The following is a 230,686-nucleotide window of genomic DNA, read 5'->3' on the forward strand; positions in this document are numbered from 1 at the left end:
CTCGACCGTGCCCGACGGCGTGTACGAGATCGAGGTGGTGGCCAGCGACGAGCCCAGCAACGGCGCCGGCAAGGCCCGCACCGACGAGCTGCGCTCGGCCCCGTTCGTGGTCGACCGGCAGCGGCCTCGCATCGAGGACCTGCGCTGGGGCGCCGGCAAGCTCTCCGCCACCATCCGCGACACCGGCGGCTACGTGCACGACGCGGCCTACAGCATCGACGACGGCCCGTTCCGCGCGCTCTCGGCCGCGGACGGCATGTTCGACGAGCCCGTCGAGGTCGTGAACGTCAGCCCCGAGGGGCTGACGAAGGGGACGCACCGAATCGTGGTTCGGGCGCGTGACTCGTTCGGCAACCTCGAGACGGCGGCGGTGCTCGCCACCGTCGAGTAGGCTTCGCCCGCCTACTTGGTCATGTCGACCAAGCGGCCCAGCGAGAGCTTCTTGAGCTTGTCGCGGTACTCGTGATCCTTGGTCTGGCCCTTGAGCTCGAGGATCTTCGCGATCATGCCGTCGCGGCCACCGAGGGCCTTGGCCTTCTCGGCCAGCGCCACCAGGTGCAGGAGCTTTGCGTTGGACACGTACTTGAGGCGCTTCTTGTGCTCGTCCTCGGACTCGCCGTCGTCACGATCCACGAGCGACGCCACGGCGTCGATGAGCTGCGCCTTGGAGCCATACTTCTCCTTGACGAGCTGGAGCGGGGTCTTCTTGGCCATCGTCTTCGTCTTCTCCTCGATGTTCGCCGCCATCAGCAGCTACGAGTCTCCGTGTCGCCGAATGCGACACGGCCCGGGGGATTTCCTCCCTCCGGGCCGCGGATGATGACGTGCCGGGCACGTCCGATCAAGTGATCTCGAAGGATCCGGGGCTACATGCCGCCCATCATGCCGCCCATGACCTTCTCTTGGATGGTCTTGAGGTCGGCGTCGGAGGCCTTGGCGGTCACGGTGAAGGCGTTGTCCTTGGTGTCGAACTTCACGCTGTCGACCACACCCTGGGGCACGCCGAACTGGCCGGCCATCGCCTTCATGCCGTCGAACTGGGTCTGGATGGTGTCCTTGGCCTTGGTGGCCTGGTCCGCGTCCTTGAGGCCCACGGCAACCCACAGCTCGATGCCGCCGGACAGGTCCATCCAGCCGGCCACGTCCTGGGGCTCGCCGATGTCGCCCGCCATCTTGGCCATGCCCTTGGCGTCGTCGGGAATCTTGCCCGCGAACCACACGTGCTTGCCGGTGTCGGTGCGGCCGATGACGTCCTTGAGCGGGCCGTCGAACGCGTTCTTGCCCTCGCCCTTGGTCAAGCCCTTGACCGCGTCGGCCCAGTCCTTGCTGGCGACCGCGATGGTGTTGTCGTCGACCACGTAGGCCACGCCCTTGTCGCCGTCCATCTTGAGGACCTTGCCCTCTTCCTCGGCGGTCCAGGGATCCTTGCCCGACTTCTCCTTGATCTTGCCCGCGGCGCAGTCGAGGTTCTCCTTCTTGCCGAGGCCGTCGGCCACGACCACGGCCGCGAACTTCTCGCCGCCGGAGGGGTCGACTCCGAAGGTCAGGCTCTTCCACTTGTCGAGGCCCAGGTTGCAGGCCGACATCGCGTCGAGCACTTCCTTGCCCTGCGACTCGACCATCCCCTTGTTGTCCTTCCAGGACTGGGTGCTCTGCAGCGCGGCAAGGTCGACACCGCCAACCATCGTGGCGGACTCGGGAATGAGCTTCGCAGCGTCGCCGCCGCCTCCCTTGCAGGCGGCCACGCCCAGCAGGGCGAATGCGAAGGTGGTGGTGGCAAACGTCCGTTTCATAGCGGGGGTCTCTACACGACGGTTTGTGGCGGTGCAAGCCGAAAAGAGTGGGAACATGTCGGTTTCCTCGTGGTGGATGGCCACCTCGTGGCCGAGCACACGGGAGACGGACCTTGGCTGGCTCGGTTGCGGACGGTAGGGTCCAAAGAGTCCGATGCCGTGGAAAAAGTACGAATTCAAGGGACAAACGGTGTATGTGCGCGTGCTTGCCACGGGCAAGCCCATCGTCCACCGCGGTCGAGTTGAGCTGCGTTACAAGCTCGGAGCACGCAAATCCTACAAGGCCGCGCCCGACAACCTCGTGGAACTACCCGATGAGACAGAGATCATCACCGATGCGGAGATGAGCGGTAGTGGTGCGGGTGATACCACGCAGGCGGCGATGGCTGCGCTCCGCGAGGAACCGAGCACGCCCGCCGACGACGAGACCATCATCCTCTATACGGATGGCGCCTGCTCGGGCAATCCGGGTCCCGCCGGGATCGGGGTGCTGATGCAGCGCCCGGACCAGACCATCGAGATCTCCGAGTTCCTGGGCAGCGCAACCAACAACATCGCCGAGCTGTCGGCCATCCTCAAGGGGTTGCGAATGCTGCGGGACGAAGACGCGCAGCGCTCGATCCACCTCTACACCGACAGTGGCTGGAGCCTCGGGGTGCTCGTGGGCGGCTGGAAGGCCAAGGCCAACCTCGAGCTGATCGAGGAGATCCGCGTCGAGATGGCCAAGTACCCGCGCCTCGAGCTGCTCAAGATCCGCGGGCACTCGGGCCAGGAAGGCAACGAGGAAGCCGATCGCCTCGCCACCCAGGCCACGCGGCGCGAGGCCTCGTCCGAGCCGCGCGTTCGTCCACGGCGACGGTGATCCGGCCGACTCGTGGCCCGACTCGGTCCCCGTGGGCTCACAGCGCCGATCGCTCGATCGAGCCTACCGGACCGCGTCGCGCAGCGCGGTCCCGCCCCCACGCAGCACGAGCAGCTCCCGCAGCCGCTCGTGACGAACCCGCCAGGGCACGCGCAGCTCCGGCTGACGACGAGCCAGCCCTGGCGAGAGGCCATCGCGCTCGGCATCACCGAGGTCGATTCCGTGCAGCTCGAGGTGGAAGTGGGGAAGACCCAGCGCCGTGCGACGAAGTGCGCCCGCGACCACGGCCGGCAAGGCGAGCAAGGTGGTGCCGATGAGCGGTACCCGAGTCACCGGCGACACGGACATCGGTAGTTCCCAGAGCGCCACGTCCTCGCGCCAGTAGGGCAGGCGCGAGCCCAGGAACGACCCGGCCCCCCGCCACTGGGACGACGAGCGCTCGCCTCGGAGCGCCATTGCGCCCATCACGGCGAGCTTGGCCGCGTAGTACGGTGCCGACGGAAGGCAGGAGCTGTCGTAGCGATGGCCGAGCGCCGCCGCCTGCCGAAGCAGCCCCGCGTCGTGGGTGTAGCCCGGCGCGCGAAAGCCCATCACCTCGGCCCCCAGCCCGCGCAGCAACGCATCACAGGCGCGCAGATCCTCCCGCTGGGCCGCCGCGGGCATGCGCACCAGGTCGTAGGCATGGGAGAAGCTGTGGTTGCCCAGCTCGTGCCCGGCCTCCACCGCCTGCCGCAGCAGCGCCGCGCCCTCGCCCCCCTCCTCGAGGTCGCGCTGGAGATCGCGGCCGATCACGAAGAAGGTGGCCCGCACCCCCGTGCGAGCGAACAGCTCGAGGAACCGCGGCAACCAGCGGGTCAGCCCCACGCCGCACTGCGAAGGGGATGGCGGCGGCAGCCCGTGGATCGCGTGGTAGCACGCGACGTCATCGAGATCGACGCTGATGAGCGTGGCCGGGAGCGCGGGCATCGGACGGCGGGGCCAGGGCGGCGGGGCTAGGACGAAGGATCGGGAGGCTCGGGCGAGGCGCTCGTCCGCGACGCATCGGGCTCGTCGGAGGTCACGCTCGAGGACAGGTGGATCGAGATCATCAGGCGCGCCAGGTTGCGCAACACTCGGGGCACGCGACGGACGAGGTGGATCGAGGGTGCTCGCTTCTCCTCCACCGTGACCGGGAGCTCGCGCACCCGCAGCCCGCTGCGCTCGGCCCGAATCACCAGCTCGCTGGCGAACACGTCGTGCTCGACCACGCAGCGCGCCGCGATCGGCAGGATCGCCTCGCGGCGCAGCGCCTTGAGCCCGTGGGTGTCGGTCCCCGAGAACCCCAGCGTCACCCGCAGCGCCGCATTGTACACGCGGGTCGCCAGGCGGCGCGACAGCGGCCGCGTATCCTCGGCCCCGCGCATGGCCTTGGATCCGATCACCACGTCTGCCTCGTCGCGGCGCAGGAGCTCCAGCGCCCGCAGGTGGAACCCCACGTCGCACAGATCGATCTCCTCGCAGATCACGAAGCGCCCTCGCGCGCGGTAGATGCCCTCGCGCAGCGCTCCGCCGTAGTTGGGCTCGGGGTAGGAGCACGGACGCACCTGCTCGCGGCGCGCGGCGATCGCCTGGGCCAGCTCCACCGTGCGATCGCGACTGCCGTTCTCGGCCACGATGACCTCGTAGCGCAGTCCCTCGGCGTCGAGGCGATCGCACAGCTCGTCCAGGCTGGCCTCGAGGATCGCTTCCTCGTTGTAGACCGGAATCACCACCGACAGCTCGGGCGCTTCTGCTGCGTCGTCGCGCTTGGGCCCCCCGTCCGACTGCCCGTCCGACTGCCCGTCCGACTGCCCGTCCGGCTCCCCGTCCGACTCTCTTCTCAGGCCTCCGCCCACGCCGCCGCCTCCATGCCCTGGATGATGCTGTCCTCCATCGAATTGTACGTCCATGCGCCGTAGCGACCGCACGCGCGCACCCCCACTCGACCAAGCCACGCGTGGATGGTGGTGGTGGCTTCGTGGCACGCATCGTCGAACAGCACGTAGGCGCACTCCTCGTGGCGCAGCTCGCTGAACACCACGTCGTCGGGACCCGCGAGCGCCCCCATCGCGCAAAGATGCGGGATCATGTCCCGCAGCCGCACGTGCCCGCTGCGATCGGCCAGCTCCACGTAGAGCGCGCCGGCTCCCGGCGGAGCCATGGCGGGCAGCGCGTTGGTGTACACGCCCACCCGAAAGAACGGGATGTGGAGCTCCGGCACGTAGACCCAGTGCTCGTGCATCGGCGGCGCGCGACGGGTGGCGATGTCGAGATAGCTCCACGAGACCCAGCGCAGCGCCGCCGCGGCCTCGCGAACCTCCGCCGGCGCCGAGGGCATGCGGGCCACCAGCTGCGGCAGCGGGATCGTGGACACCAGCGCGCGGTACTCCACCCAGTCGGGGACGCCCTGCAGCTTCACGCGCCGCCCCTCGGGATCGACCTCCTCGACCGCACAGCCGATCCGGATCGAGTCGGGACGACGCGTCCGCACCCGCGCCGCCATCGCCTCGGGCAGGTGGTCGATGCCTCCCGCGCGGGGATAGAGGAAGCGAGCGTTGTAGCCCAGCCCCTCCTGCCGCAAGCCCAGCGCGCCGCCGATCACCTGCGCGGGCTCGGGCAGCGGGATGAAGCGCGAGCCCCAGTCGGGCGTGAGCTCGTCCGGCCGCACGCCCCACAGCTTGGTGTTGTAGGGCACGAAGAACAGCTCGGCGAGGCCGCGGCCGAAGCGGCGCTCCGCATACTCGCGAAACGTGCGGGGCGCCGGAGCCCCGGGGGAAGCCGCCGTCACCTGGGCCTGCACGAAGTCCACCAGGCAGTCGCGAACCAGCGGCAGCGGCAAGCCGTGGAGGTTGGCCTGGATCGGATAGGGCAGCATCACGCCGTGGGTGAAGACCCCCGTGCGGCGCTCGATCTCCACGAGCTGACCGGCCTCGAACAGACCCCGCACCAGCGCCTTGACTCGATCGTCGCGCAGGTGCAGCCAGTGCCCGGTCACGTCGAAGGTGTACCCGTCACGGCGTTCACTGCGGGCCTTGCCGCCCACGCGTTGCTCGCGCTCGGCCACGAGGAACGGCGATCGTCGCAGGTGCAGAGCGGTCGAGAGGCCCGTCAGGCCTGCGCCCAGGATCACCACGGGACGGCCGTCGCCCGACGTCACGAGGGCGACGATACCCGCGTTCGTCGACGATCGAAACGCGGCAGTGGTCCGTGCTCGCGATCTCGGCGCCTCCCGATCGCAGGCACCCTCGGGCGGGGTGCCTCCCGGCGGCCACCAGCGGCCGCGCAACGGCCACCACGGCGGCTCCGATCGCCCCGACGTGCGCCGCAGCCGGCCTGGACAGCCGGATCCTCGGCATGCACACTCCATCACCATGGAGCTTCGAGGCCTCGGGCGGTATCGACTCGTGGACCGCGTGCCGGGCCCCTGCCCTCACGCCCGCTACTACCGGGCCCAGCACGAGGACGAGCCCACCGTCGAGACCGACCCCCAAAGCGGCCAGACCCGGGGCGACGCCCCCAGCTACCTCGTCAAGCTGCTCGAGCCCGGCCGAGGCCCCGACGCCGGTCTGCGCCGCGGGCAGTTCGACCACGAGGTCCGCCTGCTCAAGAATTTCAACCACCCGTGCATCCCCACCCTGCACGCCTCGGGCGAGCAGGACGGCGTGGCCTACATGGTCATGGATCGCGTCGATGGGGTGAGCCTGGCCACCCTGCTCGGGCACGAGGCCGGCGAGCCCAGGGCGCTCGGGCGCGAGATCGGGGTCTACGCGATGGGACAGCTCATCGACGCCGTCCGCCACATCCACTCGCTCGAGTACCTCGAGGACGGCGAGCCCGCCCCGCTCGGCGTGGTGCACCGCGACCTCGGCCCGCACTGCATCTGGGTCTCGCGACGCGGTGACGTGATCCTCTGCGACTTCGCGCTGACCCGCAGCGAGTGGCTGCTGCCCGAGCACGACGAGCCCGACGCCGGCACGCTGGCCTACGAGGCACCCGAGCGGCTGCTGCCGGGCGCGAGCGCCACCGAGAAATCCGACATGTTCGGCCTGGCCGCCATCCTCTGGGAGTGCCTGCGGGGCGAGCGGCTGTTCCAGCGGGCCAACGACGCGGCCACCCGCGACGCGATCGAGCGCTTCGACATCAGCCAGCCCAGTCGTCGCGTGCCCGGCCTGTCCCCCAAGCTCGGCGAGATCGTGCGCAAGAACCTCGACCGCGATCCCGAGCGCCGCTACCTCAACGCCTACCAGATGCTCCAGCGCCTGGCCCAGGCCCCCGAGGCCGCGGCCGCCGAGCGCTCGCGACGAGCCCTCGCCCAGCTGGTCCAGGAGGCCATGGGGCTGCAAGTCGAGTCGGACGCCCAATCCGACCCCCCATCCGACACGTGAGCGGGTCGTCCGTGCTCGCCCCCCTGCACGAGCATCGCCGACGCGTGCTCCCGCTGGGCGTGGCGCTGCTGCTGACCTACGGCTACTTCGTGAGCGAGCCCGCGTGGAACCAGAATTCGCGGCTGGCCCTCACGCGTGCACTGGTCGAGCAGCGCACCACCATCATCGATCGCCATCACTTCACCACCGGCGACAAGAGCCGGCGCGACGGACACTTCTACTGCGACAAGGCTCCCGGCGCCTCGTGGGCTGCGGTCCCTCCCTACGCGCTCTTCCACTTCCTGCGCCGCGCCACCGGGGGCGAGCTTCCCCGTGTCCAGGTGCGCCCGCTCGATCCCCGGAGCCCCGTGCCCGAGCCCGACCAGCGCGGGCCAGGCGACGTGCTGGTCTACAACCTCGCCCACCGCATCGCCCTCTATTTGTGCGGGCTGTTCACTGGCGTGCTGCCCTCGGTGGCCGCCGCCGCCGCGATGTTCCTGCTGGCCTTGCGCCAGGCCGGAGGCCACGCACGCCCGGCCCTCGTCGTCGCCCTGACGTTCGGCCTGGCCACCCCCGTGCTGCCCTATGCCACCGTGTTCTACGGACACACGCTGTGCGGGGCGCTGCTGCTGTGGGCCTTCGCCCTCGTCGCCCTGCGCGAGCCCGGCGAGCGCGGCATCGCAGCGCCGCTGGTCGTGGGCACGTTGCTCGGCGGCGCCGTGGTCACCGAGTACCCGGCGGCCGTACCCACCCTCGCCATCATGGCCCTCGCCGCCTGGCGCCACGGTCGAGGCTTCGCGCTCCGCGTCGCGCTCGCCGGCATACCGTGGGCCCTGGCCCTGGGGGCCCATCACTGGGCCGCGTTCGGCCACCCGCTGAGCACCGGCTATGACTTCGTCTACCTCGAGGAGTTCGCCGAGGGCATGCGCGTGCGCTACGGGATCGCCATGCCCGATCCCACCGCGCTGTGGGCGTCGTTGTTCGGGAGCTACCGCGGACTCTTCTACCTCGCCCCCGCGCTCATGCTGGCCGCGTGGGGCCTGGTGGTCGCCCTGCGCGAGTCGAGCGAGCCCTCCGCCCCCGCGGGGCTCCCCCGCGCCGCCCTCCTCACCGCCGTGGGCATCGTGCTCTACTACGTGTTGCTCAACGCCGGTTACTACATGTGGGACGGTGGCGCTGCATTCGGCCCTCGCCACATGGTCCCCATGCTCGGCCTGCTCATGCTCGGCGGCGTGCCGGCCCTGCGGGCCGCCCCGCGCGTGTTCGTGGTGCTCGCCGTGATCGGTGTGCTCCACATGCTGCTCGGAGCCACCGCCACCCCCGAGGCTCCACAGCACGGAAACCCGGTGTGGGAGCATGCATGGCCCCGAGCGCTGGGAGCCGAGGCCGCCGCGCCGGGACGCGCCACCAACCTCGGGCTCCTGCTCGGACTCCCGGGTCTGCTCAGCCTCGCTCCGCTCGTGGCCCCGTGGCTATGGGCCGCGCCCGGTGCCCTCGCCCGCGAGCGAGACCAGGACCAAGACCAAGACCAGGACCAAAGCCCCCGACCTACGACGGCACCGCCCCACGAAGCTCGCGAATGAGGTCGTGCTTGCGGAGCGGCTTGCTGATGTAGCCGGTCATCCCCGCCTCCGCGCACCGCAGTCGATCCTCCGCCATGGCGTGGGCCGTGAGCGCGATGATCGGCAGCCGCGAGCCCTGGTCCTGCTCGCGACGGCGGATCTCCCGGGTCGCCTCCAGTCCGTCCATCTCGGGCATCTGCACGTCCATGAACACCAGGTCGAAGGGCACCGAGCCCACCAGCTCGAGCGCCTCCCGGCCGTTGCCGGCCACGTCGACCGTACACCCGAGATCCCGCAGCATCTTCGCCGCGACGCGCTGGTTGATGGCGTTGTCCTCCACCACCAGCACCCGCTTGCCTCGACCCGCGTGTGGATCCGACCCGCCACGCGGCACCCGGCGGCGGGTGACGAGCGAGTGCTCGTCGGCGGCTCCATACCGCGCCCACGCCTCGCCGAGCACGTCCATCAGGTCGCCATGGTGCACGGGCTTGACCAGGTAGGCCGCGATTCCGTGCTGCTGGAGCTCGGCCGTCGTCACGCGGCGAGAGACCGAGGCGAGCAGGACGAGCACCGTGGGCTCGAGCTCGGGGTCCGACTTGATCGCCCGAGCGAGCTCCAGCCCGCTCATCCCCGGCATGTGCTGGTCGAGGATCGCGAGCTGATGGCGCCGCCCCTCGGCGCACGCCTGGCGCAGCCGCTCCAGCGCACTGGCCCCCGACGCACACTCGTCGGTACGCAGCTCCCAGCGAGTCAGCCGCTCGCACAGCACGGACCGACTGACCCGGTCGTCATCCACGACGAGCACACCGAGGCCCCGAAGCGGCACGGGTGTGCCCTCCTTCGCGACGGCGCCCTCGTCGACCGCGAGCGGGATGCGAAACCAGAACGTCGAGCCCCGCCCCGGCTCGCTGTCGACCGCGATCTCACCGCCCATCATCGTCACCAGCTGGTGGACGATCGCCAGCCCCAGGCCCGTGCCGCCGTGGGTTCGCGCGGTGGACATGTCGACCTGCTGGAACTGCTCGAAGATCAGCGATTGCTGGTCCCTCGGGATCCCGCAGCCGGTGTCCTCCACCGAGCACTCGAAGACCAGCAGGTCCTCATCGCGCTCCGCGTGCCGGACCGTCACGAGCACATGGCCCTGCTCGGTGAACTTGACCGCGTTGCCGACGAGGTTGACCAGGATCTGCCGTATGCGCCCGTGGTCGCCCACCACGTGGCGAGGCGTGCCCGGGACGTAGCGCGACACCAGCTCGACGTCCTTGGCGTCGGCCGCCGGCGCGGCCTGATCGAGCACGTCCTCGACCAGACCCCGCAGATCGAAGCTCAGGGGCTCGAGCCTCATCTGTCCCGCGTCGATCTTGGAGTAGTCCAGGATGTCGTTGAGCAGCTCGAGCAGCGCCTCTCCCGAGGCGTGCGCCGTCTCCACGTAGTCGTGCTGATCGCGATCGAGCTTGGTGTCGCGCAAGATCCCCAGCATCCCCAGCACGCCGTTCATGGGCGTGCGGATCTCGTGGCTCATGTTGGCGAGGAACGCCGACTTTGCCTCCGCTGCCGCCTCGGCCTCGTGGCGGGCCTCGACCGCCGCCGCCACCGCGGTCTCCCGCAGGCTGTCGAAGATCTTGACGCAGCCGGTGAGCAAGATCGTGCTGACCAGGATGAAGATCCCGCGAGCGACCACCTCCGCCGGCTCGCCATCGCTGGTGGCGACCAGCACGACATCGACCACGGCCATCGCCCCACACCACCACCATCCGTGCCGGGTTCCCGCCAACAACATCACCATCACGGGGATGATCGCCAGCACGAAGATGTAGGTGCCCTCGATGCCGCCGGTGACGGCCACCTCGAACAGGAACACCAGCGAGAGGAAGACTCCCACCACCTGCCCGAGAAGCCGGGGCGAGACCCCCCGCCGCAGGAGCAGGAGCATGCCCGCCAGGAACGGCCCCGCCGTACAGACCGCAGCGACCCCCTCGTAGTTGCCCACGAGCAGGTGGCGGACCAGCGCGAACGGGGTCAGCGAGCTGAACAGCAACAGCGTGCCCACCAGGATGCGCGTCTGCCCCAGCGAGACGACGTCCTCACTCTTCCACCGCGGATGCACGAAGCGCTCGATGAGCGCGGCGGTCCACGATCGCTTCGGTGAGGCAGGTGGCGAATCCGCGCTCATCGTCGTGCTCCCACGCTCGGGTGCCCCCACCGGTCAGTGAGTGTAGCGCCGATCCGCCACCCGGCCCGTTCCGTCGCGGGACACATCGAGAACGCTCACGCACCCCGCCTGCACCGGCACGATGTCACGAGCGCGACTCGTCTCGCGACGAGCCCACTCGAACGCGCCCTCAGAAGCGAGCCCGGAGCACCACGCCCGCCCGGCGAGGATCGAGCCAAGGACCCATCTGCACCCGCGCCGCGGCCGGAGTGGTCTGGGCCTTCTTGTTCTTCTTGGCCACCAAGACCCAGCGCACCGCTCCGCCCGCGGCCACCAGCACCCCCGCGCCCAGGGTGATGCCACCCGCGAGCAGCATCGTCTGCTGGCGCGCCCTGGCCTTCTCGAAGTCACCGTAGAGCGGCTCGTCCTCGGGATGGATCGTCGCGCTCACGATGAGCAGGGCTCCGCCTGCGATCACCGCGGCTCCCCCCACCCCGACCAGTGCGTCGCCCAGCGGATCGAAGTAGAACGGCTTGGGCGGTGGTGGGGGCGGTGGCTCGGGCTCCGGCTCGGGCTCCGGCTCCTGCTCTGCGGCTTCCCTCGCGACGAGCTCGGCCAGCCGAGCCCGCTCGGCCAGCTCCTCGGCGCACATCGCCTTGGCCGTCAGCGCGTTCTGCCGCATGTCGTCGTTCTCGGTCAGCGCGATGAACCGCGAGAACGTGTCCACCGCGTCGATGCACTTGCCCGACTGGCGCTCGGCCTGGGCGAGGATGAACAGCAGCGACTCGTGCTCCTCGAGCACCAGGCCCGCCTTGGCCTCGACGATCGAGGCCTCGTAGTCCCCCGCCTTGTACAGCTCGACCGCCGCGTCGAAGTGCTTGCGGGCCACATTGTCCTTGGGCATCGGAGGTGGCTTGGCGCCTGCGGCTCCCGAGCCCAACCCCAGCGCCAGCGCCACGACGATCGCCCCGAACCGGCCCAGGAGGCGTCCCAGGCCGCCCCGGTGCGCTCCAACGCCGATCCGCAGCACACCCCCGGGGCGTGCGGGCTCCTCTAGATCGGGAACGGGGAGTTGGGATCCCATTTGCTCTTGCCGCCAGACGAGCTCTTGGTCCGCTTGCCCGTGGAGCGCTTGGTCGAGGTGCGCCCCGAGTCGCCCGTGCTCGGCTCGGTAGTATCATCTTTCGGCGGCTCCGAGGATTCTCCGTCGTCTTCGACGGGGTCGCCCTCACCCGCGGCCTCGGCCGCGGTGTCGACCGCCGGGTTGGCCTCCCCCGTGTCCCCCCCCGACGACGAGCCCGACTCGGACTCCCCGGCGACCCCGACCACCTTCTCGTCGTCCTCGAACACCGTGGGCGGAGGCTCGGGTGGGGGCTCGACCTTGGGCTCGGGCGGAGCCGGAGTCTCCACGATCACCGCCGGCGTCACGTCCTGGCGCGGCTTGGCCTCGGGCTCGTAGAAGAACAGGAACATCGTCGCCGAGATGAACAGCACCACGAGCGCACCCACGGCCATCGCCAAGCCCACCGCCAGCTTGCTGGCCGGGGGCGCCGGCACGTCCTCCACGTGGATGTCGGTGGCCGAGCCGGCGGCGAAGCTCGCCTGGCTCATCGGCGTACCCGCATCTCCCGCCCGCAGCTCGCTCGGAGTCAGCTCGGCCGACTCGGGCTCCGCCGAGCCGGGGGCCGGAGCCAGCCCCAGGACCTCGTCGCGCGACAGCGCCGGCTGCGGCGTCGTGGGCTGGTCCTCGAGCTTGTCGATCTGGAGCATCAGCGCTGCGTTCTGATTGATCTCCTCCTCGAACAGCTCCCGCATGAACTTGCCCATGCGGGCCGAGGACACCGGAAGCCGCGCTTCTCGAGCAAAGTCTTCGAGGTCGATCTGCAGGTCGAGCGCCGTCTTGTAGCGCTGCTCGCGATCGGCGGTCAGCGCCCGCATCACGATGGCCTCGAGCTCCGGCGGATAGTCGGGCCGCACCGACGTGGGCAGCGGAACCTCCCCCGCCGCCACCCGCTGGATCACGGCGAACTCGTTCTCCCCCGTGAACAGGCGCACGCCGGTCGTCAGCTCCCACAGCAAGGTGCCGATCGAGAAGATGTCGCTGCGCCGGTCGACCCGCTCGCCGCGGCACTGCTCGGGCGACATGTAGGGGATCTTGCCCTTGAGCGTGCCGGCGATGGTCGCGGTCTGGATCGAGGTGGCCTTGGCGATGCCGAAGTCGACGATCTTGACCCCGCCCTCGTACGTCACCAGCACGTTGGACGGCGACACGTCGCGGTGCACGATGTCCAGCGGTCGCCCGTCGGTGCCAATCTTCTCGTGCGCATGATGCAGGCCGGCCGCGATGCCCATCCCGATGTGGAGGATGTGCTCGAGCGGCAGCGCCTTCTCGGCCTTCCGAGCGGCGCGCACCAGCTTGCGCATGTCCTGGCCCTGCACGTACTCCATCGTGAAGAAGACGTTGTTCGACTCCTCACCGATGTCGTAGACCTGGACGATGTTGGGGTGGTGCAGGGTGGCCGCGAGACGGGCCTCCGCGAGGAACATCCGGATGAAGTCGTCGCTCTCCGCGTGCTGAGGGAGGATCCGCTTGAGCACCACCAGCTTCTCGAAGCCGTGGATCGCGGTGGCCCGGGCCAGGAACAGCTCGGCCATGCCACCGGTCGCAATGCGCCGAAGCAGCTGGTACTTGCCAACCAGCGACCCCGAGACCGCTGATGCCATGGGCAACAGCTCTTGTGCACCCCCGAGCACGGGCGACGACTCTAGCTCGGGGTTCGTCCGATGATCAAGCGCACCGGGCGCGGACGGGTCGGTCGGTCTGGGGAAGTTCGAGGGTCGAGCCGGTCGGTCTGGGTGCTCGAGCCCCCAACTACCGTCGTCGTCATGTCCACCGATCGGCTATCCTCTGCACCCATGCCCCGCGCCAACCCCCTCGCCCGTGCCGCCCTGATGGGTTTGCTGCTGATTGCGACCGCCGGGAGCCTCGAGATCGCCTCGGTCACCGCTCATGCGAGCCAAGACGTGGTCGACGACCCGCCGTCGAGCGAGGGCCCGAGCTGGGGCGCAATCCTCGGGGCCTGCTTCGGAGTGCTGTTCGGCGGGGCGCTGGCGCTGTGGCAGATCCGTGGCATGAAGCAACGCCGCTGACCGGTGCCCCGGCCCGTGAGCGCACGCCTGACCAAACGCTTGACCGCGTGCTCGAAACCGGTCCAAAGTGATCCCATGGTGCGTCAGGGGGCATTGGCTTTCGTAATCGTGGCAGTCGCGGCGTGCACCCAGGCGGTGGACGACCCCGCGAACTTCACCGTGGGCAACTCCCAGGGCAACTCCGCCGGCTCGTCCAGCGGCAGTGCGGGCACCGAGGGCGGCACGACCGAGGTCGCCGATGGCAACGTCAGCGCCACCAGCACCACCGGCGGCGGCATGGCCGACTCGACCGGCGGCCCCGCCGACACGGGACCGGTCGCCGAGGGCGGCAACGGCAACTGCGGCAACGGGGTCATCGACATGGGCGAGCAGTGCGATGGTGCCAACCTGCAGGGCTTCAACTGCGAGAGCCTCGGCCTGAACGGCGGAACCCTCGCGTGCGATGCCACGATGTGCACGTTCGACACCTCGATGTGCAGCTCGACCACGGGTGGCACGTCGGGCTGACCCCTTCGCGGCCTGGGCTCGTCGGCCTTGGCTCGTGCCCCGCTAGCGCCCGTGGGTTGGCGACCGCGTCTCGCCCTGTGGCTGTGTTGCGCGGCCGTCTACCTGTGCTTTGCCCCGGGGCGGATCCTCTATCCCGACGACGAGATCGTCTTCCAGACCACCCGCGCCCTGTGGGAGCGAGGCGATCTCGCCATCGAGGGGATCCCCAAGCGCACCGGTGAGCCTCCCGACCGACCCGATGGCACGTTCGGCTGGGCCACCGGCGTCGACGGTCGCCGCTACGGCTTCTTCGGCCATGGGCTCTCGGTCGTGGCCCTGCCGCTCCATGGCCTCGGGCGCGCCGCGATCACCCAGGCCCCGCCCGCGTGGCGGCACATGATCCGCTCCGATCACTACTTCATGCACCGGCGCTCGCCGACCGAGGACTGGCCTCGCCTCACCACCAGCCTCACCAACTGCTTCATCACCGCACTCGCAGCCCTGCTCCTGGTCGAGTGGCTGCGCGCGCTCGGGCATCGCGATCGCGTCGCGATGCTCACCGGACTCCTCTACGCCTTCGGCACCAGCGCGTGGCCCTACAGCGGCACGTTCCTGTCCGAGCCCCTGTCGGCCGTGGTGCTCCTGGCCAGCGCGTGGGGCGTGGCTCGCTACCACCGCCTTCGCCAGCTCGGCCAGCACCGCGTCGCCCGACGGTGGCTCGCCATGGCCGGCGCCGTCGCAGGTGCATCCGTGCACGTGCACGTGCTCAACCTGCTGGCGATCCCCTGCCTGCTCGGCTACGCCGTGGTCCCCATCCATCGCGAGCGCGCGTGGTCCTGCCAGCGCACGTCGGTCTCGATCGCCGTCGCGCTCGGCTGCGTCGGCCCCGTGCTGCTGGGCGTGACCCAGGCGCTGCGCTTCGGCAGCCCGTGGGAGACCGGCCGCTACGATCACTACGGCTACTTCGTCGATCCCCTCCCCGGCCTCGTCGGCCAGCTCGTGGGTCCGGGCCGCAGCATCCTCCTCTACTCCCCCGCCCTGATCGTCGGGCTCTGGGGCTGGCGTCGGGCCCTCACACGCCGTCGGGCCGCCGCGCTGATGGTGCTCGCGGTGTTCGTCGCCCGGTGGATCTTCGTCTCCACCCGCAGCGACTGGTGGGGCGGCTGGGGCATCGGCCCTCGCTACCTCGTGCCCGTGATTCCCCTGCTCATGCTGCCGCTGTGCGAGGTGCTCGAGGACCTTCGCCCGACCCCCGGCCGCCCGCTCGGTCGCCGCCACCTCGCCGTGGCGGCCGCCCTCCTCGCCTGCGTGGCGATCGAGGCCCACCTGTCGCTCCACAGCATCTTCGAATGGATGCTGCGGCTCACCACCACCGGAACCCCGCGGATGGACTACCTCACCCGCTCGCACTGGATCCCCAGCACGAGCCCGCTGGTGGGCTTCTTCTCGCTCCCTCCCGACGTGCTCGTGGTCCAGACGTGGCGGCTCGCCCAGCACGGCCACCCCGGACCCTGGAGGATTGCCCTGGGCATCATCGGCGTGGGGATGACGGCGGCGCTGATGCTCGTGTGGTGGTGGCGAAGCCCATCGCCGTCGACGACTGAGCCGCCGGCCCGTCCCGACCCGGCGTGAACAGTCGATCGAGGAACTCCAGCACCGCGCGGATGCGAGCCGCTCCCTGCAGCTCGCGGTGTACCGCCTGCCACATCACCCGCGGCTCGGGTGAGCCCTCGAGGGGAGTGCGGACCAATCCCTGCGTTCGCTCCGCCACGTGGCAGGGCAGCAGCGCGATGCCCAGCCCCCCCAGCGCCGCCGACATCAGCGACGAGACGCTGTCGGAGCGCAGCACCACCTCGCCATCGCCCACGTGCTGCGCGAGCCATGCGTTCTCCCGCTGGAACGGGCGCGTGTCCGCAAACAGCACGAAGCGATGGCCGGCCAGTCCTCCCGCGCGAGGCATCCCGTGGCGCGCCACATAGCCCTCCGAGGCGTAGAGGCCCAGCTCGATCGACATCAGCTTCTTGACCACGATGTCGTCCTGCCGCGGTCGAGACAGTCGCAGCGCGATGTCGGCCTCGCGGCGGGCGAGATCGACGTCCTGGTTGGTACACATCACATCGAGACGAATGCTCGGGTAGCGCTCGTGGAAGCGCCACAAGAACGGTGCGATGAAGCGCGTCGCGATCATCTCGGTCGACGTCAGCCGCACCAGCCCCTCGAGCTTCTGGTCCTCTCCGCTGAGATCGAGATCGACGGCGAGCGCCTCCCGCTCGATGCCTTCTGCCCGCGGCAACAGCCGTCGACCTGCGGCCGTCAGCACGAACCCGCGCGCGGTGCGATCGAACAGCCGCGCTCCCAGCTCGCGCTCGAGGTTTCCGATGCGACGCCCAACCGTCGTCGCGTCCAGCCCCAACGACGCCCCCGCCGCCGCCAGCGTGCCCTCGCGCCCCACCGCCAAGAAGAACCGGACATCGTCCCAGTTGAACACCCCTGCATATTTGCAGGGGGCGCCCGCAACGCAACCGGAAAAAGTGCAGCCGAGCCCTGCACCATTGAGGGCGGTTCCCCCTGGATTCCCGGTCCACGCTTCCTTCCATGGGCGATTCCTTCGACATCGGCATCCCTACCCGCGACGACCGCATCCTCGGCGCGGTCCGTCACGAGCCCCGCGGTCCAGTCCGTGCGCAGGTCGTGATCCACGGCGCCACCGCGGTCCACCAGCGCTACTACGGCTCGTTTGCCCGCCACCTCGCCTGGCGCGGATTCCGGGTGCTCACCTACGACTACCGTGGCATTGGCCGCTCTCGCCAGGAGCCACTCGGCCGCGAGACGGTGACCATGGCCGGCTGGATCGACGACGCCACCGCCGCCCAGCGCTGGCTCGTCGACCGCGAGCCCGAGCTCCCGCTGCTGGCGATCGGTCATGGCTTCGGCGGCCAGATCGCGCCCGCCCTCGATGCAGGAGCTCCACGCGCGGTGTTGCAGGTGGGCTCGGGCGCTGGGTTCTGGCGCGGCCATCCCCCGGCCCGGCAGCCCGGCCGGTGGCTCACCTGGGCGCTCCTCATCCCGGGCCTCAGCCGCGCGTTCGGCTACGTGCCCGGGTGGACGGGCCTGAGCGAGGACCTCCCCGCCGGCGTCGCGCGGCAGTGGTCGAGATGGTGCCGCTCGCCCGACTACTTCCTGTCCGAGCTCCCGTGGATCCGCGAGCGGCTCGCCGCATACGAGGGTCGCGTGCTCGCCCTGAGCTTCAGCGACGACGCCTTTGCTCCCCCCGCCGCAGTCGAGTGGATGCTCGCCCGCCTCGAGCGCGCCGCAGTGGAGCACCGCCACCTTCGCCCCGAGCAGGTCGGCCTCACGGAGGTCGGACACTTCGGCGCCTTCCGTGCCACCGCCATCGAGCGCCTCTGGCCGGAAGCGGTGCAGTTCTTGACCGACGCCGCCGAGCTCCCCACCGGCGCCACGCGATGGCCCTCCGCCGCATCTCGCGAGCTGCTCGAGGTGATGGCCGACCTCCAGTACGGCCGCCCTTGACCGCAACGCCCTCAGCCCGAGCTACCGGTGCCCGTCGTGCCGGTGTCGGTGCCCGACCCCGTCGTGCCCGTATCGGTGCCCGACCCCGTCGTGCCCGTATCGGTGCCCGACCCCGCCGTCTCGTCCTGCCCCTCGGTCGCCCCGCTGCTCCCCGTGCCCTCCGACATCGTGCACGTCACCAGGCTCACGTCGTCGAGGAAGAAGCTGGTCAGCCCGGTCCCGAGGTGCGTGCTCTCGAAGCTCAGCTCGTAGGTACCGCCATCGGCCCAGTCGCTCACGTCGAGCTCGACCCGCGTGTAGTCGACGAAGTCGGGCATCTCGAGATCGTTGGCCATGAAGATGGTCTGCCCGTCGAGGTTGACCATGAACACGTCGTCTCCCGTGTTCGCCCCGCTGCGGATCTGGAACCAGAAGCTCAGGTGCGCGGTCTCGGGCGAGATCGTGATCGACTGCGACAGACTCGCGCTATCGGGCTCGTCGGCATCGCCGCCGAACCACGCCCACCAGCTCCCCGAGTAGGGCTCCGCCCCTGGCTCGTCGGTGCAGCTCGCATCGCAGATCGGCGTCCCGAACAGCTCCGAGGCCTCGTTCCATGCTTCACTGGGCGTGCCTGCTTCGAACCCCGGGTCGAGCACGAGGTTGTCGGTGCACTCCCCTTGGGGCCCTCCCGTCGTCGGCTCATCGGTGGTCGGTCCGATCGACCCCCCCGACGTACCGCTCGAGTCGGACGGCTGCCCGGAGGTCGGCGGAGGATCACCGCTGTCGGAGCCCACCGAGCCGTCGCCGTCCTCGGAGGTGGTGATGATGCAGCCGGCCGACAGCAGGCACAGCCCGAGCGCACCGACGAGGGGTCCAAGGAAGGAAGGCATGGCGTTCATCATGATCGTGAGTATCCAGGATGCAGAGCGTCGTCGGATCCGCAAGGCGAATCTCGTCCGTGCGCACCAACGCTCGAACGGGCTCGAACGGGCTCGAACGGGCTCGAACGGGCTCGAACGGGCTCGAACGGGCTCGGGGGCTCGAACGGGCTCGGGAGCACGAACGGGCTCCGGGGCTCGAACGGGCGCGGACACGCACCGGTGCCGTCGCCGCAGCGGCGGCCATCCCCCGCGGGAAATCCCCTCGTCGTGGATCACCCGTCGTCGTCGATGCGCCGCCGCTTGAGCTCGGGCCGCTCGTCGAGTGCCTTCTCGAGCTCTTCCACGTCTTCGGGCTTGACGTAGCTCATGCTCTTGGCCCCGCCGGGGAGCTCCAGCTTCACCACCGGCTGGCCTCGATCCTCCCCGATCTCGAACGACTCGCAGCGCTCGAGCTGGGTCATCAGCCGGGCCATGCGCGGATTGGTGAACTTGGGCTTCTTGACCTCGCGCTTGTAGCGACAGACCTTCTTGACCTTGAACCCCTGGGTGCCCTCGGCCGAGGTGAACGACTGCACCACGTCGTTGAGGCGCGAGCGAACCGCGTTGTCGAGCTGGCGCAGCTCGTTGTGCTCCAGGTCGCCGATGTCGGCGTCGTGGTGGGCCATCACCGGTTGCTCCTCGAGCGTGCCCCCATCCACGTCGAACTTGCGGCACTCCACGCGCACGTTGCGGCGATGGAACAGCGACACCGACGTCAGCAGCACCCGCAGCGGAACGTCGACCTCTTCGTTGAGCAAGCGAGCCAGATCGCGCACGACCTGATCCTCGGCCACCCGCACCCCGAGCACGCCGTCGCCGTTCTCGAGCAAGTCGACCGGTGTGAGGTTCTCCTCCGGTTCCTGCTCGGGCGGATCCTTGCCCTTGTACACCGGCTGGTAGCCCAGGCTCGCGAAGACCTTGTCCAGCGCCTTCTCGAGCTTGGGCATGCGCAGCTCTGCACGCGTCTCGATGAGTCCGGTTCCCCAGTGCTGAGCCATGGACGCCTCGCTCGGAGGGGGAGTATGGCACAGCGGGCCGGACGGTAGAAACCGCCGAAAACTCGCCATCCAGCCCCCCTTGGGGCACGGTGCAGGCATGCCCCCGCTCGCACCCCCCTCGATCCGAACCCTCGACGCGCTGCTCGGTGGCACCTGGGCTTGGGAGGAGGAGGACGACGACACCTCGTCGAGCCCCACCAGCAGCCCCCGCAAGGGCGAGGCCGAGCGCGAGCCCCCGCCGGCCGCCCTCTAGCAACTCGCGGCCTTGGCCCGGGCCAAAGTCGTCGCCGCGCATCGGTCCGCGCCTGGCACCGGGGCGACAGCGCTGCGGCAGACGAGACTGCGCCAGCCACGCCAGTCGCTCGCACCCCAGGAGCGACTACGCCATACTCGGCGGCTCGCGATGGCCAAGGCTCAGCTTCCCGTCCTCATCACCCCCGAGGGCTACGCCAAGCTCAAGTCGGAGATCGACTACCTGTGGAAGCAGGAGCGGCCCCGCGTGACGGCCGAGGTCGAGGCCGCTGCGGCCCTTGGCGACCGGTCCGAGAACGCCGAGTACATCTACGGCAAGAAGCGCCTGCGGGAGATCGATCGCCGCCTCAAGTTCCTGTCGGGCCGCCTCGAGAAGGTGCAGGTCCTGCACCCGCCCGCACAGGCAGCGGCCGGCGACGCCGTGGGCTTTGGTGCGTGGGTGACCATCGAGGACGAGGACGGCGTGCGCGCGTGCTATCGCCTGGTGGGACCCGACGAGCCCGACCCCGACAACGGCCTCATCAGCGTGGACTCGCCCATGGGCCGCGCGCTGCTCGGCAAGCACGTCGACGACGAGGTCGAGGTCCGACGGCCGCGAGGCGATGCATGGTTCACGATCGTCGCGCTGCGCTACGGCGAGCGGCCACCTTCGCTGGACTGAGGCCTCGGCGTCGGGCGCGAGCGCGCTCACGCCTCGATTCGTCGCAGCCGCACCAGCGGACCATCGGTGCCGTCCGGATCGCGCAGGTCGATCTCGCCAACGAGTCGCCACGGCGACGGGCCCTGCGGCCCCATGAGCGTGTGCTCCACCCCCCAGCGACGCTCATCCCCCAGGACCAGACGGGTGAGGCCCGGGGTCCTCGCCTCGGCTCCGAGCATCAGCTCGCCCTCTTCCTCGAGCACGGGCGCGAGCGCCTGCTCGAGCCGCTCGACCGACCACGGGTCCTCGGGATCATCGGCCAGGCCCGCGAGCGCCTCCTCGAGATCGCCGAGCGCGAGCGCCCGAACGACCCCATGCAGCTCGGCCCGAACCCTCGCCCCGAACGCCTTGGGATCGGCGTCGATCGCCGTCGGCTCCGGCGCGGGCTCGTCGGCCAGGATCAGGTCCACCGCGCTGCCTCCCCCCGCAGCCATGCGCTCCCACTCTCGCACCAGCGTCGTATCCACGCGCGCCAAGGTCGCCCGGAGGAACGCGATCACGTCGTCGATCTCGTCGTTGCGGTAGTCGACGGGCACGTTCTGCACCAGCGTCTTGTAGGCTTGACTCAGGTAGCGCAGCAGCACCCCCTCGCTGCGCGCGAGGCCGTATAGCTTGACGTACTCGTTGAAGCTCGCATACCGCTCGACCATGTCCCGAGCGATCGACTTGGGCCCCACGTTCTCGTTTCGAACCCACGGGCGCGTGATCCGAAACGCATCGAAGGTGCGATACACGAACTCGGCGAGGGGCTTGGGATAGTCCACCCGCTCGAGCTCCTCCATGCGCTGCTCGTACTCCACCCCTTCCTGCTTGAGACGCGCCACCAGCTCGCCCTTGGCGTGGTCGAGCTGCCGCAACAGCACCACGCGCGGGCTCTCGAGGATCGACTCCACCAGGCTCAGCACGTCGAGCGCAAACGAAGGCGACGACGGCTCGAGCTTGGTGAGCGCATCGAGCAGATAGAGCGACAGCGTATGATGCAGCGAGAAGTCACGCTGGAGTTCGGGACTCACCCGTACGCAGCGCCGGTGCCAGGCCCGTGGCCCGCCTCCTGGCCCTCCTCCTGGCCCCCCTCCTGGCCCCCCTCCTGGCCCCCCTCCTGGAAAGTCGAACTCGATGATCCCCACCTGACGCAGATAGCGAAACAACACCGCGGCCTGCCTGCGATGCCGTTTCTTGGCGGCGGGGCGCTCGTAGGAGCGCTCGATGATCTCCACCAGACGCCGATAGCCACCGTGGGGCTGATCCACGTTGAATTCGCGATCGAGCACCGTCAGCAGCATCCCGTGGGTCACACCAAAGCGTGACTCGAGCGACTCGGGCTCGGACTCGATGAGGCGCTCGAAGGTACTCTCGTCCCACGGCACGTAGCCACGCTCGGGTGGCTTGCGACGCACCAGCTTCTTCTTGTTGCCCTTGCCCTCGGACGCCTTGGCCTCCAGGCGCTTGTTCTCGATCACGTGCTCGGGCGCCTGCGCCAGCACCCAACCGCGGTCGTCGAAGCCCTTGCGTCCGGCTCGGCCCGCGATCTGCTTGAAGTCCCGCACGGCCAGGATGCGGACCTTCTCTCCGTCGAACTTGCACAGCTTGGTGAACAGCACGCTGCGAATGGGCACGTTGACCCCCACCCCCAGGGTGTCGGTCCCCGAGATGATCTTCAGCAACCCCTGCTGCGAGAGCCGCTCGACCAGGGTCCGGTACTTGGGCAGCAGCCCCGCGTGGTGCAGGCCGATGCCGTGCATCACGTAGCGCTTGATGTCCTTGCCGTAGGTGGTGTCGAAGCGAAAGTCGCCCACCGCGGCGGCGATGGTCCGCTTCTCCTCCTTGGTGCACAGGTTGACGCTGGTCAGCCCCTGTGCCTGCTCGGCGGCCTCGCGCTGGGTGAAGTTGACCACGTACACGGGGGCGCGACCCGCCATGGCCAGGTCGTAGATCGTCTCGTGCAGCGGCGTCTCGCGATACTCGAAGTGCAGCGGCACCGGACGCTCACGCGAGCGCACCACGGCGACCTCGCGCCCGGTGAAGCGAGTGATCTGCTGCTCGAACTCGCCGACGTCACCGAGGGTGGCGGACATCAGCAGGAGCGTCGCGTGCGGCAAGGTGAGCAGCGGGAGCTGCCACGCGATCCCCCGCTCGACGTCGCTGTAGTAGTGGAATTCGTCCATCACCACCGCGTCGATCGGGGTGTAGGCCCCCTCGCGCAGGGCGAGGTTCGCGAGGATCTCCGCCGTGCAGCACAGCACCGGTGCACGCGGGTTGATCGACGCGTCGCCGGTCATCATCCCCACGTTGTGGGCCCCCAGCTGGCGGCACAGGTCGAAGAACTTCTCGCTGACCAGCGCCTTGATCGGACTGGTGTAGGCGCTGCGACGCCCCTCGCACAGCAGCTTGAAGTGCAGCGCCAGCGCCACCATCGACTTGCCCGAGCCCGTGGGCGTGGCCAGCACGACGTGCCGACCCGCCATCAGCTCGAGCACGGCCTCCTCCTGGGCCGGGTAGAGCTCGAGGTCCTGCTCGCCGACCCACGACAGGAAGCCCTCGAGGATCTCGTCGCCATTGCCGATGGCCTTGCCGCCTTGCGGCAAGAAGTGGGACAGCGGGGTCTTGTCGAGCGTGGGCACGCGGGTCCAGGCGTAGCGCCCCCGGGGCACCCCGCGCAAGCGTGGCGGCAAACCCACCGCCACGACGGCTCACGCAACCAAGCCCGCCTCCCATGAGGAGAGCGGGCTTGGTTGCGACGGGAGTCGCGATGGGGTCGCGATGGGAGTCGCGCCGTTTGCAGTCGGTTTGGGACTCTACTCGAGATCGTACTGCTTGAGCTTGCGATAGAGCGTGGTCTTGCCGATGTGGAGCAGACGCGCCGCCTTGCGCTTGTTGCCGCGCGCGTAGTTCAGAGCGCGGCGAATGGCTTGCTTCTCCGCTTCCTCGAGGCACAGCTGCCGCTCGGGAGACTCGTTGCGAGCCTGGTGGAGGTCGCGAACGCGGAGCTTGGCAGGGAGATCCCTCAGCTCGATCTGCTCGGACGAGCCCGCCTCGATCGCGTGGGTCAACACTTCCTCGAGCTCGTCGACGTTGCCCGGCCACGTATAGGTGCGCATGCAATCGAGTGCCGAGTCGGCGATGCTCCCGATCGGGCGCCGCGTGGGGATGCGCCGCAGCACGTCCATCGCGAGCATGTCGAGGTCCTCGATTCGCTCGCCGAGGTTGGGGATGTCGATCCGAACTCCGCTCGCCCAGCGAACGATCTGCGGGTGCAGGCGACCGCGCCCTTCCTCGCTCTCCGGCCGGAGCTGCGTGGCGATCACGATGCGACCCAGACCGGTCAGCGCGGGAAGGCGGGCTTGTTCCTCGAGCGGCAGGTCCTCGAGATCCGCGAGATAGGTGAACGCTCCGAACCCGACCAACCGCGAGGTCTGCTCCTTGGCACGGACGACCTCGAGCGCGGGGGCTTCGCCTCCGCCGAAGTGATGCAGCACGCGCGCGATGGTCTCTCGTCCGGTACCGCTTGCACCGACCAGCAGGACGGGCAGGTTGGTGCGAACGGCGCGGTGGATGAGAGCCTGAACGCGGCGAGCCGCGGGGGAGTGTCCGATGAAACTGGGGGGCGGGGTCCGGAGGCGAGCTTCGGCGATCGAGTCGGAGAATGATGGGGCTGCGAGATGATCGGCGACTTGCATCTTGGTAAGCCTCCTTGCTCGGTGAAGGCTCGTTGCAGAGGTCGTGCAACCTTGCGTGATTTGCGAACAATGGACGGGATTTCAGTACGCGTGGGCCCAGTTTGGGGCGGTCTGAACGCTGTGAGGACCGTCAGAGGGATGGCGCTTTGGGACACTTGGCCACCCGAGGGACCCATTCCAGGACACCGAAATCGTCATTCCTTTGGCGGCTGATTGCTCTCCCTTGACACGACCTTTGACGCATACCGTCATTTCTCGGGAGATCTACATCGTTCTCGCGATTTCAATGGGAGCCGCAGCGCTTGCGAGCCCGGTTGCGAGTGTGAGAAAGGGCGGTGGATGCCCGAAATGGACGACCTTGAGCTGAGCACTCTGCGCGATCGCGTGCAAGCCGCATGGGAGGACCGTCAGCGACTCGAGGACGACGAGCACCGGTCGGCCGTGCGCCGAACGATCGCATTGCTCGACGCCGGCCGGCTCCGCGTGGCTTCACCTCCGCCAGAGCCCGGTGGCGACTGGACGGTGCACGCCTGGATCAAGCAGGCGATCGTGCTCTACTTCGTGACCCAGGCGCTGCGGATCGAGCAGGTGGGCCCAATCGAGTACCACGACAAGATCCCGCTCAAGCGCGACTGGGCGAAGGCGGGCGTTCGGGTGGTGCCGCCGGCGACGGCTCGCTATGGAGCCTTCATCGAGCCGGGCTGCGTGCTGATGCCCAGCTACGTCAACATCGGAGCCTACGTTGGCCGCGGCACCATGGTGGATACGTGGGCGACCGTGGGAAGCTGCGCTCAGATCGGCGAGCACGTCCACCTCTCGGGCGGTGTGGGCATCGGAGGAGTCCTCGAGCCGCCGGGTGCGTCTCCGGTCATCATCGAGGACGGCTGCTTCGTGGGGTCGCGCGCCATCGTGGTCGAGGGGGTTCGGCTCGAGCGCGAGGTCGTGCTCGGCGCGAACGTCGTGATCACCGCGTCCACGCCGATCATCGACGTCACGGGCTCGCAGCCCGTGACCTTCAAGGGCCGGGTGCCTGCGCGCAGCGTGGTCATCCCGGGGACTCGGACCAAGCGCTTCGAGGCGGGTGAGTACCAGGTGGCGTGCGCGCTCGTCATCGGCCGTCGCAAGGAGAGCACCGACCAACGCACGAGCCTCAATGAGGCCCTTCGCACGTTCGACGTTCCGGTATGAGCCGCGAGGCCGCCTCTGGCAACGCCCACGGGCTGGAGGCCGTCCCCTCTGCTAGGATGATGGCCGAGCCGCGGATGACCCACCCCTCTCCATCGACGGTCCAAACGGGAGATCTTCGTCCATGAGCACCCGCTCCCGAGGCCGCCGGTTGCTCGAGCGGGCCCGCCGCAATCGGTGGGGAGCCCGCGAAGAGGCCCCGAGGTCCCCGGCCTTCGGACTGGAGGACGAGGGACCGCCTCCGGAGTCGGCTCCCGCGGGCGTCGGGTGGGACCACACGGTGCGCAGCACCACCCACGCGCTGCCGTCGGCCGCGCTCGGCACCGATGATGTGCGCGCGCAGCTGCTGTCCCTGCTGGCCGATCCGCGCACGTCCTCGATCACCGCCTCGGCGGCCGCATCCGCGCTGGGGCTGCCGCACCCCGATGTCGAGACCACGCTCGACGCCATGGCTCAGGCCGGAGAGCTGATGCGCGTGGGCGGTGTGCCCAAGCGCTATCACCTCTCCGCCGAGGACAAGGTGCGTCTCGAGGCCTTGTTCCGCGACAGTGCGCACGAGCTGGGCGAGCACGGCGTGCTGGTCCAGACGGCACCCGATGACGCGCTGGCGCCTCTCGACGACGAGGCCGAGGAGCCACGACTCCCGGTCACCGCCGGCCTGCTGAGCATGTTCCTGCCCGGCACCGGTCAGCTCCTCAACGGCGACGTGGGACGAGCATCATTGGTGTTCGCGGTGTGGAGCTTGGCGTGGATCACCCAGCTGTCTCCCGTGTGGACCTTCGTGTGCTTGTATGCGGGCGCCGAGGCGTTCTTCACCGCCAAGATCCGCAGCATGGAGCGCAAGCTGGCCAAGGAAGCCGCGCTCGGCCCGGCCACCCCTCCGACCGCGGGCCAGCTCCCGCCCAAGCCGTCTACCTAGTCTCTTGGAAGGGTGGTCGCCTCGTTCACTGCTTGCGAGGCGTGGTGAGCGGCAGGTACGGCAATCGGTCGTTCGGCTCACCCTCGCCGTAGAGCCAGCGATAGGCCAGCCACCGCCCCAGCACGGACTGCGTGTACTTGCGGGTCTCGTCGTAGGGAATGGACTCGATGAACAGATCGAGGTCCCACGAACCACGCTCGGCCAACCAGCGATCCACCGCCCCAGCGCCTGCGTTGTAGCTGGGAATGGCCAGGGCAACGGCGCCGTCGCCGTCGGCGTCCTCGCTTCGGTAGCGAGCCGTGAGCCGGCCGAGGTATCGCATGCCGAGATCCAGGTTGAGCGAGGGATCGTAGAGGGCATCGTCGCCATCGAGATGCACGCCCGCACCCTTGGCCAAGCCGCGCGCGGTGGAGGGCATCAGCTGCACGAGACCTCGTGCCCCCGCAAACGAGGTCACCCCGGGATCGAAGCGACTCTCGGTCTGCATGATCGCGTAGGTGAGCAGCGACGGCACGTGGTGCTCGGGCTCCTTGGGGCCGATGATCTCGAGGAAGGGTCGCGGGTGTGCGTGCGTCCAGCGCCAGCGATTGCAGTCGCCGGGCGGCGTCGAGCGCCAGCGCAGGCCGAGATTGGCCAGCTCGATCTGAGCGGCAGGATGCAGACCGGCCTGGTCGAGCACCGCGATCGAGGGCCAGCCGTCGATTCCACCGTGGCGCAGCTCGTCGCGAGCCTCGTCGCCCAGGCCGAGCCGCGCGAGCACCTCGGCCCGTCGCATGGCCTCGCTGCCCTTGCTCCCTTCATCGGCGGGGCTGGGGGCCGACGAGGCGAGCGTGAGCCGGGCCAGCCCCCGCTGCAGCGCCTCGGACCCGCGCTCGCGCAGCCGAGACAGCGCCTGCAAGGCCGGATAGTCGAGCGGTGCCGCGTCGAGCGCCTCGATCCAGGCCGTGGTCGCTTCGTCGGATCGCCCCAGCCGCTCGAGGGCACGCCCACGAAAGTAGAGCAGCTTGGACCGCTCGACCGGGTGATCGATGTCCTTGGCCAGCGCGGCATCGATGAGCGCGAGCGCGTCGTTGGTGGCCCCCGCGGCGAAGCGCATCACCAACAGCCGACGGCGCGCCTCGTGCTGCATGTCTCCGGGATGCTCCTCGAGCGCTCGCCGGTAGGCCGTGGCCGCACGCTCGGCGTCCCCGTGCGATTCCCAGGACTCACCCGCCAGCACCAACGCGTCGTCGGCATAGCTGTGCTTGGGATGCTCGGCCGCAATCGCCTCGAATGCCTGGCCAGCCTTGGTGTACTTGCCCTCGGCATAGAGTCCGCGCGCGGCTTGATAGCGCGCCTTGACCCGCAGGTCTTCGAGCTGCTTTCGATTGCCAGCCGGGGTCTTGATGGCCCCCTTGATCGCCTTGTCGCACTCCTTGTCGGCACGCTCGAACGGTCCCCGCGCGTCGGCCCGACGGCGCTGCTTGAAGATCGCCGAGCCCTTGACGTACCAGACGCGACAGCGCTGCGAAGGGTCGAGCTTGCCCTTGGCCACCAGGGCATCGACCGCCTTGATCGCGGTGGCATGGCGGTGGCGATCGAGCTGCGCCTCGGCACGAGCCACCGCCAGCTCGCGCTCGTGGGCCGCGGCTTCGGCCCCCGTGCGCAGCGTTCCGAGCTCGCGCTCGAGCGCAGGGATGGCGGATTCGGCCTCGTCGGCATAGTCGGACAACGGCACGCTGGCACGCAGCTCGTCGTAGAGCGCGAGCGCCTCGCGCCGCGAGGCGGGATCCTCCTGGGTCGCGAGCAGGCGGGCGAGCTTGGCCCGTGCCTCGAAGCGCCGGGGACCCGAGGCATGCTCTCGAAGGTAGGCACGGTAAGCGTCGGCGGCCCCGGCGGGGTCGTCGGTCCGAGCGCGCGCATCGGCCTCGAGGAGCCGCACGTCGCCACCGACCGCGGAGGCAGCCCAGACCGCGGAGTCGACCGCACCGAGCAGGCGACGCGCCTGGTCGGGCTGACCCGCGTCGAGCCTCGCCTGCGCCTCCCAGCGTCGCAGCCGCAGCTCGATCGGAGCCAGCCCCGCCGTGCCCCGTGCGGCCTCGAAGCGCTCGGCCGCGGCCGCGTGCTCGCCCTGCTCGAGGTGCTCGAGCGCGCGCAGCAGTTCGGCGGCTCCTCGCGCATCGGCATCGAGCTCGGTGGCCAACAAGGCATCGAGCAGAGCCCGTGCGGCGTCGTGATCCCGCCGCTCCCGCGCGAGGATCGCCTCGCGCCCAGGACCGCTCGCAAACCAGAGGTTGCGCCCCGGGGCGGCGGGAGCCTCGGCCGGGACCCCGGCCTCGGCGACCGGCTCGGCCTCGGGCACGGGCACGGCAGCCGTGTGCAGGGCCGGCGCCGACCCATCCCCACGACAGCCGATCAGCACGAGGCCCGTCAGGATCCAGCGCGTGGCCCCACCGCGACGACGCCCGACGAGTCGGGCTGGCTCGGCTCGCTCGGTCACCACCGCATCCTCGGCCTTGCCATGACTACACCGGGACCCCGCGTCACACCAAGCGAGTGGGCTCGTTCTCCGGATCGTAGACCTCGACCCGGTTCTTGCCGCCACGCTTGGCCACGTAGAGCGCTGCGTCGGCCGCTTCGACCAGCGCCTCGGCCTTGGGCTCGACGAGCTGAGAGAGATCGGCCACCCCCACCGAGACGGTCACGGCGAGGGACCTGCCGCCCACATCGAACGGCTTGTCGGCCACGGTTTCCTTGATGCGGATCGCGGCCTTGGCGGCCCGCATGGCATCCACGTCGCGGCATATCAGGGCGAACTCCTCGCCGCCGTAGCGCGCGAAGATGTCCTCGCTGCGGGTGGTCCCCAGCACGCGATGCGCGAGGGCCGAGAGCACCTGATCACCGACCGGGTGGCCATGCTCGTCGTTGATCGGCTTGAAATCGTCGACGTCGAAGATGACGAGCGACAGCGGCTTGCCGTGACGGAGGGCAAAGGCCACGTCGCTCTCGAGCCGGTTGGAGAAGTAGCCACGGTTGAAGATCCCGGTGAGCCGGTCGCGCAACGCCGACTCGTAGAGCGTGCGCTGGAAGTCCTCGTCGAGATCGTCGTGGTAGGTGAACTTGAGCACGCTGGAGGCGCCAATCTGGATCTTGTCGCCTTCTTGCAGCTTGTAGCGATCGACCTTGTTGCCATTGGCGAACGTGCCGTTGGTCGAGCCTGCATCGCTGAGCAGGTAGTCCCCATTCTCCATCTCGACGACCGCGTGGGTCCTCGATATTCCCTCGTCGTTGATCCGCACGTCGGTCTGCAAACCACGACCGATGGTGGTGCGATCGTCCTTGAGCGGAAACATCTCGCCCATGCGATCTCCGGATAGCACGACGACGAACGCTCGCTTCTCGGCGCCACGGATGCGCTCGACGGAGTCCGGCTCCAGGCGAATCGTCGAGTTCGTCATCTTCGACGAGCGATGCTACCAGGCCCGCGAAGCGGTCGCCACGGGGCAGGAACCCACCGACGCCGCCCGCCGAGGCCCTGCGATGGCCCCAGCGGTGGCCATGATGGGGGGTCGAGCGTATCATCGGCTGGCTCGTTGCCATGACGAACCCCTCGTACGACCGTCGTGGCCCTGCCTTCGACCCCATGGCGATGCTCCCGCGGCTGCTCCGCGGCCGCACCGTGGGCGTGGCGATGGCAGGGGCCCTGGTGCTCGCACCGCTACCCGTGCATGCGGGCCCCGAGGCCACGCCGCCGCCCGAGGACGCCACGCCGCCCGAAGGCGAGCCTTCGCCCGACGACCCGGTGCAGCGCGCCATGGAGGCCTATCGGAGCGGCACCGACAACTACAACAACGCCCGGTACGAAGAGGCCCTGGCCGACTTTCGGGAGGCGGCCAGCCTCTACGCCTCGCCGGACTTCCAGTACAACATCGGGCTCTGCTACGAGAAGCTCGAGAAGTACGAGGAGGCGATCGGTGCATTCACGGCCTACTTGAGGGCCAAGCCCAGCGCCGAGGATCGGCCCAACGTGGAGAACCGCATCGAGCAGCTGAAGGTCCAGCGCGACCGCAAGCAGCGCGAGGACGAGGAGGCGCGCGAGGCCGAGAAGGCCCGTGCCGCCGAAGAGGCCCGCGCCGCCGAAGAGGCCCGCGCCGCAGCAGCACGGGCGAAGGAGCCGCCGGTCGTGATCGAGACGGGACCGCCGCCGGGCCGCGCGTTGATCCTCGGCGGCTCGGCCCTGGCGGGGGTCGGCGGGGTGCTGGCGCTCGGAGGTGGCATCGCGCTGGGTGTGCTGGCCCGGCAGCGCAGCCTGGACGTCGAGCGCGCCCAGACCGAGGGCAACCCCGACGAGCTGTCGTTCGCGGAGCTGCAGCAGCTCGAGGACGAGGGCAAGCGCTTCGAGGGCATCCAGGTCGGGCTGGTGGCGGCAGGGGCGGTGGTCGGAGTCACCGGCGCCGTGCTGCTGGCCCTGGGCCTGCGCAAGCGCAGCGCGGCCATGAATGGGGACGGTAGCGCGGCTCGAGCCCGATTGCTCCCCTCAGCCACGGGCGTGGTGCTCACGGGGAGGTTCTAGCGATGCGCACGCACGACACGAATCATCGGACGGCGTCGCAGCGACTGACCGTGGGGCTGCTGCTGCTGTGCGGGGGGTGCTACACGGCCGAGCTCGATCCCGAGCTCACCGGCCTGTTCGCCTGCGACGAGGATGACGACGAGGCCTCTACGCCGTGCCCCTCGGGGCAGACCTGCGTCAACCATCGCTGCGAGAACGCCGACGCGCTGCCCTCGCTGACGGTGCTCGCCCCCGAGGACGAGGAGAGCCTGGTCGAGAACGTGTCGGACGTGCTCATGGGCATGCCGCAGGGGCCCGCGATCGACGTGATCCTGTCGTTCCAGGGCTCGCTCGAGCTCAGCAGCCCGGGCGAGGATCACGAGTTCGGCGAGGGCCACGTGGTCGTGTACGTCGACGGTGACGAGCGTCTCGTCATCGACTCGGGGGACATTGGCGCAACGATGGCAGTGGAGGTACAGGTGCCCCCCGTCGCAGGTGCGCACCGCTTCGTCCTGCAGGCCGTTCGCAACGACGGCCTCCCCTATGACAACCCCGAAGCCACCGCGACCCGGCTGTTCTGGCTGGAGAGCCCGGTCACCCGCCGCCCGTTCGTGGCCGTCAAGTCGCCCTGGCCGGGCACGACGTTCGGACCCGAGGATCAGACCATCGAGGTCGAGCTCGCCACGCTCAACTTCGATCTGGTCGATCCCAGCAACACCAAGGTCGAGGGCCAGGGGCACGCCCACATCCACTACGACGAGGGCTTTCCGATGTGCCTGCAGAACCCGGCCTGCGACGGAGGCTACATCGGGATCATCGGTCAGTCGCGAACGACCGAGGTCACGCTGCCGCCGTCGGGGGCGCAGGCGGCCGAGCTGACGGCCGTCCTTCGCCACATCGATCACAGCGCCTACGGGCTCCCGTTCGACTGCGATCCCACGGTCCCCGGCCCGCTGGACCTGTGCATGCCGGTGTTCGAGACGATCGAGATCCTCCGCGTGGAGGACTGATCAGTCGGCGATCGTCCCGGCCATCGCCTTGCTGGCGCGGTCGCCCACCCACTGTGCGATGCCTCGCAGGGGATCGGCCGCCGCGCCCAGGCCCGAGGTGAGCTCGGTGCACTCGGCGACCAGCTCGTCCACGCGGCGCAGCGCCTGCTCGCGCAGCGCGGGCTGATCACCGTCGAGCACGTCGTCGGCGTGCTGGAACGCGATGCCAAAGGCCAGGCCGAAGCGGCGCATGCGAGCCACGAGCGCATCGTCGGCTCCACCGAGCAGCGCCCCCATGGCCCCGGACGCCTGGTACAGGCCGCCGGTCTTGAGCGCATGCAGCCGCTCGAGCCGCTCGAGCTCGCGGATGTCCTGTCCGTCGTGCAGATCGATGGCCTGGCCGCCCACCATGCCGTCGATGCCCGAGCGGGTGGCCAGCTCGAGCGAGGCCTCGAACGGCCGCCCCGGACCCCCGCGCGCCCCCGCGAACGCCCCGAATGCGAGCGTGAGCAGGGCGTCGCCGGTGAGCACGGCCGCCGCCTCGCCGAAGGCCACGTGCACGGTGGGACGGCCGCGTCGCTCTGCGTCGTCGTCCATCGCCGGCATGTCGTCGTGGACCAGCGAGTACGCGTGGACCAGCTCCACCGCACATGCGGCGGGCATGGCGTGCGCCGCGGTGCCCCCCACCGCTTCGCAGGCCGCGATCGTCAGCAGCGGTCGCATGCGCTTGCCCCCCTCGAGCACCGCGTAGCGCATGGCCTCGCGCAAGCGCAGAGGGTCTTCGCCGCCCGCGGGCATCGCCAGGAGTTCGTCGAGCGCACGGTCCACCAGGGTCCGGCGCTCCTCGAAGTACGCCATCAAGTCGGTCTCGTTCATCAGGATTCCTCGCCAGAAAACGGGACGGCCTCGTCACGATCGGCCAGCAGCTGCTCCACGCGCTCTTCGACCGCATCGAGCAGCGTGCTGCCCCGGCGGGCCAGCTCGACCCCGTGCTCGAAGCGCCGCAGCGCATCCTCGAGGGGGAGATCGCCTGCCTCGAGCTCGTGCACGACGGCCTCGAGCCCGTCGAGGATCTCGTCGATGCCCATGGCTTCCTCGCCGTGGACTCCGGCCTTCTTGGCGTCGGTCGATTGCCCCGACGAGCCCTTCTTCGTTCGCGCCACGAGCGGCGGGAGTATAGGGGGGGCCTCACACCCCGGCAAACGTCGACCCCTGGCTCGGCCGCTCCCCGCTTGCGGGGATCTCATCCCCGGGATACGGTGCTCGCCCGATGACTCCGCATGTGCGGGAAGAGGGCGACGTCGAGGGTCTGATGGGCCAGTTCCGGTCGTACCTCACCAAGAAGGGCCTCAAGTCGACCCGTCAGCGCGACATCATCGCCGAGAGGTTCTTCTCTCACACCGGACACGTGAGCATCGAGGAGCTGCTCGGGCTTGCCCGCCAGGACCATCCGCGCATCGGCTACGCCACCGTCTACCGCACGCTCAAGCTGCTCACCGAGTGCGGCTTGGCCGCAGAGCGTCGCTTTGGCGAGGGGCAGACCATGTACGAGGCGGCGGGTGATCTGGAGCACCACGATCACCTGATCTGCGTGGAGTGTGGTCACGTGCTCGAGTTCCACAACGAGGACATCGAGCGCGAGCAGGAGCGCGTGGCCCGGAGCTTCGGCTTCACCGTGATCCGCCACCGCCACGAGCTCTATGGACTGTGCCCGCGCGCGCGCGGGATCAAGGGTGGCTCGTGCCCGGGCGACGAGGCCCGCGCCGCCCATCACGGAACGAGCTAGGGGAAGCGAGCCACCGGCGCCGCACCGCGCCGTGGTTTGGCGTCGTGGTCGATGGCCGTGGCCGTGCGTATGATTGCGACGGCATGAGCCCGCTGCTGCAGGAGCTCTTCGCGTACGCCGCGGTGGCGCTGGCGGGAGGGTGGCTGCTGGTGCGCTGGCGCCGAGGACGGCGCTCCGCGCCGGCCTGCGAGCGCTGCGGGTCCAAGGCGCTCGCCACCCCGCCGAAACGCGGGGTGCGACCGCGATCGCTGCGGGTGCTCCGTTAGGCGTAGGCGTCGTGGTGGCCGAGGCCGAGCGTGCTCACGATCCGTGCGATCGCGTGAACGGCTTGGCCATGACCCAGGTGCTGCGCTGGAACCAGAGCTCGGCCGTCTGCACCGTCTCTCCCTGAGCCTTCGGGTCGGGCTGGCCGCTGGCGGCAGGGGCCCGCTCGGTGAAGCGCAGCACCGATGGGATGTAGACGTAGCCGCACTCCTCGGAGTGCTGGTTGCAGGTGAGCGGACTGCCCTCGGGAGCCAGCAAGGAACGACCGGTGATGCTGCCGTCGAGATCCACGTGCCCGTGAAACCACGTGGACTTGGCCTTGCCCACGAAGTAGGTGCCCGTGACCTCGAAGCCATCGACCTCGACCTGCAGGTAGGGGCGATCGGCCCCGGAAGCACCATCCTCGTAGTAGCGACCGCCGTGAGCCTTGGCGACCTCCTTGGCCACCGCGGTGCGCAACGTGCCGAGCGACGCGGCGAGCGACTCGAGCTGGGCCGCCGCGGCCTCCCCCGCGCTCTTGGCCGCCCTCTCCGAGCGCAGCACGGACGCGTTGTCGAGCGCGAGCCGAAGCTTGGCGACGTCGAGCACGGCCAGGCGAAGCTGCTTGGCATAGGCCTTCGCCGACTTGCCCACCGAGGAATCGTGCGCGAGCCGAGCGGCGTCGGTCAGGCGAGGCATGTGCTCGTCGAGCGCCGCATCGAGTGCGGCGAGCTTGACCTCGGCGTCGGCCAGGGCCTGGCGCGCCGCGGAGTCTCCGAACTTCTGACCGGTGCCAAAGCGACCCGCGGGCACCGCTCCCAGCTCGCAGGTCTCGCAGATCGGCGGGCTGGGATCGGTGTAGCGCTCGTCGATGGGCACCTCGAAGAAGCGGGCATACTGTCGGGCGAACCCGAGCTGCCGCTCGCGGGCGGCAATGACCCCGTCGTGGGAGTCGGCGGTGACGAACCCCCACGGGGTGCCGCCTTCCTGCCACGCGATCGTCCAGCGCCGACACGACAGCATGCCCACGTCTTGGGTGGGAGCGCGGCGCGAGCCGTCGCAGGCTTCCACGAGCGCATGGGGGCTGCCCGTGGATGCCGGCGCTTCGGCGACAGAGCCCGGGGGTGAGGGAGGAAGGACCCGCGACGACGCCTCGGCAGGTGGCGTGGCCTTGGGCGGCTCGGCGTGGACCGTGGTCCCCACCAGGAGCCCGAGCGTCGAGATCGATGCCAGTCGAAGAAGAATGGGAGCACCTCGCGCGGGCAATCCTAGCCGCTACGGCTCCGCTCGCCAGCCCTTGGAGCATGCCTCGGTCGAACCGGCACGAGGCTCGTGAGCCCAGCCGAGTTCGCAGAATGCGCGGGTGGGGCGGCCTCAGAACCACACGCGCGTGCCCACGGTGGGGCCGTGCAGCACCACGTCGCCGACGCGGCGGCCTTCGTAGCCGCCGAACACCTCGAAGCGGCGGATCATCACGCCCGTGGTGGCCCGCATCATCACGGCGGGGGCGGCTCCCAGGCGCCCGAAGTCCACCCGTCCGCGCAGGACCACCGGACGCGCGGGCAAGACGGTGATCCGCGCGGTGCCGTTGACTCCAGCGGTATCGACGCGTTCCTCGCCCACCCCGACGCGCCCGTCGATCATGAAGCTGGCTCCAACTCCGCCGTAGACCTGGCACCGCGGCAGCAGCAGCACCGCGATCAGGGCGTTGGCGCTGCCCAGCGAGAGCGCATCGAGCGGGCGAAGCTCGAGGTGCGGCGACAGATCGAAGGCCAACCCGAAGCGGCGATGGACCAGCTCGAAGTCGGCCCCGGCACGCCCCAGCGCCGGGCTGTACGCCGCACCATCGAGGGTGAAGGTCCCCGAGAGGCGCTGCCCGCTCGGCGATTCGTCCTCGGGATCGATGATCCGCACGAACCCGCGTTCCCCATCGGCATAGGGATAGCGGGTGTAGAGCCGCCAGATGGTCTCTTGATAGGCCTCGATCATGGCCTCGCCGAGGGCGCCTGACCAGACGCCCGAGGAGCCGCTTTCCGAGGAGTCCGAGGAGTCCGAGGCGCTGCCCGAGGAGCCGCCCGAGCCACCGCCTCCACTGCTGCTGCCCTGCGTCTCGGACCGCATGTCGCCGAGCTTCCCGGCCCACGCGATCGGGCACGGACCCAGCGCGAGCCCGCCCACGAGCATCGACATCAGCACCGCACGATGGATCACGGGTCACCGCCTTGCACGATCGGCGCCACCGCGATTCTGGACGTCCGAGGGCAAAACGGGGCCGCTCGGTGTTGCCCGGAGCCCACACCGGCCAGACGAGGTGAGGCTCGAATGCCACGCCCTCGCGTTCGACCGCGCCCTCGGTTTCGAGGCAAGCTCACGGCATGGCAGGCAGGCCGAGATCGCTGCGGCTCGAGCTCATCGCCACCCTCACCGTGGTGGTGATGATGGCCGTGGTCTCGCTCTCGCTCACGGGCGAGCTGCTCGGGCGCTGGCGCCACGAGGCCCAGCAAGACGCGCTCCTGGCCGAGCACACCCGCAGCCTGGGCGCGATCGTGGCACCGCTGCTCGATCCCGGCGCGCTCGGAGGGCTGCAGGGCGGCCCGGTCGAGCAGGTGCTGCGCCCCAGCGTGGGCAGCATGGGCATCGAGGCGATCGAGATCCATCGCATCGATCACGCCCGTGCTCGCCACGACGTGCTGGTCTCGGTCGGCCTCCCGCCACCGCTGCCCGCCCCGCGCCCCGACGCCAGCAGCCAACCGGTCGCACTCGACGACGGGCTTCGGATCGTGGACCAGGGCCTGCGGGTCTTCGGACCCGAGCGCGGGCGCGTGGCGCTGATCCTGCGCGTGGTGGCTCGCCCCTCGCCGTGGTCACGCCTGGGCGACTTTCGCACCACGTTCTTGCTCGCCGGCGGCGTCGGCTTGGTCCTGGTGGTGCTCGGCGGCGTGCTGCTGGAAGCCCAGGCCCTGCGACCGCTGCGAGCGGTTCGCAGCGCGGCCGACGAGGTGGCCGGGGGCCGGCTCGACGTCGAGGTGCCCGCGCAGGGGCCCTCCGAGCTGTCGGCCCTCGCCGACGCGTTCAACCGCATGACCGCCTCGCTGCGCGATCAGATCGAGCAGAACGTGGCGCAGCGCGAGTCGCTGGTGCGCGCCGAGCAGCTGGCCTCGGTGGGCCGGCTGTCGGCCGGCGTGGCCCACGAGGTCGGCAATCCGCTCGCCGCAGTGCTGGGCTACGTCGAGCTGCTGCTCGATGCACGCTCCGAGCCGGCCTCGAGCGCCGAGCAGCGCGCGCTGCTCGAGCGCTGCCGCACGCAGCTCGAGCGCATCCAGAGCATCGTGGGGCAGCTGCTCGACTACAGCCGTCCTGCCGAGGGTCGGGCCCAGGCGGTCGTGGTCCACGAGGCGATCGAGCGCCTGCTGTCGCTGCTGCGTCACGACCCTCGGTGCCGCGACGTGGTGCTCCGACTCTCGGGAGACCGCACCGCCGAGGCGCTGGCCGACCCCGCGCATCTCGATCAGGTCGTACAGAACCTGGTCGTCAACGCCTGCCGGGCCGCGAGCGCCGAGCCGTCCGCCACCGAGCCCATGGTCGAGCTGCGCATCGACGGTGACACCGAGCCCGACGCGATTGCCATCGAGGTGCAGGACACCGGACCTGGCGTTCCCGATGAGATCCGCCCGCGTCTGTTCGAGCCATTCGTCACCACCGCCCGAGCCGGCGAAGGTACGGGGCTGGGCCTGGCGATCTCCCGCGGCCTGGTCGAAGGGATGCACGGACACCTGTCGTGCCTGGATTCGGGCGCCAGGCCGCCCCTACGGCCCGAGTCCTCGCCTGGCGCCGTGTTTCGGGTCATCCTACCGCGTGCGGGATCGCGCACGGAGAATGCCGAGCCCCAGGCCGCCGTCGAAGGCCCCCACCGCTAGCCGGGCCACCGCGCCCATCGCCCGCAACGGGATCCGAATCGCCACGAAGAGACTCATCCGAGGAATCACTCATGCGACCCAGCCTCGCCCTCGTCACCGTCCTGTCCGTCAGCCTGCTCTCGGGCTGCGCCTCTGCTTACAAGTCGTTCTATCGAGAGACCGATCACCAGACCAAGCCCAAGCCGGTGGCGGCCGAGCAGGTCAAGGTGGTCAAGTCGGCCGACGATCTGAAGACCGAGTGGTCCGAGCTCGGTACGTATCGCGGCCACGCCCCCACGGTGAAGGAGGCGATGAACGCGGCCCAGGTGGCCTGCGGCAAGGCCGGCGCCGACTTCTTCATCCTGTACACCGAGCCCTACGAAGCCCACGGCGTGTGGAAGGTCGACGGGCGCTGCGCGCTCGCCAAGTGATGCGAAACGGCCAGCCGAGCGCTCAGTCGGCCTCTGCCAGCACCTCCACCACCCGCTGCCCCATCCCGGGTAGCCACTGCAGGTCGAGCCCCTCCGCGAGGGGCTCGACCGCATCGATGTAGCCCAGCATGCGGCCGCCGGTGGCACACAGCTCGGCCGGCACCACGAGCACATCGGTGCGCCCCTTGTCGCGCAGCTCGTCGAGCACGACGCGCAACGCCGCGTCATCGCCCTCTTGCACCGCGCGATACGGGGTCTTGAACCCGCCCTGGGTCGCCTCGTGCTTGGTCAGCGCATCGGTCCACCGCGACAGCGCCCCCTTGCCGGCCGCACGGGGAACCAGCACCACCACCGCGCCACCGAAGACATCGGGCGAGCGCGGCAGGCCCTCGCCCTCCCCCATCAATCCCAGCAGCAGGTCGGTCTGCGCAGCAGCCCCCGCATCGAAGTCGAGCACGCGCGCGCTCGCGGGAACGGCGGCGTCGCCGAGCACGAGCCGCGCATCGTGGCCACGGCGTCGGAGCATCCCGGCATAGAGCGCGCCCCACTGCTGCGAGAGCATCGACGGCTCTCGCACGCGCACCGCCAGCGGTCGACCCGGCTCGGCCATGGGTGCGGCGGGATCGGGGACCGCCGCCGGGCCGGCCATCTCGGGCTCGGCCGCCAATCCAAGGACACGGCGCACGGCATCGTCGCGCCCGCGCCCGACAGCCGGAGCCACGCTCACGCTCGGCCGCAGGCCCGCCCCTTCCAACCCCGCCCGGGTGCCATCATCGAGCGTTCCGAGCACCTCGACTCGGTGCACGGCCGACCGACGCTCGGGGATCGAGGCCGAGCGCAGCGCCCGAGGCAGGTCGGGCTCGATCGCCAGCACGGCGACCCCGTCCCATTCGTCGCCGTACTGGGCCGACCACAGCGCCAGGGTGCCTCCTGCCCCTTCTCCCGCCACCAGCACCGGCTCGCCGCGCACGGGCAGGCGACGACGCGCATACTCGAGGATCCGCCCCACCCCGCCCGACGCCCGGCTCAGGTCCTCGTCGAGGGTGCGCGGCCAGGACCAGCGCTCCACCTGCCAGCCACCCCGCGCGGTGGCCAGGTGCGGCGGCTCGACCACGAGCACCGCCGCCTCCTGCCCCAGGGCCATGCGCCAGCGCAGCATGGAATCGTCGGCCCGGGTCTCGTCGTCCGCCAGCCACACCAGCAGCGGCCAACCTTCCGCCGGGACCGGGCCCGGTGGCAGGTGCAGCTGGTAGCCCAGCATGGTGGGCATCACCACCTCGAGCCGATCGCCCGAGGGCCCGCTGGCCTGGGCCTGGGCGTAGATCACGAAGTCGGCCCGCTCGGGCGCCGGCTCGACCCGCGCCAGGTCGAACGTGGGCTCCACGGTGAGGGTCATCAGGTCGACCTGCGGCTCCCGCTTGCGAACCTGGGCCACCGTGCCGTCGTGCCGCTCGATGTGGAACGCCCCCACCACGTGCAGCACCACGTGCTCGGGGTGCGCTCGTCGAGCCGACACGATCGCATCGGCCATCGTGTTGTCCCACAGGTTCTGCACCGCATACGTCCGATCGCCAGCTCGTGGCGGGCCGTGCCCACGGATGGCTCGATCCACGCGGGCCCAGTAGGCCTCGCTGGCGGGGAACACCTGCTCGGGGAGCCAGTCGGGATGCGCCTCGCGGGCCTCCACATAGCCCTCGGGGCCCGACGCCGCCCGGCGCATCACCGCGCGCGGCATGTTGGCGGCCACGACCGGCAGACCCCGTGCCCGTGCCGTCTCGACCAGCGGCCGGTAGTCGGTGACGTAGTTGCCCCATGGATGCGACTGCGACATCAGCGTGGCCTCGTCGATCTCCTTGGCGAGGTAGCGGTCGAGCACTCCTTGCACGTCGCGCTCGAACATCTCCATCGAGAGCACCACGCGATCGTCACGCCGTCGGGCCAGCCCCTCGAGCACCGCATGCTCGACTCCGTGCGTGACATCGTCGAGGTGCGTCTCTCCGAGCAGCACCACCTCGCGCTCGGCCAGCTCGTCGAGCATCGACGACAGCGAGCGCTCATGGCCTCGAGCGTCGAAGATGCGGATCTGATGCTCGAGCACGCCGACCCCCGGCTCGGGCCCGACGACCTCGGACGTCGAGGGACACGGGCCGGCGTCGACGGGCGGCGTCGACTCGTCCCCGCCACGCCGACACCCCCCGCCTCCCAGGCAAAGGGCCATGCCGATCAGCACGAGAGCAACGCGACCATGGGCGAGGACGAAGGGCGAGCGCACCGCCGCGTCTTACCCGACCCCGCGGTCTCCCGTCAGCCCCGTGCCGTCGCCACGTCGACCGGCACCGGCTCGAGCACTCGCACGAGCTCGGACGGCGCCATCGAGACCAGGAAGCCCCGCTTGCCTCCGTTGACGTAGAGCACGGGAAGCTCGGCGATGCTGGCTTGCATGTAGATCGGCATCGCCCGCCGCAGACCGAACGGCGACGTACCGCCCACCTGATAGCCGCTGTGCCGGTCGGCCACCGGCGGCTCGCACGGCACGATCGACTTGACGCCGAGCCGACGGGCGAGGGCCTTGGTGGAGACCTCCTGGTCACCATGCATCAACACCACCAGCGGGCGCCCGGCGTCGTCTTGCATCACCAGCGTCTTGATCACCTGGTGCTCGTCCACGCCGAGGCTGGCCGCGCTGTGACGCGTGCCGCCGCGAGGCTCGTAGTCGTAGAGGTGCGGGGTGTGCTCGACCCGGTGCTGCCGCAGCACCCGAACCGCCGCCGTGACCGGGGTCTTGTCCTTCGACACGGCACGTGAGCATGCTCCAGGAACCTCGGCACGAGAACGAGGCCGAGAGCGTGGCGCCGACCCGCGCGCCTTCGACGCACGCCGCGTGGGGTCCGCAGCCGTCGCGGAGATCGGGCCAATGCGGCTCGTGGCCGGTCAAGCGCCGAGAATTTGACCGCTCGCGAGGCTCGACCAACGATGGAAGGGATGGCGAGGATGCAACGGCTGGGAACTGGCCTCTTGGGTCTGTGGGTCGCGGCCTGCTCTTGTTCCCAGGCGCCGGCGCCGGCCGAAGGGCCAGCCCCGGTCCCCCCCGAGCCCGCGCCCGTGGAGATCACGACGGCCGAGCCCCCTGCGCCCGAACCACCGCCGCTGCCCGCCGGCCCCATCGTCACGTCGCAGAGCGCCCGTGCCCATGACCTCGCCCAGCAGCGCATGATCGGCGACGAGCGGCTTCCCGCGCTCGAGCGGGTTCCGGAGATCTTGCCGCCCGCGCCGGCGATCGTGCGCGTGGGCGCGTCGGCCGTGGGCCCCGACTCCCTCGGTGAGCCCGCTGAGTCCATGGCCGACGACCCTCCCGCGGCGACCGATCCCGCTGCGACCTCGGACGAGTTCTCCGCCGAGCCCATGCCCGGCTGGTTCGTCCCCCTCACCGAGCCCCACGAGGGTGACGCCCTCGCCTCGTTCCACGCCGCCCTCCGGGCCCTGGCCGAGGGGCGCGACCCCGACGGCAAGGTGCGCGTGGCCATGTATGGCGCCTCGGGCACCGCCGCCGACATCTCCGTCGGCTACCTGCGCACCTATCTACAGGCCCGCTTCGGCGACGGGGGTCCGGGCTTCGTGCCGCTGGTTCCGCTCACCAAGTGGTATCGCCACAACGAGCTCGCCGTGAAGTCCTCCAAGGGGTGGACCAAGGAGCACGCCCAGATCCGCAAGGGTCGCCTCGATGGCCACTACGGCCTGCTCGGCGCCTCGTTCTACGCCACGGCACCCAAGCGCTGGACCGAGGTCGGTCCCAAGAAGGGCTCGACCTCCGGCCAGGGCATCGCCGAGGTGGAGCTGTTCTACCTGCGCCAGCCGGGCGGTGGCTCGTTCCAGGTGCGCGTGGACGATGGCCCCCCCGAGTCGGTGAGCACGGCCGCCGATGCCATCGAGCCGGGCTATCACACGCTCTCGATGCCGCCCGGACCGCACTCCGTACGCATCGAGACGGTCGACGAGGCCGAGGTTCGCGTGTTCGGGGTGGTGCTCGAGCGACGCGAGCCCGGGGTGGTGGTCGACGTGCTGGGCATCGACGGCACGCGGGGCACCAATCACCTCACCTGGAACGAGGCGCTGTGGGCCGACAACCTCCGCCGCCGAGCCCCCGACCTCTATACGCTCTCGTACGGGACCAACGAGTCGGTCGACGAGGCGCTGTCGATCCCGCTCTACGCCGAGGATCTGCGCGAGCAGCTGCGGCGATTCCGACGCGCGCTGCCGCAGGCCAGCTGCGTGCTCCTCGGCCCCGTCGACTTCCCGATCCGCAAGGATGGCCAGCTGCTGCCGCGCCCCGTGCTCCGCGAGATCATCGAGGTCCAGCGCCAGGTCGCCGCCGAAGAAGGCTGCGGATTCTGGGACGGCGTGGTCTTCATGGGGGGCGAGCTGTCGATGGAGCGCTGGGTCAGCACCGATCCTCCGCTGGCACGCAACGACTACCTGCACTTCCACCGTCGAGGTGGCGTCCGCAAGGGCATGGCCCTGGCCGACGCGCTGATGTACCGCTTCGACGCCCAGCCGTTGCCGTTGCTAGAGCTAGAGACCGAGGATGACGTGGTGCTGGCCGGAGGCCCCACGGACGCGTTGCCCTCGACCGTGCCCACGCAACCTTGATGAATGCGCCGGCCCCAGGCCGGGCCCCACTGGGCGCCCGCGCGCGAATCCGGCCGCGGCCCCGGGCTCTTCGAGCGAGCACGACCAGCCCCACGGGACCGGACCGAACGGGTCCTTCGGTCGCGCTTGGCGGACGCCGCGGATGCCGGTAATTGATGGTGGTCTCGCCGTGGCCGCCTTGCTGAGTTCTTCGTCTCCCACCGCTCGTCTCGAGGCCGCCCGTCGGTGGACCGCGGGGGGGCTCCTGTCGCTTGCGCTTGGATGTGGCGAGGCCGAGGGCACCGAGCCCGTCGATCCCGTGCCGAGCCAACCCTCCGCGGTTCGGCGCGCGCTCGCGCAGGAGCCACGCGGACCAGCCACGGCGTTCGCGATGCGTCGGGCCGGTGACGGAGCCGAGCGCAGCGCCACGTCCGGAGCGAGCGACGAGGACGGGTCCAATCCCGCGGCCGTCGCTTCCGCCCCGCTCGTGGTCGTGCTCACCCACGACGCCGAGGGCAAGCCATTCACCGACGCCTCGCACACGAGCCCCGGACTGCCCCCCGATCATCCGCATGCCGAGCCGCGCGCCTTCCAGCCCGTCGAGGATCCCAAGGGCGTGCTGGTGCCGTTCTACCAGGCGCTCGCGCGTACCGACGCCAAGCAGCCCGGCGCCATCACTCGAGTGACCCACCTGGGCGATTCCTCGATCGGTCACGACGGGCTGCCGCATGCGATCCGTACCCGCATGCAAGATCGCTTTGGTGACGGTGGAGCGGGCTTCGTGCTCATCGATCGCACCGAGGACACCAACTACGGCTCGAAGGTGGCGACCATCACCACGGCGCAGCCGTGGGAGACCTGCTTCCTCACCAACCTGTGCAAGCGCGATGGCTACTATGGCCTGGGCGGCCACACGTTCTGGGCCAACGGCGAAGCCACCAGCACCGTCGCCACGATGAACCACGGCGCCTATGGCACCACCGCCTCGCACATCGAGCTGTGGTACATGGCGCAGCCCCGCGGCGGGCGCTTCAAGGTCCGCATCGATCGCAACCCGGCCGAGGTCGTCCCCACTCGCGCCGATGCGGTGGAGGATCGCTGGCATGCGATCGACGTGGAGCCTGGAGCGCACTCCATCACGATCTCCGCCGCGGGCGGCGGCCAGACCCGGGCCTATGGGCTGGTGCTCGAGACCGATGGCCCCGGTGTGGTGTGGGAGTCGGTCAGCATGATCGGCGCGTTCACCAAGCGCCTGCATGGGTTCGACCACGACCACATCGCGGGCCAGCTCGCCCACCGGGCCCCCGATCTGCTCGTGCTCAACTTCGGCGGCAACGATCTGCGACGCATGGTGTCCAACCAGGTCTCGCCCGCCGGCTACGAGAAGGAGTACGGCGAGGGCCTGCAGCGACTGCTGACGCAGCAGCCGCTGCCCTGCTTGCTGGTCGGGGTGATCGATCACGGCCGCTCGGGCAGCTACGACGTCGCCCCCGCCGTGGTCGACACGATGATCGAGACCCAGCGCAAGATCGCCTTCGAGCATGGCTGTGCCTTCTTCGACACGGTGGCTGCGATGGGTGGCTCGGGCTCGCTGCGAAAGTGGCGGCAGCGATCGCCGACGCTGGCCGAGCCCGACCTCAAGCACCTCAACGGACGTGGTCGCGATCTGATGGGCAACCTGATGTACCAGGCGCTGGTGGCCGGCTACGAGTCGTTCCGCCACCAGCAGGCTCCATCGACGCCGCCCGACCCGCCTCGAGCCAAGTCGACCACGAGCGTCGCGCAGTAGCCGATCGACGGCCAGCCGTGTCCCCCCGGCTCGGGATTTGCCTCGGTGGCCGACCGAGGTCACCTTTGTTCGTATATGCCTTGTCACTCACGCTCCTTGCTTGCGCTGTCGTTGCTGTTGGGGTCTGCCTGCCACACCGATGCTCCAGGTCTCGGGGGTTCTGCGACCTCACCCGAGGACACCGAGACCGAAGGCGCCACGGACTCCGCCACCGGTTCCACCCCCGACGACACCGTCGATCCCGATTCTTCGGGCGGCGACGATGACTGGACCGAGATCTGCGATGGTTCCGAGGGGCTGCGCCTGGCGATGGTGCTCGGCGGCGGCGGCCTGGTGGCCAACGAGCTCGAGCGCGAGCTCGGCTTCTACTACCTCTATGTGTTGGGTACCTGCGAGTACTTTGCATTGCCGGCCCACGCGAACGTGCCGTGGCCCGATGCGCACCGTGGAGTGCTCGACGCCGAGACCGAGGAGCAGCTCTCGCGGGCGATCGACTACGGGCACCTGGCGGACGTCGCTGGCTCGTGGGGCGCGGCAGACGTGGCCGATGGCTCGACGCTGTCGGTGAGCGACGGCACCCACACCGCCCATTGCCAGGCCGGCTGCGGGGATGGCCCGCCGGCCGTGCAGGCCCTGTGGAGCGAGCTCGGCTGGATCGACGCGCTGTGGGAGCAGGGCGAGCCGCTCGACGGAGCGATGCGCGTGTCCGTGATCGGATGGAGCGACTCCACCGTCGACGAGCTCGGTGCGACGTGGCCGCTCACGGTCGACCCCTGGTCGCTGGCCCTCGACGGCGACGTCGACCCGGCGCCGCAGGCAGGGGACTCGATCCTCGTCGAGGGTGCCGATGCCCAGACGCTGCGCGAGCTACGGCAGCAGTACCGCACCGACACTCAGCCCGACGGTCTCATCAACTCGCTCACCGCCTACGGTCACCTGACCTTCAACGACGCCACCGGCCAGGACCTGTTCCAGCTATGGATGCGCGACGCCCTCCCCCTCGAAAACCCCCACGGCCTCATCCCCTTGCCCTAACCAAGACTCCGAGAGGAAGGACTCCCCCCGAGGCCACCAACCAGAAGACTCCCCCCGCGAGGCCACCAACCAGAAGGACTCCCCCCGAAGCCACCAACCAGGAGGGCTCCGCCCGACCGCCGGGAAGGGGGCCCCGGGACGGCTTTGCCGGCCCGGGGGAAGGGCTGCGAAGCCCTTCCCTAAAACGTAGTAGTAGTCCGCAAGATCCGAAGCTCCTCCGGAGCTTCGGATCTTGCGGACTACGGCGCGAAATTCTGATTCGACCACACCCCGCCGCCGTTGCTCGAGAACCCGCAGGCGACCTTGGTGTAGTTGGTGCTCGACATGTTGATGTAGTGGCCGTGGGCCGAGAACGGCTCGCCCGGGCCCTCGTCCCACATGGCCTGAAGGCATCCGCTGATGATCTGCTGCTCGGAGCCCCAGTTCGGGCAGGTGTTCTGCGCGTTCTCACCGCAGCTCCCGAAGTTGCCGTGGGGACCGCCGCCGTTCTGATCGGCCGCGGACTGGTCGTCGGTGCAGGCCTCGGCGGCGTTCCAGCGCACGAGCGGCGGCAGGCACTGACACTCCCAGCGGAACTGGTTGATGCGGTCGACGCAGTCCTGCTGGATGTCGCCGGTGCTCGGCGGAGGCGCTGGCGCGCACCCGGGGATCGGCTCGGGCAGCGGGCCCATCTCACAGCCCGACATCTCTCCCGTGGTCGTCTCGTCCCCACCGCTCGAGTCGTCCATCACGGTGCCCGTGTCCACGGAATCGCCGCTCGAGCCCATGGGGCCGCTGGTGCTCATGGGGCCGCTGTCGGAGGTCGACCCATTGCTGGCATCACCCGGCGCCGACGCATCCCCGGGACCCGAAGGCGAGCCCGAGCTGGCCATGGTGCCGGTCGAGTCGTCGCCGGTGGAGCCATCGCCCACGTCCAGCGGCCCCACGTAGCAGCCCGCCATCGCCCCCACCACGACCACGAATCCCCAGCGTCGCATCGGACGGCCAGTAGACCACGCCCCGCGACCGCCCGACAACACGTCGCGCAAGCCCTACGGGCTCATCGCCTTCGAAGTGGGGGCGTCGAACCGCAACGGCAGTGGTCGGGCATACGCAATCGATGCGATGGAGCCCAACGACCCCCCGTCGACCGCGATCGCTCGGGGGGCGATGTCGCTTAGGGGATGTACACGATGATGCACGACGCGGGGCACATGTCATCGTCGATGAAGTTGCCGTCGTCGCAATCCTCGTACTCCTCCTGCACGATCCCGTCGCCGCAGTACTCGCCGAGCACGCAGCCCTCGTCGCACTCGCCGTAGCCTCCGTCATTGACGCCGTCGTCGCACTGCTCGCCCAGCGACACGATGCCGTCGCCGCAGGTGGGCAGGCACTCGCTGCGCGAGGTGTCGAAGCCCGAGAGCGTGAGACGGAACGACGAGCCCTCGGTCTTGCGCTCGGCGTGGAACACGTTGACGCGGTAGGCCTCGCCGTGCTCGAGCCCAAGGGTCGCCGCGGTCGCCGGCCCAATGGTCACCGTGCCGTCGATCGGCACGTGGATGCCCCCGAGATCCACCGCGAGGGTGCCGTTGACGAACACCCACACGTCGTCGTCACCGGTGAAGTCGAGCACGGCCGGCTCGTCCTCGTCGTAGATGAACCAGTAGACGATCTCGCTGGTGAAGTGGAAGTTGTGGGTGACGTTGTTGCCGAGCACCTCGCTCTCCCATGGCCAGCCGGGATAGCCGTACTGCTCGGGGATGCGCGCGGCCGACTTCTCGGCGCCGACGTCGTCGACGGGGAAGAACAGCGGCGTGCCGTCGTACTCGGTCATCGTGACCGAGCACCCCGAGGTCATGTCCCAGTTGCAGGGGACGCAGCCCATCATCTCGCACTCCTGGTAGGTCGGCGCGACCCACTGGTAGTTGGAGTACGCCACGAACTGCTCGCCCTCGGGGCCGAAGCGGTTGACGAAGCCGCCGCTTCCGTTGGGAAATAGCGGGATCGACGAGTACACGGTGGTGTTGGTCCCGGGCACGTCGCGGTACCACTGGTCGAAATTCGGCTGCGTGGCACAGTTGGCCGCCGCCCACACCGGCTTGATCTCGGCGTCGAGGAGGGAGCCGACCATGCCCATGGTGGCCTTGGTCGCCGCGCTCACCGGCGGCGCGCCGTCGGTGATGCAGCCGTAGCCGTTGCCGGGCTCGAAGTCGGCGTGAGCGCTGGAGAAGTCGCGGTAGATCGCGTTGACCCGCAGCACGCACTGGTCGCCGATCATCTCGCAATCGTCGCTCTGCCCGCAGGTGAAGCCGGCCTCGACCTCGCATGACGACGAGCACCCGTCGCCGTCGATCGCATTGCCGTCGTCGCAGGCCTCACCGAGCACCAGCCCGTCCCCGCACTCGGAGCTGCACGGCCCCTGCGGGGGGCACTGCGGTTCCTGCTGGCAGCGCTCGTCGCAGCCGTCGAAGGGGTGGTCGTTGCCGTCGTCGCAGCTCTCCGCGCCCTCCTGGATCCCGTCGCCGCAGGTGGTCTCGGTACAGACGCTGGTCGGCTCGCCCTCGCACTTGTAGCCGATCTCCACCTTGCACAGGTGGGAGCAGCCGTCGCCGTCCTCGAAGTTGCCGTCGTCGCACAGCTCGGGCAGCACCACGAAGCCGTCGCCACACACCGCCACCTGATGGCACGGCTGCCCAGGGGGGTTGCAGGAGTAGCCGGGGGCCACCGACTGGCAGTCGGCCGAGCACCCATCCCCGTCCTCGGTGTTGCCGTCGTCGCAGGCCTCGTCCTCGGTGAGCTTGCCGTTGCCACAGGTCCCCGGGGTGAAGCCCGTCTCCGAGCCCGCGGTCTCGTCCGCCGAAGTCGAGTCCTCGGTGTCCGTCCCTCCCGTCGTCAGGGTGGTCGGACCCTCGGTCCCGGTTCCGAAGCCGTCGAGACTGGGCTCGAGCGTGCATGCGGGACCAAGAGCAAGGACGAGGCCAAGGGCGAGGCCAAACCCAAGACCAGCAACGGAGGCAGGAACGGTGCGCAACGACGAGGCTTGCATGACGGCGTTGCAACGGGGCGCCAGTCGTAGGAAAATCGATGAAAATTTCATGAACGCTCGATCCCACGCTTGGGGGGCCCGTTCCGGGGGATGATCGATTCGACCCGCACGGAAGGGATCGGTCCAACCCGCTCCCGGCGCCACCGCCCAGTAAACTCTGTTACAGGTCCGACCCGAAGCTGGTCGACTTCTTGCAACGCACGCGAGTCCACGAAGTCACGGCACGGAACCATGAAGGAGCCGCGCCCAATGGAGGTCCAGTGTCCAGTGGTTCCAGGCAGCACGTGGTGCTCGGTCTCCTGACCGATGCCCTGGATGCCACGTATCAGAGCACCGTGCTCCGGGGCGCCGCCGAGGCAGCCCGCGAGCACGGAGCGGGGTTGCGCTGTTTCGCCACCGGAGTGCTGCGCTCCTCTTTGCCCGCCTCGGCCCAGCGCAACGTGCTGCTGGACATGGTCGGACCCCACAACGTGGATGCGCTGATCGTGATGGCCGGCGCGCTGGCCAACGAGGTGGGCATCGAGGCCCTCGACGACTACCTGGGGACCTACCGCTCGCTGCCGATCTGCAGCGTTGCGGTAGAGCTGCCCAACGCCTTCAGCGTGCTGGTGAACAACGAGGGCGGGGTGTGGTCGGCCATGCGGCACCTGGTGGAGGACTGCCAGCGCCGCCGCGTGGCGTTCGTGCGGGGGCCAGCGACCAACGCGGAGGCCGAGAGCCGCTACCGTGCCTACCTCGACGCCGTCGCGCGCCTGGGGCTCCCGATCGAGCCGGCGCTCGTCGTCCGCGGCGACTTCACCCGGGCCTCCGGCGCGGTTGCGGGCCAAGCGCTGCTCGACTCGGGCGCGCAACCCGATGCGATCCTGGTGGCCGACGACCTGATGGCCATGGGCGTGCTCGACACGCTGATGGCCCGGGAGATCGCCGTGCCCGAGGACGTGGCGGTCGTCGGGTTCAACGACATCGAGGAGTCGCGGTTCGCCTCGGTGCCCCTGACCACGATTCGACAGCCGCTCTACGAGCAGGGCAAGCGCGCTGCGCTGGCGCTGTTGGCCACCCTGCGGGGCGACCCCCCGTCGGGCCGGATCGTGCTGGCCACCGAGCTGGTCAAGCGTCGCTCGTCGGGGCTGCGGCACATCGCCCGGGGCGACGAGCCCGAGGCCTCGATCTCGGCGCTCGGAACCGCGATCGAGGAAGCGCTGACGACGCGCCGCGAGGAGGCGCTGGCGGAGATGCGCCACGCCCTCGTCACCCCCGTGCACAGCGTGGGCGCCACGTGGGCCCCGCGGCTGCTCGATGCCTTCACCCACGAGCTGACCGGCAACGCCCCCGGCTCGTTCGCCCAGACGGTGCGCGAGGTGGCCAGCCACGCGCTCCGCGTCAACACCGACGGGGCGAGCCTCCAGGACGTGATCTCCATCCTGCGACGGGAGACGCTGTCGTGCATCGCGGCGAGCGATCGCGAGCGGCTGCAGGTGGAGAACCTGTGCGAAGAGGCTCGGATCACCATCGCCGAGCTGGTCGAGCACGCCCAGGCCCACCAGCGCCTCCAGGTCCAGGCCTGGGCCCGCAGCCTGGGCCAGACGATCACCGCGCTCATCAGCACGTTCGACGTGGTCACGCTGGTCGAGGGGGTGGCCGAGCAGTTCCCCCGCCTCGGCATCAACAGCTGCTACCTGTCGCTCTACACCAATGGCACCAAGCGGGCTCGCCTGCTGCTCGCGCTCGATGCCTTCCGCCCCACGCTCAAGGTCGAGGGTCAGCCGGAGTTCGACGCCCGCGACCTGGTGCCGCCGGGGCTGCTCGGCGTCGAGCCGCGCACGTTCGTGGTGGAGAACCTGTTCTTCGGCGAGGAGCAGCTCGGTCTGGCCCTGTTCGAGTTCGGACCGCGAGAGGGCGTGATCTACGAGGCGCTGCGCGATCAGATCAGCGCGGCGCTCAAGGGCGCGCTGCTGGTCCAGGAGGTGCTCGAGAAGGATCGCGAGCGCCAGCGACTGATGCAGGACCTCGAGGCCCGCGCGCGACAGCTCGAGCGCGCCTACAAGGCGCTGCAGGAAGGTCAGCGCCGCATGCTGGTCTCCGAGTCGATGTCATCGCTCGGCCAGATGTCGGTGCGCTGCCGCCCGCTCGCGGAGCTCTACGCCGACATCCTGGGGCAGCTGGCGAGCCTGCTGGGCAGCGAGCACGCGTTCATCGCGTTGCTGCCCGCCGCGGAGCGCGTGTCGCTCCTCGACGCGCCCGTGCTCGTTGGTGAGGCCGGCTCGCCATCGCTGACCGTATTCGCCCGCTCGGGCCGCTTCTCCGACCAGCGCGCGGTGGACGATCTGCCTCCGTCGCTACGGCAAGCCATCCACGAGGTCGTTCGTACCCACCAGAGCGCTCGCCTCGAGGATGGCGTGGTGTTGCCGCTGGTGGCCGGCGAGCAGGCGCTCGGGGTGGTCTACGTGGAGAGCGGCGACGTCACCACCCACGATCTCGAGCTGCTGGGCACGTTCGCCAACCAGGCCACCGCCGCGATCAACAACGCGCGGCTCTACCAGATGGCCGCCCAGGACCCCCTCACCGAGGTCCACGCGCGGCGGTTCTTCGATCAGTGGATGCCGCGCGAGGTGGAGGCCGCGCTGCGAACCCGTCGCCCGCTGGGGGTGCTCATGGTCGACATGGACGACATGAAGAGCATCAACGACAACGGCGGCCACCTGGCGGGGGATCGCGCCCTGATGGCGGTGGGCCGGGTGCTGCGGAGCGCCACCCGTGACCACGACGTCATCGCTCGCTATGGCGGGGACGAGTTCGCCCTGATCTTGCCCGACGGCGATCGCGAAGGGGTCACCATCGTGGCGCGACGGATCCTGGGCAACGCGAGCATCGAGATGATCGAGGGGGTGGGCCAGCTCCGGTGCAGCCTGGGCGGGGCCACCCTGGTGCGCCCGCCCGATCCGCTGACCGACATCGGCACTCCTCTCGACTCCCGGCTCGTGCACGCCATCGTGGAGCAGCTGGTGGGAGCCGCCGATGAAGCCCTGTACGAAGCCAAGGCCAGGGGTGGAGCCGAGCTCGGGACGGTGCGCGAGGTTGGCTGGCCAAAGGAGCTGTTCGAGGCATGAAGTCCAAGACACGACGAGCGGGGTGGGTCCTGGCGTGGGTGCTGATCGGCTGCGGCGACGAGGGAGCAGACGATGCCGGGCTGTTCGGGGTCTCGGCCACGAGCACCACGGCCAGCAGCGGCCTGACCACGGCCGGCCCCACGACCATGGCTGGCACCACCGACGACACGGGTGAGACGGGCGGGGTGAGCACCTCGACCACGGGGCCCGTGGTCGACGAGACCACGTCCTCGGTCGACTCGGGCTCGACCACCGCGAGCATGGAGAGCTCCGGCGATCCCACCACCGGCTCCACCGGCGATCCCACCACCGGCTCCACCAGCGACGCCTCCACCAGCGGTGACACCGGCCCGGGCATGTGCGGCATGGTGCCCCCCGGCATGGGAGCCTGCCCCGCGGCATGCACGGGGGGGTGCGCAGGGGGAACGTGCACCATCCTCTGCGGCGTGGCGCAGTGCAGCGGGGGCAGCATCACCTGCCCCAACGGATGGCCGTGCGTCATCGACTGCACCGCCGACAACAGCTGTGCCAACGCCACGATCCAGTGCGGAGACAGCGGCTGCGAGCTCACGTGTGCGGGAATCAATTCCTGCCTCAACAGCACGATGCACTGCGGGCCGCAGGCATGCAGCGCATCGTGCTCGGGGGCCGCGGGCAACCTCGCCAACTTCGACTGCGCTGCCTGCTCATGCGAGAACATGGGCTGCTGAGAGCGGCGCACGACGTCGCCATGGCCGGCTGGCTGGCCCTCGTCGGCGGGGGCTGCAGCCAGGAGTTCGTGATCGGCGTGTTCGGGGACGGCTCGAGCGAGGCGACCACGGAGACGGCCACCGACGAGCCGAGCACGGGGCTGTCTGGTGACACCACGTCGGTGACGGCCGGATCGGGCTCCATCGATGGAAGCGACGTCACGACCACCGGCTCCACCGGTGACGAGACCTTGGCCGTCGATTCCACCGGTTCCACGGATGGCTCCACGGATGGCTCCACGGATGGCTCCACGGACAGCACCGCGAGCGACAGCACCGGCCCCGCCGAGTGCCCTCCGGTCCCGCCGGGCATGGGGGCGTGTCCACCCGAGTGCACGGGGGGCTGCTTGGCGGGGATCTGCACCATCGTGTGCGCGGAGGCGGAGTGCAACGCGGGGACCGTCGTCTGCCCCGACGGCTGGCCTTGCGTCGTGGATTGCACCGCCGACAACAGCTGCGCCAACTCCACCATCCAGTGTGGAGACAGCGGCTGCCAGGTCACCTGCGCGGGGCTCAACTCGTGCCTCGCCAGCACCGTCGTCTGCGGGCCCCAGGCGTGCAGCGTCAGCTGCTCGGGCACCGCCGGCACGCTGGACGTCTTCGAATGCGCCGCGTGCTCGTGCGAGAACGTCGGGTGCTAGCGATTTAGAGCGCTCGCACCCGAGCCTACGGCGTGGGCTTGCCGAGCTGATCGGCGTAGCGGCTCGAGGGGTAGCGCTCGCGGAACGCCTCGATCGCTTGCTGGAGCTGTGCTTCGCGCCCGAGGGCCTGCAGCGCCTTGATGCGGCCGATGTACGCTTCCTGGGCCAGGGCTCCTGCTCCCCGATCGAGGTAGCGCTGGAACCACTCGAGCGCGGTGGCCGGCTTGCGCGTGTCGAGGTAGAGGTCGCCCAGCGAGACCATCGCGGCGTGACTGGCCGGCAGGTCGGCATGGTGACGCACCAGGCTCTCGTAGTGGGAGATCGCAGCCGCGCGATCACCTGCGGAGCGGCTGGCACGGGCCTTGGCGAGCAAGGTCTTCGCGTCGGGCGGCTGGACCGCAGCGGGCTTGGTTCGCCCACGCACGGCGCCTGCCTTCAGCACGTGGGCCGCGCCCTCGGCATCGCGAACCTCGACCTCGCCCCGGGTGACCTCGACCCGTGCGCGCCTCAGGTCGTACACCGCGGTCTCCATGGTGACGGGGCTCGACACGTCGTAGCGCTCGCCGGCGATCTCCACGGTGAGCGCCCCGCCCACGATCGGCCCCGGTGCATCGATCGTGCCCTCGCCCTCCATGATCGTGATGTGCGGCTCCTGCTCGTGGACGTCGAGCCGAGACCCCTGCCGAAAGCACGCGGTCGTTCGTTCCACGCCCACGCATCCCCGATCGGAATCCACCGTCACGACACCGCTGACCGCGGCCTCCGCCACCAGCGACTGACCCTCGGCATCCAAGAGGCTTCCCGACGCGACCCGCACGCGCTCGGGCGCCACCACGGACTCGGGCTCCGGCTCGGCGACCGTCGACGCGGGGGCAGGGCGCGAGGGAGACGCGGTCTCTTGCACGCCCTGGGCCTGCACGACCTGCGCGCCGCCACCCTCGCTGACCGGCTCGCTCGCTCGCGTGCCCAGCCACGTTGCGATCACGACCGCCGCGGCCACGGCCAACCCCGTGACCGTCCACCGCCTCTTGGCCGAGGTCGGCGCGGACCCTCGGGCTGCCGTCGCGTGGATGCGGGCGGCGAAGACGTGCTGGACGGTCGCGTCGACGAGAGGGGAGTTGGCAGCCTCCTCGTCCTGCCAGTCACCTTCGCCGAGCCGAGCCAAGGTCGAGAACAGCTCCGCTTCGGCCTTGGCCGGTGCGGAACGAGGAGTGAAGCCCTCGAGGAACTCGCGGTCGGCCTCCGACAGCGGTTCCTCGACCGCATCGGCGTCGGTGAGCCGGCGCCAGCGTGCTTCATCGAAGTCTGCGGCGTTCTTGTTCATGAAGTCCTCGCCACGGGCTTGGTCCCAAGGTTGAGGTCTCGCTGGATCAATCGGCGGAGCTCTTGCCGGGCCTTCTTGATGCGAGACAGCACGGTGGGCACTGGCGCCTCCGTGAGCTCGGCGATCTCCGAAATGGTGTGGCCGAGCGCATGTCGCAAGATGATCGAGAGTCGTTGGTTGTCGGGTAGCTCACCGAGATAGTGCTCGAGCGGTCGTGGCAGTGACTCGAGCATGGTGGTGTGCATCGTGGTCTGGCGCGTGTCGTCGTGCTCGTCGAGGCTGCGGGCTCGTGTGTTGCGAGCCTTGCGGACGTAGCGAATCACCGCACGACTGGCCACCTTGCGGATCCAGTGATCGAGCGCTCCCGTACCGCGATAGGTGGGCGCGGCGTCGAGCACGTCGATGAGCGCGAGCTGCAGCGCATCTTCTTGGTCCACGGGATCGTGAGCGATGGCCCGGGCCACCTTGCGCACCACCGGAATCGCCCGACGAACGAAGCGCTCCGCCGCCGCCGGATCACCACTGCCCGCCGCCGCGGCCAGAGCCAGGTCGGCCTGGTGCGGTGCAGGTCGGGCGTCACTCACGGGTGACTCCCATGTGGCATTGGCGAGCGCCGTCACTCGCGTTTCCAGGGGGATCGACCGTCGACGAGTTGATGAAAAAACTCCGAAGTCCGCACGTGCGTCCACGCTCAGAACACGTAGGACAAGCCGGCCCGAAGGAACGCGGCGACCACATGGGGGGACAGGCGGGATACACGACGGCCGTCCTGGGATACCACGAGGTCGGCGTTGAGAACCCTTAGATCCGCACGTGCGTGCACCACGAGTCCCAGGCCGCGCCAGACCGCCACCCGCAGGCCAGCGCCTGGCGCCACGGCAGCGCGAATAGCGCTTCCCGAGCGACCCGTGACCTCGGGGGTGCTCTCCACCCGCCACCACATCGGCTCGAGGACGAGCGCGAGATCGAGCAGCGGCCGCAGCCTACGCCCCGGACGAAAGCGATAGCCGGCCCCCACGTGGAGCGGCAGTCGCCACACCGTGGCCACGGGGACCTCATCGAGCACGGCGGGGCTCGAGAGGCTGGCGCCCAGCTCCGTGGTCACGTGCACCGGCCACTCGACCTCGAGCCCCAGGCCCGCTCCGCTCTGCCACGGTGCCTCGCGGGCCAAGTCGCCCCCGGCGTACACCAGCGAGAGTCCCCACCGAGGCCGCGGTGGCGGAGGCGGAGGAGGCGGGGTGGGCTCGGGCTCCGGTTCCGGCTCCGCCGGGGCCGGCTCGGGCTCGGGCTCCGGCTCCGGCTCCGGCTCCGGAGGCGAAGTCACCTCGGCGGCATCCATGCCCGGCGGAGCGCCGTCCCCCATCCACAGGCTGATGCCGCGCAGCATCGTCCCCAGCGACTCCAGCAGCTCGTCGGGATCGGCAAACGGCGGCAGCTCGCGGGTCCAGGTCGTGCCTCGACGGGGCTCGAACAGGTAGAGCCGCCGCTCTTCGTCTGCGCCCTCGATCCAGAACACGGCCAGGACCTGCGGCGCGCCGGCGAAGGTCGAGGCCCAGCTCAGCCGCTCGCTGGGGTGCTCCACCTCCTCGAAGGTGGCCACCCGATACTTCAGCCCGGTGTCGGCGAAGTGCCCCGCAAGCACTTGAGTCAGGGCTTCGCGCTCGATCGAGGTATCGTCGCTCGCGATGCCCACCACCACCTCGATCCGGGGAAGGGGCGTCGGCGTCGACTTGGGGCCCGTTGGCGTCACCTCGACCGTGCCCGACGGCGTCGTCTCGTCCGAGGTCGTGGTCCCCTCCGAAGTCGTCGGCGTGGTCTCGTCCGGACCGGCCGGCGTCGCCTCATCCGGGCCTGCCGGCGATCGGGGATCAACCTCCGCCTGTACCCCCTCCGGCGCGAGCAACCGCGCCACCATCGCTGCGACGAGCTGGATCACGCCTCAGTCACGGGGTCCCGAGCATACGCTGTCACCCCGAACCGGCACACCCCCATCGCGCGACGCGCTGCTCGTGGTGGATTCCAGGCGTGGCACCAGGCCGGCGAGCACCCGGGCTGCGATCCCTTCGACCTGCGAGCAGCCGTCGATCTCGACCCGCACGTCGGGCTCTTCGGGTTCTTCGTCCTCCCCGGCCTCACGGCCGCACAGGTACACCAAGCACATCCCTTGCCGTCGAATCGCGTCTCGCTCGGGCTGCGTCAGGACCGTACACGTGGTCACGACGTGGGGACGGGTCCGCGACTCCGGCAGCTGGAGACGGAGCGCATCCAGCCAATCGTGGGAGATCCCCAGCCTTGGATCGGCATCGTCACCGACTCGAAACCGTAGGCGATCGCCGTCGACCACGGTGGCATCGATGGCCCGCCCCAACGCGCGACCAATCGAGTGGACTCCCAGCGCCGTCGACCCGAGCATCACGACATCCATGATCGAGCACTCCGTGCAAGCAAGCGCCGGTCCACCCCGCGATCCCTGGGGTTGCCGGGCTGGGACTCGAAACCCGCCTCCAGCGGGGAACGATCCGGCCCTCGCGGGAAGCATTCGTTCCGTCGCGGGCCAATTCGTTCGGGGGGGTGCGCAACCGAGTCGCCCCTCGGTGCACCAAACCGGGACTGGCATGGCCTGTGCTTGTGCCCATCGCGGAGGATGACGATGTTACGGGTCCGTACCGCTGCGCTGGTGCTCGTTGCCCTCGGGTGGGCCTGCAAGGACGACGGGGCCGACGATGCCGGCCTGTTCGGCGACGGGATGCCCAACCCGACCACGCTCGACGACGGTGACCCGCCCGGCTCGAGCACCGGGACGACGGGAAGCGAGGACGATGCCCCGCCCCCTCCCCCACCGCCACCCGCCACGACGACCGGCGAGGACGACACCACCGCGGGCGTCGATCCGGGCACCGACAGCAGCGGGGGCTCCACCGGCATCGATGACGGCAGCAGCAGCTCGAGCGACGACGGCGACACCTTCAACGACGGTACGCTCGACGTGCAGGTCGTCAACCAGTCGATGTTCATGCAGGGGCAGTGCGACGACGTGTTCGTCACCAACATCTCCGCCATGTCGGTGACCTGGGAGGTCGAGCTGCCCCTGCCCGGGACCATCGACCAGGTCTGGAACGCCGAGGTCGTGGAGATGCCTGGCTCCGGGGTGTTCACCGGGGTCGCCTTCAACGCCACCATCGATCCGGGCGCGCAGGCGATGTTCGGCTACTGCGTCCTCTACTGATGATTGCTCGGGAGCTTCGAATGGGTCGACCGATGAGACGTCCGTACGCACGCTGGGCGCTTCCCCTGAACACCCTGCTGGCGATGTCGAGCGGGGGCTGTGAGCTCGGGGGCTCGCAGGCCCCCGAGGCCAACGCCGTCGGTGCCTTCGACCTCGGCGGCTGCACGCTCGAGGCCGTGGTCGAGGACTCCGAGGACAACGACCACCGCATCCTCGAGCGCTCGGGACGCGGCGGCTACGTCTATGCGTTCCTCGACGAGGCGGGCTCGACCGTCGAGCCGGTGGCCGGGCGCCTCGGGGGCACGTTCTCGCAGGCCGAGGGCGGAGCCAACGGCTCGATGTACGCGGCCCGCGTCCACGGCACCCTCGCCAACGGCTCGATCACCTTCGCGGGCTATGGCCTGAACTTCGTCGATCCCAAGGGTCCCTACGACGCCTCGGCCTACGACGGCGTGGCGTTCTTCGCCCGCCGGGGCCCCGACTCCGCCAGCACCATCCGGCTCAAGGTGCCCGACGCGAGCACCGATCCCGACGGAGGGATCTGCACGGAGTGCTTCAACGACTTCGGGGCCGACGTGGAGCTCGAAGAGGAGTGGCAGCAGTACGTGTTCCCGTTCGATCGCCTGGGCCAGCTCGCCGGGTGGGGCTCGCCTCGCCCCGGCTCCATCGACGCGTCCGCAATCTACGGCCTGCAATTCCAGGTGAACTCTCCGGGCGCGAGCTTCGACATCTGGGTCGACGACGTCTCCTTCTACGGGTGCAAGCAATGACCAACGTGCTGGACCAACGCGCCGTGCTGTGGCTGGCCCTGCTGGCGCTCGCGTGCAATCGCGGCGATCACAAGCCCTCCACCGCTCCCGAAGGCGATGCACCCGCCGTGATCGCTCACGGTCCACCTCCGGTGATCGAGGGCGATCACAACCTCATCCGCAACTCCAGCTTCGACGACGGCAGCGCCACCCCCTGGAAGGCCTCGGTGTCGGGGGCCGCCCGCGGCCAGGCCAGCGTGCGCGACGGGGCCTACTGCATGCAGGCCGACGCCGCAGGCGAGATCTCGTGGGACCTGCAGCTACGCCACCGCGCACTGCCGCTGCAGCGCGGGCACGCCTATCTCGTCGAGCTCACGGCCCACGCCAGTCGGGCCGTCAAGGCGCGCCCACGCGTCGCGCAGGTGGGCCCTCCCTACCAGGAGTACTGGGCCAGCACCATCGAGCTGGCCACCACGCCGCAGCGCTACACGGGTCACTTCGAAATGCGCGGCGACGACGACTCGCGCGCCGAGCTGACCATCCACCTCGGCGGACCGCTCGCGGGAGAGGGAGCGCTCGAGGTCTGCATCGACGACGTGGTGCTCGCCGACCCCGAATTCGAGCCACCGCCTCCTCCCGACTACCTTCGCGCCCCCACGATTCGGGTCAACCAGATCGGCTACTTCCCGCGGCAGCGCAAGCGCGCCGTGTATCGCAGCCCCGATCGCGAGCCCGCGACCTGGGAGCTGGTCGACGCGGCCGGTGCGGTGGTCGCCACCGGCAAGACCCAGCCGCTCGGTGACGACGAGCCCTCGGGCGACCCGGTGCACCGCATCGACTTCTCCTCGGCCACCGCCACCGGCTCGGGCTTCCGCCTGCGAATCGGCGAGGAGCAGAGCGATCCGTTCGCGATCGCCGAGGACATCGCACACGCGCTCAAGTACGACGCGGCCGCCTACTTCTATCACAACCGCAGCGGCATCGCGTTGACCATGCCGTACGCCGGCGACCCCCAGTGGACGCGACCGGCGGGGCACCCCTCGGATGCCAAGGTGGAGTGCCTGCCCGAGCTCGGCTGCGACTACACGGTGGATGCCTCCGGCGGCTGGTACGACGCCGGCGATCACGGCAAGTACGTGGTCAACGGTGGGATCTCGGTGTGGACCCTGCTGCACTTCTACGAGCGCACGACCAAGCTCGGCGGCAAGGCGGCGGCCGTGGCCGATGGCACGTTCTCGATCCCCGAGAGCGCCAACGGAGCGCCCGATCTGCTCGACGAGGTGCGCTGGGAGCTCGAGCTGCTGCTGCGCCTGCAGGTGCCCAAGGGCAAGAAGTGGGAGGGCATGGCCTTCCACAAGCTGCACGAGCAAAAGTGGTCCGACCTCCCGCTTGCCCCGCACGAGGCCAAGGCCCCGCGCTATCTCCATCGGCCCAGCACCGCCGCCACCCTGAACCTCGCCGCGGTGGCGGCCCAGGCCGCCCGACTGTGGCGCGACGTGGACCCGGCGTTCGCCAAGCGCTGCGAAACCGCGGCCCGCCGCGCCTGGGCGGCCGCCGAGGCCAACCCCAACGTGCTCGCCCCGGGCAGCGACAACGTGGGCGGCGGGCCCTACGAGGACCTCGACGTCAGCGACGAGCGCTACTGGGCCGCGGTGGAGCTGGCGCTCACCACCGGCGACGCAGCCTTCGTGGAGGCCGCACGCAGCTCCAAGCACTACCTCGCGATCCCCGGTCCACGGCCCGACCAGGGCGGCCAGCAGTCGCCGATGAACTGGCAGCTGGTGCAGGCGCTCGGCACGATCTCGCTGGCCACGGTGGCTCCGGGCTCGACCCCGCTCGACGTGAACGAGGCCCGGGCCAAGGTCGTGGAGATCGCCCGCACCCACGCCGGTCGCATCGACGATGCCGGCTACTCCGTGCCGCTGCAGGCCGATGCCGGGGGGACCTACCCCTGGGGCTCCAACTCGCTGGTGCTGAACAACGCGCTCTTGCTGGGTCTGGCCCACGACCTGACGGGCGAGGCGCTGTTCCTGCACGGGGTGATCGACGCGTTCGACTACATCATGGGCCGCAACCCCATGTGGCAATCGTACGTCACCGGCTACGGCGCCAACCCGCTCGAGAACCCCCACCATCGCTTCTGGGCCCGCCAAAAGGACGAGTCCTACCCGCCGCCGCACCCCGGCGCGGTCTCGGGCGGGCCCAACTCACGGCTCGAGGATCCCTACGCCAAGTCGGTCGGGCTGCCCGGATGCCCGCCACAGAAGTGCTTCGTCGATCACATCGAGTCGTGGTCGACCAACGAGATCACCATCAATTGGAACGCCCCGCTGTTCTGGGTGACGGCGTTCCTCGACGAGCGCGCGCGCTGAGCCGCTCGAGGCGGCAGAGCACCTGTCATGTCCAGCATCTTCGTCTCCGTTGCCCTCCTGCTGAGCCCCGGTCCGGCCGACACCGCGGCCGCCGACTCCACCGCCGAGCCGTCGCCGGAGGCCTCCGCCGACGGGACCTCGGTGGAGCTCGCGTCCCCCGAGGACCCCGTGGACACCGAGCCCGTCGTGGACGATCCCCCGGTGGAGGCGGGCTCCGGTGCGTCACCCGCCGGCGACGTACCCGTGGTTCCAATGGACGACATCGCAGGATCGGCGCTCCCGGCCTCGCGCCCCGGCACGTTCCCGGGGCCGGGCGGCTCGCGCAAGAAGAAGGGCGAGGGCGGCGGCCGGCTGCTGTCGTCTCGCGGCGGCGGTCCGGATGCCGGCGGCGGTGACTGGGGCTTCATCTTCAACGGCTACCTGCGCGCACCCATGCGCATCGGGCTCGGCGAGCGCGAGATGCCGGCCGAGGGCCAGCACGCCACCACCTTGCACAACGCGGTCGTGCCCGACGACCAGTACCTCGGCTACCAGTACACCCTGCACAACCCGCGCGACTGGGCCGAGCTCTACCTCGGCTACGGCAACCAGGTCGCGGCGGGCATGGTCTCGATCCAGGGCTTCAACTTCACCGATGCCGCGTGGAAGGAGAACAACGCCCAGTTCGGCATCGCCCAGGCGTTCGTGTCGCTGACCCCCAAGCTGCCCGCCAAGTCGCTGCGGCTGTCGTGGAAGGTCGGCTCGTTCGACAATCGCTACGGCCAGGCCGGGCGCTACGACGCGGGAGAGCTCGACACCTACGCGTTCGGTCGTACCCACGGGATGGGCGAGGCGGGTCAGCTCGACATCCTCGTCAGGGACTTCACCATCAGCGTCGAGCATGGCCTGGGGACCACCCGGCCCGACCCCCGCGTGTTCAATGCGGCGCGCTTCACCTTCTTCCACCACGCCCACCTCGGGCTCGCCTACCAGAAGAAGGTGGAGCTCGGCGGGCACTTCCTGCAGGCCATCGCGCGCGAGGAGGACCGCCTGGGAGCCGAAGCCGACGCGAGCTTCGTGCCCAACCCTCCCGATGGCTCGATGACCGTGTTGGGCCCCGACCTGCGCATCAACTGGGGACGGCTGGGCTACTACTACGCCGCGTTCTCCTACATCCAGGCTCGCCACGCCCGCTCGGTGGGGCCGAGCATCGAGGTGATCCACTCCAAGGGCGCCGGACAGTTCACGTTCGGCATCATCGACAACTACCTCGAGGGCCCCACCCAGCAAAGCGGCGGCAACGGAGAGATCTCCAGCGTGATCGTCCAGGCCGAGAACAGCGTGCAGCGGATCCGCAAGGGCGACCAGTGGTGGGGCGAGGGCATGGACTTCGGGATCAAGCTCTACGGCATGCTCAACAAGATCCGCAGCGACGACCCCGACGCAGACGGGATCACCAAGATCAAGTACGGCATCGACGCGCGCTTCGACGCCCTGCGCTGGTTCGGAGTCGCGACCCGCTACGATCGCGTACAGCCCAACTCCAACATTCCCGAGCAGTCGTTCTCGGTGGTGTCGCCGCGGCTCCTGTTCCGCACCAACTGGATCACGCGCGAGGAGATCTCGGTCCAGTACTCGCGCTACATCTACAACCAGCGCGAGTGCAGCCCCATGGGCGACCCCTTGCTGTGTGCGCAGCCACCCAGTGCCCCCGTGCCGCCCGCGGGCTTCGGCGCCACGCCTGGCAACCAAGACATGGGCAATCGCGGGGCCCCCACCCGCGTGCCGGATCAGAACGTGGTGTCGATCCGCGCGACCTTCTGGTGGTGAGCGGCAGACGGACCACGAAACGATGCCGACGACAGGCCCGCTTGCAGGCGGACCCGAGTCGTCGGCTCGGGTGGCGTCGGCCCGGGCAGCTCGAGCCCCAGGCCTCGCTCAGCCGATCATCCCAGCCTTCAGCTCTGCGACTTGTGTCCCCGGGCCCGGATCAGCCGGAAGTACCGGCTGCCCACGCCCGACGACTGTGCGGCCTGGGTGAGGTTGCCCCCCGTGCGCTCGAGCGCGCGCTGGACGTAGCGCTGCTCGAATTCCGCGAGGATGCGTCGGCGTGCCTTGGGCAGCGGCAGGTCGAGCTCGAGGATCTCCTCGAACATCCCCCCGTCCCCGTCCTGCGTGGTCACCACGCTCGACATGGCCGGGGGCGCCACGCGATCGCGTCGCGACGCATCCTCGAACCACGCATCCTCGCCCAGCGCGAAGCAACGCGCGACGGCGTTGTGGAGCTCGCGGATGTTGCCGGGCCAGTCGTGGCGGGTGAAGGCCTCGAGCAGCCGCTCCGATGGCTCCGAGCCGTCGCCGGCCACGCGCTCCCAGAACGTGCGCACGAGGTATTCGAGGTCGCCGTGGCGCTCCCGCAGGGGCGGAAGCTCGATGCGGGTGACCGCCAGACGATAGTAGAGATCGTCGCGGAACTTTCCCTGGCGAACCATCTCGCGCAGGTCGCGACGCGTGGCGGCCATGAAGCGCACGTTCACCTTGATCCGCCGGGTCGATCCCACGCGCGTGACCTCCGAGCGCTCGAGCACCCGCAGGAGCTTGGCCTGCAGCTCGATGTCGAGATCGCCGATCTCGTCGAGCAGCAGCGTGCCACCGTCGGCGTCTTCGAACAGGCCCCGGCGCGCCTCGGTCGCGCCCGTGAACGAGCCCTTCTCGTGCCCGAACAGCGTTGCCTCGGCCAGGCTCGATGGAATCGAGGTACAGTCGAGCACCACGAAGGGGCCCTTGCTACGCCGCCCTTCCTCGTGGATCGACTCGGCGAGCAGCTCCTTGCCCGTGCCCGTCTCGCCGCCGATCACCAGCGGCAGGTCGGAGTCGGCCAGCCGCCGGCACAGCGGGTAGATCCGCTGCATGGCCTGGCTGCGGCCCACCACCCGTCCAAACGAGCCTGCCGTCGAGGCATCGATCCGCTCGGGCACCGGTTCGACTCGGCTCTCGGATGCCGGTGAATGGGTTGGAATCATTGGCGAACCGGCCGCCAGCGCACCCGACAAGACGCTCGCATGGAGCGAGTCCCCCGACCACCGCGCTACCGCGTTGAGCTCTTCCTGCATGCGTCTTTGCTCTCCTTTACAAATGGGGAACCGCACCTCGAAAAATTGATGATTCTTTTCCGCCCGGACGCGATCATTCCCCACGACGGGCCATGCAACGCGGCCGGAGCCCACGACCCGGAAGCAATCGATCCGGTCCACGCCCGACGCGGACGAAATCGCGTCGAGATCCGCCCCATCACTTTGCGCACGATTCTTGCTGAGTGGGCAAGTCGATGAAGACCCGCGCCTTTCCTGGCGGCTTCGTGTGGGGCGCCGCCACCTCGGCCTTTCAGATCGAGGGTGCCGCCGATTCCCGAGGCGAGTCCATCTGGGACGAATTTTGTCGGCGCCCCGGCGCCATCGAGGACGGCTCCGATGGCCGTAGAGCCTGCGAGCACGTGCAGCGCTTCGAGCACGACGTGGCTCTGATGCGCGAGCTGGGCCTTGGTGCCTACCGCTTCTCGGTGAGCTGGCCCCGCGTGCTCCCCACGGGCCGCGGTCAGCTGAGCGAGCCGGGGCTGGACTTCTACGACCGTCTCGTGGATCGCCTGCTGGCCGCCGGGATCACCCCCTTCGTGACCCTCTATCACTGGGATCTTCCGCTGGCCCTGCAGCGCGAAGGTGGCTGGACGGCGCGCTCGACCGCCGAGGCGTTCGTCGACTACGCGCGGATCGTGGCCAAGCGACTCGGCGATCGAGTTCGACACTGGGTCACCCACAACGAGCCCCGCGTCGCCAGCATGGTGGGCCACCACCTGGGGAGGCATGCCCCCGGCACCCAGGATGCTCTGGGAGCGCTCACGACCAGCCATCACCTGCTGCTCTCGCACGGCTGGGCGGTGCCCGAGATCCGAGCGCTCGTGCCCAAGGCCGAGGTCGGAATCACGCTCGATCTGGCCCCGATGCACGCCGCCACCGCGGCGTCCGAGCACCAGAAGGCCCGCCGGCTCCACGACGGACACTTCAATCGATGGTTCCTCGATCCCGTGTTCGGCCGCGGCTACCCACGGGACATGCTCCGCCACTTCGCCGAGCGCGAGGTCGTGCCCGCATCGGGCCTGCCAGCGGTACTTCCTGGTGACGAGGACGCCATCGCGGTCCCCATCGACTTCCTGGGGATCAACTACTATCGCCGCAACGTCGTCCGTACCGAGTCGTTCCCCGAGCCGGAGGACGAGGAGCTGTGGGATCCCTCGGCCCCGCTCTCCGAGCGCACCGAGATGGGCTGGGAGGTCTACCCCGAGGGGCTGTGGGAGACCCTCGTGCGGGTCCATCTCGACTACGCCCCCAGCGCCCTCTACGTCACCGAGAACGGGGCGAGCTACTCCACCGGGCCATCCGAGGACGGCTCGGTGCCCGACGTGCTGCGACTCGACTTCCTGCGCACGCACTTCCAGCAGGCTCACCGAGCCATCGAGGACGGCGTGCCCCTGCGCGGCTACTTCGTGTGGTCGCTGCTCGACAACTTCGAGTGGGATCGCGGCTACACGCAGCGCTTTGGGATCGTGTGGGTCGACTACGAGACCCAGGAACGACGGCTCAAGGACAGCGCGCTGTTCTATCGCCGTGTGATCGCCGACAACGCGGTGCCGGCCGAGTGAAAAACCTTCATCGATCCATCTGCTTCACCGCCCCCTTCCGAGTCGTGGACATGCGCTCCGAATGCCGAACATCCGACGCCAGCCCGCGCCCACGACGTGGGCTCGGAGCGTTGGCGCCGCTGCTGCTCGGCACGCTGGTCGGCTCGTCGATCGGCGGGGGCTGCACGGCTCCAGGCTCGGGTGAGGACGAGACGCTGAGCTCGGACACGATCACCGCCACCTCGGGGCCGAGCTCGAGCGCCAGCGAGCCCTCCACCGACGGCTCGCAGAGCGAGACCCAGGGATCCGCCGACGAGACCGCCGAGGGCGGCCCCACCGACGGCATGCCTCCCGACGTGCCTCCCGTGATCCCGGGCGGCTACTACGTCGAGGGCAACGCGATCTACGACGACCAGGGCAACGTCCACGTGTTTCGTGGCGTCGCCCGCCCCTCGCTCGAGTGGAACAACCAGGGCGAGGGTCTGAACCCCCAGGACTACCAGTTCATGGCCAGCTGGGGGACCAACGTGGTTCGCATTGCGCTGAACCAGGGCTTCTGGCTCGAGGGCTCGGTGGCGTACGCCCCTGGCTACCCCGAGACCGTCGATCAACAGATCGACTGGGCCCACGCGGCCGGGCTCGATGTGATCCTCGACCTGCACTGGTCCGATCGCGGAGACTACGGGGTCACCCCCGGTCAGCAGCGCATGGCCGACAACCACAGCGTGCTGTTCTGGGACCAAGTGGCCGACCGCTACAAGGACGACGGCCGGGTGCTGTTCGAGCTCTACAACGAGCCCCACGACGTGCCGTGGCAGGTATGGCGCGACGGAGGCGACAGCGGCGACGGCTTCACCGTGGTGGGCATGCAGACGCTCTACGACACGGTGCGGGCCACGGGCGCCGAGAACATCGTGATCGTGGGCGGGCTCGACTTCGCCTACGATCTATCGGGCGTGCCGGGTACACCGCTGAGCGGCTACAACATCGCCTACGCCACGCATCCCTACGACTTCGGCAACAAGCAGCCGGCCGCCTGGGAGGCCGACTGGGGGTTCTTGACGGCGACGCACCCGGTGCTCGTGACCGAGTTCGGCAGCTTCGAGTGCGGAAGCCAGTACGCCTCGGCGCTCATCGACTACGCCGCACAACGCAACCTCTCGTGGACTGCCTGGGCCTGGTATCCCGGCGGCTGCGGCTTTCCTTCTCTCATCACGGACTGGGCCGCCACGCCCAGCGAGGTCGGGCAGGTCGTCCGCACCGCCCTGATGGCGGGCGGCTAGACCAGCTCATGCCGGTGGCTCGATCAACGCACGACGAAGGTTTGGAGGAGACGATGTCCAATACGAAGCTGAGACTGTTCTTGGGAGCTTGCTGCACGCTGGGGCTGGGCGCCGCCCCGTGGGGTTGCGATGCCGGCAGCAGCAGCGAGGAGACCAGCGCCGACGCCGGGACGGGCCCCAGCAGTGGTACCACCGCGGGCGAGGGCACGGCGGAGGGAACCGGTGACGAGACCGCCGACGGGACCGCCGATCCCCCCACCGGCGACTCCGGCTCGGACTCCGAGGGCGACATCGACATCGAGCCAGCCAACATGATCGACGACCTCGAGGACGGTGATGCGTTGATCCTCGCCGCCAGTGGTCGACGTGGCGCCTGGTACACCTACAACGACGAGACCGAGGGGGCCGTGCAGGATCCGCCCACCCCGTTCGAGCCCACCGCGGGGGGACCGGGCACGAGCCTGTTCATGGCCTTGACCAGCGGCAGCGGCTTCACGCTGTGGGGGGCTGGCCTCGGCGTCGACCTCAACAACGAGGGCGACCCCGACGGCGGCCCCGGCGTGCGCATGCCCTACGACGCCAGCGCGCACCAGGGCATCGTCTTCCGTGCCCGCGGCAACACGGCGGTTCGCGTCAAGCTCCTCGTCGATGCCATCGTCCCCACGGAGACCGGTGGCAGCTGCGCCGCCGACTGCGAGGACGCCCACGGCAAGATCGTGCCGCTGTCCGACGACTGGGTGCAGTACACCGTGGGCTTCGACGAGGTGTTCCAGGAGGGCTGGGGTGCCGCGGCGGCGTTCGATGCCGGAACGATGATGGCAGTCCAGTTCCAGGTCTCGGCCAGCACCGACTTCGAATTCTCGATCGACGACGTCGGGTTCTATTAGTCTGTAAGGGGGCTTTCGCAAAGCCCCCTCGCTACGGGGGCAGAGCCCCCGCAGCTCACCCCAAACGCTCGCCTAACGGCTCGTGCCTTTCAAAGGGGGGCTCTCGCAAAGCCCCCGCAGCTCACCCCAAACGCTCGCCTAACGGCTCGTGTCTTTCAGAGGGGCCCCTCGCAAGGGCCCCTCGAAGCGTCGGGCTCGTGGATGCGTCAGCCGGCCGGTGGGGTGTAGACCTGCAGCAGGCCGAAGCCGGTCATGTCGCTGTAGGTATAGGGCTGGTTGAGCCCACCCACGCGCACGTAGCTGGCCGGGACCGCGGGCGGGATCTTGTAGGCCGCGTTGCTGAACGTGTCCACCAGCCACACGTGATCCTCCACGTCGATGCTGATGCCGGCTGCGTGCTGCAGCTCGTTGCCCAGCGTCTCCTTGCCGTAGAAGTCGTACGTGAACGGAGTGGTGGTGGTGTCCACGCGCAGCACGCCAGGGAACGGGCCGCCGCCGAACGCCTGCACCGTCGCGATCCACAGGGTATCGTCGGCGTCCATCATCAGGCCGCGCAGGATGTTGCTCTCCATCCCATCGGCCAGGCCACCGAAGAATTGATCGAGCTCCGGCTTGAAGTTCTCCCACTGGCCGGTCTGCGGCCAGTAGTAGTAGAGGCTGTTGCCCTGGCCCGCCATCCATACCCGCCCCATGCGATCGACCGTGATCCCATAGGCATCCATGTTGGCGTCGGGCTTCTCGAACCGCTCCCAGCACGGACTACCAGGACCCGGCTCGCACCCGATGTCGGCGCGATAGAGGTGGTGGTTGGTGTCGCCGTCGACGAACCAGAAGTTGTTGTCGGGGTCGATCGCGCCGCCGTAGGGGCCCATCATCTCGCACTGGAAGTTGGGGATCGGGATCTCCACCTCCACGTCGCCCGTCTCGCCATCGACCAGCCACACGGTCACGTCGTCGTCGAGCTCGTTGCAGAACGCGACCCAGACGTCCGAGTCCTCGTAGTCGCACGACAGCGGCCCGGTCCACTGTACCGCGCGGGGGCCCCGGCGGTTCTCCCAGATGCCCTCGGCGCGCGGGATGTCGATCCTCCAGGCCAGGCACTCGTCCGATCCGAACGGCAGTGGCGTCGAGTTGGTCGAGGTGTCGACCATGCCGTCGCCGTCGAGATCGGGACAGTCCTCGTGGCGCGCCCACACCTTGGCCAGGCCGCCGCTGCGATCGGCCACCACCATGTCGCCGTAGACGCTCACCGACGTGCGCGAAGGGCCGATGAGCACCGTGCCCGCGGGCGCCGGGGCCACCGTGTAGCGGCCCACCTCCGTCGCCGTGATCGTGTCGATCTTGGAGATCGTGCTGTCGGGCGAGTTGGCAATCCAGATGTAGCTGAACTCGAGTTCACCGCCCCCTCCCCCGCCCTCGCAGCCGTTGCCCGAGGAATCGTTGGAGACGTCGAGCTTGGGGCCGCCCTCGGCGGTGCCGTCGAGCGACGTGCCGTCGGCCGTGCCATCGGCCGTGCCCATCGTCCCCCCCGGTCCCGCGGTGGGCTCGGTCGGATTGGTCGCGCTGGCCGTGCCCGTCGCGCTGGTCATGAATCCATCGAAGGGAACCTCGTTGGTGCACCCCGGCGAGCACACGACGAACGAGACCGCGCTCCACCGAGCGGCCGACCACCACCATTGCATGCCTTCCACCATACACCGCCCGACGACATCGGCTCAACGCGGATCGAAGATGCGCGGAGGGCAGCGGGGACCGGGTGGCGGCCAGGCGATGGCAGCAACGCGCTGGGCCAGGACGGCGTTCCGGAGGCGTTCGATTGCGAGGCGGAATGATCCGTTCCGCCTCGCCTCCGCGTGGACCCCTGCTCACCCCTGCGGAGGAAACGACACCAGATCGAGCCCCGCCCCGGTCATGTCCGAGTAGGTGTACGGCGTATCCAGCCCCATCACCGTCAGCTCGACGGCATACGAGCTGGCGTCGAGCTTGTGCGCGCGGCCGAACGGCGGGGCGCCGGCCCACTGATCGACCACCCACACGAACCCGTCCACGTCGATGCTCACCCCCACCGGGATGTTGCACTCGGGCAGGTTGATCGTGTCCACCGCGCCGCTGCCGTGGTGGTAGCGCGCCAGCCCACACGTCTGGTTGGTGGCCACCCAGGCATCGCCGTTGCGATCGACCGCCAGCCCGCGCAGGATGCCCGAGATCGTGGCCAGGTCCTCCCAGCTCTCGGTCTCGACGTCGAAGCGCAGCAGGCGGTTGTCGAACTCGGCGGTGACGTAGGGATTGCCGTCCTTGTCCATGGCGATGCCGTACAGGCGCTCCACCCCCGGTGCCTCCCAGCGCTGCACGTCCATGGTCTCGAAGTCCACGCGGAACAGCGCGGCGTTGTCCTTGCCGATCGCCCAGAAGTTGCGCCCACGATCGACCGCCCCTCCATAGAGCCCGCCCCACTCGGCCGAGCCGTCCCAGCTGGGGATGCTGATGCTCCCCTCCTCATCACCGGTGTCGCCGGCGAGGCGCCACACGTGCACGGTCATGCCAGGGTCCATGGCGCTGACCCACAGGCTCGGCTCCCCCGCGCAATCCTCGGCCTGAGGATCGCTGCCCGAGTCCCACGCGGCCGCACGCGCCCCCGCGTGGAGGTCCTTGCTCCACACCACGCACTCGTCCTCGTTCCACGGCAGCACGTCGCTCGGGCCCTGCGAGGTCTGGATCGCACCGTCGCCGTTGCGATCGATGCAGCGCTCTTGCTCGGCCGCGATCTTGATCACCGAGCCGCCGCCGCCCCGGTTGAGCGCCGCGATGTCCCCCACCAGGTTGACGGTGGTGCGGGAGGGGTCGGTCGCGTTGGTCGGCCCGGTCGCATAGCGAGCGATCTCGTCCCCCGTGCGCGTATCGATGCGCGAGACGGTCCCCTGCGGGCTGTTGGCGACCCAGATGTTGCTGAACGCCACCTCCTCGAGCCCCATGCCTCCGCCCTCGCCGCCGCACTCGGGCGGCTCCCCCGAGCCCCCCACGTCGAGCTTGGCCCCGGTGCCGCCCTCGGTCCCCACGGTGTCGTCGGCCCCCTCGGCGGTCTCGTCGGCCTGGGTGAGCGAGGCCGAGCCGGTGCCGGTGCCAAAGTCCCCGATCTCCGGGTCCTTCGTGCATCCGGTCAACGATGCGAGCGCGACGGCCATCACGAGCGACCTCCCGGTCGCAGTGGAATCAACGAGCGGATCGACTCTCACGTGGCGCCTCCATCGTCTTGGGGAACCGGCGGACCGGTGGGCGATGAATCTTTTTGGCCGGGCGCGGGCTCGGCCTCGGACCCGGACCCGCCCTGGCCGGGCCGAATGGGAAACGGAGCGAACCACGCGGCCACCAGCGACGGGATCGTGGCCACCATGACCACGAGGAAGAACGTGCGATAGCCCAGCCAGTCGGCGAGCGGACCGCTGGCCATCTGCGTGGGCACGAGCACCAGGTTCATCAGCGCCGTGGCGAACGCGTAGTGCGTCATGGTGTGCTTGCCCGGCGCGATCTGCTGCATCATGTAGAGCATGTTGCCGACGAACCCGAAGCTGTAGCCGAACTTCTCGATCGCAGCCATGCTGGCGACCGTCCAGAACGGCACCTGGACCCCCGGCTCGGCCACCTGGCTGAGGTAGACATAGGTCAGGTTGGGCAGGTTGATGCACAGCGCGAGCAGGAACAGCGTGCGTGGCAGGCCGTGACGCGACACGAACACACCGCCGAGCAGCCCTCCCACGATCGTGACCGCGGTGGAGATGAGGCCGTCGATCGTGCCCTTGTCCTCGAGCGACAGTCCGATGCCGCCCTGCTCGATCGGTGCCTGCAAGAACAGCGGCGCTTCGACCAACAGCAGGCCCTCGGCGCTGCGAAACAGGAACACGAACGCCAGCATCCCCACGATCGACTTCTTCTGGAAGAACGCGACGACCGCCTCCCAGAACATCGAGCCGACCTCGCGTGCGCTCTCGGGTCGGCGCGCGACCGAGCCGGTGGGCAAGACGATGCGGTGGTAGACGGCCAGCGCCGCCATCGTGGCGGCGCTGAGTACCAGGGCCCACGTCCAGGCGTCGCGAGGACCGAGCCCATCGCCGCTCTGCAGCCAGCCCGCCGTGTACACGACGGCGGAGGTGCCGAACAGCCGGCCCATGTTCCATGCCATGCCCTGCACACCCACGAAGCGGGCCTGCCCGGCCTCGTCGAGCGCGGTGATGTAGATGCCGTCGATGCAGATGTCCTGGGTGGCCGACGCAAACGCGAGCACCCACAGCACGCCGATGGTCACCTGGAAGTAGTTGGGCAGCGGCAGCGCGAACGCGATGGAGAGCAGCGCCGCGGCCATGAGCGCCTCCATGGCCAGCACGAAGAACTTCTTGGTGCGCACCATGTCGAGGAACGCGGCCCACAGCGGCTTGAGCGACCACGCCAGGCCCACGCTCGCCGTCGCGATGGTGATCTCGCTGTCGGTGTGGCCGAGATCCTTGAACATGGTGCCGGCCACCCAGATCACCATCGCGAATGGAATGCCCTCTGCGAGGTACGCGGTGACGACCCAGCGAACCGGTGCCAGCGACGACGACGAGCCTGCCATCGGGGATCGAGGCTAGAGGAACACGCAGCCCATGTATCCCCGGCTCGAATCGAGCCGCGACGGCGGCGTGTGAGCGCGCTCGCGCGGGTGCTCACGCGCTCGGGCGGAACGATTCGATCCGCCCGGCAATCGGGCTACCGGAGGCCGAAGAACGCGAAATTGGGCAACCGGCGGCCAGCCTCAGCCGGCGCCGACGAGCTCGTCACGAAGCACCCGCTTGAGGATCTTGCCGGTTGCGCCCTTGGGCAGCGAATCGCGGAACTCCACGAGGCGCGGGTACTTGTAGGCCGCCAGGTTCTGCTTGCAGTACTCGACGATCTCCTCGGCGGTGGCCGTGTGCCCCTCGCGCAGCGCGAGCACGGCCATCACCTCCTCGCCGTGCTTGGGATGCGGCATGCCGATCACGGCGGCCTCGACCACGGCGGGATGAGCGTAGAGGACCTCCTCGATCTCGCGCGGATACACGTTGAAGCCACCGCGGATGATCATGTCCTTCTTGCGATCGACGATGAAGTAGAAGCCGTCGTCGTCGCGGGTGGCCACGTCGCCGGTTCGAAACCATCCGTGCTGGATCGAGGCGTGGGTGGCCTCGGGCTTGTTGTAGTAGCCCTTCATCACGTTGGGACCGAAGATCCAGATCTCACCGGGCTTGCCGCTCTCCTCCACGCGGTGGCCGTCGTCGTCGACCAGCCGGAACTCCACGTCCTCGATCGGCAGACCGATGCTGCCGGGCTTCTTGGGTCGATCGGACCGGTTGAAGCTGGCGACGGGCGAGGTCTCCGAGAGCCCATAGCCCTCGAGGATGTCGACCCCGTACTTGTCGTCGAACGCCTTCATCACCTCGACCGGCATGGCCGACCCGCCGCTGACGCAGCGCTGGAGGCTGGAGAGGTCGTAGCGATCGGCCTCGGGATGGTGCAGCAGCGCGAAGTACATGGTGGGCACACCCGCGAACAGCGTGACGTGGTGCGCCTGCATCAGCGCGAACGCATCCTGCGGGGTGAAGCGGGGCAGCAGCACCAGCGTGCCCCCGGCCCCGAGCACCGCGTTCTGCAGCACGGTCTGGCCGAAGCTGTGGAACAGCGGCAACGTGACCAGCGCCACCGTGTCGACGCTCATGTCGCACAGCTTGTCGCGCGAGTAGAGCGCGTTGTAGAACAGGTTGAAGTGGGTGAGCTCGGCCCCCTTGGGCTGGCCGGTCGTGCCCGACGTGTAGAGGATGACCGCGGTGTCGTCGGGATTGGTGGCCGGCAGATCCTCGACCGGAGTCGCGGTGGCGAGCATGCGATTGAACGACCGCGCCCCCGCGGGCTCGTCGAGGTCGGTGGGATCGGCCTTGGCCACGATCAAGTGCTTGCAGTCGTCGACCCGGGCAGCGCCGGCATGGGCATGCTCGAGGAAGCCCTCCCACACCACCAGCGCCACCGCGTCCGAGTCGCGCAGGTGATAGGCGACCTCGGGCCCGGTGAGCAGCACGTTGAGCGGCACCACCGTACAGCCGGCATAGTGGGCACCGAAATAGGCCGCGATGAACTGGGGGACGTTGGGCAGCATCAGCGCCACGTGCTGACCGGGCTCGACCCCCAGGCCCTGCAGGGCCCAGGCGAATCTTCGGGCCATGCCGTGGAGCTGGGCGTAGGTGAGCTCTGTCTGCCCGATGATCACTGCCGTGCGATCGGGCCAGGTGCGAGCGGAGCTGCGGAGGATGGAGGCGAGATTGAGGCTCATGGAATCTCCGAAGCGGCCGGCGGCCGGAGCGATGATACGCACGATGTGCAGACCGAGATAGGCCAACGTGCCCCGCGCACGTGGCCCCTGCTACCCTCGTACCAGCCCCGTGCCCAACCACGACGACCCTGCCCTGATCTCCGAGTTCTCCGCGATCTCCCGCGAAGCATGGCGCGCCCGCGTGGAGCAGGCCCGGGGCCGAACCGTCGACGAGCTCGACGCGCCCTCCGTGGAGGGCTTCGAGCTGCGGATCCCCGCGCTGCGCTCGGCCGACGACGGCGAGCCCGGTCCCCGACCGCCCGCACGAGCGCCCGGATGGCGCATCGCGCTGGAGTACGCCGCACCGCACGGCCCGGCGCTGGCCGAGGTGGTCCGCCACGATGTGGGCCGCGGACTCGAGGTGGCGTGGGTCGGCCTGCACGACGAGCTGCGAGCGCAGCATGCGATCCACGGGCCGGCATCGGGCGTGGTCCTGCAGCCCGAGCAGCTCGCGGGCCTCGTCGATGCGCTCGGGCCCACGGTGGCGCTCCACCTCGACGCGGGGCTCGCCGCCCCGGCGATGGCACGCGCGCTGCTCGCCGCGCGGGGCGACGATGGGCCGGCCGACGCGGTGCTGTTCGATCCGCTCACGACCCTGGCCTGCACCGGAGGGCTGGGCACGACGCTCGGTGACGCCTACGCGGCGCTGGCCGAGCTCACGCGCGAGGTGGCGAGGCGACGACCCGGTCCGGGAGCGCTGCGCACCATCTTCGTCGACGCCGTGGCACTGCACGACGCGGGCGCCTCGGCCGAGCAAGAGGTCGCCTATGCGATCGCGGGGGGCATCGAGCACCTGCGGCAGCTGGAGGCCCACGGGCTCGCCCCCGCCGATGCGCTCCCGCACCTGGCCGTGCGCATGGCGGTGGGGACCGATCTGTTGGTCGAGGTGGCCAAGCTACGCGCGGCTCGGCGCCTGTGGGCTCGCGTGCGCGCCCATGCGGGCCTCGACGCGGGCTCCCCGACCCCGCCTCCCACACCACTGTGGGTCCGCAGCTCGTGGCGCAGCGGCACGCGTCGCGACCCGTGGGTCAACCTGCTGCGCGGCAGCGTGGCCGGCTTCTCGGCGGTGGTGGGTGGTGCGTCGGTGATCGCGGTGCAGCCGGCCACGGAGGCACTCGGCGAGCCCGACGCCAACGCCCGACGCTGGGCGATCAATACCCAACACATCCTGCGCGGCGAGTCCCACCTGGGAGTGGTGGATGATCCGGCCGCCGGGAGCTGGACGTTCGAGGCGCTCACCGATGCTCTGGCCCGGGGAGCATGGGAGCGCGTCCAGGAATGGCTCGCCGATGGCGGGCTCGCCTCCGCGATCGAGCAGGGCATGCTCCAGGCACGGATCGCGGAGCGGGCCGCGGTGCGGTCTTCCGAGCTGGCGACCGGCCGCCTGGCATTCGTGGGCACGAATCTCTACCCCCAGCTCGACGAGCCGGTACCCCCCGTCACGTCGACGCCCGTCCCCACGTCGGGGGTGGACGCCACGCCGTCGATCGCCGTTCCCCCGCTGGCGAGACACCGGCTCACCGAGCCGCTCGAGGCCCTGCGCGATCGCAACGATGCCATTGCCCGTCGAGGTCGCCGACCTCGCGCGGGGTTGATCACCGCCGGCGATGCCCACAAGGCTCGCCCACAGCTCGACTTCGCTCGCAACTTCGTGACCGTGGGAGGCTTCGAGCCGATCGTGCTCGAGGACGACGCCGAGCCTCCCCCCGACATCGGCCTGGCCATCGTGTGCGCACCTCCCGATGCGCTCGAGGCACACGGCCCCGCCGTCGCCCTCCGCCTGCGGGAGGCAGGCGTACGGCGGGTGCTGGTGGCCGGACGCCCCACCCCCGCCCTACGCAACGCGGGCGTGCACGACTTCGTGCATCGCGGCCGCGACGTGATCGCCTTGCTGGGCTCGCTCCAGCTCGAGCTCCTTCCCACCGTCATGGAGGGCCTGGCATGAGCACGCTCCCGGACTTCTCCACGCTGAGCTATTCAGAGCTCGTGCAAGGGTCACAGCTCCCGCAAGTCGGCCCCACCGCGGGGTCCGAGCCCGAGGCCGGTGCCCCTGCATGGACCACCCCCGAGGGCATCGAGATCCGCTCGCGCTACACCCCGGCCGAGCTTCCCGATCCTTCGCAGCTCTCCACCATGCCCGGCTTCCCGCCGTACCTGCGTGGGCCCTACCCCACCATGTACGTGGAGCGACCGTGGACGATCCGACAGTACGCGGGCTTCTCCACCGCCGAGGCCAGCAACGCGTTCTACCGCCGCAACCTCGCCGCGGGCCAAAAGGGCCTGTCGGTGGCGTTCGATCTGGCCACCCACCGCGGCTACGACTCCGACCATCCGCGCGTGGCCGGTGACGTGGGCATGGCCGGAGTGGCGGTCGACTCGATCCTCGACATGCGGATCCTGTTCGACCAGATCCCCCTCGACCGAATCAGCGTGTCGATGACCATGAACGGGGCCGTGCTCCCGGTGATGGCGCTGTTCATCGTGGCGGCGCAGGAGCAGGGCGTGAGCGCGGCCCAGCTCAGCGGGACCATCCAGAACGACATCCTCAAGGAGTTCATGGTCCGCAACACCTTCATCTATCCACCGGGGCCCTCGATGCGGATCATCGGGGACATCTTCGCCCACACGGCGAGGCACATGCCCAAGTGGAACAGCATCAGCGTGTCCGGCTACCACATGCAGGAGGCCGGGGCCACGGCCGACCTCGAGCTGGCCTACACGCTGGCCGACGGCATCGAGTACGTGCGCACGGGCATGGCGGCGGGCCTCTCCGTGGACGACTTCGCCCCGCGGATCTCGTTCTTCTGGGGCATCGGCATGGATCCGTTCATGGAGATCGCCAAGCTCCGTGCGGGTCGCATGCTGTGGTCCAAGCTCATGCGCGGCGTGGGTGCGCGCAGCGACAAGTCGCTGGCCCTGCGCACCCACTGTCAGACCTCGGGCTGGAGCCTGGCCGCCGCCGATCCCTACAACAACGTGGCGCGTACCTGCATCGAGGCGCTGGCCGCCGTCTGCGGCCACACCCAGTCGCTGCACACCAACGCGTTCGACGAGGCGCTGGCGCTGCCCACCGATGCCTCGGCTCGCATCGCCCGCAACACCCAGCTGCTCTTGCAGCACGAGGCCGGGGTGTGCCGCAGCATCGATCCGTGGGGCGGAAGCTACTACGTGGAGGCCCTCACCGATGCGCTGGCCCGCAAGGCGTGGGCGCTCATCGAGGAGATCGAGCAGATGGGCGGCATGGCCAGGGCCATCGAGCAAGGGCTGCCCAAGCGGAGGATCGAGGAGGCGGCCACCCGCACCCAGGCGCGGATCGATTCGGGAGCGCAGCCCCTGGTGGGCGTCAACTGCTGGCGGGTGCACGACGAGCCCCCGGTGGAGGTGCTCAAGGTCGACAACGAGGCGGTGCGGCGGGCCCAGCTCGCCCGCCTCGAGCAGCTCCGAGCCGAGCGCGACGACACCCGGGTCCAAGCGGCCCTACGAGCGCTCACCCGCTGCGCGGAGTCGAGTGAAGGCAACCTGTTGGCGCTGTCGATCGAGGCCGCGAGCGCGGGCGCGACGGTGGGCGAGATCTCCAGCGCGCTCGAGGAACCGTGGGGACGCTACGTGCCGCAGCAACGCTCGATCCAGGGGGTGTATCGCACCGAGCGCGCCGACGACGGTGCGTTGGCCGAGGTGCTCGACCGCGTGGAGCGCTTCGAGCAGGCCGAGGGCCGACGCCCGCGGCTGCTCGTCGCCAAGATGGGGCAGGACGGGCATGACCGCGGCGCCAAGGTGATCGCCACCGGGTTCGCCGACATGGGCTTCGATGTGGACATCGGCCCGCTGTTCCAGACCCCGGAGGAGACCGCCCGACAGGCGGTGGAGAACGACGTGCACGTGGTGGGCATCAGCTCGCTGGCCGCCGGGCACCTGACGCTGGTGCCGAAGCTACGGGCCGAGCTCGCCAAGCTCGGGCGGGAGGACATCGTGGTGGTGGCGGGAGGGGTGATTCCGCCGCAGGATCACGAGGCACTGCGGAGCATGGGAGTGGCGGAGATCTTCGGGCCGGGTACCGAGCTGTGCGAGGCGGCCATGCGAGTGCTCGATGCAATCGAGACGGCGCTCGTGGGACCGAGCTCGTGAACACCCGCAAACCCGCTGGGGCCGCGGCGGCCTTCTCGTCCGGCTCCCCCTACGACACCGCGCCGACCCGAACCCGCACGCGCCCGGCCGTCAGCACCCGCTCGAGCTCCCGCAGCCCGAATGGCTTGCCCAGATACTCGTCCATGCCCGCGGCCAAACAGTCTTCGCGATCGCCCTTCTGCGTGTAGGCGGTCACCGCCACGATGTAGGGCTGCGCCAGTCTGGCGTCCCGTCGAATCTGCCGCGTGGCCTCGAGCCCATCCATCACCGGCATCTGCACGTCCATCAGCACCACGTCGTACCGTCGGCGGTGCACGGCATCGAGGGCCCCGCGACCGTCCTCGGCCACATCGACCTGGTGCCCCAGGCGCTGGAGCATCGACCACGCGACCCGTTGGTTCAGATGATCGTCCTCCACCAGCAGCACCCCCAGCGGACCGTTCTTGCGCGACTCGATCGCGGGCACCGGCTCGATGAGCGCGCTCCTCACCCAAAGGGGCATCGTCATGGTTCGCACTACAGCGTACGCCGTTACGCCGAATCGGCGAGGGTCTAACTTGGGCCACCCGGTCTCGCGAGTGAGCCTGGCGGCTCGAGGTACGCCGAGCGCCTACTCGCAGCAGCGCTCGGCCTCGAAGTCGGTGCCCCGACCAGTTCCACCAAGGGCCGCTACGGCTCGAGCAGCGCCCGCACGCGATCGACCTCGTCGGGCACGGGAGGATTGGGCAGGTCTTCGAGCACCTCGAACAAGGGCATCAAGGCACGAGCCTCGTCACGTCGATCGAGCCGTGCGAGCGCCTCGGCTCGCAGCAGCGTGGCTTCACCGTTGAGGTCGTCGCCCTCGCCAACGATCTCCGGAGGCAACGCCTCGAGCCTCGTGAGCGCCCGATCCGGTCGCCCCTCTCCCAACTCCACCCGCGTCATGCCGAGCTCGATTCCAAGTGTCGGCTGCGGAGGATCGAACGCGAGCGCCCGCTGCCGCGCGAACTCCAGCATGCGACGGCCGTCCTCGAACCGACCGACCTGCGTGAGGCTGTTGCCGTAGTGCACCACGCGACGCAGCGCGAACTCGTGGACGACCTGCCCTGGATCCAGTGAACCGTAGGCCCTTGCGTAGAGCCGGTTGGCATCGGCATACCGGCGAACCACGTAGTAGGCCTCGGCGAGGTTGACCTCCACCATGAGCACGAGCGAGGCCTCGGCGCCCAGCGCGTCGGTGAGCAACGCCCGCGCCCGCTCGAAGGCCGCAATCGCCTCGTCATATCGCCGCTGAAGCCTCAGCACGAGACCCACGTTGTTGTGGGCGAACGCGGTCTCGGGATGGGACGGACCCAGGTGCTTGCTGCGAATCTCGAGCACGCGCTGGCCAAGGGCCAGGGCCTGGTCCAGCTGGCCCTGCGGAGTGCGAGCGGTGCCCAGAGCCCCGAGGATCTGGGCCACCCGCAGGCTGTCGGGCCCCGCCTGCTTCTGCGCGATCGGAAGCGCTCGCTGAAAGCACGCCACCGCGTCGGCGTAGCGATGGTGTCGAAGCTCGATGCGACCGCGCGCGAGCCACAGCCGCGCCTCCAGCTCGTCGGCGAAGCGCGCGTCGAGACGACGAACGCGCTCGAGCATCGCCAGCGCATCCTCGCTCCTCAGCTCGGCCTGCTCGTAGCGCAGCAGCATGTAGCCGAGGATGTCGACCAGCTCCACGGCGGTCTCCGCGGCCAGGAAATCGTCGCCGGCCGCCAGCGCCAGCGACCAGGCCTCCTGCAGCTCGGTGGCGGCCTGCTCGCCGTGTCCGAGCAGCACGAGCATCCGCGCCCGCTCGCGCAGCACCCGGGCCAACAACGGGGGGTAGCCGGTCTCGCGCGCCCCCTCGACCACGCGCTCGGACAGCTGCAGACCATCTCGATAGCGACCCGCTCGGCTGAGCGCCTGCACCTGCGCCCGGTCGTCCTCCAGCCCCACGACGCGCTCGTACACCCCGGGATCCCTCGGCGGCGGCACGCGAGCACGCAGCGCCGGGAGGTCTGCGCACGGGGCCAGCGAGCTCAGATCGTCGACCGCCTCGATGGCGTGCTGTCGTACCTCGGGCGTCGGCTGCTCGAGCACCGACACCAGCGCCCGCAGCTCACGAAGGCGCTCGTCGAGGCAAGCGCCGCGCAGATCGAGGGCCTCGTCGGATTGTGCACCACGATGGTGGGCCTCACACGCATCGCGATGCCCCCGAGCCCAATCGCCGACGTAGGCATCGATGCGCTCGACCACGAGCGTCGACGTGTCCTCGGCGTACTCGGTGGCGCCTTCGGCCAGGGTGCGGCGAACCTCGGCCCGCGCCCCGGAGGTCCACAACTCGTCGACGAGGCGGTCACCCCCGGCGCATGGATCGACCGAGGCAAGCAAGGTCCCGCCCACCAGCGAACCTGCGCCAACCAGCACGAGCCCCGCCAGCGCCCACATGCGTCGTCGGGCTCGCCGCATGCCCGGCTCGAGCCGCTCGACCAGCGCATCCATCGAGTCGAAGCGATCCTCGGCGCGCGGCGACAGCCCGCGCATCACCACGCTGCGCAACCACCGGGGCACCGCCGGATCGCGGTCGGGCTCCGCCATGTCGCCGGCGAGCACCCGGGTGGCGAGCTCGGCCAGCGTCCGCCCCTTGAACGGCCGCGTGCCCCACAGGGCCTCGTAGAGCATCACGCAGAACGCATACTGATCCGATGCGGCCGTGGGTGGCTCGCGACGGAACTGCTCGGGGGACATATAGGCCGGCGTACCCACCAGCGCACCGGCGCGGGTGAGCGTGGCGTCGAGCAATCGCGTCTCGCCCGACAGCGGACGGCCGTCGGCATCGACCACCGGCTCGCTGGTGTCGTCCATCGGACGGGCGAGGCCAAAGTCGGTCACCCGCGGCCGCTCATCGCGGCCGATCAGCACGTTGTCGGGCTTGACGTCGCGGTGCACCAGGCCCGCCGCGTGGGCAGCGGCCAGCCCGCGGCCCACGTCTCGGAACATCGCCAGCACCCGCGGGCGATCGCCTCGATGGTGCTCGAGCCAGGTCGTGAGCGTCCCGCCCTCGACGAACTCCATCGAGACGAACACCCGCCCGTTCACCGCCTTGACCTCGTGCACGGTGATCACGTTGGGGTGCGAGAGCTTGGCCATGGCCTGCGCCTCGCGAAGCAGCCGCTGCTGTGCGCGCTCGTCGGCGAGCGCGTCGCGCTCGTGCAGCACCTTGAGCGCGACCTTGCGATCGAGGTCGGCGTCGTAGGCTGCATAGACCACTCCCATCCCTCCACGCCCCACCGCCTCGAGCACGTGATAGCGGTCGAGCCTGGCGCCGGGCTCGAGCAGCGAGCGCTCGGGCTGGCACAGATCGTCGTCGGCCAGCGTCTCGTCCGCACCGGGCCGGACGATGGACTCGACGCCGGTGGCAGAGCCCGGCGTCTCGGGGTCACTGGGGGGCACGGTGTGATCGTGCCACGGCCCGTCAGCCGGTGGATCGAAGCGCACGGGTCGCTCATGAAGCGCAGGCCAGCGACTCGTGGCTCGCACGACCGGCGGGACCAGGCGACGAGGCTCGTCCCACGACCAGGCTCCGCAGGCGCTCGCGAGCACGATGCGCCCTCACGCGCACCGCTCCTGGTCGGAGCCCGAGCGTGCGCGCAACGTCGCATAGCGAGGCCCCATCGAGGACACGGCGAAGCAGCTCTTGCTCGGCCGGCGCCAGCCGCTCGAGCCCGTCCGAAAGCGCCTGGTGACGCGAGAGGGTGCGCTCTCGCTCCTCGATGATCTGCTCGGGATCGAGCTGCGGCCCGGGATGCTCATCGGCAGCTTCCAGGGAGCAGACCGGTCGGACACCGCCGCGGCGAAGCTCGGAGAGCGCCACGTTGCGCGCGATGGTTCGAAACCATGAGACCACTACGGCATCGCCGACCGACGCGTTGGGCGCCCAACGATGCCGAGACCGATGCGCGAGCAAGAACGTCAGCTGCACGAGGTCGTCGACCGCACCGTGGACCCCCACGATGGCGGTGATCCGGGCGCGAACCCGCGGCTGCAGGACGCGGTAGAGGGCGACGAACGCCCGCGGATCGTCGTCGACGTAGCGAGTCATCGTGGCGACCAGGGGCTCTTGGGGGATGGAGGAAGCGTGGCGGGGTACCATGGGCATGCTCGTCCCTGGCCGCGGGGTACGCAACCGGACCGAGAGGGCTCGGCCGGTCGCAAGCGCCACGGCGGGGGTCTTGCCCGCTTCGATGACCGACGGAGGAAAAGGTTACCGGTCCAAACACCCTTCGGCGGTTCCCCTGCGCGCTCGACCGCCACACTGCTACGCTGCCATGGCTTGCGCTCGTCCCGGACGACCTCGCCCCCGCCCCAGGATCTGGATCCGGATCCGACGCGGCGGCCGTCCGTGGAGGAGATGGTGGACCTGATCCGAACCCACGCGGCGCCCCTGCGGCGAACCTGCCGGCGCCTGCTCCGAGACGACGTGGACGCCGACGACGCGATCCAGGAGACCTTCCTCAACGCGCTGCGTGGTCTGTCGTCCTTCCGTGGCGATGCCCGGCTCTCGACGTGGCTCCACCGCATTGCGATCAACGTGTGCCTGGCTCGGCTGCGGCGCGCCAGGCCGCAGGCGTGGACCATGGACGCGGACCACGAGGACGACGCGCTGGCCTCGCTGCTGCCCCGCTACCATCACGATGGCCACCGCATCGGGCCGCTGCCGACGTGGAGCACCCCCCTCGACGAGCTCGCCCAGCGCCGGGAGCTGTGCGAGCGGGTGCGTCGGATGGTCGAGTCGCTCCCCGAGCCCCACCGCACCGTGATCGTGCTGCGAGACTTCGAGGAGCTGTCGACCGAGGAGACCGCCGAGCTGCTCGGGGTGCGGGTCAACGCGGTCAAGACCAGGCTCCATCGAGCCCGGCAAGTTCTTCGCACCATGCTCGAGCACGAGCTCCACCGGGAGGAATTGGGATGACACAGCGGATGACCTGTCGCGAGCTCATCGAAGACTTCCTGGCCGCCTACGTCGACGACGAGCTGCTGCCCGAGATCCGCGACCGCTTCGACGAGCATCTGGGCCAGTGCCCCGCCTGCGTGAGCTACCTCGAGACCTACCGCCAGACGATGGCGCTGGCCCGCGCAGCCAGCCATGCCGAGCCCCTCGACGACCCCGCCCCACCGCCCCTGGTCGAGGCGATCCTGGCGGCGCTGCAGAAGTGAGCGCCGCCAGGGCGCCCACGCGCAGCCGACCGCTCGCTGGTCGTGGCAGGGCAGGTGCTCGGCTCGCTCTGATACCATCGTTCGGTGGCACCACAGCGCTCCCCAGGCCAGACCGTCGTCGCCCTGGTTGCGCTCGGCCTGGCTTGCGTGGCCGGCCCGAGCTGCGCGGTGGGCCAGGGCAACGAGGGGAGCGACACCAACCCTGGCCTGGGGTCGGGTGGTCCTGCCTCGTCCGACGACGGCACCATCACTCCCATCGACTCGGCCGACAGCGGCGAGGGCCAGCCGGTCTGCGGCAACGGGCAGGTCGAGGCAGGCGAGAGCTGCGACGACGGCAACGACGACGACACCGACGCCTGCACCAGCCTGTGCGCCGCCCCCTCGTGCGACGACGGCCTCCAGAGCGGCGATGAGACCGACGTGGACTGCGGCGGAAGCTGTGCCGCCTGCACCGGTGGCGGGTGTCGCACCACCAGCGATTGCGAGGCCGGCGTGTGCATCGACGGTACCTGCGCCCATCCGCGAAGCTGCCGCGAGCTGCTCGAGCAGGTCCCCGGCACCCCCGACGGGGTGCAGACCATCGATCCCGACGGTGACGGCGGCGTGGCTCCGTTCTCCGTGTCGTGCGACATGACGAGCGAGGGCGGGGGCTTCATCCGGCTGTCGCTGCAGCACAGCGACGGAGTGATCGTGGCGCAGAACGCCGCCGACAACCCATGGCACAAGTGTGCAGACGACGCCGCCAAGCACTTCTCGTGGATCGACGAGGGCACGATCTCCGCCGACTTCAGCCCCGGTGAATTCCTCGACGAGGAGGTCGAGCTTTCGTACCAGAACCCGGCCGATGGCACGACCTACTCGTCGGCCCAGGTCGAGGCCCTGCGTACGGTGGTATCGGAGCTGGCCACCTCGACCCGCATGGTGGCGGTGACCGCCGACGACGACGGCGCCGACTGGGACGCCGACATGGTCAATGGCCACGAGGTCTACGTGCGCGGCGCCCTCGGTACGTGGATCCTGCTCACCCCCGGGACCAACGGTGATTGCGGTGGCAGTCCCGGCGCGTGGCCGATCGCAGACACCGAGTCGGCGTTCTACCTGTGGACCCACGATGCAGGGGGCTCGGCCGTCGACGGCGTGACGGGCCTCTCCGACATCTCCGGGGTGGGCAGCGAGGTGCTGCCCGACGCCGTGCGCCTGGTGGTCCAGAGCGGCGGCGGGGTGGCGTTCGGCTGGGAGCAGCCGGTGTTCCTCGTCCGGTGATCCCGTGACGGAGTCCGTCTACGCCTCCTGAAGCGACGCCTTCAGCAGCGGCAGCGCCCGCGCCGCGCCCATGGTCGCCAGCAGCGTGCTGAGCTTGGGACCGCGATCGCGGTCGAGCAGCAGATCGTAGAACAGCGGATAGATCTCCTTGAGCGGCGTCGTCAGCTCGCCCGCGAGCGCCTTGAAGTGCTCACCGAGCGTGGCGTCGTCCGCCTCGGGGTCCTGCTCGAGCACCGCGACCACCCGCTGGAGTGCCATGCGCGACTCGCCTTCCACCACCCGACCCACGGGCTCGGCGCGAATGCGATAGCGGAAGTCCTCGGGGGCATACTGCTCGATCCAGCTCCACACGCAGCGCGCCCGTTGATCGAAGCGGCGCCGGACCTCGGGGTCCGCGAGCTCGGCCTCGCCCGCGTACACGGCACGGGTCCGCTCGATGTCGCCGTCGAAGATCTGCAGGTTGACCGACAGGTGCCGAAAGCCCGGCAAGAACGGAGCCGGTGTACCGGGCTCGATGTGATGGTGATCGACCGAGGCCAGCTGCATGGTCCGCCGCGCGGCCTGGCGCTTCTTGTCGTTGCGCCCGCCGTCGTCGGCCTCGTGGGCCAGCCGGAACGCCCGATCGTGGTCCTCGTAGAGCTTGACGACGTCGAGGTCGAACGAGATCTGGAACTCGGTGTTGGGCCGATAGCTCGCGAACAGCCACCGCAGCACCTCGGGCTCGTAGACCTCGAGGCAGTCGGCCACCGTGACCACCCCGCCCTTGGAGCTGCTGATCTTGCCGCCCTGCCCCTTGACGGACACGAAGTCGTAGCCCACGTACTGCGGCGCGCTCCACCCGTAGATCTCGGCCACGATGCGCTTGGCGGTGTCGTAGCTGCCGCCAGCCGAGCTGTGATCCTTGCCGCCGGGCTCGAATGCCACCCGCTCCTGGGCCCAGCGCATCGGCCAGTCCACCCGCCACGGCAGCTTGAGGTTGCCGCCCTTGCGCAGGTCCACATCGTGGGCGTGGCCGCACTGGCCGCAGTCGTAGTGCACCGACCACTCCCCGTCCCAGGCAAAGCGCAGGTCGTCCTTGCCGCACGCATCACAGAAGCCGGCCAGCGGCAGCCAGTCGTCGGCCAGCAGGCGCCGCGCCCCGTGGGCCCGACGGGCATCGTTCAAGATCTCGCGGATCCGATCGGCGTTGGCCAGCGCCTCGTGAATGCCCTCGGCGTAGGCCCCGGCGCGATAGCGCTGGTGCTGCCGAATGAACTCGGGCGCGATCCCCAGCGGGGCCAGACTCTGCTCGAAGGCCGCGATGTGGTGCGACGCATAGCTGTCGTGCTCGCCCCATGGATCGGGAACGTCGGCGATGCTGCGGCGGAGGTTTTGGTGCAGCATCTCCTGCTGCGGCGCGTCCTTGGGGACCTTGCGCATCACGTCGAAGTCGTCCCACGAGTAGATGAAGCGCACCGGCACTCCGCGATCGGCGAGCGCCCGCGCGACCAGGTCCACCGTGATCACCTCGCGGAAGTTGCCCACGTGCACCACCCCCGAAGGCGTGATGCCGGCCGCGACGGCGATCGACTCGGGCTTGCCCTGCGATCCATCGCCCTTCCCCGACAGAGCCTCTGGGTGGGCACGGAGGGTCCGCTCGGCCGCCTGGTCGGCCCAGTGGTTGAGGTGGGGATCGGGAGCGCTCGGATTGGCCATGGGGAGGTCGGTTTTGGCCCAACCGAGCGCGCTCCCGCAAGGGCGGGCCGCTACTTCTTCTTGCACTTCTCGTCGCTGGCCATGCGCGACGGTCCGTCGAGCAGGAACGACGATGCACCCGCGGCCTTGTACTGGTCGACGGCCGCGAACGCAGCGGCGCACAGCGCCGCCTTGTCGCGCTTGTACTTGGCCACCGCGGCGAGCCCCTCGTTGGCACGCCCCTTGAGGATGTCGGCCTCGGCCCCGGTCCCACCCGCGGCTTGCAGCGCGGCCTCGTAGCTGCGCTTGGCCGCATCGAGATCCTCGGGCTTGGCCAGCTCGGTACTCTCGGCCGAGCCGAACGCGGTACCGATCAGTGCCTGCGCGTGCAGGACCTGGGCGAGGATTCCCTGGGCGCTGGCGGGCGAGGCCGCAGCCGCGGCCTGCAACGCCTGCTTGGCCGCGTCGTAGTCCTCCTGGGCCAACAGCAACGCACCACGCCCGAGCTTGGCCGCCGCCTCGACCTCCGGGTCTTGTAGCTTGCTGGCCATCTCCAGCCCGTACTGAGCCGGAGCCTCGGCGTTCTCGAACACGATCTGTGCATGCGCCACCGCCAGCCACCCGCCTGCCAGGCCGCTGGCCCGCATCTGGGACGGCTCGCGCATGCCCGTGTGGATCGGCTCGAGCGTCGCGATCGCCTCTTCGTAGTTGCCCGTGAGCACCTGGTGCACTCCCTGGGCGAGCTCGGCGGGATCGGGATCCTGCGCCGGCGGAGGCTCGGGCTGAGGCTCATCGGTCACAGCCCCCGCATCACCGCCATCGGTGGTGGAGGCCGTGGTGTCGCCGGGGTTGGTGGTGTCGGTCTTGGGCTTGCCGCAGGCGGGGACCAGCAGGAGCAAGGCGAGCAGGGTGGGAATGGTCGGCTTCATGGCTCGGGCTTCGGGCTTGGGGAATCGGAGTCGGAGGTGGAATCGTCGGCGGACGCCTGGGACGCTTGGCCGTCGAGGTCGTCCTCGGCCAGTGGCGAGGCCGATGGCGGGTCGGGCCGATGCAGCACGCGGATCTCCAGCCGGCCGTCGGCGCCGACGGTACCGTACACCAACTGACTGGGATCCTCGTGCCGTCCGGTGAGGTCGGCCTCGAAGGTACCGATCACCTCGATGGTGTCGCCGATCCGCAGCGATACGCTCTCGTAGTGCGCGCCTACCTTGTCGGTGGGCGCGGTCACCCGGGCCCCCTCGAGTTCCTCCACCCCACACAACCCCGTGCCATCGGACACCACCAGCAGGTCGGCCGCAACCGCGGTTTGGGGGCCCGCACCCGCACGGTTGCGCCACACACACTCGTGCCCGGGAGCTCCCCCGAGGTTGCCGGAAGCGCTCTGAATCACGGCCTCGATGCGCACCGGCCCTGCCTGGGCCTTCGCGATCGCCGTGGGCTTGCGCTGCTCGAGCCGCTCCACCGTCGCCCGCCACGCCGCGTCCCGTCGCCCGGCCCCGAAGCGAACGAAGCGATCACGCCCGCGTGGCACGATGGATGACGCTCCGAGCTGTGCGCGCTGACGCCGCGCTCCCACGAAGAACACCAGCACCGCCAGCGGCACCAAGAACGCGAGCCACAGCAGCTGCCCCGAGTCCCAGCCCGAGAACATCGAGAACGGATCCTCGGCCCCGCCCTCGAGCTGCGCCGGCGCGAGCGCGACGGCCATCACCCACGACCCCCCCGCGATCACCAGTACGCCTCGGCCAGGCCCAGCGTGTAGTGCCCCTTGGTGTCGGACCTGCCGTCGACGCTGGCCTTGCCCTCCACCAGCGAGCGACCCACCTGCCCCGGCTGGATCTCGGCGATGGTGGCCCCGGCGAGCGTCGGGCCCTCGGTGAATTCGACCACGGGTACGATGCCGCGCAGCGGCACCGTGCCGCGGTTGCGCACCAGCACCATCCAGCGCACGCGCCCCAGCCACACCTCGGCCGCTCCCTCCACCTTGAGCTCGACCACCGGCTCGATGTCGTAGGCGCGGTTGGGGTCGGCCTCGCTGAGGCGGGGCAACAGCTGCATGCGCTGGTTCTTGTAGTCCATCTGCACGAAGAACTCGCGCATGACGTTCAGACCGAGCAGGCCCTCGGTGCGCTCGTTGACACAGGCGTCGCACACCGACACGAGCAGGCCGGGGATCATCACCTGCCCCAGCTGCAGCGCCGGCAGGTGCACCATGCGGCTCTCTCGTGGCCCGCTGGCGGTGTTGAAGGTGAGCGTGGGCGCATCCTCCGGAACGGCGATGCCGAGCTCGGCCGCGGTGTGGCTGCTGATGGTCGTATAGGAGGCCCCGGTGTCGAACAGGTAGGGCAGCGTGACCGAGGCAGCCTGGTCGGCACCGGTGGGGCCATGCAGCGTCACGTCCATCAGGATCGCCGTCCCCTCCTCGGCGAACGGCACCGACAGCGTCTTGGAGGGATCGACCTCGCCACGATCGACCAGCGGAAGCGTACCGCGATCGTCCACCCCTTCTTCGGTGTCCGGTGCGGCAAAGTCGGCCGCGTGGTGAGCCGCCGCCGACATCACCCGGGTGGCCGAGTGCGAAGGACCAAAGCGATCCTCGGCCACCCATGCGCCTTGACCTCGCAGCGCGGTCGCGACGATGTCGGGCATCATCTGCATCGCCACCAGCACCCCCCCGGCATTCCACAGCATCGGGAGCCACGCCATGGTGAGGGTGATGCGACGCGCATCGCCCTGGTGCTTCCACACCGCGATTGCGAACGGCACGCCCAGCGTGATCACGAGCGCGACGAACCAGATCCACAGCGAGCTCGAGGTGAAGCCACCACGCTCGACCGCGGCCGTTCGTGCCATCGAGACCGCGATCCACAGCGCGATCACCAGGCTCGCCAACGAGCCCAGACCGAGCAGCACCCACGTCAGTGCCATGAGCACCGATCGCGCAGCGCCGTTCACCCTGCGGCGCGAGCGCCCAGCACGAGGCGCAGGGGGCCGAGGTCGCCGTGGCGCTCGCAGTGACGGATCCGGCGTAGAGCCGGGGCGAGGGGCCGCTGGAGTCACGAATTCCGATGGTAGCATCGTTGGTCCGCACGGCATGGCGTCGCGGGTATGGAAGGTCGGGCCACGTATGCAGCCCTGGTCACGGCCACTACTGCTCATGCGCCTCGCCCATCCTGCGTTCCCGCACGTTCGAGCGGCCTGCCCCCGGGTTCGGCGGCGACCTCGTTCGCTTTCGCTCAGTGCAATTCCGACCGCTTCGGACCGGTTCGGGCCCGATGCGCGAGGATCCGGCCCCTTCTTTCCTTGGATCATTGCCCAACAGATCCGTAAAGTAGAGTACGGTTTTCGACCCAGCCATGGGCGTCCCTACGTTCAGCGTTCGCTTCGAGAGTCAGGACGACTTCCTGGTCGAGTACACCGACCGTCTTCGTCATGGACGGGCGCTGCTGCCGTTGGGAAAGCCCTTGCCCCCAGGTACGCCCGTGCGGCTCAAGGTCGAGCTGCCCGATCGATCCGTGCTGTACCTGCTCGGCTCGGCCATCGCACCGGCTCGACGCGAGCGCAGCACCAGCGGGGCGACGCCAGTACGGCTCGCGATGACCGAGGATCAACGGGCCCAGCTCGAGGCGTGCGTGCAGGCCTTGATGCGCACCGACGAGCCCACGCCCGCGGATGGAGGCACGCCCGTTCCCGATGCAGAGGACGATCCGACCGGAATGAGCGTGTTGCTGGTCGACGACTCGGTCAGCATGCGCATCGAGCTCGGCGACGCGCTGCGCGAGCGCGGCTTGCGGGTGCGCGTGGCCGAGAACGGCCTGGTCGCGCTGTCGGCCGCGCTCAAGCGTCCGCCCGACGTGATCCTCACCGACGTGGAGATGCCGGAGATGGACGGCTGGACGTTCGTACGAACGGTCCGCTCTCGTCCCAGCCTGACGGCGATCCCCATCGTGTTCCTCACTCGCCTCAGCGACGACCTCTCGCGCCTCAAGGGCTATCGCCTCGGCGTCGACGACTACCTGCCCAAGACCATGGCGCCCGAGGAGATCATCGCGCGCATCCAGGGCGTGCTGGCGCGACGCCAGCAGGTGGTCGCCAGCGGCGACGGCACGAACAGCAACGCGGGTGGTGGTCTGCGAGGCAGGCTCGAGCACGTGCGCCTCGGGAGCTTGCTGGCGTTCCTCGAGTCCGAGCGACGCAGCGGAGCGCTGCACCTGACTCGCGGCACGGACACGGCCACGCTGCACCTCGCCAGCGGCACGCTCGAGTACGTCGAGGGCCTCGGCCGCTACGACCATCAGCACGATCGGGTGTTCGAGCTGCTGAGCTGGACGCAAGGGGAGTTCGCCCTCGTCCCCGATGCACCCTTGCCCAAGCAAACCAACGAGCAGCCCGCCACGCCGCTGACCTATCTGCTGATGGAGCACGCGCGGCGCGAGGACGAGGCCAAGGCCTCGGGCGCGGTCTAGAAAAGACCCGTCGACGACGGGATGCACGTGGCGCACCGCCGCGGCGTGGCGGCAGCCGAGGATGCCAAGGTCGCCTGACCGGGCCCGCGGTTCCGGTTTGACCCCTTGCGGGAGGACGCGGGTGGCCGCACTCGTGGCCACTCCGCGAAATTCCTCGGCCAGCCGGTGATCAGCCCAGGCCAGCGCGGCAACCCCAGAGACATGAAGACTCCGCGTCGTTCCCTTCGTCGCGCTGGTGCCGTGCTGAGCGTCACGGGGGCCTTGCTCGTGAGCGCGCCGGCCCACGCCGTCGACGTCAAGGTCCATGTGCAAGCCCCCTACGAGCTCGACCCGTCGCTGCTGGTTCGATTCGATCTCGACCGCCTCCACGCGCAGAACGTCGACCCCGTCTACGCCGATCGCTTCGCGATCCCCTACGACGTGATCGAGCCGCTGATCGCGAGCAAGCTCGCGGAGGCGGTCGATGGTGTGCGTCACTTCCACATCACGTGCAAGACCGTCCTGTGCCCCGATACCGACGTCGACGTCACGATCCTCTCGACGTTCTCGTTCACCCAGAAGAACCAGCCGAAGATCGAGAGCGTTGGCCCGGCTTCCCACGACACGTTTCGGATCACACTCGATACCCAGGTCGCGGTCGGGGTCGATCTGCTCGTGGAGACCGAGACCGGGTCTGGTCGTCGGCCTCGATTCCGCTGGGGGTGACGGCGATCGTGGGCATCCACGCCGGAGCGACGCTCTCGCTGTGGCCCAAGCTCGAAGCCAAGGATGTCACGGTCTCGCTCACCCAGGCTGGCGGCAACCTCACCATCGGTAGCGGCACCGTCGTCGAGGAGACCGTGCTGCTCTTCAACGATGCCCTGGCCGCGCTCGGGGTGAGCAAGGGCCGCTCGAAGATCAAGGCCGCGGTCGATGCCGCCATCGCCAAGCAGATCGCCAACGCCAATGCGAGGCTCACCGCGTTGGCCACGGAGATCGTCACGCCGACGCTCACCGAGGCCGATGCGATCAAGGATCGATTGATGACCACGTCGATCCCCAAGGTGGGGCGTAGCCTCCAGCACTTGATGGACGACGCGGGGATCTCCATCGACCTGCGCACGCGAACAGTCGGCAACGAGGTGCTCGCGGTGGCGACCACGCGCTTCGATCCAGAGCCGGCGGGTCGCAAGCTCGCTGGCACCATCCGCTTGCCCAAGTCCCAGTGCACCTATGGCCCGCCCGTGGGCAACGACACGATCGGCTACACCCGATTGCCCGAGGCAATCGAGACCATCAACGCCGACCTGGCGGGCAAGGCCTGCTCGGCCGTGATCTCCGGTTCCGAGCTGCGCCGGGTGGCCTATCTCGGCGAGAGCCCTCACGTCCGCCTCGGCACCAACGACCCGGCCGACGTACTACCCAACTGGAGCACGATGGGCACGGTCACGAGCAAGGGCTCGGTGGTCGACAAGGGCAGTCACTACGAGTGCGCCTTCGAGGTCGCCGAGCTCGCGAACGCCAGCATCCTCGAGCTCGGGATCGAGCCAGGTAGCGCGCTCGCCGAGCGCATGCCGATCCAGGGGCTCGACGCCAACCTGCGCGCGCGCTTTCTCTACGCCACGGTCGGTGGCCTGCCGCTGCTGCTCGATGCCAAGGGCACGCCGCGCAACCCCACCGCGATCACGCTCGGCCGGGCCAACGCCACGACGGTCGATCAGTGCCCCACCGCCAGGAGTGACGGCAAGGGTCTGAGCCTACCCAAGGGCTTCGACGTCGCGCTGGAGCTCGATCCCGAGACGTGCCCCACCTGCGGCAAGATCGATCTGAACCGCAACACCAATCGCCGGGTTCGACCGGGCGACGTGGCGCGCTTCCTTCACGGAGGGATGGTGATCGAAGAGGTGTTGGCCCCCTCCGGTGTCCGGACCGAGCAGGCGCTGGATCGGCTCCCCGAGCAGCGCGTCACGAAGGCCGGCCTCCGCCCGTCACGAGCCCGGGGTCGCGTACCCAAGGCCCGGACGCTACCCGAGACTCACGTTCGCATCGAGGTCGAGTAGGACGCCGCGCACTCGCGCGAGGTCGTCGTTGGGTGCGCTAGACTCTGCCCGGCGCACCCATCGCGAAGGATCGAGCACGCCCCGATGAGTGACCAGTCCCACCCCGTGCCCGACCTCGCCGCGCGCTTGCACCTCGAGACGGTCAAGGCGCGGCTGTTCGGCCGTACCACCGGGGCTCGGCTCGATCGCTACACCGTGCTGGGCAAGCTCGGCGAGGGCGGCACCGGGGCGGTGTTCGCCGCACACGATCCCGCGCTCGACCGCACGGTGGCGATCAAGCTGCTGCACGACTTCGGACGCGACGATGCCGAGGGGGACACGCGCCGCTGGTTCGAGGCGCTCGAGCAGGAGGCCCGGGCAATGGCCCGCCTGTCGCACCCCAACGTCGTGCACGTGTACGAAGTGGGCGAGCACGAGCGGCAGCGCTACCTCGTGATGGAGCTGGTTCGGGGCACGACGTTGCGCCAGTGGCAGACTCGGGCGCGCGAGCGCCACGGACCACGGCGGGCCACCGCCGAGATCACGGCGATGTACGTGCAAGCCGGTCAGGGTCTGGCGGCGGCCCATCGCGCGGGGTTGATCCACCGCGACTTCAAGCCCGACAACGTGCTCGTCGACGAGGACGAGCGCGCCAAGGTCTGCGACTTCGGCCTGGCGCGGGTGTTCGAGGCCAAGCTCGCCCCCCCGACCCTGCCCGATGCGCTGCTGCATGCGATCGAAGGCTCGAGCGCCCGCACGGCCATGGTGGGAACCCCGGCCTACATGGCACCGGAGCAGCTGAGGGGCGAGAGCGCCACGGAGCGCGCGGACCAGTTCGCGTTCTGCGTGGCGCTCTACGAGGCGCTCGAGGGCGAGCGACCGTTCGGAGGCGATGCTCCCGCCGAGCTGTTCGAGAACGTGCTCGAGGGCAACCGACGTGCGGCGCCCAGGGGCAGCGCCGTTCCGAGCTGGCTGCGGCGCGTGGTGGAACGAGGGCTCGCAGTGGATCCCGAAGCGCGCTGGCCGTCGATGGACGCGCTGCTCGACGCGCTGTCCAGGGGACGTCGGCGGGCCCGGGTGCGAACGGGTCTGGTCGCCCTTGCGGGCCTGGCCGCGATCGCCGGCGGTGGGCAGCTCTACCGCATGCACGACGTCGCGCAGCGCACGGCGGCCTGCGAGGAGAGCGGCCGGGAGATTGCGCTCGCATGGAGCCCCGCGCGCAAGCAGGCGCTCCGCGACGCGCTGGTGGCCACGGGGGCGAGCCATGCAGCGACCACCGCCGACAGGTCCATGCCGTGGCTCGACCGGCAGGCCTCCGCCTGGCAGCAGGCGCGGATCGAGTCTTGCCTCGACGCCAGCGTGCGGGAGCGGTGGGATGACGATCGACTCGCGCGCTCGCTTTGGTGCCTGCAAGAACGGAGGATGGAGCTGCAATCGTTGGTCGACGAGCTGACCCGGGCGGACGCGGCCGTGCTGCAAGAAGCGGTGCCCGCCGCAGCCAGCCTGCAGAGCGTCGCTCCGTGTCGAGACGAGTGGACGCTGGGCATGCTCGCCCTGCCACACGCGGACGAGCGCGCCGCCATCGCCGAGGCGCGGTCGGACGTGACCCGCGTCGAGGCATTGCTCCGAACGGGGCGCTTCGACGCCGGGCTCGTGCAGGCCCGTGCGGCGCTCGAGCGTGCCGAGGCCCTTGACTGGCCGCCTCTGACGGCCGCCGCTCGCTTGCAGCTGGGGCGCCTGCTCGAGCAGACGGGACCGCATGATGAGGCCGAGGCGACGCTGGAGGGCGCGTACTTCGAGGCTGCCAAGGGCGTGGCCCCGCAGACCGCCCTCGACGCCGCGACGCTGCTCGTGTTCGTGGTGGGGTACCACGGGGCGCGCCACGACGAGGCCCGGCGCTGGGGTCGACACGCCGAGGTTGCGCTCGTGAGCGTCCGCGACGGAGAGCAGCTCGGCCACGCGCGCTTGCTCGCTCAACGGGCGACCATCGAGCGGCTCACCGGTGCCCACGACGATGCACGCGCTCGGCTCGAGCAAGCGCTCGCGATCCAGGAACGATCCCTCGGCCCCGAGCACCCCACCATCGCGAGCACCCTCCGGAGCCTCGCCCTCGTCGAGCACGCCGCGGGCCGCTACTCGACCGCCCTCGGGCTCCACGAGCGAGCGCTCGCAATCGACGAGCAAGCACTGGGGCCCGAGCATCCCACCGTGTCCTTCGATCTCACCAATCTCGGCAATCTCCATCAGCTCACCGGTGAGCTGGCCGAGGCCAAGGCGCTGCACGAGCGCGCGCTGGCCATCCTCGAGGAGGTCATGGATCCGGACCATCCCAGCGTGGCCAAGAACCTCAACAACCTTGGCAACGTCTACCGAGACCTCGGCGAGCACGACAAGGCCAAGGTCTTCTACGAGCGGGCGATCACCCTCGCAGAGCAGGCGTTCGGACCCGAGCACCCCACCGTGGCCGCGTTCCTCGGCAACCTCGGCACGCTGTGCATGAGGATGGGCCAGCAAAGCGAAGCCAGGGTCCACTACGAGCGTGCCGCGGTCGTCCTCGAGAAGGTGCTCGGGCCCGAGCATCCGGACGTGGCCGCAGCCCTGATCAACCTCGCCGCCATTCACCAAGACATGGGCGCCCGCAACGAAGCGAAGACGCTGTACCTTCGGGCCCTCGACATCCAGCAGCGGACCCTTGGCCCCGAGCACCCGAGCATGGGTCCAACGCTCGTGAACCTGGGCATGCTCTACGAGCTGGAAGGCGCCCATGACGAGGCTCGGCCGCTCTACGAGCAAGCCCTGGCCCTCCTCGAGAAGGCCCTCGGGGCCGACCACCCCGACGTGGCCTACTGCGTCGTGCTCCTGGCCGACCTCTCGCTCGCACAAGGGCACCCGCAACGAGCGGTGACGCTGGCCCGACGCGCGGTGGCGACGCTGGAGCAGTTGGCCAGCGCTCCAACCGGAACGCTGGCCAGCGCCCGCTTCGCGCTCGCGCGGGCGCTATGGGATGCACCCGAGGACGGGGGACGCGACCGCGAACGGGCCGCCGCCCTGGCAGACCAGGCCCGCGACGCACTCCGGCACGCCGGCGAAGGCTGGGCTGCCCACGACCTCGCCGAGATCGAGGCCTGGCAGGACGCACACGAGTAGGCCGGACGATCCCGTCAGAAGCAGTACGCCGTCGTCCTCTCCGTCGAGATCGCCCTGCACCTGCAGCAGAACCGATCCGCGACGTTGCCCGACCTCCGAGCCGGGGTGGAACTGCTCCTCCTCGGTCGGCTGTTCACGAACCGCGCCCACCCCCCCGCGTGGTACGCTCATCCCTTCGCATGACCAACGACGAGGCGCTGTTCGAAGCCTGGTGTGGCGGGGATCAACCGTCGGGCGAGGCGCTGTTCGAGCGCTACTTCGGCGCGCTGCACCGCTTCTTCCACAACAAGCTCGGCAGCTCCACCGAGGCCGACGACTTGGTCCAGCGCGCCTTCCTCGGCTGCGTGGAGGCTCGCGAGCGCTTCCGGGGCGACGCCAGCTTTCGTTCCTACCTGTTCGGCATCGCCCACAACACTCTGCTGATGCACTTTCGGGGGCGCCGTCGCAAGCAGGACCCCATCGACTTCGGCACGGTCTCGGTGCTCGACCTGGGCACCTCGCCGAGCATTCGCGTGGGTCGGCGCGAGCAGGAGCAAGTGCTGCTCGCGGCCCTGCGGCGGCTGCCGCTCGAGCTGCAGGTGGTGCTGGAGCTCTCGTACTGGGAGTCGATGTCCAGCGCGGAGATCGGCGAGGCGCTCGAGCTGCCCGCCGGCACCGTCCGCAGCCGCCTGCGACGCGCCCGGGCCCTGCTCGAGGCTGCGATCGAAGCGCTGGCCCATACCCCGGCCGTGGCCCTGGAGACCGCGCGCAACCTCGAGGCGTGGGCCCGCAGCGTTCGCGACCAGCTGTGATCTCGTCGGGCCCGAGCCCGCCGGCTGGGAGTGCGCGACCCCGCGGCGGTCATCACCGCCGCTTGTTGGCATCGGGATCGGGCGGCCTGGGAGCCCCGCTGCGATATTGATTGGGCCACCATGCGTCGTAGTACCCCTGCTCCCCGGCCGCATGCAGCGTGAGGTACGGGTCGTAGAGATGGGGCCGGGCCATCGCGCACAGATCGGCACGCCCCGAGGCGAGGATGGTATTGACGTGGTCCCAGCCCTGGATGGCCCCGACGGTGATGGTCGGGATTCCGACCTCGTGACGGATCCGATCCGAGAACGGCGTCTGGTACATGCGGCCGTACTCGGGGTGCTGATGCGGCACGGTCTGGCCCGAGGACACATCGATGATGTCGGCGCCGTGGGCCTTGAGCTGACGGGCAATCTCCACCGCATCCTCCTCGGTAGTGCCGCCGGGCGCCCAGTCGACAGCGGAGATCCGCACCGAGATCGGCCGCTCGTCGGGCCATGCCGCGCGCACGGCATCGAAGATCTCCAGCGGAAAGCGCAAGCGCCCCGGCAGCGACCCACCGTACTCGTCGTCGCGTAGGTTCGTCAGCGGCGAGAGGAAGCTTGCCAGCAGGTAGCCGTGCGCCATGTGGACCTCGAGCAGGTCGAAGCCCGCCGCCAGGGCCCGCTCGGTCGCAGCCACGTAGGCGCCCTTCACCTCGTCCATGTCGGCACGGGTCATCGGCCGCGGCGTCTGGCTCACCCCCGGATGCAGCGGCAGCGGCGATGGGGCGATGAGCTCCCAGTTGCCCTCGGGCAACGGCCGGTCGTAGCCTTCCCACGGCGCCCTTGTCGAGCCCTTGCGACCGGCGTGACCGAGCTGGATGCCGATCTTGGCGCGGCTATGACGGTGGACGAACTCGGTGACCCGACGCCACGCGCTCACATGCGCGTCCTCGTAGAGCCCGGTGCAGCCGGGGCTGATGCGCCCCTGAGCGGTCACATCGGTCATCTCGGCCATCACTAGGCCGGCACCACCGATCGCCCGGCTGCCCAGGTGCACCAAGTGCCAGTCGTCGGCGCTCCCATCGGCCGCGGAGTACTGGCACATGGGCGAGACCACCACGCGGTTGTCCAGGGTCAGCTCGCGCAGCCGAAACGGGGTGAACATCGGGGGCGGCGCGGGGCGGAGGTCCTCGCAGCCGGCCTGGTCGGCGAACCACCGATCGATGCCCTCGATGAAGCCCGGATCGCGCAGCGCGAGGTTCTCGTGGGTCACCCGCTTGCTGCGGGTCATCAGGCTCATGACCAGCTGCGGCAGGGGATCGTCGGCGTAGCGCCCGATCTCCTCGAACCACCGCTGGCTGGTCTCGGCCGACTTCTGCAGCTTGGCCGCATCGACCCAGCGATCTTCCTCGTAGGCCGCGAGCGCGGCCGGGATCGCCTCGTGCCGCTGCAGCGCGCTCACCAGCGCCATGGCGTCTTCCATGGCCAGCTTGGTGCCCGAGCCGATCGAGAAATGCGCGGTGTGGGCCGCATCGCCGATGAGCACGATGTTGCCGTGGTGCCAGGTCTCGTTGCGAACACGCCGGAAATTGATCCACTCCGACTTGTTGGTGAGCAGTCGATTCCCATCCAGATGCTCGGCGAACATCCGCTCGCAGTAGGCCACCCCGTCCTCCACGCTGGCCTCGTGCAGACCCGCCGCCCGCCACGAAGCCTCGTCGGTCTCCACGATGAAGGTACTGGTGTTCGCATCGAACGGATACGCGTGAACCTGGAAGAAGCCGTGCTCGTTGCGACAAAAGAAGAACTTGAAGGCGTCGAAGACCTTGTTGGTGCCCAGCCAGATGAACTTGGACTTGCCCTCGCGGATGTCGGGCCGCAGGTGCTCGGCCAGCTCGGTGCGGGTGCGGCTGTTGACGCCATCGGCCGCCACGACGAGATCGGAGGGCGGCAGCGCCTCGTGGCCGTGAAGCTCGGTGGAGAAGCGCAGCTCCACCCCGAGATCGGCGCATCGCTCCTGCAGGATCTGCAGCAGGCGTCGACGTGCGATCCCCGAGAACCCATGGCCCCCCGAGCGCATGGTCTGCCCCCGATAGATCACGTCGATGGCATCCCAATGCACGAAGCCCTCGGTGATCCGCTCGCAGGTGGGTCGGTCGGCCTCGAGGAAGTGCGAGAGCGTCTCGTCGGAGAACACCACGCCCCACCCGAAGGTGTCGTCGGCACGATTGCGCTCGTACACGACGATCTCGCAGTCGGGCCGCGCCTTCTTCATGAGCAGGCTGAAGTACAGGCCCCCAGGGCCGCCGCCGATGACCGAGATCTTCATGCACTCCTCCGAGAGGGGCCGTCGGTGCGCTTGCGGTGACGGCCGGCGCGCCGATGGTAGGCACGGCCCGGCGGCGCCCCCAAAGGCGTGCCCTCACGTCGCCACCGGTGGCTCGGTGAGAAGCTTCACGGAGCTTGCGTGTATCCTCCGGACGCATGGCTCGGGCGACCGACCGCACGCTCCTCATCGCCTTCGTGCTCTCGGGGGCCGCTGGCTTGGGCTACGAGATTCTCTGGACGCGCCTGCTGGCGCTGGCCCTCGGTAGCGAGACGCTCGGGGTGCTCGGAGTGCTCGCGGGATTCTTCGGAGGCATGGCGCTGGGGGCCGCCGCACTGCATGGGCACGCGCGACGGGCCGAGGACCCCGTGCGGCTGTTCGTGCTGCTCGAGCTGTGTGCGGCCGGCTTCGCCGTGCTCAGCCCGTTTTGGCTGCATGCGCTGGCTGGCTGGCTGCCGGGCGCGCTGGGACCGTGGGCGGGCGCCAACGATGGTGGGGTCGCGCTGGCGCTGTCGGTAGGGGTGGCTGGGTTGGCGTTGCTGCCGGGCACGTTCTGCCTGGGTGCGACCCTGCCCGCGCTGGTGGAGGCCCGACGTCGGACCCAGCCCAACGAGCCGGACGGCCGCGGCCTGGGGCGCCTGTATGCCGCGAACACGGCAGGCGCGGTGCTCGGGGTGCTGGGCACGGTGCACGTGCTGCTGCCACTGATGGGCGTGGTGGGTGGTGCGGTGGCGCTGTCGTGCCTGGGCTTTGCGGCTGCGATCGTGGCACGGCGATGGGCGGCACTGAGTCACCGTCCTCGACCAACCCGGAAGCACGTCGACCACGAAGAGCCCGAGGTCGACGCCAGCCGTGATCCCGACCCCGACGTCGCGCGGGAGCCATGGTTGTTGCTGGCGCTCCTGGCCGGTACGGGCCTCGCGGGGGTGGGACTCGAGGTCGTTGCGATCCACGTGCTCTCGCAGGTCCTCGAGAACACCATCTACACGTTCGCGCACGTGCTCGCCGTGTACCTCTTGGGTACCGCCGCCGGAGCCGCGCTCTACACCCGCTACGCCGCGCCCGCGGTGGCGGGGCGCCCGGCCACCGTGGCCGCCGGGCTGCTGTTGGCCCACGCTGTGGCCACGATCTGGGCAACGTCTGCGCTCGCGAGCAGCTTCGAACTCCTCGAGTGGATCGCCCCCCCCGGCGATGCCCGCATGGCGACCGAGATGGTGGCCGAGGCCGTGACCGCCCTCGTGGTACTGGGACCCGCGACCATGCTAATGGGCGCACTGTTCTCCCACGTCGCGGGCCTGCTCGCTCCCCGCGGAATCGGCCGGGCCTATGCGCTCAACACCCTCGGTGGGGCACTCGCTCCGTTCGTGTTCGGGGTATGGGGAATCGAGTCGCTCGGCTATCGCGATGCACTGATCTCGGTGGCATGGGTCTACCTGCTGCTGTTCGGGGGATTCACTTGGTTTCGGCGCTTCAAGCCGATCCCGCAGATCGCCGGAATCCTCGGGGTGGTGGCGCTCACCGGCCTGTCCCCAGCGTCCTTGCTGCTCGTGGCTCGCTACCAGGAGCCGGCCGACCACGATGACGCCAAGGGCGACGCCAACACCAAGAACGCCAACGGAAGGAACATCCGGCGCTACGTCGACGAGGCCATGGAGTGGGAGATCATCGACAGCCGCGAGACCCTGCTGGGCGCAGTGGTGGTGAGTGAATTCCACCCCCGCGCCGCCAAGGAGCCGCAGCGCGGTTCCCCTCCAAGGCGGCTCCAGGTGGGCAGCAAGTTCTACATGGGAGGCGGCTTCGGCGTCGGTGAGCAACGCCTGGGTGGCATCCCCTTGCTGCTGCATCCCGCGCCCGAGCGAGCGCTGTTCCTCGGGGTGGGCACGGGCGCCACCCTCAGTGCGGTCCGGCACCACCCCTCGCTCACCCACATCGACGCGGTGGAACTCGTCCCGGCCGTGCTCGACATGCTGCATCACTTCAACGACATCAACGGAGAGCTCACCAAGGACGAACGCGTGCACCTGCACGCCGCCGACGCTCGCCGCTTCGTGGCGGCCAGCCACGATCGCTACGACGTGATCGTGGCCGACCTGTTCCATCCCGGTCGCGACGGCGCGGGCAACCTCTACGCCCGCGAGCACTTCGAGAACGTGCGCGCACGCCTCCACCCCGGCGGTCTGTTCGCGCAGTGGCTGCCGCTCTATCAGCTCGATGCACCCACGCTACGCGTGGTCATGCGCACGTTCGCCGAGGTCTTCGGCGAGGTCCACGTGCTCCTGGGGCAGTACAACGTGAGGGTCCCCGCGATCGTGCTCGTGGGGTACGACGGCGGCAACGACGACGGCGGCCTGGTCATCGACGTGGACGAGCTGACGCGCCGGATGCAGACCCCCGTGCACCGCGAGCTGTTCACGGGCCCGCAGGATCTGCTGGGCTCGTACCTGCTCGACCGCGACGGGTTGACGTCGTTCGTGGGCCCGGGCCCGCAAAACCTCGACCTCGTGCCCGTGGTCGCCACGCGGGCCCCCAAGAGTGCCTACGAGGAGAGCGACACCCGTGGTCGCGACAACCTGATGGAGATCCTGGCCGCGCGACGTCCGTTGCCCGAGGGATTGCTCTTCGGTACGGGGCCCATCTCGTTGCCGGCCTTCCGCAACGAGGTCAGCGTCTTTGGTGAAGCGGTGGAGCACTATCTGCAGGGCGAGTCGGTGCTCCTCGACGCGACCCTGGCCGACGCGCCCACCGCCACGGCCTACGTCGAGGCCACCCCCCACTACCTTCGAGCGTTTCGAACGGAGCCACGACTCGTCCCTGCACGGGGAGCGCTGTTCCGCGCCGCCAGTGCATCCGACGATCTGGCCGAGCACGTCTTCCCCATCATGCTCGAGCGCGCTCCAAAGGAGCGCAGGGTGTGGCAGGAATACCTGGGTCATCTCGAGCGCAAGGGTGACGTCGAGCGCCTTCGAGCAGCGGTGCAGCAGGCCAAGGAGACGCTCGGTTTGCCCGAGGCGGCCTCGCCGTAGCGCGCCTGCGTCCCCGCGGCCGCAGGTGTGGCGGCCCGTGAGCCGTTTCTCGGACCCTACGCCGCCCGAGCGCATGCATCTGATAGCCTGCCCTCCCAAAGGAGAGCTCGTCGATGCAGATCATCAAGGGCGGCAGGGCCGTGCGCTCCACGGCCAATGGCCTGCTACAGAAGTTGCGGGGCGGTTCCGGAGGAACCGTCATCTGGTTGGTGCTCGCGTTCGTCATCTCGATGGTGCTGCTGTTCAGCTCCTGGCGAACCATCGAGCCCGGTCAGGTGGCCGTGCGAGTCAACAACATCACCGGAGAGCAGGAGGCGCGCACCCAGCCGGGTCTCATCTTGTGTGCGCCGTTTGGGATCCACTCGGTCTACATCATCGACGCGAGCCCCCAGACCTTCGTGATGAAGGGCAACAAGAACGTGGATGCGCTGCACGTGGAGGAGCTGACCGTCCGCGCCAGCGACGGCAGCAACTTCCTGTTCAACGACACCACCATCATCTTCCAGGTGCTGGGCGCCAGCGCCATCGAGGTGGTCCGCGACGCAGGCCCCGAGGGCGAGTTCCGCCGCTGGATGCGTCCGTTCGCCCGCGCCATCCTGCGCGACGAATTCGGCCGCGAGTCCACGATCTCGGTGTCCAACCCGGCCAAGTTCGGCGAGGCGACCGAGCGCGCCCGCTCCCGGCTCAACGAGCTGCTCGAGCCCCACGGCATCTCGGTCACCAAGATCGTGACCCCGCGCCCGCGCTTCAACGAGCAGTACGAGAGCCTGATCGAGGCGCGCAACGAGGCCGAGAACCAGCTCACCGTGATCGAATCGGAGCTGCAGCGCTCGCGCACCGACCGCGAGCGGACCCTGGCCGAGGTCGACCGCGATCAGAACAAGGTGATTCAGGAGAAACGCGCCGGGCTCGAGGCCGCGCTGGCCTCGGCGCTGGCGGTGCAGGCCGATACCAGGCGCAAGGCCGACACCTACCGCATCCAGACCGTGGCCCAGGGCCAGGCCGCCAAGTCGGCGGCCGAACGCCAGGCCGAGGAGCTCGAGGGCCAGCTCGCCGCCGACTACGAGGCCAAGCGGGCCACCATCGACGCGTTCAAGACCCAGCCGGTCGAGCGTGTGATGGAGCGCCTGGGCGAGAAGCTCGATGGCGTCACCATCGACATCCAGCCGTGGGCCGACGACTCGACCCCCTCACGGCTCCGCGTGGAGCAGACGGGAGCGGTCCAATGAGCGGCGCAACGAACGGACTGGTCCGGATCCTCCGTGTCTTCGTCATTGGCGTGATCGTGCTGTGGCTCTCGCCGAAGTTCTGCTTCTCGACCGTCGCCCCCGATGTGATCGGCGTGCGGCAGAGCAACCTCTCGGGGGTATACCCCGAGGACCTCGAGCCCGGCTGGGCGCTGCGGATCCCCGGCGTGCATCGCATCATCGAGGTACCCCGGCGCTTCGAGTTCCTCGACTACACCAACGACGACACGGGTCCGCAGGAATCGCTGCAGATCCGTACCCAGGACAACAACATCGTGGTCGTCGACGTCTCCGTGCCCTACCACATCATCCCCGGCGAGGGGCACCTGGTGGTCGAGGCGGGCAACCATGTGGAGGACCGCAATGGCCTGCTGCGATTCCAGCGGTTGGCCGAAGAGACCACGGTCAGCGTGCTGCGCGAGCATCTGGCCGAGCTGACCTCGGCGCAGTGGTACGACACCGCGCAGCGGCTCGCGGTGGCCGATCAGACCCTCGAAGTGCTCAACACCTCGCTGGCCGATCTTCACGTGAAGGCCGAGGCGGTCCTGATCCGCGCGGTGACGTTCCGCTCCGAGTACGAGCAGCAGCTGCAGCAGATCCAGCTCAACGAGCAGAACAAGCTGCTCGACGGAGCCCGGGAGAAGGTGGCCACCAAGCAGCAGGACCTCGACAAGTACGTGCAGGGCACCAACGCCCTGGCCGCGGCGCGCGAGCAGGAGTGGGCCGGCAAGATCGCCCGGCTCGAGGGCGCCTACCAGGTCGGCTTCATCGACACCGGGGCCGACACCGTTCCGGGGGCGGCACGGCGGCTTCTCGGCGAGCTTGCCGACGCAGCAGCGCCCGAGGGCGCCGAAGGGGCGCCTGCTCCGGTGCCTGCGGCCCCTGGCCTGACCCGGGCCGAGTTGGTGGCCAAGGCAGCCGAGGCGCTCGACCTGCCCCCGGAGGAGATCACCGACGAGTACCTGCTCGGGATCCAAAACATCCAGGCCGAGACGCTCGAGTACGACCAACGCGTGCGCATGCAGGCCGACGGCGTCTCCGCGCGCCTCTCCGCCGAGGGCGAAGCCACGCTGGCCACCGTCCGCGGCGCCTACGAGAGCCGCATCAACGAGCTGCTCGACAGCGTGGCGGGCCGCGCCTACGTGGCCTACCAAGCGGCCGACAACGTGAAATTCGACGAAAACCTCGTGTTCCAGAGCTCCGATGGCTTTCCAACCGTACTGCGGCTGCGCGAGCTGACCGAGCGCTTCATGGGACTGCGATAGAGGTCCTCAGCCCTTCCTGGCACCGCAGGGGCTCGCTCTGCACCGGCGCCGGTAAAGGAAGGCCTTCTCAGTGCCCGGTCCCCACCGCCTGCGGTGCCTTCGGGGCGGTCGCCAAGCCCGTTCTCCACCGCCTGCGGTGTAATCGGGGCAGTCGCCAAGCCCCTTTTCCACCGCCGGCGGTGCCTTCGGGGCGGTCGCCAAGCCCGTTCTCCACCGCCTGCGGTGCCTTCGGGGCGGTCGCCAAGCCCCTTTTCCACCGCCGGCGGTGCCTTCGGGGCGGTCGCCAAGCCCATCCTCCACCGCCTGCGGTGATATCGGGGCGGTCGCCAAGTCCATCCTCCACCGCCGGCGGTGCCTTCGGGGCGGTCGCCAAGCCCATCCTCCACCGCCTGCGGTGCCCACAGGACGTCGCCAAGCCCAACCACCACCGCGTTCGGTGCCACCCGGGAGCCCTGCCCGATCTACGCCGCGTGCGGTACCCGCCGGGCGGCCGGTCTACTCGGCCGTACCAAACAGCTTGTCGAAGATCGGCGTGAGGGAGGCGTAGTTGCCTCCCTTCATGCTGGTGTGGTGCACGTCGTGCTTGCGCGCGAGGTAGCTGAGCGCTCGGAACGGAAAGAACGGCAGGTTCAGGCCGCTGTGCACCAGGATGTTGAGGAACGAGTAGACCGCGAACACCACACAGAACGTCGCCGGGTGCACGGGCCCGAGCGCGACGCTGCACGAGACGAGCAACGCCAGCCCCAAGAAGGTCTCCAGCGGATGCAGGTAGAGGCTGTCGATCGCATGCGGGTGGCGCACGGCGTGGTGCACCACGTGCACCTTGCGAAGCGGCCACCGGTGGAACGCGAACCGATGCATGAAGTAGTACAAGAAGTCGTAGACCAGCAGGACCGCGACCGCGTCCAGCAGCAAGCGCGCCCAGCTCGGCTCGCCCTCCACGATGAGCCACGGCCGGGTCGCGTAGACGAGCACGAACACCAGGGAGCCGGACAACGCCATGTTGGCGACGACCCGTGGGTAGAGCCGCCACCCCCAGAGCTTGCGGCGCGGCTCGGGATTGATCCGCGCCGAGGAGAGCGGCGCCCAGTGGTAGGCGAGCTTGACCGCGAGCAGCAGCACCCCCGAGATCAGAAGGACGATGAGGAGCATCGAGTGCAGGGCCATGGCGCTGCCCAAGACGCTAGCAGGCCGGGCGGCCCGTGGACCCAACGTCACGCGGTTGGTGCGACCTGCGCAGTGATGACCGGCACATCGGCGGGGTCGATCTCACGCCCGCCCCATGCTCACCATCCAGGACCTACGGCTTGGTGAAGTTGGCGCACGCCGACGTCACCCCGGGCACCACCCCCAGCATGAAGGTCGCGTACTCCTGCGCGCAGATGTCCCCCACCGCGCCCTGCGGGAACGAGGTCGTGAACTCCTCGAGGCGCGGCGACAGCTGTGCACCCTCGGTCCCGTCCCACTGGAAGTCGGGACACGCATTGGGCTTGTCCGTACCGATGAGCGACAGCACCACCACGTCCTTGGCGTAGCCCCCCTTGCGCCCGGCGAGCGTATCGACCCAGTCGGCCGGCTCGCCGGCCGAGCCCCACGAGGTGTCGAGTTCGTGCTCGTCCTCCTCGTTGGTGACGATGACCACCACCAGCAGCGCCTCCTCGCGCAGGAACCCATTGTGGAACGCCCCGGGCACGAGGTTCTCGTCGGACAGCGCCGAGAACAGCATGTCCATGGGGCGCTCGTTGGGCGAGCCCGCCACCCCCACCGCGAGCGCACAATCGAGCTCGGCGGAGAGCGTCGTGCTCGACGATGCCATCCAGTTGTCACCGCCCTCGTAGGGACCGCACACCTCGGCCGTCTGCTGCACCATCAGCTCGTCGTCGGTCGTGATCACCCCGATGTGCATGTCGCTCATCAGGGTCGGGATGCTGGCGCCGATCTGCTGCACGAACGCCAGCGCGGCCGCCCGCAGCCGGATCTGTTCCTCGAGCATCGGCTGCGAGTTGTCGACCACGAACAGGATGTCGACCGAAGTGCAGGGCTCGATCGGCAGCCCATCGTCGCTCGAGCTTCCGTCGTCGGTGCCCGAGCCCGTGGTGCTGCCCGCGTCGGCAGCCGTACCACCGGAGGTGGTGTCGGTCCCGGAACCGGCGGTGTCGTCGACCGTGCCGCTGCCCGTCCCCGGACCCCCGGGGCCGTTGGAATCGGTCGAGAAGTCGAAGCCGTCGTCGTTCCCCCCCGCGGTACACGCGAGCGGACCACCCAGCAGCAACGCAGCCACGCCGACCGAGAGCGCCACCCCGAGATCCATACCAAGCTCCGACGAGAGGGCCGATTCGAATCGCGGTGGGTCGGCCTGCATGAGGAGCCCTAGCTTAGTCGTCCGGCGCGCCGTAGGAAATCCACAGACGCACGACGTCCAGCTCGTCTTGCGAGAGCGGAGCCGCGCCCAGCGGCATGCGCTGCCCCGCAAAGCCGTCACCGGTCAGCTTGGTCATGAGGTAGCTGTTGGTGGGGTTGCCCGGGGTGACCAGCGGGATGTCCGGGTTCTGGGTCGACGGCACCTCGATGAGGTTGTCGCGGGCGCGCTCTCGGGTGAGATCGAGCCCGGCCGCGGGGGCCAGCTCGCCGTGGCAGCCGGCCGTCGCACAGCGGGCCTCGAAGATGGGCACGACGTGGCCCGAGAAGGTGGCGCCGCTGTCGGGATCGGGCTCGCCGAATTCGGCCGCATAGTCACAGCCGTCGTAGTCGATCTCGGCGTAGGGGCTGTCGCCGCCCGGCGCGGCGGTGCCCTCGATCCAGCACGCGATGGCCACCACCTCGGCCGCCGAAAGCGGCTGGTTGGCCAGCGGCATGGGGCTGCCCGGCACGTTGCCCTGCAGGCGCTGCAGCAGGTACGAGCCCCAGGGATCGCCGGCCTTCAGCTCGAGCAGGCGCTCACCATCGGCTCCGAACACGCCATCGCGGTTGGGGTCGCCGATGCGCAGATCCTCCTCGATGAGCGCGTGCACCTCGGCCCCGAGGCTGCTGTAGCCCGTCACCTGGATCGCGGTCTGTCCGCCTGCGTAGGTGATGGCGCCGTTCACCGCGCCCACGGTGAGCATGCTTCCACCCTCCGTGGTCCGTACGACCTCGATGCTCTCGGGCATCATGGGATCGAGCATGGCCGCGGGCACCGGGTCGGCGAGGTAGAGCACGGCCGAATTCACGACGCCCATGGGATCGGTGGCGAACGTCACATAGGCCACCCGCGTCTGCCAGCCGTTGTTGCCGCCGTTGGTGAAGCGCACCACATCACCCACCGGCTCGCAGCCGTTGTAGGTGTTGAGCGGGTCCTCCACGTCGAGGTTGCAGGGGCTGCCCAGCATCCCCAGCATCGCCTGCGGCGTGCGGAGGTCCGGGTACTCCTTGTTGTTGTGGCAGACGTTCGGGAACGGGGTGCAGGTGCGAGTGATGACCTTCTCGTGGAGATCGAGGTAGGTGGGGAATTCCTTCTTGGCTTCCTCCACGAACTCCTTGCCATCATCAGGGGCGTCGGGCGTGGCCTCGGTCTCGCCCTCGGTGTCTCCGTCGGTCTCACCACCGGTCTCCGTGTCGGTGTCGCCCCCGGAGTTGTGATTGCCTCCGTCACCGAAGCTCCCCCCTCCCCCCTCACCCACGGTGCAGGCGAGCGCGAGGCTGGAAGCGACGAGGACGAGCAGGGCGGGCGTACGAGACACGGTGTTGCTCCTGAGGTGCACGGGGAAGGTGTGATCGTAACTCGCAGCGCCGTCGGCTAGAAGATGTCCGCCACCGGATCGATGCCAGGCCAGATCTCCTCGGTCGTGATGTCGAGATAGGCCAGGGCCATCGCCATGTGCGCAGTGGTGCCGTAGATGGGCTCGCCCGCCAGTGGCTCCATGGTCATGGCGTTGGTGCGACCGAAGAACTTGCCCCCCTGCGCCACCTGTCCACCCATGTAGGGAAACGCTTGGTAGCGCGAGCCGGGACCACCGGTGTGATCCGAGCCGCCGCCCGAGTTGTAGCCGTTGGAGCCCAGGTTGTCGCGACCGAACTCGCTCTGCAAGATGACGAGGGTGCGATCCCAGTACGTGCCACCCTCGGGGTGGTTCATGCGCTTGAGCGCGAAGTTGAGCCCGGCGAGCACCCGCGCCAGGGTGTTGGCACTCATCGAGTAGGCGCCCATCTCGGCCGAGTGCGTGTCCCAGCCGTTGTCGCCCACGGTCACCGCCGCCGAGCCATACTGGAGGAAGCGCAGGGCCAGCGCCATGTTGCGCCCGAGCAGCGAGGTGCCCAGGATGGCGGCGAGCTGGGCGTTGGTGAGGTCGACGCCCGCGTTGGGCTCGGTCGCGATCTTGAGCGCAGGGTCGAGGAACACGTTGCGGAACGCCTCGACGTTCTGCTTGCCGTTGGACATGCGCTCGATGAGCTGGCGGTCACGCGCGCTTCGGATCGCGGCGGTGGCTCCGTCGAGGCCGGCCTCGAAGTCCCGGGCCCACTCGGGCTGGCCGCCCGCATCGTCGCCGCTCTGGCTGGCGAACTCCGAGAACGACGGCACCATCACCGGGGTGATCGAGCCCTCGGGAATCCCGAAGATGGTGGTGGCCGCACCCGAGCCGATGACCACGGGCGGGAACACCAGGCCCGCGCTGCCCTCGGTGTAGTTCTTGTGGCGGGCGTAGATGAGGCTCATCATGCCCGGCCCGCCACCGGTCTTGCCAGCGGAGATGATGTCGCGCGCCACGTTGTGATCGCCCACGCCCGCTGCGGCGCCAGGGGTGTGATCGAGGGTACCGAGCACGCAGACCTCGTTGCTGATCATCGGCAGCGAGGGCATCGCCACCCCGAACGGAACCTGGGTGTCGGCGTAGGGCGCAGAGTCGAAGACCATGCCCACGCCCCACTCGGTCCCCGCGGCGCCCGGCTGGGTGCCCATCGGGTTCCAGCGCGTGTCCAGGGCCCCGTTGAACATGGGCACCGAGCGCGCGCCGCCATCGAGGTTGATGACGATGAGGTGATTGTGGCGACTGGCGGGGATCCCCAGCCCGGCCTTGCTGATGCGCGGGGTCCAGACCCAGGGGGCGATGGCCCCGGTGGCGATCCCGCCAAGGCCCAGCTTGAGGAAGCTACGACGGTTGCTCTTGGTGATGCTCGACATGATGAGTCCTCGCGATCTCTGGCAGCTTCGGTGCTGGGCGCGACTAGTAGAACAAGAAGTCCGCGGCCTTGAGGGTGAGGCGGCAGGTCTCCACCGCGAAGTCGGCCGGGGTGCAGGCCAGGTCGTCACGGCAGCCGCTGACGCCGGTCATGAGCGCGTCGGTGGCGGCCTCCGGGATCGGTCGCACCATCGCGGCCGAGTACACCTGATTGGCGGCGGTGGTCAGCGCCTCCTCGCTCTTGTCCATCGGATCCTCGATGAACTGGAGCGGGTAGATCGGCGAGTCGAGATCGGCGGCCTCGCACAGCTCGGTGGTGAGGGTGGCCTGAGTCAGCGCCGCGATGAGGCCCGTGCGTCGCTCACGGAACTGGGTCGAGTGGTCGGGGCAGCCGCCGAGCAGCTGCGCCTTGTCACGGAACTCGTAGTTGGGCGCGTTGCCGGCCCCCATGGTGGGGTAGTTGTGCGGGTGCAGACCCGAGGGACCCGATTGCACCTCGGGGTAGCGGTGATCGCAGCTCCCGAGCTCGACCCCGGTGAGCTTGGCCGCGGTGCGCAGCCAGTCCTCGGCGTCCATCTGCTTGACCGGCCCGTGCCAGTAGGGCGGCGCCCAGTCGTCGGGGTTGTCGACCTCGCCCTCGTCGAACTGATTGCTCGAGGTGTAGAGGATCGAGGTGAGGATCTCGCGCTCGATCTCGCGGATGTCACCGCCGTTCTGATCGAGCATGTCGACCAGGGCCTGCCGCACGGTGGGCAGCTCGGCGCCCGCGTCGTAGCCCAGGTAGCGCCGCAGGGCGCGGTCGACATAGGCCTCGTGGAAGGTGGGACGCTCGGCGATGAGCCGACCCGGCAAGCGCAGCTGGTTCCACTGCTCCGGGGTCAGGCTGGCCTGGTCGAGGACGTTGGGCCCGTTGGGGGTGACGTCGCCCGGTACCGGGGGCGGGATGATCACAGTGTGCTCGCCCCAGTAGTCGCTGTAGCAGTCGGCCTCGTTGGGCGCGGCGCACTGACGGGTGTCGAGCACCACGTTGCGGGCGTTGCTCTGGTTTGGGTGCGGCATGTCGCGCTCACCCCACATGTGCCAAAGCGGCTCGAGGGCGAGGCGCTCGGCCGGGTTGGCGTCGCGGCCGAGGAACGCGAGGAAGCTGTAGCCCACCAGATCCAGACCATCCCAGCGGCCGAGGAAGGCCGGGTGGGTGGCCGCCAGCTCGGCGAACACACCGTAGCTGATCGTCCCCTGGTAGAGCTGGGCCACCAGCGCATCGAGGTCGGCGATGTACTGGTGATGAGTGATGGCGCTGGTGTAGTGGAAGACGTCGCCCCACATCCGCTGGGACACCAGCACGTACTCGGGCCGCGCCATGAAGGCATCGACGATCTCGTCCTTGGTCGACCACTTGCAGTCGGCCTCGTACTCGATGTCGGTCGGCGACTCCCCGAGCAGATCGATGTAGGCCCGACGGCAGAACTCGACCGAGTCGGCCTCGGAAGGGCTGACGCCGAGATCCTGGATGAACGGGCAAGCGGCCTCGTCGACCACGTTGTCGAAGGTCATCTCGTCGCAGGCGGTGACCTCCTCGCCGGTGTCCGAGCCCGTGCCCGAGCTCTCGTCGGCCATCTCGCCTCCGGTGGTGCTCTCGCCGTCCGAGTCCGGCACCATGCCCGTGCTGTCGTCACCGAAGTCGATGGGCTCGCCCACGACGTCCCCTCGGCAACCTGCCGCGACCATCAGCCCCGCTACCGCGCTCCATAGGACCGTCTTCTTCATCGACCGTCAGCTCCCTCTGCCGCGATGAGTCAGTACCCCTGCCTCACACGCTCACCTGGTCAGACACACATGTCGGATTCGTTTCCGGCGCCTCGGCAAAAAAACCGGACCCCGGTTCATTTTGCGATTCTAGGCAATTTCGCTTACGGAATGCACCTCAAAAGTAGGGCTCGAAGGCCTGGTAATCCACTTTCGAGAGCTTCGACCGGGGCCACACGAGCGCTTCGCGCAGCGGGTATCGTGCGCGACATGCAGCATCGCGTGGTCTGGGGAGTCGCCCTCGCCTTCGCCTCCGCCTGTCGCCCGGAGCTCGCCGACCGTCCGGTGCCCGGCGATCTCCAGCCCTCGGCCTTCACGGCCGATCTCGACCCTTCACTTCCGCCCCCCCTCACCCCCGACGACGGCGCGGCGTGGGTGCAGGCGCACTACGTCAAGGAGGAGGTGCGCATCCCGATGCGGGATGGCGCGACCCTGTTCACCGCGATCTACCGGCCGCGCGATCCCGACCGCGAGGTCCCGATCCTCCTCACGCGTACCCCCTATCGCGCCAGCCCCTACGGACCCGACGCCCATCGCGACGCGCTGGGTCCCAGCCGCACGCTCATGGAGCGCGGCTACGTGTTCGTCTATCAGGACGTGCGCGGCTGCTTCCAGTCCGAGGGCGAGTTCGTGAACATGCGACCGCACCGTCCGACCAAGCGCGGCCCCGAGATCGACGAGAGCAGCGACACCTACGACACGATCGAGTGGCTCGTCCACCACGTGGCAGGGCACAACGGTCGCGTGGGCATGTGGGGCATCTCGTATCCCGGCTTCTACGCGGCCGCCGGGATGATCGACGCGCACCCGGCCCTCGTGGCCGTGTCCCCCCAGGCTCCCATCGCCGACTGGTACTTCGACGACTTCCACCACCACGGGGCGTTCTTCCTGCCCCACGCCTTCAACTTCTTCTCCGGGTTTGGCCGGCCTCGCAAGGGTCTGGTGAGCGAGTGGGGCCCGCGCTTCGACCATGGCACGCCCGATGGCTACGCCTGGTTCCTCGGCCTGGGTGCGCTGCGCAACGCCAACGAGCACCACCTCCACCACGAGATCCCCTTTTGGGACGAGCTGGCTGCCCATCCCGACTACGACGAGTTCTGGCGCGAGCGTAACCTCTTGCCGCACCTGCGCAACGTGGCGCCTGCCGTGATGACGGTGGGCGGGTGGTTCGATGCCGAGGATCTCTACGGACCGCTCCAGATCTACCGCGCGATCGAAGCCCAGGATCCCGACGCGTTCAACGTGCTGGTGATGGGACCGTGGTCGCACGGCGGCTGGGCCCGTACTGCGGGCGATCACCTCGGCAACGCCGACTTCGAGGGCGAGCACTCGGCGTGGTACCAGCAGCACGTCGAGGCGGTGTTCTTCCAGCACTACCTCGAGGGCGATGGCTCCACGCCCCCCTCGCTGCCCGAGGCCACCGTGTTCGAGACGGGGCGCAACCGCTGGCGTAGCTTCGACGCCTGGCCCCCCGCGGGGCGGCCGCGCACGCTGTGGCTGGGCTCCGGTCACCGCTTGCTCGGCGAAGCACCCGCCGAGCGCCGTGCCTTCGACGAGTTCGTCAGCGACCCGGCCCGGCCCGTGCCCTACACCGAGGAGGTCGCGATCGGCATGACCAAGGAGTACATGACCGACGATCAGCGCTTCGCGGCCCGGCGGCCCGACGTGCTCACCTGGGTGGGCAACCCCCTGACCGAGCCCCTCACCCTCGCCGGCCCTCTGACGGCCGACCTGTGGGTCTCGACCAGCGAGGCCGACGCCGACTGGGTGGTCAAGGTCATCGACGTATTTCCCGAGGACGCTCCCGACCACCCGCACCTCGCCCGCGGCAAGCACATGGGTGGCTACCAGATGATGGTGCGCAGCGAGGTGATCCGCGGGCGCTACCGCGACGGCTACGATGCCCCCAAGCCGTTCGCCGCGGGCAAGCCGACGCGGGTGCGGCTGCCGCTGCAAGACGTGCTGCACACGTGGGAGCCAGGCCATCGGGTCATGATCCAGATCCAGAGCACGTGGTTCCCGCTGGTCGACCGCAACCCTCAGCGGTGGGTCGACAACGTGTTCGAGGCCCGTGACGAGGACTTCGTGAAGGCGACGCACCGCGTATGGCGAGACACCGAGCACGCCTCGCGCCTCGAGGCGGTGGTGATTCCCACCCCGATCGAGCACTGATCGCGCCGCCGTCCCGGCGGACCACCGACCCGTGCGCGCACGCGCAATTGCTGCGCCGCATGTCCTGAATGAGGGTCGTCTTTGCCGCCTGCGCCGCGTGCACGAGTGCGCATCATTCGATCCGTGCAAGGCGAGGTCACCTCGATCGCTGGGCCGGTCGTGGACGCACGCTTCGAGGCAGGACTCACCCTGCCGCCGATCGGCCATGCCCTGCGCGTCCGCAACGTCCGCGGCGAGCCCATCATGCTGGAGACGGTCGGGCACCTCGACCGCGACCAGATCCGCACGGTGGCGCTGGGTGATACCCAGGGCCTGGCACTGGGGGCGGCGGTGACGGCGACCGGCGGGCCCCTGCGAATCCCGGTGGGCAACCAGGTTCGCGGCCGCATCATCGACATGCATGGCCACCCCCTCGATGGCGGCGAGCCCCTCGGCGAGCCCAGCTTGCCGCTCTGTCGCCCCTCGCGGCCGCTGATCGATCGCGTGCCCGCACGCGCCGTGTTCGAGACCGGCCTCAAGGTGCTCGACCTGCTCGCCCCCATCCCACGCGGCGGCAACTCGGGCCTGTTTGGCGGCGCCGGAGTCGGCAAGACGGTCTTGATGATGGAGCTGATGCACAACACGGTGCACCGCCACCACGGCGCCACCGTATTCGCGGGGATCGGCGAGCGTTCTCGCGAGGCCCGCGAGCTGTGGCTCGAGATGGCCGACGCCAACGTGCTGCCCAGCGCGGTGCTGGTGTTCGGTCAGATGAACGAGACCCCGGGGATCCGCTTCCGCACCGCCCTGGCGGCGCTCACCATCGCCGAGAGCTTCCGCGACGATGCCCGCCAGGACGTGCTGCTGTTCATGGACAACGTGTTCCGCTTCGTGCAAGCGGGCAACGAGGTCAGCGGGATGCTGGGACGGCCTCCTTCGCGGGTCGGCTACCAACCCACGCTCGCCACCGACGTGGCCAGCCTCGAGGAGCGGATCTCTTCCACCCCGCACGCGGCGATCACCAGCGTACAGGCGGTCTACGTCCCGGCCGACGACATCACCGACCCCGCGGTCGCCGAGCTGTTCAATCATCTCGATGCGTTCCTGGTGCTCTCGCGCGAGGCCGCGGCCGAGGGCCTCTACCCCGCCGTCGACCCGCTGCGCAGCACGTCGTCGCTGCTACAGCCCGAGATCGTGGGAACACGCCACGCCGAGATCGCCGCGGGCGTGCGGCGTGTGCTCGCCAAGTACGAGGAGCTGCGGGACATCATCGCGCTGATGGGGGTCGACGAGCTGTCGGTCGAGGATCAGCGCGCGGTGTCGCGAGCCCGCCGGCTGCGACGCTTCCTCACCCAGCCGCTGTCGGTGACCGAGCAGTTCACGGGGGAGCGCGGGGTCCATGTGAGCACCCCGGAGACGCTGGCAGGATGCGAGGCAATCCTGCGAGGGGAGTGTGACGAGGTGCCCGAGGATGCGCTGTACATGGGAGGGACGCTCGAGGAGCTGCTGGCGCGGAGGCGTGGGCCATGAGCCGGACGATGACGGTCGAGCTCAGCACCCCGGCGGGGCTGCGGACGATCACGAACGTTCGACGGCTGCGCCTCGAGGCCACCGACGGCTCGCGTGGGATCCTGCCTGGCCACGAACGCGCCCGGCTGGCCTTCGCGGCAGGACCCATCGAGCTGGTACGAGGACCACCCGACGACGAGCGCGTGTGCTACCTGGCCACGGAGGGCGGCGTGGCCCAGCTGGATCCGCATGGTGTGCTGCTCGTGTGTCGCTGGGCGTCCTTGGCCGACTCGCTGGACGAGCTGCGACAGCAGGTGCTGGCCCGTCGTGCGCAGCGGAGCGCCGCCGAGGAAGAAGCCCGCGCGCTGGCCCACCGTCACGAGGTCGCCACGCGCCGCGCCTTGGCGGGGTTGCGGCGGGAGGTGCCAACGTGACGGAGCGAGCACCCCCGCCCCCGCAGGCGGACCGGGACCTGCACGAGCTCGACGATCGCATCGCCCGATTCGCCCGACGCCGTGCCCACGCACGCAGCCGCCGAGGCAGGAGCCTGTGGGCGCAGGCCACCGCGGTGGGCACCCTCGGGTGGCTCATCGCGGTGCCCATCGTGCTCGGTGCGCTCCTGGGTCACCTGCTCGACCTCTACCTGGGCTCGGGCATCACCTGGGCGATGGCCTTCATGTTCCTGGGCGTGCTGATCGCCGGCTATTCGCTGTGGAAGCTGTCCTTCGACACCCTCGGAGACGAAGGACAGGAGCAACGGGCCTCCGAGTCAACCGCCGAGCACCAGGAGCGAGGAGGAGCCGCACCATGACGATCGTCTCCGGCCTCACGGGCACCCTGGTGGGGGCCACGTTGGCGCTGTGGCACCAGCACGCCTCGTGGCGAGCCAGCCAGGCGCTGGTGAGATCGCAGCGGACGAGTACGGCTCTGGCGGGACTACCGCTGCGGGTGGGTCTGCCTGCGTTGGTCCTCGTGGGGCTGTCGCAATGGAGCCCGGTCGCCATGGTCGCGGCGCTGGTGGCGTTCGGCTCGGTGGAGGTGCTCGCCGGACGCCGACGACTGTCACGGGAGGACGCGTGAACGAGGTCTTCGTGCTCAGGGTGCTGGGGCTGCAGATCCCCGACACCGTGGTGGTCTCGCTGGGCTTGACGCTCGTCCTGGTGGCCGTTGCGTGGCCGCTGTCTCGGCGCCTGAGAGCCCATGGCCTGAGCGCCTGGCAGACCGCGCTCGAGACCTACGTGGGCTGGGTTCGTTCGACTGTCGGGGAGTTGCTCGGCGAGGACCCCACTCCCTATGTGCCGCTCATCGGCACCCTGGTGGGCTTCATTGCGCTGTCCAACTTGCTGACGATCGTGCCCGTGATCCGCCCGCCCACCGCCGACCTCGACACGGCGGCCGGGCTGGCGCTGGTGGTGTTCCTTGCCGTGCCCTACTACGGCATCCGCCGCCACGGGGTACGCGGCTATCTGCGCAAGTACCTCGAGCCCCATCCGCTGCTCATGCCGCTCAACGTCCTCGGCGAGCTCACCCGCACCCTCGCCCTGGCCGTGCGCCTGTTCGGCAACGTGATGAGCGGGCAGATGGTGGGCGCCATCCTCCTGGTGATCGCCGGGGCAGTGGTCCCCGTCCCGCTGATGGCGCTCTCCATCCTCACCGGCCTCGTGCAGGCCTACATCTTCGGCATCCTCGCCACCGTGTACATCGCTGCCGCGGTTCAGGCACAGCAGGGCCCCGAGTCCCCCGCCCCCGCGAGCGAGCCTCCACCCCCTCCGTCCTTGCCCACCCCGGAGCCGACCCATGGATAGCCACACCCTGCTCGCTGCGGTCTCGATCGTGACCGCAGGCATCACCGTGATGGGGGGCAGCATCGCCCCCGCCCTCGCCGAGGGCCGCGCGGTGGTGGCCGCCCTCGACGCCATCGCTCGCCAACCCGAGACCGCCTCCACCGTCACGCGCACCCTGTTCGTGGGCATGGCCATGGTGGAGTCGACCGCGATCTACTGTCTGGTCGTCGCCTTGGTGCTCCTGTTCGCCAACCCGCTCCTCTAGCCCGAGGACTGGCAGGCTTCCCATGGACATCGACTGGACCGTCCTCGCGTTCGAAGTCGTCAACTTCGGCATATTGGTGGTGCTCCTGCAGCGCTTCCTCTACCGGCCGGTGCAGCGCACGATCGAGGTGCGTCGAGCGGAGATCGAGAAGCTGCACGACGAGCTGGTCGAGCGCGAGCAGGCCGCCACGCACAAGGCCTACGAGTACGAGCACCGCTTGCAAGAGCTCGACGACCGAGCGCAAGAGCGCCTGGAGTCGGCCCTGGCCGAGGGCCGTGAGCGTGCCGAGGCGCTGGTGGCGGAGGGCCGTGAGCAGGCACGGAACGCGGTGACCGCAGCCGAGCAGCAAGTCGAGTCGACGCGCCGCCGGGCACTCGAGCAGCTGCGCCTCGAGGTTCTGCGCCTGGCCGCCGCCGCGGCCACGAGGGTGGTGCAGCACATGGGCGCCCCCGCGGTCGACCGGGCCTATGCGCGCCGGGCCGCCCACGGCCTTGCCGAGGCGAAGAACGGCGAGCTCGTGGGACCGATACGGGTGGCGGTGGGTGAGGACACCGATCCCGACGCGGTCGAGGCCGAGCTGCGTGCGGTGCTCGGGCCCACGATGGAGCTCGTGCTCACCGTCGAGCCTGGGATCGTGGCCGGGGCCCGGCTCCAGGCCGAGGGCTACGAGGTGGAGGCCAGCGCCAGCGCCAGCCTACGGCGCTGGTACGAGGAGCAGCTGGGTGAGAACGCCTCCGGACCGGAGGCCATCCGGTGAGCACCGAAGACTCGGGCTGGTGGGAGGACCGAGCTCGTACCGTGGCTCGCCATGCCCTCGACGCGCTGAGGGACTGCCTCCCCACCCTCGAGCCCATCACCGTATCCGCACGGGTAGGCCACATCACCACGGTCGCCGACGGGGTCGCCACCGCGGTGGCGCTCGATCAGCCGTTCGCCGGGGAACTCGTCGACGTCGACGGAGTGTTGGGCGTGGCCGAGGACGTGCGCGAGCAGCATACACGCCTGGTGCTGCTCGGCGATGTCGACGGCGTCGAGGCAGGGGACTCGGTGCGGCCGCTGGGACGACCGGTCGATGTCCCGGCGGGTCCCGAGCTCATCGGCCGGGTCGTCGATCCGCTGGGACGCACGCTCGACGGGCGGGGCCGGCTCCACACCCGCCGACGACTCCGCGCGGAGGGCCTGCCCACGCCGCTCATCGAGCGCGAGCCCGTCTCTCGTCCGTTGCGGACCGGCGTGTTCTCCATCGACACCATGCTTCCCATCGGTCGGGGACAGCGGCAGCTGGTGATCGGCGATCGCTCCACCGGCAAGACCGAGCTGTGCCTCGACATCCTGGCCGGGCTCGATGCGGACACGATCGGCGTCTACGTGGCGATCGGCCGACGCAGCTCCGACGCTGCCGCCCACATACGGTGGTTGCGCGACGAGGGCTTCTTCCAGCACGGCTTCGCGGTGGTGACCGATGCCGACGACCCGGTCGGGTTGATCCACCTTGCACCCTACGCCGCGACCGCCATGGCCGAAGAGCTGGCCGAGCGCGGCCACGACGTGGTCGTGGTCTACGACGACCTCACGACCCATGCCCACGCCCACCGCACACTGGCGCTGTTGATGGGACGACCCGTGGGACGCGAGGCGCATCCGGTGGATGTGTTCTATGCGCACGCCCGACTGCTCGAGCGCGCCACCCAGCTCGGGCCCGCCCGCGGCGGCGGCTCGATCACGGCGTTCCCGATCGTGGAGACGCAAGCGGGAGACCTCACCGGCTACATCCCCACCAATCTGGTGTCGATCACCGACGGACAGATCCGCCTCGACGCAGGGCTGGTCGCGGCCGACCTGGTGCCGGCCGTCGATGTGGGGATGTCGGTCTCGCGCGTGGGTGGCAAGGCCCAGCTGCCCTTGCTGCGGCGACTCTCGGGATCGTTCAAGAACCGCTATGCACAGTTCCTGGAGCTCGAGTCGTTCGCCCGCTTCGGCACGCGCCTGGAAGCATCGGCGCAGGCGGTGGTGGACTGGGGTCGACGGGTGAGGCGAGCGCTGCGGCAGGGGCGAGGCGTGTCGCGGAGCTGGGAAGACACGGTCGCACGGCTGTTGGCGGTGCAGGCCGAGGGCTTCGCACGCTTGCCGACGGACGACGTCGACGCGCTGATCGAGCGCGCCTGCGAGCAGATTCGGCGGCACCCGGCGTTCGGGACCGCGCTGGTCGATGCCCCCTCCGTCGATCCCGTCGTGCTCGAGGGCCTGCGCCGGGCGGCGGATCGGATCGTGAGCGAGTCGTGACCACGCTGCGGCAGCTCGAGGATCGTCTGCGAGCATGGCAGAGCTTTCGCGGCATCGCTGGGGCGACTCGCACGCTGGCCGCGGCGCAGAGCATGCACTGGGTCGAGGTGGCACGCCGAGCCCAAGCCCACCTCGCACGCTGCCTGGCGCTGCGCGATGCGTATCCCGGGTCCCGACCCTCCACCGACGCCCCGCGGCTGCTCGTGGGCCTGGGCTCCGATCTGGGTCTGTGCGGGCCGTTCAACCGCGCGGTGGCGGAGCGGCTGTCCGTCGAGCAGAGCCGGGGATTCCTCGCATGCGCGGTGGTCGGTGAGCGTCTTCGGGCGCACATGGGGGCCGGCGCGCTGGTGCTACCGGCGGCGACTTCGTTCGAACAGGCCCAGAACCTCGCCACTCAGCTCGAGCTGCTGCTGTCCCAGGCCAGCATCGACCAGACGCGGCTGGTGCTGGTGCTCGCGGCGGGGATCGACCCCGACGGTCGGCCCCAGGTCACCGCGTGGAACGAGCCCGAGTCGACCATCGCCATGCCCCGACCGCTGCTCGAATTGGTGGAACCCGAGCTCACCGCGACGGCGGTGGCCTCGCTCACCCGCCATGCGCGGCTGCTCGCCGCGCTCGCCCGCAGCGCGGCAAGCGAGACCGAGGCCCGCTGGCGAACCATGAACCGGGCCCACGAGGCCGCGGATCGCCGGATCGCCGAGCAGGAGCGCGAGATCCGGAAGCAACGTCAAGAGCTGGTGACCCAGGAGATGCTCGAAGCTCGCCAGGGTGCACGTGCCACGCGGGCGGTCACGGGCGGTCTGGCCGCGACGCCGGATCGTCAGTACCGGTAGTTCTCCGGCTTGAACGGCCCTTGCTGCGGGATCCCCAGGTACTCGGCCTGATCGGCCGTCAGCGTGGTCAGCTTGGCACCGAGCTTGTCGAGGTGCAGGCGGGCGACCTCCTCGTCGAGCGCCTTGGGCAGCACGTAGACCTTGCCGCGCTCGTACTGGGCCGGCTGTCCGGCGGCTTCGCCGTCCTGCCACAGCGCGAGCTGGGCCAGCACCTGGTTGGTGAAGCTGTTGCTCATCACGAAGCTGGGGTGGCCGGTGGCGCAGCCCAGGTTCACCAGCCGACCGCGGGCCAGCATGATGATCGCGTGGCCGTCGGGGAACACGAAGCGGTCCACCTGCGGCTTGATGTTGACCTCCTCGATCCCGGGGTCGGCCTCGAGCCGGCCGATCTCGATCTCGGAATCGAAGTGGCCGATGTTGCACACGATGGCCTCGTCCTTCATGGCCGCCATGTGCTCCTTGGTCACCACGCTCTTGCAGCCGGTGGCCGTGACCACGATGTCGGCGAGCGGGGCGGCCTCGTCCATGGTCACCACCTGGTACCCCTCCATCGCGGCCTGCAACGCGCAGATCGGGTCGATCTCGGTGATGAGCACGCGGGCGCCGAAGCCGCGCATGCTCTGGGCGCAGCCCTTGCCCACGTCGCCGTAGCCGGCCACCACCACCGTCTTGCCCGCCACCATGATGTCGGTGGCGCGCTTGATGCCGTCGGCCAGGCTCTCGCGGCAACCATAGAGGTTGTCGAACTTGCTCTTGGTGACCGAGTCGTTGACGTTGATCGCCGCGACCTCGAGCTCACCGCGCTCGGCCATCTGGTAGAGCCGGTGCACGCCGGTGGTCGTCTCCTCGGAGACGCCCTTGCACTGCTCGAGCGCAGCCGCGTGATCGCGGTGCATCACGATGGTGAGGTCGCCGCCGTCGTCGAGCAGCAGGTTGGGCGGGGTGCCGTCGGGCCACTTCACCGTCTGCTCCACGCACCACCAGTACTCCTCCTCGGTCTCGCCCTTCCACGCGAACACCGGGATCCCGGCCGCAGCAATCGCCGCCGCGGCGTGGTCCTGGGTGGAGAAGATGTTGCACGACGACCAACGCACCTGCGCCCCGAGCGCGATGAGCGTCTCGATGAGCACGGCGGTCTGGATGGTCATGTGCAAGCAGCCGGCGATCTTGGCGCCCGTCAGCGGCTTGCTCTCGCCGTACTTGGCGCGCAAGGCCATCAGGCCCGGCATCTCCTTCTCGGCGAGCGCGATTTCCTTGCGGCCCCAGTCGGCGAGCGAGAGATCGGCGACCTTGAAGTCCTGGTTCTTGGTGGTGCTCTGGTCCATGTCGAAGTGTCCTACTGGTCCTCTGCGGGTCCTGCGGCGTCGGTGCGGCTGCGATAGTGCGGGACCCAGCCCGCGCTGTCCTTGAACAGCCGCACGCAGCGAATCTGCTTGCGCTCGGTGAGCATGAAGCGATGGTGGAGATTGGCGGGCACCACGAGCAGGTCGCCCTGCTCCACGGTCACGCGCATCCACTGGTCGTCCGTCGAGCGGAGGTCGAAGATGCCCTCGCCCTCGAGCACGTAGCGTACCTCGTCGTCGGTGTGCAGGTGCTCGTCGATGAACTTGGCGCACAGCGCATCGAGACCGGGCGTGTCGGGTCTCAGCTCGATCACGTCCTGCTCCACGTAGCCGCGCTCGGCCTTGAGGCGATCGAGCGGCGGCTGGTAGGCCATCGGATCCACCGGCAGACTCTCGTAGAGGGCCCCGACCGCGCGCAGATCCTCGAGAGTGCAGAGTGCTCGGCCCGCGGAGGGTTCCAGCCATTCGAGCTTCATCGGCGCCATCCTCTCGGCGGATCCTCGGGGCCGTCGTCGGAGTCGATGTTGATCGGCGAGGTGGGCTCGTCGGGCAGCTGCAGCGGCAACCCGAGGCGATGGGCCTCCACCGCCGCGCGAAACAGGTAGTCGTAGCACTCGGCCTGGGTCTTGGCCTGCACCCAGGTCTCGCCCCACACGTAGACCCCGTGGCCGGCCACGATCACGGCGTCGACGTCGGGGTAGGCCCGCATGACCTCGGCCATCGAGTCGGTCAGCTCGGCCTCGCGCGGGGTGTTGCGAATGATCGGCACCTCGACCCGCTCGAAGCAGCCCTTGCCGCGCAGGCCCTTTTGCATCTCGAGGCCCTCGGTCACGAACACGCCGGCACCGCCGTGCGGCACCGACAGGCGGGCGGCCAGCACGGCCCAGATCGAGTGGCTGTGGATCACCGCTCCCGCCCCGCGATCGCGGTAGGCGTTGTAGAAGAGCGGCTGGCACTCGCTGACCCTGAGCCCGTCGGCGGCGGGCGCCCGCAGCACGCGACACTGGCCGAGGTCGGACGCATCGAGCAGGTACACGTCCTCGGGAGCAATGCGCTCCTTTTGCACCCCCGAGGGCGCCATGTAGATGCCCTCGTCGCCACGGATGGAGATCCCGCCGCCCGTGCCGGACACCCAGCCCAGCTCATAGAACTGGCGGCACAGCTCGCAGATGAGCTGCGGAATGCTCGCGGTCTCGGCCATCGGTCGCGGCGACTGTACCCGCCCCGCGTGGCGGCCTCCATGGGAGCCGCGTGCGGAAGCTCAGCCGCCCTCCTCGAACCAAGGACACTGCCGCACGGGCAGCGGCGGGTACTTGGGCCAGCGGGGGTCGCGATCGTGCACGCTGCACCTCCAGAACGTGGAGCCGCGCGCCGAGGTCACCGCGCGGGCGTGCTCGCAGCGTCCGCACAGCCCCGGGTCGACCGCGCGTGTCACGAGAGATCCTCGGTGGGCGCATCCACCGGCGGGAGGATGATCTTCTCCTCCTGCGCGAGCATGCCCAGGCCGATGGCGAGTCGGCCGGCCAGCATGGCGCGACCGCTCGCCATCCCCCGGCGTAGCTGCCAGCCCCCCAGCAGCAGGCCCGCGCTCCACACGATGGCGGCCACGAACGGCGCGAGCAGCTGATAGCCGGCCAGGCCCAGCAGACCAAAGCCCAGCCACAGCTTGAGCGCCTGCTTGCCCGCGTCGAGCGCGGGCCGGCTGGCCTCGGCCGCGTGCTTGGACACGCGCAGCTCGAAGCTGCCGTCGTGGATCCGCAGCTTCACCGCGTCGGCGGGGACGCCGAGGTACTGCAGCGCCGGCCGCAGGCTGCGGAGCAGCTCGCGCTCGCGAAGCACGGTGCGGCCGCGTGCCACGATCGCGCCGTCGAGGGGGTCATCGACCGTCATTCCCGAGGAGAAGCCCTGGGTATAGAGATCGAGCTCCACGTCGCCCCGGTCGAGCCCGGCCTCGGCAGCCGCTTCCACGGCCAGCACGTGCTCGTCGCCCCGCCACGGGACCGCGGCCGAGCCGCGGCGACGAGCGAGGGCCGTGGGCTCCGAGCCCTCGGCATCGGGGGTCTTGGGCGTGGCCACGATCGGAATCTCAGCCCTCGCGCACGCGCTCGGCCATCGCCTGCGCCACCGCCGGGCTCACGTAGCGCTGGTAGTGCCCTCCGTGCCCGGCGATCTCTCGGACCAGTGAGCTGCTCACGAACATGCGATCGGGGCGGGGGATCAAGAACACCGTTTCCACACCAGGGTCGAGATCGCGATTGGCCAGCCCCATCTGGAACTCGGGCTCGAAGTCGCTCACCGCTCGCAGGCCACGCACGATCGCCTTGGCCCCGCGCTCCCGGCAAAAGTCGACCACCAGGCCCGAGAACGCGGAGACCTCGAAGTTGGTCAGGTGCTCGGCGCTGCGGCGGATGAGCTCGGCACGCCGCTCCACGGAGAAGTAGCCGGGCTTGGTCGGGTGCTGGCCGATCGCCACGATCACGTGGTCGAAGAGCTTGACCGCGCGCTCGAGGATGTCGAGGTGGCCGACGGTGATCGGGTCGAACGACCCGGGGTAGACCGCGATGATCGGCTCGTGCGACGGCCGGGGCTCTGCGTCGGACACGCGGGGAGTATACGCAAAACGGACGTGCACGGCGGAAGCGGGGCCAAAATGGGGTTCGTGGTTCCTGCTTGCCCTCCGTGGCGCCGCATGGCACGCAAGCACGACCATGAGCGACAACAAGCCCTTGCTGCACGAGATCCTCGCCGTCGAGCAAGACGTCAAGGCCAACGCCGAACGAGCGCGGAGCCAGCTCATCGAGACGTTCCGCACCAAGCAGAGCCATTTCACCGGGATGCGCCGTACCTTCCGGCCGTTCTCGGTCGACGAGGCCGCTGGCGAGGAGGGCGGCGAGCGGCTCGAGGCCGAGACCCAGCTCGCCAAGACGGTGCCCGAGCAGCTCGAGCAGTGCCTGCGCGAGGTCGGCAAGGCGCTCGACCTCGGCATGCAGGTCGACGAGGCCAACACCCGCGCCAAGGCCGACATCGAGGTCGATGGCCAGGTGCTGCTCGCCAACGTCCCCGCCACCTTCCTCCTGCAGCTCGAGCGGCGCCTCAAGGAGGTGCAGGCGGTGCTCAAGGAGATCCCGTGCTTCGACCCGGTGCGGATCTGGAGCGTGGATCCGGCGGCCGACAAGAAGCACGTACTGCGCGCCGAGCCGGTGGTCACCATCCGCAAGAAGCGAGCCCGCAAGTACAACGTGATGGTCGAGGCCACCAAGGAGCACCCCGCTCAGGTCGACATCGTCGAGGTCGACGAGCCGGTGGGTGAGATCCGCTCCTACGACTGGACCGGCATGATCTCCACCGGGCGCAAGGAGGCCGTGATGGAACAGGTCGAGCGGCTGATCGCTGCGGTCAAGCAGGCGCGCTCGCGGGCCAACACGGTGGAGGTGGATCGGAGCCGTGCGGTCGCCAAGGTGCTCATCGATCACCTCCTCGCGCCCGTGCGGGGGTAGCCGAGGTCGGGCTCGGGCGGGGACGCTCGTGGACGCCTTGCCTGCCCGGTGCTACCGTCCGCGATGGGTATAGGCTGTGACTGCTCCTCATCCTCAGGCTGACCACGGCGGTGCCCCGCATGACCGCGGGTGCATCGTCCATCAGGCTATCACCCGAAGGCTGATCAAGCGGGCCTGCTCTCGCACGGGGGAGGACCTCTTCCGGAGATCACACGGAGATGGGGGTTCGAATCCCCCCCGACAGAAACCCGGTCGTCCAATGGTAGGGCACCGTGATCCACGGTCTCCACGAGCCACCTCCCTCCCATGAGCAATTGGGCCTCGTAGATGTAGGCTAGTTGGTAAGCCGTCGGCCTCTCAAGCCGGAGATCGCGGGTTCGACTCCCGTCATCTGCAGGGCACACCCCCCTTCAGGGGTGTGCCCGTCTTTCCTTGGGCCCGCATCCCGACCGTCTACCGCACCAGCAGCCAGCCGCCATCGGTGCGGCAGTAGGTCAGCTCCACGAAGTAGCCGACCTCGCCCGGACCCACGAACACGATCGGCGAGTCGCCATCGCCGTCGGCGAGCCTGGCCAGCCGGCCTTCGCCGAACACCCGCAGCTCGAGGTCGTCCTTGGCCAGCGGCTGGAGCTGCAAGTCCTCGGACTGCATCAGGTCCGTCAGCGGCAAGGCCTCGCGCAGACCCGCGTCGTCGAGGTGATAGGCGATCCGATACTCGGCGGCCTTGGTCGCCTGTAGCTGCTCGATGGCCGCCTCGTCGCGCGCCTGCAAGAGCCCCCACACGCGCTCGTACTCCGCCACCAACGCAGCGTGCGTCTGATCGTCGGCGGTGATCGTCTGCCCCCGCTCCCATGCCCACGACGGGAATGGCGAGCGCATGCCCACGTCGCGGTAGAGGAACGCCTCGTGCGGCGGCTCGTCGTTGCGCTCGAAGCTCACCTCCGAGATCATCACGTCGCCGCCCTGATCGTCGCGCATGAACTCGCGGCGGGAGTCGAAGCGCCCGGCGGGCGCGCTGCCGTGCCAGCCCCCCTCCCCTGGCTCGGTTCCCGAGGGCGAGGGCGTGACGTCGCGCGCCACGAAGTTCAGCGTGGTGATCGCCTGCCGGGTCTCGCGCGGCGCCCCGTTCTGCTTGACCCACAAGGTCAGCCGCAGCGCGCTCTCGGCCGGATCGAAGCGCTCGCGCTCTTCGAGCTCGTTGCCCTCGTCGTCCCACACCGGCGGCGGCAAGACCAGGGCGGCGATGCGGTTGGGTCCCCGCACGATCCACTCGCTCACCGGGAATTCCACGTCGAACGGCAGCGCCACGTCGGAGCGCAGGATCGGCACGTCGTTGATGCGAACCTCGAAGCGGCACGACCCGGCGTCGATGCCGAGCTTGAACACGGGCTGACCGGCCATGGGCTGACGATGGTTGTTGGGGTTCGACATGCGCTCACCCGAAGCCGAAGCGCTTCTTCTTCTTGGTCGTGTCCTTGGGAGCCGTGTCGCTCGCGCCCTTGTCCAGACCCGCCTGCTTGGCCAGCGCCTCTTCGTCGAGCTCGACCTCCTCGCCGCGCGTGCCCCCACCCGCGAAGATGTCGATGTCCTGCAGCGGAAAGCGCCCCGCAAAGCCGCTGGCATCTCCGGTGGCCTCGGTGCCCTGGGTCTCGTCCTTCTTGGGTGCCGCCATGGTCGGTCTTCGCTCCGTGGTCACTGGGGCACGGGCGCCCGCGGCCAGTAGCGGGGCTTGGCCACCACCAGCACCTTGGTCTTGGTACGCTGCGTGCCCTTGGTGAACGGCCCGATCTTCAGGCCGGCCTTGTAGTACATCATCAGGTAGAGCACCACGCCCTCCCAGCGCGTCTGGCCCTGCACGCGGGGACCATCACCCGAGGCGGCCTTGATGCACAGGCCCACCGCGGTCTTGGCCCCCACCTTCACCCCGGCGCCGCCGCTGACGATGAACACCTCGAGCTCGGCCTCGGCCCGGCCCTCGATCTTGAAGTCGATGCGTGCGTCGATCAGGCCATAGGCGGCGTGGCCGTCGGGCTGCTGGTAGGCCCACTCGAGTTCCACGCCCACCTCTCCGCCCGCGATGAGGTAGATGCCGATGTCCACCCGCACCCGCGCGACGCCCTTGACCCCGACCCCGGCGCGCAGGGCCTTGAGGAACGGCACGAATGCCGACGTGAGCGGAAAGCACAGCAGGATGAAGTCGAGCAGGTTGAACTCGATCTGCACCCCGAACAGCGGCTTGGCGCCAAAGCCCAGCTTCCACTGGTAGCCCACGAGCGCCACGCTGTCCTGCTCGTAGGGCTCGGCCGCGAAGTAGACCGACAGCGACGGCTTGCGCACGCTGCCGCTGATGACGGGCGCGAACGACAGCGCCTTGTCGAGGAAGTCGAAGGCCGAGTCGAGCGTGCTGAGGAACCCCAGCGCGCCCTGCAGGTTGTCGGCCAGCTGGTATTCGAACGAGTGCACGTACTGGTCGTAGGCGACCTTGGCGATGCCGGTGAGCACCCAGCCGCTGTCGGTCTGGATCGTCTCGGGCTTGGTGGGATCCTCGGGATCGTGGCGGAACTCGGCCTGGAAGCCCCCGTCCTCCCCGGGCAGGCGGTCGACCTGGGCGCCCTGCACGGTGGAGGACGACCGCGACAGGGTCACGTTGACCTCCCAGCGGATGTCCGAGCAGGCCTCGACCGTCACGCGCAGGGGCACGTCGCCGCGGCGCACGATCGCCCCCGACTCGTCGACCACCGCCACGTCCCATTGGTTGCGCGGCAGGCCCTTCCAGCGAAACGGGTTGTAGCGCACCAGCGAGCGCCACTCGCCCTGCAGCGGCACGTTGGAGAACTCCGCCTCGGCCCCCGCCACCAGCCCGTACTGCTCGGCCTCGGTGGCCTTGGGCCGCACCTCCGTCCACGACAGGGCCTTGGCCGACGACGACTGCCCCTTGCGCAAGATGCAGACCGAGACCACGCGATCGCCGGGGCAGCCCGGCTGGTGCTTCACCGTCGAGGTGACCAGATCGGCCAGCTGCACGCGTCCGGCCAGCACTTGATAGACGGGCCACTCGGTGTCGCCGCCCACGATGAACTTCTTCAGGTCGTCCCGCGTGCGATCGGCCCGTCGCTTCTCGTTGGGCGTGGGCGCGCCCGCGGGCGGGTACAGCATGGTGTAGGAGCGCGGGTTGACGAACGCGAACGGCGTGCCGTGGAAGCCCGCCCAGCCGTGCGAGCCGGCGCGGATGTCCTGGTTCTCGTGGTTGGGGCTGGTGCCCACCACGTGCTTGCAGTGGAGCTTCAGCTGGAAGTCGCAGCACTGCGGCACGACCACCGGCTGAGCCCGGGCCGGCCGAGGGCAGCGCTGCACCAGCCCGTCGTCGCGCGGCAGCACCTCCACCGTGAACGTGCGCTCGGCCACGACCCCCGTGGGTCCCTTGGCCTTCACCTTCATCCGCACCGGCGCGGAGGTCGGCGTCGACCGCCAGGCGATCGTGCGCTTGGGCAGCGTGATGTACATCCCCCGCTGATGGCCCGTCACCTCGAAGTCGATGGGCCCGGTCCCGCGAGACAGCTCGATCACCTGGGTGTAGCGCTCGCCCTCGGTGATCCGCACGTTGGGGATCGCAGCCAGCACCGGTGGGCTCACCACCGTGATGTCGAAGCCCTTGCGCTCGCGTCCCCCCGGTCCCTCGGCCTCGAGCTCGACCGGCACGAGCTGGTCGGACGGTGTGGCGTCCCAGCGGATCGCGCCGGTGCCCGCATCGACCTGCATGCCGTTGGGGCCGGTCACCAGGCGCCACCGGATCTCCCCCGAGCCCTGGCGCAGGGTGGGCGTGGCCTCGAAGCGCTTGCCCTCGTCGACCCGGGCGGGGGGCAGCGCCACGATCACCGGCGGCAGCGGATCGACCGTGAGCTGGAACGCCTTGGTCGCCGCTCCGCCCGGGCCCACCACCTTCACTCGCACGAGGTAGGGCACGGCCGACCACACCGCCTTTGCCCACGTCAGCTCCCCGGTGCGCGCATCGATGGCCAGGCCCGCGGGCCCCGACTCGACCGACCAGCGCATGTCCCCCGAGCCATACGAGATCCGCGCCACCGTCCGGTAGGCATCGCCGTCGCGCACCCTCGCCTCGGGCAGCGCCGCGATCATCGGCGACGCGGGCACCACGTCGACGGCGAAGCTCGCCTTGGTGCTCCCCGCCGGGCCCTTGGCCTTGACCGTGACCGTGATGGTCTTGCCGGTGAACACCGCCGGCCAGCGGATCTCGCCCGACTGGGGATCGATGGTCATCCCGTCGGGCGCCTTGGACAGCGACCACACCACGGGGCCGGTGCCCTCGACCCGCTGGGGCGTGTAGACCAGCTCGTGCTGATCATCGAGGCGCTGGCCGACCACGGCCAGCCGCACCGGGGCCGGCTTGACCGTCACCACCCAGCTGCGACCGCCCGCCCCGCCCGCGTCGTCGGCCGCGGTCACGCTGAAGTGGGCCGGAGTGTCGCCGAAGCGCGCCACCCACGAGACCACTCCATCGGCGGAGATGCGCGCACCTGGTGGATGCAGCTGGAGGATCCAGCGAACGTTGGGCCCCGCGTCGCGGGCCACGAGGCGCTCGGCGTAGGGCTGACCATCGACCAGGGTCTGGTTGCTGACCGACTTGACGGACAACGACGGCAAGACGCAGTGCTCCCGGTCTAGACAGGGTGGGACAGCAAGCCGCGCTCGATCGCAGCCTGCTCGAGCAGCGAGATCTTCTCGGCATCCGAGAGCCAGGGATCATCGAGGATGGGGCCCGACCATGCGTCCGCCGGGCCGTAGCCGAGGTCGTCGCCCACCCGCACCACGAGCAGCGCGTAGCGCTCGAGCGCGGCGGGATCGCTCAGGCCGTGCCGCCGCGCGGTCAGCACGGCCGCGGTCAGCACCTCGCGCCCGTGCTGGGGCTGGATGGGATGGGTCAGGCCGAGCCGGTCCTGCACGTGGTCGAACAACGCGTCCACCTGTGGCTCGGCCCGTCGTTCGTGCATCGCCTGCATCTGCTGGGGCGAGATGCGGAGCACCACGACGCCACGGTACACCGATGAAGGGGGGCCGGACAAGCACGCGGGGCCGCTGGGGCTCGATCTCATCCGCCCCGCGGGGCCATGGCGAGCGCGGCCTCGCGCGCGCCACGGGTCGCGAGCACCTGTTCGTGCAGTGACCACTGGCCCCGGGCACGCACGAGGTTGTGCTCACCCGCGGCGGGAAAGCGGGCGCGATCCCAGCCGAAGTAGCGCTCGTGGAGGGCATCGGCGGCAAAGCGAGCCGACAGCTCCAGCGTGATCCACTCCACCCCGTGCAGCAACGCCTCGCGCTCGTCGGCCCGCAGCGACAGCGTGCACGCACCGAGGTACCCGCTCATCGTCGCCTCGTGCGTGGCCAGATCGAACCGAGCCTCGTGCTCGTCTTCGCCCCGGGGGTTGCACCACGAGCGCAGCGCGTCGCCGAGCTCGAGCGGCAAGGGCATCGGAGCCACGGTGTCGAGGTCGATGAGGCACACCGGACGCTCGGCGCCGGGTGACTGCGCCGACTCGAACAAGACGTTGTTCAGCTTGGGATCACCGTGGACCACGCGCGACGGCAGCGCGTCGATCGTCGGCAGCTCGGTCGCACGCGCGCCGATGGCCTCGGCGAGTCGAGCCACCGGCGCGTACAGGCGATGCTCACGGTGCTCGGCCACCGCCTCGTGCAGCCGCCGCAGGTGCGCGGGCGTGTCGTGCACGCCGCTGCGCAGCCCCACGAACCGGTGCTCGAGGTCGCCGAGCGCCGAGTGGAAGCGGGCCAGGAGTCCAGCCGCGGCATGGGCCTGGGCCGGGCTCGCCACCGCATCGAAGGTCACTCCGGACACGCGAGTGAGCACCCGCCACACGGCACCGTCGCGCTCGATCCAGCGGGCCCCGTCGGGGGCGGAGCGCAGGCGTGGGGTGATCATCCCGCGGCGGTGCAGGTGGGCGGTGACGGCCTCGATGTTGTCGTGGATCTGCGGCGCGAACACGGGGTGCACCCGCTGCAGCACGAACGACCCCTCGCCGGACTCCACCGCGAACGTGTCGTTGATCAGCCCGCGACCCAGCGGAGCCACGTCGTGGGGGTGCAGGCCGAACGCTCGGGCGAGCTCCTGGGCCTCGGCGACGGTGGCGGGCGAGCGGCTCACGCCCGCGAGCGTGCGTCAGTCGGGGCGCCGCACGCAAGCGCGCGAGCGACCGCTCGTCACTCGGGCGCCGTCACCAGCGAGCGAAGCGCGGCGACCCGCCGTCGCTCCTCGTCCACCCGCCCGGCGATCCACGGGGGCAGGTTGGGCAGCGCCGAGAGCCGATCGAGATCGGCCTCGCACTCGTCGAAGCGTCCCATGCGTCGCTCGAGGGTGGCGCGCTCGATCAGGATCACGGGGTGATCGGGCCGACGGGCGACCGCTCGGTCGAGCGCCACGATCGCCTCGTGGGGCTGGCCGATCTGCACGTATGCGATCGCGAGGTTGTAGTAGTGCTCGGGCGTGGGGCCCTCGACCCGCTGCCGCGGCCAGATCCCCTGCACGACCACGAGCGCCACGATCGCCCACGCATACCCCCAGGCGCGCCGGTCGGCCCGCGTGCCCGCGATGCTCCGCCCGCGAGCGAGCCACGAGATCCCTGGTCCCAGGCCCATGGCCAGCGGTACCACCAGCGGCAGGCGGTGCTGGGCCGAGGTGAAGAACAAGAGGTTCGCCGCCACCACTGCGAGCAACTGGCCCCCCAGCAGCCACGCCCACGGTCGCAGGCGCGTGCAGAACTCGGGCTCGGCCCTCGCCCGACGCCACAGCCCCCACCCGCCCACCAGGCCCACCCCCAACACGACGCAGAACGGCAGCCCGATGCCCGACCACGGCAGCAGCTCGCGCTCGCCGGCCACGTCGTAGTCTTGTGACAGCTCGTCGTTGCCGATCAGCAGCCAGCCCTTGCGCAGCTCGAGCCACAGCCAGCGGCCGGGCTCCTGCCCGATCTCGTCGAAGGACCGACGGTAGAGCGCGCGGCCGATCGCCGCTGCCTGCTCGGCCTTCGGCCCTTCGGGCACGCCGAGCGTGGCCGCCAGCTCCTGCTGCTCGTGCACCACCTCGCCGCTCAGCAGGCCCCCCGCGCTGTTCCACACCCCCCGCGCGTGGCGATTGTTGCCGATGTAGAACGAGGTCCCTCCGCCGTGCACGGGCATGATCGACGGTCGCCCGGTCACGATCGCGTTGCGCAGCGCCATGGGCGAGAGCGCGAGCAGCAGACCCAGCGCGAGCCAGCCGAGCCCCTGCCAGCGCGGCCGCCCGGTGGGCGCCCATGCGAGCGCGGCCGCCACCGCCACGGCGGGCACCGCCAGCAGCATGTTGCCCCGCGCCAGCACGGCCAGGCCGGTGGCGAACCCGAGCAACACGACGGCGCGTACACCCGGCCGCGCCTGCAGACGAGCGAGGGCGAGCAGCATGAGCACCATCGTGCCCACCGCCAGCGAGGCGGTGAGGATCTTGTTCTCGTAGAACGAAAGGCCCGGGTAGAGCAGCAGCACCAGCAGCGACAGCGCTGCATCGCGACGCCCGAGCACCGGTGCGAGCGCCCGATGGAGTCCCCAGAGCACGAGCCCGGCGAGCACCAGCTGGAACAGCAAGGCCAGCGAGATCCACGGACGGATCAGCATGGGCATCGCGAGCTGGTACGCGTAGAGCCCTTGAAGATAGAACGGCTCGGTGCCCCACGGCGGCGCGTCGAGCAGATCGCGAGCCGCCTCCTCGTAGAGACGACCGTCGGAGAACGTGGCCAAGGAGAACGGCACCTCGACCAGGTAGGCGCAGTGGTAGGCGATCCGCAGCATCACCAGGGCCAAGAGCGCCGCCACCAGCCACCGCGGCAGCCGCTCGCGAAGCGACGGCACGGCCGGCACGGGCGCGGGCTCGGACTCGTCACTCGGCGTCATGGCAAGGATCGTCTCCCACCATCCAACGGCGAGCAACGCGGTCCGCCGCGGCAGGCAGCAGCCTCGCCCGCGCCGCGATGCTTGCACCCGTGCACGTCATCCCATAGGCCGTGGAGCAAGAGGTCCATCGTGTTTCGTCGACGCAGCTTCCTTGGTGGGCTTGGTGGGGTCGCGGCCGCCGCCATGGGTGCGAGCTGCTATCCCGCCGCTCGCCGGCGCGGCATGGCGACCGCCGTCCCCCCGGGCGCGGCCTCGGCCATCCCCCAGCTTCGGGCGATGGCGGGCCTGCCCGCGCAGCAGAGCCTGCTGCTCGGCTACCCCGTCAACATGAGGACCCCGCCCCGGGAGTTCTTCGACTGGCGCCGCGAGCTCGCCGCGGTGGGGCTCGACCAATTCGCGTTCAACAACGTCGGCGATCCCTTCGAGCACAGCCACATCCCCTTCAACAGCCATGCGCTCGAGCGGGAGCTCATCATGCGCTTCGCCGCGCTCTACCGCTTCCCCGCCGACGACGCCTGGGGGTTCCTGTCCAACAGCGGCACCGACAGCAACATGCATGGCCTCTACATGGGGCGCACCATCCTGCACGCGCGCACCGGTGTATGGCCCAAGATCTACTTCACCGAGGAAGCCCACTACTCGATCCAGATCCTCGCCGACCTGCTGGGCCTCGAGTGGATCCACGTGAGTACGCACGAGGACGGGCGCATGGACGAGGACGATCTCGCGCAGCGCCTGGCCGAGCACCCCGACCACCCCGCGCTGGTCGTGGCGACCATCGGGACCACCTTCAAGGGCGCGGTCGACTCGATCGACGAGCTCGGGGCGAGGCTCGCAGGACGGGAGTCGTACCTGCACCTGGACGCGGCGCTGTTCGGCGGCTACCTGCCCCACACCACCTTCGCCGACCAGCTGCACCAGCGCGCGCGGGGCTCGCCGACCGGCACCAAGCGCTACGACTCGATCGCGGTCTCGTGCCACAAGTTCTTCGGCTTCCCCTCCCCGGCCGGGATCTACGTGGTGACGCGCGCGGCGTTCGAGGAGTTCCACGCGCGCTTCAGCCAGGTCCACGACCCCGAGTACCTGCTGCAGGTGCCCGGCACCATCACGTGCTCGCGCGACGCCGTCAAGCCGGCCGAGTTCCACTTCTTCAGCTCCGCGCAGGCGTTCGAGCGCCAGCGGGCCGACGCCGCCCAGATCCTGAGCGACACGAGCTATCTCCACGAGCAGCTCCGCACGCACTTCTCCGAGCTGGCCCCGGTGCGGGCCAACGCGCTGTCGAACACCATCTACTTCGAGCAACCCAGCGACGAGGTGGTCTCGACCTACGTGCTGGCCACGATGGGCGTGCACCGCGGCGGAGAGCGCATCCCGCATGCGCACGTGATCGTCATGCCCCACGCCACGCGCGACGTGCTCGATCGCTTCCTGGCCGATCTGGACGCCACTCGGGCGAGCCGTCGGCCGCCGTCGCGCCAACCATCGTAAGCTCGCGCCCGCCGTGGAAGGCGCCGTTCGCCACGATCCGCCCGCACCGCCGGGCGCCCCGCCGCCCGAGGTCGTGCACCGGATCCACGATCGATTCCTGCACGAGGTGGTCGAGCAGCTCGGGCTGTGCCCGTTCGCCCGGCGCAGCCGCGAGCAGGCCCGCGTGCACCGGCCGCTGTGCTACTCCCCAAGGCCCACGCCGGCCGAGGTCGCCGCGCGCCTGCACGCGGTGGTCAGCGAGCACCCCGACGCCGAGATCGTGCTCATCACCTTCATCACCGCCGCCGCCAGTCCAGCCCCGGGTCCGCGCCCGGGCCTCCACCCGCAGTGGCAGCGCGCGCGCGACTTCGACGACTTCGTCAAGGACGTCCGCCCCGCCTACGAGCCGCTTCGCGGCCCCGTGTTCTTCATGGTGGGCTTCCACCCCGCGAGCGGAGAGCCCGACCCCGGTGACGCGCCGCCCAGGCTCACCGCCGACAGCCTGGTGCCGCTGCTGCGCCGCACGCCCGACCCCGTGATCCAGTGCGTGCGGGCGCAGGTGCTCGAGCGCGTGCGCTGGCAGGCCCAGCAGGCCGCCCACGCCAAGATGATGGCCGAGGCCGAGAAGCTCGACCCACGCCTGCGCCGGATCCTCGAGCACAGCGTGCAGCCCGACTCGTCGCTCTCGGCCGACATCGCCCGCAAGAACTTCGAGACGGTGGCCCACGGCGAGGGCCGACAGCGGCTCGAGGCGCTGCTGGCCGACATCACCCGCGAGCGCGACCAGGCCTATGCGCCGTCCTGGGCGGCCTCGATCTCCACGAACGGAAGGTGAGAGATCTGGGCGAACTGCTGCGGGGTCGTCAGCCCGAGCCGCTCGATGCGGCTGCGATGCTCGTAGAACGCCTGCTTGGTGGTGAGGGTCGGCACGCCCGGGGCATCGAGATCCTTGCGCAGGAAGAACGCGTTGACGCCCATGCTGTCGCAGCCCACCAGGCGATAGCCCTTGCGCTCGCCGAGCCGCTCCAGGGCCAGGAGCGAGGCCCCGTGGTACAGCCCGCTGTCGTGCTCGTTCCACCGCACGAAGTCGGCCGCATAGGGAACCGTGATGGAGCGCTCGTCGCCCAGGCTGGCGTTGTACTCGACCACGACGATGCGCGGGGAGACGACCTCGAGGCACTCCCATAGCCAGTAGTCGACGCCATCGACGTCGATCGAGAGCACGTCGATCTCTCCTTCGATCCCCCGCCCCTCGATGAGGGCATCGAGGCTCTGCACCGTGACGAACGCGTTCACCACCTGGATCCGGCGCTTGCCGAGCCAGCGGTAGGCATCGCGCGCGTACTTGCAGCCCCTCGCCGAGCCGTCCATGAGCAGCCCGGAGAAATTGCGGGCGAACGCCAGGTGGAGGCAGTTGCACTCCATCTTCCCGAACCCGAACTCCACGAACACCCCGGGGCCCACCCCGACCGCCTCGAGCAGGTGGTCGATGATCCCGTCCTCCCCCTGCTGGGACAGCACGCAGTACTCGGCCCGGGCCAGCGCCGGGCCCTCCGAGGGGCGGCGCCGCCACAGCGTTCGCACCAGGCGCCGGGCCGTGATCTTGCCCGCAATGTAGAGGCCAAACGGCGACAGCCGTGCGTCGTCCATGGGCAGCTCGAAGCGGCTGGGCTGGGGGTCTTCGATCACGTGCGGCTGTCCTCGACGCGCGGGCGGGGACGCTAGCACGGGCCCTGCGGCTCGTCGACGGCCGCGGGGCGCTACATCGCCGCCGCCTTGATCGCCGTGAGCTCCATCAGCTCGTCGAGCGGAAAGTCGTAGTCGTACACGTGCAGCCCCAAGAACGCCGGGTTGAGCAGCGGCAGCCCGAAGTCGACCGGATTGCTGCGCATGTCACCCGGCCCGGGTTCCACCGTGAGCGCCAGGTACTGGTGGCCATCGACATCGGTGAGGCACTCGGTCGCATAGAGATCGCGATAGAGCACGAACGGGGTGTCGATGGGCATGCCGTGGTCGATGAGCGGGAACACCAGCGGCTGGTTGCTGAACGCGGGCAGGAACGCCCCGGACAGCCGCGGGTGCCCCAGCAGCGCCGCGGGATCCGTGCACGCCACGTGCCGTCCGGGCGCGTCGGCCCCTTGCGCCCCCGGCCCCGGCGGCAGCTCGGCCGCGTACGTCCGATATGCGACCACGCACCCCACCTGCTCGGCGCTCGTGCACAGCGGCAGGCTCTCGAACGTCCCTCCGCGATCGTCCCCGTCGGGCACGCTCACCGAGCCCCCGATCATCAGCGCGACGACCAGCCGCGAGCGCAGCGCGTCGTCGGGCTCGATGACCTCCTGCAGCAGCCGCGTGGTCATGTACGTCCCCTGCGAGTGCCCCATGATCACGAATGGACGATCGCCCAGGTGATGCTGCCGATACGACGCCCACGCCGCCGCCACCTCCTGGTAGGCCGCGTCGAGCAGCTCGGGCGCCTGCGGGCTGCCGAAGGTCCCCAACGTGACCTGATGGTAGAGCGGAGCGAACACCCGGCACTGCCCCGAGAACCGGGCGGCCTGGTTGAGCAGCGGATCGAGCTCCTCGCTCACGTCGTCGAAGTCCTCGGTCTGACCCGGCTCGAAGCGGATGTCCACGGTGGGATAGACGTAGAAGCAGTCGTAGGGTGGGTCCTCGGCCACCGCATGCTCGTGGACCTGCGTGGTGCCATCGGGGAGGATCTCGGTCGCGCTCAGGTCACTGCTGCGACAGTAGTCGTCGGCCTCCGCCTTGTCGGCATGGCACAACCACAGCGCGAGATCGTCGTAGGGCAGCGAGGGACCGTCCCCGCCGCTGCTGGAGTCCTCGCCCATGGTCTCGTCGAGCGACCCGCTCGACTCCGTCATGGTTTCCCCCGTCGATCCCGTGAGCTCGCCACCGCTGCTGCTCCCGGCCGTGGTCGACGACGGCTCCTCGGCGCCGGACTGACACGCCAGTGAAACGAGGGCGATCACCAACACGGACGTGGATCGGCGAGGGCTCTGCATCGCGCGATCATGCCACGAACGCCCTGCATCATCGTGGATCGCCGTGGGTGGGGTCTGTTATGGTGGCTCCCACGGAAGGGAGAGACGACCGATGCGAACGAAGTGGCTCGTCCCATGCTCGATTGCGTTCCTCGTGCTGGCGTGCGGGGACGATGGCTCGACCAACGAGACCGGAGCCGCGGCCACCGAGACCGGTCCCGGTGACGGCACGGTCGGTGACGGACCGACCGAGGGCGACACCACCTCCGGCATCGCGCCCGGCACGATGTCGTTCTTCGTCACCAGCCAGGGCAGCGGGGCGCGCGGCGGCAATTTCGGGGGGCTGGCCGGGGCCGATGCGTGGTGCCAGGAGCTCGCCGTCGCCGCCGGCGTGGGCGACCTGACCTGGCATGCCTACCTGAGCACCACCACCGAGGACGCGCGCGACCGCATCGGCGCTGGGCCCTGGTACAACTACGCGGGCGAGATGATCGCGGCCGACGTCGCGAGCCTCCACGCCAACGGGCTTTCGAACGACGATCCCCAGCACGTGCTCACCGAGTACGGCGAGGAGGTCGAGGTGGCCGACAGCTACGACATCCTGACCGGCTCCACCGAGGAAGGCACCTACTACGAGGAGCGCACCTGCAACGACTGGACGTCGGACACCTCCGACGTCAAGGCCCGCGTCGGCCACAGCAGCCCGCCCAACGACCCCGAGTACAGCTCGTCGTGGAATTCGGCCCACGCGACCAACGGGTGCAGCGAAGACGATCTCATCGAGGATACGGGCATCGGGCGCGTATACTGCTTCGCGATCGACTGATCCGCCGCCGTCGCGCTATCCTCCGGCCCGATGTCGGAGCCAGCCAATCGAAGGGGAGCCCCCAAGGGGGGTCTGACCCGGAGAGGTCTGTTTCGCGGCGTGGGCACCGCCACCTTGCTCGGTGGCTGCGTCGATCGAACCTCGACCACCGACCCCGGTGGCCACGCGGTGGTCGACGACGCAACGGCGCCCGCCGAGCTCGGGCCCGATCGCGTCCCCGTGCGCTTCACCCTCAACGGCGAGTCGGTCGAGGCTGCGGTGGAGCCACGCACCACCCTGCTCGATGCGCTACGCCTCGACCTCGACACCACCGGCCCCAAGCTCGTGTGCGATCGCGGCTCGTGCAGCGCCTGCCTGGTGCTCGTCGACGGCCTGCCCCGCAACAGCTGCATGATGCTCGCGCACGACGTGGCGGGACGCGAGGTCACCACCGTCGAAGGCCTCTCCAAGGGCGACGAGCTGTCCGCCCTGCAGCACGCGTTCGTCCGCCACGACGCGCTCCAGTGTGGCTTTTGCACCTCGGGGATGCTGATCTCCTGCGCCGCCCTGCTGCGTCGCCGCCCCAAGGGCGAGCCGCTCACGGCCACGCAGGTGCAAGACGCCATCGCGGGCAACCTGTGCCGCTGCGGCACCTATCCGCACGTGGTGGCGGCGGTGCTCGAGGTCGCCAGCGGGAAGACCGAGAGGGCGGGTGCCTGATGGCCGATCGCAAGCAGACCCTCCGCCTCGGCTTCGAAGGTCACCTGCGCAAGGTCGACGTCACCCTGCCCGCGACCGAAGCCACTCCGTGGGACGCCGACTCCAAGCTCGAGATCGTCGGCACCGAGGTCCCGCGTCTCGATGGTCACCTCAAGGTCAGCGGCCGCGCCAAGTACACGTTCGACGTGGCCCTGCCCGGGATGCTGTGGGCCGCGGTGCTCCGCAGCCCGCACCCCGCCGCACGCATCGAGTCGATCGACGTGAGCAAGGCCGAGGGTCAGCCGGGCGTCAAGGCCGTGCTCGCGGTGGCCAAGCCCGGCGACACGCTGCGGTTCGCGGGCCAAGACGTGGCCGCGGTGGCCGCCGAGCGACCCGAGCAGGCTCGCGATGCGCTGGCGTTGATCGAGGTGCGATACACCCCGCTGCCCTTCGTGGTCGACACCGAGGGGGCCATGCGAGACAAGGCGCCGCGGGTGCACGAGGCTCCGATCACGGAGCGCCGCACCGAGGGCGACGAGCCGGGCAAGGCCAAGGCCGGCGGCATGCAGGGCAACGTCCGCGCACTCCCGCCCAACGAGCGCGGCAACGTGGACAAGGCCCTGCGCGAGTCCGACGTGGTGCACGAGGCCACCTACGTGACCCAGGTGCAGACCCACTCGGCGCTCGAGACCCATGGCGTGCTCGTGCGCTGGGACGGCGACCAGTCCATGACGGTGTGGGCCTCGACCCAGGGCATCTTCAGCGTGCGCGACGAGATGGCCGAGGTGTTCGGGCTGGCCCCCAGCAAGGTCCGGGTGATCACCGAGTACCTCGGCGGCGGCTTCGGGGCCAAGTTCGGCGCCTCGGCCCCGGGCAGCCGGCTCGGCTTCATCGCCGGCGAGCTCTCGCGACTGGCGAGGGCGCCCGTCAAGCTGATGTGCGATCGGCACGAGGAGCACGTGTGCACGGGCAACCGTCCCGACTCTCGGCAAGCGGTCGCGCTCGGTGGCCGCCGGGGCAAGCTCCACGCCATCGACGTCGTCGCCCACGGGACCGCCGGCATCGGCACCGGAGCCGGAGTGGGTCGCAACGCCTTCAGCCTCTATACCCGCTGCCCCAACGCGCGGGTGCGGGCGCACGACGTGTTCACCAACGGCGGGCCCGGCACGGCCATGCGCGCGCCCGGACACCCGCAGGGGGCCTTCGCGCTCGAGCTGGCGCTCGACGAGCTCGCCGCGAAGATGGGCGTCGATCCGCTCAAGCTGCGGCTCGACCACGACGAGCACCCGCTGCGCTCGATGCAGCTACGCCAGGGGGCCGAGCGCTTTGGCTGGGACGAGCTGCGCAAGCGCTCGGCGCAGCTGCGCAGCCGCAACACGCGGGTTCGCAAGGGCGTGGGCGTGGCCTCGTCGCTGTGGGGTGACTTCGGCCGAGCGAACGCCGCGGTGGCCACCTGCTCGGTGCTCCGCGACGGCACCATCGAGCTCAAGAACGGAGTCCAGGACATCGGCGGGGGCATCCCCACCGTGATCGCGCAGGTCGGCGCCGAGGTGTTCGCACGCCCGCTGTCCACGATCCGCGTGCGCTACGGTGACAGCGACTACGGTCCCAGCGTGGGCAGCGGTGGCTCCACCACCACCTCGAGCGTGACGCCGGCCGTGCGCAACGCATGCGAGCAGGCCCGGGTGGCGCTGCAGGAGCTCGCGGCCAAGCAGCTGAAGGTCCCGGCGGGCGAGGTGCGCTGGGATGGCGACGGCACCGCCCACGGAGGCGGCGGCTCGATCACCTTCGGCCAGCTGTGCAAGAAGATCGACGGCGAGGCGATCGTCGCCACCGCCACGCGGCCCGCCACCTACGGCCACGAGCCCATGGCCTTCCCGGGGAGCAAGTTCTATCAGATCGCAGGGGCCCAGTTCGCCGAGGTCGAGGTCGACACCTGGACGGGGGTGGTCCGTGCCACGCGAGTGCTCGCCGTCCACGACTGCGGGCGCGTGATGAACCCGCTGACGTTACGCAGCCAGATCAATGGAGGCGTGATCCAGGGCACCAGCTATGCGCTCATGGAAGAGCGCGTGCTCGACGGCGACCTGGGTCGCATGCTGAACCCCAACCTCGAGAGCTACAAGATCCTCGGGGCCCGCGACGTCCCGGAGATCGAAGTGATGCTCACCGAGGTCCACACGGGGGCCAACAACACGGGCGCGGTGGGCATCGGCGAGCCGGCCACCGTGCCCACCGCGGCGGCCATCGCCTGTGCGGTCTACGACGCGCTGGGCGTGCCCGTGCGCAGCTTGCCCATCACCCCCGCCAAGGTGCTCGAGGCCCTGGGCATGATCCCCGGGAGGCCCGCATGAACCGCTTCACCATCGTACGCATCCCTTCGCTGAAGGACGCGAGCAACCGCGTGGCCACCACGCAGGGCGCGGTCCTGCGCGCCGGTGGCATCGATCTGCTCGATCACATGAAGGAGGGCCTGCAGGCCCCCAGCGAGCTGGTCGAGCTGCACGCGATCGGCGGCGACGAGGGCATGAAGCTGCGCAGCATGGACGTGCACGGCGATGGTCGGCGAAGGCTCGGCGCGCTGGTCACCCTGGCTCAGATCGCCGAGCTCGAGGAGCTGTTCGAAGGACACCAGGCCCTGGCCCAGGCCGCCGCGCACGCGGCCACCCCCGGCATCCGCAACGCGGCCACCCTCGGCGGCAACCTGTTGCAGCGCCCGCGCTGCTGGTACTACCGCCACGTCGATCTGGTGTGCCTCAAGAAGGGCGGCGACATGTGCCTGGCCCAGACCGGCGATCACCGCTACCACGCGATCCTCGGCGGAGGACCCAGCTACATCGTGCACCCGTCGAGCCTCGCCGGGCCGCTGGTGGCGCTCGAGGCCACCATCGACGTCCGCGGAGTCGACGGCACCGTCCGTACGATCGCCATCGAAGAGCTGTTCGTGGGACCCACCGTCGATCCCATGCGCGAGCACTGCCTGGCCCCCGGCGAGATCCTGCTGTCGGTGACCCTGCCCGTCCCCGCTCCCGGTCAGCGCTCGGCCCACGCGATGGCCAAGGAGAAGCAATCGCAGGACTGGCCCCTGGCGGAAGCCAGCGTGCGGCTGCGCATGGACGGTGGCAAGCTTCGCGACGTGCGGGTGGCCCTGGGTCACGTGGCGCCCGTGCCCTGGCGCTCGAAGGAAGCCGAGGCCGCGCTCGAGGGCCAGGCCCCCAGCGCCGAGCTGTTCGCCCGCGCGGCCCAGGCCGCCACCGGCCCGGCCAAGCCGCTGCCGGGCAACGCCTACAAGGTGCCGCTTTGTCAGGGCGTGCTGCGGCAGGCGCTGCACGAGGCCGCCCAGATCCCCCTCCCCGAGTGACGACCGGCACCAGGAGCGAGACACGATGCCCACCTTCGACGAGCACAGCCAAGCCCTCCTCGACTCCGGCGCTGCCGTCTGTCGCCACCTGCGAACCAAGGCGCTGCACGTCTACGGCAACGACACGCCCGATGCATTCGTGACCAGCCGCTCGAGCCACTATACGTGCTTGCGCACCCAGTTCGTGACCGGGCCCGACCAGGGGCTGTGCGTGCCCGAGGCATGTCACGAGGGCCGGGACTGCTTCGAGGCTCGCTAGGCTGGTCCTAGCCCGCGTCGACCCAGCGCCGACGGGGCAGCAGGTGCTGCACCAGCACCTCCGCCTTGGCGGATGCGATCGGATCCACCCCCGGCGGCACGTACTCGAGCAGCCCGTGCTCGTGCAGCGTCAGCCACACGTGGGCCAGGCCCGCGACGTCGATCCCCAGCGCCCACCAACCCGGCTCCTCGAACGACACGGACAACAGCTCGCCCGGCAGGTCGGCCGCGGCCCCGATCGGATCCACCACCAGCAGCTCGGTGGCCTCGGCTCCACGCGAGCCCACCGCCAGCGGCAGCCAGTCGGTGTTCCATGCCCGCGCCGGATGGCCATCGTCAAGCACCCCCTCGCGCACCTGCTCGCGGCGCTCGGTCCACGCCGCATGCTCCTCCTGGGACTCGAGCGGCGACAGCAGGCGAAAGCCCTGCCGCCCCAGCCCGAGCCGCGGAGCGCCCGGTCGGTCCTTCATTCCCGCCGTGCCGCTCAGCAGCTGACGCAGCGCCGGGGGCAGCAAGCCGCCCAGCATCAACTCGTGCGCCTGGAGCTCGACCTCGTCGCAGCCGCGGCACAGCAGGGGACCAAAGGAGCCCTCGTGCAAGGTCTGCAGCAGGCGGTCGACGATCTCGTCGAGCTCGCTCGACCGGCGGGGCAGTGACCGCACCACCTCCACATCCCACAGCAGATCGGCCAGCAGCGCCTCGAGCACCGGATACTGCTCGGCCGGGACCAGCAGCGCCGCGCGCAGCTGCGGAGCGATCGCATCCAGCGGAAGCACGCACCCCAGCTCGTAGCCGGCCTCGGCCTCGGGATCGATGGCTCGTGCCTCCTGCAGCTCGATCTCGTCCTCACCCGGGGCGCCCTCGACCACCCGGCGGAAGACCAGCACCGTCATCGCATCGTCCCCAAGCTCGATCTCGAGCTCCGCATCGGAGCCGACCACCCGGCGAGCCGCCCGCTCGAGCACCGTGCTCAACACGCGGCGCAGCAGCTCCGCACCACCGAGTTCGGCCGCAGCCCGCCGCAGCAGCGGCCCGAGGATCTGCTCCATCGCCACGCCAGCAGCACGATACCAAGCTCGGGCACACGGCTGGACAACCGACGACCAGACCGGGCAGGCTCTTGCCACGATGGGCTCGTGGCACGTCTACGTGCTGGTCTCCGCCAGCGGAGGCCGAACGTACGTGGGCATCACGTGCGACCTGGACCGACGCCTCGCCCAGCACAACGGCGACCGCCCGGGCGGAGCCAAGGCGACCCGCCCCGGTCGCCCGTGGTCGGTGGGCGCGACCTTTGGACCGTACGCGACCCGAGGCCGTGCACAGAGGATCGAACACCGGATCAAGCGCCGCTCCGGCCGCGACCGATTGCGCCCCCTCGGGCCCGACGAGGTCGACGAGGTCGACGAGGAGAGCGTGCTGCGCGGGTGACCTCATGTAGATCGCCCATGGATCGGGTTGGCCACCCACCCGCTCCCGGCCGCTGGGGGCCAACCCGACAAGTGCGCTTGCGCAAGCACCCGCGCGGAGCACGGCGGTTGTCCTGCGCTACCCTCCGCCCAATGGCCAAGATCCCGGATACGACCGACGACGCGTTCCAGCGCGAGGTGCTCGACTCCGACCTCCCGGTGCTGGTGGACTTCTGGGCCACGTGGTGCGGTCCGTGCCGCGCCCTTGCCCCGCACGTGGAAGCCGTCGCTCACGAGTTCGACGGCAAGCTCAAGGTCGTCAAGCTGGACATCGACTCGAACCCGCAGACCCCCGCCAAGTACGGGATCCGTGGCATTCCCACGCTGCTCGTGTTCAAGGACGGCGAGCTGGTCGACAAGCTGGTGGGCAACCCCGGCTCCAAGAAGAAGGTCGCCGAGCTGGTCGAGAAGCACACGGTCACCGGCTGACCGTTCGCTCCGATCCCACCGCATGCTCAGCCCAGGCAGACGTCGTCAGGGCGCCATGCAGTCGGCCTCGGTGGTCGGCCGCGAGAGCCTCACGTAGTCGAAGCTGGCCTCGAGGTCGGGCGCAACGCCGAGGTCGGGCTCGGGGCCGAGCGAGTTCCAGCCGTTGACGATGGCACCGACCTGCAGCGTGGCGGGCAGGTCGCTGCGATCGTAGCGCTGGGTCACCGTGAACGCGGCCTCGCCCTCGAGCTGGCGGGCGAGCACCAGCTGGCTGCCGAGCCGACAGATCCGCAGCCGGCCCTGGCGCGCGCCCTCGACGAGCTCGAGCACCGATTGCGAGTCGACCGTGGTCTTGCCCTCGGACGCCACGCGGCCGTCCTGGCGGCCCACGTTGTACATCACCCAGTTGTCGCGACCCGGCGCGTGGTTGGGGTCGCGCACGAGCAGGCCCGCGGAGTTGTACGGCTGATCGGGTGGCGCATCGGGGTTGCCGATCTTCGAGGCGGTGACCCGGGTCTCCACCAGGAAGTCGCCCTCGACGAGCTTGTAGAGCAGCGGCCCCTCATGCTCGGCGTACCAGCCGCCGGCTCGTGGTCGGATGGTGAGCATCCCAGGGTTGGTCTGGTCGATGTCGAGCAGCTCGTGACGCGGATCCTCGCCGACGACCTCCTGCCACAGCCGCCAGCGCGAGCGGGTGGACGCATCGTCGAACTCGTCGGACAGCGCATCGGAGGCCGGCTCGCCCGGGGGATCCACGTCGTGCTCGGGAGCGTCCCCGTCCGAGTCATCGGAGCCCTCGGAGCCACAACCGGGCAAGAGGCACAGCACGCAAGCGAGGACCATCGATCGCATCCGCATGGCAGGAACAGCCTAGCGTGAACCGGAGCGGTCGCCACGCCCGATCCGGCGAGCAAGCTCGCTACACCGCCTGCCCGATCACGCCTGCGGGGCGAGCACAGTACACCCCTACGGTTGCCCACCAACCAAGCCCCCCTCTGGGGGGCAAGCTCGCCGCACCGCCTGCTCGATCACGCCTGCGGGGGGCCAGAATGGTACCGCTTCATCTTGCGCTTGATCATCTCCTTCTTGACCATGCCCACCAGGTCGATCATCAGCTTGCCCGTCAGATGATCGTGCTCGTGCTGCAGCGCGCGACCGAGCAGGCCCTCGCCTTCCCACTCGAACGTCTCGCCCTCGAGGTTCATCGCACGGAGCTTGGCCCAGCGCGGGCGCTTGATCTCCACGAACACCCCCGGAAAGCTCAGGCAACCCTCTTCGGCGATCGCCAGGCCCTTGCCCGTCTCCGCCACCTCGGGATTGATGAACACCACCGGGTCGGCATCCTCGCGACCCGTGGCCACCCGACCATCGATGAGGAAGATGCGCTCGAAGCGCCCGACCTGAATCGCCGCGATGCCAGCGCCATCGAGCGCATACATCGTGTCGGTGAGGTCCTGCACGAGCTGGCGAACGCCGTCGTCGATCTCCTTCACCTCGAAGGTGGGCTCGCGCAGGCGGGGGTCGGGATAGGTGACGATGTCGAGAACGGCCATGGGATCGGTCGAGAGGCGGGCGCGACCACCCGCGACGGGGAACGTTCGAATGCACGCCGATGCCCGGCCCGCTTCGAGGTGACGCAAGGGTAGCCTGTCGCCTCGGCCAGTGCTACATGCGCGGGCCCAGGGGTCCTCATGAGCATCACGGTGGAGTCCATTCGAAGCGCGCTGCAATCGGTCCTCGACCCTGCCACCGGGCACGGCATCGTGGCCAGCGGTCAGCTCGCCGAGGTCGTGATTGCCGACGACGGCGCCGTGACCCTGCGCATCGATCTCATCTCACCCGGCTTTCCGTTGCGGGCCGAGCTCGAGGCCGCCGTCGTGGGCGCGCTCGAGTCGCTCGAGCTGCCCGGGCTCGCGCTGTCGTGGGGCCTGCGGGTGCCCCACAAGCCCGCGCGCCAGGATCTCAATCGCTTGCCCACCGTCAAGAACGTGATCGCGGTCGCGGCCGGCAAGGGGGGCGTGGGCAAGAGCACCGTCAGCGTCAACGTGGCCCTGGCGCTGCACCAGCTCGGGGCCAAGGTCGGCATCCTCGACGCCGACATCTACGGCCCCAGCGTCCCCAAGATGCTCGGCAAACCCGAGCGCCCAACCGGCACCGCGGCCGACGGGGGCGGCATCGCGCCCGCGCTCTACCGCGGCATCGCCGTGATGAGCGTGGAGTACTTCGTCGAGCCCGGTGCCGCCGTGATCTGGCGCGGCCCCATGATCCACAAGCTGCTCACGCAGTTCCTCGAGGACGTGCGCTGGGGCGACCTCGACTACCTCGTGGTCGACCTTCCTCCCGGCACCGGCGACGCCCAGCTCTCGCTGGCGCAGCTCATTCCCCTCACCGGGTCGATCATCGTGACCACTCCGCAGGAGGTCGCGCTCATCGACGTGCGCAAGGCCGTCAACATGTTCGGCAAGCTCGAGGTCCCCGTGCTCGGCGTGGCCGAGAACATGAGCCACTATCGCTGCCCCGCCTGCGGGCACCACGACGAGATCTTCGGGGCGGGGGGAGGCAAGCGCCTGGCCGAGGAGATCGGCGTCGAGCTGCTCACCCAGATCCCCATCGAGCCCGCCATCGCCTTCGGTGGCGAGGCGGGCACGCCGGTGGTGGAGAGCAACCCCCAAAGCCCCCACGCCCAGGCGTTCTTCACCCTGGCCGCCGCCGCAGCCATGCGCGCCAGCCAGCGCAGCGCCACCGGCCCCAAGCGCAGCAGCCTGCTGCGCACGGTCGACTGACTCGCGTCCCGCGAGGCAGCACGAACCCTCTGCACGGCGGACTCCGTCAGGCCTCGTCGTCCCTTCCCGCCGTCGGCGCGGCATTCGTTCATGTCCTCTTGCAGACCACGTAGATGAACGGAAGAGCGCCCCCGTTCGGCGCCGGCTCATCGACCTCCGCGCTCTCGACCAGCCCGTGCGAGCCGAACTCCAGCTCCACCGAGTCGGCATCGTAGAAGTACATGCCCAGGTTCGGCAGGCGCTCGTACCAGTCGTCGCCGAGCCGCCTTCCTTGGCCGTACATCGGGGCCTTCTTCGAGATGACCGTGAAGATCATGTGCCCGCCGACCGCGAGCTGGCGGTAGCAGCCTCGGATCAGCTCGCGCCGCCCATCGGCATCGAGCAGGTAGACGAGGCCGTGGCAGAAGATGCCGTCGTACTGCTTGCCGTCGTACGGCATGTCTGCCACCGAGCCATGGTAGATGGGGACCTCGAGGCCGAGCCGCGTTCGCGCGAGGGCGATCGCCGTCTCGGAGATCTCGATCCCGGTGACCGACATCCCGCACTCGAGGAACGGCCTGGCGTTCCTTCCGTAACCAATGCCGGGTATCAGGATCTCCTTGGCACCCGCTCGCGCGAAGCAATCCCGCGCAAGTACGGCGGATGCGGTCGGCTCGAGGCCCCACATGAGCTGCTTGTCGGTGAACGCGGTTTCCCAGAATTCGGTCATGTTGGCCTACGCGTGCCCTTCTCCCCACGACGCGAGCGCCCGCGGGCGGCGAGGCGCCGACGAACGTCGGCGCTCAGCATCGCCAGCGTCACTTCGCCGAGGCGCGAGAGCAGCAGGGACTCCGCGTCTCGGAACGACTCGTCGAGGACCGAGTTGACCGCCGCTTCGACGAGGCACCCCGGTGCCTCCGTCCGGTTTCCAATCGCGAGCAGTGAAGGGCAGCCCAGCGCGGTGTAGATGTCGCGCAGGGTCACCGTGGAAAGGTCACAGACCAGCGTCCATCCGCCTCCATGTCCCCTCTCCGACCGAACGTATCCGTGGTCCCGAAGGCCGGCCATGAGCCGCCGTATCACGACGGGATTGGTGTCCATGGCCTTCGCCATCTCCTCGGACGTCGTCGGCCCGTCCTGCCGCGCCATGTGCAGCAGGATGTGGAGCACGCCCGACAACCGGCTGTCCCGCCTCATGTAACTAATGATGTTATATGATGACTCCACTTGTCGTCAAGGGAGCGCCGCGACTTCGAGCCCCACCCGCACCCTGGGACCCCGACCGATGATCCGGGCGCTCGCGCAGTTCTCGCAATCGAAGTCAGCCTGGCCCCGCTCGCGGTGGTGGTGCTCTCGGAGCTCCCCGGGTCGCTGGGGCAGTACTGGATGGTCGGCCCAACTTCGGCGGGATATCGGTGGTCTACGGAGTGTTCGGGTTCGTGTGGATGCATGCCCACTACGACCGTCGCCACCACTATGCGATCGACGACCGTGACTCGCTGCTCATCATGCTGTGGTTTCTGGCCTGTGCGACCGGGATGTTCGGACCGATCGCCAACATCGGCCACGCGGGCGGGCTCTTGGCGGGCCTGCTGCTGGGGCTGCCGCCCTACGTGCGACGGCTGCGAGCACGAGCCCACACGCGCGACTCACCGGGCAACGACTGGGCCAGCATTCAAATGACCGGTCCACGCCGCTTCTACCGTCGCATCGTCGCGCCCTACGTACCACTTTGGTTCGTGCTGCTGGCGGCGGTGGTGATCGTGGCGGAGTGAGGCCCCTCCCGGGGGCACGCAAGCAGGCTCCAAGCATTGAGATCATCCTCGCGCCATTGCGCGCGCGAAGATGACCCGTCATGTAGGTAATGACCGAAGACCGATCTGGTGCTACGCCCAGGATTGGCAGAGCCAGTCGGGCCCGCAGGCATTCGGTCATCGGCTGCGCGACATCGATCACGGGCCGGGCCGTGTTTCGTTGCACGTTTGCACGAGCCCGAGCCTTCGGGAGGATCCAATGCACCTCACCTCGTCCGACCAGCCGAGCCTCCACGGACCCCAGGCGCTTGCCACGAACGACGGAACGGCCTTGCCGGGCGGGAGGCTGGACTCGTGAGCACCTACGCAATGCCCGCCAGGGCCACCTCGGCCTCCGCCACTCCCCAGCGGGCCATCCCCGCGCCAAGCCCGGTCGCTCGGGCCCGAGCGCCGGAAGGAAACGGCGACGCGAACTCGGTGAAGGTCGCAGCGACCGACGATCCGGCCGAGCACGAGGCCGAGCGGATCGCCGACACGTTCATGCGCTCGACCACTGGTCGACCGTCCGCTCGGGTCCGCAGCTCCAGCGAGCACGGGGGCACCGCCACGAAGTCGCAGTTTGCGATCCCCTCCTCGAGCAGCTTCGCGCGCTCGCTCGACGTCGCTCGCGCGACGGGTGGGGTGCCGCTCGCGACGAAACCCAGGGCCGAGCTCGAGCGCGATCTCGGCCGAGACTTGTCCGCGGTCAGGATCCACACCAACCAGCGCGCAGCCGCGCTGAGCGAGTCGATTGGTGCTCGCGCGTTCACCCTCAATCGCGACATCTTCTTCGCCAACAGCAATCCCGAGCTCGGCACTCGCGACGGACGTCACCTCATGCTCCACGAGTTGGCGCACACCTTTCAGAACACCGGCGCGATCCAGCGGTCACCACGCAAGAGCCGCAAGAAGACCGATGGGCAGCCGTCCGACAGCGAAGAGCTGGCCGCGAGGCTCATCCCCGAGCTGCTCCGGAGCCAGGAGGGCGACAGCGGCAAGCTCGCCAAGGAGCGGAAGGGGGAGCTGAAGAAGCTCGTGGAGAACCTGTCCCCGCGGCAGCGCGCCGCCCTGCGGACCTTCCTCGACGACCATGTCCTGCCCCCGGACTTCTTCTCCGACGAAGGCAGCAAGCTCGACGTGAGCCAGCGGCTGGAGCTCGCGGCGTACATGGTGTCGCGCGCGCAGGTGCGCAAGGCCGGTACCGCTGGCGGGCAGACGCTCACAGGCGTGAGCTCTATCGACAGCGACGACCTGATGCAGCAGATCCACAACTACGCGGACCTCTCGCCGGCCCGGGGCGGAGGTCGCTCCGGGGCCGAGGACCCGACCGGGCGGCTCCACTTTGGCGCTGGCGAGCAGGTGGACGTGGAGGTCGGCTCCAGTCTCAAGGGGCTCGAGGTCGGCGACTGGCTCATGGTCTCGCTCCCCGGCGAGCCCCGCGAGAGCGTGATGTTTGCCGGCTGGCGCGGCTTCACGGACAAGAAGGTCAGCAAGGCCAAGCCGAGGAAGGCCGCGGTCTACCGCCGCGAGCGAAGCGGCGGTGCGGTGATGGACTTCTACTGGCTGAGCGGGCGCGAAGGCAAAGTGGGCGAGGACGTCCACAAGATCCATTCGATCCAGCGGATGGGCGCGACGGCCACGGGCCCGCAGTCGTTCGATCCCACGCTCGGGTCGCCCGCGGCACCGAGCGCGACCCCGGAAGAACGGGAGAGGGTCCGGCAGGGCCTGGAGACGAGTCTGGCGACGATCGTCGATGGACGGTACGACGTGAAGGCTCTCAACGAGCGCTTCATCGCCAAGGCCGAGGGGCTGCTCGCGGGCCTCGACTTGGCGGCGGCCGACAGGGCCAGGTTCGAGGCTCGCCTCGCGGACGCCCGCAAGCCCAAGGGGCCCGATGGGGTCACCATCTACGATCTCTCGCGGCTGGCGGCACTCCTCGAGGAGCTGGACTTCCGCCTGGTGACCGGCGTCATCGACCAGGCGTTCCTGGACTGGGTATTCGCTCCTCGGCTCCCGCGACTCCATGAGGCGTCGCGCTCCCCCTCCCAATCGCGTGAGACGTCGTCGAGCCTGAGGGCGGCGTATTACCCGAGCCTCATCCCCGAGCGAGTGGTTGCCGAGCCGGACGCTGCGATGGCGTTCGGCGAGAGGGAGAAGCGTCGCATCTTTGCCGACTCGTTCCGTGCCGAGTTCCAGGAGATCATCGACGAGTGCTTCGGTGGCGCACCGATGACCCATGCGCAGATCTACGATCTCTTCTCGGAGCGGCAGATCGCCCTGCTCAGGGGGTTCATGCGCGATCGCCTGATTCCAGTGGGACTCTTCACGGACGAGCCGACGACCCCGCTCTCGACCGGACAGCGCACGCTTCTCTCCGCCCACATCCTGAGCACCGGTCGGATTCGCGACCTGCCCCGCAGGTCGACCGAGCTGGTGGAGGACAAACCACGTGCTGCCTTCTGTGGCCACTGGGTGCGCTGGGTCTGGACCTACGCCGCGGTGAGCCCCATGCAGTCCTACGTGGGCGGATCGGACCACAAGCTGGCCATCATCGACCCGACCGGCAGGATCACCTTCGGAGTGGGCTCCCGGATCATGGAAAATAGCACTGAGGATAGCGCCCTCGACCCCCTTGGCACCCACCGCAAGCTACGGACCGCCAAGAAGCTGCAAGAGGACGAGGAACTGGTGGCCAAGATCCTGTGCGGGAACACCAATGAGTCCTGCAGTGACCCGCTGCAATCGGGCGGCATGTCCATGATCTACGACCCCGAGGAATTGAAGATCGACGAGAAGCGGGCGGAGGAGATCAATGAGTTGGAATATGAAGATTGGGAGCGTGTGGCGGCCGGCAAGGTGCCCAAGACGAGGGCCCGCAAGGAGGCGCTGACCACATTCAAGGGGCGCGACCTGCTCGAGGATGGCACTCTGCTCCCGGGCGACTGGCTCGTGGTGTACAACGGCAACGCAACGGGCACACACAGCATCTTCTTTGCCGGCTGGAACGGACCGAGGCAGGGGCACCATCGGATGGCGAAAGTGTTCCATCAGGGGGACCCTGGTAAATTCGGTACGCCCGGTGGCGGCTCCAAGTACGATGATACATACAAGCTCGGCTACCCACAGTCGAGCAAGGACAAGAGCACGCAGGCCATCGTCACGATCATGCGCGCCGGCGACGAGAACCGCCCGGCGCAGACCGCCGACGAGTTGCTGCGGTTCGAGACCGATCCCGCCAAGCAGGGAAAGAAGGAGGCGAAGGCGCTGACCGAGACCGCCGCCTACATTCAGAAACGCAAGCTCGGCCACGAGGAGATCGTGGGCCTGCTGAAGGGAGCCATCGAGGCTCAGCTGGGGGCATTGGCGCCCAGCGAGTCGTACGACTCATCCAAGCCAGTGCGCCGCACCCTGGGCTCGGCGCAACTGGGGCTCTTCCGAGAGATCGTCGACGAGCATCCCGAGAACGGCCAGGCTCCGACCGTCGAAGACATCGTGGTGTTGACGGTCGTCCTGCAGCAGCTCACCCTGCAGCCCGCGACGGGCATATTCTCCAAGGACCTCTACGCCGAGCTGAGCGGGAAGAAGACGAAGAAGTGAGGTGAGCAGCGCTTTTACGATTGCATGGTTTCGAGGTGCGTCGGACGGTCTTCCATTTCGTCTTCACGAAACCCCAGATCCATGCGTACTCCCGAGACGCCTGAGGACTCCCGCTAGTTCCACATCCGCTGAGGCCACCGATTGCTGTCCCCCAGCTCCGTACAGATCCCCGCCGCACACTCGATGAGCACATCGACCCGCTCATCGCCATCCGCGGCCGCGAGGCAGCGCTGCTGGAGCTCGAGCAGCGTGGGGCGACCGGCGCTCATGCGATCGCCGTGGGCCAGGAATCCCAGCGTGGGCATGATCGCCGTGACCGCATAGAGCATCACCCGCGCGTCGGGGATCCGCAGCACCGACTGGACCATCTGCTCGTCGTCACCATCGAGGGTGGCGGCAATCCGCTCGAGCTGGGCCTTGAGCACCTCGAGCCGATGCGCATCGCTGGGGCCGTGCTCGGGCAGGAGCTCCACGCACAGCTCGCGAAAGCCCGCGCGCGGCGGAAGCTCGCTGGACGTTCGCACCCGCCCCAGCCCCTCGACGCGAATGAAGCGTCGTCCGTCGGGCAGCCGCTGGTGCGAGATCAAGCGCCCGAGGCCGAACACCCGCTCGAGCTCGGGACGACCGTCGTAGTTGCGCTCGAAGCCGGGGCGCAGCAGCGGGATGCCCAGGTGCCCGCCCTCCTCCAGCACGTGATCGACCAGCTCGAGGTAGCGCGGCTCGAACACGTTGAGCGGCAGGACCATCCCGGGCAACAGCACCGCATTGGGTAGCGGGAACACGGGCAGGGCGGCGAGCACCTCGTCCCGGGGTCTGCGATCGTCGTCGAGCATGGAAGGCTCGTCCCTCGAGACTCTAGCGGGTCCCTGCCATACGTGCGAGCCAACCGACCGTGCAGTGGCCTTCACGGGGTTCGCTGGGCGGCGCTTCCATCCGACGCTGCGAACCGCTGCCCGCGCCCACGGACCCGCCTGCGCCGACCCCTTGCATCACGCGTCACGACCACAGGCGATCCTGGAGTTCCTTGCGCTGCTGAAGATCGCCTCGAAACGAGGCCGTCACCACCTGCGCGCGATGACGGTTGTCGGGAATCCGCAGGCACATGTGCTCGCCCACCATCACGCAGCCCGCCCCGCGGGCATCGAGATGGGCCATCAACGCGTCGACGATGTCGTTGCATGCGCGTTCTTGCAGCGTGAGCCGGCGGGTGAAGCAGTTGACGAGATCCCCCAGGCGCCCAAACCCGACCAGCTGGGTGCCCGGCAGATAGGCGACCGTGGCCCGCCCCACGTAGGGCAGCAGGTGATGCGGGCACATCCCGTGGTAGGGAAGATCTCGGATGATCACCAGCTCGGTCGCGGCCTCACCCTCGACCGGGTCACCGAGGATCTTGGTGGGATCCATGGCGTACCCCGACAGGAACTGCTCGCTCCACAGCCGAGCCACTCGCGTCGGCGTGGTGGCGAGATCCTTGTGCCCCATGTCCTGCTCGCAAGCGCGCAAGAACTCGGCAACGGCATCCGCAATCGCGGAGGATGGATCGGCCTCGTGACTCACCCGGGGTGGATACCACGATCGCTCGTCTGCCCCGACGAACGCCCGTGTGGTCCCGAGCGTCCTCGTCGGGGCTCCCCTCGGATCTCCTTAGGATCCGAAGGATCCTTTCATCGGCGGTCGAACTATCGTTCGGCGGCCCCGGGCTCGTCGAGACCATCGGCGCCCAGCTCGTCGAACGGCGGGCCGCCGAGCTCGCGCGCGCGCCACGTGAGCCGAAACCCGCGGGGTAGCGCCTCCAACCCGGGCAAGCGATCGCAGGCCTCGCACGAGACCTCCTCGTGCACCGTGGTGCAATCCTGGCACACTCGCAGCGATTGCTGCGTGCCCCGCAGATCCTCGCGCAGCCGGGCGAGCACCGCGAGCTTCTTCTCGAGCCGATCGATCTGGGCCTTGAGCAGACCGCCGAGGTGCTCGACGGCGGCTCGGTCGCTCGAGGCCGCCTCGCGGGCACCGAGCAGCTCCTCGATCTCCTCGAGCGCCCAGCCGGCCTCGCGCAAGGCAACGACGAACAACAGCCGCTCGAGCTCCGAGGCCGCGAACAGCCGATGCCCCCCCGCGCTACGGGCCGCTCGCAGCAGCCCCTCACGCTCGTAATAACGGACCGTGCGGGGCGTACAACCGCCGCCCTGGGTCATGTCCTTGAGCGTCAGGTATCGCTCTGCCACCGCGCGTTCCCTGCGTAGCACGCTGCCTTCTGCCGCGGGCGCTGTCAAATCGATGTACGCGCCGCCAGTCCTGCGGCCCCCACGCGGCCTGGCCAGCCCGACCCCGCGTCCCCGGAGCCGCCGGCCGTCCCCCGCGCGATCTCCGTGCGGGCTTGGCCGATCAATTCGTTCGGCGATCCCCCCGCAGCCCCCTTGACCGCCCGGGCGCTGCCTTCTATACGTCCCACCTCCTTCGATGTCGACGCCCGAGCAGACCACCCCGGAGACCACCGTCAACGCCGCCGAGCAAGTCGTGCAGTACGAGCCCGTGCAAGGCCGGCCCCTCGAGGTCCGCGTCGACGACCGCGGAGTGGAGCGAGCGATCCGCAAGCTTCGCCGGCTCCTGGCCAGCGAGGGAGTGCTCCGCGAGATCAAGCGCCGCCGCCACTACGAGAAGCCGAGCGTCAAGTCGAAGCGGAAGCTCCGTGAGGCCGAGCGTCGGCGCAAGCGTCGCGAGCGCAAGCGGACCCAAGAGCGCTAGCCGGTAGCCCGGTCCGCAACACCATGGCGGGCGTGCCCACGTTGGGCCGCTCGCCATCGTTCTTGGTTGCGCGCCCCGGGTTGCCGAATGCACCCGGTTGCACCGCGATCGCGCTCGAGCTGCAACGCAAAGGTCGAAGTGGCCGATGAAGGGAACGTGGCATCCTTCATCGCTCGCCTTCGTGCCCCCGTCATCGTCGCCCTGGGCGTTTGTGCCCATGCTGCGCTGCGCCCCCTGGCATGCGGGCAGGACCCGGGCCCCGATCCCCGGGCGCTCCGCGTGGTGGTGTGGAACCTCCGCAATTTTCCCGGCGGCCACGACCGCCCCCACCTTCGCGACCGCCTCGAGCAGCTCGACCCTTCGGTGCTCGCATTGCAGGAGGTCCTCGATCCCTCGGCCCTCCCCGAGCTCCTTCCTGGCTTTCGCTGGCACGCGTCCGCAGCCGGCGGACGCAACGGCCAGCACCTGGTGATCGGATGGGACCCCGAGCGGGTCGACGTCGAGCAGCTCATCGAGCACGAGGCGCTCGCCATGGGTGGCCGGGTCCGCCCGGCCCTCTCGGGCCACGTCGAGCCCCACGGCTCGGGCGCCGACTTCCACCTGGTGGTGGTGCACCTCAAGGCCACGCGCAGCGGCCACGCCGTACGCAGGGAACAGTGGCCACGCCTGGCCAGCGTCGTCGAGGACCGCGTCCGAACCGACGGCGACGTGCTGGTCGTGGGCGACTTCAACGTGGCCGGCGGCCCCCAGCACTCCGCCGATGACGAGCTCGACGCGCTGCGCCATGCCCTGGCGCCGACCGGGCTCCACCTGTGGGAGACCACGGGAGGCTGCACCGCCTACTGGGACGGATCTCGCCGGGATCGCTGGTGGGAGCCGTCGCGCCTCGACCTGGTGTGGTCTGCCGGCCTGGCCCACCTACCGGAGCAACGGCACCGAGCGTGGTCCGGCGCACACTGTGCACACCACGCCTGTGCGCCCTTCAGCGCCAGCGAGCACCATCCCGATCCCGATTTGCATGGGATCAGCGATCACTGTCCGATCGTGATCGATCTCCCCCTCGGCGATCACGACCCATGACGGGCCGCCTCCGAGCGCGTCCGGCCTGGGAGCCTCGTCCGAATTGTTGGGGCAGAGCCGTCCGGTGGGGCAAGATGCCGCGCCACACCTCGGCCGCCCTCATCGAGCAAAACGATGGTCCGGTGGATCCACGCCTGCCCTCGCGCGACCACCCGTCCACGGCTCGGACCAGGCTCGGGCGACGAGCGATGATGCAAAGACCGAAATCGAACGCGAAGAAGACCCAACGCGGGGGGCTTGGTGAACATTCCCTTCGGGACGGGGTCCAAGGCGCGGTCGACCGAGCCGGGGGATCATGATAATCGGCGTGGTGTTTGCACTCGCGCCACCATTGCGAGGGCCGAGGATGATATGGGACCATCCGCGGCGCCTTCCCAGCGAGCCAAGCAGGCAAGTCCCCGGCTCGAACACAACAACCAAGCTCAGTAGCACGCCGAGCCCCACGACGACCTCGGCCATACACCATCGGTGATCACTCAGGAGAATCGGACATCATGAAGACCATTCGCAAACAGGGCTTCACTCTCGCGAGCGTGGGCCTCTTCATCGGCGCAACCGCGGGCATGGTCACGCTCGAGGGCTGTGACGACGCCCCCGGCGGCAACCTCTGCGGCCCGTGTGGCAGCGTGATCGAGGGCAACGTCTCGATCTCGGGCAACGCTCAGGTCGACGGCTTCTTCTCGGCGGTGGCCGACCTCGGCAAGATCACCGGCTCGGTGCAGGCCGACTTCGACGCCAACATTCGCGGCCTCGCCGAGGCGTGGGGCTACGCCGACATCGCCGGCGCCGCCACCATCGACGCCAGCGTGGTGGGCGACCTCATGGGTCGCATCCGCGGCGAGATCATGGGCTCGATCGAGGGCGGCATCACGCTCGCCTACGTTCCGCCCCGCTGCAGCGCCAACGTGAACCTGGCCGTCGAGGCCTCGGCCCAGTGCGAGGCCCAGGCCGGCTGCGACGTCGAGGTCGATCCCGGCGAGGTCTCGGTCAGCTGCGAGGGCACCTGCTCCGGCTCGTGCGAGGGCAGCTGCTCGGGCGGCTTCAAGTGTGAGGCCAGCGCCGGCATCGCGTGCACGGGCACCTGCTCCGGCTCGTGCGATCTGTCGGCGGGCGGCGCCTGCGAGGGCACCTGCAACGGCGACTGCTCCGCGGGCTGCGAGGTGGAGAACGCCGACGGCTCGTGTGCGGGTCGCTGCTCCGGCATGTGCACCGGCTCGTGCGAGCTCACGGCCGGTGGCTCCTGCGAGGGCACCTGCCACGGCACCTGCGAGGCCGATGCGGAGTTCGACTGCAACGGCTCGCCCCCGACCTGCAACGGCTCGTGCGAGGGCTCCTGCTCTGGCTCGTGCGAGGGCGAGGCCCGTCCGCCCAGCGCCTCCGCCGACTGCGAGGCTTCGGCCAACTGCGAGGCCTCGGCCTCGGCCCAGGCCAGCGCCAACATCGAGTGCACCCCGCCCAGCCTCGAGTTCCAGTTCAACCTGGCCGCCAACCTCCAGGGCAGCGGCTCGGCCGAGGTGGCTGCTCGGGCGCAGTTCGAGGCTCGCATGACCGCGCTCCGCACCCGCGGCGTGGCCATCCTCCAGGGCTTCGCGCAGCTCGGTGCGCTCATCAACGGCCAGGTCAACGGCGAGGTGGTCTTCAACCCCACGCCGCTCGCTCGCATCCAGACCCAGTTCTCGGCGGTCATCGACCTCGCGGCCTCGGGTGAGATCGACATCGCTCCGGGACGCATCGCATGCGTGGTCCCGGCCCTCGAGGAGGCGGTCCAGGTGCTCGGCTCCGTGGCCACCGAGACCGGCGGCACCATCGCGGCTCAGGCCGAGTTCAGCACCCAGATCTTCGCCATCGGCGGCTAGCCCGGCGAGACGACCGTCCCCAAGGGAGGACGGACCACGATCGACCCCTCGGAAGTCCCACGGGACCCCGGGGGGTTCATCTTTGGGTCGACGGCTCGTCGTCGCCCGTTCATCCTGACCTCCGTCATGTCCGAGCCCGACGCCGGTCCTCCCCTGCCCTCCCGCACCATCCCCGTGCTGCTCAGTGCGCTGGGCCTGTGGGTCAGCGGCGTGCTCGAGTGGATCCACGTCAAGACCTATCTGCTGCCCTCGGTCGACAGCTTCTGCACCATCGACCAGAACTTCGACTGTGCCGAGGTCGCGCTGTCTCGGTTCTCCGTGGTGCTCGGCGTGCCGCTGCCGCTGTGGGGTGCCGCCGGCTTCGTGGCCATGCTCGTCGCCGGATGGTTTCGGCTGCGCCTGCTGTGGCCGCTGTCGCTCGTGGCCGCGCTGGCATCGGTGGGCCTACTGCTCGAAGAGCTGCTGCACGTCGGGTCGGTGTGCTTGATGTGCGAAGCGGTCCACGTGCTCGCGGTGATCCTGGCGATCGTCGCCTGGCGATCGCATCGCCGGCACGGGCGCCCGGCCAGTCCTCGCACCTGGGCCCGCGTGCTGTCGGTGCCCGCGACGATCGTGCTGATCGCGATGTTCGTCATCCCGCCCTACTGGGCCCCGCTCACCTGGCAAGAGCACGTTCCGCATGCCACCGGGGTGACCGAGCAGGGGCATCCGTGGGTCGGGGCGCCCGAGCCCACCCTCGTCGTCGAGGAGTTCGTCGACTACGCCTGTCCGCACTGCGCCGTGGCCACCAACCTCACCCGACGACGGCTCGCCAAGCACGGCGATCGACTGCGCATCGTTCGTCGCCACCAGCCCCGCATGCGCTGCAACGACAAGAACCATGGCTGCATCGCCACGCGAGCGGCACACTGCGCGGGGCAGCTGGGCAAGTTCTGGGAGATGGACGCGTGGCTGTTCGCCCACATGCCCGGGCACCGCGATCTCGATGTGATGGAGGGCGCCCGCGCCCTCGGCCTCGACGAACCCTCGTTCGTGATGTGCCTCGAGGATCCAGCGACCTACGAGTGGGCCGATCGGCAAGCCATGGCCGCTCGACGGCTGAAGGTGAGCGCAACGCCGATGTACCGCACCGATGATCGAACGATCACTCAGCCCGAGCTCGCCACGTTGATCGACGCACTGTGACGTACGAATCGGCCGATCGACGCGACGACACACCACTCGCGTCAGCACGGTCGAGATCGACGATCGAACGATTGCTCGATCCACGATGATCACGTTCGCGATGGTGATGTCGTCTGGACCACTTTGATTCCCTGGTCTCGACGCCACTTCATCGATCATCGCGCCGCCGATTCGAACCGCGGCTGCTACGTTCTCGTTCATGCCATTCGAATGGAGCAGGTGGCTGCTCCTCGGATCGATCCTGGTGGGCGCATCCCCGGCGCTCGCCCATCCTGGACCCTCGGCTGCGTTGCGGTCGCTCGACGAGCGCATCGCGGCCACCCCGAACGACGTGGCCCTGCGGCTACGCCGAGCAGAGCTGCGCCGCAGCATGGGGCACCCTCGCGATGCGCTCGCCGATCTGCGCGTGGCCAGCCGGCTCGACCCGACCGAGCGCGAGGTGTGGCTGGAGCATGCGCTGACCCTCATCGACCTGGGCAAGCCGCAGGCGGCCGAGCGCGAGCTGACACGCGTGATCGAGGCGGGTCCGCCCCATGTTCGGGCCTTGGCCGAGCGCGCCCACCTGCGCGAGGCCGATGGTCGGCTCGAGCTGGCGCGCCACGACCTCGACGCTGCCATTGCCGTCGACCAGGCGCTCGACCTCTACCTGGCCCGCGGACACATCGACGAGCGCCTGGATCACCTCGACGCGGCCGCGGCCGGCTACCGCGAGGGGCTCGCCGCCCTTGGTCCAGCCGTTCTGCTGCGCCTGGCGCTGGCCGACGTGGAGCGGCGTCGAGGTGCTCATGAACAGGCACTCGCCGTACTCGACGGACTCTTGGCCGAGAACCCCTCGCGGGCCGACTGGGTGTTGCGGCGGGCCGACGTCCTCCAGGACGCCGGCCTTTCCGAGGCCGCGACGGCGGAGCGGATGCGAGCGCTGGTGCTCGCGCACGCAGCGGTCCAGCGCAGACCCACCCCGCTGCACCGCTTGGTGCTCGCCAAGGCCCACCTCGCGCTGGGGCAGCGCGAGCGCGCTCGCAAGCAGCTCGCGCTCGTGCTCGAGCAGGCCCCTGCGCTCCCCGAAGCCCGAACCATGAAGGCTCATCTCGACGAGTCACTCGCCCCCCAAGGACCACCATGAACACGCCCCCCATCCTCTCCCCCCTCCGCTCGCCGTCGTACGCGGCCCTGACGGCCGCGCTGCTGCTCTGGCCGGGCCGCGGTCATGCGGCCGAGCTCGAGCGTCACCCCTACCTGCAATCGGCCACGAACACCTCGATCGTCGTGGTGTGGACCACCGAGCAAGACTCGTCCGGCGCGGTGGAGGTGGGCCCTTCGCCCGATCAGCTCACCACCGTGGTGCCGAGCGCAGGCGTCGGCAAGCAGCACGAGGTCCTATTGACGGGCCTGACCCCCGACACCCGCTACTACTACCGGGTGATCGGCGACGACGCACCGCTGGCAGGCGGCGACCAGGCCCATACCTTCCTCACCTCGCCGCCCCCCGGGACCCCGACCAAGTTCCGCGCGTGGATCGTGGGGGACTCGGGCAAGGGCAACGACAAGCAGCTCCAGGTCCGCGATGCCATGCTGGCCCACGTCGGGCGCTCTCAGCCGCACATCTACTTGCACATGGGCGACATGGCCTACGACGACGGCAAGTACGACGAATTCACCGACAACTTCTACGCCCCCTACGCGGACATCCTGCGCAACACCCCGGTGTGGCCCACGCTGGGCAACCACGAGGGGGCATCCTCGGACTCGGGCTCGGAGTCGGGGCCCTACTACGACGGCTACGTGCTGCCCACCGCGGGAGAAGCCGGCGGTCTGGCCTCTGGCACCGAAGCCTATTATTCGTTCGACTACGCCAATGTGCACTTCGTGGTGCTCGACTCGCACGACTCGAACCGAGCTCCCGACGGACCCATGCTGACGTGGCTGCAGGACGATCTGCTGGCCACCGAGCAGGAGTGGATCATCGCCTACTGGCATCACCCGCCCTACACCAAGGGCAGTCACGACTCCGACTCGGAGAGCAAGCTCATCGACATGCGAGAGAACGCGCTGCCCATCCTCGAGGCGGGCGGCGTGGATCTGGTGCTGGGCGGTCACTCGCACATCTACGAGCGCTCGTTCCTGCTCGACGGTGCCTACGACACGCCGTCGCAGGCCGGGGTGGGCGTGCTCGACGACCTCGACGGCAGCCCGCTGGGCGACGGGCCCTACCAAAAGCCCCCGGGGCTCACGGGACACCAGGGCGCGGTGTACGTGGTGGCCGGCCACGGCGGCACCGGCGTCTCGCAGGACGACGAGCATCCCTTGATGTACTTCGCGGAGGCGAAGAACGGCTCGTGCGTGCTCGACATCCAGGGCAACCGCCTCTCGCTGGTCAACATCCGCTACGACGGCGAGGTGACCGATCGCGTCGCCATCATCAAGGGCGACGGCATGATCGTGACCAGCCCCGACGGCGGCGAGGCGCTGGAGGCCGGCCAGTCCCGAGAGATCCGCTGGACCACGGTGGGCAACGTTCCGAAGGTCGAGCTCGAGCTGTCGGTCGACGACGGGGCGACGTGGACGGTGATCGAGGACTCGATCCCCAACACGGGGAGCTACACGTGGACCGTGCCGGCGGCCAACACCGAGCACGCGCTGGTGCGGGTCTCCGATCCCGAAGTGCCCGCACGCAGCGACGAGAGCAACGCCACCTTCGAGATCTCGAGCACCGTCACGCTGACGCCGGTCGACTTCGGGCACGTGTGGCGCTACCACGACCAGGGCGAGGATCTCGGCGAGGCCTGGCACGCGGCCGACTACGATGACTCGCAGTGGTCCGAGGGCCCGGGCCAGCTCGGCTATGGCGAGGGCGACGAGGCCACCGAGCTGCTCGATGCCGACCCCAACCACCCCAGCGCATACTTTCGTACCGAGATCGAGCTGCCCGAGGGGGAGATGCTCGACGCCGAGCTCACCGCGCGGTTCGACGACGGGATCGCGGTGTGGATCAACGGCAAGGAGGTCCTCGCGGTCAACGTGGACGATGGCACCGACCATGGCGCCTGGGCATCGGCAGAGACCGAGGACGACGAGCCGGTGACCACGCCGGTCGACCTCGGCGCGCTGCACTCGGGCCACAACGTCATCACCGCCATGGTCAAGCAGAGCGACGAAGCCTCGGACGATCTGTCGTTCGACCTCAAGCTGGTGGCCACGGTGCAGCTCGAGCCGCCGCCGCCGCCTCCAGGCGGCGGAAGCGACGGCGGCGACGACGACGGAGGCTCGGCCGGCAGCGGCGGAGGCCCCGACGATGGCGGCGGTCTCGATGGAACCACCAGCCTCGGCGGCAGCGGAAGCGCCCTGCCCCCAACGGTAGGCGCCGACGACGAGCGGGCCTCGGGCTGCGGATGCGTGACACGAGGACGCACCCGGGGCTCCGCAGGCTGGCTCCTCGGCGGGCTACCCCTGCTGGTCTTGCTCGGGCGACGCCGTCGCGCCCTCGCTCACCGGTAGGCCCACCGCCTGCATCAACGCCAGCGCATTGCTGGTGCGCACCACCCCCGGGTGCAGTCGGTAGTCGAAGCGCAGCGACCCGTCGCGCAGCTCGTCCACGAAGTGGACGTTGTCCACGCGCGGGTCGTCGGTCCCGGCCGCGAGCGCGAGATCGTGCGTGGTCACCAGGCCCAGCGCCCCGCGGTCGAGCAGGCCACGCACGATCGCATGGCCCCCAATGCGGCGATCGTGCGAGTTGGTCCCGTGCAGGATCTCGTCGATCAGGAACAGCGCCCCGGGGCCCTCGTCGGCCATCGCGACGATCTCGCGCAGGCGTACGATCTCCGCGAAGAACCGCGAGGCCCCCCGCTGCAGCGAGTCCTGGACCCGCAGCGTGGCTCCGATCCGCAGCGCGGACAGGCGCATGCGGTGTGCACGAACGGGGGCACCGGCCAGGGCCAGCACCACGTTGATCCCCACCGTGCGAAGGTACGTGCTCTTGCCCGACATGTTCGAGCCGCTCACGATCCGCGCGGGCACGTCGACGCCGAGCGCCACCGGGTTGCGCACGCACGTGGCCGCGGGCAGCAACGGATGCCCCAGCCCTTCGCCCTCGAGCACCGGCTCGCCTTCGTGGAGCTCGGGGAACGGATCATCGGGATGCTCGAAGGCGAGCGCCGACAGGGCCAGCAGCGCCTCGAGCTCGCCCAGCGCCCCGAGCCAGCGCTCGATGGCGGGCCCGTGGCGTCGTCGCCAGCGCTCGATCGCCAGCGAGAAGTGCAGGCTCCACAGCAGCATGAAGGCCACCGGGGCGAGGAGCTGACTGCGTGCGATCTCGGCCCATGCCAGCAGCTGCGCCAGGCGTCGAATGCTGCGGGACGCCGAGCCCTCGTCGGCCACCAGGAGCCCATGGAGCCGACGCAGACTCGGATCCTCGAAGCGCTGACCTTCGAGGCACGCGAGCACCTCGGCCAGCGCCTGCAGCTCACGCGCCGAGCGCTCGGCCGCGCCCTGAGCCCGCTGCACGAAGCGACCGGTCGCGCGCGACACCACCCACGTCACGAGCACCATCGCGAGCACGCTCGAGGGGGGCAGCGGTCCCCAGAGCCACGCGGCGGTCACCGCCAGGGTCGACGCCGGTACGGCCCACGCGAGCAAGCCATGGCGCCGAGCCACGACGTCCGAGAGCGCCGCGGGGGCCCCACCCCACTCGACGAGCGGCAGCGGTCCTGCACGGACGGTCCCCGGGCGCGTGTGCTCGATCGAGGCATCGAGCTCACCGCCAGCCAGCGCGAGCGTCTCGCGGAGGTCGAGGGCTCGTCGCAGCGCCTCGACGGCGGCCTGCCGCCTTCGCACCTCGTGGAGCGTCGCGGGCCGCAGCAGCCAGTCGGCCAGGGTCCGCCGCCCGGCCATGGTCCGAGCCGTGCAGAGCAGTTCGAACAACGAGCCGGGCCCGAACAGATCGAGATCGGCCGCATAGGGATGATCGGCTGGCGCGAGGGCCTGCCCCGTCTCCCCGTGGCCAGCCCACGCGTCGTCGATGCGCCGAAGGCCCGCCCGATAGTGCTCCACGGCCCGCTCCGCCTGGGCGAGCGCGCGGTAGAGCCGCTCGTGCACGATCACCAGCGCCACGAACAGCAGCAGCGGCAGCGCGAGCAGCTCGCCGGGCACGACGTCGCGCCATGCCCCGACCCCGAGCAGCAAGCCCGCGACGACCGTGAGCACGCGCAGGTTCGAGACCCGGTCCACGCTTCGCTGCCGGGCGGCGACCGCATCGAGCCGCGCCCGCATCCGCGCCTCGTACTCGGCCCGGGGCGCCACGGAACGCCCCGAACTCGACGAGACCGCCTCAACCGGGGATCGTGACGGGGGCACCGCCTTCGCAGCCCCACTGAAAGTTGTCGAGGATGACCACGGTGTCGAGGATGCCGTCGCTCAGATCGAACACCCCGAGCACCAGCTCGATGGTCTCTCCCGGGACCACCCCCGCGGTGGTGGTGAGCCACCGAGTGCCGGCATGGCCCTGCATCGCGGTTCCCTGCAGCTCGGGCGCCTGGCAGGGCGCGGGACAGTCGTAGGGGTTGGGAGCGTCCTTGTAGTCGAGGAAGCCCGCGTTGAGCGAGATCGGGTGCCCCATGTCGTCGAACGAGACGTTGCCCGTCCAATTCTCCGACTCGAGCCACGCGATGTACATGTCGTTGAAGCTCGTCTGGTAGAACACCGGATACTCGGTGGAGAACATCGCGAAGTCGTAGGTGAACCCGAACGTCCCCCCCGGCACGGTGGCCGTGAAGCGCATCTCCGCGTAGTCGTAGGAGCCGCTGCCCTGATCCCACTGATCCTGGATGGTGTTGGAGCAATCGCCAGACCCCACCAGTCCGGGGTTGTCGAAGCAGTCCTCGGTGGCCGAGACCATGTTGGTCTGGATCGGGGCTGGCAACGGCGTCGACCCGAAGCCACCGACATCGGTGCTGGCGTAGAGGCCGGCCACCGTCAGGTCCTGGGCCTCGCCGCTCGAGAGGATCACGAACTTGTTGCCCTCGCGCGGAGGGAACGGCGGGGGCACGAAGGTCCCGAGGTTGCCCGTGTGCACGTAGAGCTGGCTGGCGGCCGAGTAGTCGACGCTGCCGTTGACCTGGGGGCCGCCCGGACAATTGAGCCCGATGGCATGCCACGGGTCGTTGTCCATCTGGTCGCAGTGGACCTGCGGAGGCGCCAAGCACCCGCCCCCGTTGCCGCCGTCGGGCATCGTGCCCACGTCGAGCAGAATCGGCGGCCCGTCGTCGCCCTCGGAGGATTCGGCTCCGGGGACGCTGGTGCTGCCGACGCTCGTGCCTCCCGTGCTGCCCACGCCGGTCTCGGCCGACGCCACGGTGGTCTCGGCCGAGGTCATCTCGGCCGTCGTCGCCACCAGCGGGCCGTCATCGGGACCCTCACCCTCGTCGCTGCCCGTGTCCTTTGCGCACCCGGCCACGCACAAGCAGACGGCGATCACCCCCTTCGTCCAGAGTCGTAGGCTCATTCGATTCATCCCTCCCCGGATACCCGGCTCTCGCAGATCCACCGCCCATCCGTGATCATCTCGGTAGCGCCACAGCCGTGTCAACGCCGTCGAACAACCGCTTGGACGGCATCGTAGAGAGGCCGTGGGGGGCACGGATGGCGATGGCAGGCGTCGCATCGCCGGCAAGGTTCGTTCCGCGAGGCGCCCGGCGAGCATGGCGCGAGAGTCCGCACGCTGCGTGATCCCCCAGCACATCGCCACGAAGCGACCACACAAAGCGACCGGGGGGGCTCCCCCTTCACGCCCGAAAGACGCCATGCTTCGCTCCATGGCGATCGCAGCCACCAACCCGCGACACTGCAAGATCCTCTGCACCCTTGGGCCCGCGAGCAACACGCCTGCACTCGTGGGCGCCCTCATCGATGCGGGGATGAACGCCGTCCGGCTCAACTTCTCGCACGGTTCCCACGAGGACCACGCCCGCGTCTACAAGATGGTCCGACAGGAGGCGAGCCGCCGAGGCGTGGCCATCGCCATCCTCGCCGACCTGCAAGGCCCCAAGATCCGCGTGGGGATCATCCCTGGCGACGGCTTCCTGTTCGAGCCCGGTCAGACGGTGCTCATCGACGTCGACCCCAACGCCCAGCCCGAGAAGACCGACGCGGGCTGGCGCATCACCACCAACTACACCCACCTGGTCGAGGACGTCCGCGACGGCGACCGCATCCTGCTCGACGACGGGCACCTCGAGCTCGTCGCCCAGGGCATCGAGGGCTCCGCCGTGATCACCACGGTGGACCAGGGCGGCCCCCTCACCTCCCGCAAGGGCATCAACCTTCCCGGGGTGCGCCTGCAGATCCCGGCGATGACCGAGAAGGACGAGGAAGACCTCCGCTTCGCCCTGTCGCTCGGGGTCGACACGGTGGCGCTCTCGTTCGTGCGCCGCCCCGAGGACGTGGAGCACTGCCGCGAGCAGATGCGCCACCACGGCCGCGTGGTCCCCATCGTCGCCAAGATCGAGAAGCCGCAGGCCATCGACAACCTCGCCGCGATCGTCGAGGTCGCCGACGGCATCATGGTGGCGCGCGGCGATCTCGGGGTCGAGATGGGTCCCGAGACCGTCCCCATCATCCAGAAGCGAGCCATCGACACCGCCAACAGCCGCGGCAAGCTGGTGATCACCGCCACGCAGATGCTCGACTCGATGATCCGCAACGCTCGCCCCACCCGCGCCGAGGCCTCCGACGTGGCCAACGCGGTGCTCGACGGCAGCGACGCGGTGATGCTCTCGGGCGAGACCGCGACCGGCGTCAACCCGGTGCGCGCGGTGGAGACGATGGACAAGATCATCCGGAGCACCGAGCGAGCACCCCGGGCGTGGAACCGGGGCCAGGACGATCTGGCGCTGGGCCACACCACCAACGCCATCGCGCGGGCGGCCGTGAGCGCCGCGCGGAGCTGGACCGGCACCAAGGCCATCGTCACGTACACCGGAACCGGCGGCATCGCGCGGCTCGTGTCGGAGTACCGGCCGCGGGTGCCGATCTACGCGTTCACGCCCAACCCCGAGACCTACCAGGCCCTCGCGCTCTACTGGGGCGTGACCCCGGTGCTGTTCTCCCCCGCCAGCCACGAGGACACGATCTTCATCGACCTCGATCAGGCGATCGTACGACGGGGGTTCCTCGAGCGCGGCGATCGGATCGTCATCACCCACGCGCACCCGCTCAAGCAAGGCTCGTCGGTCAACCTGCTCAAGCTCCACCAGGTGGGCGAGACCCTCGAGCAGCGTCCCTGAGTGACCCCCGGCGCCCACGAGACCGCGCCAGCGCAAATCACGCAGGCACGGTCCTTTTGCACGACGGGACCCTTTACATCGGCCGACGGGGCGTGCTAGCTCTCCCGTCCCCCGCGAAGGTGGCGGAACTGGTAGACGCGCCAGACTAAGGATCTGGTGGGGCAACCTGTGGGGGTTCGAGTCCCCCCCTTCGCACGACGCGAGCCCATGTGGCTCGCGTTTTTGCTGTTTGGCCCCCCGCAGCCGCCGGCAGGCAAGCATGCAGCCAGCTCGCCCCCAAGGGGGCGTCAGCGCCCCCGGTCGCCGAACGCGCTCGCACGGGGTAGGCCCAACGGGGGTTCGGGTGCTCTCCTTTGGGGTATGCTCACGACCGTGCGGGCCGACCAGGCCATGACGCCCCGGCCGGCGCCAGCCCGGGCCCGAACCGTCGCCACCTTCTATGGTGGCGTGCTGTTGGTCGGCTTCTTCTGGCATGGCGTCGGGCAGGACACCAACGACGTGTGGCGGCTCGACCCCCACCAGGATCTGGTGACCCTGCTGTGGACGCCCGCGGTGGGCGTCGTGGCCGGCATGCTCGCGGTGCAGGCGTTTCGCGCCCTGCAGGGCCGCATGATGTGGCTGGGCGAGCTGCACCGCGAGTTCTCGTCGCTGTTTGGTCGTCCGGCGAGCGGTGAGCTGGTGCTCTTGGCCGCTGCGTCGGCGCTGGGCGAGGAGGTGCTGTTTCGCGGGGCCATGCTCGATGCCTGGGGCCTGTGGATCAGCAGCCTGGTGTTCGCCCTGCTGCACATCCCCCCGCGGGCCTCGCTGTGGCCGTGGACCATGAGCGCGTTCGTCATGGGCCTGGGCTTTGGCTTGCTCACCCTGATCACGGGCAACCTCGGCGCGGCCGTGGCCGCCCACTTCGTGATCAACCTTCAGAACCTGGCCTACGTGACCCGCAACCGGCCGAGGCTGGCGCTGCGGGGCCCCGTACGCCCCGCGGATCCTGCTCCTCGGTAGGTCGAGCCGGCGGGCAAACGCAAGAAACTTGGGCATCGGCGCCCGACGGGCCCATATGGCCACATGGCCCGTGATCCGCTCGTCAGTCGCTCCCGCCGTCGCCTGCTCCAGGGGCTGGGCGCCGGCCTGGCGGTGAGCATCACCCACCTGGGGGCCCCCCGCTGGGTGGGCGCGTCCGATCTCAGCCTCTCGGACCGCATCGATCTCCTCTACAGCAATCAGTTCCACTTCAATCGCCGGGGCGAGCCCCAGATCACGGTCGGCCTGATGCAGGATCAGCGCGAGGTCGTGGTGAGCGCGCCCGGGGGCCTCGACGTGCTGCCCTCGGGCGACGGCGGCACCCGGATCGAAGCCGGCACCCGCCTGCGCGTGCGCCTGGTCGAGGGGCACGCGGCGGTCCAGCGCTACACCGTGGTGCTCGAGAGCCTCCCGGCCAGCAACGTGCGAGGGCTCGGGCCCGCCGCCGAGCGCTGGCAGGCGCGTGGACTCGTGCCCGCCGAGCACGAGGTGGGCACCGTGTTCGGGGTGGAGGGCAAGGTGCTCGACACCCGCTCGGTGCTGCTGACCACCGGCGACTTCGCCAGCCCGGCCGCCGCTCGCAAGGAGGCCGAGGTCCTCGTGCGCGACCATCGAGCGCTCGGCCAGCTCCACCCGCGGGTCAGCGCGCGCGGCCACGGTCGGATCATGGTGGAGGATCTCGATCGCGGCACCACCATCCACGCCGACGGCGTGCTGTGGTTCTCGCCCCGCGGCGATGGACCCATCACCGTGCACGACGTGCTGGCCGACACCACCATGGGCTCGCAGCGACGCGTCGATCGACAGTACTGGGGCAGCGTGTACGTGGCGGTCGATCGCCATGGCACCCTGGCCGTGGTCAACCTGGTGAGCGAGACCGAGCTGCTCGCGGGCCTGGTCCCGGCGGAGATCTACGCCAGCGCACCGCACCACGCGCTGCGGGCCCAGGCGGTGGCGGCCCGCGGCCAGCTCGTCAGCAAGGTGGGCACGCGCCACCTCGATGATCCGTTCCTGCTGTGCGCGCACCAGCACTGCCAGGTCTACGCCGGCAAGGGCCACGAGCACCCGCGCACCACCAAGGCGGTGCGCGACACCGCGGGCCGCGTGCTGATGCGCCCGGGGGGCAGCCAGCTGGTGGACACCGTCTACTCGGCCAACTGCGGCGGTCACAGCGAGGACAACGACGAGGTGTGGCCCAGCCCGCCCGATCCTCAGCTGCGCGGCCGCCCCGATCCGCTGCTGCCCGCGCGCTTCTCCGACGGACTGCGCAAGGGCGACCTGAGCGCGTGGCTGCGCGAGCCCCCGCGCAGCTACAGCCTTCCCGAGGACGACGCCGGGCGCCAGGGCTACCGCTGGACCGCAACCGTCGACCCCGCCGAGATCGCGGGCCGGCAAGGCGTCCCCGCCGACCTCGGCCCGATCGCGGCGATGGAGGTGCTCGCACGCGGCCGCAGCGGGCGGGCCACGACGCTGCGCCTCCGCGGCTCGTCGGGTGCCTACGAGCTGCACGGCGAGCTGCGGATCCGAAGGGCCCTCGGCGGCCTCAAGAGCTCGATGTTCCTGGTCGAGAAGGACCGCGATCGCTACGGCCGCTTCCAGCTCGTGGGGGGAGGCCACGGCCATGGCGTGGGCCTGTGCCAGCACGGCGCGATGGGAATGGCCCGCCAGGGCAAGGACGTCGACGAGATCCTCGCCCACTACTACCAGGGCTCGACGCTCGAGCACCTTTGGTAGCGAAGGGGCCTCACTCGCGAGCTTCGAAGCGTCCGGTGAGCAGGGCATCGGGCTCGGAGCTGCCCCCCACGTGCACCTCGTGGGTCACCGCCTCCACCCGCCACGTCCGCTCGGTCTGGTCCCAGTACGCAAGCGCCTCCCAGGGGACCTCGAAGCGCACGCGCCGGGCCTGGCCCGGCTCGAGCATCACCTTTTCGAAGCCACGCAGCAGCTTGCGCGGTCGCTCGATCACCGCCTGGGGGAACCCCACGTAGAGCTGCACCACCTCGGCCCCCGGGCGCTCGCCGGCGTTGCGCACCCGCACCTCGACCTGCAGCGGCTGGAGCGGGCCCACCACCGGCGTCGTGACCCGCAGGTGGTCGTACGCAAACGTCGTGTACGAGAGCCCGAAGCCGAACGGCAGCAGCGCGGGCCGCTCGAAGTGATCGAGCCGCGCATAGCCGTGCCAGGGGCCGTACTCGACCTGCTCCGCGTAGGGATCGAACGGGGGCAGGTCGGCCGGATCGGCCGGGATCGCAAACGGCAGCTTGCCGCTGGGCGAGACCTCGCCGAGCAGCAGCCGCGCCAGCGCATGACCCCCCTCCATCCCCGCATAGAACACGTAGAGCACCGCGCCCGGATCCTCCAGCCATCCCCATGGAGCCACGGCGCTGCCGATCACCACCACCACCGTGCGCGGCTGGGCCGACGCCACGGCGCGCACCAGGGCGACGTCCCGGGCCCGTAGGCCCAGGTCGACGCGATCACCGGGGCCTCCGAACCGCGGCACCCGTCGCGCCCGCGCCGGCGTGACCTCGGGATCGAGCACCAGCAGCTCGCCCTCGTCTCGATGGCTCAGCCCGACCACCACCACCGCGGCCTCGGCCGAGCGCGCGGCGGCCACCGCCGCATCCACTCCGGGATCGGAGGGCCGCAGCACCGTGCCCCCCCGCTCGCGCAGCGCGGCCTTCAGCCCCTGCAGCGGGGTGATCACGTGGCGTGGGTGCACCACGCTGCTTCCTCGATCACCGGTCACCCGCATGCTCGCCAGCCGCCCCACCACGGCGAGGCGGCGCAGCGACGAGGGCAACGGCAGCGTGCCGTCGTTGCGCACCAGCACCGCGCTGGCCTCCGCCGCTTCGCGGGCCAGGGCCACGTGCGCGGGGCTGCCCACGCACGCACGCGAATACTCCTCGGGATCGGGCGCCAACGCAAAGCGCAGCCGCGTCCGCAGCACACGACGCACGCAGCGATCGACCTGGGCCGACTCGACCTCACCGCGCTCGATCGCACGCCGCAGCGCCGCGCCATAGCACCGCCGGGCCGGCATCTCCACGTCCATCCCGGCCCGGATCGCCGCCACGCCATCGCGGATCCCGTGGACCCAGTCGCTGCTCACGAAGCCTTCGAAGCCCCACTGCTCGCGCAGGATCTCGGTGAGCAGCAGGTGGCTGTGACCGCAGTGCTCGCCACGTACCTTGTTGTATGCGCTCATCACCGAGGCCGCGCGCCCGCGCTGGATCACCGCGCGAAAGGCCGGCAGGTACACCTCGTGCAGCGTCCGATCGTCGACCCGGACGTCCACGATGAAGCGCGAGCGCTCGATGCTGTTGAGCGCCAGGTGCTTGACGCACGCCATCACGTTGTGACGCTGCAGGCCCTCGGTGAGCACCACCCCCAGCTCGCCGAGGTGGTAGGGATCCTCGCCGTAGGTCTCCTGCGCGCGTCCCCAGCCCGGGTGGCGCAGCACGTTCACGCACACGGCCGCGGAGTAGTTGGCTCCGATCGCCCGCAGCTCGCGTGCCATCGCCTCACCGATGCGACGCTCGAGCTCGCGATCCCAGCTGGCCCCTCGCGCAATGGTCACGGGAAAGCACGTCGGGCCCCGCCCCACCGCCACCCCACGCGGACCGTCGGCGAAGCACAGCGGTGGTATGCCCAGGCGCTCGTCGTGCCCGGCGTACACGTGCGGCGCCCCGCGCCCCACCGCCTGGCGCAGCGCGTACTGCCACACGAAGCGCGGCAGCCCCGTGTCGCCCGAGAGCTGCTCGAGCTTGTCGTCCACCGACATGCGCGCCAGCAGCCGCTCGACGACCTCGTCGATCTCGGCCTCGTCGTCGATCGGGGGAAACCGCCGCGGGTCGGGCCGCAGCGAGCGTCGACGAACCCGCGCCGCATCGACGAGCACCCCCACCGTGATGCCAGCCGCAGCACGGAGCAACGCACGGCCCAGGGGGTGGAGCGGCATGAACGGAGCCTGCTAGGGACGTTTGCGGACGCAGAGCACCCGCGCGTTGGGCTCGACCTTGAGGTACTGGTTCATCCGTCCGGTGGTCGAGTCGAGCACGTAGACCTCGTCGCCTCCGACCTCCGAGCGGGACCAGTAGCTGCCCGCCGCCAGCAGCTTGGCCTTGTGCAGCTTGGCGAGCTGCGCCTTGCTGGGCAGCCGCCACCCCATCACGCCGTCGAGCTTGCGTCGCTTGCAGCGCCCGAAGGCCTCGTCCCACGTGGTGGTCTCCGGGCCGAGCGAGAGCACCAGCAGCTCGTCGAGCGCGACGAGACGACCGTCGGCCAGCGCCGCATCCACCACCGCCTGCTGCTGCAAACGCACGGTCCCCGCCGTCGGCGGCGGCGGCACGACCTTGGCAAGGCCGGGCTCGGTCGGCTCGATCGGCTCGCCGACCCCGAGCTCCTGGCCCGACGCACCGGCGTCGCTCGTCCCGTCCATGACGTCGTCGCTCGTCCCCTCCGTGCCATCGCCCGAGGAGCCCGCCGGCTCGGTGGATGCGACATCCGCTCCGGTCGTTGCCTCGGCCGTCGTCCCCTCGCCTCCGCTGGTCGAGCCCTCCGATCCCGCGTCGCCCATCGAGCCGGCGATCGAGCCATCACCAGCGCTCGGCTCGCGGTCCGCCTCTGCGCCCGAGGCTCCGCCCGGCGCTGGATGCTCCGCCTCATCCTGCGGCACGCCGCGTACGGAGACCTCGGCGGGTCCTGGTCGCATCGGCGCGGTCGCATGCAGCACCGCCATCCCGACCACGGCCGTCATCCCCGTTGCCGCCACGAGCAACAGCAACACTCGTGGCCCGCGCGGACGGCTCGGGGGCTTGGACACGTACGCGGCCGGGTCCCCGATGTCGATCGGCGAGCTCGCCGAGGGCAGCGGGCGATCGTCGGTCTCGGCCCGAGGATCCACTTGCCGGGGGCGCTCGCCGTGGTCGATGGGGCCGCTGCGTTCGGATCGCACCCGTCGCGGACGCCTCACCTCGACGTCCTGGCTCGACTCCCCGACCACGGGAAAGTCCTCCGGCACCTCGAGCGGCACTCCATCGCCGAGCTGCGAGCCCGGGCTCCACGAGTCGACCTCGGGCGCGGAGTCGACGGGCCGACCCGTGGCGGGCTGGGGCCGAAGTCGCTCGAGCTCGTCGAGATCGACCACGGCCTTGTCGGCATCGCCGGCCGCCTCGACGGACACGGGACCCGCCTCGGCTCGGGCATTGGTGCGAGCCTCGGGCGAAGGAGCGGCCGCGGCCGCGGCCGCGGCCTTCGAGTCGCGACCCGGCTCCCGCGTGCGTGGCTGCCGTGGCGGAATGACGGCACCGGGCACCGCGGACACCGAGGTCGGCATCACCACGTCGCGCATGTTGTGCGCATCGTCGTGATCGGCCCGCGCGCTCCCCCGGATCATCTGCTGGGCGGCCTTGCGGATCTCGCCGGCAATCGCCGTGGGGTGGCGCTGCGGGAGCTCGACCGTGATCATCTGGTGCAGAGGGCCCTTGCGCGCCGAGAACAACCCCTCGAGGCGACGTACCTGGAAGCGATCGAGATCGTCGCTCTGACACAGCACGAACAACGCCAGGCCACGCATTCGATCCGCGGCGGCCGTGACCAGCGACGCATCGAGCTCGACTCCGGGGAGCACCTCCGGGGCGAAGCCCTCGCGATGCAAGGCGTCGACGACCTCGACGAGGACGACCTCGGACTCCTCGGCGCAGCACAGCACGATGGGCAGCCGGCTCGCGTCGTTCACCGCGCGCTCCTGGAGCTCGTCCACGCGTGCACGGCGGAAAGGGTATGACACCGACCCCGCCCACGGAAGGCACCGCCGGCCCTCGTCCCCTCCCCGGGACCGAACCCCACGCCGCGTCGCAAGAACCGGCCAGCCGCGTCCAGTCGCCCCAGCCGCGCCACCGGCCCCCGCCCCTCACGCGGCAAAAAGTGGCATAACGCGCATCATGACGTCGCCGCAGACCTCTCCCATCCGTACCGTCGCGGTGCTCGGCGCCGGCACCATGGGCCACGGCATCGCCCAGGTCGCCGCCGCGGCCGGCCTCGACACGCGCCTCTACGACGTGAGCGACGAGCTCGTGCAGCGGGGCCTCTCCCGCGTCCAGGACAACCTCGACAAGGGCGTGCAGCGGGGCAAGGTGAGCGCCGAGCAGCGCGACGCCGCCCTCGCCAATCTGCACGCCCACACCGACCTGACGGCCGCGGTGACGGGGGCCGACATGGTCATCGAGGCGGTGCCCGAGAAGCTCGAGCTCAAGCAGGAGCTGCTGGGACGGGTCGCCCCCCACGTGGCCGACGACGCGATCCTGGCCACCAACACCAGCTCGCTCTCGGTCGACGCCATCGCCGAGGGATTGCCGGGACCGCAGCGCGTGATCGGCACGCACTTCTTCAACCCGGTGCACATCATGAAGCTGCTCGAGCTCATCGTGGCGCCACGGACCTCCAACGCCACGCTCGAGCGCACGCGCGCCTTCGGGGCCGCGCTGGGCAAGGAGACCATCACCATCAAGGACTTCCCCGGCTTTGCCACCAGCCGGCTCGGCCTGGTGATCGGACTCGAGGCCATCCGCATGGTCGAGCAAGGCGTGGGCAGCCCCGAGGACATCGACAAGGCCATGACCCTCGGCTACGGCTTCCCCATGGGACCGCTGCGCTTGACCGACCTGGTGGGCCTCGACGTACGCCTCCACATCGCGGAGTACCTCAGCCGTGCGCTACCCATGGGTGCGCACTTCGAGCCACCCGCGTTGCTGCGACGAATGGTCGCCGAGGGCACGCTGGGCAAGAAGAGCGGTCAGGGCTTCTACACCTGGTAGCGCATCCCTGGCAGCGCATACCTGGTAGCGCGGGCCATCGGCCCGACGCCAACGCGGTCCAGGGCGATCCCAACGACGGCGGCGAGGTCCACGCCCCATGCGGCATGCCCGAGTCCGGCGGTGCCCCGTCGCATCGATCGCTTCTCCCGCGGGCGCCTTGGCGGTATGATGAAGCGGGCTGCCCTGCTGACGCCGACTGTCAGCAGCCAGGGCGTATCATGCGAACAGCGAACCCCACGCGTCGTCGTATCAGGCGCGGTGTTCGTCACCACCGCGTGCACTCGCGACGAGCAATGGGGCTCTCGCGCGCAAGCAACCGCTCGTTTTCGCGCAACCCAGAGAACGCGCAAACGGCCGCGGAACCGCCAAGAACCGCTTGATCGGCACTGTATATATGTTCAGTATGCCTCCCATGTCCGACGGCGGTCGTGACGACGACGACGACGACGCCGTGGAAAGCCCGCCCATGATTGCTCAGCCCGAGACCGACGCGCATGGCCAGACCCCGCAGACCCGTGCCGAGATCCAGGCCGCCAACGACTTCATTCGCGACATCGCCGGCCGAGTTGCGCTCGAGCTCGCAACCACGCCCGAGGGTCGAGCGGCGGGCCTGTCGGTCGAGGTGTGGCCGTCCCAGGGCGTGTGGATGCGCGTCCGCAAGGGACACGAGCTGCGCGTGTTCGCGGAGCGACGCGAGACCGTGATGTGGATCCGATGGGAGCGAGTCGATCCGGCCACGCGTGGCAGTCGCCCGCAGACCAGCCAGGGCAGCCTGGGCAAGCTGCGAATGATGGGAACCGAGGATCTTCGAGCCTTCATGGCGAGGTGGCTGGCATGGCGCGCGCGCGGCTAGATCTCGCCCCTCGTGATTCGGGCCAGGTCGAGCTCGCGAGCTCGGCCACCGCTCGCCTCCCGCGTCGGCCCGTCACCTGCACCGAGGCCGCAGCACCGCCCCGGCCTCGATGGCCGCGACCCAAGCTCGCACCGCAGCCGGTGCTGCAGTAGCCACCGCACGAGCCGAGCCCCGACACGAGCGCTCGCCGCGGCGGCTCACCCACAGACGCCGCCGCCGAGCGGGCAATCGAGACCACCGGCGCAATCGTTGTCGAACACGCACGGATCGCCCGCCACGCCGTCGTAGCAGACGTCGTCGACGCAGGCGAACGAGGCCGGACAGTCGCTGTCGAACACGCAAGGATCGCCGACGTCACCGTCGTGGCAGACATCGTCGGGACCGCACACCGGGGCGGTCGCCAAGCAATCGCTGTCGAACACGCACGGCAGCCCCTCACCCGTGGCCTCCCCGGTCGACTCGCTCGAGCTGCCACCCTCGCCCGTGGACGAGCTGCCGGCGCTGGTGCTGCCCGTGCTCGAGCCGTCACCGTCGGTGGACGTGCTCCCGCTCGAGCCGGAATCGACCGACGAGGTGACGGGCATGCCCGTGTCCTCCGTCGTGCCGCCCGAGCTCGAGCTCGAGCCGGAATCGACCGCGCTGGCCGTGCCGCTGGTCTGGGGATCGTCGCCGGTCCCGAAGCCCGTGCCGGGATCGTAGCCCGAGACGGTGCAGCCGAGCAGGCAGCCTCCCAACCACGAGCACGAAGCACGAAGCACGAGCGTGGCCGTCTTCACCGAGCCATCGTGCCAGCCTCGTGCCGAGGAGTCGATCGCATCGACCGGCACGGGGTGCAAACGGGGCGAGGACGGCGTTCCCTGGCGGCTCACCGCCAAGCCACCGCAAGACCACCGCAAGACCACCGCCAGCCACCGCGGCCCCGCGCCCGCCTCAAAAGCCGATCCCGCCGTCCACGTCGATGGTCCGCGACGTGAAGTAGTCGCACTCGAGCACGAACCGCACCGCCAGCCAGATGTCGTGGGGCGTGCCGATGCGACCGACCGGGATCTGCTCCACGAAGGCATCGAGCGCCTTCTGGTTCATGCCCGCCGTCATCGGCGTCTCCACCATCCCCGGCGCCACCGCGCCCACGCGGATGCCGAACGGGGCCAGCTCGCGCGCCCACGTGACCGTGTTGGCCGCCAGCGCGGCCTTGCTCGCCACGTAGTTGCTCTGGCCGCGATTGCCGTGCCGCGAGATGCTCGACAGGTTGACGATCACCCCGGGTCGCGAGCCCGCGGCGACCATGCGCGAAGCCACCGCGCGGGTCATGAACATCGGCCCATCGAGGTTGACCGCCAGCACGGCCCGCCACTTCTCGTCGCTCATGGCCTTGAGCTCGCCGGTCTCGCGATCCTTCTTGACCAACAGCCCATCGCGAATGATGCCGGCGTTGTTGACCAGGCCGTTGAGCCCGCCCATCGCCTCCTGCGCCCAGGCCACGAACTCGTTGCACGCCGACGAGTCGGACACGTCGAGCCGACGCCGGTGGATGCCCTCGGGGAGCTTGGCCAGCTCTGCCTCGTCCACGTCGCCCGCCGCGACCGCGGCCCCGGCCTCGGCCAGCTGCTGGGCGAAGTAGGCCCCCATGCCCCGGGCCGCGCCCGTCACGATGATCTTGAGATCGCTCAGTTGCATAGTGTGTCTCGGAGCCAGGTGGTGAGCGCGGGGTAGAGCTTCCGCGCCGCCCGGGATCCGACCACCGCTCCAACGTGGCCCCCAGGGATCGAGAGAACGTCGGCCCGCTCGCTGCCGCTGCGGTCCCCCAGGGCCAGGGCGGCCGCGGGCGGGCAGATGGTGTCACGCTCGGCGACCACCGTCAGCAGCGGGCACTGGATCCTGCCCAGGTCCACGCGCTTGCCCCCCACGTGGTGTTGCCCGAGCACCAGCTCGTTGCGCTGATAGAGGTCGCGGATGTAGCGAACGTAGGCCGCGGCCGGGAACGCCACGTTGTCCGAGGCCCAGGTCTCGAGCGCTTCGAACGCCTCGCGCGCCGCCGGATCGTGCGCTCGGTCGAGCAGCGTGACCCACTTGGCGATCGCAGCGGTCGGCCGCAGCATGGTGAAGCCCGCCTGCATCTGCGTGGGCTGCATGTTGCCCGCGGACGCGATCGCCTCGGGGTGAAACCACCGTGCGTCGGTCATGTGAGCCAAGAAGCCACCCTGCGAGAAGTCGATGGGCCCCGCGAGGTTGACGAACGCCGCCACGCGCTCGGGTCGCAGCGCGACCTCGATCGCGGTGAGGGTGGCGCCCATGCAGTAGCCGAGCAGCCCCACGCGGGGCGCTCCCGTCACCCGCAGCACGCGACGGATCATGCGATCGAGCCGGGCGATCACGTCGTCCCACTCGAGGTAGCGATCCTCGTCGCCCGGCTCGCCCCAGTCGAGGCAGAAGGTGTCGATGCCCGCGCCCACCAGGGCCTGCACCACGCTCGACCCCGGACGCAGATCGAGCACGTACCACTTGTTGATGAGCGAGGGCACCAACAACAGCGGCAACGAGCTCGAGGGGTCCGTCCCGCGTCGGAAGCGAAGCAGACGCGCGCCCCCGTCGCGGAGGATCACATCCCTCGGGGTGGGCGCGAGCTCGACCATGGCCTCAGGCCTCCGCCCGGGGCGTGGCCGACGGAGCCGCCACGGTGTCGGGGGTCATCATCTCGGCCGTGCGACGCCACGCCTCGATGCCCACGCGCCGCCACTCGGTGTTCAGGCGGTTGGCATACTCCACCGAAGCCTTGCCGAGCTTGGCCAGCTCGTCGATGGCCTGGCTGGTGCGCGCGGCCCCGTGCTCCTGCAGCTTCATCGCATCCTCGGACACGGCATCGAAGCGCTCGAGCTGGTCCTGCCAGAGCTTGCCCCATCCGGCCATGAATTGCTGCGACTGCGAAAACATCTTCTCGAACATGACGAAGGCTCCCATTGCCGACAGGAGACAGTGCTGCCGGCGAATCTGGGTCGCAGGCTAAGGTCGGCCCCCAGCCCTGTCAAGACGATTTTTGTGCGATGCACAAATCAGGACTCGTCGTCCTCGTCCGGGTCATCGGGCTCGCGTCTCGGGGCCGCGGCCTGGCGAATCACCCGCTTGAGCTCCTCGAGCTCGCGACGCAGATCGGCCACGTCGTCGCGTACCGCCGCCGCAGGCGGCGGTGGAGGCTCGGGCTCGCGAGGTGGCGGCGGAGCAGCCGCGCGGGGGCTCGCCGCCACCCCGCCGGAGAACATGCGAAAGAATGCATCGGCGGCCTGCAGCGGCATCTGGGCGAACGGAAAGTACGGCGACACCTGCTGCACGCCGGACCGCGCCTGGCTGTACATCTCCAGCGCCAGCGACACGTAGCGCCCGAAGAACTCGGCCAGGGCATCGTCCTTCATCCGCACCAGCTGGGTGAGCAGGGGCACGGGCAGGAGCCGAGCCGCATCGCTCTCGAGGATGATCTGGGTGAGCGTGGCCTGGGTGAGATCATCACCGGACTTGGCATCGATCACGCGCACGTCCGAGCCACGCCTCACCTTCTGGGCGAGCTCGTCCAGCGTGATGTAACGGCTGTCCTCGGTGTCGTAGAGCCGTCGGTTGCTGTACTTCTTGACGACGATCATGGGGGCGTCCTGCGCAGCCGCGAGCCCGAGGCCTTCGCGCTGCGCCGCAGCACCATACCCCTTCCGGGGCTCCCATGCCGTGCGATACCCCGCGAATTTCATTCTTGACGCCACTTGGGCCCCGCAGTAGGTTCGGCTCGCGATTGTTGCACCGCAAAAACCGGGGCCGAGGACCGATGAGGGCCCCCGAGGAGGTCGATGATGTCCGCCTGGAAGCTCTGGAAGCAGATGTTCGACGCGTGGGAGAGCACCACGGCCGACTTCATGGAGCAGGTGCTCCGTAGCCCCGCCGTGCTCGAGCCTGGCGGGGCGTGGCTGACCGGCATGATGAAGCTCAAGACGGCCAGCGACAAGATGGCCGCCGGGTGGTGGGGCGCGCTGGGGCTGCCCACCAAGCGCGACCAGGAGCGCACCCTCCACCTCATCAACCAGCTCCACAGTCGCATCCTCGACCTCGAGGAGCGACTCGAGGGCGCAGAGCGGCCCTGAGCACCCGCACCCGCGAGCCGGTCATCATGGACGCCACCCCCTACCTCGAGCCACGGCCCGCACCGCGGCCGATCTTCGATCACCTCGACGAGCGCGGCGACCGGCCTCGGTTCTTCGTTCGTGAGGGCGATGACTGGCGACCCATCACCTGGCGCGAGCACGCCCGGGAGATCGAGGACGTCGCGCTCCTGTGTGCGGACGCCGGCCTGCGGCCAGGCGAGTGTGCGGCGATCTTCGCCCACAACCGCGTGGAGTGGATGTCGGCCGCCCTGGGCATCCAGGCGGCCGGAGGGGTGATGGTGCCGATCTACCCCGCCAGCACCACCGATCAGGCGTCCTACATCATCGCGCACAGCGGCGCCGCGATCCTGTTCGTGGCCGGCGACGACCTGCTGCAGCGCGCGCTCGAGCTGTGGCCGCAGGCCCCGGCCCTGCGCCTGCTGGTGGTGATGGACGAGGCCTCGCCGAGCGACGCCGTCGCCCGGCTGCGCGCCAGCGACCAGGACACGGTGTCGGCCGACCAGCTCGCGCGCGCCGTGATCACGTGGCCCGAGCTGCGTCGGCGAGGACGTGCACTGGCCGAGGCGGCGCCCGATCGCCGGTTCAGGACCCTGCTCGATGCCGTCGAGCTGTCGCACACGGCGCAGATGCTCTACACCAGCGGGACCACCGGGCGACCCAAGGGCGTGCCGCTGACCCACGCCAACATCGCGACCAACTGGGTCGACTGGCTGCGCTGCAACGCGCCGCTCATCGAGGACGACGCCGTCGATCTGCTGTGGCTGCCGATGAGCCACATCTTCGGCTTCGGCGAGGCCTGTGCGGGCAACTACCTCGGGTTCCAAAGCTACCTGTGCGACCCCAAGTCGGCGCTCGACCTGATGCCCACGGTGCGCCCCCACGTGTTCATGAGCGTCCCCGCGTACTGGGAGAAGCTGGCCGGCAAGGCACTGGCGCACACCGAGCAAGAGGCCCAGCGACAGGCGCTCTTGCAGGCCACCGGGGGGCGCCTGCGGTTCTGTCTGTCCGGGGGGGCCGGGCTGCCGCTGCCGGTCAAGCAGACCTTCCATCGCCACGGGCTGCTCATCATCGAGGGCTATGGCCTGACCGAGTGCTCGCCCACGCTCACCTTGAACCGCCCCGACGACTTTCGCTTCGACTCGGTGGGCAAGCCGCTCCCCTCGGTGCAGGTTCGGCTGGCGGACGACGGAGAGATCCTCGCCAAGGGCCCCAACGTGTTCGCGGGCTACCACGAGGATCCCGAGGCGACCGCGGCGGCCTTCACCCACGACGGATGGTTTCGTACCGGCGACCTCGGCCGCTTCACCGACGACGGCTTCTTGCAGATCACCGGGCGCAAGAAGGAGATCCTGGTCACCGCGGGCGGCAAGAACGTGCCTCCCGCCAACATCGAGCTGCGGCTGGCCCACCACCCATGGATCGCACACGTGGTGGTCTACGGCGACGGCAAGAAGTACCTGGTGGCCGGCCTGTGGCTCGACCAGCCCGCCCTCGAGGCCGCGCTGGACGAGCGCGGCACCGAGCACGAGCACGAGCGGGCCGAGGCCACCATGGCCCTGTGTCGGGCCGCGGTCGACGAGGCCAACGCGGCGCTGGCCAGCTTCGAGCAGATCAAGCGCTTCGGCATCATGCCGCGGCCGCTGACGGTCGACGCCGGCCACCTCACCTCCACCCTCAAGGTCCGCCGCACGCGAATCTACGAGGACTTCCGAGCCGAGCTCGAGGCGCTCTACGCATGATCGAGAGGCTCCTGGGGCTCACCCGCCTCGCGCGGCGGACCCCGCCGGCGGTGGGCCTGACGCCCGCCGACGTGGTCCACCGCGAGAACAAGTGGCGCCTGCTTCGGTATCGGCCGACCGGTGGTGGCCCCGGCGACGCACCGCGTCACCGTACGCCCGTGCTGCTGGTGCCCTCGCTGATCAACCGCCACTACGTGCTCGACCTGACGCCGGGCAAGAGCTTCGTGGAGGCCATGGTCGCGCGTGGGCACGACGTGTTCATCATCGACTGGGGCACCCCTGCGGCGGAGGACCGCTTCGTCGACTTCGACGAGATCTGCGATCGCTACATCGGCCGCGCGGTGCGGGTGGCTGCGCGCGTCCGTGACCGCGAGGGCGACGGCAGCGGGGGCAAGGTCCACCTGCTCGGCTACTGCCTCGGCGGCACCCTGGCGGTGATCCATGCGGCCGCGCACCCGGAGCGGATCGCCTCGCTCGTGGCGCTGGCCGCCCCCATCGACTTCGACGAGGCGGGGATCATGGCCCGCTGGGTGCGGACCAAGAGCTTCGACGTGGGCGCGCTGGTCGACGCCATGGGCAACGTGCCCTGGCCCCTGATGCAGGCCGCCTTCCACCTGCTGCGGCCCACCCTGCCGCTGACCAAAGCGGTGAGCCTGGTCGAGCGCGCGTGGGACGACGAGTTCCTCGACGGGTTCTTTGCGGTGGAGCGCTGGAGCAACGACAACGTGTCGTTTCCCGGCGCGTGCTACCGCCGCTACATCGAGGCGCTCTATCGCGACAACGCGCTGGTGACCGGGAGGCTCTCGCTGGCGGGCCAGCCCGTGCGGCTGCAGCGGATCACCTGCCCCACCCTCGCGGTGACGTTCGAGGGCGACCACATCGTGCCCGAGGCCAGCGGTCGCGTGCTGCTCGATCTGGTGGGCAGCGCCGACAAGCGCTCGATCCGGCTCCGCGGCGGCCACGTGGGCGCGGTGGTCTCTCGCAAGGCCGCCACCACCCTGTGGCCCCAGCTCTCGGCGTGGTGGATCGAGCACGACTGCGCCAATGATGGCCCCGCGCACCTGCCCGGCGCCGCCAACGACAGCCCATGACCCGCTACGCACAGATCCTCTCCACCGGCCGCTACATTCCCGCGCGCCGCATCACCAACGCCGAGCTCGATGGTCGCTGGGACCGACCCGTGTCGCAGTGGCTCGTGGACAACGTGGGCATCGAGGCTCGCCACGTGATGAGCGACGACGAGACCACCTCCGATCTGGTGGTCGCCGCGGCCCGGCAGGCGCTGCAGCGCGCCGGTCGTACGCCCGCCGACGTGGATCTGCTGATCGTGGCCACCGACACGCCCGACCAGCTCAGCCCTGCCACCGCGTCGGTGGTGCAGGCCAAGCTCGAGGCGCTGCACGCCGGTACGTTCGACGTCAATGCCGCATGCGCGGGCTGGGTGACCGCGCTCGACCTGGCGGCGCGGTACATCGCCACCGAGCCGGGCGTGCGTCACGTGCTGGTGTGCGGCGGCTATGCCATGACCCGCTTCCTCGACTGGGACGACAAGAGGACCGCGACCCTGTTCGCCGACGGAGCGGGCGCGGTGCTGCTGGGGGCCGGCGACGAGCCGGGCTTCCTCGCGGGCCAGCTGCGCGCCGACGGTCGCTATCACGGCGCGCTGGGGATCTACACCGGCGGGGCACGTCACCCCGCGACCCCCGAGCGCGTGACGGCCGGGGGCAAGCCGCACGTGGCGTTCGTGGAGCAGTTTCCCGCCACCTTCAACAGCGAGCAGTGGCCCCCGCTCATCCGCGCCGTGCTCGAGCGCGCCGGGCTGCCCCTGCGAGCGCTCGACCTGTTGGTCTTCACTCAGCTGAACGCCAGGACCATCGAGCAGGTCATGGGGGTGCTCGAGCTGCCCATGGAGCGCACGCACATGATCATGAAGGAGTGGGGCTACCTCGGCTCGGCCTGCATTCCAGCCGCCTTCGATGATGCGGTGCAAAACGGCAAGGCCCCGCCCGTGGGAGGTCACGTGCTGTTCTGCGCCACCGGCGGAGGGCTGGCCATGGGCGCCTCGGTCTGGCGGATGACCCATGCGCTCGGCTCCGCGCGTGAGTGAGCACCCACCACGCTAGGCCGGGAAATTCGCTCGATCCCCGAAATCGCGCTTGACGAGCCCGGGGGGGTTCGGACTACATATTGATACCTGAACCACGAACCAAGTTGGTTCCGATCCACCCTCCCACCAACGCGAACCCGGGGGGCGGGGAGCCGACGCTGGCCTTGGCGCGCCCGATGAGTGCTGCACTGCACAACAGCGCGTCTTCGCAGAGGGGACCGAGACGATGATGCGACGAATGATGATCCTTGCCTTGGCGATCACCGGCTGCAGCGGCGGTGGCGAGTCCACCACCGCCGCCGAGACCGTGGCCGACACCGGCAGCACGAGCAGCGACACCACCCCGCCGGACGAAACGGGCCCGCAGACCGACACCACGCCGGGCACTGGCACCGGCACCACCGCAGTCGGCAGCGACACCGGCGACACCGAGGCCGACACCACCGCTGGCGAGGAGACCGCGATGGCGACCACCACCGGCGAGTGCCCCGACGTGGAGCTCGTGGGCGAGTGGCTGAGCGAGGGCGAGAACGTGGCCCCGCTGCTGGCCGGCGCGCCCTTCAACCTCGTCAGCATCCAGGCGATCTTCGACGAGGTCACCTACGAGGTGAACAGCGCCGACGCGGGTGGATCGATGTACCAGCAGACCGGCACATGGACCGCCGACCCGTGCCCGGGCACCGAGAACAAGTTCCACATCGTGCTCGAGCAGACCGCCCCCAGCGCGCTCACGGCCGAGGGCATCTACGAGATCGATCCCTGCATGGACCCGGCGATGATGCGCTACGAGGTGATCCAGGTGATGCCCGACATCGGCTTCGTGGCGCCCACGTGCGACGACGACTTCGGGACCGTGGATCCAGGCGCCGACAACACCCAGGTCTACGTCCGCCAGTAGGCTCGCTCGCCTCGCCCCACCTCCCGGGGCCTCGCGACGCCCACGCGAGGCCTCGGCTCTGCTCCGGGATCATCGCTCATGGCCACCTCCTTGCTGCTCACGGGAGCCCTGCTCGCGTTCAAGCCACCCGCAACCGCGCCCGCTCCCGTGTCCCCGGCGGGCGACGTGGAGAGCGCCAGTCCCGAGCAGCTCGGCCGCACCCGCCGTCCCGACAAGGATCTGACGTTCTTCGGGTACTTCTTCACCCGCGCCGAGTCGACCAACGTGTCACCGGCCAACGACCTGTTCAAGGGGCAGGTGGTGGGACGCCTGTTCGGGCCCAACACCACCACCACGTCGGACGACCGCGCGGTGTTCCTCGAGCAGCGCTTCATCCCGTTCTTCATCTACGAGCCCAAGATCCTGTCCAAGCACGCGCGGCTGCGGGCCTCGTTCGAGCTCGACTGGACCTACGGCGACGTCAACAACTCGACCGGCGGCAACTTCGGCTCGGCCTTCACCGCCGACCAGGTCAACCTGCAGACCCAGAACGTGCAGGTCGAGTTCGACATCCCCCGGCTCGACGGCTGGTACGTCGACCTCGGTCTGCAGCGGCTCTACGACACCACGTACGACCCCTACCGCACGGTGTTCGAGCAGATGCAGTACACCGGGACGCGCCTCAATTTCTGGGGCTCGGACGCGGTGGGCCTGACCGTGCACGGCCACTCGTGGGGCCAGAAGTTCAAGCTCGGGGCCTACCAGCTCTACGAGAACCTGATCCAGGAGGACGATGACGTCTCGCTGTTCGAGCTGGCCACCGATCGTCACCTCGGCCGCACCCTCCACGTGGGCGGGCACGTTCGCTACCTCCGCGACACCTCGTCGGGCGCCGGTGGCGTGAGCGTGCTGGGCCAGGGCCCGAGCAGCGCGCTGACCGAGTACAACGGCGTCCATCGCTTCCCGATCCCGATGGAGGCCGAGCGCTACCGTACCCACGTGGCGTGGACGGGGGTCGATGCGTCCTACAACCCCTTGCTCGCGGCGGGACGGCTGGGCGCGTCGGCCTACGTGGTCGGCAACTTCGGCCAGATCTCCACGTCGACCGCCGAGGCCCCCACGACCTTCGAGCAGCTCGCCAAGATCGGTGGCCTGGCCGCCAATGCGCGGCTGGCGTTCCGTTACGGTCGCACCGCTCGCGACATGATCGCGCTCGAGGGCACCTACACCACGGGCGATGCCAACGGGATCACCGACGGCACGTACTCCGGGGTGATCACGGGCAACACCTGGGGCGCCCCCGGCGGGCTGCTGAGCAGCAGCGGCACCTACCTGCTGATGCCCCATGCGTTCGTGGTCAATCGCTACTACGCAGCCGTCACCGATCTCAGCAACATGGGCTTTGGCATGACGGCAGGCACGCTCAACGCCAGCGTCGACATCCTGCCCAACCAGCTCGAGCTCAAGCTGGGCACCGGGGTGGCGCGCTCGAACATCAGGCCGATCGCCGGCGACGAGTTCATCGGTGCCGAGCTCAACGGGCGGCTGACGTGGCGGTTCCGGCCGCTGGTGGCCCTCGAGGCCCATGCCGCCTACCTGTGGCTGGGCGACTACTTCGCCAGCCCCGAGATCGTGGCCCCCGAGGACGACGACTACGACTTCGCCAACGCCACGCCCCAGCCCGTGCCCGGCAACCCCTGGACGGCCTTCCTCACCCTGCGCTGGCTGATGATCTAGCCCATGGGCTCGACGATGCTCTTGGAGGTCCCGATGTCGAGGCATTCCCACCCGCGGCGCTCGCCGCTTCGCTCGATCCTGATGACCATGCTGGCCGTCCTTTGGTGCTCCACCATGTTCGCCTGCAAGCCCCCCGCACGCCTGGCCTTCGCCGAGCTGTCGTACCCCGAGCCCATGGCCGTGACCAAGACCGTGCGCGTGGGCGAGGTCGAGGTCGCGTACAGCGAGCATGGTCCCGATGCTGGTCCCGATGCTGGTCCCGACGCTGGTCACGCCGAGACCACGCTGGTGATGATCCACGGGCTGGGCAGCTACATGCCCGCGTGGAAGAACAACGTGGCCGCGCTGGCTCGGCGCCATCGGGTCGTCGCCATCGATCTGCCGGGCTACGGCAAGAGCAGCAAGGACGACGCCTACCCCTACTCGATGGAGTTCTTCGCCACCACCGTGCAGGGGGTGATCGAGGCGCTCGGGCTGTCCAACCCGGTGCTGGTGGGCCACTCCATGGGCGGCCAGATCGCGCTCACCCACGCGCTGCGCTACCCCGGCAAGGCACGCGCCCTGGTGCTGGCCTCGCCCGCGGGGCTCGAGACCTTCGAGGACGGCGAGGCCAAGTGGCTGGCCGACGCGGTGACCGACGAGTTCACCTGCAAGGCCACGCCCGAGGCCATCTACACCCGGCACACGCAGAACTTCCACCGCATGCCCCAGGGCGCCCACTTCATGGTGGACGACCGCGTGCAGGTGATCGGCGGCCCCGACTTCCCGCAGTACTGCCGGGCCGTCTCGCGCTCGGTGCGAGCGATGCTCGACGAGCCCGTCTACGACCAGCTGCCCCGGATCGAGGTGCCCGTGCTGGTGCTGTTCGGCAAGTACGACCAGCTCATCCCCAATCCGTTCTTGCACGGGGGCAGCACCGAGCGGATGGCCAAGCAGACGGTCGAGCAGCTGCCCACCGCCGAGCTGGTGATCCTGCCGCGGTCGGGCCACATGGCGCAGTTCGAACAGGCCGAGACGTGGAACGACGCGGTGATGACGTTCCTGTCGACCCTGCCGCCGCCCCCGGCCGCCCCGGTCGAGGAGGTGACCGAGCCGCAGGAGCCGGGCGAGCCGCAGGAGCCGGCCGATGTCACGGCTCCGGTCTCCGATCCGGACGCTGATCCGGCTTCTGACCCGAACGCCGACCCGGCCTCCGACCCGGCCTCCGATCCTTCTGCATCGGACGAAGCGACGACCCCCGCGGTCACCGGTCCGGATGCCGAGGCCCTCCACCAGGAACGTCGGCCATGAGCGAGACCACGTCCATCGCGCTGACCAAGTACGGCCTGCTCGGGCTCTACCTGGGCGTCGTGTACTGGCTGTCGTGGGTGGGGATGCGCAAGACCACCACGCTGGCGGGTTTCAGCGTGGGCAACAAGGACATGAGCCCGGGGTTGGTGGGCGTGGTGATGGCCTCGTCGATCGCCTCGACCGCCACCTTCGTGATCAACCCCGGCTTCGTCTACACCCACGGGCTGTCGGCGCTGCTCCACTACGGGGTCGCGGCCCAGGCCGGCGTGGCGTTCGGCTTGGTCGTCGTGTGCAAGGGCTTTCTGCGCGTGGGCGAGAAGCATGCGTGCCTGACGATCCCCGACTGGATCCGCGCTCGCTTCGGCAGCCCCGCGCTCGCGTTGTTCTTCGCGCTCATCAACCTGTTGTCGGTCACCTTCGTGGTGCTCATCATGGTGGGCTGCGCGATCCTGGTGCAGCAGCTGTGCGGGCTGTCCTACGTCTGGTCGCTGGTGGCCGTGCTCGTGGTGGTGTTCAGCTACGTGCTGATGGGCGGCACCTATGCGCACGCCTACACCAACGCGGTCCAGGGCGTGCTGATGGCCGCGGTGGCGCTCATGCTGTTCAGCAGCGGCGCGTCGCACTTCGAGGGAGGCCTGCTGCCCGCGCTGCGCTCGGTCTCGGAGAGCTACGCCGGCGCCATCAACCCGCAGAGCTCGCTCTACTACAGCGTGTTCTCGGTGTTCATCAGCGCGTTCGTGGTGACGTTCGCGTTGATGATGCAGCCGCACATCCTCACCAAGGTGCTCTACCTGCGAAGCGATCGCGACGTGAACCGCTTCCTCGCCACCTCGATCGGCATGGGTGCGATCTACACCCTGTGCCTGTTCGTGGGCCTGTGGGCGCGCCTCGACGGGCTCGAGGTGCCGGTGGAGGCCCAGGACACGGTGGTGGCCAAGTACGTGGCCCAGGCGTTCGGCGGGGGGCTGCCGGGTCAGGTGGTGACCACGGTGGTGCTGGTGGCCCTGCTCGCCGCGGGCATGTCCACCCTCGATGGGATCCTCGTGGCGCTCTCGGCCATGGTCACCCACGACCTCTACCTGCGCCTGCGACCCCAGGACGCCGCAGGTGGCTTGCGCCTGTCCCGCTACGTCCTGGTCGGCGTGGGCTTGCTCGCATTCGCATTGGCGGTGGACCCACCGAAGCTGGTGGGCTTGTTCGCACAGAAGGGGGTCTACGGGCTGGCTGCGGCATCGTTCGTGCCGATCGTGTGCGGGGTGATGGTGCGTGGGACCGTGCCCGCGAAGCTGATGGGCGCGGCGGCGGCCACGGGGTTGATCCTGCACCTGGGCCTGCACCTGGTGGGCGGCATCGACAACCCCGCGGTCTCGGCTTGCTGGGCCATCCTGGGCAGCGTAATGCTCACGGTGGTCGCGTTGCTCGTGCGCCCGCCCGTCCCCGCCGCCTCGGAGCCCTGATCGGTGTCGTCCTCCTCCAGCGCCCCCGCCACGGGACCGGCCACCGCCCGCGGCCAGCGGACCCGCAACAAGCTGCTTGCCGCGGCCGAGACCGTGTTCGGCGACATGGGCTACGAGCGCGCCTCGATCGTCGAGATCACCCGCGCCGCCGGGGTCGCCCAGGGCACGTTCTACGTGTACTTCCCCAGCAAGAAGGCCGTGTTCGTGGAGCTGGTGTGGGAGCTGAACCGCAAGCTCCGCCGCAGCCTTCGCGCCGCCACCGACGCGCTCGTGGATCCCGACCGCTTCGAGCTCGAGCGCGTGGGCGCGCTGACCTTCCTGCGGTTCGTGCAGGAGCACAAGGACCTCTACCGCATCGTGCGGCAGGCCGAGTTCGTCGACGAGGAGCTGTTTCGCGAGTACTACCGCGAGCTCTCCGCGGGGTACCGGCGCGGGCTCGAGCAGTCGATGGACAAGGGCGAGATCCGCCGGTTCGATCCCGAGGCGCTGGTCTACATGCTGATGGGGATCCTGGACTTCGTGGGCATGCGCTGGGTGCTGTGGGAGAACGAGCTGCCGTCGGAGGCGGTGATCGAGGACATGGTGCGGTTCATCCGCGACGGGCTGCGACGGCGGGAGGGGGAGGACGGCTGACGCCGGTGCTCCCCGCTCCCGAAGGGCTCGGCGCCGAGCGCCTGCTCGTCGTCAGTCCGGCAGCTTCTCGATCGACTCGGCCACCAGGTAGGGCCGGTCTTCCCACTTCACCTCCACGGCGTTGTCGAAGTCGATCGAGTACTCGCGCTCGGCCTCGGAGACGACCATCTTCTTCACGGTGCCGGTCACGCGGACCTTGTCGGGAGCGACGAGCGCCTCCGCGACGAGCTCGGCGGGGGCGACGACCAATAGGTCGTCCTGAAAGATCCCCGCCTTCATGGAGAAGGTGCGCGGGTCGTAGACGACGTCGACCTCGCCCTCGAGCGTGACCCGCTCGCCGTAGTCGGGATCCTTCATCACCTCCTTGGGGGTCGCGGGTTCCTCGTACGACTCGTCGCCGTAGGCGTCGACCGACTGGCCGTCCGCAACGGCGGCGGAAGAATGCTCGCCCTCCGCAGGGGACTTGGTGGTGTCGTGCTGCTTGCAGGCGAGCAATCCGAGGGCGAACGCAGCGATGATGATGGGCTTTTGCATGGTGTGCTCCTCTCGCAGTGGTTTCGTTCTCAGCGCCTTCCTAGTCCGCGGCGCAGGAACGGCAAGCGACCCGCGAGCCACCACGAAGAATCGGCCCGCCGGGATCGAGCCGACGGGCCGACGAGCCGACGAGCCGACTGCGAGGCGGAACGCCCGCGCTCGACCGCTCCCCCACGGGTGGCGTTGCAGGCCTTGGCGCGGAGGCGCGGAGGCGCGCGCCCGGGTTCAGGGTCCGCGCTGCTGGGCCTCGCGCAGCGCCGCCCAGCCGCGCGGTACGAACCCGCGCTCGACGGCGGCGTAGTCGACCTCGACATCGAGCCGGGCGAGGATCGAGAAGAATCCGAATTGCAGCCGATTGAGGAACAGGATTCCCGGGGGCATCTGCACGAACTGCCCCTTGGGCAGCTTGGCGAATTCGACCGCCATGCCCTTGAAGCGCTCGACCACCTCGGCCGCGAACGGCCGGGTCACGTGGAACGGCGAGCGGAACACGGGGCTGAGCGCAAAGTGCATGTACTCGAGCACGCGCTCGCGATGGCGGCCGGGCGCGACCATCAGCATGGTCGCCGCGGCCTCGTCGAAGCGCGGCTGATCGCGATCACCCGCCGCGTCATGGGCCCGCAGGATCAGCTCCCGACGCTCGAGGGAGATCGTCTCCACACAGCCGAAGTCGAAGAACACCACGCGTCCGTCGGGCTGCATCAGGTAGTTGCCGGGGTGCGGGTCGGCGTTGAACATGCCGCCGACCATGATCGAGCCGTAGACGAAGTGCCACAGCGTCTCGCACCAGCGGCGCCGGTGCTCGGCGTCGGCCTCGCAGGCCTGCTCGAACGACATGCCGTCCATCAAGGCGGTGGTCAGCACGCGGCGGGTGCTGTGCGAGCGCACCACGGGGGGAATGATGATCCGCGGATCGTCGGCATGGAGCTGCGCGAATGCCTCCTGGCGGCTGGCCTCGAGCGCATAGTCGAGCTCCTCGCGAAAGCGCGTGCGAGCCTCCTGCACCAGACGACCCACCTCCATCTTGCCGAGCCCGAAGGTCCGCGCCATCACGTCGAACAGGCCCGCGTTCTTGAGGTCGGCCTCCATGGCCTCCACGATGCCGTGGTGCTGCACCTTCACCGCGACCACTCGGCCCTCGATGGTGCGGGCCCGGTGGACCTGACCGATGGAGGCGCTGGCCATCGGCTCGTCGTCCCACTCGGAGAACTGCTGGTCGATGGGGGCCCGCAGCTCCTCTTCCACCAATGTGCGGATCTGCGAGGTCGACGAGCGCGGCGCGGCGGCGCGGAGCTTGGCCATGCTGGCCTCGAACACCTCGCGGCGCTCCTCGGGGATCACCCCGTCGACGTAGCTGGCCATCTGGCCGACCTTGGTGGCGACCCCCCGCAGCTGTCCGAGGATCTGGGCCGCCTTGTCGGCACCAGCGCTGGTGGCATCGGTGCTGCGCAGCAGCGCCATCCCGCTGCTGGCACCCGCGCGCGCCAGCCGAGCCAGGCGACCGAGACGGCCGGTGGGGAGCTTGGCGTCGTCGGACATGCGCGCGGGGCGAGCATGCTGTGATCGCGCCGGGCTGCCAAGGGCGGCGGGTGCGCGACACGAGCCTTTTTGCAGATTCATCCCCGAGCCCGTGACGGATCGAGCCCGCGGTGGAGATGTTTGGGCGGGGCCTCGATGGGCGAGGCCCCGCCCCCTGCCCCCTTCATCGGACCAACGACATGGATCTCCACCGCAAGCTCCCCCTCCTCGCCTCGTGCCTGGTCATCCTGGCCGCTCCGCGCCTGGCCGCGGCCGCCACCGCCAACTGCATGAGCGCCGATGGCATGTGCTCGGTCAGCAACGACGGCTTCGACTGGATCGACTGCACGTGCGCCGACGGCAGCGGCGGTGGGGGTGGCGGGGGCAACATGTGGGCGGGCCTGACCGAGATGGAGCTGCAGCCGATCTGCGAGGATCAGCTGGCCAACTTCTGCGGGCCGTTCGTGCCCCCCGACTACGTCGAGTGCTGGGGCGTGTTGGGCTCTTGCATCATCGACAACGAGCCCGAGGACTCGCTCGAGTGCTGGTGCCTCGATGGCAGCTCCGGGGGAGTGGCCGGCGGGATGGCCTGGGCCGGCTACGACGACGTGCAGCTGGCCGCCGAGTGCGAGGCCCAGCTCGACATGATCTGCGTACCGCCGCCCGGAAGCGTGGTGTGCAACAACGGCAATGGCGAGTGCACCATCGCCAACGTCCCCTCCGACCTCCTCGCCTGCCAGTGCGCCAATGGTGACGGCGGTGGATTCGGTGGGGGCAACATGTGGGCCGGCTACTCCGAGCTGGAGCTCCATACCGAGTGCGGCACGCAGCTCGTGGGCCTGTGCGGGGGACCGCTGCCTCCTCCGCCCTGGGTCGAGTGCAGCAGCCGCCTCGGCGAGTGCATCATCGACAACGATCCCGAGGATCTGCTCGAGTGCACCTGCACCGACGGGACCGAGATCAACAGCAGTGGGGGCGGCGCGTGGGCGGGCCTGTCCAACGACGAGCTGTTCCTCGAGTGCGAGATGCAGCTCTATGAAGGGTGCTGGGTGGGTGTGGGCTCCGAGAGCGGGACCGACACGGGCGAGCCCGGAGACACGGGTGACACGGGCACGACGGGCACGACGGGCGCGCCGGGCTCGACCAGCTCGGAGACGGGGGTGGACGACTCGGGTGGCACCTCCGAGGGCACGAGCGGTACGCCTCCACCACACGCCACCGGCGACGAGTCCACGGGGAGCGATCCCGGAGCCGACGACGAGGGAACCGCGGGTGGGTGCGGCTGCACCGCTGCGGATCGCTCGGCTCCCGAGGGCTGGGCGCTGATGCTGCTGGGCGTTCTGGGCATGGGCTGGCGCCGCCGCCGGGGCCTTCGGCGCGTACGCTAGCTCGATCCGCGCGTGGTGAACGGCAGCCACCCCAGCGCCCGTGTGGGCTCGGACTGCCCGCGCATGCGCTGGATCACCCGCTTGAGCCGCTCGTAGGCCCAAAAGAAGCGCTCCACCGCACGACGATCGACGGCCCGCAGCGGCGGCGGGCCGCACACGAGCTTGGGATCGAGCTGGCCGCGATCGAGGAAGCCATAGACGGCGAGCACCTCGGTGTCGATGCGCTCGCCCAGGCGTCGCCGGGGGCCGAGCACGATCGCATCGAGCGGGTCTCCGTCGGGGGCCACCGTGCCCTCGAGGTAGCCGTAATTGAACGGCGAGGGCAGCGGGGAGACGAAGTCGAGCGAGCCGTCGGCGCGGCGCTTGGTGAAGGTGCCGCGCGGGGCCTCGAGGGTCACGGTGACCCGAGGCGGCAGATGCAGCGGCGCCATGGTGAAGGGCATGGTGAGGAGATGGTAGACCAGATCGACCGCCTCACCGCCCTTGGCCAACCCAGGCCTCGATGCGCTACGGTGGGTCGAGTTCCTCACCATGACCTCCGCCAGCCCCGTGTTCGACTTCGCGGTGCGGGCGATCGCATGCATCAACTGCGGCGCCCCCCAGCGCGTGCCCCCGGGCGGAGGCACGGTGGAGTGCGGTCACTGCCGCTCCGCGCTGGTGATCGAGCCTCGTCGGGTGGAGTCGACGCGATCCGAGCCGGCGCCGCTGCCGGCCTCGGCCTACGACCTCGAGGCGTTCCTGCGCTCGACCGGCTGCGAGGGCAAGCCCTGGTCGGAGACCCTCCCGGTGTTCCGCGCCGCGTGGAACGAGGCCCGTCGCCAACCCGGAGTGGAGGGCGGCTATCGGCTGTACGGGGCCACGGCCATGCTGGCGACCGGGCACGGGGCGCAGGGCGATCAGCTCGCGCGCCGGGCCGTGCTCGAGACGGCGGTCGAGCTGCTGCCCGACCGCGGGCACCGCTGCATCCTGCGGTGCCACCTGGCGCGAGCCGCCAACCGACTCGGCGAGCGCGAAGCCGCGCTGGCGTGGCTCGGGCAGTGCGACGCGACCGGGCTGGCGGAGGTGGTGGCCGACGAGATCCGCGTGACCAAGGCCTCGCTGGCCAATGCGGCCGGTCACCACGCGCGGGTGCTCGAGCTGGTGCCGCCGGCCCAGCAGGCCACGGGTGCCAGCGCCAGCCTCGGAGCCCAGCTGCGCATCGACTCGCTCGAGAGCCTGGGCCGCGACGACGAGGCACGGCAGGAGCTGGAGATCGCGATCGAGCGACACGGCCGGGAGGTGGTGCTGGGGTGGATGGCGGTCAACGAGCTGGGACCGCGAAGCCGCGCCGCGTTCACCACGGTGCACACCACCGCCTCGCCGCGCTCCTCCGCGCCGATGACCGTCGCGATCGTGCTGGTCCTGCTCGCGCTCGCCGGCGGGGTCGCGATCTGGGTGCTGGCGGCGATCAATTGATCGACTCTTCCGCGGGAGGACGTGCGTCGGCCGGCTTGGCCTGCGGCTCGTTCCGCACGCGATCGCTCTGCCTGGCGTAGCGCAGATCGTCCTCCGAGGGCTTGCGCCACACCAGGAGCCACAGCCCCATCGCGAGGAACAGCATGGTGAACCACTGCGCCGGGGTCAGGCCGAGGTAGCGCTCGTCCGGGATCGGAAGCACCCCGCGCACGGCCGTGTCGGTGCGCAGGTAGTCGAGGAAGAAGCGAAACGGTGCGTAGGCGGTGAGCGCCAGCCCCGTCAGGCGCCCGGGCGGCCACTGGTCCCAGCGCAGCACGAGGTACACCAGCAGCATCAGCGCGATCGCGAACATCAGCTCGATGAGCCCGAGGTCGTAGCGCCAGGTGCCGTCGGGCCAGGGTCCGACCGCCAGCAACGTGCCCTCGGCGACGACCCTTCCCGGGTGGTCGTGCACGAGGCTGCACGCGGCGCGACCGAAGCACCAGCCGGCGAGCAGTCCGAACACGGAGATGTCGGAGAACACCAGCACCGGCTGGGCGCCGATGGGTCGGCGCGCACAGTAGACGCGCAGGAAGAACACACCACCCACGAAGGCGCCGAAGAACCCGCCCACGCTCGACAGGCCGTTCCAGATCTGCAGCATCACCCACGGACGCTTGGCGACCTCGTGGGGGAAGTACAGCAGTGCCGACACCCAGTGGGAGATCGCGAACGCGATGATCAACATCCACAGCAAGTACTGGTGGAACAACTCGAGGTCGAGGTCCTTGCGACGCGCGTACTCGCGACACCGATTGCGTCCGACGAGCAGGCCGGCGACCACCAGCGGGCCGAAGGTCTTGAGCTGCAGCTTGCCGACGACCGGGACGTCGGTCAGGGTCAGCTCGGGCTCGGGGATGTAGGGGATGAGCGCGTCGAGCATGGTGAGCGACGCTAGACTCCCGTGGACGCCATTGCCAGGCGAATCCAGCGGAGGGCACCCACGAGCACGCCTACGACCGCCACGGCGTGTGATGATGAGCGCCATGCGCTGGGCGCACGTGCTCGGGACGATGCTGATCCTGCATGCGGGCTGCGCCAACGCAGGCCGGGCGTGGACGGAAGCGGACCCCTGGTACCACGCGATCGACGACGACGTCTTCGAGGAATGGCAGGACGTCGAGTTCGCACCGGTCGCATCGTCACGCGTCGACGAGGCGATCGCCCTGGTGACCGAGGCACCCGCGGTCACCATCGACACCGAGACGGCTGAGCGCCTGACCGAGGGAGCCTGGGACGGAGACGAGCCCGCGGTTGCGGTGCGGGCCGTGGTCCTCAACGAGGCCACGGGCGGATTCTCGGTGCAGACCAGGGAACGGAAGCTGTGGGTGCGACACGCCTCGCTGGGGCGACGCGCCGTTCCCATGAAGCGCACCGTGCTGGTGGTGAGCCTGGCCGAGCTGCCCGAGACGGTCTACGTGACGTGCTCGATGGCGCAGTGAGTCGCCGGCGATGATTCAGCCGCAAGTGACCTGGGCCGGCATGCTGCGCAGATCGATGCACTTGCCGCAGGCCAGCGCATCACATGCCGCCTGACGAGAGCCGTAGCAGCGGCCGCTGGCGAAGGTCTCGGACTTGCTGCAATCGGTGAAGGCAGCGACCGGACGGCCTTCGCCGGAGCGGGCGTCGGCGGCATCGGGCGATGGGGACTTGGTGGCGTCGGGGAGGGCGGCTGCCTCCTTGGCCCCTTCGCCCGCGACGGGAGTCGGCGAGGGCTTGGCGGGCGTTGGGGCTGCGGGAAGGTCACCGGCCACCGCGGGTCCGTCGGCGGCTGTGGGCTCATCGACCACCGCGGGCTCTCCCGCCGCCGATGGTTCTGCGGCGGGCCCCATCGAAGGTGGTGCATCGGCGACCTTGCCCTCGGCGGCCGCCGGCTCGGGCTTGGCCGGAGCCGAGCTGGCCTCGGCCGATGCGGTCGCAGGCGGGGCCTGCTTGGGGGAGTCACACGCCGGCAGGAGCAACGCGAGGGCGAGCGGCACGGGGAAACGAGAGATCGGGCAGCGCACGGCCACCCGACCATAGCACCCCGCCGGACCACGCGAGGGCCCGCACCATCACTCCGAGAAGAAGCGGAAGTACGCCCAGTCGTGGGCGCGGGGGGCAATTGGACTTCGCGTCCGCAGATCGTTTGGGATCGTTTGGGATCATCTTGGGCCGGGAGCGAGCCGCTCGGCGATCTCGAGCAGGAACGCGCGGGGGTCGTCGAGGATGGCGGGGCTGCCATGCGCGACGATCACGCGTCGGAGGCCGGCCGTCTCGGCGAAGGTGCGTAGCGTGGCGGCGAGCTCGGGACGGTCGTGCACGATCGTGCGACCGATCATGCGGTGGACCCCCGGCCGACCGGTGCCGATGGCGAGGCGACCGTAGAGATGAGCGAAGACGCCGGGCAGGTGCCGCAGGATGTTGTGGAGGAGATCGTTGAAGACCAGCGTGAGGCCGTCGGAGGACCGAATGCGCAGCAGGCCCTCGTGCGGATGGACCCCGGGGAGGTAGTCGAGCGAGACGGCGTCGGTGCCGGCGTAGTCCTCGTAGGTGCCATCGACCTCCACGACCTCGGAGACCGACGGGCGGGCCCTCAGCGGGCAGAGCAGCCTGGCGTTGGGATAGCGCTGCTTGAAGATGCCGCAGTCGAGCCGGTGCGAGCGGCTCGGCACGACGATCGTGCGGATCTCTCCGAGGGACTCGAGCTGGTTCATGGTTGCGTCGTCGAGGGCGACGGCGTTGTGGAGCAGCAGGCTGCCCTCACCGTCTCGCACGATCGTCATGCCGCGCTTGCCTCCCGCAAACGGAGGAGGCAGCGTGCCCTCGACGTACCAGACGTCGTCGGCCAGCGGCTGGATGGGTCCATGCTCGAGGACCGTCCACTGCTCGAAGATGCCGCGAGGGGAGACCATGGGAGAGGTCGGGTAGCACGCGATCGCGGGGTGCGTCGAGTGTGATGCACGAAGCCAGCGCTCGAGGGCTCAGCTCGCGAACAGCTGCGAAGCCTGGTCGACCGAGGCGGCGCGTCGGAGCCACGCATCGAGGGTCTTCAGGTCGATGCAGCGATCGAGGCGCCGACGCTGGGCGCGAGTCGGCTCGAGGCCCCGCGAACGAAGGAGGAGCACGATCGCCTTGCGTCGGCCCTTGCAGAGGCCGTCGGCTTCGCTCTTGCGCAGCCCTTCCTCCACCCCCAAACGCATGCCTTCCTCCAGGCCCTTGCGTCGCCCTTCCCTCATTCCCTCTCGCTGGCCGCGGGCGAGTCCATCTGCGTAGCTCTGCCTGGTCATCTTGCTGAACCACTTCGTCGTCTGCAGCTCCATCTCTTCCTCCAATTCGTGACGGGTGCTCTCGTCCAAGAAGGACAGGATCAATTCCAGCAACAATGTATCGCGCTCTCGACCATCGTCCAGACGCTCCATCACGGCTTCGAGCGCAACTCGACCGAGACGCTTCGACCCACGTCGATGACGGCCGTGGACCATCACCGCAAGAGTCGCCAGGGCTGGGTGCTCGCGTGCGTCGGCGAGACTCAGGATGCGAGGGATCTGCCGGGACCTGCCGCTACCCCGCCGCTTCGATCGTCGAGGCCCCGCTCGCATCCCGCGAGAGCTCGCCGGGCTGTCCGTGGTAGCGGATGGTGCTCGCTCCGCTGGCGTTGGCCTTCAACGCCTCGGCCGCACTGACCTCGGCCTTCGATGCTCCACTGGCGTCCACCTCGACCGCCTCGGCGGCGAGCTCGGCGGCCCGGAGGGTCGAGGCCCCCGACACGTCGGCCTCGAACGACTGCACGCGACCTCGTAGCGTGGCCGTGCTGGCCCCGCCGAGATCGACCTCGAAGCGCTCGCCCTCGATGCCACCCACGTCGGCGGTCGCGGCCCCGCCGAGCTCGAGCTCGAGCAGCGACGGCGCGGTCACCCGCAGCGTCAACGGCAGCTCGAGCGAGACCGACCCCGGCAGCTCGACGTGGAGCGTCTTGCCCTCGACCACCGTGCGTACCTTGGGCACCACGTTGTCATCGCCCCCGACCTCCACGTGGACCTGCGAACCAAGCTCCACGCTCACCTGGAACGGGCCGCCGACGTCGATCGCCTCGAACGCCTCGACGGTGCGCTCCTCGTTGGCCTGCACGCCGCTGCCGTGGGTGCAGGCAGGGAGCGACGCGACGAGGACGAGTGCACAGAGCGTGGCGATCCGCATGGCCGAGAGCTTGGCCGACCTGCTACTCCAGCGCCACCCCGAAGCTGGTCCGCACCGGCCCGACGCTGCGAAACCGCGAGGCGGTCGCTCGCAGGAGGCACGCCTCGGCCGCGGTCTTCGCCCCCTTCACCGTGACCACCGGCGTCGTCCCCCTGGTGTCCACGCTCACCTGGACCGGCCGCCTGCGGCTGCCCAGCACGTCGGCGCAGGCCTCGCCCGCCAGCGTCGCTCGCGTGCGCAGATCCTCGGTCAGCTCGATCGGCGCCTGGGGCAGGCGCACCACCACGGGCGATCGCCTGGGATTCATCAGCGCCGCGAGCTCCTCCTCCACCGCCGCGGGCGACAGGTCCCACGCCAGCCGCTGCCGCTGCGCCTCGGTCCACTGGCCCTCGCGTGCGTACTCGGCCAGCTTCTTCTCCGCGAGCCTGGCCCGCTCTTCCTCGGTCTGCACGATCCCCATCAGCATCGCGATGGCCTCGGGAACCTGCGCCGCCTGGGGCAGCGCGGACAGCAGCAGCATCCCCGCATGCTCGGCCTGCTCGTGGTCGCGACGCGCCAGCGCGCTGTCCATCGAGGCGATCGCCAGCGGTCCGAGGAACGCCAGCGGCACCTCCACCCCCGCGGGCGCCTCGGCCAGCTCGGCCATCGCCTCGGCCAGGGTGGGCGCACAACCCCACGGATCCGGCTCGCGCGGGAAGTCGGCCACGGTCTCCTGGGCGCAGCGAGCCGCATCGGCACGTGCCTGCTCGAACGCCCCACGCTCGAGCCGAGCCTCGGCGAGCTCGCCCAGGATCCGAGCCTTGCGCCAGGCCTGGTGCTCGAGCGCCCCATTCGGCCGCTCGAACAGTTCCATCACCTGCATGCGCAGTGACTCGGCCCGGGCATCGTCGCCCCCGTACTCGGCGACGTCGGCCAGCTTCACCAGCGTCTCGACCTTCAGCGCCGGGTCCTCGGTCAGCGCGAGCACTTGCTCGAGCGCGGGCCCGAAGCTCTCGACTCCCGGCCCCTGCACCCGCGCCAGCTGCTCTGCCGCGCGAGCCCGCAGCTCGCGACCGTTCGCCTCGTCGCGCACGACCTTGGTGAACAACGCGATCGGCCGCTCGGCGTCCTTGGGGTCGTGCGGATGCGGCAGCCGATCCGCGAGCAGCATTCCCAGCAGCAGCTCGTCCCCCGGCCGCAGCGATGGCAACCCCTCGAGCACCCCTCGCAGCGCCTGCTCCGTACGCTCGACCTCTTCGCCGGCCTTGGTCTCGTCGCGCTCGGCCCGAGCCGCCGCTTCCTCCACGCAGCGCAGCCCTCCCCACGCAGCGGGCGGCTCGACCGAGCCCGCGAACCGCACGCGCTGGTCGAGCAAGTAGGACCCGCGCTGATGATCGGCGAGCACCTTCCACGCGGCGGTCCAGGCGGCCAGCGGCGCCTCCACCTCGGGGCTGGTCGCCGCAGCGACCCAGCGCGCATCGAAGCCCTCCCACCCCAGACCGAACCCGCCCCCCATCTTGCCCGGCGGGGGGCCGGGACGAGCGATCCGCATCACGTCCAGATCGAACGGCGCCGGTGCGATCACGAGGTCGGCCCGCGCCTCCTCGCGCTGGAACACGCGCGTGAGCGCAATCGTGCGCGTGTCGGGATTGCGATCGTCGGACTCGAGCGCGGCGTAGTCGATCGCCGGGCACGAGCCGCCGGGGCTCGACGGGGCCGAGGGATTCCCACCCCCGTCCGGCACGGACGTCGGCCGCGGCGACGGACCACACGCGCCGACGAGCATCGCCACGACGATTCCCCGAGCTCTCACCGCCACCGAGCGCTGCATCGATGCGATGATGGACCGGGTCCGGCGTGGGCACCAGCCGTCACCGCTCGCGACCGAGCCGCTCCACGGCCGGGGACAACGACGACTCGCGCTGCATCAGCGCCACGCGAGGGTGCACGGGCCCCGGCTCGCCCACGGCCAGCTTGCTGGCCTCCTCGCGGATGAGCTCGCGGTCCTCGCGGGTCAGCGCCATGAGCTCGACCAGATCCTCGAACAGCTGCTGCTCGCGCGGATCGAGTTCGAAGTTCACGGTGGCCATGAACGCGGCCCGCAGGACGATCACGAAGCGATCGGGATAGTGCGTGACGGCCAAGGCCAGCGCCGGCAGCTCGTGATCCCTGGCGCGACGAAGCACGGACTCCACGTCGCTGCTACCGGTGGCGAATTGCGCAAGCAAGGCACGCGCTCCCATGTCGAGCGCGACCGACGATTGCAGCGGTCGAGCGCGCGGCGTGGGCCGACCGGACCACGGCTCGTGCGCCCGGCGGCGCCCCTACCCCGGCCCGCACACCGCGTGGGCCGGCTCGCTCTCGTTGTTGTCCGGCCGGCACTCGATGAAGGTGGGCATGGTGGGATCGACGAGGATCCTCCCGATGAACTCGTCGGTGCCGTCGGCCATCCCCGCGGGCACGTCGAACGGGATCACCTGCGTCTGCCCGGCCAGCAGCGCCTGGTTGGTGATCACGGTGCCGAGCTGCACGTCGCCGTCGACCCGGTACACGCCCACCACCACCCCGGCGGGCAGCGGAGCGAGGCCCTCGTTGCGCACCGAGACGCGCACCGTTGGAGGGCTGGTGCAGTCCACCTCGAGCGAGACCACCGCGTCGGGGGCGTTGAAGATGTCGTCCTCGCCCACGTTCTGGCGGAAGTTGTTGAGCCAGCCTAGGGTCCAGTTGTCCTTGGGTCCCGCGGGAATCTGCCCGTAGTACTGCCCCGGGTTGCACGCGCTGTCCTTGCCGTCGCAGATGTTCGAGACGAAGTAGGCGTGCTGGTTCCACACGCTGCGCGTGCCCACCCACGAGTTGGCGGCGTCGCCGAACACGGTCAGGCCCTGGTAGTAGTCGGCCCCCGCCGGCGGCTCCCATGGGGGCAGGCCGGTGGCCGGATCGCCGTCGATCCACGGCGAGGTATTGCAGTCCCAGTTGGCGCTGTTGGACACCCGCACGATCTCTGCGTGCCCGTCGCCGTCCACGTCGGCCACGATCAGCGCCTCGGTGGCCGTGAAGGTGGTGTTGGGCGCGGCGAAGCGCAGCTCCCCCGTCACCCCGTCGAGCACCCGCAGGAAGCACTCGTCGGAGTAGACCACCTCGGCCCGCCCGTCGCCCTCGAAGTCGAACAGCGACGAGCCCGTGCGCGCGCTCGAGGTGTCCTTGGTCTCGTGCTGCCACAGCACGTCGAGGCTGCCGGTGGCGAAGTTGGGCTCGTAGACCACGTAGACGGTGCCCCCGGCCACGCCCACCTCGGGCACGCCGTCGCCCTCGAAGTCGGCGATGGTGGGCGGCCCGCCGCGGGTGGTCTCGAACGGGATGTCGACCGGGCCGAGCACGGTGGCCCCGGTGGCCCCGTCGAGCACCCACACGTCGCCGACCACCATCACCACCTCGGGGTCGCCGTCGAGGTCGAGGTCGCCCACCGCGGTGAAGCCGTCGCCGAGCGTGTTGCGGTACCACAGGATGGTGCCGTCGAGGCGGTAGGCGGTGTTGCCCGCGAGCACCTCGAGCACGCCGTCGCCGTCGAGATCGACCATGTACGACAGGGCCTGGTTGTGCCCCCCACCCTGCCCGCCGGTGCCGTCCCACAGCTTGGTGAGCGCGCCCGCACCCCCTCCCGGCTGGTAGCGGTAGAGGCTGCGGCCGTAGACGACCTCGATGGTGCCGTCGCCGTCCATGTCGGCGATGCCCATGCCGCCGCCCCAGCCGAACGTGCCGCTCACGTTGGGCACCGGGGTGTCGGCGATCGCCATGACGCCGCCGTTGCGATCGATCACCACCGGGTAGCCGTCGCCGGTCATCGCCACGATGTCGACGAAGCCGTCGCCGTCCATGTCGCCGAGCGCCACCGAGAGCCCGGCGAAGCCCTCGGGGCCGTCCTTGGCCTTGTCGAGCGACCAGATCTCCTCGCCGTTGGTGCCGTCGAGCACCCGCAGCACGCCGGTCTTGCAGGTCGAGATCGCCTCGCCGCCGCAGGAACAGCAGGTCTCGTTGGTGTCGCCGGCCACGAACACCATGTTGGGCGGATCGTTGTCGTCGACGCTGCCGTCGCAGTTGGCGTCGTAGAGCCGCGCCACGGTGGGGGTGGCCCACACGTCGCTGTGCTCGGGGAACTGCCCCGCATCGATGAGACCCCACTGCCACTTGATGGTGGCGTCGAGCTGACCGGGCTCGTTTTGGATCTCGCACGACTCGAGGCACGTCTCGGGGTCGGCCCCCGGCTCGCCGCACACGGTGGGCGCGGCGATGCAGGCCCCCGAGGGCGGCAGCGACTGGGTGCACACCAAGCCGGGCGGCGGCACGCCCTGGCCTCCGCCCGGCTCGCCCAGGGCCAGCTCGCAGTACTCGTCCTCGGCGCAGTCGTCGGCCGTGGTGCAGTCGGCCCCCGGGACCACGCAGGAACCAAACAGGCACAGCTCGCTGCCGCCCGTGCAGCACACGTCGCCGCAGACCGACTCGGCCGCGCAGCACATGCCGTCGATGCAGGCCCCGCCCTCGCAGTCGGCCGAGGTCAGGCACTCGGGCGCGGGGCCGTCCTCCGAGGAGCCGCCGTCGAGGTCGTCGACCCCGGTGTCGGTGGCCGTCCCCATGGTCGCGGACTCGGTGTCGCTCGTGTCGAGGTCGATGCCGGTGGTGGTGCTGCCATCACCGTCCTCTCCGCCCCCGTTGCAGCCGCTGCCACCCAGCACCAGCGCGAGGCTCGATGCCGCGCACCACCCCCACGCCCTTCGCCCCACGCTCATGGCCAAGCCCATGGGTGGTTGGACCCCGCAAATCACCATTGATCCGAGGCTCTCATGGTGGGCACCATGATCCGGGGAAATTCGCATGCGGATGACGACGATTTCGGCACTTGCGCTCACCGCGCTCGCAATGCTCGGTCCGGGGTGCACACCCAACGCCGACGGAGAGAGTGCGGAGACGGGGAACGACGACACCACCGGGACGGCCACCGAGGCCGACACGGCCGACGGCTCGAGCGGAACCCCCGCGTGCGCGGCCGAGCCGAACACGCAGGTGGCATGGACGCGCGACGGCGTGCTGATGGAGCCGATGACGCTCGGAGACGCGGACGTGCTCGGGATCCAGGTCGCCCGCTCGGGCGCCGACGAGATGGGCACGGTGACGGTGGAGGTCACGACCACGTGCGAGGGGCCGCTCTATCTGTGGGCGCTGGTCTGGGACGAGAGCGCGGGCGACGAGCCGAACAACGCCGACTCGCTCTACCTCAGCGTCGACGGGAGCGAGGAGACGACGTGGCTGTACGGATGCAGCACGGTGGCCGACTACACGTGGTGGTGGCTCCCGGTGCAGACGTGGGCGGGCAACGGGTGCACGCACACGCCGCTGTGGTACGAGGTCGAAGCGGGGACGCACTCGATCGTGGTGCGCAACCGCGAAGGCGGCGTGGGCGGGACGGACGTGGCGGCGATTGCCGGAATCGTGGTGAGCCACGATGCGGGGATCGATCCGAGCCAGTTCCTGCCGCTGGGCGAGGAGGAGTAGCGCCCTCGAGCTGCGCGTAGGATCGTCACCCCAGCCGGCGGCTCAAGCCCTCGGAGGCGCCCTCGTCCTGCGCCGCCTCGCCACAGCCGCCGTCGTACACCCGCAGCTCCTGCTGCGCCCGATCCCCGAACAGCACCGCCGCGAGCTCGGGCAACACCCTTGCCAGCTCCGGCGCCGGCACCACCTGCGAGAGCCTCGTGCGCCGGCGCAGGAAGTCCTCGAGCCGCACCACCCGCTCGTGCTCGGCCGCCTGCGCCACCTCGCCCCACAGCACCTCGCCGCCCTCGATCACCGGCCGGGCCATCGCCGGGTCGGCCTCGATCCGCTCGAGCACCCGCAGTGCCCGCACCCCGAGCCGCCGCCACAGACCCTCGGCATCGGCCTCGCACAGCCCCAGGCCCATGGCCCGCGCCACCACCTCGCCCCGCCGCTGCGGCTCCGGCTCCCCGTACCACCGGCCCCCCGCGGCGGGCTCGAGTTCCACCCCCAGCCCGATGACCTCCTCGACCACCTCCCGCCCCACGTTGACGCAGTCGGTCAGCTTGCCGCCGAAGATGCTCACGTGCTTGCGGGCGCGGTCGACCTCGATCTCGTGCTTGCGGCTGAGCGCGGTCCACTCCTGGTCTTGCTCCCCATCATCCACGGCCGAGACCACCAGCGGCCGCACCCCGCAGCGCTCGGCGATCACGTCGTCCATGGTCAGCGGTCGGGGCAGCCGCAGCCGCGCGTTGATGTTGGAGAGGATGAACCGGCGGTCCTCGTCGGTCGCCTGCGCCTTCGGGCTGTCCACGCGGGTATCGGTGGTGCCGATGCTCGAGCGCTCGCCCATGGGGATCACGAAGAACAGCCGGCCATCGTCGGCGAAGAACGCCAGCACCCGCTCGTGCTCGGTGACCCGCGGCACCACCAGATGCACGCCCTTGGAGAGCACGTGACGATGCTTGGTCTTGATCCCGCTGCGGGCATCGTGCTCCTCGACATACGGCCCACACGCGTTGACGACCACCCGCGAGCGCACCGTGAGCACCCGATCGCCCGCCCCATCGCCTGACAAGTCGCGAACCTCGGTGGTCCAGCGCTCCCCGTCCCAGGTGCTGCCCTCCGAAGCGGCGTAGTTGGCCACCACCGCCCCGCGGGCCGCCGCATCGCGGATGAACCCGAGCACGAAGCTCGCGTCGTTGTCCACGAAGCGCGCGTCGGAGTACTCGATGCCGCCCACCGCCCGGTCGATGGCGACCGTGGGCTCCTCGCGCGCGATGGCGGCCCGGGTCAGCAGGCGCGGGCGCCGGGTGAAGAACCCGCCGATCGCCCAGTAGAGCAGCGCCCCCACGTAGAGCAGCAGGTGGCCGAAGCGGCCCCACCGCGAGCCGCGGGCCACGGTGAGCAAGAAGCGGGTCTCCCGAACCGCGCTGGGGTAGGCGCGCATCAGCTCGTTGCGGGCGCGGCACAGCTTGCGCACGAGGCCCAGCTCGAGCGTCTCCATGTACTTGATCCCCCCCCACGCGAGGTTGGACGAGTGCATGCTGGTCTGCCCGCCGAAGTCGCCCCGCTCGACCAGTCCCACGCGCGCGCCGTGGGCGGCCAGGGCGGCAGCGCTCACGGCCCCGTTGATCCCACCGCCGACCACGAGCACGTCGAGCTCGCGCTCGTCGAGCGCGTCGAGGCTCTGTTGTCGCTGGGTCACGGCGGGGACTCTGCTTTCCGTTGGCCCTCGGACGACCGCCCGGGGATCGGCGCAGGTGTAGCGCACCTGCGAGGCCGACGCAGCCATGGGCCCATGGGGGGTTCACGGCCGGTCCTCGGCAGATCCAACGCCGCCCGGGACGTTCGTGCACGCTCTCAGCGCGCGGTCCAGTACGGCAGCCAGTCGGGCGCCGGAGCTTCGGTCAGCCTCGCCCACGCGCCATCGGAGGCCCTGACCACATAGAGATCGAGCGCCGCGGGATCGCCCGTCGTCCCCGTCATCACCACGAACTGCCCGTCGGGGGACCAGCGGGGCGTGGTCGCTCGCAAGCCGTCGGGCGAGATCACGCGGGTGCGGCCGTCGGCGAGCTCGGTCACCACCACCTGCGGCGGCTGCTGCGGGCGATGGACGGTGTACGCCAGGCGGGCGCCATCGGGGGCCCAGGCATGATCGGCGTGGCCGAGCTTCTCGCCCTCGGCGGTGGGCACCAGGCGGCGAGGCTCGGCGCCGGGCGAGGGCGGCAGCAGGAACAGGCGCTCGCCCCCCTGCTCGCGGCGCAAGAACGCGAGCTGGCGACCGTCGGGCGACCATCGCGGCGCCGTGTCGTCGCGGCGCCAGTCGGTCAGGCGCTGCGGCGCCTCGCCGCGTGAGCCCATGACGTAGAGCTCGGGGTTGCCGTCCTGGGTCGAGACGTAGGCGATCGAGGCACCATCGGGCGAGACGGCCGGCTCGAATGCGCCGTGCTCGGTGGTGGTGAGCCGCACCAACGAGCCTCCGGGCTCCCAGCGCCAAAGGTCGCTGAAGACCTCCGGCGTGGGCCCGGCCGTGCCTGCATTCGCGTCCGACATGTCGGATTCGAACACCGCGAAGCTGCGATCGGGCGCCCAGCTGGCCGCGCGCCCGCGCCGACCTTCGCGGCCGATCGCCACCGGCTCCCCGGTGGTGGGCACCCAGTAGAGCTGCTCGCGATGCGCCTCGGGCACCTCGCCCTCCACCGTGGCCACGCGGAAGAACCCCGAGCCGTCGGGAGCGGCGTCGGCGATGAAGTCGCTGCGGGGATCGTCGGTCAGCCGCTGCGGCGAGGAGCCGGCACGCCAGCGGTAGACCTCGAGGTTGCCGTCGCGCTCGGAGACGAACAGGATCGAGCCGGGCAGCGTGCTCGCGTCGAGCGACGGGGCGTTGGCGAGCTGGGGCGAGCTGGGCTCGCCGGCCTTGGCCTTGGCCTGGTCGACCGGCGAGTCCCCCTTGGCGGGGGCCGACGAGCCGCCGCAGGCGATGGCAACCAATGCCGCGAGCAGGCCGCATCCGCGGCCTGCTCTGCCCGTGCTCGTGACTCGCTGGCCCAGCGCCACGCTAGTTCTTCGTCACCCGCATCGCGTCGGCGATGACCACCGTCGGGCTCGAGGTCCAGCGCGACAGCTGCACCTTGTTCCAGCCCGGCGCGAAGTCGAACGACCCGAGGTTGTTCCACTGGCCGCCGTTGGTGCGCTGGTCGACGTTGACGATCGTGGTCGAGCCCGAGGCGTCGTAGATCACGAAGGGTGCCGCCGCCGAGCGGTTGGTGCCCTCGGTGTGCCAGGTGTCGACCTTGTAGTTGCCGCCCTCGGGCGAGTAGAACCACATGGTCGCGGGATCGGACACGGCCGCGGTGGTCGCGTACCAGTAGCCGCTGCCGTACAGCTGGCTCGAGCCGCTCGACGCCACCCAGTTGCTCGAGACCGACATGAAGCCGAGCTCGGGGTCGTTGTTGGCGTTGTTGCTGTCGATGATGATGGTGTCGCCACCACCACCGCCGCCACCGGGCGGGGGCTCGGCGGGAGGAGGCTCGGCCGGCGGCGGCTCGGCCGGCGGCGGTGCGCCGCCGTTGCAGTAGGAATCGACCTTGTCGAGGTAGTCGTTCCACGGCCAGTTGGGACCGGGGTCGACGCGGTTGTTGGGCTGGAGCTGCCCGTGACCGACGATGTGGTACTTGTCGCGCGGGATCCCGTTGTCACGGGTGATGTCGCAGACCAGCTTGGCCGACTCGTTGATGAGCTTGGAGTTCCAGCTGGCCTGGTTGGCGAAGCCGGCGTGCTCGATGCCGATGGTGAAGTTGTTGCCCGAGACCCCGTTGAGCCCGCACTCCTTGTTGGAGTTCAGGTTGCACTTGTACGAGGCCGCGATGTGCCACGCCTTCTTGTTCTCGCGCACCAGCTGCGTGATCTCGTTGCCGTCCTCCTTGACGACGTAGTGGGCGCTCACGCCCGAGGCGCTGTTCTTGAGCCAGCTCCAGCAGCCGTTGTACGAGCCCTCGCAGGTGTGGATGATGACCATGGTGGGCTTGCCGCTGGTGCCCCCGGGCCGGCTGCTGTAGTTGGGCGAGGGCCGCCACAGCGAGCCCGCGTAGTCGGGCCCGGCCTCGACGGCGGGAGCCGGCGGAGGCACGGTGAAGGCCGGCCACGCGTCGGTCGGCTCGAGGCTGGCTCGCACCACGCCCTCGGCGTCCTTGACCTCGAAGCCGTCGCGAATGGTCTGGTAGACGCTCTGGTAGACGTAGGCCGAGCGCGCCACGTCGTCGTCGATGCCGCTGTAGCTCGCGGTGGCATCGGCCCATGCACCGAGGTCGGCGCGGTCCTGCAGACCGAGGCGGTCGGCCTCGGCCGACAGCCACGCGGCCGCGGCTCGAATGTTGGCCCCGGGATCGCCGGCCACGTCCTCGAGCGGAAGCCCGGCCAGCGAGGCCGCCTCCTCGACGATGTCGTGCCGCAAGGCCATCACCCCGTAGGAAGCACGCCCCTCGAACTCGGGCTCGGCCACCACCATCATCAGGCCGGTCTCGGCGTAGCCGAGCGCCTTGAGGATCGGGACGGGCACGTCGAACTCCTCCGACGCGGCGTCGAACTGCGCGTTGAGATCGCGCGGCTCCACGTCCTGGATGGTGGGCATCAGCGGGTCGCGACCCTCCGGCTCCGAGTCACAGCCCGGCAGCCCCATCGCGAGCAACACCAACACGGAACCTACGTGTGCAATGCGCATCTCGTTCTCCTGTCATCCCCATGTTGAGGGCTTGCACCCCCACATCTTCCGCTTCGAGCCAGGGTGGGGTCGGGCCCTTCCGGGTGCCCTGGACCCCACGCTCATCCAACCTCGAGACCAAGGTACGAGGTCGGAGGGTGTAGGTAAACCTGAAACTTGAGACCCCATTCGGTTTTTTTGAGGGAAGTGCTGCCGAGGTCGTAGGCTCGATCACAATCTGCGCGGGATGCCCATTCGATGGGCGGATCGCCCCCCACTCGAGCGCTCCGCGCGGTACCATGGCCGCGGTGGGAGGGACGCAGACGGGCCCCAAACGGGCCGTAGCGTCGAGAACGAGGGGTAAGGGAGCCCTCGCGCTCGGCATCCTCGTCGCCTGCGCGGTCTCCCACGGGGAGGACGAAGCGCCCAACCACCGCCCCGCGATTGGCGCATATGCACGCGCGCGCAATGCGGAGGTTGGGTCGAGGGCACGGATGGTGGCCTCGGAGAGCGTGGATCCCGCGGATGTCGCGGCACCGGAGGCCACACCCAACGGAGGTCCCGTGACCCCCGCGCCCCTCGACGAGCCTCCCACGGCCGCGGCGGAGCTGGGGGTGGATGACCTCGAGTCGTCCACCATCGGCCAGGGCCGGGCCGTGCTCGCGCCCGCGCTGCTGCCGTTGCCTCGCTCACGGTGGATCGAGCACCGACGGGTGCCCCGAGAGTCGGTGCGGCAGATCGCGCTGCGCTACGGCGTGAGGGAGGACGAGGTCCGGGAGTGGAACGGGCTGGGGCCGGACGAGCCGATGCCCCGCAAGCTCAAGCGTCTGCGGGTCCGCGCCCGCCGGCTGCCGCCACCCCGCCAGCGCATCGACTACGCGGTGCAGGAGGGCGACACGTGGTGGTCGGTGGCCCTGCGGCACGGCGTGGATGGTCGGGATCTGCGGGCCTACAACTATCCCTACAGCAAGAAGATGCGACCGGGCGCCACGTTGCAGGTGTGGGTCGACCCGGTCGTGTACGACTGGATCTCCGAAGGCCCCGATCCCCTGCCCCCCGATCTCGGTCGAGGGATGCGGCGCGGGGCCATGAGCGTCGGGTCCCCGGCGGATGGCGTGCTGCTCAATGGGCTGCGGATCCCCGATCACGAGGGGCTCGAGCTTCGCCTGCCCCGCTCGGCCTATGGCACCTCGCATGCGGTCGAGCAGCTGGTGCTGGCGGTCGACTCGTTCTTCGCGCACGGCTCGTATCCGCTGCCGCTCGGGGTGGGCTCGATGAGCCGCCCCCGCGGAGGACCGATCGGCGAGCACAAGTCGCATCAGAGCGGGCGCGACGTGGATCTTCGCCTGCCGAGGCGGCCGGAGGTGCCGGCCTGGCAGGAACCCCGCGGCAGCCGGGTGCAGTGGGACGCGGTCTGGCAGCTGGTGCTGGCGTTCTCGCAGGTCGACGCGATGGTGATCTTCCTCGACTACAAGGCGCAGCGTCGCCTGTATCGCGCCGCCAAGGCCGCGGGCGCCTCGGAGGCCCAGCTCGGCGCGCTGATCCAGTACCCGCGCGGCAGCAAGGCGGCGCGCGGTTTGGTGCGCCATAGCTCCGGTCACGAGCAGCACCTCCACGTGCGCTTCGGATGCGGGCCGTACGAGCCCGAGTGCGTGCCCTGAGCCCGCCGATGGGCCATGCCACCGCTCGGGGAGCAGGCCCGGAGTGACCGGGGCGCGACCGCAGCGCGAGTGAGGCGGGGGGCTTGCCCGCCGCCGCCGCATGGGCGACCTTGGAGCCTCTCGTATGGTCGACGGCAGGCTCGATGGGGGAAGGCGAGGGCGAGGGCTCGCGATGCTGGTGGGATGGCTGGCGAGCGCGACGGGCTGCGTGCTCTACGAGGATGCCGGGCCGACCTCGACCGAGCTCTATGCGCTGATCCAGTCCCACTGCCAAAGCGCCACCGCGTGCAGCTGCGGGTGGACCGGGTACGACGAGGATGCCTGCGTGCCCGAGCTCGAGACGCGGTGGAAGGCGCGGCTGTCCGAGGGCCAGCGCCGGGAGCTCGTCTACGACCCCGCGTGCATGGCCCTCATCACGGAGACGATCGAGCGCTACGCGTGCTACTGGCCTGGCGGCAGCACGCCGCTGTGCACCGACTTCTGCGCGGTGTTCCACGGCAGCCGCGCCGAGGGCGAGCCCTGCGGGGGCGACGACCCGCTGATCTCCGACTGCGCGCAGGGGCTGGCGTGCCACGATGGAGAGTGCGCGGCGCCCTGTGACGTGCTCGGAGGGCGTGCGCAGGGGGAGACCTGTGGCAACGACATGCTCGGCCCGTACGACGACTGCGCGTCGGGGCTCTGGTGCAGCTGGGCCACGGGCCGCTGCGAGCCGGCGGCCGAGCTGGGTGAGTCGTGCGACTACGGATCCTGCGCGGCGGGCCTTCAGTGCAGCTGGCGAACCAATACCTGCATGGCTCCGCCCGGCGAGGGGCAGCCCTGCGACGACCTCGATTGCGCCGAGGGCCTCTACTGCGAGTGGTCCTACGAGAGCGGCACCACCGCTTGCCAGCGCTTCGCCACGGAGGGGGAGCCCTGCGACCAGCGCCCGTGCGCGCAGGATCTCCACTGCAACGACTACTCGCGCTGCGTGGTCGCCCCCGGCGTGGGTGAGTCGTGCCTGTGGGGCGTGCTGTGCAGCGACGACTCCGTCTGCGACCCCGACCAGGTGCGCTGCGTGGAGCGGCCGGAGGCTGGTGCCGCCTGCATCTCCGGGAGCTGCGCCCTGGGGGCGTGGTGCAGCACGACCATCGACGATCCCATCGGCACGTGCATGGCGCCGCAGGAGAACGGACAGATGTGCGCGGGCCATCCCCAGTGCCAAAGCCGCTACTGCCCCAACGGCTTTTGCCAGCCGGCGCCGGCCGAGGGCGAGAGCTGCGAGGATACGCTCGCGTGTGGGCCCGGCCTGGTGTGCAACGGCACCACCTGCGAGACCACGCTCACCCGTGGCCCGGCCGCATGCGGCTACCCGGGATGGTAGCCGCGCGAGGGGCTCGTCCTCGTGACGGGTGCGTGACGTCGAAAGCTCGCCCCCCATCGCGTGCGATTTTGGGCTAGGGTTGCCGCCATGCCGAATCGGTCCGGGGGAGTCATCGCACGAGGAACCACGCTGACGCTGGCGCTCTTGCTGACGAGCTGTGGCACGTCGTCGAACCCGACGCCGGAGCAGGAAGGCTCGGGCACCGCCGCCTCGGGCTCCGGGGCCGACGGTGCGTCGAGTTCGTCCACCACCCCCAACCCCACGCAGAATCCGAGCACGAGCTCCGAGGGGCAGACCGGCAGCGCCAGCAACACCACCACGAGCGCGGTGGACTCCTCCGCCGGCCCCGACACCACCACCGGCGAGCCGACGGGCGAGTCCGGGGTGGTGAGGTTCGTGGCGTTCGGCGATCAGGGCGAGGGCAACGAGGCGCAGGTGATGGTGGCCACGGCGGCCGAGATGGTGTGCGCCGATCGGGGCTGCGACTTTGCGCTGCTGCTCGGCGACAACTTCTACGACGTGGGCGTGACCTCGGCCATGGACCAGCAGTTCGTCGACAAGTTCGAGCTGCCCTACGAGGGCCTCGCCATGCCGTTCTACGTGGTGCTGGGCAACCACGACTACGGCACGCTGGCCAACGACTGGGCCCGGGGTGCCCATCAGATCGAGTACACCAACTATAGCGATCGATGGGTGATGCCCCACTACTGGTACACGTTCTCCTCGGAGACCGGCGGCACCCAGTTCTTCATGTTCGACAGCGCGCGCATGATGTGGAACCACGACGTCAACGACCAGCGCGACTGGATGGCCACGGAGATGGCGGCCAGCACCGCGTACTGGAAGATCGCGGTGGCCCACCACCCCTACCTCTCCAACGGGGAGCACGGCAACGCGGGCAACTACGAGGGCATCCCGGGGCTGCCGTTCATCTCGGGGGTGGACGTCAAGGACTTCGTCGACGACTTCGTGTGCGGCAATGCCCAGGTCTACATCAGCGGGCACGATCACAACCGCCAGGTCTTCGATCCGGTATGCGGCACCTACTTCTTCGTGTCGGGAGCGTCGTCGAAGACCAGCGACTTCGTGTTCCGCGACGACAACCCCACCCAGTGGGGCGACGACCAGCGCGAGGGCTTCTTGTGGGTGCAGATCGCCGGGCACGACCTGACCGCGACGTTCTACGACCTCGATGGCAACCTCGATCACGAGCTGACCGCGACGCTCTGAGCCCGTCCGGATCCCGATGACCGGTCCCTGGACCTCGATCCGCCGCGTGCTCCGCGAGCCGCTGCTGCACTTCGCGATCCTCGGGGCGGGCGTCTTCTGGCTCGGCACGCTCGCGAACGATCCGGACGAGCCCGACCGCACCCTCGTGGTGAGCCGCGACGTCCAGGAGCGGATCGTCGCCGACCTCGAGGCCAAGCTCGGCCGTCCGCCGAGCGAGGCCGAGCGCACCCAGGCCATCGACGGCTGGGTGGACGGCGAGCTGCTCTACCGCGAGGGCCTGGCGCTGGGTCTCGATCGCGACGACCCCATGGTGCGGCAGCGCGTGATCCAGAAGATGGAGTTCGTGAGCACCAACCTCGAGGTGCCGCAGGAGCCCGACGACGCCACGCTGCGCGCGTTCATGGCACGAGCACCCGAGCGCTGGGCCGGCCCGCCGCGCTACGACTTCATGGTGCTCACGCTGCCACGCCTGCCCGAGGAGACCGACGACGCGCGCGCCCAGCAAGCGCTCGAGAGCCTGCGGGCGGGGGCCGATCCCAAGTCGGTGGGGGGCCGCCATGCCAGCGGCAAGGGCTTCTCGGCCGCCAACCTCATGGGCACCTATGGGCCCGAGATCGGCGCCGCGGTGGCCGAGCTGCCGCCCGGCGAGTGGGCGATGCTGCCCAACCCGGGAGGCTGGACGCTGGTGCACGTGGAGGCGGTGCAGCCCGGCGAGGGGCTGCCGTTCGAGAAGATCCGCAATCGGGTGCTGCTGGACTTCAAGGCCTCGCGGCGCGGCACGGCGCTGCGCGAGCGGCTGGACGAGCTGCGCACGCGCTACGCCGTGTCGCTCGAGCCATGAGCGCCCCCGAGCCGCGCCAGGTCACCGCCGATTGTCGACGGCCACCCCGAACGCGTGCCCCGGCGCCGCGGCATGACAGTTGATGCAGTAGTCGATCGCCCCGCTCTCGGCCGCGACGCCCGCGGCGGTGACCCGGGCCCAGTACCAGTCGCTCGAGTCGGGCGCAAAGCCCTCGGGCCCGCGATACATCAGGTTGTAGCCGATGAAGGCCCCATCCCCGTCGAGGTGCTCCTTGACCAGGAGCGTGCCCTCGGGGAACGCGAGCTCGACGGGCGCGACGGGATCGAGCATGCGGTAGAGATCGGCGGCCGCGGGATCGACGAACACGTTCACGGCGGCCGCCAGCGCGTGCTGCGAGGTGAACGGCTGATCGTTGATCTGGACCAGCGCGGTGGCGTACTGCCCGGCCAGCTCGATCACCTCGGCCTCGTCGAACGGCAGCGGCTCGCCGGTCGAGTCGGCACCGTCGGACGAGGTCGGGGGGTCCATCGTGGTGCTGCCGTCGACCGAGCCCGAGTCGTCGCCGCACCCGGGCAGGAGGCAGGCCGACGCCACGAGGCTCACCGAGGCGAGCATGCGAAGCGGATGAAGGAATGCGGTCATGCGCGATGCTCCTCGGGGTCGAACGGTCGCGGGCTTCGAACGTTTCGTCAGGCAGGGGCGGTGACCCGCGGGCCGAGCACCCCGTGCTCGACCAGCGCAGCGTCGGCGATCTCGACGTGATCGCTCGGAACCGCCTGCAGCGGCGCCGGGACCTCGACGCCCTGCCGCCGGGCGAGCGCGACCAGGCCGGCGGCCGAGGGATGGAACAGGCGCACCTGCAGCTGCTGCCAGTGGCGATACACGAGCAACACCCTCGGCTGCGGCTCGGGCACCGGTGCCTGGGAGTCGCGACCGAGCGCGGCCACGAAGTCGGGAATCGGGTAGGAGTACTGTCGGACGAACAGGCGCGAGTCGAACCCGTCGCCCTCGTCGTCCGGCGCCTGGTGGGCGCGCGTGCGGATCCAGCAGAAGTCGGCGAGCTCCTCGTAGACGACCGGCTGCTCGGGGATCCGCTCGCGTCGGGCCGCGAGGAACTCCGGCAGCGCCTCGCCGAAGCAGTTGGGGTGGCGGCCCGCGGGCGGGTGCGCGGCGATGTACTCGTCCACCATCGCGCGCCACGTCCCCACCGCGGCCGGCAGCTCGTCCTGCCTGCGCAGCCACAGCGTGCGCAGCGGGCCGTAGAGCTCGAGCATCACCTTGAACAGGTTGCGCTCGGCCAGCACGCGGTAGAACGAGAAGTCGTCCTCGCTGCCGTGCGGGGGCCCGAGCGCGCGCAGGGTGGGCGCGAGCGCCTGCTGCCCCAGCAGATAGGGCTTCATCTGGGCGAAGAACGCCGCCAGCGCGCCCCCGTGGTCGTCGGGGCTCATGCCGACCTCGCGGTCCGGGGAGCATGGCTCGGCGACCACGAGCTGGCCACGCGCTCCCAGATCGCCTGCGCGCGATCGGCCTCGTCGAGCACGCGATCGAGCGCGGGGATGTCGGTGTCCCACTCGAGCAGCGTGGGCACGGGGCCCACGGCCTGCAGGGCCTGCTCGTAGAGCGCCCAGACCGGCTCGATCAGCGGGCGTCCGTGGTTGTCGATGATGCGCTCGCCTTCCTTCACGTGGCCGGCGATGTGGATCTGCATGGTGCGATGCAGCGGCAATGCGGCGAGCGAGGCCCGGGGATCCTCGCGGTGGTTTTGGGCATTGACGTAGACGTTGTTGACGTCGAGCAGCAGGCCGCAGTCCGCTTCCTCGACCACGGCCGAGACGAACTGTCCCTCGCTCATGGTCCCGCCGGGCATCGTCGCGTAGTAGCTGATGTTCTCCACCGCCACCGGGCGCTCGAGCCGGTCGGCGAGCTGGCGGATGCGGGCGGCGGTGTGGTGCACCGCCTCCTCCGAGAACGGCAGCGGCAACAGGTCGTAGAAGTTGACCCCGCCGATCGTCGCGTAGCACAGGTGGTCGGTATAGAAGGGCGCCCGCAGCTCATCGAGCAGCCGGCGGAGCCCCACGAGGTAGTCCTCGTCGAGCGGGTCGGGACCCCCCACCGAGAGCGACACGCCATGCGCGACGACGGGCCAGCGCTCGGCACACCAGCGAAGGTTGGCCAGCGCGTGCCCGCCGTGGGCGACGTAGTTCTCCGGGATGATCTCCAGCCAGCCCACACGGCGCTCGCACTGCTCGATCGCGGCGAAGTGCTCGCGGCGGAGCCCAATGCCGACGCCCGTGGGCTGGGTGGTGGTCATCGAGGACCTGGGTTGGATCAGCCCGCGCCCGTCGTACCGGCGGTGGGGCAACCGGCCGTGGGGCAGCCGGCCGTGGGACAGCCCGCCGTCGTGGCGCTGGGGCAGCCGGCCGTCGTGGCGCTGGGGCAGCCCGCCGTGGGGCAGCCCGCGGTGGACGAGGTCGGCGTGGGACATCCTGCGGTCGGGCAGCCCGCGGTGGGGCAGCCTGCGGTCGAGGTGTTGGGCGAGGTGGTCGACTCATTGCCCCCGTCGTCGTCTCCCGGGCAGGCGGGAACGAAGGCAAGGCCGGCGGACAAGGCGACGGCTTCGAGGACGGTCGTGAGGTTCTTCTTCATGGTGATGCTCGGGTCGGTGCAGGCGATCGAAATTTCCCGGCCGGGCCGGGGTTCCCTTGCGATGCGTTCGGCTGACCGAAACGGTTACCGGGAACCGCTAGATTTTCTCACACGGCCGCAGGGCCGAGGACAATTTTGCTCCGTCAGCCTGCGTCATATGCGCGGCAAGCCATCGCCGTCCGTCGCAAACGGCCGCACGATGGGCTCTGGCGGCAGGCTCGGCGACATCCCACCGCATCCTCCCGCGGGCGATCGTGCCGTCGGAGCAGCGCCGCGGGACCTCGCCCTCGGGGGCGGCCACGATCTCGCCCCCACATCGCACCTCGATCGAGGGATCGTGCCACGAGCGATCGTGCGCCCCGTAGGCCTCGAGCGGGACCTCGTCCCACAGCACGGTCTGGGGGGTGAAGAAGCCGCTGCGATCGGTGCCGCGATCGACCAGCCCGTGCTGGCGTGGTGCTTGGTTCTCGGGGCGCGACAGCGGATGACAGGCGGCGCATCCATTGCGCACGCGAACGCCCTCGAGCACGGCCTCGCGCCGAGCGGCCGGCATCTGGGCCACCGGCGGATGGGCGGCGACCCTCGCCACGAGGTGCTCGGTCGCCGCCTCCTGCACGCTCGCATCTCCGCGCGCCCACTCGAGGCCGAACAACGGCGCGCGGGGATCGGGCGCGGAGGGGCGGTAGACGTAGAAGGTCTGCGAGCCGTCGGCCTCGATGCGAGTTCCCCGGATGTCGACGATGCGGCGCATGTCGCCCTTGCCCATCCACTCCACCCGATCGGCGAGCGTCCCCGGGGGGAACTCGAGCGTGGGACGACCGGCGTCGTCGAGCGCGAGCGCGATGGTGGATCCCTGCGGGACCTTCACCCAGATCTCGACCTGATCGCGATCGGGGCTCGACGACGGCAGGTGCACGGGGGGCACGAGCTGGACGAAGCCCTCGCGCACGTGGTGCTCGCGCGGTGACTCGATCACGACGTCGGTGACCCCCGGCGGCGGGGCATCCCCGCGGCAGGCCGTCGACACGGCGAGGCTGGCCACGCCGGCCGCGATCCACCCCGCGAAAGCGGGCCGTGGGCGCTCCCGGGGCGGGTGGGGAGACATCGAGGGGACTATAGCAGGGGGACCGGGACGGCCTGGGGGGACGGCCTGGGGGGACGGCCCTGGTGCGGCTCGGAAACCTGCTCGGACGCTGCCGGCACAAACCTGGTGCTCGGGACGAACGGCGCGGCTCGTCGGCCAGCAGCCGGGTCCGGAGGAAGGATCCAACGATGAGTTTCGGTCAATTCTACCAGGACGGTGGCGTGTTCATGCACGTCATCACTCTGCTCACCCTCTTCGTCGGCGGCATGCTGGTGCGACGGATTCGAACCATTCGCCGTACGTTCCGCGATCCCAAGGAGCAGCTCGGTCGACTGCGTCGCGGCGACGTGCTCACGCCCTCGCTGGTGGCTGCGATGGTGATGACCGGCTTGCTCGGCACCGGGCTCGGGTGGATCGATCTCAACATGGCGCTGCAGACCGTGCCCTCCGAGCACTGGGCGATGGCGCAGTCGCTGGGGGGGAGGATCGCCTCCTATCCGCTGGTGTGGTCGCTGGTTTGTGCGATACCGCTGACGCTCGGGCATGGGACGATGCGGTACTTCGAGGAGCGCCTGCGGGCGCTCATCGAGAAGCACGCGTAGGCGTGCGGCACGAGGCCCTCGCACGGCGTGCGCGAGGGCAAGCGACCCCGGGCCGGCCTCGTGCCGGCCCGCTTTTTTCCCGAGCGAGGTGAATGAAACCGTCGAGGGAAGGGACTCCTCCCCGCGAAGGGCCACGGCGGCCCTCGGGAAGCCAGGAGTCGAGACCATGAACGCACGCATCATCCTCGCAGTCGTCGCCATCACCGGAGCCGCAGGTCTGCTGGGCAGTGACACCGCCCACGCGGTCCGGGTCGGTGGGCACGCCGCCATCATCTCGAGCAGCGACGAGAGCTGCACGGCGCTGAGCTACGCGGCGCTCACCAACAACTGCGGCAGCACGATCACCTATACGACCCCGCTGCCCGTGGAGACCAGCGGCAACAAGGCGCTGAGCTTTCGCGGCAGTGGAGCGACGTCGGACAACGACGTCGAGTGCCGCGGCCAGGCGATGAACGACGCCCACACCGGGTACTGGGCCACCGCGTGGACCTCGATGCCGGCGTTCGGCAGCGTGCAGGACGTCAGCCTCGGCAACCTTCACGTGGGAGGCGACGGCGCGGCCTACATGCGCTGCAAGGTCGATGACGGAGCCACCCTGATCTCGATGGAGTGGGCGCAGTAGCCGACTGCGAACAACGACCCACGCGGGTCGCGATCCGATGGACCGACCCGCGATCGCCTCCAAGCCCTCACCGTCTCCAGAGTGGATCATGTCGAACCTACGCACCGGAATCATCGTCCTCGTCGCCGTCTCGTTCGGCGGTCTCAACCTCGCCGATCGCATGTGGGGCACCCCACGGGGGCGCACGATGGAGCGTCGGCTGAACGCGCTCGAGCGCGAGCGCGACGCGCTCGCCGAGCAGACCCGCGATCTACGAGACGAGCAGGTCCGCATGCGTGACGACCAGCGCGCGCTCGCATGGCACGAGACGCGCTCGGCGACGGCGGCCCCCGACCGCGGCGTGGCGATTCGGCCTCGCGCATCATCGAGCCCGGGCTCCGCGCCCGAGCGCTCGATCGACGACCCTCGGGTCGCGACGGCCGAGCCCGCGCCGCCTCCCCCCACCACCGAGCAGCTCCAGCAGGGCCTCGAGCAGGTGTTCGACGAGGGCGACGACGATCCGGCGTGGAGTCGCGGGGCGGAGCAGCAGCTGCGCGACGGCCTCCACCAGGCGCTCGACGGCCGCACCGCGGTGGCCTCGGTGGAGTGCAACGGCACCGTGTGCCGGATCGAGAGCGATCACGACGACATGGCCTCGTTTCGCGGCTACGCCGAGGACACCCTCCTGGGCTCGGACCGCGAGCTGTGGAAGGGGGCGATCTTCACCTCGGTGGTGGAGGGCGACGAGCACGGCGGTCCGGTGACGGCGGTGACGTTCGTGGCGCGCGAAGGCGAGGCGCTGCCGGGAATCGCCGGGTAGGGTAGGCTCGCGAGCGTGCTCCCCGTGGTCGAGCGCCAGCCGCTGCGGCGCATGGCCGGCAACACGATCGGCTTCTCGCTGGCGGTGCTGGTCGACGCTCCCGTGCCCCGCGTTCGCGCCATGCTGGCGGATCTACGCAATCACACCCGGCTGAACCCGCTGATTCACGAGGTCGTGGAGCTGCCGCGCGATCCGGCCGAGCCCGACGCGCAGCGCTGCCGCCTGTACGAGCGCCTGAAGCTGGGACCGATTCCCCTGCGGTTTTGGTACCTCGCCACGGTGCGGGCCGAGTCGGAGCACGCGCTCGTTGCCCATGCGTGGGCCCCCATGGGGGTCCACGTTCACGTGCGCTACACGATGACCCCCGAGGCCACCCGGACCAGGCTCGAAGAGCACGCCGAGCTCACGGCATCGCGGCTGGTGCTGGGCTTCACGGTCCGCACCGCCATCGATGCCCACGCGGCCGTGCTCGAGCGCCTGGCGTCGATCCTCGCGCCCCCGGGCTAGTCGGGTCCGAGCTGGCGCTATCATTCCGCGCATGAGCCTCACCCGCTGGCTGGCCCTCGTGCTGCTCGCGCTGCTCGCCCTCGGCGGAGCAACGGCGGCCGCCCACGAGTTCCGGCCCGCCGTGCTCAGCCTGCGGCAGCTCGAGCCCGGGCGCTTCGCCTACCGCTGGCAGCCGGCCTTCGACGCCAAGCGGCGGCCGCTCGACGACGTGCGCCCGGTGTTTCCCGAGCACTGCGAGCTCGTCCCCGTGGGTTTGGGCAGCGAGGCGGCCGCGGATCCGTGGGTGTCCACGCACGAGCTCGACTGTCAGGGGCGAGGGCTCGGCGAGCTGTCGGTGGCCGGGCTGCGGCACCACCCGGTCGACGTGGTGGTCCGCGTGCGCTGGAGCGACGAGCGCGAGCGCACGGCGGTGCTGCACGGCGAGCGCGATCACCTGGTGCTCGGCGACGGCAGCGTGGGCCAGACCAGCGCCGGGCTGCTGGGCACCTACCTCGCGCTGGGGGTGGAGCACATCCTCATCGGCATCGACCACGTGCTGTTCGTGCTGGGCCTGCTGCTCTTGGTGGGCTGGCACCGGCGCTTGCTCGCGGCGATCACCGGCTTCACGCTCGCCCACAGCCTCACCCTGGCCGCGAGCACGCTGGGGGTGGCCGCGCTGCCGCAGGGGCCGGTGGAGGTCTGCATCGCGCTGTCGATCGTGCTGCTGGCGGCCGAGCTCGTGCACGAGCGCCCCACCCTCACCCGGCGGCTGCCGGGAGTGGTGGCGTTCGCGTTCGGCCTGCTGCACGGGTTTGGGTTTGCGGGGGCGCTGCAGGAGATCGGCGTGCCGCCCGATCGCGCGTGGCTGTCGCTGCTCGGCTTCAACCTCGGCGTCGAGGTGGGGCAGCTGGGCATCATCGCGGCCGCGGGGGTGGTGGGGGTGGTGGTACGACGGCTGCCGCGGCCGGAGCGGTGGAGGATCGCGGCCGCGTATGCGGGAGGTACGGTGGCGGCGGCGTGGACGATCGAGCGCGGCCTCGGGTTGCTGCAAGGGTAGAGATCGAGACCAGCGGCGCTGATACTGGGCCCGCTCGCTCCGCGCCCCCGAGGGCTGATGCCGCCGTGTCAGCCCCAGCGGAGGTCGACGAAGCCCTCCGCGTCCGACCCTCACGTCACCCCGACGCACCCTCGGGCTCGGCCTTAGGGCCAGCGATTGGCGGCCCGGAGCACGTGGGCGGTCGCGTGGGGAGAGGTGAGCCGCTGTCGCGCCCGTGGTGCCCTCGATGAAGGCGCACGTGGTCGAGGCGACCGCCTCACGGACGAATCGTGCATTGCCAACCAAACGGGCCTGCGGTCTATTGGTCTCGATGCGCTCTCGCCTCTGCACCTTCGGCACGCACTACGTGCTGCTCGTCCCCCTGGTGTTGGCGGCCTGCCGGGCGACACCACCCAACGCGGGGGACTACCTGAATTCGGACACCCAGGACGGGACCACGTCCCCTGGGCCGCTCGACTCATCGACCTCGGGGGCCGAGGACACCACGGGAACCTCGGACACCACGGGGGCCTCGGACACCTCGGGAACCTCGGACACCTCGGACACCGGGCTGGAGCCGCAGTGTGGGAACGGCATCGTCGAGGGTGACGAGCAGTGCGACGACGAGGGCGAGTCGAGCGAGTGCAACGACGATTGCACGCCCTCGATGTGTGGGGATGGCTTGGTCAACGAGGCCGCCGCAGAGCAGTGTGATGACGGCGGCAAGTCGGCCAGCTGCGACGTGGACTGCACGCCGGCCGTGTGCGGGGACGGCACGTTCAATGCCCTGGCCGGCGAGGAGTGTGACGACGCGGGGTGGAGCGGCGCCTGCGATCTCGACTGCACCGTGGTGTCGTGCGGCGACGGAGTCACGAACATGGTCGCGAACGAAGTCTGCGACGACGCCGGGGAATCGGTCACATGCAACTCGGACTGCACCGCGGCCATGTGCGGGGACGGCGTCACCAACGTCACCGCGGGGGAAGAGTGCGACGACATGGGTCCCTCGCTCGGCTGCGACGAGGACTGTACCGTCGTGGAGTGCGGCGACGCGACCGTCAACGCGATCGCCGGTGAGCAGTGTGACGGCATGAACCTCGGGGGCGCGACCTGCCTCGGCGAGGGCTACGACGGCGGCACCCTGGCCTGCGATGCTGCGTGCATGCTCGATCTCGCGGGCTGCCACGAGTGTGGCGACGGGGTGATCAATCCCGGTGAGCAGTGCGAGGGAGCCGATCTGGGCGGGGCCACCTGCCTCGGCGAGGGCTACGACGGCGGCACCCTGGCCTGCGACGCCGCGTGCATGCTCGATCCCGCGGGCTGCTACGAGTGTGGCGACGGGGTGATCGACCCCGGCGAGCAGTGCGACGGAGCCGTCGTGGGAGGGGCCACGTGCCAAGCACTGGGCTTCGATGGCGGCGGCCTGGCATGCGACGCGGACTGCAACTTCGACGCGAGCGGCTGCTACGCGTGCGGGGACGGGGCGGTCGATCCGGGCGAGCAGTGCGACGACGCGGGAGAGTCGGCCACCTGCGATCCCGATTGCACGCCGGCCGAGTGCGGCGATGGCTTCGTCAATGCGACGGCGGGCGAGGCGTGTGACGACGGCAACCTGATCGACAACGACGCGTGCAGCAACGCATGCGAGCCCAACGTCGACCCGCAGTGCCTACAGCCCTACGTCGAGCTCAGCCTCGCCGACCGGCACGTCTCCTTCAACGACGGCGACGGGGGCATCGAGTACTGCGACAACGGTGCGGGCGATGGTCAGTGGCAAGGTCTGGCCTGGTATCGCTTCACCGGAGCGGCCGGCACCCTCATGCCCGAGTCGGCGCCGCCGCTCTACGCCTGCGGAACCGACGCTCCCGGCTGGCTCAATGGTGTGCATCCAGGCGTCGAGGATGGGGTGGTCCCCCGGCAGGTCTGCTTCCACTGGTCGGGCAATACCTGCCTGTGGAGTACGAACGTCCAGGTCGTCAACTGCAGCGACTTCTACCTGTACTCGCTGCCCAATACCGGTCCCTGCCAGCTCCGCTACTGCGGAGCCGACGCACCCTGACGAGCGGCGAGCGGCAGGTCCAGCCCCATCAGCCTCGACGGCGACGAGAGTGTCTCGGGGAACGTGCCGAACGGTACAGAGGAATCGGGTCACGATCGCCGCCGTGATCGAACCCATGCGTAGCGGTGCGGAGTCGCGCACCCACTGGTTGACAACGCCCGCGCTTCGGCCCATTCCTTCGCGCGACGAGAACGAGGAATTCATGTCGATGACGATCATGCGCTCGATCCTGGCGCCCGCCCTGCTCGCGGCGGCCCTGCTCCCCATCCCGCAAGCCGCGGCCTCCAACTACCCGCCCGACTATCCCACCTGCGGCATCGACGACTACGTCACCACGGGGCCGTTCGAGCTCATCAAGGAGACGGTCGATCACGGCACGCACGTGCGTCTCACCGTCGCGTACCGCGGCTACCTCCGTAACTGGTACGCCGACGACGAGATCTCCTTGTGGATCCGGCTCAACGGAAATGACGTGTTCGTGCCTGCCGCCGCTGGCACCCACGACGACGCCTACGCGTTCTTCGACAATGGCCCACGCAGTTGCGTATGGTGTGCGAACGGCCAGCAGGGCGGCTATGTGCCCTCGCCGTGCGAGGGCATCACGTTCCCGCCGTACTCGAGCGGCCAGTGGGTCTGCAGCGACCCCACCCCCACCGAGCAGTACCTCTTCTCCTGGTCGCACGACCAGTACGGCAACCAGAACGCATGGGACATCGATGTGGCCGCCGAGGCCAACGGCGAGTGGGACAGCAATTGGGGCAACAACTTCTACGGACGCTTCGAACCGCGCAATAGCTGCAACTACTAATCGGGGGTCGAGACGATCGACGCGGATTCCAGGCGTTCCGAGGTGGTGGGCTCAATCCTGCTCGGCCACCAGCGACACGAGCGTGTCGCAAGCCCACACCTCGACCACCGGTCGCGTGCCCTCGCACTCGGTGCACCGAAACGCGCTGGTCTTGGTGACCACCCCCACCACCTCCGACGACGACGCGGACCGCAACCGCGTTCCTCGGCGAAGCTCGACGGCAGGGTTGGGTCTCGAGCCTCCGAAGCCAGCCCCCGATCCCCTCCCCCAAGAGTCTTCGGGTCGACGCAGCGCGCTGGTCGACACCCAGCCCGTGACGTGCACCGTGCGGCGGTCCAGCGTGACCAGAGCGTACTGGCCGCGACGTTCGTGGATGATCACGGCGGGTGTAGGCCCACGATCGGTCGGACGGAGACGACCGAACGTCTTGCCTCCGGGCGCGGTGCGCAGCGTGGTCTTTCGGACCAGCACGTGGGTCCCCGCGGGCAGCTCGGGCAGCGACGCCTCCGTGCTCGAGTACACGACGTCGATCGCACTGTCGTCGACCCACCCGGTGACGTCGACCGCCTCGTCGTGGTAGTGCAGCGCGGCGCGCCCCTCCTCGGCCTCGACGCGCTCGATGAGCCACCCCACCTTGGGGCGAAAGCCGACCGTCGTGGGGTCGATCGTCGACGGTGCGGTGGGGCCCGGCGACGCGAAGGCATCGGGGACGGCGATCACCTCCTCGAGCGCGGTCGCCTCGACGTAGGCCGCCACGGCGGAGTTGCGGGACCGACACAGCAACCGAGGACGTCGCGGCGTCGCCGTGCGATCGTCCTCGATCACCACGTCGGGCGACGCGACCCGCCGCTCTCCATCGCCCTTGGCCAGCACGTCCCCCTCGTGATTCTCGAGCAGATCGGCACCGCTCCAGAAATACGCCCGCTGCGGGTAGAGCTCGAGCGCCTGACCGTCGAGCACGGCTTGGGCCCACTCGGGAATCTCGGGGGGCGGCGGCTCGACTTCGACCACCGGCTCGGCTTCGACCCGCGGCTCGGCTTCGACCCGCGGCTCGGCTTCCTCGGCGCCCTCGGTCTTGGGGCCCCCCTCGTCGTCGGAGCGAGGCGAGGCAGCCGGCACCTCGATCTGCGCGCCACCCGATACCGCGCGAGACGTCGTGCACCCCACGGCGAGCGGGGCGAGAACCGCGAGCAAGGCCTGGACTGGGCGACGCATCACTCGTTCGTGCCAACGCAGAGTACAGGATCGCGCTCACCAAGCCAACGCGCGACGCGGCGACGATCGAGACCCGCATCCAAGTCCATGAGATGCTCGCGTGGGCGAACGCGGCTCCGGTGTTCAACTGCAAGATCGTCTACTGGGGGCCCTCACTCGCGGGCCGGACGACGAACATGCAGGTCATCTACGATTCGTTGTCGCGACCTGGCCCAAGGGCGTCCAGGCTCCGAAGCCAGCCCCCGATCCCCTCCCCCAAGAGTCTTCGGGCCGACGCAGCGTGCTGGTCGACACCGAGCTCGTCCTCAGTCGCGCAGCCTGATGTGCAGGCGAAAATCTCGGTGCCCCCGCGCCGCAATCAGCAGCACTTCATCCGCGGACGCGGGCTCGAGCAGCAAGTTCCGGTCGTCGCGAAACATGCCCGGCTCCGTGCGCTCGATCGTGCGGGGCTCGAGCCCCGGCCCGAAGAACGAGATGGTCGGCTTGGCGATCTCGTAGTTCGACACCTCGAGCGTCAGGGCTTGCCCCTGGCGCAAGCCCACCGTCCAGTAGCGCCAACGTCGGTCCACGTGGCCTTGCTCGTAAACCTCCACATGAACTCTGTCGCCGACGCGTAGCACGATCGCCTCGTCGGGGTGCAGACCGGTGGGGCAGCCGCTGGGGCGGGGCTGACCGTCGAGCGCCGACGCAACCGCGCGCAGGCGCTTGGCGCAGGCCTCGACCAGCGCGAGCCGGCCATCGTGGGGAAGCCTGCCGTCGGGAGGATGGACCTTGCCGATCCACGGGTTCCACGGCTCGGAGGGCATCGGGGCGCTCGAGTCGATTTCGTCGGCGGAGTCGTGGCCGTCCCACCACCGCAGCAGGTCCTCCCGCGTCATCGCTGGGCCGCCCTCGGCGGGGGTCATGAAGTGCCTGAGCACATCGTCGGAAATCAGCCGCTCGTCGTGCAGCCGCACACGAGCCACGAACTGGTTGGCCAGGCGCGACGCCTCCCATTGGGGCACGGTGATCTGGTCTCGGGCGAAGGCCTCGCGGATGTGGGCGTGCAACCCCACGACGTGTCGGCGGTGCCACTGCGGCAGCGCGTCCATCACCGAAGTGATGAATTCCTGGGTGTCGGCGTGTTGGGCACTCGAGAGATCATGCAGCTCGTCGACGCGGATGACGGCCCGGGCGTCCGGCTTGAAGTACTGGGGCTGGTACTCGACCATGAAGGCCGTCGCGGGGGCGGCCGGGGGTCGGGTCCGAAGACGGGAGACGGTCGCGGCGGCTGGGGTCTCGTCATCCGACCACAGGGCGGGCACGCGCGTCTCGTACAAGTCGATCGTCTGCGTCGCCGTGACTTCGAGCAGGCCGTGCTCCATGAGCAGATCGATCGGATCGTGACTCCTCGTCCATGGGGCGTATCGCTCGGGCGCATGGATCCGCATGGCCACGACCTCTCCGTGCTGGTCCACGTAGTTGAACCAGTCCGCCCAGCCCTCCTTCGGGCCGATCACCAGCCGGAACTCGCGACCGTCGTCGACGAGCGGCACCTGAAGGTCATGCTCGTGACGGTATTGCTCGCGCGCCGCCAGGATGAAGCGCTGCATGTTCACACTGCTCAGCCACTGCAGCGTGCGCAACTGGACGACGAAACGCCGCAATCGCTCAGCCACGGCGAGGAGGGTGTCGATCTCGTCCACGTATTGCTTCTGGATGGACGACGGTGCCATCACGAGCAACTGCAGGAACGCATCGGCTCCGCGCGCGAACTCGACGGGGTTGGGCAGCCCGTCCTTGGCTCGTGGTAGCGACGGACCGTGCCAGTCCCCGAGCGTCCTGCCCGAGAGCCGGACGAGCGCCGGGAGGAGCCCGAAGACATACTCCACCGACGGCGCCGCTCTCAGCAGCGGCATGGCGTCGGTGAGGCTCGCGACCGGGACCGGCGACAATGAGCCCAAGCTCATCGCCGCACTGAATGCACTGCGGGTTGCGTGCACGAAGAAGAAGGCCATCGACTCGCGGAGCTTGAGCTCGGCCGTGTCCGACAGCTGCGGGCGAGCCTCCTGGAAGAAATCGAAGGTCGACTGCAGCGTCCGGGCGAGCTCGGTCTCGATCTCGTCCCGCGCGGTTTGCAGCTCGACCGCGATGATGACGTCCTGCCCGTGGAGGATGCGCCCGAGTCCTTCGGCGAGCTGATCGAGCTCGCGCTCGATACCTCCCAGACGCGTGCGAATGTCGCTCGTGTCCTGTAGGATCGCATCGAAGCCACTGTCGAGGGCCTGGAAGATCCGATCGAAGTTGCGCTGGGTCTGCTGCGAGAACAGTCGCAGCTCCTGTCGAAGCGCGGCGACGCTCTGCTTGAGCTCCCGCATGTCTCGCTTGATCTGCCGCAGATCCTCCTTCATCTCGTCGAGAGCGCGCAGCACCCGGGGATCGTCACTGCCGCGCGTGGCCCCGAAGATGCGCATGCCCGCCGCCAACGCCCCCTGCACGGCGACCCCCGGGCCCATGCCCAGTGCCACGGCGCCGATGATGCCAGCGATCTCGTTGCGCCCACCGAAGACGGCCGTGGCCACGGAGGCTGCGGCCGCGTCCCCCTGTCCCAGCAGCAGCGATGCGCCGATGTCGAGCAGAGGCGCGAACTTCTCGGGCACGTGCCGGGAAACCTCGTTGCGCAGCAGGTCGAGCGCCACCGCCTGCGGCTGGGCAATCCCCGTCATCAGCCGACGAAACGCATCGACGGAGGCGGGGGCGAGACCGAGTCGCTCCAGGGTTCGTACGACAGGGCCTGTCAAGGCCGCGCGCCCCTCCGGACCGAGCGCGGCCCCGAATGCGCGGAGCCGATCGTCACCCGAAGCGAGGGCGGCGTCATACAGCGCAGCGGCGACGCGACGCGTGGTCTTCGAGTCCTGGTCGCCGCCGGCGACGATGTCCAAGGCCAGGCGCGCGCCCTTGGAGCCGCGTGCGGCCCAGCGCAGGTCGAGCACCGCCGCTCGATCCTCGTCGAACAGGGAGGGGCGTGCAGCGAAGGCCATGGTCGTGGCGCCAGCGAGCCCGTCGGTCGCGGGAGCGTGCATGACCCTGGCGGCGTCGGTAACCGGATCTGCGTGTGGCGCCGTCGGTTCGACCGCAGCCAGGAAGATCTCTCGCTCGGCACGCTCGGGAAGGACGGAAAGATGAATGTGATCCTTGTGACCGTCGAGCACCGCCTGGGAGTACTCGAAATGCTTGCCCTCACGCAGGTTGCCATCGTGTCCATGGAAGATCAGCTGGTCGATCTGGAGCACCACCACGTTGTCACCCAGGTACGGGAGGATCTCGTCGGCTCGCTCCTCGTTCCCGATGTCGATGGCTCGCCCCAGGTAGTGGTGGCTGGTGGGCGAGTGACTGCCTCCCGTGACGGAGCTGATGCGGATGGGGCCGGCGTTGGTGACGAGCTCGACGACCAGCTTTCGCAGCGGCCAGCGCGTTTCGTCGAGCAGCTGGTCACGCAACGTGGATACGTGACCGGCGTCGAACGAGATCCGGCCGGAAGCGATCAGCGCTTCGAGTTGGGTACGGTACATGGGAGTGTGACGCAGCGTGACTGCACGGCCACGCTAGCACGAGCACCCGGACCGGATGCCCATTGAGGAGCGGATCAAGTGCTCGAGTCGGCAAACGCTCGATTCGAGCGCCTCGCCCGACGGAGGATCGCTCGCCGTCTCCGGTCCGAGCGGCCGTCATTCAGGCCGGCTGCTGCGGAGGTTCTGGGTGGCCATGGGGTCTTCGCGGAACCGGTGCAGCGGAAGCCAAACGGTGCGCATCGCGGTGGTGGGGATGCGTCGGGGTCGCACGCGCCTGGCAGTGGCATGCCGAAGACGGGAGTCGCGGAATGGCGCTTCCCTCGACGCTTGAAATACTTGTCGCGACGTGGGTAACATCCGCGTCGGGCTGGTTGGTGTTCGGCTGGCTCGGATCCGCATGCTCGGGTCCGCATGCTCGGATCCGCAGATTTGGATCCCCTGTTCGGACCCGTAGATCGAAAGGGCGCATCGAAGTGACGAATTCGTCGGTTCCCGTGGTCGCGACGTGCGGCCGCCACTGGGTGGTCGAGTATCACGGCTGTCGTAGCGTCCTGCTCGACGATCATGCCACGATG

200 protein-coding genes, 2 tRNA genes and 1 pseudogene (2 of these 203 only partly in view) are annotated in these 230,686 nt (G+C 69.8%); 106 read left to right on the top strand and 97 right to left on the bottom strand.

Features of this window, described 5'->3' with window-relative positions:
- A protein-coding gene (locus OEB96_RS29520; protein WP_266220125.1) for a hypothetical protein crosses the window boundary here: on the top strand, window positions 1-391 show its end. Its footprint begins 1,778 nt before the window's first position; 391 of the gene's 2,169 nt are visible here — the last part of the coding sequence; its start codon lies beyond the left edge, outside the window; the stop codon is at window positions 389-391.
- 11 nt (window positions 392-402) lie between these two features.
- Here the strand turns inward: OEB96_RS29520 and OEB96_RS29525 are convergent, their stop codons facing one another.
- Both OEB96_RS29525 and OEB96_RS29530 read right to left on the bottom strand, forming a co-directional pair.
- Complete coding sequence (locus OEB96_RS29525; protein ID WP_266220126.1) at window positions 403-747, bottom strand: hypothetical protein; 345 nt, start codon at window positions 745-747, stop codon at window positions 403-405.
- A 119-nt stretch (window positions 748-866) separates the two neighbouring features.
- The gene (locus tag OEB96_RS29530) at window positions 867-1,793 is read right to left on the bottom strand and encodes a hypothetical protein (RefSeq protein ID WP_266220127.1); all 927 of its coding nucleotides are present in this window, start codon (window positions 1,791-1,793) and stop codon (window positions 867-869) included.
- Window positions 1,794-1,947: 154 nt separating this feature from the next.
- Here OEB96_RS29530 and OEB96_RS29535 point away from each other — a divergent pair, with 154 nt between their 5' ends.
- Window positions 1,948-2,655 (top strand): ribonuclease HI, encoded by a 708-nt coding sequence (locus OEB96_RS29535; protein WP_266220128.1) that lies wholly within the window; start codon window positions 1,948-1,950, stop codon window positions 2,653-2,655.
- A gap of 63 nt (window positions 2,656-2,718) precedes the next feature.
- On the opposite strand, the gene OEB96_RS29540 is transcribed toward OEB96_RS29535, so the two are convergent.
- From OEB96_RS29540 to OEB96_RS29550, 3 genes are read right to left on the bottom strand one after another with little or no spacing between them, the layout of a single operon-like run.
- The gene (locus tag OEB96_RS29540) at window positions 2,719-3,621 is read right to left on the bottom strand and encodes a polysaccharide deacetylase family protein (RefSeq protein WP_266220129.1); all 903 of its coding nucleotides are present in this window, start codon (window positions 3,619-3,621) and stop codon (window positions 2,719-2,721) included.
- Window positions 3,622-3,647: 26 nt separating this feature from the next.
- Window positions 3,648-4,529, bottom strand: coding sequence for a glycosyltransferase family 2 protein (locus OEB96_RS29545; RefSeq protein ID WP_323137445.1), 882 nt, complete (start codon window positions 4,527-4,529; stop codon window positions 3,648-3,650).
- Window positions 4,514-5,830, bottom strand: a complete 1,317-nt coding sequence (locus OEB96_RS29550) for a protoporphyrinogen/coproporphyrinogen oxidase (RefSeq protein WP_266220130.1) — start codon at window positions 5,828-5,830, stop codon at window positions 4,514-4,516. The genes OEB96_RS29545 and OEB96_RS29550 overlap by 16 nt, the downstream gene beginning before the upstream one ends.
- Before the next feature lie 214 nt (window positions 5,831-6,044).
- On the opposite strand from OEB96_RS29550, the gene OEB96_RS29555 reads away from it, so the two are divergent.
- Complete coding sequence (locus tag OEB96_RS29555; RefSeq protein ID WP_266220131.1) at window positions 6,045-7,058, top strand: serine/threonine-protein kinase; 1,014 nt, start codon at window positions 6,045-6,047, stop codon at window positions 7,056-7,058.
- Complete coding sequence (locus OEB96_RS29560; RefSeq protein WP_266220132.1) at window positions 7,055-8,620, top strand: hypothetical protein; 1,566 nt, start codon at window positions 7,055-7,057, stop codon at window positions 8,618-8,620. Before OEB96_RS29555 ends, OEB96_RS29560 begins: the two co-directional genes overlap by 4 nt.
- On the opposite strand, the gene OEB96_RS29565 is transcribed toward OEB96_RS29560, so the two are convergent.
- From OEB96_RS29565 to OEB96_RS29575, 3 genes are all read right to left on the bottom strand, one after another.
- Window positions 8,586-10,772, bottom strand: coding sequence for a response regulator (locus OEB96_RS29565; protein WP_266220133.1), 2,187 nt, complete (start codon window positions 10,770-10,772; stop codon window positions 8,586-8,588). The two genes, OEB96_RS29560 and OEB96_RS29565, sit on opposite strands and share 35 nt — an antisense overlap.
- A 169-nt stretch (window positions 10,773-10,941) precedes the next feature.
- Complete coding sequence (locus tag OEB96_RS29570) at window positions 10,942-11,655, bottom strand: hypothetical protein (RefSeq protein WP_266220134.1); 714 nt, start codon at window positions 11,653-11,655, stop codon at window positions 10,942-10,944.
- A 149-nt stretch (window positions 11,656-11,804) separates the two neighbouring features.
- Window positions 11,805-13,475: a serine/threonine protein kinase gene (locus tag OEB96_RS29575; protein WP_266220135.1), complete on the bottom strand. Its 1,671-nt coding sequence runs from the start codon at window positions 13,473-13,475 to the stop codon at window positions 11,805-11,807.
- Between the two features lie 192 nt (window positions 13,476-13,667).
- On the opposite strand from OEB96_RS29575, the gene OEB96_RS29580 reads away from it, so the two are divergent.
- The 3 genes from OEB96_RS29580 (at window position 13,668) to OEB96_RS29590 (ending at window position 16,019) form a co-directional block, all read left to right on the top strand.
- Window positions 13,668-13,901, top strand: coding sequence for a hypothetical protein (locus tag OEB96_RS29580; protein ID WP_266220136.1), 234 nt, complete (start codon window positions 13,668-13,670; stop codon window positions 13,899-13,901).
- 108 nt (window positions 13,902-14,009) lie between these two features.
- Window positions 14,010-14,408 carry a hypothetical protein gene (locus OEB96_RS29585; RefSeq protein WP_266220137.1) on the top strand — a complete coding sequence of 133 codons (399 nt, stop codon included), beginning with the start codon at window positions 14,010-14,012 and terminating at the stop codon, window positions 14,406-14,408.
- Window positions 14,409-14,459: 51 nt separating this feature from the next.
- Complete coding sequence (locus OEB96_RS29590) at window positions 14,460-16,019, top strand: hypothetical protein (RefSeq protein WP_266220138.1); 1,560 nt, start codon at window positions 14,460-14,462, stop codon at window positions 16,017-16,019.
- Here OEB96_RS29590 and OEB96_RS29595 read toward each other — a convergent pair.
- Window positions 15,919-16,875 carry a LysR family transcriptional regulator gene (locus OEB96_RS29595; RefSeq protein WP_266220139.1) on the bottom strand — a complete coding sequence of 319 codons (957 nt, stop codon included), beginning with the start codon at window positions 16,873-16,875 and terminating at the stop codon, window positions 15,919-15,921. The two genes, OEB96_RS29590 and OEB96_RS29595, sit on opposite strands and share 101 nt — an antisense overlap.
- 107 nt (window positions 16,876-16,982) lie before the next feature.
- Between OEB96_RS29595 and OEB96_RS29600 the strand changes: the two genes are divergently transcribed.
- Window positions 16,983-17,918 carry an alpha/beta hydrolase family protein gene (locus OEB96_RS29600; RefSeq protein ID WP_266220140.1) on the top strand — a complete coding sequence of 312 codons (936 nt, stop codon included), beginning with the start codon at window positions 16,983-16,985 and terminating at the stop codon, window positions 17,916-17,918.
- 11 nt (window positions 17,919-17,929) lie between these two features.
- Here OEB96_RS29600 and OEB96_RS29605 read toward each other — a convergent pair whose 3' ends face one another.
- Window positions 17,930-18,787, bottom strand: a complete 858-nt coding sequence (locus tag OEB96_RS29605; RefSeq protein WP_266220141.1) for a hypothetical protein — start codon at window positions 18,785-18,787, stop codon at window positions 17,930-17,932.
- A 263-nt stretch (window positions 18,788-19,050) separates the two neighbouring features.
- A complete protein-coding gene (locus OEB96_RS29610; RefSeq protein ID WP_266220142.1) occupies window positions 19,051-19,815 on the bottom strand; it encodes a hypothetical protein in 765 nt (254 codons plus the stop codon).
- A 97-nt stretch (window positions 19,816-19,912) separates the two neighbouring features.
- On the opposite strand from OEB96_RS29610, the gene OEB96_RS29615 reads away from it, so the two are divergent.
- Window positions 19,913-20,068, top strand: a complete 156-nt coding sequence (locus OEB96_RS29615) for a hypothetical protein (protein ID WP_266220143.1) — start codon at window positions 19,913-19,915, stop codon at window positions 20,066-20,068.
- Window positions 20,069-20,218: 150 nt separating this feature from the next.
- Window positions 20,219-20,728 carry a transcription elongation factor GreB gene (gene greB / locus OEB96_RS29620; protein WP_266220144.1) on the top strand — a complete coding sequence of 170 codons (510 nt, stop codon included), beginning with the start codon at window positions 20,219-20,221 and terminating at the stop codon, window positions 20,726-20,728.
- 26 nt (window positions 20,729-20,754) lie between these two features.
- Here the strand turns inward: greB and OEB96_RS29625 are convergent, their stop codons facing one another.
- Together OEB96_RS29625 and OEB96_RS29630 are read right to left on the bottom strand one after the other, a co-directional pair.
- Window positions 20,755-23,388, bottom strand: a complete 2,634-nt coding sequence (locus OEB96_RS29625; protein WP_266220145.1) for a DEAD/DEAH box helicase — start codon at window positions 23,386-23,388, stop codon at window positions 20,755-20,757.
- Between the two features lie 174 nt (window positions 23,389-23,562).
- Complete coding sequence (locus tag OEB96_RS29630; protein WP_266220146.1) at window positions 23,563-24,444, bottom strand: AAA-type ATPase lid domain-containing protein; 882 nt, start codon at window positions 24,442-24,444, stop codon at window positions 23,563-23,565.
- 348 nt (window positions 24,445-24,792) lie between these two features.
- On the opposite strand from OEB96_RS29630, the gene OEB96_RS29635 reads away from it, so the two are divergent.
- Both OEB96_RS29635 and OEB96_RS29640 read left to right on the top strand, forming a co-directional pair.
- Window positions 24,793-25,632: a 2,3,4,5-tetrahydropyridine-2,6-dicarboxylate N-succinyltransferase gene (locus tag OEB96_RS29635; RefSeq protein ID WP_266220147.1), complete on the top strand. Its 840-nt coding sequence runs from the start codon at window positions 24,793-24,795 to the stop codon at window positions 25,630-25,632.
- A gap of 121 nt (window positions 25,633-25,753) precedes the next feature.
- On the top strand, window positions 25,754-26,548 hold the full coding sequence (locus OEB96_RS29640; protein WP_266220148.1) for a hypothetical protein: 795 nt from the start codon (window positions 25,754-25,756) through the stop codon (window positions 26,546-26,548).
- Between the two features lie 25 nt (window positions 26,549-26,573).
- On the opposite strand, the gene OEB96_RS29645 is transcribed toward OEB96_RS29640, so the two are convergent.
- Window positions 26,574-29,027 carry a transglycosylase SLT domain-containing protein gene (locus OEB96_RS29645; RefSeq protein ID WP_266220149.1) on the bottom strand — a complete coding sequence of 818 codons (2,454 nt, stop codon included), beginning with the start codon at window positions 29,025-29,027 and terminating at the stop codon, window positions 26,574-26,576.
- Between the two features lie 43 nt (window positions 29,028-29,070).
- Window positions 29,071-29,985 carry a GGDEF domain-containing protein gene (locus OEB96_RS29650; RefSeq protein WP_266220150.1) on the bottom strand — a complete coding sequence of 305 codons (915 nt, stop codon included), beginning with the start codon at window positions 29,983-29,985 and terminating at the stop codon, window positions 29,071-29,073.
- A gap of 140 nt (window positions 29,986-30,125) precedes the next feature.
- On the opposite strand from OEB96_RS29650, the gene OEB96_RS29655 reads away from it, so the two are divergent.
- Both OEB96_RS29655 and OEB96_RS29660 read left to right on the top strand, forming a co-directional pair.
- Window positions 30,126-31,100, top strand: coding sequence for a tetratricopeptide repeat protein (locus OEB96_RS29655; RefSeq protein WP_266220151.1), 975 nt, complete (start codon window positions 30,126-30,128; stop codon window positions 31,098-31,100).
- A gap of 2 nt (window positions 31,101-31,102) precedes the next feature.
- A complete protein-coding gene (locus OEB96_RS29660) occupies window positions 31,103-32,089 on the top strand; it encodes a hypothetical protein (RefSeq protein WP_266220152.1) in 987 nt (328 codons plus the stop codon).
- On the opposite strand, the gene OEB96_RS29665 is transcribed toward OEB96_RS29660, so the two are convergent.
- Both OEB96_RS29665 and xseB read right to left on the bottom strand, forming a co-directional pair.
- Window positions 32,090-32,944 (bottom strand): polyprenyl synthetase family protein, encoded by an 855-nt coding sequence (locus OEB96_RS29665; RefSeq protein ID WP_266220153.1) that lies wholly within the window; start codon window positions 32,942-32,944, stop codon window positions 32,090-32,092.
- The gene (xseB, locus tag OEB96_RS29670; RefSeq protein WP_407674695.1) at window positions 32,944-33,231 is read right to left on the bottom strand and encodes an exodeoxyribonuclease VII small subunit; all 288 of its coding nucleotides are present in this window, start codon (window positions 33,229-33,231) and stop codon (window positions 32,944-32,946) included. Before xseB ends, OEB96_RS29665 begins: the two co-directional genes overlap by 1 nt.
- Window positions 33,232-33,338: 107 nt before the next feature.
- Here xseB and OEB96_RS29675 point away from each other — a divergent pair, with 107 nt between their 5' ends.
- The gene (locus OEB96_RS29675) at window positions 33,339-33,854 is read left to right on the top strand and encodes a Fur family transcriptional regulator (RefSeq protein WP_266220154.1); all 516 of its coding nucleotides are present in this window, start codon (window positions 33,339-33,341) and stop codon (window positions 33,852-33,854) included.
- 83 nt (window positions 33,855-33,937) lie between these two features.
- Window positions 33,938-34,120: a hypothetical protein gene (locus tag OEB96_RS29680; RefSeq protein ID WP_266220155.1), complete on the top strand. Its 183-nt coding sequence runs from the start codon at window positions 33,938-33,940 to the stop codon at window positions 34,118-34,120.
- Window positions 34,121-34,154: 34 nt separating this feature from the next.
- On the opposite strand, the gene OEB96_RS29685 is transcribed toward OEB96_RS29680, so the two are convergent.
- On the bottom strand, window positions 34,155-35,300 hold the full coding sequence (locus OEB96_RS29685; RefSeq protein ID WP_266220156.1) for a hypothetical protein: 1,146 nt from the start codon (window positions 35,298-35,300) through the stop codon (window positions 34,155-34,157).
- Between the two features lie 171 nt (window positions 35,301-35,471).
- Entirely contained in the window at window positions 35,472-36,308 is an 837-nt protein-coding gene (locus OEB96_RS29690; protein WP_266220157.1) for a hypothetical protein, read from the bottom strand.
- A 164-nt stretch (window positions 36,309-36,472) separates the two neighbouring features.
- Here OEB96_RS29690 and OEB96_RS29695 point away from each other — a divergent pair, with 164 nt between their 5' ends.
- Window positions 36,473-38,014, top strand: a complete 1,542-nt coding sequence (locus OEB96_RS29695) for a sensor histidine kinase (protein ID WP_266220158.1) — start codon at window positions 36,473-36,475, stop codon at window positions 38,012-38,014.
- Between the two features lie 71 nt (window positions 38,015-38,085).
- Window positions 38,086-38,424: a hypothetical protein gene (locus OEB96_RS29700; protein ID WP_266220159.1), complete on the top strand. Its 339-nt coding sequence runs from the start codon at window positions 38,086-38,088 to the stop codon at window positions 38,422-38,424.
- Between the two features lie 22 nt (window positions 38,425-38,446).
- Here the strand turns inward: OEB96_RS29700 and OEB96_RS29705 are convergent, their stop codons facing one another.
- Window positions 38,447-40,696 carry a ChaN family lipoprotein gene (locus OEB96_RS29705; protein WP_266220160.1) on the bottom strand — a complete coding sequence of 750 codons (2,250 nt, stop codon included), beginning with the start codon at window positions 40,694-40,696 and terminating at the stop codon, window positions 38,447-38,449.
- A gap of 32 nt (window positions 40,697-40,728) precedes the next feature.
- Window positions 40,729-41,220, bottom strand: a complete 492-nt coding sequence (gene ybaK / locus OEB96_RS29710; RefSeq protein ID WP_266220161.1) for a Cys-tRNA(Pro) deacylase — start codon at window positions 41,218-41,220, stop codon at window positions 40,729-40,731.
- Between the two features lie 195 nt (window positions 41,221-41,415).
- Here ybaK and OEB96_RS29715 point away from each other — a divergent pair, with 195 nt between their 5' ends.
- The 3 genes from OEB96_RS29715 to OEB96_RS29725 all read left to right on the top strand — a co-directional run bounded on the left by OEB96_RS29715 (window position 41,416) and on the right by OEB96_RS29725 (window position 45,874).
- Complete coding sequence (locus OEB96_RS29715; protein WP_266220162.1) at window positions 41,416-43,071, top strand: GDSL-type esterase/lipase family protein; 1,656 nt, start codon at window positions 41,416-41,418, stop codon at window positions 43,069-43,071.
- Between the two features lie 169 nt (window positions 43,072-43,240).
- A complete protein-coding gene (locus OEB96_RS29720) occupies window positions 43,241-44,839 on the top strand; it encodes a GDSL-type esterase/lipase family protein (RefSeq protein WP_266220163.1) in 1,599 nt (532 codons plus the stop codon).
- A gap of 75 nt (window positions 44,840-44,914) precedes the next feature.
- Window positions 44,915-45,874 (top strand): hypothetical protein, encoded by a 960-nt coding sequence (locus tag OEB96_RS29725; RefSeq protein WP_266220164.1) that lies wholly within the window; start codon window positions 44,915-44,917, stop codon window positions 45,872-45,874.
- Window positions 45,875-46,113: 239 nt separating this feature from the next.
- On the opposite strand, the gene OEB96_RS29730 is transcribed toward OEB96_RS29725, so the two are convergent.
- Window positions 46,114-46,851: a CAP domain-containing protein gene (locus OEB96_RS29730; RefSeq protein WP_266220165.1), complete on the bottom strand. Its 738-nt coding sequence runs from the start codon at window positions 46,849-46,851 to the stop codon at window positions 46,114-46,116.
- A gap of 179 nt (window positions 46,852-47,030) precedes the next feature.
- Window positions 47,031-48,899, bottom strand: a complete 1,869-nt coding sequence (locus tag OEB96_RS29735; protein WP_266220166.1) for a DUF4215 domain-containing protein — start codon at window positions 48,897-48,899, stop codon at window positions 47,031-47,033.
- Between the two features lie 260 nt (window positions 48,900-49,159).
- Between OEB96_RS29735 and OEB96_RS29740 the strand changes: the two genes are divergently transcribed.
- From OEB96_RS29740 to OEB96_RS29750, 3 genes are read left to right on the top strand one after another with little or no spacing between them, the layout of a single operon-like run.
- Window positions 49,160-52,006, top strand: a complete 2,847-nt coding sequence (locus OEB96_RS29740) for a diguanylate cyclase (protein ID WP_266220167.1) — start codon at window positions 49,160-49,162, stop codon at window positions 52,004-52,006.
- A complete protein-coding gene (locus OEB96_RS29745; protein WP_266220168.1) occupies window positions 52,003-52,716 on the top strand; it encodes a hypothetical protein in 714 nt (237 codons plus the stop codon). Before OEB96_RS29740 ends, OEB96_RS29745 begins: the two co-directional genes overlap by 4 nt.
- Window positions 52,717-52,736: 20 nt before the next feature.
- On the top strand, window positions 52,737-53,396 hold the full coding sequence (locus OEB96_RS29750; protein WP_266220169.1) for a hypothetical protein: 660 nt from the start codon (window positions 52,737-52,739) through the stop codon (window positions 53,394-53,396).
- Between the two features lie 25 nt (window positions 53,397-53,421).
- On the opposite strand, the gene OEB96_RS29755 is transcribed toward OEB96_RS29750, so the two are convergent.
- From OEB96_RS29755 to OEB96_RS29770, 4 genes are all read right to left on the bottom strand, one after another.
- Window positions 53,422-54,720 (bottom strand): tetratricopeptide repeat protein, encoded by a 1,299-nt coding sequence (locus OEB96_RS29755; RefSeq protein WP_266220170.1) that lies wholly within the window; start codon window positions 54,718-54,720, stop codon window positions 53,422-53,424.
- Window positions 54,717-55,304, bottom strand: a complete 588-nt coding sequence (locus OEB96_RS29760) for an RNA polymerase sigma factor (RefSeq protein ID WP_266220171.1) — start codon at window positions 55,302-55,304, stop codon at window positions 54,717-54,719. Before OEB96_RS29760 ends, OEB96_RS29755 begins: the two co-directional genes overlap by 4 nt.
- A 107-nt stretch (window positions 55,305-55,411) precedes the next feature.
- Window positions 55,412-56,656: a hypothetical protein gene (locus OEB96_RS29765; RefSeq protein ID WP_266220172.1), complete on the bottom strand. Its 1,245-nt coding sequence runs from the start codon at window positions 56,654-56,656 to the stop codon at window positions 55,412-55,414.
- Between the two features lie 3 nt (window positions 56,657-56,659).
- Complete coding sequence (locus tag OEB96_RS29770; protein ID WP_266220173.1) at window positions 56,660-57,133, bottom strand: hypothetical protein; 474 nt, start codon at window positions 57,131-57,133, stop codon at window positions 56,660-56,662.
- Between the two features lie 237 nt (window positions 57,134-57,370).
- Between OEB96_RS29770 and OEB96_RS29775 the strand changes: the two genes are divergently transcribed.
- The 4 genes from OEB96_RS29775 to OEB96_RS29790 are packed head-to-tail and all read left to right on the top strand — an operon-like array spanning window position 57,371 to window position 62,876.
- On the top strand, window positions 57,371-57,946 hold the full coding sequence (locus tag OEB96_RS29775; RefSeq protein WP_266220174.1) for a cellulose binding domain-containing protein: 576 nt from the start codon (window positions 57,371-57,373) through the stop codon (window positions 57,944-57,946).
- A 32-nt stretch (window positions 57,947-57,978) separates the two neighbouring features.
- A complete protein-coding gene (locus OEB96_RS29780) occupies window positions 57,979-58,716 on the top strand; it encodes a hypothetical protein (protein ID WP_266220175.1) in 738 nt (245 codons plus the stop codon).
- Window positions 58,713-61,067: a glycoside hydrolase family 9 protein gene (locus tag OEB96_RS29785; RefSeq protein WP_266220176.1), complete on the top strand. Its 2,355-nt coding sequence runs from the start codon at window positions 58,713-58,715 to the stop codon at window positions 61,065-61,067. The genes OEB96_RS29780 and OEB96_RS29785 overlap by 4 nt, the downstream gene beginning before the upstream one ends.
- A 27-nt stretch (window positions 61,068-61,094) precedes the next feature.
- Window positions 61,095-62,876: a hypothetical protein gene (locus tag OEB96_RS29790; RefSeq protein ID WP_266220177.1), complete on the top strand. Its 1,782-nt coding sequence runs from the start codon at window positions 61,095-61,097 to the stop codon at window positions 62,874-62,876.
- A gap of 128 nt (window positions 62,877-63,004) precedes the next feature.
- On the opposite strand, the gene OEB96_RS29795 is transcribed toward OEB96_RS29790, so the two are convergent.
- Window positions 63,005-64,024: a sigma 54-interacting transcriptional regulator gene (locus OEB96_RS29795; RefSeq protein WP_266220178.1), complete on the bottom strand. Its 1,020-nt coding sequence runs from the start codon at window positions 64,022-64,024 to the stop codon at window positions 63,005-63,007.
- A 350-nt stretch (window positions 64,025-64,374) separates the two neighbouring features.
- Here OEB96_RS29795 and OEB96_RS29800 point away from each other — a divergent pair, with 350 nt between their 5' ends.
- The 3 genes from OEB96_RS29800 to OEB96_RS29810 all read left to right on the top strand — a co-directional run bounded on the left by OEB96_RS29800 (window position 64,375) and on the right by OEB96_RS29810 (window position 67,891).
- Entirely contained in the window at window positions 64,375-65,742 is a 1,368-nt protein-coding gene (locus OEB96_RS29800) for a GH1 family beta-glucosidase (RefSeq protein WP_266220179.1), read from the top strand.
- A gap of 110 nt (window positions 65,743-65,852) precedes the next feature.
- Window positions 65,853-67,004, top strand: a complete 1,152-nt coding sequence (locus tag OEB96_RS29805; protein ID WP_266220180.1) for a glycoside hydrolase family 5 protein — start codon at window positions 65,853-65,855, stop codon at window positions 67,002-67,004.
- 53 nt (window positions 67,005-67,057) lie between these two features.
- Complete coding sequence (locus OEB96_RS29810) at window positions 67,058-67,891, top strand: CIA30 family protein (protein ID WP_266220181.1); 834 nt, start codon at window positions 67,058-67,060, stop codon at window positions 67,889-67,891.
- A gap of 206 nt (window positions 67,892-68,097) precedes the next feature.
- On the opposite strand, the gene OEB96_RS29815 is transcribed toward OEB96_RS29810, so the two are convergent.
- From OEB96_RS29815 to OEB96_RS29830, 4 genes are all read right to left on the bottom strand, one after another.
- Window positions 68,098-69,573 carry an NHL repeat-containing protein gene (locus tag OEB96_RS29815; RefSeq protein ID WP_266220182.1) on the bottom strand — a complete coding sequence of 492 codons (1,476 nt, stop codon included), beginning with the start codon at window positions 69,571-69,573 and terminating at the stop codon, window positions 68,098-68,100.
- A gap of 183 nt (window positions 69,574-69,756) precedes the next feature.
- Entirely contained in the window at window positions 69,757-71,073 is a 1,317-nt protein-coding gene (locus tag OEB96_RS29820) for a Vgb family protein (RefSeq protein ID WP_266220183.1), read from the bottom strand.
- Between the two features lie 47 nt (window positions 71,074-71,120).
- On the bottom strand, window positions 71,121-72,497 hold the full coding sequence (locus OEB96_RS29825) for an MFS transporter (protein WP_266220184.1): 1,377 nt from the start codon (window positions 72,495-72,497) through the stop codon (window positions 71,121-71,123).
- A gap of 180 nt (window positions 72,498-72,677) precedes the next feature.
- Window positions 72,678-74,225, bottom strand: a complete 1,548-nt coding sequence (locus OEB96_RS29830) for a long-chain-fatty-acid--CoA ligase (RefSeq protein WP_266220185.1) — start codon at window positions 74,223-74,225, stop codon at window positions 72,678-72,680.
- Window positions 74,226-74,334: 109 nt separating this feature from the next.
- Between OEB96_RS29830 and OEB96_RS29835 the strand changes: the two genes are divergently transcribed.
- Both OEB96_RS29835 and scpA read left to right on the top strand, forming a co-directional pair.
- Window positions 74,335-76,209, top strand: a complete 1,875-nt coding sequence (locus OEB96_RS29835; RefSeq protein WP_266220186.1) for a methylmalonyl-CoA mutase family protein — start codon at window positions 74,335-74,337, stop codon at window positions 76,207-76,209.
- Window positions 76,206-78,389, top strand: coding sequence for a methylmalonyl-CoA mutase (scpA, locus tag OEB96_RS29840; protein WP_266220187.1), 2,184 nt, complete (start codon window positions 76,206-76,208; stop codon window positions 78,387-78,389). The genes OEB96_RS29835 and scpA overlap by 4 nt, the downstream gene beginning before the upstream one ends.
- 49 nt (window positions 78,390-78,438) lie before the next feature.
- On the opposite strand, the gene OEB96_RS29845 is transcribed toward scpA, so the two are convergent.
- From OEB96_RS29845 to OEB96_RS29855, 3 genes are all read right to left on the bottom strand, one after another.
- On the bottom strand, window positions 78,439-78,897 hold the full coding sequence (locus OEB96_RS29845) for a response regulator (RefSeq protein WP_266220188.1): 459 nt from the start codon (window positions 78,895-78,897) through the stop codon (window positions 78,439-78,441).
- A 161-nt stretch (window positions 78,898-79,058) separates the two neighbouring features.
- A complete protein-coding gene (locus tag OEB96_RS29850; RefSeq protein WP_266220189.1) occupies window positions 79,059-81,836 on the bottom strand; it encodes a serine/threonine-protein kinase in 2,778 nt (925 codons plus the stop codon).
- Window positions 81,837-81,888: 52 nt separating this feature from the next.
- Window positions 81,889-82,485, bottom strand: coding sequence for an RNA polymerase sigma factor (locus tag OEB96_RS29855; RefSeq protein WP_266220190.1), 597 nt, complete (start codon window positions 82,483-82,485; stop codon window positions 81,889-81,891).
- 231 nt (window positions 82,486-82,716) lie between these two features.
- On the opposite strand from OEB96_RS29855, the gene OEB96_RS29860 reads away from it, so the two are divergent.
- The 3 genes from OEB96_RS29860 (at window position 82,717) to OEB96_RS29870 (ending at window position 84,863) form a co-directional block, all read left to right on the top strand.
- Window positions 82,717-83,355: a sigma-70 family RNA polymerase sigma factor gene (locus OEB96_RS29860; RefSeq protein ID WP_266220191.1), complete on the top strand. Its 639-nt coding sequence runs from the start codon at window positions 82,717-82,719 to the stop codon at window positions 83,353-83,355.
- Window positions 83,352-83,600 carry an anti-sigma factor family protein gene (locus OEB96_RS29865; RefSeq protein WP_266220192.1) on the top strand — a complete coding sequence of 83 codons (249 nt, stop codon included), beginning with the start codon at window positions 83,352-83,354 and terminating at the stop codon, window positions 83,598-83,600. The genes OEB96_RS29860 and OEB96_RS29865 overlap by 4 nt, the downstream gene beginning before the upstream one ends.
- 84 nt (window positions 83,601-83,684) lie before the next feature.
- Complete coding sequence (locus OEB96_RS29870) at window positions 83,685-84,863, top strand: fibrinogen-like YCDxxxxGGGW domain-containing protein (protein ID WP_266220193.1); 1,179 nt, start codon at window positions 83,685-83,687, stop codon at window positions 84,861-84,863.
- Between the two features lie 18 nt (window positions 84,864-84,881).
- Here OEB96_RS29870 and lysS read toward each other — a convergent pair whose 3' ends face one another.
- The 4 genes from lysS to OEB96_RS29890 are packed head-to-tail and all read right to left on the bottom strand — an operon-like array spanning window position 84,882 to window position 89,465.
- The gene (gene lysS / locus OEB96_RS29875) at window positions 84,882-86,558 is read right to left on the bottom strand and encodes a lysine--tRNA ligase (protein WP_266220194.1); all 1,677 of its coding nucleotides are present in this window, start codon (window positions 86,556-86,558) and stop codon (window positions 84,882-84,884) included.
- A gap of 50 nt (window positions 86,559-86,608) precedes the next feature.
- Entirely contained in the window at window positions 86,609-87,466 is an 858-nt protein-coding gene (locus OEB96_RS29880; protein ID WP_266220195.1) for a hypothetical protein, read from the bottom strand.
- On the bottom strand, window positions 87,463-88,245 hold the full coding sequence (locus OEB96_RS29885; protein WP_266220196.1) for a hypothetical protein: 783 nt from the start codon (window positions 88,243-88,245) through the stop codon (window positions 87,463-87,465). Before OEB96_RS29885 ends, OEB96_RS29880 begins: the two co-directional genes overlap by 4 nt.
- 20 nt (window positions 88,246-88,265) lie before the next feature.
- Window positions 88,266-89,465, bottom strand: coding sequence for a retropepsin-like aspartic protease family protein (locus OEB96_RS29890; RefSeq protein ID WP_266220197.1), 1,200 nt, complete (start codon window positions 89,463-89,465; stop codon window positions 88,266-88,268).
- A gap of 428 nt (window positions 89,466-89,893) precedes the next feature.
- Here OEB96_RS29890 and OEB96_RS29895 point away from each other — a divergent pair, with 428 nt between their 5' ends.
- The 5 genes from OEB96_RS29895 to OEB96_RS29915 all read left to right on the top strand — a co-directional run bounded on the left by OEB96_RS29895 (window position 89,894) and on the right by OEB96_RS29915 (window position 96,959).
- Window positions 89,894-91,003 carry a response regulator gene (locus OEB96_RS29895; RefSeq protein ID WP_266220198.1) on the top strand — a complete coding sequence of 370 codons (1,110 nt, stop codon included), beginning with the start codon at window positions 89,894-89,896 and terminating at the stop codon, window positions 91,001-91,003.
- Window positions 91,004-91,243: 240 nt separating this feature from the next.
- A complete protein-coding gene (locus OEB96_RS29900) occupies window positions 91,244-91,708 on the top strand; it encodes a hypothetical protein (RefSeq protein ID WP_266220199.1) in 465 nt (154 codons plus the stop codon).
- Window positions 91,705-93,042 (top strand): hypothetical protein, encoded by a 1,338-nt coding sequence (locus OEB96_RS29905; RefSeq protein WP_266220200.1) that lies wholly within the window; start codon window positions 91,705-91,707, stop codon window positions 93,040-93,042. The genes OEB96_RS29900 and OEB96_RS29905 overlap by 4 nt, the downstream gene beginning before the upstream one ends.
- Window positions 93,043-93,126: 84 nt before the next feature.
- Complete coding sequence (locus OEB96_RS29910) at window positions 93,127-96,168, top strand: serine/threonine-protein kinase (protein WP_266220201.1); 3,042 nt, start codon at window positions 93,127-93,129, stop codon at window positions 96,166-96,168.
- A gap of 179 nt (window positions 96,169-96,347) precedes the next feature.
- Window positions 96,348-96,959 carry an RNA polymerase sigma factor gene (locus OEB96_RS29915; RefSeq protein ID WP_266220202.1) on the top strand — a complete coding sequence of 204 codons (612 nt, stop codon included), beginning with the start codon at window positions 96,348-96,350 and terminating at the stop codon, window positions 96,957-96,959.
- Between the two features lie 52 nt (window positions 96,960-97,011).
- Here the strand turns inward: OEB96_RS29915 and OEB96_RS29920 are convergent, their stop codons facing one another.
- Window positions 97,012-99,270: a bifunctional salicylyl-CoA 5-hydroxylase/oxidoreductase gene (locus tag OEB96_RS29920; protein WP_266220203.1), complete on the bottom strand. Its 2,259-nt coding sequence runs from the start codon at window positions 99,268-99,270 to the stop codon at window positions 97,012-97,014.
- A 155-nt stretch (window positions 99,271-99,425) separates the two neighbouring features.
- On the opposite strand from OEB96_RS29920, the gene OEB96_RS29925 reads away from it, so the two are divergent.
- The 3 genes from OEB96_RS29925 to OEB96_RS29935 all read left to right on the top strand — a co-directional run bounded on the left by OEB96_RS29925 (window position 99,426) and on the right by OEB96_RS29935 (window position 104,802).
- The gene (locus OEB96_RS29925) at window positions 99,426-102,290 is read left to right on the top strand and encodes a fused MFS/spermidine synthase (protein ID WP_266220204.1); all 2,865 of its coding nucleotides are present in this window, start codon (window positions 99,426-99,428) and stop codon (window positions 102,288-102,290) included.
- A 113-nt stretch (window positions 102,291-102,403) separates the two neighbouring features.
- Window positions 102,404-103,519, top strand: a complete 1,116-nt coding sequence (locus OEB96_RS29930) for an SPFH domain-containing protein (RefSeq protein WP_266220205.1) — start codon at window positions 102,404-102,406, stop codon at window positions 103,517-103,519.
- On the top strand, window positions 103,516-104,802 hold the full coding sequence (locus OEB96_RS29935; protein ID WP_266220206.1) for an SPFH domain-containing protein: 1,287 nt from the start codon (window positions 103,516-103,518) through the stop codon (window positions 104,800-104,802). The genes OEB96_RS29930 and OEB96_RS29935 overlap by 4 nt, the downstream gene beginning before the upstream one ends.
- A 495-nt stretch (window positions 104,803-105,297) precedes the next feature.
- Here the strand turns inward: OEB96_RS29935 and OEB96_RS29940 are convergent, their stop codons facing one another.
- From OEB96_RS29940 to OEB96_RS29960, 5 genes are all read right to left on the bottom strand, one after another.
- The gene (locus OEB96_RS29940; protein WP_266220207.1) at window positions 105,298-105,969 is read right to left on the bottom strand and encodes a sterol desaturase family protein; all 672 of its coding nucleotides are present in this window, start codon (window positions 105,967-105,969) and stop codon (window positions 105,298-105,300) included.
- A gap of 133 nt (window positions 105,970-106,102) precedes the next feature.
- Window positions 106,103-107,101 carry a vWA domain-containing protein gene (locus OEB96_RS29945; protein ID WP_266220208.1) on the bottom strand — a complete coding sequence of 333 codons (999 nt, stop codon included), beginning with the start codon at window positions 107,099-107,101 and terminating at the stop codon, window positions 106,103-106,105.
- A 76-nt stretch (window positions 107,102-107,177) separates the two neighbouring features.
- The gene (locus tag OEB96_RS29950) at window positions 107,178-108,542 is read right to left on the bottom strand and encodes a hypothetical protein (RefSeq protein WP_266220209.1); all 1,365 of its coding nucleotides are present in this window, start codon (window positions 108,540-108,542) and stop codon (window positions 107,178-107,180) included.
- 35 nt (window positions 108,543-108,577) lie between these two features.
- Window positions 108,578-109,960 (bottom strand): DUF1501 domain-containing protein, encoded by a 1,383-nt coding sequence (locus tag OEB96_RS29955; RefSeq protein WP_266220210.1) that lies wholly within the window; start codon window positions 109,958-109,960, stop codon window positions 108,578-108,580.
- A 43-nt stretch (window positions 109,961-110,003) separates the two neighbouring features.
- On the bottom strand, window positions 110,004-111,725 hold the full coding sequence (locus OEB96_RS29960) for a DUF1549 domain-containing protein (protein ID WP_266220211.1): 1,722 nt from the start codon (window positions 111,723-111,725) through the stop codon (window positions 110,004-110,006).
- A 249-nt stretch (window positions 111,726-111,974) separates the two neighbouring features.
- Here OEB96_RS29960 and OEB96_RS29965 point away from each other — a divergent pair, with 249 nt between their 5' ends.
- The 10 genes from OEB96_RS29965 (at window position 111,975) to OEB96_RS30010 (ending at window position 120,589) form a co-directional block, all read left to right on the top strand.
- Window positions 111,975-113,936: a CocE/NonD family hydrolase gene (locus tag OEB96_RS29965; RefSeq protein ID WP_266220212.1), complete on the top strand. Its 1,962-nt coding sequence runs from the start codon at window positions 111,975-111,977 to the stop codon at window positions 113,934-113,936.
- Between the two features lie 123 nt (window positions 113,937-114,059).
- On the top strand, window positions 114,060-115,445 hold the full coding sequence (gene atpD / locus OEB96_RS29970) for a F0F1 ATP synthase subunit beta (RefSeq protein WP_407674697.1): 1,386 nt from the start codon (window positions 114,060-114,062) through the stop codon (window positions 115,443-115,445).
- Window positions 115,442-115,858, top strand: a complete 417-nt coding sequence (locus tag OEB96_RS29975) for a FoF1 ATP synthase subunit delta/epsilon (protein ID WP_266220213.1) — start codon at window positions 115,442-115,444, stop codon at window positions 115,856-115,858. The genes atpD and OEB96_RS29975 overlap by 4 nt, the downstream gene beginning before the upstream one ends.
- Window positions 115,855-116,235: an AtpZ/AtpI family protein gene (locus tag OEB96_RS29980; protein WP_266220214.1), complete on the top strand. Its 381-nt coding sequence runs from the start codon at window positions 115,855-115,857 to the stop codon at window positions 116,233-116,235. The genes OEB96_RS29975 and OEB96_RS29980 overlap by 4 nt, the downstream gene beginning before the upstream one ends.
- Entirely contained in the window at window positions 116,232-116,504 is a 273-nt protein-coding gene (locus tag OEB96_RS29985; protein ID WP_266220215.1) for a hypothetical protein, read from the top strand. Before OEB96_RS29980 ends, OEB96_RS29985 begins: the two co-directional genes overlap by 4 nt.
- Window positions 116,501-117,229, top strand: coding sequence for a F0F1 ATP synthase subunit A (locus OEB96_RS29990; protein WP_266220216.1), 729 nt, complete (start codon window positions 116,501-116,503; stop codon window positions 117,227-117,229). Before OEB96_RS29985 ends, OEB96_RS29990 begins: the two co-directional genes overlap by 4 nt.
- A complete protein-coding gene (locus tag OEB96_RS29995) occupies window positions 117,222-117,473 on the top strand; it encodes a F0F1 ATP synthase subunit C (RefSeq protein WP_266220217.1) in 252 nt (83 codons plus the stop codon). Before OEB96_RS29990 ends, OEB96_RS29995 begins: the two co-directional genes overlap by 8 nt.
- 22 nt (window positions 117,474-117,495) lie before the next feature.
- Window positions 117,496-118,230 (top strand): ATP synthase F0 subunit B, encoded by a 735-nt coding sequence (locus OEB96_RS30000; RefSeq protein WP_266220218.1) that lies wholly within the window; start codon window positions 117,496-117,498, stop codon window positions 118,228-118,230.
- The gene (locus OEB96_RS30005; protein WP_266220219.1) at window positions 118,227-119,756 is read left to right on the top strand and encodes a F0F1 ATP synthase subunit alpha; all 1,530 of its coding nucleotides are present in this window, start codon (window positions 118,227-118,229) and stop codon (window positions 119,754-119,756) included. Before OEB96_RS30000 ends, OEB96_RS30005 begins: the two co-directional genes overlap by 4 nt.
- On the top strand, window positions 119,753-120,589 hold the full coding sequence (locus OEB96_RS30010; RefSeq protein WP_266220220.1) for a F0F1 ATP synthase subunit gamma: 837 nt from the start codon (window positions 119,753-119,755) through the stop codon (window positions 120,587-120,589). Before OEB96_RS30005 ends, OEB96_RS30010 begins: the two co-directional genes overlap by 4 nt.
- Here OEB96_RS30010 and ahcY read toward each other — a convergent pair.
- Genes ahcY through coaD form a run of 6 tightly spaced genes read right to left on the bottom strand, consistent with a single transcriptional unit; the run spans window position 120,577 to window position 124,534 of the window.
- Window positions 120,577-121,914 carry an adenosylhomocysteinase gene (gene ahcY / locus OEB96_RS30015; RefSeq protein WP_266220221.1) on the bottom strand — a complete coding sequence of 446 codons (1,338 nt, stop codon included), beginning with the start codon at window positions 121,912-121,914 and terminating at the stop codon, window positions 120,577-120,579. The two genes, OEB96_RS30010 and ahcY, sit on opposite strands and share 13 nt — an antisense overlap.
- An 11-nt stretch (window positions 121,915-121,925) precedes the next feature.
- Window positions 121,926-122,408: a 1,2-dihydroxy-3-keto-5-methylthiopentene dioxygenase gene (locus OEB96_RS30020; protein WP_266220222.1), complete on the bottom strand. Its 483-nt coding sequence runs from the start codon at window positions 122,406-122,408 to the stop codon at window positions 121,926-121,928.
- Window positions 122,405-123,133, bottom strand: a complete 729-nt coding sequence (gene mtnB, locus OEB96_RS30025; RefSeq protein WP_266220223.1) for a methylthioribulose 1-phosphate dehydratase — start codon at window positions 123,131-123,133, stop codon at window positions 122,405-122,407. The genes OEB96_RS30020 and mtnB overlap by 4 nt, the downstream gene beginning before the upstream one ends.
- 60 nt (window positions 123,134-123,193) lie before the next feature.
- Window positions 123,194-123,367, bottom strand: coding sequence for a hypothetical protein (locus OEB96_RS30030; protein ID WP_266220224.1), 174 nt, complete (start codon window positions 123,365-123,367; stop codon window positions 123,194-123,196).
- A complete protein-coding gene (locus tag OEB96_RS30035; protein ID WP_266220225.1) occupies window positions 123,364-124,008 on the bottom strand; it encodes a hypothetical protein in 645 nt (214 codons plus the stop codon). The genes OEB96_RS30030 and OEB96_RS30035 overlap by 4 nt, the downstream gene beginning before the upstream one ends.
- A 10-nt stretch (window positions 124,009-124,018) precedes the next feature.
- Entirely contained in the window at window positions 124,019-124,534 is a 516-nt protein-coding gene (gene coaD / locus OEB96_RS30040; RefSeq protein ID WP_266220226.1) for a pantetheine-phosphate adenylyltransferase, read from the bottom strand.
- 106 nt (window positions 124,535-124,640) lie between these two features.
- Between coaD and OEB96_RS30045 the strand changes: the two genes are divergently transcribed.
- Together OEB96_RS30045 and OEB96_RS30050 are read left to right on the top strand one after the other, a co-directional pair.
- Window positions 124,641-125,429 (top strand): DUF7873 family protein, encoded by a 789-nt coding sequence (locus tag OEB96_RS30045; protein ID WP_266220227.1) that lies wholly within the window; start codon window positions 124,641-124,643, stop codon window positions 125,427-125,429.
- A 323-nt stretch (window positions 125,430-125,752) separates the two neighbouring features.
- A tRNA-Glu gene (locus OEB96_RS30050) sits at window positions 125,753-125,825 on the top strand.
- A 57-nt stretch (window positions 125,826-125,882) separates the two neighbouring features.
- Here OEB96_RS30050 and OEB96_RS30055 read toward each other — a convergent pair.
- The 6 genes from OEB96_RS30055 to OEB96_RS30080 form a co-directional block, all read right to left on the bottom strand.
- The gene (locus tag OEB96_RS30055) at window positions 125,883-126,860 is read right to left on the bottom strand and encodes a hypothetical protein (protein ID WP_266220228.1); all 978 of its coding nucleotides are present in this window, start codon (window positions 126,858-126,860) and stop codon (window positions 125,883-125,885) included.
- A 4-nt stretch (window positions 126,861-126,864) separates the two neighbouring features.
- Window positions 126,865-127,101, bottom strand: a complete 237-nt coding sequence (locus tag OEB96_RS30060; RefSeq protein ID WP_266220229.1) for a hypothetical protein — start codon at window positions 127,099-127,101, stop codon at window positions 126,865-126,867.
- A gap of 20 nt (window positions 127,102-127,121) precedes the next feature.
- Entirely contained in the window at window positions 127,122-130,091 is a 2,970-nt protein-coding gene (locus OEB96_RS30065) for a hypothetical protein (RefSeq protein ID WP_266220230.1), read from the bottom strand.
- A 17-nt stretch (window positions 130,092-130,108) separates the two neighbouring features.
- Complete coding sequence (locus OEB96_RS30070) at window positions 130,109-130,474, bottom strand: hypothetical protein (RefSeq protein ID WP_266220231.1); 366 nt, start codon at window positions 130,472-130,474, stop codon at window positions 130,109-130,111.
- 62 nt (window positions 130,475-130,536) lie between these two features.
- Window positions 130,537-131,604 (bottom strand): phosphotransferase enzyme family protein, encoded by a 1,068-nt coding sequence (locus OEB96_RS30075; RefSeq protein ID WP_266220232.1) that lies wholly within the window; start codon window positions 131,602-131,604, stop codon window positions 130,537-130,539.
- 56 nt (window positions 131,605-131,660) lie between these two features.
- Window positions 131,661-133,382: a tetratricopeptide repeat protein gene (locus tag OEB96_RS30080; protein WP_266220233.1), complete on the bottom strand. Its 1,722-nt coding sequence runs from the start codon at window positions 133,380-133,382 to the stop codon at window positions 131,661-131,663.
- 129 nt (window positions 133,383-133,511) lie between these two features.
- On the opposite strand from OEB96_RS30080, the gene OEB96_RS30085 reads away from it, so the two are divergent.
- Together OEB96_RS30085 and OEB96_RS30090 are read left to right on the top strand one after the other, a co-directional pair.
- Entirely contained in the window at window positions 133,512-134,870 is a 1,359-nt protein-coding gene (locus OEB96_RS30085) for a pyridoxal-dependent decarboxylase (protein WP_266220234.1), read from the top strand.
- Between the two features lie 13 nt (window positions 134,871-134,883).
- Window positions 134,884-135,684 (top strand): hypothetical protein, encoded by an 801-nt coding sequence (locus OEB96_RS30090; RefSeq protein ID WP_266220235.1) that lies wholly within the window; start codon window positions 134,884-134,886, stop codon window positions 135,682-135,684.
- Here the strand turns inward: OEB96_RS30090 and OEB96_RS30095 are convergent.
- Together OEB96_RS30095 and OEB96_RS30100 are read right to left on the bottom strand one after the other, a co-directional pair.
- Window positions 135,639-136,538, bottom strand: coding sequence for a hypothetical protein (locus OEB96_RS30095; RefSeq protein WP_266220236.1), 900 nt, complete (start codon window positions 136,536-136,538; stop codon window positions 135,639-135,641). The two genes, OEB96_RS30090 and OEB96_RS30095, sit on opposite strands and share 46 nt — an antisense overlap.
- 71 nt (window positions 136,539-136,609) lie before the next feature.
- Window positions 136,610-137,875 carry a DUF3089 domain-containing protein gene (locus OEB96_RS30100; protein WP_266220237.1) on the bottom strand — a complete coding sequence of 422 codons (1,266 nt, stop codon included), beginning with the start codon at window positions 137,873-137,875 and terminating at the stop codon, window positions 136,610-136,612.
- Window positions 137,876-137,966: 91 nt separating this feature from the next.
- Between OEB96_RS30100 and OEB96_RS30105 the strand changes: the two genes are divergently transcribed.
- Genes OEB96_RS30105 through OEB96_RS30125 form a run of 5 tightly spaced genes read left to right on the top strand, consistent with a single transcriptional unit; the run spans window position 137,967 to window position 142,978 of the window.
- Window positions 137,967-138,680, top strand: coding sequence for a hypothetical protein (locus OEB96_RS30105; protein ID WP_266220238.1), 714 nt, complete (start codon window positions 137,967-137,969; stop codon window positions 138,678-138,680).
- 30 nt (window positions 138,681-138,710) lie between these two features.
- Entirely contained in the window at window positions 138,711-139,379 is a 669-nt protein-coding gene (locus OEB96_RS30110) for a (2Fe-2S)-binding protein (RefSeq protein WP_266220239.1), read from the top strand.
- Entirely contained in the window at window positions 139,379-141,712 is a 2,334-nt protein-coding gene (locus OEB96_RS30115; RefSeq protein WP_266220240.1) for a xanthine dehydrogenase family protein molybdopterin-binding subunit, read from the top strand. The genes OEB96_RS30110 and OEB96_RS30115 overlap by 1 nt, the downstream gene beginning before the upstream one ends.
- A complete protein-coding gene (locus OEB96_RS30120; RefSeq protein WP_266220241.1) occupies window positions 141,709-142,719 on the top strand; it encodes an FAD binding domain-containing protein in 1,011 nt (336 codons plus the stop codon). Before OEB96_RS30115 ends, OEB96_RS30120 begins: the two co-directional genes overlap by 4 nt.
- A 25-nt stretch (window positions 142,720-142,744) precedes the next feature.
- Window positions 142,745-142,978 (top strand): hypothetical protein, encoded by a 234-nt coding sequence (locus tag OEB96_RS30125; protein WP_266220242.1) that lies wholly within the window; start codon window positions 142,745-142,747, stop codon window positions 142,976-142,978.
- A gap of 7 nt (window positions 142,979-142,985) precedes the next feature.
- Here the strand turns inward: OEB96_RS30125 and OEB96_RS30130 are convergent, their stop codons facing one another.
- Window positions 142,986-144,026, bottom strand: a complete 1,041-nt coding sequence (locus OEB96_RS30130; protein ID WP_266220243.1) for a NusA N-terminal domain-containing protein — start codon at window positions 144,024-144,026, stop codon at window positions 142,986-142,988.
- A 79-nt stretch (window positions 144,027-144,105) separates the two neighbouring features.
- On the opposite strand from OEB96_RS30130, the gene OEB96_RS30135 reads away from it, so the two are divergent.
- Window positions 144,106-144,405, top strand: coding sequence for a GIY-YIG nuclease family protein (locus OEB96_RS30135; protein ID WP_266220244.1), 300 nt, complete (start codon window positions 144,106-144,108; stop codon window positions 144,403-144,405).
- Window positions 144,406-144,536: 131 nt separating this feature from the next.
- Window positions 144,537-144,872, top strand: coding sequence for a thioredoxin (trxA, locus tag OEB96_RS30140; RefSeq protein WP_266220245.1), 336 nt, complete (start codon window positions 144,537-144,539; stop codon window positions 144,870-144,872).
- Between the two features lie 45 nt (window positions 144,873-144,917).
- On the opposite strand, the gene OEB96_RS30145 is transcribed toward trxA, so the two are convergent.
- The gene (locus OEB96_RS30145; protein WP_266220246.1) at window positions 144,918-145,730 is read right to left on the bottom strand and encodes a hypothetical protein; all 813 of its coding nucleotides are present in this window, start codon (window positions 145,728-145,730) and stop codon (window positions 144,918-144,920) included.
- Between the two features lie 170 nt (window positions 145,731-145,900).
- Window positions 145,901-146,425 (bottom strand): peptide deformylase, encoded by a 525-nt coding sequence (gene def, locus OEB96_RS30150; RefSeq protein WP_266220247.1) that lies wholly within the window; start codon window positions 146,423-146,425, stop codon window positions 145,901-145,903.
- 138 nt (window positions 146,426-146,563) lie between these two features.
- Between def and OEB96_RS30155 the strand changes: the two genes are divergently transcribed.
- A complete protein-coding gene (locus OEB96_RS30155; protein WP_266220248.1) occupies window positions 146,564-147,655 on the top strand; it encodes an Mrp/NBP35 family ATP-binding protein in 1,092 nt (363 codons plus the stop codon).
- Window positions 147,656-147,743: 88 nt separating this feature from the next.
- On the opposite strand, the gene OEB96_RS30160 is transcribed toward OEB96_RS30155, so the two are convergent.
- Together OEB96_RS30160 and OEB96_RS30165 are read right to left on the bottom strand one after the other, a co-directional pair.
- A complete protein-coding gene (locus OEB96_RS30160; RefSeq protein WP_266220249.1) occupies window positions 147,744-148,364 on the bottom strand; it encodes a class I SAM-dependent methyltransferase in 621 nt (206 codons plus the stop codon).
- A complete protein-coding gene (locus OEB96_RS30165) occupies window positions 148,361-148,831 on the bottom strand; it encodes an Rrf2 family transcriptional regulator (RefSeq protein WP_266220250.1) in 471 nt (156 codons plus the stop codon). Before OEB96_RS30165 ends, OEB96_RS30160 begins: the two co-directional genes overlap by 4 nt.
- A gap of 185 nt (window positions 148,832-149,016) precedes the next feature.
- Between OEB96_RS30165 and OEB96_RS30170 the strand changes: the two genes are divergently transcribed.
- The 3 genes and pseudogenes from OEB96_RS30170 (at window position 149,017) to OEB96_RS30180 (ending at window position 153,024) form a co-directional block, all read left to right on the top strand.
- On the top strand, window positions 149,017-149,409 hold the full coding sequence (locus tag OEB96_RS30170; protein WP_266220480.1) for a rhomboid family intramembrane serine protease: 393 nt from the start codon (window positions 149,017-149,019) through the stop codon (window positions 149,407-149,409).
- 519 nt (window positions 149,410-149,928) lie between these two features.
- Window positions 149,929-150,243 (top strand): annotated as a pseudogene (locus tag OEB96_RS46725) (eCIS core domain-containing protein); the annotation flags it as partial.
- 219 nt (window positions 150,244-150,462) lie between these two features.
- Window positions 150,463-153,024 (top strand): hypothetical protein, encoded by a 2,562-nt coding sequence (locus OEB96_RS30180; protein WP_266220252.1) that lies wholly within the window; start codon window positions 150,463-150,465, stop codon window positions 153,022-153,024.
- A gap of 113 nt (window positions 153,025-153,137) precedes the next feature.
- Here OEB96_RS30180 and OEB96_RS30185 read toward each other — a convergent pair whose 3' ends face one another.
- From OEB96_RS30185 to OEB96_RS30195, 3 genes are all read right to left on the bottom strand, one after another.
- Window positions 153,138-153,857 carry an LON peptidase substrate-binding domain-containing protein gene (locus OEB96_RS30185; protein WP_266220253.1) on the bottom strand — a complete coding sequence of 240 codons (720 nt, stop codon included), beginning with the start codon at window positions 153,855-153,857 and terminating at the stop codon, window positions 153,138-153,140.
- A 163-nt stretch (window positions 153,858-154,020) separates the two neighbouring features.
- Window positions 154,021-154,581: a GTP cyclohydrolase I gene (gene folE, locus OEB96_RS30190; protein WP_266220254.1), complete on the bottom strand. Its 561-nt coding sequence runs from the start codon at window positions 154,579-154,581 to the stop codon at window positions 154,021-154,023.
- A gap of 122 nt (window positions 154,582-154,703) precedes the next feature.
- Window positions 154,704-155,246 (bottom strand): MerR family transcriptional regulator, encoded by a 543-nt coding sequence (locus OEB96_RS30195; protein ID WP_266220255.1) that lies wholly within the window; start codon window positions 155,244-155,246, stop codon window positions 154,704-154,706.
- A 235-nt stretch (window positions 155,247-155,481) separates the two neighbouring features.
- Between OEB96_RS30195 and rpsU the strand changes: the two genes are divergently transcribed.
- The 6 genes from rpsU (at window position 155,482) to OEB96_RS30225 (ending at window position 163,382) form a co-directional block, all read left to right on the top strand.
- A complete protein-coding gene (gene rpsU, locus OEB96_RS30200) occupies window positions 155,482-155,766 on the top strand; it encodes a 30S ribosomal protein S21 (protein ID WP_266220256.1) in 285 nt (94 codons plus the stop codon).
- Window positions 155,767-155,922: 156 nt separating this feature from the next.
- Window positions 155,923-156,846 carry an endonuclease/exonuclease/phosphatase family protein gene (locus OEB96_RS30205; RefSeq protein ID WP_266220257.1) on the top strand — a complete coding sequence of 308 codons (924 nt, stop codon included), beginning with the start codon at window positions 155,923-155,925 and terminating at the stop codon, window positions 156,844-156,846.
- 494 nt (window positions 156,847-157,340) lie between these two features.
- A complete protein-coding gene (locus tag OEB96_RS30210; RefSeq protein WP_266220258.1) occupies window positions 157,341-158,702 on the top strand; it encodes a hypothetical protein in 1,362 nt (453 codons plus the stop codon).
- A 126-nt stretch (window positions 158,703-158,828) separates the two neighbouring features.
- Window positions 158,829-159,887, top strand: coding sequence for a vitamin K epoxide reductase family protein (locus OEB96_RS30215; protein WP_266220259.1), 1,059 nt, complete (start codon window positions 158,829-158,831; stop codon window positions 159,885-159,887).
- 199 nt (window positions 159,888-160,086) lie between these two features.
- The gene (locus OEB96_RS30220; RefSeq protein ID WP_266220260.1) at window positions 160,087-161,010 is read left to right on the top strand and encodes a tetratricopeptide repeat protein; all 924 of its coding nucleotides are present in this window, start codon (window positions 160,087-160,089) and stop codon (window positions 161,008-161,010) included.
- The gene (locus OEB96_RS30225; RefSeq protein ID WP_266220261.1) at window positions 161,007-163,382 is read left to right on the top strand and encodes a metallophosphoesterase; all 2,376 of its coding nucleotides are present in this window, start codon (window positions 161,007-161,009) and stop codon (window positions 163,380-163,382) included. Before OEB96_RS30220 ends, OEB96_RS30225 begins: the two co-directional genes overlap by 4 nt.
- On the opposite strand, the gene OEB96_RS30230 is transcribed toward OEB96_RS30225, so the two are convergent.
- Both OEB96_RS30230 and OEB96_RS30235 read right to left on the bottom strand, forming a co-directional pair.
- Window positions 163,329-165,182, bottom strand: a complete 1,854-nt coding sequence (locus tag OEB96_RS30230) for a MutS-related protein (protein ID WP_266220262.1) — start codon at window positions 165,180-165,182, stop codon at window positions 163,329-163,331. The two genes, OEB96_RS30225 and OEB96_RS30230, sit on opposite strands and share 54 nt — an antisense overlap.
- Before the next feature lie 28 nt (window positions 165,183-165,210).
- On the bottom strand, window positions 165,211-166,383 hold the full coding sequence (locus OEB96_RS30235; protein ID WP_266220263.1) for a choice-of-anchor L domain-containing protein: 1,173 nt from the start codon (window positions 166,381-166,383) through the stop codon (window positions 165,211-165,213).
- Window positions 166,384-166,693: 310 nt separating this feature from the next.
- Between OEB96_RS30235 and pyk the strand changes: the two genes are divergently transcribed.
- The 4 genes from pyk to OEB96_RS30255 all read left to right on the top strand — a co-directional run bounded on the left by pyk (window position 166,694) and on the right by OEB96_RS30255 (window position 170,914).
- Window positions 166,694-168,163 (top strand): pyruvate kinase, encoded by a 1,470-nt coding sequence (gene pyk / locus OEB96_RS30240; RefSeq protein WP_266220264.1) that lies wholly within the window; start codon window positions 166,694-166,696, stop codon window positions 168,161-168,163.
- Window positions 168,164-168,276: 113 nt separating this feature from the next.
- Window positions 168,277-168,358: transfer RNA gene (locus tag OEB96_RS30245), tRNA-Leu, on the top strand.
- Between the two features lie 177 nt (window positions 168,359-168,535).
- Complete coding sequence (locus OEB96_RS30250) at window positions 168,536-169,162, top strand: CPBP family intramembrane glutamic endopeptidase (RefSeq protein WP_266220265.1); 627 nt, start codon at window positions 168,536-168,538, stop codon at window positions 169,160-169,162.
- A gap of 63 nt (window positions 169,163-169,225) precedes the next feature.
- Window positions 169,226-170,914, top strand: a complete 1,689-nt coding sequence (locus OEB96_RS30255) for a SpoIID/LytB domain-containing protein (RefSeq protein ID WP_266220266.1) — start codon at window positions 169,226-169,228, stop codon at window positions 170,912-170,914.
- 10 nt (window positions 170,915-170,924) lie between these two features.
- On the opposite strand, the gene OEB96_RS30260 is transcribed toward OEB96_RS30255, so the two are convergent.
- Both OEB96_RS30260 and OEB96_RS30265 read right to left on the bottom strand, forming a co-directional pair.
- Window positions 170,925-173,141, bottom strand: coding sequence for a beta-glucosidase (locus tag OEB96_RS30260; protein ID WP_266220267.1), 2,217 nt, complete (start codon window positions 173,139-173,141; stop codon window positions 170,925-170,927).
- Window positions 173,142-173,153: 12 nt separating this feature from the next.
- Window positions 173,154-174,920 (bottom strand): hypothetical protein, encoded by a 1,767-nt coding sequence (locus OEB96_RS30265; protein WP_266220268.1) that lies wholly within the window; start codon window positions 174,918-174,920, stop codon window positions 173,154-173,156.
- 205 nt (window positions 174,921-175,125) lie between these two features.
- On the opposite strand from OEB96_RS30265, the gene OEB96_RS30270 reads away from it, so the two are divergent.
- Together OEB96_RS30270 and OEB96_RS30275 are read left to right on the top strand one after the other, a co-directional pair.
- The gene (locus OEB96_RS30270; protein WP_266220269.1) at window positions 175,126-175,998 is read left to right on the top strand and encodes a 3-hydroxyacyl-CoA dehydrogenase family protein; all 873 of its coding nucleotides are present in this window, start codon (window positions 175,126-175,128) and stop codon (window positions 175,996-175,998) included.
- A 403-nt stretch (window positions 175,999-176,401) separates the two neighbouring features.
- Window positions 176,402-176,851 carry a hypothetical protein gene (locus OEB96_RS30275; protein ID WP_266220270.1) on the top strand — a complete coding sequence of 150 codons (450 nt, stop codon included), beginning with the start codon at window positions 176,402-176,404 and terminating at the stop codon, window positions 176,849-176,851.
- A 197-nt stretch (window positions 176,852-177,048) separates the two neighbouring features.
- Here the strand turns inward: OEB96_RS30275 and OEB96_RS30280 are convergent, their stop codons facing one another.
- The 5 genes from OEB96_RS30280 to OEB96_RS30300 all read right to left on the bottom strand — a co-directional run bounded on the left by OEB96_RS30280 (window position 177,049) and on the right by OEB96_RS30300 (window position 180,483).
- Window positions 177,049-177,627: a hypothetical protein gene (locus OEB96_RS30280; protein WP_266220271.1), complete on the bottom strand. Its 579-nt coding sequence runs from the start codon at window positions 177,625-177,627 to the stop codon at window positions 177,049-177,051.
- Between the two features lie 154 nt (window positions 177,628-177,781).
- Entirely contained in the window at window positions 177,782-178,528 is a 747-nt protein-coding gene (locus tag OEB96_RS30285) for an SDR family oxidoreductase (RefSeq protein WP_266220272.1), read from the bottom strand.
- Window positions 178,519-179,484: an alpha/beta fold hydrolase gene (locus tag OEB96_RS30290; protein ID WP_266220273.1), complete on the bottom strand. Its 966-nt coding sequence runs from the start codon at window positions 179,482-179,484 to the stop codon at window positions 178,519-178,521. Before OEB96_RS30290 ends, OEB96_RS30285 begins: the two co-directional genes overlap by 10 nt.
- Window positions 179,485-179,488: 4 nt before the next feature.
- Entirely contained in the window at window positions 179,489-179,794 is a 306-nt protein-coding gene (locus OEB96_RS30295) for a hypothetical protein (protein ID WP_266220274.1), read from the bottom strand.
- 107 nt (window positions 179,795-179,901) lie between these two features.
- Window positions 179,902-180,483 (bottom strand): polyhydroxyalkanoate synthesis regulator DNA-binding domain-containing protein, encoded by a 582-nt coding sequence (locus tag OEB96_RS30300; protein WP_266220275.1) that lies wholly within the window; start codon window positions 180,481-180,483, stop codon window positions 179,902-179,904.
- A gap of 198 nt (window positions 180,484-180,681) precedes the next feature.
- On the opposite strand from OEB96_RS30300, the gene OEB96_RS30305 reads away from it, so the two are divergent.
- From OEB96_RS30305 to OEB96_RS30345, 9 genes are all read left to right on the top strand, one after another.
- The gene (locus OEB96_RS30305) at window positions 180,682-180,972 is read left to right on the top strand and encodes a poly(R)-hydroxyalkanoic acid synthase subunit PhaE (protein WP_266220276.1); all 291 of its coding nucleotides are present in this window, start codon (window positions 180,682-180,684) and stop codon (window positions 180,970-180,972) included.
- A gap of 26 nt (window positions 180,973-180,998) precedes the next feature.
- Window positions 180,999-182,732 carry an AMP-dependent synthetase/ligase gene (locus tag OEB96_RS30310; RefSeq protein ID WP_266220277.1) on the top strand — a complete coding sequence of 578 codons (1,734 nt, stop codon included), beginning with the start codon at window positions 180,999-181,001 and terminating at the stop codon, window positions 182,730-182,732.
- Complete coding sequence (locus OEB96_RS30315; RefSeq protein ID WP_266220278.1) at window positions 182,729-183,823, top strand: alpha/beta fold hydrolase; 1,095 nt, start codon at window positions 182,729-182,731, stop codon at window positions 183,821-183,823. Before OEB96_RS30310 ends, OEB96_RS30315 begins: the two co-directional genes overlap by 4 nt.
- On the top strand, window positions 183,820-184,839 hold the full coding sequence (locus OEB96_RS30320) for a 3-oxoacyl-ACP synthase III family protein (protein WP_266220279.1): 1,020 nt from the start codon (window positions 183,820-183,822) through the stop codon (window positions 184,837-184,839). Before OEB96_RS30315 ends, OEB96_RS30320 begins: the two co-directional genes overlap by 4 nt.
- A 238-nt stretch (window positions 184,840-185,077) precedes the next feature.
- Window positions 185,078-185,737 carry a hypothetical protein gene (locus OEB96_RS30325; RefSeq protein WP_266220280.1) on the top strand — a complete coding sequence of 220 codons (660 nt, stop codon included), beginning with the start codon at window positions 185,078-185,080 and terminating at the stop codon, window positions 185,735-185,737.
- 78 nt (window positions 185,738-185,815) lie between these two features.
- Window positions 185,816-187,453: a hypothetical protein gene (locus tag OEB96_RS30330; protein WP_266220281.1), complete on the top strand. Its 1,638-nt coding sequence runs from the start codon at window positions 185,816-185,818 to the stop codon at window positions 187,451-187,453.
- A 33-nt stretch (window positions 187,454-187,486) separates the two neighbouring features.
- The gene (locus OEB96_RS30335) at window positions 187,487-188,743 is read left to right on the top strand and encodes an alpha/beta fold hydrolase (protein ID WP_266220282.1); all 1,257 of its coding nucleotides are present in this window, start codon (window positions 187,487-187,489) and stop codon (window positions 188,741-188,743) included.
- Window positions 188,740-190,200, top strand: a complete 1,461-nt coding sequence (locus OEB96_RS30340; RefSeq protein WP_266220283.1) for a sodium:solute symporter family transporter — start codon at window positions 188,740-188,742, stop codon at window positions 190,198-190,200. Before OEB96_RS30335 ends, OEB96_RS30340 begins: the two co-directional genes overlap by 4 nt.
- A 3-nt stretch (window positions 190,201-190,203) precedes the next feature.
- The gene (locus OEB96_RS30345; protein WP_266220284.1) at window positions 190,204-190,833 is read left to right on the top strand and encodes a TetR/AcrR family transcriptional regulator; all 630 of its coding nucleotides are present in this window, start codon (window positions 190,204-190,206) and stop codon (window positions 190,831-190,833) included.
- Between the two features lie 51 nt (window positions 190,834-190,884).
- Here OEB96_RS30345 and OEB96_RS30350 read toward each other — a convergent pair whose 3' ends face one another.
- Window positions 190,885-191,367, bottom strand: a complete 483-nt coding sequence (locus tag OEB96_RS30350; RefSeq protein ID WP_266220285.1) for a hypothetical protein — start codon at window positions 191,365-191,367, stop codon at window positions 190,885-190,887.
- 225 nt (window positions 191,368-191,592) lie between these two features.
- On the bottom strand, window positions 191,593-192,906 hold the full coding sequence (locus OEB96_RS30355; protein ID WP_266220286.1) for an ABC1 kinase family protein: 1,314 nt from the start codon (window positions 192,904-192,906) through the stop codon (window positions 191,593-191,595).
- Window positions 192,907-193,085: 179 nt separating this feature from the next.
- Here OEB96_RS30355 and OEB96_RS30360 point away from each other — a divergent pair, with 179 nt between their 5' ends.
- The gene (locus OEB96_RS30360; RefSeq protein ID WP_266220287.1) at window positions 193,086-194,273 is read left to right on the top strand and encodes an MYXO-CTERM sorting domain-containing protein; all 1,188 of its coding nucleotides are present in this window, start codon (window positions 193,086-193,088) and stop codon (window positions 194,271-194,273) included.
- Here the strand turns inward: OEB96_RS30360 and OEB96_RS30365 are convergent.
- A complete protein-coding gene (locus OEB96_RS30365; RefSeq protein ID WP_266220288.1) occupies window positions 194,270-194,716 on the bottom strand; it encodes an inorganic diphosphatase in 447 nt (148 codons plus the stop codon). The two genes, OEB96_RS30360 and OEB96_RS30365, sit on opposite strands and share 4 nt — an antisense overlap.
- A gap of 88 nt (window positions 194,717-194,804) precedes the next feature.
- Between OEB96_RS30365 and OEB96_RS30370 the strand changes: the two genes are divergently transcribed.
- The gene (locus tag OEB96_RS30370; RefSeq protein ID WP_266220289.1) at window positions 194,805-195,728 is read left to right on the top strand and encodes a tetratricopeptide repeat protein; all 924 of its coding nucleotides are present in this window, start codon (window positions 194,805-194,807) and stop codon (window positions 195,726-195,728) included.
- On the opposite strand, the gene OEB96_RS30375 is transcribed toward OEB96_RS30370, so the two are convergent.
- Window positions 195,721-196,650 (bottom strand): prolipoprotein diacylglyceryl transferase, encoded by a 930-nt coding sequence (locus OEB96_RS30375; protein WP_266220290.1) that lies wholly within the window; start codon window positions 196,648-196,650, stop codon window positions 195,721-195,723. The genes OEB96_RS30370 and OEB96_RS30375 overlap by 8 nt on opposite strands.
- Before the next feature lie 103 nt (window positions 196,651-196,753).
- On the opposite strand from OEB96_RS30375, the gene OEB96_RS30380 reads away from it, so the two are divergent.
- Window positions 196,754-197,209, top strand: a complete 456-nt coding sequence (locus OEB96_RS30380) for a hypothetical protein (protein WP_266220291.1) — start codon at window positions 196,754-196,756, stop codon at window positions 197,207-197,209.
- Between the two features lie 15 nt (window positions 197,210-197,224).
- On the opposite strand, the gene OEB96_RS30385 is transcribed toward OEB96_RS30380, so the two are convergent.
- The 7 genes from OEB96_RS30385 to OEB96_RS30415 all read right to left on the bottom strand — a co-directional run bounded on the left by OEB96_RS30385 (window position 197,225) and on the right by OEB96_RS30415 (window position 204,709).
- Window positions 197,225-197,773: a hypothetical protein gene (locus OEB96_RS30385; RefSeq protein ID WP_266220292.1), complete on the bottom strand. Its 549-nt coding sequence runs from the start codon at window positions 197,771-197,773 to the stop codon at window positions 197,225-197,227.
- A gap of 138 nt (window positions 197,774-197,911) precedes the next feature.
- Complete coding sequence (locus OEB96_RS30390; protein WP_266220293.1) at window positions 197,912-198,661, bottom strand: hypothetical protein; 750 nt, start codon at window positions 198,659-198,661, stop codon at window positions 197,912-197,914.
- 69 nt (window positions 198,662-198,730) lie between these two features.
- On the bottom strand, window positions 198,731-199,168 hold the full coding sequence (locus OEB96_RS30395; protein WP_266220294.1) for a Yae1 family protein: 438 nt from the start codon (window positions 199,166-199,168) through the stop codon (window positions 198,731-198,733).
- A gap of 142 nt (window positions 199,169-199,310) precedes the next feature.
- Window positions 199,311-199,946, bottom strand: a complete 636-nt coding sequence (locus OEB96_RS30400; RefSeq protein ID WP_266220295.1) for a head GIN domain-containing protein — start codon at window positions 199,944-199,946, stop codon at window positions 199,311-199,313.
- A 22-nt stretch (window positions 199,947-199,968) separates the two neighbouring features.
- Complete coding sequence (locus OEB96_RS30405) at window positions 199,969-201,717, bottom strand: hypothetical protein (RefSeq protein WP_266220296.1); 1,749 nt, start codon at window positions 201,715-201,717, stop codon at window positions 199,969-199,971.
- Window positions 201,718-201,796: 79 nt separating this feature from the next.
- Window positions 201,797-202,153 carry a hypothetical protein gene (locus OEB96_RS30410; protein WP_266220297.1) on the bottom strand — a complete coding sequence of 119 codons (357 nt, stop codon included), beginning with the start codon at window positions 202,151-202,153 and terminating at the stop codon, window positions 201,797-201,799.
- Between the two features lie 96 nt (window positions 202,154-202,249).
- The gene (locus OEB96_RS30415; protein ID WP_266220298.1) at window positions 202,250-204,709 is read right to left on the bottom strand and encodes an FG-GAP repeat domain-containing protein; all 2,460 of its coding nucleotides are present in this window, start codon (window positions 204,707-204,709) and stop codon (window positions 202,250-202,252) included.
- Window positions 204,710-204,800: 91 nt separating this feature from the next.
- Here OEB96_RS30415 and OEB96_RS30420 point away from each other — a divergent pair, with 91 nt between their 5' ends.
- Complete coding sequence (locus OEB96_RS30420; RefSeq protein WP_266220299.1) at window positions 204,801-205,472, top strand: hypothetical protein; 672 nt, start codon at window positions 204,801-204,803, stop codon at window positions 205,470-205,472.
- A 25-nt stretch (window positions 205,473-205,497) separates the two neighbouring features.
- Here the strand turns inward: OEB96_RS30420 and OEB96_RS30425 are convergent, their stop codons facing one another.
- The 3 genes from OEB96_RS30425 to OEB96_RS30435 all read right to left on the bottom strand — a co-directional run bounded on the left by OEB96_RS30425 (window position 205,498) and on the right by OEB96_RS30435 (window position 210,171).
- On the bottom strand, window positions 205,498-207,156 hold the full coding sequence (locus tag OEB96_RS30425; RefSeq protein WP_266220300.1) for a glycerol-3-phosphate dehydrogenase/oxidase: 1,659 nt from the start codon (window positions 207,154-207,156) through the stop codon (window positions 205,498-205,500).
- Window positions 207,157-207,311: 155 nt separating this feature from the next.
- Window positions 207,312-208,508 carry an LpqB family beta-propeller domain-containing protein gene (locus tag OEB96_RS30430; RefSeq protein ID WP_266220301.1) on the bottom strand — a complete coding sequence of 399 codons (1,197 nt, stop codon included), beginning with the start codon at window positions 208,506-208,508 and terminating at the stop codon, window positions 207,312-207,314.
- A gap of 1 nt (window position 208,509) precedes the next feature.
- The gene (locus tag OEB96_RS30435; protein WP_266220302.1) at window positions 208,510-210,171 is read right to left on the bottom strand and encodes a golvesin C-terminal-like domain-containing protein; all 1,662 of its coding nucleotides are present in this window, start codon (window positions 210,169-210,171) and stop codon (window positions 208,510-208,512) included.
- A gap of 542 nt (window positions 210,172-210,713) precedes the next feature.
- Between OEB96_RS30435 and OEB96_RS30440 the strand changes: the two genes are divergently transcribed.
- The 4 genes from OEB96_RS30440 to OEB96_RS30455 all read left to right on the top strand — a co-directional run bounded on the left by OEB96_RS30440 (window position 210,714) and on the right by OEB96_RS30455 (window position 215,242).
- Window positions 210,714-211,811 carry a penicillin-insensitive murein endopeptidase gene (locus OEB96_RS30440; protein ID WP_266220303.1) on the top strand — a complete coding sequence of 366 codons (1,098 nt, stop codon included), beginning with the start codon at window positions 210,714-210,716 and terminating at the stop codon, window positions 211,809-211,811.
- Window positions 211,812-211,983: 172 nt separating this feature from the next.
- Window positions 211,984-213,171: a hypothetical protein gene (locus OEB96_RS30445; RefSeq protein ID WP_266220304.1), complete on the top strand. Its 1,188-nt coding sequence runs from the start codon at window positions 211,984-211,986 to the stop codon at window positions 213,169-213,171.
- A gap of 87 nt (window positions 213,172-213,258) precedes the next feature.
- Window positions 213,259-214,401, top strand: a complete 1,143-nt coding sequence (locus tag OEB96_RS30450; protein ID WP_266220305.1) for a metallophosphoesterase — start codon at window positions 213,259-213,261, stop codon at window positions 214,399-214,401.
- A gap of 16 nt (window positions 214,402-214,417) precedes the next feature.
- A complete protein-coding gene (locus OEB96_RS30455) occupies window positions 214,418-215,242 on the top strand; it encodes a peptidylprolyl isomerase (protein ID WP_266220306.1) in 825 nt (274 codons plus the stop codon).
- 21 nt (window positions 215,243-215,263) lie between these two features.
- Here the strand turns inward: OEB96_RS30455 and OEB96_RS30460 are convergent, their stop codons facing one another.
- The 5 genes from OEB96_RS30460 to OEB96_RS30480 all read right to left on the bottom strand — a co-directional run bounded on the left by OEB96_RS30460 (window position 215,264) and on the right by OEB96_RS30480 (window position 218,954).
- On the bottom strand, window positions 215,264-215,845 hold the full coding sequence (locus OEB96_RS30460) for a hypothetical protein (protein ID WP_266220307.1): 582 nt from the start codon (window positions 215,843-215,845) through the stop codon (window positions 215,264-215,266).
- 47 nt (window positions 215,846-215,892) lie between these two features.
- The gene (locus OEB96_RS30465) at window positions 215,893-216,651 is read right to left on the bottom strand and encodes a hypothetical protein (RefSeq protein WP_266220308.1); all 759 of its coding nucleotides are present in this window, start codon (window positions 216,649-216,651) and stop codon (window positions 215,893-215,895) included.
- Window positions 216,648-217,514, bottom strand: a complete 867-nt coding sequence (locus OEB96_RS30470; protein WP_266220309.1) for a DUF692 domain-containing protein — start codon at window positions 217,512-217,514, stop codon at window positions 216,648-216,650. The genes OEB96_RS30465 and OEB96_RS30470 overlap by 4 nt, the downstream gene beginning before the upstream one ends.
- Window positions 217,515-217,531: 17 nt before the next feature.
- Window positions 217,532-217,849 (bottom strand): hypothetical protein, encoded by a 318-nt coding sequence (locus OEB96_RS30475; RefSeq protein WP_266220310.1) that lies wholly within the window; start codon window positions 217,847-217,849, stop codon window positions 217,532-217,534.
- 97 nt (window positions 217,850-217,946) lie between these two features.
- On the bottom strand, window positions 217,947-218,954 hold the full coding sequence (locus OEB96_RS30480) for a hypothetical protein (RefSeq protein ID WP_266220311.1): 1,008 nt from the start codon (window positions 218,952-218,954) through the stop codon (window positions 217,947-217,949).
- 167 nt (window positions 218,955-219,121) lie between these two features.
- On the opposite strand from OEB96_RS30480, the gene OEB96_RS30485 reads away from it, so the two are divergent.
- The 7 genes from OEB96_RS30485 to OEB96_RS30515 all read left to right on the top strand — a co-directional run bounded on the left by OEB96_RS30485 (window position 219,122) and on the right by OEB96_RS30515 (window position 225,345).
- Window positions 219,122-219,535 (top strand): hypothetical protein, encoded by a 414-nt coding sequence (locus tag OEB96_RS30485; RefSeq protein WP_266220312.1) that lies wholly within the window; start codon window positions 219,122-219,124, stop codon window positions 219,533-219,535.
- A 166-nt stretch (window positions 219,536-219,701) separates the two neighbouring features.
- Complete coding sequence (locus tag OEB96_RS30490; protein WP_266220313.1) at window positions 219,702-220,157, top strand: hypothetical protein; 456 nt, start codon at window positions 219,702-219,704, stop codon at window positions 220,155-220,157.
- 88 nt (window positions 220,158-220,245) lie between these two features.
- Window positions 220,246-220,956, top strand: a complete 711-nt coding sequence (locus tag OEB96_RS30495) for a hypothetical protein (protein ID WP_266220314.1) — start codon at window positions 220,246-220,248, stop codon at window positions 220,954-220,956.
- Window positions 220,957-220,971: 15 nt separating this feature from the next.
- Window positions 220,972-221,463, top strand: coding sequence for a hypothetical protein (locus tag OEB96_RS30500; RefSeq protein ID WP_266220315.1), 492 nt, complete (start codon window positions 220,972-220,974; stop codon window positions 221,461-221,463).
- A 31-nt stretch (window positions 221,464-221,494) separates the two neighbouring features.
- A complete protein-coding gene (locus tag OEB96_RS30505; protein ID WP_266220316.1) occupies window positions 221,495-222,499 on the top strand; it encodes a HupE/UreJ family protein in 1,005 nt (334 codons plus the stop codon).
- Window positions 222,500-222,809: 310 nt separating this feature from the next.
- A complete protein-coding gene (locus OEB96_RS30510) occupies window positions 222,810-224,537 on the top strand; it encodes a DUF4215 domain-containing protein (protein WP_266220317.1) in 1,728 nt (575 codons plus the stop codon).
- Between the two features lie 202 nt (window positions 224,538-224,739).
- Window positions 224,740-225,345 carry a hypothetical protein gene (locus tag OEB96_RS30515; RefSeq protein WP_266220318.1) on the top strand — a complete coding sequence of 202 codons (606 nt, stop codon included), beginning with the start codon at window positions 224,740-224,742 and terminating at the stop codon, window positions 225,343-225,345.
- A gap of 51 nt (window positions 225,346-225,396) precedes the next feature.
- Here OEB96_RS30515 and OEB96_RS30520 read toward each other — a convergent pair whose 3' ends face one another.
- Complete coding sequence (locus OEB96_RS30520; RefSeq protein WP_266220319.1) at window positions 225,397-226,560, bottom strand: hypothetical protein; 1,164 nt, start codon at window positions 226,558-226,560, stop codon at window positions 225,397-225,399.
- 305 nt (window positions 226,561-226,865) lie between these two features.
- Complete coding sequence (locus tag OEB96_RS30525; RefSeq protein ID WP_266220320.1) at window positions 226,866-230,111, bottom strand: hypothetical protein; 3,246 nt, start codon at window positions 230,109-230,111, stop codon at window positions 226,866-226,868.
- 308 nt (window positions 230,112-230,419) lie between these two features.
- Here OEB96_RS30525 and speD point away from each other — a divergent pair, with 308 nt between their 5' ends.
- A protein-coding gene (gene speD, locus OEB96_RS30530; protein WP_266220321.1) for an adenosylmethionine decarboxylase crosses the window boundary here: on the top strand, window positions 230,420-230,686 show its beginning. 354 nt of this gene lie beyond the right edge of the window; the window shows 267 of its 621 coding nt (coding positions 1-267); its start codon is at window positions 230,420-230,422; its stop codon lies beyond the right edge, outside the window.

The organism is Paraliomyxa miuraensis (genome assembly GCF_026337845.1).
In the GTDB taxonomy this organism is placed as follows: domain Bacteria; phylum Myxococcota_A; class Polyangia; order Nannocystales; family Nannocystaceae; genus Paraliomyxa; species Paraliomyxa miuraensis.

Coding starts and splice junctions, on each gene's coding strand:
- OEB96_RS29925 (WP_266220204.1), top strand. CDS start 99,426: ATGGCTCGGGCGACCGACCGCACGCTCCTCATCGCCTTCGTGCTCTCG.
- OEB96_RS29810 (WP_266220181.1), top strand. CDS start 67,058: ATGTCCAATACGAAGCTGAGACTGTTCTTGGGAGCTTGCTGCACGCTG.
- OEB96_RS29630 (WP_266220146.1), bottom strand. CDS start 24,444: ATGCAAGTCGCCGATCATCTCGCAGCCCCATCATTCTCCGACTCGATC.
- OEB96_RS29855 (WP_266220190.1), bottom strand. CDS start 82,485: ATGACTCGCTACGTCGACGACGATCCGCGGGCGTTCGTCGCCCTCTAC.
- OEB96_RS30340 (WP_266220283.1), top strand. CDS start 188,740: ATGAGCGAGACCACGTCCATCGCGCTGACCAAGTACGGCCTGCTCGGG.
- OEB96_RS30450 (WP_266220305.1), top strand. CDS start 213,259: ATGCCGAATCGGTCCGGGGGAGTCATCGCACGAGGAACCACGCTGACG.
- OEB96_RS29830 (WP_266220185.1), bottom strand. CDS start 74,225: ATGAGCCTCAATCTCGCCTCCATCCTCCGCAGCTCCGCTCGCACCTGG.
- OEB96_RS29635 (WP_266220147.1), top strand. CDS start 24,793: ATGGACGACCTTGAGCTGAGCACTCTGCGCGATCGCGTGCAAGCCGCA.
- OEB96_RS29675 (WP_266220154.1), top strand. CDS start 33,339: ATGACTCCGCATGTGCGGGAAGAGGGCGACGTCGAGGGTCTGATGGGC.
- OEB96_RS30290 (WP_266220273.1), bottom strand. CDS start 179,484: ATGGTCGAGCTCGCGCCCACCCCGAGGGATGTGATCCTCCGCGACGGG.
- OEB96_RS30520 (WP_266220319.1), bottom strand. CDS start 226,560: ATGCGTCGCCCAGTCCAGGCCTTGCTCGCGGTTCTCGCCCCGCTCGCC.
- OEB96_RS29815 (WP_266220182.1), bottom strand. CDS start 69,573: ATGCAATGGTGGTGGTCGGCCGCTCGGTGGAGCGCGGTCTCGTTCGTC.
- OEB96_RS30460 (WP_266220307.1), bottom strand. CDS start 215,845: ATGACCGCATTCCTTCATCCGCTTCGCATGCTCGCCTCGGTGAGCCTC.
- OEB96_RS30355 (WP_266220286.1), bottom strand. CDS start 192,906: ATGTCCGACGACGCCAAGCTCCCCACCGGCCGTCTCGGTCGCCTGGCT.
- OEB96_RS29695 (WP_266220158.1), top strand. CDS start 36,473: ATGGCAGGCAGGCCGAGATCGCTGCGGCTCGAGCTCATCGCCACCCTC.
- rpsU (WP_266220256.1), top strand. CDS start 155,482: ATGTCGACGCCCGAGCAGACCACCCCGGAGACCACCGTCAACGCCGCC.
- OEB96_RS30390 (WP_266220293.1), bottom strand. CDS start 198,661: ATGGTCTCCCCTCGCGGCATCTTCGAGCAGTGGACGGTCCTCGAGCAT.
- OEB96_RS29660 (WP_266220152.1), top strand. CDS start 31,103: ATGCGCACGCACGACACGAATCATCGGACGGCGTCGCAGCGACTGACC.
- OEB96_RS29790 (WP_266220177.1), top strand. CDS start 61,095: ATGTCCAGCATCTTCGTCTCCGTTGCCCTCCTGCTGAGCCCCGGTCCG.
- OEB96_RS30260 (WP_266220267.1), bottom strand. CDS start 173,141: ATGCCGCTCCACCCCCTGGGCCGTGCGTTGCTCCGTGCTGCGGCTGGC.
- OEB96_RS29680 (WP_266220155.1), top strand. CDS start 33,938: ATGAGCCCGCTGCTGCAGGAGCTCTTCGCGTACGCCGCGGTGGCGCTG.
- mtnB (WP_266220223.1), bottom strand. CDS start 123,133: ATGGCCGAGACCGCGAGCATTCCGCAGCTCATCTGCGAGCTGTGCCGC.
- OEB96_RS30145 (WP_266220246.1), bottom strand. CDS start 145,730: ATGCGGATGCGATCGATGGTCCTCGCTTGCGTGCTGTGCCTCTTGCCC.
- OEB96_RS29845 (WP_266220188.1), bottom strand. CDS start 78,897: ATGACGATGCCCCTTTGGGTGAGGAGCGCGCTCATCGAGCCGGTGCCC.
- OEB96_RS30305 (WP_266220276.1), top strand. CDS start 180,682: ATGATGTCCGCCTGGAAGCTCTGGAAGCAGATGTTCGACGCGTGGGAG.
- OEB96_RS29890 (WP_266220197.1), bottom strand. CDS start 89,465: ATGGCACTGACGTGGGTGCTGCTCGGTCTGGGCTCGTTGGCGAGCCTG.
- OEB96_RS30505 (WP_266220316.1), top strand. CDS start 221,495: ATGAGCCTCACCCGCTGGCTGGCCCTCGTGCTGCTCGCGCTGCTCGCC.
- OEB96_RS30380 (WP_266220291.1), top strand. CDS start 196,754: ATGCGCTGGGCGCACGTGCTCGGGACGATGCTGATCCTGCATGCGGGC.
- OEB96_RS29965 (WP_266220212.1), top strand. CDS start 111,975: ATGCAGCATCGCGTGGTCTGGGGAGTCGCCCTCGCCTTCGCCTCCGCC.
- OEB96_RS30105 (WP_266220238.1), top strand. CDS start 137,967: ATGCGAACGAAGTGGCTCGTCCCATGCTCGATTGCGTTCCTCGTGCTG.
- OEB96_RS29895 (WP_266220198.1), top strand. CDS start 89,894: ATGGGCGTCCCTACGTTCAGCGTTCGCTTCGAGAGTCAGGACGACTTC.
- OEB96_RS30155 (WP_266220248.1), top strand. CDS start 146,564: ATGAGCATCACGGTGGAGTCCATTCGAAGCGCGCTGCAATCGGTCCTC.
- OEB96_RS30400 (WP_266220295.1), bottom strand. CDS start 199,946: ATGCGGATCGCCACGCTCTGTGCACTCGTCCTCGTCGCGTCGCTCCCT.
- OEB96_RS30360 (WP_266220287.1), top strand. CDS start 193,086: ATGGATCTCCACCGCAAGCTCCCCCTCCTCGCCTCGTGCCTGGTCATC.
- OEB96_RS30235 (WP_266220263.1), bottom strand. CDS start 166,383: ATGAGCCTACGACTCTGGACGAAGGGGGTGATCGCCGTCTGCTTGTGC.
- OEB96_RS30325 (WP_266220280.1), top strand. CDS start 185,078: ATGATGATCCTTGCCTTGGCGATCACCGGCTGCAGCGGCGGTGGCGAG.
- OEB96_RS29665 (WP_266220153.1), bottom strand. CDS start 32,944: ATGAACGAGACCGACTTGATGGCGTACTTCGAGGAGCGCCGGACCCTG.
- OEB96_RS30285 (WP_266220272.1), bottom strand. CDS start 178,528: ATGCAACTGAGCGATCTCAAGATCATCGTGACGGGCGCGGCCCGGGGC.
- OEB96_RS30110 (WP_266220239.1), top strand. CDS start 138,711: ATGTCGGAGCCAGCCAATCGAAGGGGAGCCCCCAAGGGGGGTCTGACC.
- OEB96_RS30435 (WP_266220302.1), bottom strand. CDS start 210,171: ATGCGCATTGCACACGTAGGTTCCGTGTTGGTGTTGCTCGCGATGGGG.
- OEB96_RS30510 (WP_266220317.1), top strand. CDS start 222,810: ATGCGCTCTCGCCTCTGCACCTTCGGCACGCACTACGTGCTGCTCGTC.
- OEB96_RS30295 (WP_266220274.1), bottom strand. CDS start 179,794: ATGTTCGAGAAGATGTTTTCGCAGTCGCAGCAATTCATGGCCGGATGG.
- OEB96_RS29885 (WP_266220196.1), bottom strand. CDS start 88,245: ATGGCCGTCGCGCTCGCGCCGGCGCAGCTCGAGGGCGGGGCCGAGGAT.
- OEB96_RS30275 (WP_266220270.1), top strand. CDS start 176,402: ATGCCTCCCATGTCCGACGGCGGTCGTGACGACGACGACGACGACGCC.
- OEB96_RS29605 (WP_266220141.1), bottom strand. CDS start 18,787: ATGCCTTCCTTCCTTGGACCCCTCGTCGGTGCGCTCGGGCTGTGCCTG.
- OEB96_RS30300 (WP_266220275.1), bottom strand. CDS start 180,483: ATGATCGTCGTCAAGAAGTACAGCAACCGACGGCTCTACGACACCGAG.
- OEB96_RS30135 (WP_266220244.1), top strand. CDS start 144,106: ATGGGCTCGTGGCACGTCTACGTGCTGGTCTCCGCCAGCGGAGGCCGA.
- scpA (WP_266220187.1), top strand. CDS start 76,206: ATGAGCACGCTCCCGGACTTCTCCACGCTGAGCTATTCAGAGCTCGTG.
- OEB96_RS29755 (WP_266220170.1), bottom strand. CDS start 54,720: ATGAACAAGAACGCCGCAGACTTCGATGAAGCACGCTGGCGCCGGCTC.
- OEB96_RS29745 (WP_266220168.1), top strand. CDS start 52,003: ATGAAGTCCAAGACACGACGAGCGGGGTGGGTCCTGGCGTGGGTGCTG.
- OEB96_RS30100 (WP_266220237.1), bottom strand. CDS start 137,875: ATGCAGAGCCCTCGCCGATCCACGTCCGTGTTGGTGATCGCCCTCGTT.
- OEB96_RS30490 (WP_266220313.1), top strand. CDS start 219,702: ATGAACGCACGCATCATCCTCGCAGTCGTCGCCATCACCGGAGCCGCA.
- OEB96_RS29640 (WP_266220148.1), top strand. CDS start 25,754: ATGAGCACCCGCTCCCGAGGCCGCCGGTTGCTCGAGCGGGCCCGCCGC.
- OEB96_RS29700 (WP_266220159.1), top strand. CDS start 38,086: ATGCGACCCAGCCTCGCCCTCGTCACCGTCCTGTCCGTCAGCCTGCTC.
- OEB96_RS29600 (WP_266220140.1), top strand. CDS start 16,983: ATGGGCGATTCCTTCGACATCGGCATCCCTACCCGCGACGACCGCATC.
- OEB96_RS29960 (WP_266220211.1), bottom strand. CDS start 111,725: ATGAAGAAGACGGTCCTATGGAGCGCGGTAGCGGGGCTGATGGTCGCG.
- OEB96_RS29770 (WP_266220173.1), bottom strand. CDS start 57,133: ATGCTCGGGTCGACGGCGCTGGGAGTCCACTCGATTGGTCGCGCGTTG.
- OEB96_RS30465 (WP_266220308.1), bottom strand. CDS start 216,651: ATGAGCCCCGACGACCACGGGGGCGCGCTGGCGGCGTTCTTCGCCCAG.
- OEB96_RS29580 (WP_266220136.1), top strand. CDS start 13,668: ATGCCCCGCGCCAACCCCCTCGCCCGTGCCGCCCTGATGGGTTTGCTG.
- OEB96_RS30480 (WP_266220311.1), bottom strand. CDS start 218,954: ATGTCTCCCCACCCGCCCCGGGAGCGCCCACGGCCCGCTTTCGCGGGG.
- OEB96_RS30270 (WP_266220269.1), top strand. CDS start 175,126: ATGACGTCGCCGCAGACCTCTCCCATCCGTACCGTCGCGGTGCTCGGC.
- OEB96_RS29935 (WP_266220206.1), top strand. CDS start 103,516: ATGAGCGGCGCAACGAACGGACTGGTCCGGATCCTCCGTGTCTTCGTC.
- OEB96_RS30165 (WP_266220250.1), bottom strand. CDS start 148,831: ATGAGGCGGGACAGCCGGTTGTCGGGCGTGCTCCACATCCTGCTGCAC.
- OEB96_RS30000 (WP_266220218.1), top strand. CDS start 117,496: ATGGACATCGACTGGACCGTCCTCGCGTTCGAAGTCGTCAACTTCGGC.
- OEB96_RS30365 (WP_266220288.1), bottom strand. CDS start 194,716: ATGCCCTTCACCATGGCGCCGCTGCATCTGCCGCCTCGGGTCACCGTG.
- OEB96_RS29750 (WP_266220169.1), top strand. CDS start 52,737: ATGGCCGGCTGGCTGGCCCTCGTCGGCGGGGGCTGCAGCCAGGAGTTC.
- OEB96_RS29825 (WP_266220184.1), bottom strand. CDS start 72,497: ATGGCAGGCTCGTCGTCGTCGCTGGCACCGGTTCGCTGGGTCGTCACC.
- OEB96_RS29525 (WP_266220126.1), bottom strand. CDS start 747: ATGGCGGCGAACATCGAGGAGAAGACGAAGACGATGGCCAAGAAGACC.
- greB (WP_266220144.1), top strand. CDS start 20,219: ATGGCCAAGGCTCAGCTTCCCGTCCTCATCACCCCCGAGGGCTACGCC.
- OEB96_RS30310 (WP_266220277.1), top strand. CDS start 180,999: ATGGACGCCACCCCCTACCTCGAGCCACGGCCCGCACCGCGGCCGATC.
- OEB96_RS29570 (WP_266220134.1), bottom strand. CDS start 11,655: ATGCCCAAGGACAATGTGGCCCGCAAGCACTTCGACGCGGCGGTCGAG.
- OEB96_RS29940 (WP_266220207.1), bottom strand. CDS start 105,969: ATGGCCCTGCACTCGATGCTCCTCATCGTCCTTCTGATCTCGGGGGTG.
- OEB96_RS30485 (WP_266220312.1), top strand. CDS start 219,122: ATGAGTTTCGGTCAATTCTACCAGGACGGTGGCGTGTTCATGCACGTC.
- pyk (WP_266220264.1), top strand. CDS start 166,694: ATGGCGATCGCAGCCACCAACCCGCGACACTGCAAGATCCTCTGCACC.
- OEB96_RS30185 (WP_266220253.1), bottom strand. CDS start 153,857: ATGCTCGACGACGATCGCAGACCCCGGGACGAGGTGCTCGCCGCCCTG.
- OEB96_RS30445 (WP_266220304.1), top strand. CDS start 211,984: ATGCTGGTGGGATGGCTGGCGAGCGCGACGGGCTGCGTGCTCTACGAG.
- OEB96_RS29535 (WP_266220128.1), top strand. CDS start 1,948: ATGCCGTGGAAAAAGTACGAATTCAAGGGACAAACGGTGTATGTGCGC.
- OEB96_RS29910 (WP_266220201.1), top strand. CDS start 93,127: ATGAGTGACCAGTCCCACCCCGTGCCCGACCTCGCCGCGCGCTTGCAC.
- OEB96_RS30125 (WP_266220242.1), top strand. CDS start 142,745: ATGCCCACCTTCGACGAGCACAGCCAAGCCCTCCTCGACTCCGGCGCT.
- OEB96_RS30130 (WP_266220243.1), bottom strand. CDS start 144,026: ATGGAGCAGATCCTCGGGCCGCTGCTGCGGCGGGCTGCGGCCGAACTC.
- OEB96_RS29540 (WP_266220129.1), bottom strand. CDS start 3,621: ATGCCCGCGCTCCCGGCCACGCTCATCAGCGTCGATCTCGATGACGTC.
- OEB96_RS29610 (WP_266220142.1), bottom strand. CDS start 19,815: ATGGCTCAGCACTGGGGAACCGGACTCATCGAGACGCGTGCAGAGCTG.
- OEB96_RS29615 (WP_266220143.1), top strand. CDS start 19,913: ATGCCCCCGCTCGCACCCCCCTCGATCCGAACCCTCGACGCGCTGCTC.
- OEB96_RS30415 (WP_266220298.1), bottom strand. CDS start 204,709: ATGAGCGTGGGGCGAAGGGCGTGGGGGTGGTGCGCGGCATCGAGCCTC.
- OEB96_RS29985 (WP_266220215.1), top strand. CDS start 116,232: ATGACGATCGTCTCCGGCCTCACGGGCACCCTGGTGGGGGCCACGTTG.
- OEB96_RS30320 (WP_266220279.1), top strand. CDS start 183,820: ATGACCCGCTACGCACAGATCCTCTCCACCGGCCGCTACATTCCCGCG.
- OEB96_RS29650 (WP_266220150.1), bottom strand. CDS start 29,985: ATGACGAACTCGACGATTCGCCTGGAGCCGGACTCCGTCGAGCGCATC.
- OEB96_RS29915 (WP_266220202.1), top strand. CDS start 96,348: ATGACCAACGACGAGGCGCTGTTCGAAGCCTGGTGTGGCGGGGATCAA.
- OEB96_RS29880 (WP_266220195.1), bottom strand. CDS start 87,466: ATGAAGCCGACCATTCCCACCCTGCTCGCCTTGCTCCTGCTGGTCCCC.
- OEB96_RS30375 (WP_266220290.1), bottom strand. CDS start 196,650: ATGCTCGACGCGCTCATCCCCTACATCCCCGAGCCCGAGCTGACCCTG.
- OEB96_RS30525 (WP_266220320.1), bottom strand. CDS start 230,111: ATGTACCGTACCCAACTCGAAGCGCTGATCGCTTCCGGCCGGATCTCG.
- OEB96_RS29735 (WP_266220166.1), bottom strand. CDS start 48,899: ATGCAAGCCTCGTCGTTGCGCACCGTTCCTGCCTCCGTTGCTGGTCTT.
- OEB96_RS30160 (WP_266220249.1), bottom strand. CDS start 148,364: ATGACCGAATTCTGGGAAACCGCGTTCACCGACAAGCAGCTCATGTGG.
- OEB96_RS30020 (WP_266220222.1), bottom strand. CDS start 122,408: ATGAAGCTCGAATGGCTGGAACCCTCCGCGGGCCGAGCACTCTGCACT.
- OEB96_RS29930 (WP_266220205.1), top strand. CDS start 102,404: ATGCAGATCATCAAGGGCGGCAGGGCCGTGCGCTCCACGGCCAATGGC.
- OEB96_RS29555 (WP_266220131.1), top strand. CDS start 6,045: ATGGAGCTTCGAGGCCTCGGGCGGTATCGACTCGTGGACCGCGTGCCG.
- OEB96_RS29725 (WP_266220164.1), top strand. CDS start 44,915: ATGCCTTGTCACTCACGCTCCTTGCTTGCGCTGTCGTTGCTGTTGGGG.
- OEB96_RS30420 (WP_266220299.1), top strand. CDS start 204,801: ATGACGACGATTTCGGCACTTGCGCTCACCGCGCTCGCAATGCTCGGT.
- OEB96_RS29575 (WP_266220135.1), bottom strand. CDS start 13,475: ATGGCATCAGCGGTCTCGGGGTCGCTGGTTGGCAAGTACCAGCTGCTT.
- OEB96_RS30045 (WP_266220227.1), top strand. CDS start 124,641: ATGAGCGACAACAAGCCCTTGCTGCACGAGATCCTCGCCGTCGAGCAA.
- OEB96_RS29715 (WP_266220162.1), top strand. CDS start 41,416: ATGCAACGGCTGGGAACTGGCCTCTTGGGTCTGTGGGTCGCGGCCTGC.
- OEB96_RS29865 (WP_266220192.1), top strand. CDS start 83,352: ATGACACAGCGGATGACCTGTCGCGAGCTCATCGAAGACTTCCTGGCC.
- OEB96_RS30370 (WP_266220289.1), top strand. CDS start 194,805: ATGACCTCCGCCAGCCCCGTGTTCGACTTCGCGGTGCGGGCGATCGCA.
- OEB96_RS30455 (WP_266220306.1), top strand. CDS start 214,418: ATGACCGGTCCCTGGACCTCGATCCGCCGCGTGCTCCGCGAGCCGCTG.
- ahcY (WP_266220221.1), bottom strand. CDS start 121,914: ATGGACCAGAGCACCACCAAGAACCAGGACTTCAAGGTCGCCGATCTC.
- OEB96_RS30350 (WP_266220285.1), bottom strand. CDS start 191,367: ATGCAAAAGCCCATCATCATCGCTGCGTTCGCCCTCGGATTGCTCGCC.
- OEB96_RS29920 (WP_266220203.1), bottom strand. CDS start 99,270: ATGAAGATCTCGGTCATCGGCGGCGGCCCTGGGGGCCTGTACTTCAGC.
- OEB96_RS29565 (WP_266220133.1), bottom strand. CDS start 10,772: ATGAGCGCGGATTCGCCACCTGCCTCACCGAAGCGATCGTGGACCGCC.
- OEB96_RS30515 (WP_266220318.1), top strand. CDS start 224,740: ATGTCGATGACGATCATGCGCTCGATCCTGGCGCCCGCCCTGCTCGCG.
- lysS (WP_266220194.1), bottom strand. CDS start 86,558: ATGGCCAATCCGAGCGCTCCCGATCCCCACCTCAACCACTGGGCCGAC.
- OEB96_RS30115 (WP_266220240.1), top strand. CDS start 139,379: ATGGCCGATCGCAAGCAGACCCTCCGCCTCGGCTTCGAAGGTCACCTG.
- OEB96_RS29655 (WP_266220151.1), top strand. CDS start 30,126: ATGACGAACCCCTCGTACGACCGTCGTGGCCCTGCCTTCGACCCCATG.
- OEB96_RS29785 (WP_266220176.1), top strand. CDS start 58,713: ATGACCAACGTGCTGGACCAACGCGCCGTGCTGTGGCTGGCCCTGCTG.
- OEB96_RS30475 (WP_266220310.1), bottom strand. CDS start 217,849: ATGAAGAAGAACCTCACGACCGTCCTCGAAGCCGTCGCCTTGTCCGCC.
- OEB96_RS30255 (WP_266220266.1), top strand. CDS start 169,226: ATGGCCCGTGATCCGCTCGTCAGTCGCTCCCGCCGTCGCCTGCTCCAG.
- OEB96_RS30470 (WP_266220309.1), bottom strand. CDS start 217,514: ATGACCACCACCCAGCCCACGGGCGTCGGCATTGGGCTCCGCCGCGAG.
- trxA (WP_266220245.1), top strand. CDS start 144,537: ATGGCCAAGATCCCGGATACGACCGACGACGCGTTCCAGCGCGAGGTG.
- OEB96_RS30215 (WP_266220259.1), top strand. CDS start 158,829: ATGTCCGAGCCCGACGCCGGTCCTCCCCTGCCCTCCCGCACCATCCCC.
- OEB96_RS30080 (WP_266220233.1), bottom strand. CDS start 133,382: ATGACGCCGAGTGACGAGTCCGAGCCCGCGCCCGTGCCGGCCGTGCCG.
- OEB96_RS29780 (WP_266220175.1), top strand. CDS start 57,979: ATGAGACGTCCGTACGCACGCTGGGCGCTTCCCCTGAACACCCTGCTG.
- OEB96_RS30395 (WP_266220294.1), bottom strand. CDS start 199,168: ATGGAGCGTCTGGACGATGGTCGAGAGCGCGATACATTGTTGCTGGAA.
- OEB96_RS29975 (WP_266220213.1), top strand. CDS start 115,442: ATGAGCCGGACGATGACGGTCGAGCTCAGCACCCCGGCGGGGCTGCGG.
- OEB96_RS29820 (WP_266220183.1), bottom strand. CDS start 71,073: ATGGCCGTCGCGCTCGCATCGTTGACCGGATGCACGAAGGACCCGGAG.
- OEB96_RS30315 (WP_266220278.1), top strand. CDS start 182,729: ATGATCGAGAGGCTCCTGGGGCTCACCCGCCTCGCGCGGCGGACCCCG.
- OEB96_RS30495 (WP_266220314.1), top strand. CDS start 220,246: ATGTCGAACCTACGCACCGGAATCATCGTCCTCGTCGCCGTCTCGTTC.
- OEB96_RS29955 (WP_266220210.1), bottom strand. CDS start 109,960: ATGTCGAGCATCACCAAGAGCAACCGTCGTAGCTTCCTCAAGCTGGGC.
- OEB96_RS30225 (WP_266220261.1), top strand. CDS start 161,007: ATGAACACGCCCCCCATCCTCTCCCCCCTCCGCTCGCCGTCGTACGCG.
- OEB96_RS30060 (WP_266220229.1), bottom strand. CDS start 127,101: ATGGCGGCACCCAAGAAGGACGAGACCCAGGGCACCGAGGCCACCGGA.
- OEB96_RS30220 (WP_266220260.1), top strand. CDS start 160,087: ATGCCATTCGAATGGAGCAGGTGGCTGCTCCTCGGATCGATCCTGGTG.
- OEB96_RS30330 (WP_266220281.1), top strand. CDS start 185,816: ATGGCCACCTCCTTGCTGCTCACGGGAGCCCTGCTCGCGTTCAAGCCA.
- OEB96_RS29800 (WP_266220179.1), top strand. CDS start 64,375: ATGAAGACCCGCGCCTTTCCTGGCGGCTTCGTGTGGGGCGCCGCCACC.
- def (WP_266220247.1), bottom strand. CDS start 146,425: ATGGCCGTTCTCGACATCGTCACCTATCCCGACCCCCGCCTGCGCGAG.
- OEB96_RS29995 (WP_266220217.1), top strand. CDS start 117,222: ATGGATAGCCACACCCTGCTCGCTGCGGTCTCGATCGTGACCGCAGGC.
- OEB96_RS30335 (WP_266220282.1), top strand. CDS start 187,487: ATGTCGAGGCATTCCCACCCGCGGCGCTCGCCGCTTCGCTCGATCCTG.
- OEB96_RS29730 (WP_266220165.1), bottom strand. CDS start 46,851: ATGCGACGCTGGGGATTCGTGGTCGTGGTGGGGGCGATGGCGGGCTGC.
- OEB96_RS29775 (WP_266220174.1), top strand. CDS start 57,371: ATGTTACGGGTCCGTACCGCTGCGCTGGTGCTCGTTGCCCTCGGGTGG.
- OEB96_RS30055 (WP_266220228.1), bottom strand. CDS start 126,860: ATGTCGAACCCCAACAACCATCGTCAGCCCATGGCCGGTCAGCCCGTG.
- OEB96_RS30210 (WP_266220258.1), top strand. CDS start 157,341: ATGAAGACCATTCGCAAACAGGGCTTCACTCTCGCGAGCGTGGGCCTC.
- OEB96_RS29530 (WP_266220127.1), bottom strand. CDS start 1,793: ATGAAACGGACGTTTGCCACCACCACCTTCGCATTCGCCCTGCTGGGC.
- OEB96_RS30120 (WP_266220241.1), top strand. CDS start 141,709: ATGAACCGCTTCACCATCGTACGCATCCCTTCGCTGAAGGACGCGAGC.